General features: G+C 59.7%; 225 protein-coding genes, 3 tRNA genes, 1 other RNA gene and 1 pseudogene (1 of these 230 running past the window's edge). 114 read left to right on the forward strand and 116 right to left on the reverse strand.

What is annotated here, in order from left to right:
- From RLW55_RS01130 to RLW55_RS01155, 6 genes are all read left to right on the forward strand, one after another.
- A protein-coding gene (locus RLW55_RS01130) for an efflux RND transporter periplasmic adaptor subunit (protein WP_409562226.1) crosses the window boundary here: on the forward strand, positions 1–231 show its final stretch. 1,062 nt of this gene lie to the left of the window's left edge; 231 of the gene's 1,293 nt are visible here — the last part of the coding sequence; the start codon falls outside the window, past its left edge; it ends in the stop codon at positions 229–231.
- Between the two features lie 13 nt (positions 232–244).
- Positions 245–3,532 (forward strand): efflux RND transporter permease subunit, encoded by a 3,288-nt coding sequence (locus tag RLW55_RS01135; protein ID WP_423415336.1) that lies wholly within the window; start codon positions 245–247, stop codon positions 3,530–3,532.
- 1,314 nt (positions 3,533–4,846) lie between these two features.
- Positions 4,847–6,205 carry an MFS transporter gene (locus RLW55_RS01140; protein ID WP_409562224.1) on the forward strand — a complete coding sequence of 453 codons (1,359 nt, stop codon included), beginning with the start codon at positions 4,847–4,849 and terminating at the stop codon, positions 6,203–6,205.
- Positions 6,189–7,835 (forward strand): tryptophan halogenase family protein, encoded by a 1,647-nt coding sequence (locus RLW55_RS01145; RefSeq protein WP_409562223.1) that lies wholly within the window; start codon positions 6,189–6,191, stop codon positions 7,833–7,835. The genes RLW55_RS01140 and RLW55_RS01145 overlap by 17 nt, the downstream gene beginning before the upstream one ends.
- A 146-nt stretch (positions 7,836–7,981) precedes the next feature.
- Positions 7,982–8,197: a hypothetical protein gene (locus RLW55_RS01150; RefSeq protein ID WP_423415337.1), complete on the forward strand. Its 216-nt coding sequence runs from the start codon at positions 7,982–7,984 to the stop codon at positions 8,195–8,197.
- A 65-nt stretch (positions 8,198–8,262) separates the two neighbouring features.
- Positions 8,263–8,520: an AAA-associated domain-containing protein gene (locus tag RLW55_RS01155; RefSeq protein WP_409562222.1), complete on the forward strand. Its 258-nt coding sequence runs from the start codon at positions 8,263–8,265 to the stop codon at positions 8,518–8,520.
- 6 nt (positions 8,521–8,526) lie between these two features.
- Here RLW55_RS01155 and RLW55_RS01160 read toward each other — a convergent pair whose 3' ends face one another.
- The 10 genes from RLW55_RS01160 to RLW55_RS01205 form a co-directional block, all read right to left on the reverse strand.
- Entirely contained in the window at positions 8,527–9,492 is a 966-nt protein-coding gene (locus RLW55_RS01160) for a cation diffusion facilitator family transporter (protein ID WP_409562221.1), read from the reverse strand.
- A 91-nt stretch (positions 9,493–9,583) separates the two neighbouring features.
- A complete protein-coding gene (locus RLW55_RS01165) occupies positions 9,584–10,933 on the reverse strand; it encodes a cation diffusion facilitator family transporter (protein ID WP_409562220.1) in 1,350 nt (449 codons plus the stop codon).
- 1 nt (position 10,934) lies between these two features.
- Positions 10,935–11,201 (reverse strand): metal-sensing transcriptional repressor, encoded by a 267-nt coding sequence (locus tag RLW55_RS01170; RefSeq protein ID WP_423415338.1) that lies wholly within the window; start codon positions 11,199–11,201, stop codon positions 10,935–10,937.
- Positions 11,202–11,749: 548 nt separating this feature from the next.
- Positions 11,750–12,559: an energy transducer TonB gene (locus RLW55_RS01175; protein WP_409562218.1), complete on the reverse strand. Its 810-nt coding sequence runs from the start codon at positions 12,557–12,559 to the stop codon at positions 11,750–11,752.
- 272 nt (positions 12,560–12,831) lie between these two features.
- A complete protein-coding gene (locus RLW55_RS01180) occupies positions 12,832–13,365 on the reverse strand; it encodes a helix-turn-helix domain-containing protein (RefSeq protein ID WP_423415339.1) in 534 nt (177 codons plus the stop codon).
- Positions 13,302–13,487 (reverse strand): hypothetical protein, encoded by a 186-nt coding sequence (locus RLW55_RS01185; RefSeq protein ID WP_409562216.1) that lies wholly within the window; start codon positions 13,485–13,487, stop codon positions 13,302–13,304. The genes RLW55_RS01180 and RLW55_RS01185 overlap by 64 nt, the downstream gene beginning before the upstream one ends.
- A 137-nt stretch (positions 13,488–13,624) precedes the next feature.
- The gene (locus tag RLW55_RS01190; RefSeq protein WP_409562215.1) at positions 13,625–13,750 is read right to left on the reverse strand and encodes a DUF4113 domain-containing protein; all 126 of its coding nucleotides are present in this window, start codon (positions 13,748–13,750) and stop codon (positions 13,625–13,627) included.
- Between the two features lie 201 nt (positions 13,751–13,951).
- Complete coding sequence (locus tag RLW55_RS01195) at positions 13,952–14,311, reverse strand: hypothetical protein (protein WP_423415340.1); 360 nt, start codon at positions 14,309–14,311, stop codon at positions 13,952–13,954.
- A gap of 101 nt (positions 14,312–14,412) precedes the next feature.
- On the reverse strand, positions 14,413–14,604 hold the full coding sequence (locus RLW55_RS01200) for a DUF3606 domain-containing protein (protein ID WP_409562213.1): 192 nt from the start codon (positions 14,602–14,604) through the stop codon (positions 14,413–14,415).
- A 111-nt stretch (positions 14,605–14,715) separates the two neighbouring features.
- Positions 14,716–14,946 carry a hypothetical protein gene (locus tag RLW55_RS01205; protein ID WP_409562212.1) on the reverse strand — a complete coding sequence of 77 codons (231 nt, stop codon included), beginning with the start codon at positions 14,944–14,946 and terminating at the stop codon, positions 14,716–14,718.
- 282 nt (positions 14,947–15,228) lie between these two features.
- On the opposite strand from RLW55_RS01205, the gene RLW55_RS01210 reads away from it, so the two are divergent.
- Positions 15,229–15,390 (forward strand): hypothetical protein, encoded by a 162-nt coding sequence (locus RLW55_RS01210; protein WP_409562211.1) that lies wholly within the window; start codon positions 15,229–15,231, stop codon positions 15,388–15,390.
- Positions 15,391–16,237: 847 nt separating this feature from the next.
- Here RLW55_RS01210 and dnaB read toward each other — a convergent pair.
- On the reverse strand, positions 16,238–17,701 hold the full coding sequence (dnaB, locus tag RLW55_RS01215) for a replicative DNA helicase (RefSeq protein WP_409562210.1): 1,464 nt from the start codon (positions 17,699–17,701) through the stop codon (positions 16,238–16,240).
- 243 nt (positions 17,702–17,944) lie between these two features.
- On the opposite strand from dnaB, the gene RLW55_RS01220 reads away from it, so the two are divergent.
- The 16 genes from RLW55_RS01220 to RLW55_RS01295 all read left to right on the forward strand — a co-directional run bounded on the left by RLW55_RS01220 (position 17,945) and on the right by RLW55_RS01295 (position 30,671).
- Positions 17,945–18,418, forward strand: coding sequence for a hypothetical protein (locus RLW55_RS01220; RefSeq protein ID WP_423415341.1), 474 nt, complete (start codon positions 17,945–17,947; stop codon positions 18,416–18,418).
- Positions 18,419–18,840: 422 nt separating this feature from the next.
- On the forward strand, positions 18,841–19,350 hold the full coding sequence (locus tag RLW55_RS01225) for a hypothetical protein (protein ID WP_409562208.1): 510 nt from the start codon (positions 18,841–18,843) through the stop codon (positions 19,348–19,350).
- The gene (locus tag RLW55_RS01230; protein ID WP_409562207.1) at positions 19,347–19,655 is read left to right on the forward strand and encodes a hypothetical protein; all 309 of its coding nucleotides are present in this window, start codon (positions 19,347–19,349) and stop codon (positions 19,653–19,655) included. Before RLW55_RS01225 ends, RLW55_RS01230 begins: the two co-directional genes overlap by 4 nt.
- Before the next feature lie 44 nt (positions 19,656–19,699).
- On the forward strand, positions 19,700–21,055 hold the full coding sequence (locus tag RLW55_RS01235; RefSeq protein ID WP_409562206.1) for a type IV secretory system conjugative DNA transfer family protein: 1,356 nt from the start codon (positions 19,700–19,702) through the stop codon (positions 21,053–21,055).
- A 10-nt stretch (positions 21,056–21,065) separates the two neighbouring features.
- Positions 21,066–22,031: a hypothetical protein gene (locus RLW55_RS01240; RefSeq protein WP_409562205.1), complete on the forward strand. Its 966-nt coding sequence runs from the start codon at positions 21,066–21,068 to the stop codon at positions 22,029–22,031.
- Positions 22,031–22,333 carry an HNH endonuclease gene (locus RLW55_RS01245; RefSeq protein WP_409562204.1) on the forward strand — a complete coding sequence of 101 codons (303 nt, stop codon included), beginning with the start codon at positions 22,031–22,033 and terminating at the stop codon, positions 22,331–22,333. Before RLW55_RS01240 ends, RLW55_RS01245 begins: the two co-directional genes overlap by 1 nt.
- Positions 22,323–22,841: a hypothetical protein gene (locus tag RLW55_RS01250; RefSeq protein WP_409562203.1), complete on the forward strand. Its 519-nt coding sequence runs from the start codon at positions 22,323–22,325 to the stop codon at positions 22,839–22,841. The genes RLW55_RS01245 and RLW55_RS01250 overlap by 11 nt, the downstream gene beginning before the upstream one ends.
- On the forward strand, positions 22,838–23,674 hold the full coding sequence (locus RLW55_RS01255) for a hypothetical protein (RefSeq protein ID WP_409562202.1): 837 nt from the start codon (positions 22,838–22,840) through the stop codon (positions 23,672–23,674). Before RLW55_RS01250 ends, RLW55_RS01255 begins: the two co-directional genes overlap by 4 nt.
- Positions 23,675–23,712: 38 nt before the next feature.
- Positions 23,713–24,891: a hypothetical protein gene (locus RLW55_RS01260; protein ID WP_409562201.1), complete on the forward strand. Its 1,179-nt coding sequence runs from the start codon at positions 23,713–23,715 to the stop codon at positions 24,889–24,891.
- Positions 24,888–25,721, forward strand: a complete 834-nt coding sequence (locus tag RLW55_RS01265) for a hypothetical protein (protein WP_409562200.1) — start codon at positions 24,888–24,890, stop codon at positions 25,719–25,721. Before RLW55_RS01260 ends, RLW55_RS01265 begins: the two co-directional genes overlap by 4 nt.
- Positions 25,718–25,978, forward strand: a complete 261-nt coding sequence (locus RLW55_RS01270) for a hypothetical protein (RefSeq protein WP_409562199.1) — start codon at positions 25,718–25,720, stop codon at positions 25,976–25,978. The genes RLW55_RS01265 and RLW55_RS01270 overlap by 4 nt, the downstream gene beginning before the upstream one ends.
- A gap of 208 nt (positions 25,979–26,186) precedes the next feature.
- Positions 26,187–26,678 (forward strand): helix-turn-helix transcriptional regulator, encoded by a 492-nt coding sequence (locus RLW55_RS01275; protein WP_409562198.1) that lies wholly within the window; start codon positions 26,187–26,189, stop codon positions 26,676–26,678.
- A gap of 35 nt (positions 26,679–26,713) precedes the next feature.
- The gene (locus RLW55_RS01280) at positions 26,714–27,778 is read left to right on the forward strand and encodes a glycosyltransferase (RefSeq protein WP_409562197.1); all 1,065 of its coding nucleotides are present in this window, start codon (positions 26,714–26,716) and stop codon (positions 27,776–27,778) included.
- Between the two features lie 154 nt (positions 27,779–27,932).
- Entirely contained in the window at positions 27,933–29,930 is a 1,998-nt protein-coding gene (locus tag RLW55_RS01285; protein ID WP_409562196.1) for a hypothetical protein, read from the forward strand.
- Positions 29,931–29,975: 45 nt separating this feature from the next.
- Positions 29,976–30,260: a hypothetical protein gene (locus RLW55_RS01290; protein WP_409562195.1), complete on the forward strand. Its 285-nt coding sequence runs from the start codon at positions 29,976–29,978 to the stop codon at positions 30,258–30,260.
- Between the two features lie 81 nt (positions 30,261–30,341).
- Positions 30,342–30,671: a hypothetical protein gene (locus RLW55_RS01295; RefSeq protein WP_423415342.1), complete on the forward strand. Its 330-nt coding sequence runs from the start codon at positions 30,342–30,344 to the stop codon at positions 30,669–30,671.
- Positions 30,672–30,741: 70 nt separating this feature from the next.
- On the opposite strand, the gene RLW55_RS01300 is transcribed toward RLW55_RS01295, so the two are convergent.
- The 3 genes and pseudogenes from RLW55_RS01300 to RLW55_RS01310 all read right to left on the reverse strand — a co-directional run bounded on the left by RLW55_RS01300 (position 30,742) and on the right by RLW55_RS01310 (position 32,665).
- Positions 30,742–30,912 carry a hypothetical protein gene (locus tag RLW55_RS01300; RefSeq protein ID WP_409562193.1) on the reverse strand — a complete coding sequence of 57 codons (171 nt, stop codon included), beginning with the start codon at positions 30,910–30,912 and terminating at the stop codon, positions 30,742–30,744.
- A gap of 139 nt (positions 30,913–31,051) precedes the next feature.
- Positions 31,052–31,762, reverse strand: coding sequence for a hypothetical protein (locus RLW55_RS01305; protein WP_409562192.1), 711 nt, complete (start codon positions 31,760–31,762; stop codon positions 31,052–31,054).
- Between the two features lie 543 nt (positions 31,763–32,305).
- Positions 32,306–32,665: pseudogene (locus RLW55_RS01310) on the reverse strand (DUF4326 domain-containing protein).
- A 227-nt stretch (positions 32,666–32,892) separates the two neighbouring features.
- On the opposite strand from RLW55_RS01310, the gene RLW55_RS01315 reads away from it, so the two are divergent.
- The 3 genes from RLW55_RS01315 to RLW55_RS01325 are packed head-to-tail and all read left to right on the forward strand — an operon-like array spanning position 32,893 to position 34,896.
- Entirely contained in the window at positions 32,893–33,714 is an 822-nt protein-coding gene (locus RLW55_RS01315; protein ID WP_409562190.1) for a hypothetical protein, read from the forward strand.
- On the forward strand, positions 33,711–34,610 hold the full coding sequence (locus RLW55_RS01320; RefSeq protein ID WP_409562189.1) for an ArdC family protein: 900 nt from the start codon (positions 33,711–33,713) through the stop codon (positions 34,608–34,610). The genes RLW55_RS01315 and RLW55_RS01320 overlap by 4 nt, the downstream gene beginning before the upstream one ends.
- Positions 34,594–34,896 (forward strand): hypothetical protein, encoded by a 303-nt coding sequence (locus tag RLW55_RS01325; RefSeq protein WP_409562188.1) that lies wholly within the window; start codon positions 34,594–34,596, stop codon positions 34,894–34,896. The genes RLW55_RS01320 and RLW55_RS01325 overlap by 17 nt, the downstream gene beginning before the upstream one ends.
- A 14-nt stretch (positions 34,897–34,910) precedes the next feature.
- On the opposite strand, the gene RLW55_RS01330 is transcribed toward RLW55_RS01325, so the two are convergent.
- Genes RLW55_RS01330 through RLW55_RS01340 form a run of 3 tightly spaced genes read right to left on the reverse strand, consistent with a single transcriptional unit; the run spans position 34,911 to position 36,913 of the window.
- A complete protein-coding gene (locus RLW55_RS01330; RefSeq protein WP_409562187.1) occupies positions 34,911–35,516 on the reverse strand; it encodes a hypothetical protein in 606 nt (201 codons plus the stop codon).
- Position 35,517: 1 nt separating this feature from the next.
- The gene (locus tag RLW55_RS01335) at positions 35,518–36,615 is read right to left on the reverse strand and encodes a hypothetical protein (protein ID WP_409562186.1); all 1,098 of its coding nucleotides are present in this window, start codon (positions 36,613–36,615) and stop codon (positions 35,518–35,520) included.
- A gap of 7 nt (positions 36,616–36,622) precedes the next feature.
- Positions 36,623–36,913: a hypothetical protein gene (locus RLW55_RS01340; protein ID WP_423415343.1), complete on the reverse strand. Its 291-nt coding sequence runs from the start codon at positions 36,911–36,913 to the stop codon at positions 36,623–36,625.
- Positions 36,914–37,548: 635 nt separating this feature from the next.
- Between RLW55_RS01340 and RLW55_RS01345 the strand changes: the two genes are divergently transcribed.
- The 4 genes from RLW55_RS01345 (at position 37,549) to RLW55_RS01360 (ending at position 40,867) form a co-directional block, all read left to right on the forward strand.
- Positions 37,549–38,283 (forward strand): ParA family protein, encoded by a 735-nt coding sequence (locus RLW55_RS01345; RefSeq protein ID WP_409562184.1) that lies wholly within the window; start codon positions 37,549–37,551, stop codon positions 38,281–38,283.
- Complete coding sequence (locus RLW55_RS01350) at positions 38,280–38,684, forward strand: hypothetical protein (protein ID WP_409562183.1); 405 nt, start codon at positions 38,280–38,282, stop codon at positions 38,682–38,684. The genes RLW55_RS01345 and RLW55_RS01350 overlap by 4 nt, the downstream gene beginning before the upstream one ends.
- Positions 38,685–38,759: 75 nt before the next feature.
- Positions 38,760–39,854, forward strand: a complete 1,095-nt coding sequence (locus RLW55_RS01355) for a replication protein RepA (RefSeq protein ID WP_409562182.1) — start codon at positions 38,760–38,762, stop codon at positions 39,852–39,854.
- A gap of 734 nt (positions 39,855–40,588) precedes the next feature.
- Complete coding sequence (locus RLW55_RS01360; protein ID WP_409562181.1) at positions 40,589–40,867, forward strand: hypothetical protein; 279 nt, start codon at positions 40,589–40,591, stop codon at positions 40,865–40,867.
- Positions 40,868–40,869: 2 nt separating this feature from the next.
- On the opposite strand, the gene RLW55_RS01365 is transcribed toward RLW55_RS01360, so the two are convergent.
- From RLW55_RS01365 to RLW55_RS01375, 3 genes are all read right to left on the reverse strand, one after another.
- Positions 40,870–41,145: a hypothetical protein gene (locus RLW55_RS01365; protein WP_409562180.1), complete on the reverse strand. Its 276-nt coding sequence runs from the start codon at positions 41,143–41,145 to the stop codon at positions 40,870–40,872.
- A gap of 26 nt (positions 41,146–41,171) precedes the next feature.
- A complete protein-coding gene (locus tag RLW55_RS01370) occupies positions 41,172–41,438 on the reverse strand; it encodes a hypothetical protein (RefSeq protein ID WP_409562179.1) in 267 nt (88 codons plus the stop codon).
- Positions 41,439–41,501: 63 nt separating this feature from the next.
- The gene (locus tag RLW55_RS01375; RefSeq protein WP_409562178.1) at positions 41,502–41,984 is read right to left on the reverse strand and encodes a hypothetical protein; all 483 of its coding nucleotides are present in this window, start codon (positions 41,982–41,984) and stop codon (positions 41,502–41,504) included.
- Positions 41,985–42,660: 676 nt separating this feature from the next.
- Between RLW55_RS01375 and RLW55_RS01380 the strand changes: the two genes are divergently transcribed.
- On the forward strand, positions 42,661–43,212 hold the full coding sequence (locus RLW55_RS01380) for a hypothetical protein (RefSeq protein ID WP_409562177.1): 552 nt from the start codon (positions 42,661–42,663) through the stop codon (positions 43,210–43,212).
- A gap of 477 nt (positions 43,213–43,689) precedes the next feature.
- Positions 43,690–43,765 (forward strand) — tRNA-Lys (locus RLW55_RS01385).
- A gap of 1 nt (position 43,766) precedes the next feature.
- On the opposite strand, the gene RLW55_RS01390 is transcribed toward RLW55_RS01385, so the two are convergent.
- The 4 genes from RLW55_RS01390 to RLW55_RS01405 form a co-directional block, all read right to left on the reverse strand.
- Entirely contained in the window at positions 43,767–46,673 is a 2,907-nt protein-coding gene (locus RLW55_RS01390) for a DNA methyltransferase (RefSeq protein WP_423415344.1), read from the reverse strand.
- Positions 46,674–46,816: 143 nt separating this feature from the next.
- Positions 46,817–47,902, reverse strand: a complete 1,086-nt coding sequence (locus RLW55_RS01395; RefSeq protein WP_409562174.1) for an XRE family transcriptional regulator — start codon at positions 47,900–47,902, stop codon at positions 46,817–46,819.
- Between the two features lie 3 nt (positions 47,903–47,905).
- Entirely contained in the window at positions 47,906–48,490 is a 585-nt protein-coding gene (locus tag RLW55_RS01400) for a hypothetical protein (RefSeq protein WP_423415345.1), read from the reverse strand.
- A 494-nt stretch (positions 48,491–48,984) separates the two neighbouring features.
- Positions 48,985–49,494: a hypothetical protein gene (locus tag RLW55_RS01405; protein ID WP_409562172.1), complete on the reverse strand. Its 510-nt coding sequence runs from the start codon at positions 49,492–49,494 to the stop codon at positions 48,985–48,987.
- A gap of 92 nt (positions 49,495–49,586) precedes the next feature.
- On the opposite strand from RLW55_RS01405, the gene RLW55_RS01410 reads away from it, so the two are divergent.
- The 3 genes from RLW55_RS01410 to RLW55_RS01420 all read left to right on the forward strand — a co-directional run bounded on the left by RLW55_RS01410 (position 49,587) and on the right by RLW55_RS01420 (position 53,757).
- The gene (locus tag RLW55_RS01410) at positions 49,587–49,796 is read left to right on the forward strand and encodes a helix-turn-helix transcriptional regulator (protein ID WP_409562171.1); all 210 of its coding nucleotides are present in this window, start codon (positions 49,587–49,589) and stop codon (positions 49,794–49,796) included.
- 573 nt (positions 49,797–50,369) lie between these two features.
- On the forward strand, positions 50,370–52,013 hold the full coding sequence (locus RLW55_RS01415; RefSeq protein WP_423415346.1) for a B12-binding domain-containing radical SAM protein: 1,644 nt from the start codon (positions 50,370–50,372) through the stop codon (positions 52,011–52,013).
- A gap of 478 nt (positions 52,014–52,491) precedes the next feature.
- On the forward strand, positions 52,492–53,757 hold the full coding sequence (locus RLW55_RS01420) for a TonB family protein (protein ID WP_423415347.1): 1,266 nt from the start codon (positions 52,492–52,494) through the stop codon (positions 53,755–53,757).
- On the opposite strand, the gene RLW55_RS01425 is transcribed toward RLW55_RS01420, so the two are convergent.
- Positions 53,754–54,665: a LysR family transcriptional regulator gene (locus tag RLW55_RS01425; protein ID WP_423415348.1), complete on the reverse strand. Its 912-nt coding sequence runs from the start codon at positions 54,663–54,665 to the stop codon at positions 53,754–53,756. The genes RLW55_RS01420 and RLW55_RS01425 overlap by 4 nt on opposite strands.
- A 120-nt stretch (positions 54,666–54,785) precedes the next feature.
- Here RLW55_RS01425 and RLW55_RS01430 point away from each other — a divergent pair, with 120 nt between their 5' ends.
- Complete coding sequence (locus tag RLW55_RS01430) at positions 54,786–55,526, forward strand: SDR family oxidoreductase (protein ID WP_414461735.1); 741 nt, start codon at positions 54,786–54,788, stop codon at positions 55,524–55,526.
- A 431-nt stretch (positions 55,527–55,957) separates the two neighbouring features.
- Entirely contained in the window at positions 55,958–57,349 is a 1,392-nt protein-coding gene (locus tag RLW55_RS01435; protein ID WP_409562166.1) for an NAD-dependent succinate-semialdehyde dehydrogenase, read from the forward strand.
- A gap of 64 nt (positions 57,350–57,413) precedes the next feature.
- On the opposite strand, the gene RLW55_RS01440 is transcribed toward RLW55_RS01435, so the two are convergent.
- Positions 57,414–58,079, reverse strand: coding sequence for an O-methyltransferase (locus tag RLW55_RS01440; RefSeq protein ID WP_423415349.1), 666 nt, complete (start codon positions 58,077–58,079; stop codon positions 57,414–57,416).
- 93 nt (positions 58,080–58,172) lie between these two features.
- Between RLW55_RS01440 and RLW55_RS01445 the strand changes: the two genes are divergently transcribed.
- Positions 58,173–58,868, forward strand: a complete 696-nt coding sequence (locus tag RLW55_RS01445) for a TetR family transcriptional regulator (RefSeq protein WP_423415350.1) — start codon at positions 58,173–58,175, stop codon at positions 58,866–58,868.
- On the opposite strand, the gene RLW55_RS01450 is transcribed toward RLW55_RS01445, so the two are convergent.
- Positions 58,841–59,071 carry a hypothetical protein gene (locus RLW55_RS01450; RefSeq protein ID WP_409562163.1) on the reverse strand — a complete coding sequence of 77 codons (231 nt, stop codon included), beginning with the start codon at positions 59,069–59,071 and terminating at the stop codon, positions 58,841–58,843. The genes RLW55_RS01445 and RLW55_RS01450 overlap by 28 nt on opposite strands.
- A gap of 339 nt (positions 59,072–59,410) precedes the next feature.
- On the opposite strand from RLW55_RS01450, the gene mgtE reads away from it, so the two are divergent.
- The 4 genes from mgtE to folE all read left to right on the forward strand — a co-directional run bounded on the left by mgtE (position 59,411) and on the right by folE (position 66,341).
- Positions 59,411–60,781 carry a magnesium transporter gene (mgtE, locus tag RLW55_RS01455; RefSeq protein ID WP_409562162.1) on the forward strand — a complete coding sequence of 457 codons (1,371 nt, stop codon included), beginning with the start codon at positions 59,411–59,413 and terminating at the stop codon, positions 60,779–60,781.
- Between the two features lie 335 nt (positions 60,782–61,116).
- Positions 61,117–62,307 carry an efflux RND transporter periplasmic adaptor subunit gene (locus tag RLW55_RS01460; RefSeq protein ID WP_414461730.1) on the forward strand — a complete coding sequence of 397 codons (1,191 nt, stop codon included), beginning with the start codon at positions 61,117–61,119 and terminating at the stop codon, positions 62,305–62,307.
- A gap of 60 nt (positions 62,308–62,367) precedes the next feature.
- The gene (locus RLW55_RS01465) at positions 62,368–65,568 is read left to right on the forward strand and encodes an efflux RND transporter permease subunit (RefSeq protein ID WP_423415351.1); all 3,201 of its coding nucleotides are present in this window, start codon (positions 62,368–62,370) and stop codon (positions 65,566–65,568) included.
- 179 nt (positions 65,569–65,747) lie between these two features.
- Positions 65,748–66,341, forward strand: a complete 594-nt coding sequence (folE, locus tag RLW55_RS01470) for a GTP cyclohydrolase I FolE (RefSeq protein ID WP_024275372.1) — start codon at positions 65,748–65,750, stop codon at positions 66,339–66,341.
- Here folE and truA read toward each other — a convergent pair.
- From truA to RLW55_RS01530, 12 genes are all read right to left on the reverse strand, one after another.
- Positions 66,289–67,089: a tRNA pseudouridine(38-40) synthase TruA gene (truA, locus tag RLW55_RS01475; protein ID WP_423415352.1), complete on the reverse strand. Its 801-nt coding sequence runs from the start codon at positions 67,087–67,089 to the stop codon at positions 66,289–66,291. The two genes, folE and truA, sit on opposite strands and share 53 nt — an antisense overlap.
- Positions 67,090–67,159: 70 nt before the next feature.
- On the reverse strand, positions 67,160–67,474 hold the full coding sequence (locus RLW55_RS01480; protein WP_423415353.1) for a hypothetical protein: 315 nt from the start codon (positions 67,472–67,474) through the stop codon (positions 67,160–67,162).
- Positions 67,475–67,549: 75 nt separating this feature from the next.
- Positions 67,550–68,485, reverse strand: coding sequence for a methionyl-tRNA formyltransferase (fmt, locus tag RLW55_RS01485; RefSeq protein ID WP_423415354.1), 936 nt, complete (start codon positions 68,483–68,485; stop codon positions 67,550–67,552).
- A gap of 89 nt (positions 68,486–68,574) precedes the next feature.
- Positions 68,575–69,081 (reverse strand): peptide deformylase, encoded by a 507-nt coding sequence (def, locus tag RLW55_RS01490; protein ID WP_041300646.1) that lies wholly within the window; start codon positions 69,079–69,081, stop codon positions 68,575–68,577.
- Between the two features lie 32 nt (positions 69,082–69,113).
- Positions 69,114–70,100 carry an NAD-dependent epimerase/dehydratase family protein gene (locus RLW55_RS01495; RefSeq protein ID WP_423415355.1) on the reverse strand — a complete coding sequence of 329 codons (987 nt, stop codon included), beginning with the start codon at positions 70,098–70,100 and terminating at the stop codon, positions 69,114–69,116.
- Between the two features lie 91 nt (positions 70,101–70,191).
- Positions 70,192–71,556: an MATE family efflux transporter gene (locus RLW55_RS01500; RefSeq protein WP_423415356.1), complete on the reverse strand. Its 1,365-nt coding sequence runs from the start codon at positions 71,554–71,556 to the stop codon at positions 70,192–70,194.
- 44 nt (positions 71,557–71,600) lie between these two features.
- Positions 71,601–72,206, reverse strand: a complete 606-nt coding sequence (recR, locus tag RLW55_RS01505; RefSeq protein ID WP_024275366.1) for a recombination mediator RecR — start codon at positions 72,204–72,206, stop codon at positions 71,601–71,603.
- A gap of 179 nt (positions 72,207–72,385) precedes the next feature.
- Positions 72,386–72,706 (reverse strand): YbaB/EbfC family nucleoid-associated protein, encoded by a 321-nt coding sequence (locus RLW55_RS01510; RefSeq protein WP_423415357.1) that lies wholly within the window; start codon positions 72,704–72,706, stop codon positions 72,386–72,388.
- Positions 72,707–72,745: 39 nt separating this feature from the next.
- On the reverse strand, positions 72,746–74,584 hold the full coding sequence (locus RLW55_RS01515) for a DNA polymerase III subunit gamma/tau (protein ID WP_423415358.1): 1,839 nt from the start codon (positions 74,582–74,584) through the stop codon (positions 72,746–72,748).
- Between the two features lie 118 nt (positions 74,585–74,702).
- Positions 74,703–74,798: signal recognition particle sRNA small type (gene ffs, locus RLW55_RS01520), an RNA gene on the reverse strand.
- 118 nt (positions 74,799–74,916) lie between these two features.
- Positions 74,917–75,828 carry a prephenate dehydratase gene (locus tag RLW55_RS01525; protein ID WP_409562153.1) on the reverse strand — a complete coding sequence of 304 codons (912 nt, stop codon included), beginning with the start codon at positions 75,826–75,828 and terminating at the stop codon, positions 74,917–74,919.
- A gap of 28 nt (positions 75,829–75,856) precedes the next feature.
- Complete coding sequence (locus RLW55_RS01530) at positions 75,857–76,591, reverse strand: 3-deoxy-manno-octulosonate cytidylyltransferase (protein WP_423415359.1); 735 nt, start codon at positions 76,589–76,591, stop codon at positions 75,857–75,859.
- Between the two features lie 166 nt (positions 76,592–76,757).
- On the opposite strand from RLW55_RS01530, the gene RLW55_RS01535 reads away from it, so the two are divergent.
- From RLW55_RS01535 to RLW55_RS01570, 8 genes are all read left to right on the forward strand, one after another.
- Positions 76,758–77,327: a c-type cytochrome gene (locus tag RLW55_RS01535; protein WP_409562152.1), complete on the forward strand. Its 570-nt coding sequence runs from the start codon at positions 76,758–76,760 to the stop codon at positions 77,325–77,327.
- A 154-nt stretch (positions 77,328–77,481) separates the two neighbouring features.
- Positions 77,482–79,659 (forward strand): extracellular solute-binding protein, encoded by a 2,178-nt coding sequence (locus tag RLW55_RS01540; protein ID WP_423415360.1) that lies wholly within the window; start codon positions 77,482–77,484, stop codon positions 79,657–79,659.
- Positions 79,656–81,590 carry an extracellular solute-binding protein gene (locus RLW55_RS01545; RefSeq protein ID WP_423415361.1) on the forward strand — a complete coding sequence of 645 codons (1,935 nt, stop codon included), beginning with the start codon at positions 79,656–79,658 and terminating at the stop codon, positions 81,588–81,590. The genes RLW55_RS01540 and RLW55_RS01545 overlap by 4 nt, the downstream gene beginning before the upstream one ends.
- Positions 81,590–82,711: a microcin C ABC transporter permease YejB gene (locus tag RLW55_RS01550; protein ID WP_409562149.1), complete on the forward strand. Its 1,122-nt coding sequence runs from the start codon at positions 81,590–81,592 to the stop codon at positions 82,709–82,711. Before RLW55_RS01545 ends, RLW55_RS01550 begins: the two co-directional genes overlap by 1 nt.
- Positions 82,708–83,919, forward strand: coding sequence for an ABC transporter permease (locus RLW55_RS01555; protein WP_409562148.1), 1,212 nt, complete (start codon positions 82,708–82,710; stop codon positions 83,917–83,919). The genes RLW55_RS01550 and RLW55_RS01555 overlap by 4 nt, the downstream gene beginning before the upstream one ends.
- The gene (locus RLW55_RS01560) at positions 83,919–85,550 is read left to right on the forward strand and encodes an ABC transporter ATP-binding protein (RefSeq protein ID WP_423415362.1); all 1,632 of its coding nucleotides are present in this window, start codon (positions 83,919–83,921) and stop codon (positions 85,548–85,550) included. Before RLW55_RS01555 ends, RLW55_RS01560 begins: the two co-directional genes overlap by 1 nt.
- 14 nt (positions 85,551–85,564) lie before the next feature.
- Entirely contained in the window at positions 85,565–86,203 is a 639-nt protein-coding gene (locus RLW55_RS01565) for a glutathione S-transferase family protein (protein ID WP_423415363.1), read from the forward strand.
- A 74-nt stretch (positions 86,204–86,277) separates the two neighbouring features.
- Positions 86,278–86,727, forward strand: coding sequence for a hypothetical protein (locus RLW55_RS01570; RefSeq protein ID WP_423415364.1), 450 nt, complete (start codon positions 86,278–86,280; stop codon positions 86,725–86,727).
- Here the strand turns inward: RLW55_RS01570 and RLW55_RS01575 are convergent.
- Positions 86,724–87,626, reverse strand: a complete 903-nt coding sequence (locus RLW55_RS01575; protein ID WP_423415365.1) for an NlpC/P60 family protein — start codon at positions 87,624–87,626, stop codon at positions 86,724–86,726. The genes RLW55_RS01570 and RLW55_RS01575 overlap by 4 nt on opposite strands.
- On the reverse strand, positions 87,623–89,044 hold the full coding sequence (locus tag RLW55_RS01580) for a leucyl aminopeptidase family protein (RefSeq protein WP_423415366.1): 1,422 nt from the start codon (positions 89,042–89,044) through the stop codon (positions 87,623–87,625). Before RLW55_RS01580 ends, RLW55_RS01575 begins: the two co-directional genes overlap by 4 nt.
- A gap of 223 nt (positions 89,045–89,267) precedes the next feature.
- Here RLW55_RS01580 and RLW55_RS01585 point away from each other — a divergent pair, with 223 nt between their 5' ends.
- On the forward strand, positions 89,268–90,230 hold the full coding sequence (locus tag RLW55_RS01585; RefSeq protein ID WP_423415367.1) for a tetratricopeptide repeat protein: 963 nt from the start codon (positions 89,268–89,270) through the stop codon (positions 90,228–90,230).
- 141 nt (positions 90,231–90,371) lie between these two features.
- On the opposite strand, the gene RLW55_RS01590 is transcribed toward RLW55_RS01585, so the two are convergent.
- From RLW55_RS01590 to RLW55_RS01635, 10 genes are all read right to left on the reverse strand, one after another.
- Positions 90,372–91,364, reverse strand: a complete 993-nt coding sequence (locus RLW55_RS01590) for a type II secretion system F family protein (RefSeq protein WP_409562141.1) — start codon at positions 91,362–91,364, stop codon at positions 90,372–90,374.
- A 34-nt stretch (positions 91,365–91,398) separates the two neighbouring features.
- A complete protein-coding gene (locus tag RLW55_RS01595) occupies positions 91,399–92,391 on the reverse strand; it encodes a type II secretion system F family protein (protein ID WP_013946262.1) in 993 nt (330 codons plus the stop codon).
- The gene (locus RLW55_RS01600) at positions 92,384–93,886 is read right to left on the reverse strand and encodes a CpaF family protein (RefSeq protein WP_409562139.1); all 1,503 of its coding nucleotides are present in this window, start codon (positions 93,884–93,886) and stop codon (positions 92,384–92,386) included. Before RLW55_RS01600 ends, RLW55_RS01595 begins: the two co-directional genes overlap by 8 nt.
- 13 nt (positions 93,887–93,899) lie before the next feature.
- On the reverse strand, positions 93,900–95,198 hold the full coding sequence (locus RLW55_RS01605) for a CtpF protein (RefSeq protein WP_423415368.1): 1,299 nt from the start codon (positions 95,196–95,198) through the stop codon (positions 93,900–93,902).
- 15 nt (positions 95,199–95,213) lie between these two features.
- Complete coding sequence (locus RLW55_RS01610) at positions 95,214–95,957, reverse strand: CpaD family pilus assembly protein (RefSeq protein WP_414461713.1); 744 nt, start codon at positions 95,955–95,957, stop codon at positions 95,214–95,216.
- Positions 95,958–95,974: 17 nt separating this feature from the next.
- Entirely contained in the window at positions 95,975–97,597 is a 1,623-nt protein-coding gene (locus tag RLW55_RS01615; protein ID WP_409562136.1) for a type II and III secretion system protein family protein, read from the reverse strand.
- Positions 97,598–97,635: 38 nt separating this feature from the next.
- Complete coding sequence (gene cpaB / locus RLW55_RS01620; protein ID WP_414461712.1) at positions 97,636–98,436, reverse strand: Flp pilus assembly protein CpaB; 801 nt, start codon at positions 98,434–98,436, stop codon at positions 97,636–97,638.
- A gap of 176 nt (positions 98,437–98,612) precedes the next feature.
- A complete protein-coding gene (locus RLW55_RS01625) occupies positions 98,613–99,122 on the reverse strand; it encodes an A24 family peptidase (protein WP_414461711.1) in 510 nt (169 codons plus the stop codon).
- 90 nt (positions 99,123–99,212) lie between these two features.
- Entirely contained in the window at positions 99,213–99,500 is a 288-nt protein-coding gene (locus RLW55_RS01630) for a Flp family type IVb pilin (protein ID WP_423415369.1), read from the reverse strand.
- A gap of 11 nt (positions 99,501–99,511) precedes the next feature.
- A complete protein-coding gene (locus tag RLW55_RS01635) occupies positions 99,512–99,688 on the reverse strand; it encodes a Flp family type IVb pilin (protein ID WP_414461709.1) in 177 nt (58 codons plus the stop codon).
- 616 nt (positions 99,689–100,304) lie between these two features.
- Between RLW55_RS01635 and RLW55_RS01640 the strand changes: the two genes are divergently transcribed.
- The 4 genes from RLW55_RS01640 to RLW55_RS01655 all read left to right on the forward strand — a co-directional run bounded on the left by RLW55_RS01640 (position 100,305) and on the right by RLW55_RS01655 (position 103,085).
- On the forward strand, positions 100,305–100,760 hold the full coding sequence (locus RLW55_RS01640; RefSeq protein ID WP_423415370.1) for a pilus assembly protein N-terminal domain-containing protein: 456 nt from the start codon (positions 100,305–100,307) through the stop codon (positions 100,758–100,760).
- Between the two features lie 129 nt (positions 100,761–100,889).
- Positions 100,890–101,519 carry a TadE/TadG family type IV pilus assembly protein gene (locus RLW55_RS01645; protein ID WP_414461707.1) on the forward strand — a complete coding sequence of 210 codons (630 nt, stop codon included), beginning with the start codon at positions 100,890–100,892 and terminating at the stop codon, positions 101,517–101,519.
- Position 101,520: 1 nt separating this feature from the next.
- Complete coding sequence (locus tag RLW55_RS01650; RefSeq protein WP_414461706.1) at positions 101,521–102,186, forward strand: TadE/TadG family type IV pilus assembly protein; 666 nt, start codon at positions 101,521–101,523, stop codon at positions 102,184–102,186.
- A 287-nt stretch (positions 102,187–102,473) separates the two neighbouring features.
- The gene (locus tag RLW55_RS01655) at positions 102,474–103,085 is read left to right on the forward strand and encodes a TetR/AcrR family transcriptional regulator (protein WP_013946250.1); all 612 of its coding nucleotides are present in this window, start codon (positions 102,474–102,476) and stop codon (positions 103,083–103,085) included.
- On the opposite strand, the gene RLW55_RS01660 is transcribed toward RLW55_RS01655, so the two are convergent.
- Positions 103,051–104,025, reverse strand: a complete 975-nt coding sequence (locus RLW55_RS01660) for a metal-dependent hydrolase (RefSeq protein ID WP_409562128.1) — start codon at positions 104,023–104,025, stop codon at positions 103,051–103,053. The genes RLW55_RS01655 and RLW55_RS01660 overlap by 35 nt on opposite strands.
- A gap of 238 nt (positions 104,026–104,263) precedes the next feature.
- Between RLW55_RS01660 and RLW55_RS01665 the strand changes: the two genes are divergently transcribed.
- Positions 104,264–105,181: a cation diffusion facilitator family transporter gene (locus RLW55_RS01665; protein WP_423415371.1), complete on the forward strand. Its 918-nt coding sequence runs from the start codon at positions 104,264–104,266 to the stop codon at positions 105,179–105,181.
- A gap of 52 nt (positions 105,182–105,233) precedes the next feature.
- Here RLW55_RS01665 and rimO read toward each other — a convergent pair whose 3' ends face one another.
- Positions 105,234–106,628 (reverse strand): 30S ribosomal protein S12 methylthiotransferase RimO, encoded by a 1,395-nt coding sequence (gene rimO, locus RLW55_RS01670; protein ID WP_423415372.1) that lies wholly within the window; start codon positions 106,626–106,628, stop codon positions 105,234–105,236.
- 71 nt (positions 106,629–106,699) lie between these two features.
- Between rimO and RLW55_RS01675 the strand changes: the two genes are divergently transcribed.
- Together RLW55_RS01675 and RLW55_RS01680 are read left to right on the forward strand one after the other, a co-directional pair.
- Positions 106,700–107,731: an XdhC family protein gene (locus RLW55_RS01675; RefSeq protein WP_423415373.1), complete on the forward strand. Its 1,032-nt coding sequence runs from the start codon at positions 106,700–106,702 to the stop codon at positions 107,729–107,731.
- Positions 107,728–108,339 carry a nucleotidyltransferase family protein gene (locus RLW55_RS01680; protein WP_423415374.1) on the forward strand — a complete coding sequence of 204 codons (612 nt, stop codon included), beginning with the start codon at positions 107,728–107,730 and terminating at the stop codon, positions 108,337–108,339. Before RLW55_RS01675 ends, RLW55_RS01680 begins: the two co-directional genes overlap by 4 nt.
- Here RLW55_RS01680 and RLW55_RS01685 read toward each other — a convergent pair.
- From RLW55_RS01685 to RLW55_RS01705, 5 genes are read right to left on the reverse strand one after another with little or no spacing between them, the layout of a single operon-like run.
- Positions 108,318–109,433: a DUF1513 domain-containing protein gene (locus tag RLW55_RS01685; protein ID WP_423415375.1), complete on the reverse strand. Its 1,116-nt coding sequence runs from the start codon at positions 109,431–109,433 to the stop codon at positions 108,318–108,320. The two genes, RLW55_RS01680 and RLW55_RS01685, sit on opposite strands and share 22 nt — an antisense overlap.
- Positions 109,414–110,487 carry an imelysin family protein gene (locus RLW55_RS01690; protein ID WP_423415376.1) on the reverse strand — a complete coding sequence of 358 codons (1,074 nt, stop codon included), beginning with the start codon at positions 110,485–110,487 and terminating at the stop codon, positions 109,414–109,416. The genes RLW55_RS01685 and RLW55_RS01690 overlap by 20 nt, the downstream gene beginning before the upstream one ends.
- Positions 110,484–111,653: a di-heme oxidoredictase family protein gene (locus tag RLW55_RS01695; protein ID WP_423415377.1), complete on the reverse strand. Its 1,170-nt coding sequence runs from the start codon at positions 111,651–111,653 to the stop codon at positions 110,484–110,486. The genes RLW55_RS01690 and RLW55_RS01695 overlap by 4 nt, the downstream gene beginning before the upstream one ends.
- A complete protein-coding gene (locus RLW55_RS01700) occupies positions 111,650–113,101 on the reverse strand; it encodes a multicopper oxidase family protein (RefSeq protein WP_423415378.1) in 1,452 nt (483 codons plus the stop codon). Before RLW55_RS01700 ends, RLW55_RS01695 begins: the two co-directional genes overlap by 4 nt.
- 48 nt (positions 113,102–113,149) lie before the next feature.
- The gene (locus RLW55_RS01705; RefSeq protein WP_423415379.1) at positions 113,150–114,448 is read right to left on the reverse strand and encodes an imelysin family protein; all 1,299 of its coding nucleotides are present in this window, start codon (positions 114,446–114,448) and stop codon (positions 113,150–113,152) included.
- A gap of 214 nt (positions 114,449–114,662) precedes the next feature.
- On the opposite strand from RLW55_RS01705, the gene RLW55_RS01710 reads away from it, so the two are divergent.
- From RLW55_RS01710 to phoB, 8 genes are all read left to right on the forward strand, one after another.
- Complete coding sequence (locus RLW55_RS01710; RefSeq protein ID WP_409562118.1) at positions 114,663–115,157, forward strand: RrF2 family transcriptional regulator; 495 nt, start codon at positions 114,663–114,665, stop codon at positions 115,155–115,157.
- A gap of 234 nt (positions 115,158–115,391) precedes the next feature.
- Positions 115,392–116,468, forward strand: a complete 1,077-nt coding sequence (locus RLW55_RS01715) for an ATP-binding protein (RefSeq protein WP_423415380.1) — start codon at positions 115,392–115,394, stop codon at positions 116,466–116,468.
- A 403-nt stretch (positions 116,469–116,871) separates the two neighbouring features.
- On the forward strand, positions 116,872–117,900 hold the full coding sequence (gene pstS, locus RLW55_RS01720) for a phosphate ABC transporter substrate-binding protein PstS (protein WP_409563225.1): 1,029 nt from the start codon (positions 116,872–116,874) through the stop codon (positions 117,898–117,900).
- A 92-nt stretch (positions 117,901–117,992) separates the two neighbouring features.
- Complete coding sequence (gene pstC, locus RLW55_RS01725; RefSeq protein WP_409562116.1) at positions 117,993–118,985, forward strand: phosphate ABC transporter permease subunit PstC; 993 nt, start codon at positions 117,993–117,995, stop codon at positions 118,983–118,985.
- A gap of 2 nt (positions 118,986–118,987) precedes the next feature.
- Positions 118,988–119,839, forward strand: coding sequence for a phosphate ABC transporter permease PstA (gene pstA, locus RLW55_RS01730; RefSeq protein ID WP_013946234.1), 852 nt, complete (start codon positions 118,988–118,990; stop codon positions 119,837–119,839).
- Positions 119,836–120,621 (forward strand): phosphate ABC transporter ATP-binding protein PstB, encoded by a 786-nt coding sequence (pstB, locus tag RLW55_RS01735; RefSeq protein WP_013946233.1) that lies wholly within the window; start codon positions 119,836–119,838, stop codon positions 120,619–120,621. Before pstA ends, pstB begins: the two co-directional genes overlap by 4 nt.
- Before the next feature lie 40 nt (positions 120,622–120,661).
- Positions 120,662–121,375 (forward strand): phosphate signaling complex protein PhoU, encoded by a 714-nt coding sequence (gene phoU, locus RLW55_RS01740; RefSeq protein ID WP_013946232.1) that lies wholly within the window; start codon positions 120,662–120,664, stop codon positions 121,373–121,375.
- Between the two features lie 35 nt (positions 121,376–121,410).
- Positions 121,411–122,115 carry a phosphate regulon transcriptional regulator PhoB gene (gene phoB, locus RLW55_RS01745; RefSeq protein ID WP_013946231.1) on the forward strand — a complete coding sequence of 235 codons (705 nt, stop codon included), beginning with the start codon at positions 121,411–121,413 and terminating at the stop codon, positions 122,113–122,115.
- 116 nt (positions 122,116–122,231) lie between these two features.
- Here the strand turns inward: phoB and RLW55_RS01750 are convergent, their stop codons facing one another.
- Positions 122,232–123,212 (reverse strand): zinc ABC transporter substrate-binding protein, encoded by a 981-nt coding sequence (locus tag RLW55_RS01750; RefSeq protein WP_423415381.1) that lies wholly within the window; start codon positions 123,210–123,212, stop codon positions 122,232–122,234.
- A 238-nt stretch (positions 123,213–123,450) separates the two neighbouring features.
- Here RLW55_RS01750 and RLW55_RS01755 point away from each other — a divergent pair, with 238 nt between their 5' ends.
- The 4 genes from RLW55_RS01755 to RLW55_RS01770 all read left to right on the forward strand — a co-directional run bounded on the left by RLW55_RS01755 (position 123,451) and on the right by RLW55_RS01770 (position 126,310).
- Complete coding sequence (locus RLW55_RS01755; protein WP_423415382.1) at positions 123,451–124,065, forward strand: DUF1007 family protein; 615 nt, start codon at positions 123,451–123,453, stop codon at positions 124,063–124,065.
- Positions 124,066–124,172: 107 nt separating this feature from the next.
- Positions 124,173–124,562, forward strand: a complete 390-nt coding sequence (locus tag RLW55_RS01760; RefSeq protein WP_409562113.1) for a thioredoxin fold domain-containing protein — start codon at positions 124,173–124,175, stop codon at positions 124,560–124,562.
- A 160-nt stretch (positions 124,563–124,722) separates the two neighbouring features.
- Entirely contained in the window at positions 124,723–125,208 is a 486-nt protein-coding gene (gene purE, locus RLW55_RS01765; RefSeq protein ID WP_409563224.1) for a 5-(carboxyamino)imidazole ribonucleotide mutase, read from the forward strand.
- 10 nt (positions 125,209–125,218) lie between these two features.
- Positions 125,219–126,310 (forward strand): 5-(carboxyamino)imidazole ribonucleotide synthase, encoded by a 1,092-nt coding sequence (locus RLW55_RS01770; RefSeq protein WP_423415383.1) that lies wholly within the window; start codon positions 125,219–125,221, stop codon positions 126,308–126,310.
- A gap of 2 nt (positions 126,311–126,312) precedes the next feature.
- Here RLW55_RS01770 and RLW55_RS01775 read toward each other — a convergent pair whose 3' ends face one another.
- Together RLW55_RS01775 and RLW55_RS01780 are read right to left on the reverse strand one after the other, a co-directional pair.
- The gene (locus tag RLW55_RS01775) at positions 126,313–126,696 is read right to left on the reverse strand and encodes a hypothetical protein (protein ID WP_423415384.1); all 384 of its coding nucleotides are present in this window, start codon (positions 126,694–126,696) and stop codon (positions 126,313–126,315) included.
- Positions 126,697–126,779: 83 nt separating this feature from the next.
- The gene (locus tag RLW55_RS01780) at positions 126,780–127,322 is read right to left on the reverse strand and encodes an SgcJ/EcaC family oxidoreductase (protein ID WP_423415385.1); all 543 of its coding nucleotides are present in this window, start codon (positions 127,320–127,322) and stop codon (positions 126,780–126,782) included.
- Positions 127,323–127,961: 639 nt separating this feature from the next.
- On the opposite strand from RLW55_RS01780, the gene RLW55_RS01785 reads away from it, so the two are divergent.
- From RLW55_RS01785 to RLW55_RS01800, 4 genes are all read left to right on the forward strand, one after another.
- Complete coding sequence (locus RLW55_RS01785; RefSeq protein ID WP_155831159.1) at positions 127,962–128,333, forward strand: hypothetical protein; 372 nt, start codon at positions 127,962–127,964, stop codon at positions 128,331–128,333.
- Between the two features lie 445 nt (positions 128,334–128,778).
- The gene (locus tag RLW55_RS01790; RefSeq protein WP_423415386.1) at positions 128,779–129,183 is read left to right on the forward strand and encodes a hypothetical protein; all 405 of its coding nucleotides are present in this window, start codon (positions 128,779–128,781) and stop codon (positions 129,181–129,183) included.
- A 189-nt stretch (positions 129,184–129,372) separates the two neighbouring features.
- On the forward strand, positions 129,373–129,501 hold the full coding sequence (locus RLW55_RS01795; RefSeq protein ID WP_013946220.1) for a hypothetical protein: 129 nt from the start codon (positions 129,373–129,375) through the stop codon (positions 129,499–129,501).
- Positions 129,502–129,591: 90 nt separating this feature from the next.
- Entirely contained in the window at positions 129,592–130,380 is a 789-nt protein-coding gene (locus tag RLW55_RS01800) for a hypothetical protein (RefSeq protein ID WP_423415387.1), read from the forward strand.
- Here RLW55_RS01800 and RLW55_RS01805 read toward each other — a convergent pair.
- The 4 genes from RLW55_RS01805 to RLW55_RS01820 all read right to left on the reverse strand — a co-directional run bounded on the left by RLW55_RS01805 (position 130,377) and on the right by RLW55_RS01820 (position 134,899).
- A complete protein-coding gene (locus RLW55_RS01805) occupies positions 130,377–131,360 on the reverse strand; it encodes an HAD family hydrolase (RefSeq protein WP_423415388.1) in 984 nt (327 codons plus the stop codon). The two genes, RLW55_RS01800 and RLW55_RS01805, sit on opposite strands and share 4 nt — an antisense overlap.
- Before the next feature lie 71 nt (positions 131,361–131,431).
- A complete protein-coding gene (locus tag RLW55_RS01810; RefSeq protein WP_423415389.1) occupies positions 131,432–132,334 on the reverse strand; it encodes a formate/nitrite transporter family protein in 903 nt (300 codons plus the stop codon).
- Positions 132,334–133,038, reverse strand: a complete 705-nt coding sequence (locus tag RLW55_RS01815; RefSeq protein ID WP_409562105.1) for a TlpA disulfide reductase family protein — start codon at positions 133,036–133,038, stop codon at positions 132,334–132,336. The genes RLW55_RS01810 and RLW55_RS01815 overlap by 1 nt, the downstream gene beginning before the upstream one ends.
- Positions 133,039–133,126: 88 nt before the next feature.
- Positions 133,127–134,899: an ArnT family glycosyltransferase gene (locus RLW55_RS01820; RefSeq protein WP_423415390.1), complete on the reverse strand. Its 1,773-nt coding sequence runs from the start codon at positions 134,897–134,899 to the stop codon at positions 133,127–133,129.
- 59 nt (positions 134,900–134,958) lie between these two features.
- Between RLW55_RS01820 and pyrE the strand changes: the two genes are divergently transcribed.
- Positions 134,959–135,537, forward strand: a complete 579-nt coding sequence (pyrE, locus tag RLW55_RS01825) for an orotate phosphoribosyltransferase (protein ID WP_423415391.1) — start codon at positions 134,959–134,961, stop codon at positions 135,535–135,537.
- A gap of 66 nt (positions 135,538–135,603) precedes the next feature.
- Here pyrE and RLW55_RS01830 read toward each other — a convergent pair whose 3' ends face one another.
- Both RLW55_RS01830 and RLW55_RS01835 read right to left on the reverse strand, forming a co-directional pair.
- Complete coding sequence (locus RLW55_RS01830; protein ID WP_013946213.1) at positions 135,604–136,275, reverse strand: dienelactone hydrolase family protein; 672 nt, start codon at positions 136,273–136,275, stop codon at positions 135,604–135,606.
- A 104-nt stretch (positions 136,276–136,379) separates the two neighbouring features.
- Positions 136,380–137,969 (reverse strand): phosphoenolpyruvate carboxykinase, encoded by a 1,590-nt coding sequence (locus tag RLW55_RS01835; protein WP_423415392.1) that lies wholly within the window; start codon positions 137,967–137,969, stop codon positions 136,380–136,382.
- A gap of 498 nt (positions 137,970–138,467) precedes the next feature.
- Between RLW55_RS01835 and RLW55_RS01840 the strand changes: the two genes are divergently transcribed.
- The 5 genes from RLW55_RS01840 to RLW55_RS01860 all read left to right on the forward strand — a co-directional run bounded on the left by RLW55_RS01840 (position 138,468) and on the right by RLW55_RS01860 (position 142,337).
- Positions 138,468–139,172 (forward strand): response regulator transcription factor, encoded by a 705-nt coding sequence (locus tag RLW55_RS01840; RefSeq protein ID WP_024275335.1) that lies wholly within the window; start codon positions 138,468–138,470, stop codon positions 139,170–139,172.
- A 27-nt stretch (positions 139,173–139,199) separates the two neighbouring features.
- Positions 139,200–141,050 (forward strand): sensor histidine kinase, encoded by a 1,851-nt coding sequence (locus RLW55_RS01845; protein ID WP_409562101.1) that lies wholly within the window; start codon positions 139,200–139,202, stop codon positions 141,048–141,050.
- Entirely contained in the window at positions 141,034–141,504 is a 471-nt protein-coding gene (locus tag RLW55_RS01850; RefSeq protein ID WP_409562100.1) for an HPr kinase/phosphorylase, read from the forward strand. Before RLW55_RS01845 ends, RLW55_RS01850 begins: the two co-directional genes overlap by 17 nt.
- Before the next feature lie 116 nt (positions 141,505–141,620).
- Complete coding sequence (locus tag RLW55_RS01855; RefSeq protein WP_423415393.1) at positions 141,621–142,022, forward strand: PTS sugar transporter subunit IIA; 402 nt, start codon at positions 141,621–141,623, stop codon at positions 142,020–142,022.
- A 9-nt stretch (positions 142,023–142,031) separates the two neighbouring features.
- The gene (locus tag RLW55_RS01860; protein WP_409562099.1) at positions 142,032–142,337 is read left to right on the forward strand and encodes an HPr family phosphocarrier protein; all 306 of its coding nucleotides are present in this window, start codon (positions 142,032–142,034) and stop codon (positions 142,335–142,337) included.
- A gap of 106 nt (positions 142,338–142,443) precedes the next feature.
- On the opposite strand, the gene RLW55_RS01865 is transcribed toward RLW55_RS01860, so the two are convergent.
- Positions 142,444–143,724 (reverse strand): VWA domain-containing protein, encoded by a 1,281-nt coding sequence (locus RLW55_RS01865; protein WP_423416366.1) that lies wholly within the window; start codon positions 143,722–143,724, stop codon positions 142,444–142,446.
- A gap of 525 nt (positions 143,725–144,249) precedes the next feature.
- On the opposite strand from RLW55_RS01865, the gene ahcY reads away from it, so the two are divergent.
- The 7 genes from ahcY to trxA all read left to right on the forward strand — a co-directional run bounded on the left by ahcY (position 144,250) and on the right by trxA (position 157,849).
- Positions 144,250–145,659, forward strand: a complete 1,410-nt coding sequence (gene ahcY, locus RLW55_RS01870; RefSeq protein ID WP_409562098.1) for an adenosylhomocysteinase — start codon at positions 144,250–144,252, stop codon at positions 145,657–145,659.
- Between the two features lie 196 nt (positions 145,660–145,855).
- Positions 145,856–148,393: an ATP-binding protein gene (locus RLW55_RS01875; protein ID WP_423415394.1), complete on the forward strand. Its 2,538-nt coding sequence runs from the start codon at positions 145,856–145,858 to the stop codon at positions 148,391–148,393.
- Between the two features lie 12 nt (positions 148,394–148,405).
- Complete coding sequence (gene tsaE, locus RLW55_RS01880; RefSeq protein WP_423415395.1) at positions 148,406–149,953, forward strand: tRNA (adenosine(37)-N6)-threonylcarbamoyltransferase complex ATPase subunit type 1 TsaE; 1,548 nt, start codon at positions 148,406–148,408, stop codon at positions 149,951–149,953.
- Positions 149,954–149,978: 25 nt separating this feature from the next.
- The gene (locus RLW55_RS01885) at positions 149,979–150,719 is read left to right on the forward strand and encodes a nucleotidyltransferase family protein (protein ID WP_414461680.1); all 741 of its coding nucleotides are present in this window, start codon (positions 149,979–149,981) and stop codon (positions 150,717–150,719) included.
- Complete coding sequence (gene addB, locus RLW55_RS01890) at positions 150,719–153,835, forward strand: double-strand break repair protein AddB (RefSeq protein ID WP_423415396.1); 3,117 nt, start codon at positions 150,719–150,721, stop codon at positions 153,833–153,835. Before RLW55_RS01885 ends, addB begins: the two co-directional genes overlap by 1 nt.
- On the forward strand, positions 153,832–157,419 hold the full coding sequence (gene addA / locus RLW55_RS01895; RefSeq protein ID WP_423415397.1) for a double-strand break repair helicase AddA: 3,588 nt from the start codon (positions 153,832–153,834) through the stop codon (positions 157,417–157,419). The genes addB and addA overlap by 4 nt, the downstream gene beginning before the upstream one ends.
- Before the next feature lie 97 nt (positions 157,420–157,516).
- Positions 157,517–157,849, forward strand: coding sequence for a thioredoxin (gene trxA / locus RLW55_RS01900; protein WP_013946197.1), 333 nt, complete (start codon positions 157,517–157,519; stop codon positions 157,847–157,849).
- 69 nt (positions 157,850–157,918) lie between these two features.
- Here trxA and RLW55_RS01905 read toward each other — a convergent pair whose 3' ends face one another.
- From RLW55_RS01905 to aceE, 16 genes are all read right to left on the reverse strand, one after another.
- Positions 157,919–158,518: a cysteine hydrolase family protein gene (locus RLW55_RS01905; protein WP_423415398.1), complete on the reverse strand. Its 600-nt coding sequence runs from the start codon at positions 158,516–158,518 to the stop codon at positions 157,919–157,921.
- Between the two features lie 55 nt (positions 158,519–158,573).
- Entirely contained in the window at positions 158,574–159,005 is a 432-nt protein-coding gene (locus RLW55_RS01910; protein ID WP_423415399.1) for a DUF779 domain-containing protein, read from the reverse strand.
- A gap of 26 nt (positions 159,006–159,031) precedes the next feature.
- Positions 159,032–159,406 carry a DUF779 domain-containing protein gene (locus RLW55_RS01915; protein WP_013946194.1) on the reverse strand — a complete coding sequence of 125 codons (375 nt, stop codon included), beginning with the start codon at positions 159,404–159,406 and terminating at the stop codon, positions 159,032–159,034.
- A 111-nt stretch (positions 159,407–159,517) separates the two neighbouring features.
- On the reverse strand, positions 159,518–161,038 hold the full coding sequence (gene adh / locus RLW55_RS01920) for an aldehyde dehydrogenase (protein WP_013946193.1): 1,521 nt from the start codon (positions 161,036–161,038) through the stop codon (positions 159,518–159,520).
- Positions 161,039–161,280: 242 nt separating this feature from the next.
- Complete coding sequence (locus RLW55_RS01925) at positions 161,281–162,630, reverse strand: bifunctional folylpolyglutamate synthase/dihydrofolate synthase (protein ID WP_423415400.1); 1,350 nt, start codon at positions 162,628–162,630, stop codon at positions 161,281–161,283.
- A 33-nt stretch (positions 162,631–162,663) separates the two neighbouring features.
- Complete coding sequence (gene accD / locus RLW55_RS01930; RefSeq protein ID WP_409562089.1) at positions 162,664–163,743, reverse strand: acetyl-CoA carboxylase, carboxyltransferase subunit beta; 1,080 nt, start codon at positions 163,741–163,743, stop codon at positions 162,664–162,666.
- A gap of 178 nt (positions 163,744–163,921) precedes the next feature.
- On the reverse strand, positions 163,922–164,752 hold the full coding sequence (gene trpA / locus RLW55_RS01935) for a tryptophan synthase subunit alpha (RefSeq protein ID WP_414461673.1): 831 nt from the start codon (positions 164,750–164,752) through the stop codon (positions 163,922–163,924).
- Positions 164,753–164,754: 2 nt separating this feature from the next.
- Positions 164,755–165,996 (reverse strand): tryptophan synthase subunit beta, encoded by a 1,242-nt coding sequence (gene trpB / locus RLW55_RS01940; RefSeq protein WP_423415401.1) that lies wholly within the window; start codon positions 165,994–165,996, stop codon positions 164,755–164,757.
- A 61-nt stretch (positions 165,997–166,057) separates the two neighbouring features.
- Complete coding sequence (locus tag RLW55_RS01945; protein ID WP_423415402.1) at positions 166,058–166,708, reverse strand: phosphoribosylanthranilate isomerase; 651 nt, start codon at positions 166,706–166,708, stop codon at positions 166,058–166,060.
- 177 nt (positions 166,709–166,885) lie between these two features.
- A complete protein-coding gene (locus tag RLW55_RS01950) occupies positions 166,886–167,236 on the reverse strand; it encodes a lipopolysaccharide assembly protein LapA domain-containing protein (RefSeq protein WP_013946187.1) in 351 nt (116 codons plus the stop codon).
- Between the two features lie 44 nt (positions 167,237–167,280).
- Positions 167,281–167,571: an integration host factor subunit beta gene (ihfB, locus tag RLW55_RS01955; protein WP_013946186.1), complete on the reverse strand. Its 291-nt coding sequence runs from the start codon at positions 167,569–167,571 to the stop codon at positions 167,281–167,283.
- Positions 167,572–167,603: 32 nt separating this feature from the next.
- The gene (gene sppA / locus RLW55_RS01960; RefSeq protein WP_423415403.1) at positions 167,604–168,437 is read right to left on the reverse strand and encodes a signal peptide peptidase SppA; all 834 of its coding nucleotides are present in this window, start codon (positions 168,435–168,437) and stop codon (positions 167,604–167,606) included.
- A 332-nt stretch (positions 168,438–168,769) separates the two neighbouring features.
- Positions 168,770–170,491 carry a 30S ribosomal protein S1 gene (rpsA, locus tag RLW55_RS01965; RefSeq protein ID WP_409562084.1) on the reverse strand — a complete coding sequence of 574 codons (1,722 nt, stop codon included), beginning with the start codon at positions 170,489–170,491 and terminating at the stop codon, positions 168,770–168,772.
- A 284-nt stretch (positions 170,492–170,775) separates the two neighbouring features.
- Entirely contained in the window at positions 170,776–172,527 is a 1,752-nt protein-coding gene (gene lpdA, locus RLW55_RS01970; protein ID WP_423415404.1) for a dihydrolipoyl dehydrogenase, read from the reverse strand.
- Positions 172,528–172,536: 9 nt separating this feature from the next.
- A complete protein-coding gene (locus tag RLW55_RS01975; protein WP_423415405.1) occupies positions 172,537–173,808 on the reverse strand; it encodes a 2-oxo acid dehydrogenase subunit E2 in 1,272 nt (423 codons plus the stop codon).
- 20 nt (positions 173,809–173,828) lie between these two features.
- Positions 173,829–176,504, reverse strand: a complete 2,676-nt coding sequence (gene aceE, locus RLW55_RS01980; RefSeq protein WP_423415406.1) for a pyruvate dehydrogenase (acetyl-transferring), homodimeric type — start codon at positions 176,502–176,504, stop codon at positions 173,829–173,831.
- A 221-nt stretch (positions 176,505–176,725) separates the two neighbouring features.
- Here aceE and RLW55_RS01985 point away from each other — a divergent pair, with 221 nt between their 5' ends.
- Positions 176,726–176,998 carry a PepSY domain-containing protein gene (locus RLW55_RS01985; protein ID WP_423415407.1) on the forward strand — a complete coding sequence of 91 codons (273 nt, stop codon included), beginning with the start codon at positions 176,726–176,728 and terminating at the stop codon, positions 176,996–176,998.
- 35 nt (positions 176,999–177,033) lie between these two features.
- Here RLW55_RS01985 and cmk read toward each other — a convergent pair whose 3' ends face one another.
- Both cmk and aroA read right to left on the reverse strand, forming a co-directional pair.
- On the reverse strand, positions 177,034–177,669 hold the full coding sequence (gene cmk, locus RLW55_RS01990) for a (d)CMP kinase (protein ID WP_409562079.1): 636 nt from the start codon (positions 177,667–177,669) through the stop codon (positions 177,034–177,036).
- Complete coding sequence (gene aroA / locus RLW55_RS01995) at positions 177,666–179,006, reverse strand: 3-phosphoshikimate 1-carboxyvinyltransferase (RefSeq protein WP_423415408.1); 1,341 nt, start codon at positions 179,004–179,006, stop codon at positions 177,666–177,668. Before aroA ends, cmk begins: the two co-directional genes overlap by 4 nt.
- 236 nt (positions 179,007–179,242) lie before the next feature.
- Between aroA and RLW55_RS02000 the strand changes: the two genes are divergently transcribed.
- From RLW55_RS02000 to RLW55_RS02020, 5 genes are all read left to right on the forward strand, one after another.
- Complete coding sequence (locus RLW55_RS02000; protein ID WP_013946176.1) at positions 179,243–179,617, forward strand: TIGR02300 family protein; 375 nt, start codon at positions 179,243–179,245, stop codon at positions 179,615–179,617.
- Between the two features lie 90 nt (positions 179,618–179,707).
- A tRNA-Ala gene (locus RLW55_RS02005) sits at positions 179,708–179,783 on the forward strand.
- 312 nt (positions 179,784–180,095) lie between these two features.
- A complete protein-coding gene (locus RLW55_RS02010; RefSeq protein WP_423416367.1) occupies positions 180,096–182,147 on the forward strand; it encodes a carbon starvation CstA family protein in 2,052 nt (683 codons plus the stop codon).
- Positions 182,148–182,152: 5 nt separating this feature from the next.
- Positions 182,153–182,368, forward strand: a complete 216-nt coding sequence (locus RLW55_RS02015; protein ID WP_423415409.1) for a YbdD/YjiX family protein — start codon at positions 182,153–182,155, stop codon at positions 182,366–182,368.
- A gap of 61 nt (positions 182,369–182,429) precedes the next feature.
- Positions 182,430–184,250 (forward strand): ABC-F family ATP-binding cassette domain-containing protein, encoded by a 1,821-nt coding sequence (locus RLW55_RS02020; protein WP_414461662.1) that lies wholly within the window; start codon positions 182,430–182,432, stop codon positions 184,248–184,250.
- Positions 184,251–184,328: 78 nt separating this feature from the next.
- Here the strand turns inward: RLW55_RS02020 and pqqA are convergent, their stop codons facing one another.
- A complete protein-coding gene (gene pqqA / locus RLW55_RS02025) occupies positions 184,329–184,418 on the reverse strand; it encodes a pyrroloquinoline quinone precursor peptide PqqA (RefSeq protein WP_015598624.1) in 90 nt (29 codons plus the stop codon).
- Positions 184,419–184,570: 152 nt separating this feature from the next.
- Entirely contained in the window at positions 184,571–185,260 is a 690-nt protein-coding gene (locus RLW55_RS02030) for a hypothetical protein (RefSeq protein WP_414461661.1), read from the reverse strand.
- A gap of 266 nt (positions 185,261–185,526) precedes the next feature.
- Between RLW55_RS02030 and RLW55_RS02035 the strand changes: the two genes are divergently transcribed.
- Both RLW55_RS02035 and RLW55_RS02040 read left to right on the forward strand, forming a co-directional pair.
- Positions 185,527–185,970, forward strand: coding sequence for an Hsp20 family protein (locus tag RLW55_RS02035; protein ID WP_409562073.1), 444 nt, complete (start codon positions 185,527–185,529; stop codon positions 185,968–185,970).
- Positions 185,971–186,110: 140 nt separating this feature from the next.
- Positions 186,111–186,398, forward strand: a complete 288-nt coding sequence (locus tag RLW55_RS02040) for a DUF1150 domain-containing protein (RefSeq protein ID WP_013946167.1) — start codon at positions 186,111–186,113, stop codon at positions 186,396–186,398.
- Positions 186,399–186,539: 141 nt separating this feature from the next.
- On the opposite strand, the gene RLW55_RS02045 is transcribed toward RLW55_RS02040, so the two are convergent.
- On the reverse strand, positions 186,540–187,514 hold the full coding sequence (locus RLW55_RS02045) for a complex I NDUFA9 subunit family protein (RefSeq protein ID WP_423415410.1): 975 nt from the start codon (positions 187,512–187,514) through the stop codon (positions 186,540–186,542).
- A gap of 198 nt (positions 187,515–187,712) precedes the next feature.
- Between RLW55_RS02045 and RLW55_RS02050 the strand changes: the two genes are divergently transcribed.
- The 5 genes from RLW55_RS02050 (at position 187,713) to RLW55_RS02070 (ending at position 190,661) form a co-directional block, all read left to right on the forward strand.
- Positions 187,713–187,798: transfer RNA gene (locus RLW55_RS02050), tRNA-Leu, on the forward strand.
- Positions 187,799–188,222: 424 nt separating this feature from the next.
- A complete protein-coding gene (locus RLW55_RS02055; protein WP_013946145.1) occupies positions 188,223–188,531 on the forward strand; it encodes a hypothetical protein in 309 nt (102 codons plus the stop codon).
- A 294-nt stretch (positions 188,532–188,825) separates the two neighbouring features.
- On the forward strand, positions 188,826–189,443 hold the full coding sequence (locus RLW55_RS02060; protein ID WP_409562071.1) for a response regulator: 618 nt from the start codon (positions 188,826–188,828) through the stop codon (positions 189,441–189,443).
- 211 nt (positions 189,444–189,654) lie between these two features.
- Positions 189,655–190,062: an EF-hand domain-containing protein gene (locus tag RLW55_RS02065; protein ID WP_423415411.1), complete on the forward strand. Its 408-nt coding sequence runs from the start codon at positions 189,655–189,657 to the stop codon at positions 190,060–190,062.
- 203 nt (positions 190,063–190,265) lie between these two features.
- Positions 190,266–190,661 carry a hypothetical protein gene (locus tag RLW55_RS02070; protein WP_423415412.1) on the forward strand — a complete coding sequence of 132 codons (396 nt, stop codon included), beginning with the start codon at positions 190,266–190,268 and terminating at the stop codon, positions 190,659–190,661.
- A 24-nt stretch (positions 190,662–190,685) separates the two neighbouring features.
- Here RLW55_RS02070 and RLW55_RS02075 read toward each other — a convergent pair whose 3' ends face one another.
- The 14 genes from RLW55_RS02075 to RLW55_RS02140 form a co-directional block, all read right to left on the reverse strand.
- Positions 190,686–190,985 (reverse strand): hypothetical protein, encoded by a 300-nt coding sequence (locus RLW55_RS02075; protein WP_423415413.1) that lies wholly within the window; start codon positions 190,983–190,985, stop codon positions 190,686–190,688.
- 19 nt (positions 190,986–191,004) lie between these two features.
- A complete protein-coding gene (locus RLW55_RS02080; RefSeq protein WP_423415414.1) occupies positions 191,005–191,970 on the reverse strand; it encodes a YncE family protein in 966 nt (321 codons plus the stop codon).
- A complete protein-coding gene (locus RLW55_RS02085) occupies positions 191,967–192,503 on the reverse strand; it encodes an SRPBCC family protein (RefSeq protein ID WP_409562066.1) in 537 nt (178 codons plus the stop codon). Before RLW55_RS02085 ends, RLW55_RS02080 begins: the two co-directional genes overlap by 4 nt.
- Positions 192,493–193,518: a vWA domain-containing protein gene (locus RLW55_RS02090; RefSeq protein ID WP_423415415.1), complete on the reverse strand. Its 1,026-nt coding sequence runs from the start codon at positions 193,516–193,518 to the stop codon at positions 192,493–192,495. The genes RLW55_RS02085 and RLW55_RS02090 overlap by 11 nt, the downstream gene beginning before the upstream one ends.
- Positions 193,515–194,096 (reverse strand): hypothetical protein, encoded by a 582-nt coding sequence (locus RLW55_RS02095; RefSeq protein ID WP_423415416.1) that lies wholly within the window; start codon positions 194,094–194,096, stop codon positions 193,515–193,517. The genes RLW55_RS02090 and RLW55_RS02095 overlap by 4 nt, the downstream gene beginning before the upstream one ends.
- Complete coding sequence (locus tag RLW55_RS02100) at positions 194,086–195,090, reverse strand: vWA domain-containing protein (RefSeq protein WP_423415417.1); 1,005 nt, start codon at positions 195,088–195,090, stop codon at positions 194,086–194,088. The genes RLW55_RS02095 and RLW55_RS02100 overlap by 11 nt, the downstream gene beginning before the upstream one ends.
- Positions 195,087–196,061, reverse strand: a complete 975-nt coding sequence (locus RLW55_RS02105) for a nonribosomal peptide synthetase MxaA (protein ID WP_423415418.1) — start codon at positions 196,059–196,061, stop codon at positions 195,087–195,089. The genes RLW55_RS02100 and RLW55_RS02105 overlap by 4 nt, the downstream gene beginning before the upstream one ends.
- A complete protein-coding gene (locus RLW55_RS02110; RefSeq protein ID WP_423415419.1) occupies positions 196,061–196,918 on the reverse strand; it encodes a DUF58 domain-containing protein in 858 nt (285 codons plus the stop codon). Before RLW55_RS02110 ends, RLW55_RS02105 begins: the two co-directional genes overlap by 1 nt.
- Positions 196,915–197,934, reverse strand: a complete 1,020-nt coding sequence (locus RLW55_RS02115) for an AAA family ATPase (RefSeq protein WP_423415420.1) — start codon at positions 197,932–197,934, stop codon at positions 196,915–196,917. The genes RLW55_RS02110 and RLW55_RS02115 overlap by 4 nt, the downstream gene beginning before the upstream one ends.
- Positions 197,935–198,143: 209 nt before the next feature.
- Positions 198,144–198,443 carry a methanol dehydrogenase [cytochrome c] subunit gene (locus tag RLW55_RS02120; protein ID WP_013946132.1) on the reverse strand — a complete coding sequence of 100 codons (300 nt, stop codon included), beginning with the start codon at positions 198,441–198,443 and terminating at the stop codon, positions 198,144–198,146.
- A 101-nt stretch (positions 198,444–198,544) separates the two neighbouring features.
- On the reverse strand, positions 198,545–199,126 hold the full coding sequence (gene moxG, locus RLW55_RS02125) for a cytochrome c(L), periplasmic (protein WP_423415421.1): 582 nt from the start codon (positions 199,124–199,126) through the stop codon (positions 198,545–198,547).
- A gap of 53 nt (positions 199,127–199,179) precedes the next feature.
- A complete protein-coding gene (gene moxJ / locus RLW55_RS02130) occupies positions 199,180–200,088 on the reverse strand; it encodes a methanol oxidation system protein MoxJ (protein WP_423415422.1) in 909 nt (302 codons plus the stop codon).
- Positions 200,089–200,143: 55 nt separating this feature from the next.
- Positions 200,144–200,299, reverse strand: a complete 156-nt coding sequence (locus RLW55_RS02135) for a hypothetical protein (RefSeq protein ID WP_423415423.1) — start codon at positions 200,297–200,299, stop codon at positions 200,144–200,146.
- A gap of 16 nt (positions 200,300–200,315) precedes the next feature.
- Complete coding sequence (locus tag RLW55_RS02140; RefSeq protein ID WP_409563222.1) at positions 200,316–202,175, reverse strand: methanol/ethanol family PQQ-dependent dehydrogenase; 1,860 nt, start codon at positions 202,173–202,175, stop codon at positions 200,316–200,318.
- A 403-nt stretch (positions 202,176–202,578) separates the two neighbouring features.
- On the opposite strand from RLW55_RS02140, the gene RLW55_RS02145 reads away from it, so the two are divergent.
- From RLW55_RS02145 to RLW55_RS02165, 5 genes are all read left to right on the forward strand, one after another.
- Entirely contained in the window at positions 202,579–203,079 is a 501-nt protein-coding gene (locus RLW55_RS02145) for a hypothetical protein (RefSeq protein ID WP_414461649.1), read from the forward strand.
- Between the two features lie 106 nt (positions 203,080–203,185).
- Positions 203,186–204,562, forward strand: a complete 1,377-nt coding sequence (locus tag RLW55_RS02150) for an ATP-binding protein (protein ID WP_423415424.1) — start codon at positions 203,186–203,188, stop codon at positions 204,560–204,562.
- Entirely contained in the window at positions 204,559–205,248 is a 690-nt protein-coding gene (locus tag RLW55_RS02155) for a response regulator transcription factor (protein WP_409562055.1), read from the forward strand. Before RLW55_RS02150 ends, RLW55_RS02155 begins: the two co-directional genes overlap by 4 nt.
- Positions 205,249–205,339: 91 nt before the next feature.
- Positions 205,340–205,984: a hypothetical protein gene (locus tag RLW55_RS02160; protein ID WP_423415425.1), complete on the forward strand. Its 645-nt coding sequence runs from the start codon at positions 205,340–205,342 to the stop codon at positions 205,982–205,984.
- Positions 205,985–206,037: 53 nt separating this feature from the next.
- Positions 206,038–206,652 carry a DUF3617 domain-containing protein gene (locus tag RLW55_RS02165; protein WP_423415426.1) on the forward strand — a complete coding sequence of 205 codons (615 nt, stop codon included), beginning with the start codon at positions 206,038–206,040 and terminating at the stop codon, positions 206,650–206,652.
- A gap of 146 nt (positions 206,653–206,798) precedes the next feature.
- On the opposite strand, the gene RLW55_RS02170 is transcribed toward RLW55_RS02165, so the two are convergent.
- The 6 genes from RLW55_RS02170 to RLW55_RS02195 form a co-directional block, all read right to left on the reverse strand.
- Complete coding sequence (locus RLW55_RS02170; protein WP_423415427.1) at positions 206,799–207,851, reverse strand: phenylacetaldoxime dehydratase family protein; 1,053 nt, start codon at positions 207,849–207,851, stop codon at positions 206,799–206,801.
- Positions 207,852–208,004: 153 nt separating this feature from the next.
- On the reverse strand, positions 208,005–208,658 hold the full coding sequence (locus RLW55_RS02175; RefSeq protein WP_423415428.1) for a response regulator: 654 nt from the start codon (positions 208,656–208,658) through the stop codon (positions 208,005–208,007).
- Positions 208,655–210,031, reverse strand: a complete 1,377-nt coding sequence (locus tag RLW55_RS02180; protein ID WP_423415429.1) for a sensor histidine kinase — start codon at positions 210,029–210,031, stop codon at positions 208,655–208,657. Before RLW55_RS02180 ends, RLW55_RS02175 begins: the two co-directional genes overlap by 4 nt.
- 557 nt (positions 210,032–210,588) lie before the next feature.
- Positions 210,589–212,949: a molybdopterin cofactor-binding domain-containing protein gene (locus RLW55_RS02185; RefSeq protein WP_423415430.1), complete on the reverse strand. Its 2,361-nt coding sequence runs from the start codon at positions 212,947–212,949 to the stop codon at positions 210,589–210,591.
- A 2-nt stretch (positions 212,950–212,951) separates the two neighbouring features.
- Entirely contained in the window at positions 212,952–213,404 is a 453-nt protein-coding gene (locus tag RLW55_RS02190; RefSeq protein ID WP_013946111.1) for a (2Fe-2S)-binding protein, read from the reverse strand.
- Positions 213,405–213,477: 73 nt separating this feature from the next.
- Positions 213,478–215,121 carry an L-lactate permease gene (locus RLW55_RS02195; protein ID WP_409562048.1) on the reverse strand — a complete coding sequence of 548 codons (1,644 nt, stop codon included), beginning with the start codon at positions 215,119–215,121 and terminating at the stop codon, positions 213,478–213,480.
- Positions 215,122–215,302: 181 nt separating this feature from the next.
- Here RLW55_RS02195 and RLW55_RS02200 point away from each other — a divergent pair, with 181 nt between their 5' ends.
- Positions 215,303–216,064, forward strand: coding sequence for an FCD domain-containing protein (locus tag RLW55_RS02200; protein ID WP_409562047.1), 762 nt, complete (start codon positions 215,303–215,305; stop codon positions 216,062–216,064).
- A gap of 27 nt (positions 216,065–216,091) precedes the next feature.
- Here the strand turns inward: RLW55_RS02200 and RLW55_RS02205 are convergent, their stop codons facing one another.
- From RLW55_RS02205 to RLW55_RS02220, 4 genes are all read right to left on the reverse strand, one after another.
- On the reverse strand, positions 216,092–216,595 hold the full coding sequence (locus RLW55_RS02205; protein WP_423415431.1) for an anti-sigma factor family protein: 504 nt from the start codon (positions 216,593–216,595) through the stop codon (positions 216,092–216,094).
- A gap of 311 nt (positions 216,596–216,906) precedes the next feature.
- On the reverse strand, positions 216,907–217,449 hold the full coding sequence (locus RLW55_RS02210; RefSeq protein WP_423415432.1) for a sigma-70 family RNA polymerase sigma factor: 543 nt from the start codon (positions 217,447–217,449) through the stop codon (positions 216,907–216,909).
- 47 nt (positions 217,450–217,496) lie between these two features.
- Positions 217,497–217,868 (reverse strand): c-type cytochrome, encoded by a 372-nt coding sequence (locus tag RLW55_RS02215; RefSeq protein WP_423415433.1) that lies wholly within the window; start codon positions 217,866–217,868, stop codon positions 217,497–217,499.
- Positions 217,869–217,881: 13 nt separating this feature from the next.
- Complete coding sequence (locus RLW55_RS02220) at positions 217,882–218,823, reverse strand: metallophosphoesterase family protein (protein WP_423415434.1); 942 nt, start codon at positions 218,821–218,823, stop codon at positions 217,882–217,884.
- 334 nt (positions 218,824–219,157) lie between these two features.
- Here RLW55_RS02220 and RLW55_RS02225 point away from each other — a divergent pair, with 334 nt between their 5' ends.
- The 6 genes from RLW55_RS02225 (at position 219,158) to RLW55_RS02250 (ending at position 225,373) form a co-directional block, all read left to right on the forward strand.
- Positions 219,158–219,691: a DNA-3-methyladenine glycosylase gene (locus RLW55_RS02225; protein WP_409562042.1), complete on the forward strand. Its 534-nt coding sequence runs from the start codon at positions 219,158–219,160 to the stop codon at positions 219,689–219,691.
- A gap of 212 nt (positions 219,692–219,903) precedes the next feature.
- Complete coding sequence (locus tag RLW55_RS02230) at positions 219,904–220,881, forward strand: helix-turn-helix domain-containing protein (protein ID WP_423415435.1); 978 nt, start codon at positions 219,904–219,906, stop codon at positions 220,879–220,881.
- A 339-nt stretch (positions 220,882–221,220) separates the two neighbouring features.
- Positions 221,221–222,291, forward strand: coding sequence for a putative urea ABC transporter substrate-binding protein (locus RLW55_RS02235; RefSeq protein ID WP_423415436.1), 1,071 nt, complete (start codon positions 221,221–221,223; stop codon positions 222,289–222,291).
- Position 222,292: 1 nt separating this feature from the next.
- Positions 222,293–223,111 (forward strand): ABC transporter permease, encoded by an 819-nt coding sequence (locus RLW55_RS02240; RefSeq protein ID WP_423415437.1) that lies wholly within the window; start codon positions 222,293–222,295, stop codon positions 223,109–223,111.
- Positions 223,108–224,001, forward strand: coding sequence for an ABC transporter ATP-binding protein (locus RLW55_RS02245; protein ID WP_423415438.1), 894 nt, complete (start codon positions 223,108–223,110; stop codon positions 223,999–224,001). Before RLW55_RS02240 ends, RLW55_RS02245 begins: the two co-directional genes overlap by 4 nt.
- A 55-nt stretch (positions 224,002–224,056) precedes the next feature.
- Positions 224,057–225,373: an NtaA/DmoA family FMN-dependent monooxygenase gene (locus RLW55_RS02250; RefSeq protein ID WP_409562037.1), complete on the forward strand. Its 1,317-nt coding sequence runs from the start codon at positions 224,057–224,059 to the stop codon at positions 225,371–225,373.
- Between the two features lie 90 nt (positions 225,374–225,463).
- On the opposite strand, the gene ssuE is transcribed toward RLW55_RS02250, so the two are convergent.
- Positions 225,464–226,009 (reverse strand): NADPH-dependent FMN reductase, encoded by a 546-nt coding sequence (gene ssuE / locus RLW55_RS02255; protein ID WP_409562036.1) that lies wholly within the window; start codon positions 226,007–226,009, stop codon positions 225,464–225,466.
- A 218-nt stretch (positions 226,010–226,227) separates the two neighbouring features.
- Here ssuE and RLW55_RS02260 point away from each other — a divergent pair, with 218 nt between their 5' ends.
- Positions 226,228–227,001 carry a carbon-nitrogen hydrolase family protein gene (locus RLW55_RS02260; RefSeq protein WP_423415439.1) on the forward strand — a complete coding sequence of 258 codons (774 nt, stop codon included), beginning with the start codon at positions 226,228–226,230 and terminating at the stop codon, positions 226,999–227,001.
- Positions 227,002–227,061: 60 nt separating this feature from the next.
- Here the strand turns inward: RLW55_RS02260 and RLW55_RS02265 are convergent, their stop codons facing one another.
- On the reverse strand, positions 227,062–227,643 hold the full coding sequence (locus RLW55_RS02265) for a nucleoside 2-deoxyribosyltransferase (RefSeq protein ID WP_423415440.1): 582 nt from the start codon (positions 227,641–227,643) through the stop codon (positions 227,062–227,064).
- 49 nt (positions 227,644–227,692) lie between these two features.
- Positions 227,693–228,286, reverse strand: coding sequence for a TetR/AcrR family transcriptional regulator (locus tag RLW55_RS02270; protein WP_423415441.1), 594 nt, complete (start codon positions 228,284–228,286; stop codon positions 227,693–227,695).
- A gap of 136 nt (positions 228,287–228,422) precedes the next feature.
- Here RLW55_RS02270 and RLW55_RS02275 point away from each other — a divergent pair, with 136 nt between their 5' ends.
- Complete coding sequence (locus tag RLW55_RS02275; RefSeq protein ID WP_423415442.1) at positions 228,423–229,391, forward strand: SDR family NAD(P)-dependent oxidoreductase; 969 nt, start codon at positions 228,423–228,425, stop codon at positions 229,389–229,391.
- Positions 229,392–229,457: the final 66 nt, after the last annotated feature.

A 229,457-nucleotide genomic window follows, 5' to 3' on the forward strand; every position in this document is an offset into this window, starting at 1 on the left:
ATGGCGGATCTCGTCATCCCGAAAGCCGCACTTCAGACGATTGAAGGCAAATCCCGCGTGTTTGTCCGCACGTCTGCCGGATTTGAGTCACGCGAAGTCTCGGTCGGCAAGGATGATGGAAGCTCGGTTGAGATTCTCTCAGGCCTCTCGGCGGGCGAGCCGATCGCCGTCGCCAACACTTTCTTGCTCAAGGCCGAGCTTGGAAAATCAGAAGCAGAACACGGCCATTGATTAGGACACTCAGATGATCGCTCGACTGCTCTCATTTTCTGTTCATCAGCGCTGGCTCATAGTCTTGCTGACGGCGTTGACGGCGGCGTACGGAGTTTATTCACTCGATAAACTTCCGATCGACGCCGTACCCGACATCACCAATAACCAAGTCCAGATCAACACAATCGCCGCTTCTCTGTCGCCCGTCGACATCGAGAAACAGATCACATTTCCGATAGAGACTGCGCTCGCGGGAATCTCAGGTCTTGAATATACGCGGTCCCTCTCCCGCAACGGCTTCTCCCAAGTAACGGCCGTATTCTCGGAGAAAACGGACATTTACTTTGCCCGCCAACAGGTCGGTGAGCGTCTAAGGGAGGCAGAAAAAAACCTTCCCGACGACACCAAGCCGAAGCTCGGTCCCATCTCAACCGGCCTTGGCGAGATCTACATGTGGACCGTGCAGTTTGCGCCCCCGGCGGCTTCGCAAATTCAAGAGGGCAAAGCGGGTCCCCAGAGTGACGGTAGCTATGTCACCCCCGAAGGCCAGCGGCTAACAACAGAAGTCGAGCGGACGGCCTATCTCAGAACCATCCAGGATTGGATCATCAAACCTCAGATGATCACCGTGCCTGGTATCGCGGGAATTGATGTCATCGGAGGCTTAGAAAAGCAGTACGTGGTGCAGCCCGATCCGGCTCGCCTTACTGCTCTTAGGCTGTCGTTCTCTGATATCGCGCTTGCGCTCAGTCAAAACAACGTCAACAGGGGCGCGGGATACGTTGAGCGCAATGGCGAAGGCTTTGCCGTGCTCAGTACGGGCCGACTTGCGACGTCCGAGCAAATCGCGAACGTGGTGATCACGACACGCGGCGGGGTCGCCATCCGCGTCAAGGATGTCGCCGCGGTGGGCATCGGGAAAGAGATCAGGACGGGAAGCGCCAGCGAAAATGGCCGGGAAGTGGTCGTCGGAACAGCGCTTATGGTAATCGGCGGAAACAGCCGCACGGTGGCCGCCGCGATTGACGCCAAAATGCAAGAGGTACGTCGAAGCCTGCCGCCCGGAATAGAGGTGCAAACGGTTCTCAACCGCACCCAATTGGTCGACGCCACGGTTGCAACGGTGAGCAAGAATCTCGCTGAGGGTGCGCTTCTTGTCATCGTCGTCCTCTTCCTAATGCTCGGAAACTTCCGAGCCGCCTTGATTACGGCGCTGGTTATTCCGCTCGCGATGCTGCTGACAATGACGGGAATGGTTCAAGCGAAGATCAGTGCAAATCTTATGAGCCTGGGCGCTCTTGATTTTGGTCTGATCGTCGACGGTGCGGTGATTATCGCGGAGAACACGCTTCGAAGAATAGCGGAGCATCAGCACGAACTAGGGCGCAAGCTGGCCCTTGAAGAGCGTTTGGAAGTAGTCATTCGGTCCGCCGAGGAAATGATCAAACCTTCGGTCTATGGGCAGGCCATCATCATTCTAGTCTACGTGCCGCTTCTCACGTTCACTGGCGTAGAAGGCAAGATGTTCGAGCCCATGGCTTTGACCGTCATCATCGCCCTCATCGCCGCTTTTGTGCTCTCTATGACCTTTGTTCCGGCAGCCATTGCGATCGCTCTTTCCAAGAGCGTTGAGGAGAAGGAAAACTTTCTCGTCCGAATTCTCCGCCGCGCTTACGAACCGTTACTCCGTGGGGCCCTGCTTAAACCGGTGTATTACATTCTTGGAGCGGTCGCGCTGCTGGTGGTTGCTGGCTCGCTTTTTTCTCGGCTTGGAGAAGAGTTCATTCCGACGCTCGACGAGAAAAACCTCTCTATGCAGGCAATCCGTATTCCGAGCACGTCGCTCTCGCAATCTCAGCAGATGCAGATTGAGCTGGAGAAAGTTGTCAGCAAATTTTCCGAAGTCGCGTTCATCTATTCGAAGACGGGCACGGCAGAAGTTGCCTCCGATCCGATGCCGCCCAACGCATCTGATACCTTCATCATTCTAAAACCGACGGAAGCGTGGCCGGATCCAAATTTAGGGAAGGACGGGCTCGTAGCGAAAATTCAGGCTGCCATAGAAAAGCAGCCGGGCAACAATCTCGTTTTCTCGCAGCCAATCCAGATGCGGTTCAACGAGCTCCTCGCCGGTGCTCGAGGCGACCTCGCTGTGAAAGTCTTCGGCGATGATTTTGAGCCGATGCTTCAAACCGCAAATCGAGTTGCTTCAATCTTACGAAGGACGGAGGGCGCCACCGATATTAGCGTGGAGCAGGCTTCGGGGCTCCCTTTCCTTTCAATTACTATCAACCAGGACGAAATCGCGCGGCTCGGACTTAGTGTAATGGCCGTCCAGGACGTAATCGGCGCGGCGATTGGTGGCAAAGAGGCTGGCGTGGTATTTGAGGGCGACCGCCGCTATCCCATCATCGTGCGCTTGCCAGATAGCATGCGCGAGGATCTTGAAAAGCTTAAGCACTTGCCCGTGTCATTACCTGCCGACGGCAATGGCAAAACTGCCTCCGTCCTGCTTGAGCAGGTGGCAAGTTTCGACTTCACCGAAGGGCCCAATCAGATCAGCCGTGAGAACGGCAAAAGGCGTGTTGTCGTCACGGCCAACATTCGCGGGCGCGATATCGCATCAGTGGTTGCGGAAGCTCAAAGCAAGGTTGCCAGTCAAATCAAACTGCCGTCCGGGTATTATATTTCGTGGGGCGGACAGTTTGAAAACTTGGCGGCGGCACAGCAGCGCATGATGCTGGTCGTTCCGGCATGCTTCTTCCTGATTTTCTTGCTGCTTTATTCGGCGCTCGGATCTCCGCGGGACGCGCTGCTCGTCTTTTCCGCCATTCCGCTCGCCCTTACGGGCGGCATCATTGCCTTGTGGCTTCGCGGTATGCCTTTCTCTGTGTCAGCCGCGGTTGGCTTCATCGCGCTCTCAGGCGTTGCTGTCTTAAACGGCCTTGTGATGATGACGAGCATCAACCAACTCGTGGACGAAGGGATTGAGCGAGCGAATGCGATATATGCGGGAGCGGTTACGCGCCTTCGTCCAGTTGTCATGACGGCATTGGTGGCATCGCTCGGGTTTGTTCCGATGGCGCTGTCTACCGGGACCGGCGCCGAGGTACAAAAGCCGCTCGCGACAGTGGTAATTGGCGGCCTCGTAAGCGCGACGATCCTGACCCTTCTGGTTCTTCCCGCTCTTTGCGCGAGCTTCGGAGGCAAACCAGCAACCGGGTCCGAGCCCGAGGCGGAAACTCCGATCCCGATGCCAGTCAAGCCTGAAGGCAAAGGAGCGTTAGCAGCGCTAACGGCATCCGATGCGACGCTATAGGAGCGACGTAAACATGAAGCGCGCGTTTGAAAGAAACCCGATCGTTATGCGGCTTACCGCGATATTCGTGCTGGCAATCTTTTTGCCGGCTGCCGCGATCGCAGCTCCTCTGCGTTACTGCGTGGGTCAAAACGGGCATCGCGCGATCGAACTTTGGCATGCGAAGGATCTTCACCAAGCGAAGATGCATGCGAGTATCCGTGTCCCCGCGCCCCAAAGGTCGCCTGCCGCCGTTCACTATCCGATGCGCAAGTGCGTGGACAAAATCCTCCTGCCTATCGTTGCGAAATCCGATGCGCGCTTCCTCGCGGCCGCGGGCCAAGATCCCACTGTAGAATCGGTCGACGGACTTCGCCTCGCGTCTCGCGCGAAGCGACTTACGAACGTCAAACTGCATGTCGAGTATCCTACCGCGCGTCAGTCCGATCCGCGTCTCCGGATGCTCAAAACAGTCGTGTTGCTGAACTAGGAGACAGAGAAGCCTCAAGGCTTCGATTGCGGAAGAAGCGCTTCAGTCACTTGCGCCCCGGCTTCGGAGCTGCCGCCTCCAGTTTTTTACAGTCTGAGAACTGAACGGGTGCACCTCGTGCGCGCGACGCCGAAGGTTTGCCAAAATCAACAAAAGGACCATTGAAAATGATCACCTCAAGGCAAATCAAATTCTCGAGTTTCATATTCGGGATGATTGCTTCTGTTGTCGGTATAATCGCCGATAGCCAGTCATTCGCAGCGGACAACACGGAGACAACAAGCCCGCCAGTAACCTACGGTCCGCTTGTGGTCGCAGACGCGCATTCATACCGGCATTGCCACAATCTTTCGAAGAGAACGTACTGCCACAAGGCGGATCGTCTCCCTCAGAATTGGCCGCCGAACAGCAATACTCCTCATCGGTCGGGATCCGAGAGCGGTGTTGGGAAGGATTGCCTGCCCCTCTCCCGGCGATGCCCCAGTAACACCCGCTACGGAAAAGGATGACCCGTCGAATTCCGCTGGGGCGCCTCGCCCCAGCGGAAATTGAATTTGTTCGCTCAGACAAGAGTGCGCCGGATGTCAGAGAAAGACAGCGGAGTAAGTTTCGAAAACCCGATCGCGTTTTGGATCGGCGTTGTTGCTGTAACCGCGGGCGTTATCGCCCATATCCCTATGTATCTGATGGGCCGCGAAATGGGATACCGCCTGGCTGGAATGCCCATGGATTCGACAATGATCGTTGGCATGTGTGCCATCGTCTTCGGACTTCTCGCAAGCCTCTACGGCTTGGTTCCCCGGTCGGCAAATGCACTCGCAAAGCGCGTGTCGCAACTCGAGGTCGTGACCCTCGACGACGCGAAGCTAACCCCGGCGCACCTCGGGTTGATGGTCACGATGGCGTTCTCGGTCACCATAGACGTGATGAAGCCGACGACCCTCGCTTTCGTGATGCCGGGAATGGCGTTGGAATACGACTTGTGGTCTCCCTTAAATCCTCGCGGAACAATTCCGGTATCATTGGTCGCGCTTTTTGCGATCGTTGGCACAGTGATCGGCTCGTTTCTTTGGGGTTGGCTGGGCGATCGGATCGGGCGGCGCGCTTCAATCCTGTTTGCCGGTCTTGGATTCATCGCGACATCGATATGCGGAGCAATGCCGAGTTTCAGCTGGAACTTAGCTATGTGCTTCCTGATGGGGATTAGCGTCGGAGGAATGCTTCCGATTTGTTATACGCTTCTCGCAGAGACGATGCCCGCGCGATATCGTGGAATGCTCATGGTCTTGATCGGCGCCGATGTTGCCGGTGCCTACGTGATTACGAGCTGGCTGTCAGCCGCGCTTGTACCAACCTACGGCTGGCGAGTTCTATGGCTAATCGGCTTGCCGACGGGGCTGGCGCTGATTGCGCTTAACAGATGCATTCCTGAGTCCCCCCGCTTTCTGATCGCCATAGGGAAGGACGAGGAAGCGAAAGCAGTAATGGCGCGTTATGGCGCAAGGATAACCGAAACTCCCGTTAAACTCGCACAAGCTGGTGCAGGGTCTTGGCTGAGGTTGGTCAGTGGTCCCTTCCTAAGACATTCATTGGTCATAAGTTGGATTGGCTTCGCTACAGGACTGGTCCTGTTCGGGCTTAATCTTTGGATGCCAACGAACCTTCGTCAGGTGGGTTTTTCAGACGCCGATTCCATCCTTCGGGATGCGGCGCTTATGGGCCTTCCTTCGACTTTTGTCGTTGCCTGGCTTTATGGATCCTGGAGCAGCCGCAAGACGATCGCGTTGCTAACAATCATTACCATGGCTGCGCTGTTCGCATTGATCGTAGCCGCCAGCTCCTTCGCGGACAACAGATCCTTCATCTCGGTGCTGATGATTATCCCGGTCTGCGGCATCAGCTCGTTATCGGCCGTCGTGTCCGTCTACGCATCAGAGGTCTTTCCGACTCAGATGCGCGCCAGGGGAGGTGGTCTGGCTGCCGGATCAGCAAAGCTTGGCGGTGTGATTGTCATCGCTATCGTCAGTAGTGGTCTGACACCACCGTCTACGCAGTTCATTGCGTTCATCGGCGCTGCATCGATGGCGCTGGCGTCGATCCTCGCACTCACAAGCTTGATCGAAACGAGGGGGCGGGGACTAGAGCGGCTTGAAACGACCGAACGTCTGCAATCGAAAGGGGGGGTATATGGGAAAGCCGATTAAGAACATCACCATCGTAGGAGGCGGCACAGCCGGTTGGCTCGCGGCTGCTTTCTTAAATCGTTATTGCACAGCGGAAGACCCGCGCAAGAGCATCAATATCACGCTCGTAGAGTCGCCCGACATTCCCATTGTCGGCGTCGGAGAGGCGAGCCTGCCAGGAATGGTGGTCCTCTTACACCAGTTGGGCATCACGGAGTCGGAATTTTTCGAGTCGACGGATGCGACCTTCAAAGTTGCTGCGCATTTCGTGAACTGGAACCACGACAAGAACGGCAATGCAATCGAGTATTTGAATATCTTAAATGCGCCGCCGATCTTAGAAGGCCACGCGCTTGCCGACTATTTTGTCAGCTTCGATCCATCGCGAGGAGACTCTCATGCAGGCATGTCCTATGTGAAATCGTTTTCTCCAGTGGTGCCCATTGTCACGGGAAATCTATCCCCCCGAAATCCGGAAGATCCAGAATTTAGCGGTGAAATCGGCTACACCTATCACTTCGACGCCACTAAGTTGGCCGCGTTTTTGCGAAACATCGCAACCCGTCGCGGCGTAAAGCACATCGTCGACAACGTAGATTCGGTTACCCTAGACGAGCGCGGCTTCGTTGCGAGCTTGCAACTTCGTGAGCACGACGAACACAAAGTTGATTTCATCATCGATTGTACGGGTTTTAGAGGATCCATCCTTCAGCGGACTTTAGGCGAGCCGTTCGAGTCTTACTCGGATTACCTTTTGAACGATCGCGCAGCGGTCATCCAAATTCCTCTAAAAGACCCCTTGAACATTCCTCCGGTGACTCGCGCAACCGCATTTTCCGCAGGCTGGAACTTCAATATTCCGCTCACCACACGCGTGGGCACCGGATACGTCTTCTCAAGCCAGTTCATTTCGGACGATGACGCCATTCAAGAGCTGCTTAGGGCATATGACGTGCGAGACGGAGAACCGCGTATTATACCGATCCGCACCGGCCGGGTTCGGAATGCCTGGGTGAAAAATTGCGTGGGCCTCGGTCTCGCTGGCGGGTTTATCGAACCTCTAGAAGCCACCGCGATTTTCATGACCGACTTGGCGGTTCGTTGGCTCCGCCGCTTTTTTCCCACGACCGATTTCGAGCCAGCTCTCATTAGTGCCTACAATCGCCACGTGCATCGGTTGTACGATGAAGTTCGCGACTTAGTGCAGCTTCACTATCATCTCAACAACCGTCAGGACTCTGCATACTGGCGGGCAGCCCGCGAGGGCGTGCAGCTTTCAGATCGTCTGCGAGATAATCTGCAAATATGGCGTTCGAGGACGCCCGAGGACATGGATCTCGAGAGCACTTTTCTCTTCGGAGCCCCTGTCTACGCACTCCTGTTAATCGCCAAGGGCTTTTACGCGGAAGCGCATCTGGCCAACGCTCCCTTTCTGAACCGCAGTGTGTACGACAGATACCGGCAGGCTATGCGGACAGCTCGTGCACGCCAATTAAAGAACCTCGTGCCGCAAGGCGAATTCTTGAGAAACGGCGGTGCTTTGTTGCGGCCGAAGACAACGGCTCACGTTTCCCCACCGTTTGGCGGATTCGCTCAACCCAGCACGAAAATCAAGTTACCTCCGTTTCCTCTGAAGCCAACAAAAAACTGACTCGCGACCGGTGCACCAGGATGAGCAGAACACATAATTTATCCCCCAATACGCGCCGGCCACATTCAAAGGCGCAAGAGCTTTCCGCTATCGAGGCGGAGATCTTTGCGCGATGGGTGTCTCGCGTCGACGATGCAAGGAAATTGGTGGCAGACCAAATCGTATACTCGGTCAAAGCGAAGTGGGGAACAGCGGTAGCGCTCGAGGCCGCGACTGGAATTTGCCCGACGGAAATATCGCGCATTCGTCACGGAAAATTTGACCGGTTTTCGCTGGAGCGATTGGTGCGTTTGCTGTGTATCGTCGAGCCGAACGTGGAGGTTCTACTAAAAGTGAAGATCGTCCCCAAAGGCGAAAAATGAGCTCTGCAATGCGTCGACTTTTACTCTACATCATGGGGTGAGCGGTCCGTCGGGTGGCTGCCTCAGTGTTTGGCACTTCCGGCACCGGGACCCGTCAGCACCTCATCACGCATGTCCCGAACATCGGGCACATCCGCCGCGTGCTCGACGAACGGCCCGCCCGCCGCGCGCCGGACTCGCGCTTCCAGGACGAGCCTGAGAACTACATCGACGAGGATTCCGCCAAATCCACGCTCCGCAACATCGTATCCCTCGCGCGCTGCGGGGAGATGTTCGACTTCGATAGCGAGAGCAACACCTTCAGGCTCGACAACCCGGCATAAGGGGCGTCACACAACGTCGTCGGGCTCCAATGCACAGTCGGGTGTCTCCGAGACCTCGATCTGGAAGGTGGCGTGGGCGATCTTGAACCTGTCCTTCAGCATTTCCGAGGTGCCGGATAGAAAGGCATCGCCCGGATGCCCTTTGGGCATGACGAGGTGACACGTGAGCGCGGTCTTCGTCGTGCTCATCGCCCAGATGTGAAGGTCGTGGAGCCGGGTCACGCCGGGGAGGGTCTCCAGCGATTTTCTGACCGCGGCCGTGTCGATGCCGGGCGGGACAGCCTGCATCGCCATCACCACCGAATCCCTGAGAAGGCTCCATGTGCTCCAGACAATCAGCCCGGCGATCACGAGGCTCACCAAGGGGTCGAGCGTGAGCCAGCCGGTGTAGAGCGTCACCGCGCCCGCCAGGACGACGCCGAACGAGATCGCCGCGTCTCCGGCCATATGCAGGAAGGCTGCCCTGACGTTGATGTCGTCGTTGCGGCCGGAGGTGAAAAGCCACGCCGTGAAGCCGTTCCCCAAAATGCCGATGGCGGCGACAATCATCACCGTCATTCCTGAAACCGGCTCGGGTGAATGCAGCCGCTGGATCGCCTCCCAGGCGATGGCGCCGGTCGCGACCAGCAGCAGGATGGCGTTCGCCAACGCCGCGAGGATGGAGGAGGCGCCCATCCCATAGGTGAAGCGCGCGGTGGGCTTCTTCTTCACCAGCGCGCTCGCCCCCCACGCCAAGAGGAGCCCGAAGACGTCGCTCAAGTTGTGTCCCGCGTCGGCCAACAGGGCCATGGAGTTGGACAGCACGCCGAACACCGCCTCCAGCACGACGATGCCGACATTCAGCGACGTCCCGACCGCGAAGGCCCAGCCGAAATCCTTGGGCGCATGCGCGTGGGCATGGCCCGGACCGTGATCATGGCCGTGGTCGTGCTTATGACCGTTGTGGTTATCATGATCGTGGTCGTGCGCCATCGGCATTGCTTCTCGTTGTTGTCATCGGGGGCCGCAGGGCGACCCGTGCCCACGCTACGTCCTCCAGTGACTGGAGGAGCAAGCGCTTTGTCTAATGCCCGTGGGGCTCTTCCATTTGAAATTCTATGATTTCTAATTGGTCGCCGGCACGCAGGTTGAGCGTGGCATCAAATGAATGCGGCTCCGCCGGCGCTGCGTTGCTGACGTAGCGATGGGGCTCGTCGCGCATCGGCGCGCAATCAAGATGCTCGTCACTCGACGGGCGCCGGATGTTGACTGCGACTTTCAAGCCCGCAGGATAGTGGGTGAATGTCACCCGCATGCGCTCGCCCTCGGGCGTATCGATGATTTCCACCAAGCCCCCCGCCAGCTTGCCCTCAAAGGGAAACGGCGCCGGGGCATGATGATCGTGATGACCGGCGTGCTCTTGCGGTGCGCCTGAAACGGCCTCATCCGAAGCATGGACGCGGACATTGGCGACGGCCAGCGCGGGGATGTGCGCGAACAGCTCGTTCTTGAGGGCCATGCTGATCTTGTCTGCATCGGCCAAGGTCGCTGCAGCATTGGCCAACACCGCCGTGTCGACGTGGAGCTTGTGGCCAAGCCAGCGCGCTTTGACGTCGGCGACTTTGGTGATGCCTTTGACGTGCTCCGATGCGTGGCGCACCTCGGCAACAAGACCGGGCTCGACGCCATCCAGCATGCGGGTCAGCACGGACCAGGCGGATTGCCAGACGATGAGAAAGATGGCCGCCGTGATGAGGAGGCCGATGATGGGGTCGGCCAGCGGAAACCCGAGCCACACGCCGATTGCGCCGACGACCACCGCGAGGCTGGTGAGCCCGTCGGTGCGGGCATGATAGCCGTCGGCGATCAGCGCCGCGCTGTTGATCTCGCGGCCCACGCGGATGCGGAACACCGCCACCGCCTCGTTGCCGATGAAGCCGATGAGCCCGGCAAGCGCGACCCACCCCAAGGCGCCGATGGCTTGCGGGTGCAGGATGCGCTCGATTGCTTGATACCCGGCAACCAGCGCGCTGAACAGGATGATGGCGACGATGGTAATGCCGGCCAGGTCCTCGACGCGCCCGAGACCGTAAGTGAAGGTGTCGGTCGGCTTGCGGCGGGCGAGCCGGAAGGCGATCCACAGCGGGATGGCGGTTGTGGCGTCGGCGAAGTTATGGATGGTGTCGGCCAGCAGCGCGACGCTGCCGGAGATGAGCACCACCCCGACCTGGAACGACGCCGTGATCGCCAACAGTATGAAGGACCACTTGATGGCCCAAATGCCCCGGTCCGTCGTGGCGATGGAAGCGTCGATGACGCCATGGCTGTGGCCGTGCCCTTCGCCGTCGCTATGGCTATGCCCGTGACCAACGAGCGACTTCTCGTGGAAGAAGCCGAACCAATCCAACACGTCCGTGAATTTCAACTTCATCATCTTACAGGTACTTGCTGAGGGCCTTGAACTCGGCGAGCGCGGCTTTCGCGGGCTTGCCGTTGCCCGCCACCGCGTCGTCCAGGCAATGGTCGATATGGTCGTGGATCAGTTCGCGCTTGGCATTGGCGACGGCGTTTTCGATGGCGTGGAGTTGCTGCGCGAGGTCCACGCAGGATCGCCCCTCTTCGATCATGGCGATGGTCGACCGCAAATGGCCCTCGGCCCGCTTGAGGCGCTTGATAATGTCGGTATGGTTTGTGTGCTTCATAAGCCCATCATATCCCCCTGGATAGGATATATGCAAGCCGCACACTTTCGGGAGACTTCGTTGCCCTTTGCCGTTCTCAGCCTTTTGACCATTCCTTCTGCCGCGCCTTGAACTCGGACGACACGATCTTGTAGGGCGCGATGTTGCCTTCGTGGGGCGCCAGCAGCTCGGTCTCCACCGTCTCTCGATGAAGCGGGGCCTGTCCGAAGCCCGCACATCAGCTATGCGGCCGTCGATGAGTTCTTTCGCCGATGCTTGCCGGGGCGGCCCGCGCACCACGTCGCCAAAGGTGCCCAGGATGAGGATGAGGTTGCGGTAGCGCTCGCGGAACTGGTCCGGCTCCCCAGCGTGTGGCGGAGCAGGGCGTATTCCAGCCTGTTGAACGCGTAACCGCATCCCGTTGATATAGGTCTGCTCCCGCGCGTCGATGAACGACAGCGGCAGATTCCAGTTGAGAACGGGATGTTGGCGGCGAGCCGAGCACGCGCTTGTTCACGTCCTCGAACGGCTGCAGGTAAGCAGGTGGACCAGCGCGAAGAAAAAAGCCGCTATTTGATTCTGAATTCGATCTTGAGCGAGAACTTGAGCAACTGTCCGGTCGCGTCGTCTGGAGGGAAAGGAAACGGATCGGATCGTTGGATCGTCGCCAATGCTTCTTCGTCGAGCATAGCGAAGCCTGAGGATGAGCGAATTCTCCCCTCTACCAACTTTCCGCTGCGGTCTATCGTAAATTCAACAACGGCGGCGCCTTGCTGCTCACGCTCCCTTGCTTCACGGGGATAGCTTTGGTGCTTCCTTACGTGCAAGCGGATTGATTTCTGGAAGGTGAGTACCGCTTGGGTGTCTTTGATCGCCTCGCCGATTTGGTTCGTAGACTGAGTTTTTTGTTCTGTAACCGCAATTTGAGGCGGCGCAGCTGCTGATGAAGATGCTGTTTGTTGAGGCGCCAGATTTTCGGGCTGGACCTCTTTGAGCTCTTCCTGCTTCGGCGTCGGTTCTTTGGCGGGTTTAGCAATGGGCAGCGCCACCTCCGGCTCCGGCGCTAGAGGTGATTGCTCAAATTGCGGTATGTCGAGCGGCTTGAGTTCCTCGACCTTTTCAGTCGTCGGCGGGGTAGGTACGGCGTCGTCAGCTTGCGGCCCAAGGGCGGCTTCGGGTGCTTCGACACGCTGCTGCGTTACGATCGGAGAAAGCTCCATCGCAATCGCGCCGGTCACCTCGTCGGCAACCTCGTCGACCTGCGGCTTGGAGGTTGCCCAAAGGACTAATCCGACATGAACAACTGTGATGAGCGAGCCGCAAAGCCACCATTTAAACCAAGCGTGGGACCGCGGAGGGAGAATATCCGAAGCCAGCATTACGGCCTACCCGGCGGCCCCACTGCGGGCTCGGAGGAACCGGACATTACGTCGTTGTCCAAGCCTTCGATGCCGGTCAATGCCACTTTCAGATACGAGCGCATAGTCTACTCTATCCTGAAACATCGCTCTACGCGCGCTCCTCGTTCTATCGCCATGCTGGGCAGCGTGTAAGCTCCTTGGCGAGGGCGAAGAAGTCCTCCGCGTCCACTTCAATGCCCTCACTGCGTTTCTTGTTCCGATGAGCTGGCAGAAACACCGCGTCACGTTGGTCAGATCGAAATCAGCAGCAGCACCGAGACACGAAACATCTTCGCGAGATTCACGGCATCCTCGGCGTGAAGCCGGGCAGACCCCTTCTCCAGCTTTTGATACATTTGAAAACTGCATCCAAGCTCCGCCGCCGCCTGCATCTGGGTCTTTTTGGCGCCGAGGCGCGCGACGCGGAGACGTCTCCCGCACGCGACATCCCACGGGGACGCTGGCTTTTTCTTTGGCACTCGGCGCAGCTTTCCTTGACGGCGCACCAACAAGGTGGCCGGGGAGTTCAAAGCCGTCGAATGAACGGCGCAGTATATTGCTTGCGCTATTTTGCTGCCTCCCCGACCGCAGGCCGGAGGAGCATTCGTTTCAGCTGTGCGACAGCCGCATTCGTCGAGCCTTGAATCTCGGCACCTGATGGTGCACGTGGAATCTATCGCGTGGTCCCCACTTCGCCAACGTGCCCCTTCCACGCCACCGCCTAGAAATATCGCATCACCAATCGCGGCGGCGCGCCCTTGATGAACCACACGAGACACAGCCACGCGAGGAACATCAGAAGCCAAAGCGTGATTGCACCAATCGTGAGCGCGAGGCGCGCGGTCCAGTAGATCGCGATACCGGCGCCAAGCAGACAGGGCACCCCGTAGGTGATGAGTTTTTCCATGGCGCCAGGCTACGTGCTTCCGCTTGGTCTGCCGATACATGGTGCACAGCGCGTACACATCGGGATTCTTTCGCGCGCATCTCGTGTGTCCCCTGTTGCAACATTATCGATGCTCACCTGACTTCCAGCAGCTGACCTCAATCGGTCGTGTAGTGCTTGCTCTTGCGCTCTGCCCTGAGGCCCCAGCGCTGCCGGGTGCCCGACATCGCGAACCCGATGGTGCCGCGGCCGTGATCAAGGTTGAGCTTGTCGATGGTGCGCATCTGGGCATACGCGTACTCGGTACAAAACGCTGGATGTGGGGTGCTGACAGGTTGTGGATACCGTATGTGCCCTTTCACGCCGGGCACAAGCCGAACACCAGGGGAACAGCGCGAAAATGGGCCTCATCGGTCTTTGTGATGTCGCGTGAGGACCTCGTGGGCGGGCCCAGCTCGAATGAGGGGGCCTTTCGGCCCCCGGCTTCAACGGGATTGGTCCGCGCCAAGCCCCCATGCCTTCAAGGCCCGTTCCGTCTCCTCGGGCGCGATGGTGGTCATGTAGTCCGGATGGAACTTCTGGAACTCCCTCGGCAAGTCGCGGATCGGCAGATGGCTCACCGCCTGCCCCATCGCGTCGCTGATGACCTTGCGGCGGGCCACGGCAAGGTCGCGGCCGTGGTCCAGGCGTTCGCTGATCTCCTGCGGAAGGTTCGGCGGGACAAGCGTCTCTTCGTCATGGCGGAGGCATAGCTTGTATTCATCGAGCGCCATTCCGAGGGCGTCGGGCACGCGTTCGAGGCGCAGCTGCCCAACAAGATCCGACAGCAGGTCGAGGTGGTCCATGTGGTGGTGGCTTTCATTCGTTTTTAAAATCGCCTTCACCCGGCGACGGCCGCTTATGGTGGCCACCACATGGATCGCCTGACAGCGCCTTCCCGCGTCCCCTACTTCGACACTTTTTCCTTCAGGTACTTCTCCACCGCCTTCGCGTTGTCGGACCCGGTGGCGCGACTGGCGCCGGCAAGCGCCTGGCTGCTGACGCCGAACTTGTCCTTCCAGTAGTCGACCTCATACCGCTCGCTCATATTGATCCGCGTGCGGTCTTGTTTGCCCTTCTTGGTTTTATCATCGGCCATGGGTCTCTCCTTTGCATCGTGCGGGTCAAACGCCAGAAGTGCCGAGGCAGATCCCATCGCCCACGGCTTGGCGTGCCTCGCACATGCTCCGCAAGCGGCCAGATTTGTCGATCAGCCTTCGAAGGCCTCCAACGCGCCCATCAAATCCGCGCGCAGCTTTTCCGTGAGGGAAGGGTTCTGCGCAACCTCGCGCACCACGGCCAGAAACGCGATGATGCCCGCGCCGTCGATGATCTGCCCCGCTTCCTCGGCGTAGGATTCCCACATCGCCTTGCCTTCGAACCGCGTGTCCGGCGCATTGCCATGATACGCGCACAACGACCGGCAGACCCGTTCCGCCAACGGCCGACGCCTCAGTGCCATCGTGTTCCCCCGCCACAACTCAATTACCTTCCTTTGTTGGTTAGAATCCTCGCAGAGGAAAGCAACTCCGCGCGATGTCCCTAATGGCATCCTAACACGGGCGTCTGGTTGGTGGGCTTCTGTTGAGGCTTCATCCGCAATTTGCTCCGCCTACGGAAGGGTTTCCTTTTCGCAACAGCCCCTTCCCCTCGTTCCGGCGCCACCCTTGTCAGTTCGGTTTTCGCGTTGTCCGATAAGCCTACGACAAGGAAAGCACCTTCAATGCGTGTTCTGGGACTTCTCGTTTTGGGCGCCGCGCTCTGCGGCAATGCCGCCGCACTCGAGGCGTCCGCCGGCGCCGACACGGTCAACAGCAGCCAGGTGGGCATCAACGCCAAGATCGGCCAACCAAATCACCACGTCGAGCATCAACAACATCTTTAACTGTGGTAAGAACGGGCAGCTTTACGATTCCGTCCACAACGTCTGCATTTCCGTGGACGAACCGCTCGCGAAGAAGATCGCCGCCTGCACCACCAACAAGCAGTCTATAACCAAGCCACAGGCGCGTGCATAGCCTCGGCGCCGGACCTGACCGCGAACCTCAACACCACCAACCTCGGCACCGTCACCGCCCTCCTGAACAAGGTCGTGGCGTGCAACACCGCCAAGCAGTTTTGCAGTTCCGCGACCGGCACGTGCGCGGCTGGCTCCGGCACCATCCGCCAGACCTACGCGAGCCCGATCTATAACATCGCCAAAAACAGGAACCCGCAGACTACGGCCTCGGCACGCGCGACCTGTGCGTGATCAGCTACCAGTAGGGCATGACCTCCCAGCCGCGCGGCGGCTGCCAGATCAGCTCGCCGGGTGGCGCATGGAGCCTGACCATCACGTCGTCGGACGACAGCGCGTACTGGTGCCAGGCGACCTGCTACGACATCCAGTAGGCCTGCTAAACGCGTAGGGCTCCGAAAGCGCCGCGCTCATCCAACCCTATCGATGAGGCGCCTGCGCACCTCCATGGCGAACGCCAAGCGGCCACCGGAAAGGATACCGGTGGGGAACCCAGCCGGGATCACCCACGGGCAATACGCTGTTCCTGAAGAAGTTCGGCCTCGATCATCGCGCGGAGAGGCGATGACCGCAATTCCGATTCCCGCCGGGCCAACTGCTCCGCATGCGCCCTTTTCCGCAACTCGGCCGAGGCCCGCCTACCGGCGGGAGCACGAGGTTTAGCGGTCAGATCACGTTGTTCTGTAAGTCTCAGATCTCTTGCGGAGACGGTTCGTCAGTGCGCGTGGCGGGCGAGACTGTGGAAGGTGGTGGTTTCGGCCTGGAACAGCAGGTTCACGGTGTCGGTCGGTCCCTTGCGGTTCTTCGCGATGATGAGCTCGGTAATGCCCTTGGTCCTTTCCAGCTTGTCCGTGAGCTCGATGGTCTTCTTGCGGTCGGCGTCCGTTGACGCGGCGCTTTCGGAAGCGCCGCCAAGCTGCTGTTTGAGATAGTATTCGGGCCGGAAGAGGAAAGCCACCACATCGGCGTCCTGTTCGATGCTGCCGCTCTCACGAAGGTCGGCGAGCATCGGCCGCTTGTTGTCGCGGGATTCGACGTTGCGGGAGAGCTGCGAGGCGGCGATGACGGGAACATGAAGTTCGCGGGCTATCTGCTTGAGGCCCATGCTGATGTCAGACACTTCCTGCACACGGTTGGCTTCGTTCCTCCGGCCGGGCGCGGTGGCGAGTTGCAGGTAATCGACCACGATCAGGCCGATGCCGTATTGCCGCTTCATCTGGCGGGCGCGGGCGCGCATCGCCTGGATGGACATCCCCGGCGCATCGTCGATGTAGAGCGGAAGCTCGGCCAGCGCCCCCGCCGCGCGGGTGAGCCGTTCCATCTCGCCGTCGGTGAGGTTGCCGTTGGCGATGCGCTGCGCGTCGATTCCGGCGTGTCCCGCCGCCATGCGCTGCATGAGCTGCTCGGCCGACATCTCGAGGCTGAAGACCCCGACGGCCGCGCCGTGGTCGTTGCCGGACGCGAGCGCCTGGGCGGCGTTGTGGGCGATGTTGAGGAGCAGGCTGGTCTTCCCCATCGACGGCCGCGCGCCGAGGATGATGAGGTCGCTGCGCTGGAAACCGCCCAGAAGATTATCCAGGTCGACGAGGCCCGAACCGATGCCGGTGACGCCGCCCCCTGCCCTTTTGGCCTTCTCGGCGCTGTGCAACATCGCTTTCAGGCTTTCGCGCACGTTCCGGAGCGAGCAGGTGGTGCCGGTGTTAGCTAGCCGGTAAAGCTCGTCGCCCGCCTCCTTGACGATGACCGCGGTGGCTTCCGGTGAGTCCGCCTTCTCCGCTTCCACCTTCATCGTTTCGGCAAGGCCGATGAGCATCCGCTGCGTGAAGGTGTTGCAGATGACCTCGGCGAGGCTTTTGACGTCGCCGGCCTGGCCCGCGTGCTCGAACATGCTGGAGAGGTGCGGGAAGAGGTCGTTCTGGGCGTTGAAGCTTGTAGAGTTGAGTTCCTGCGCGAGGTTGATCGGGTTGGCTTCGACGCCACGCGTGTTGATGATGCGCTCGAGCGCTTCGAAAACCGCGGCATGCAGGGGAATGTAGAAGTGTTCCGGACGGAGCGTTCCGGCGACGTCGTCGTAGAGCCTGTTGTTGACCATGAGGGCGGCGATGAGCGCCTGTTCGGCGGCGACGCTGTGGGGTGTCGCCTTGATCGCGACGACGTGCGCGGCTTTCGCCGCGGACATTCCGACCGCCTTCGCTTCTCCCATGGCCGGACACTGACGGAATTGCGCCGGGGTGTCTTGCGGCGTGCCTCTTTGGTGGGCATCCGATGCACCCGCGATCATTCCTGGTCATGTTTTCAGCAATGACCGTTCCGCCGCTTGTGCGCCGCCCCATAATCATGGGCAACGGAAGCAACGGAGCTGGCGCGACGGCCATTACCTTTACTCGCGGATGGCCAGGACCCGGATGGTCTCGCGGCGCGCGTGGCCTATCACCTGCACAGGCTGGGCATCTCGACCACGGCGCTCACCGCCGCCGCCGGACTTCACCGCGTGGAAGCCCTGCACATCCGCAACGGGCGCAGCGAGCTCTCGGTGAAGGACCTTGGTTTCCTTGCCGACGCGCTCCGCGTTCCCCTTGAGGCGCTGACGCGCCTTCTCGACGATGGCGAACGGCTCGATTGGGACTTCTACCGCGTTTCGGGAAGGCACCCCGCCGCCGTCTGGGCCAACGTCCGGAAGCACGTGCGCGCGGCGGGCATGTCGAACGCGGCGGCCGCGCAGCTTCTCGGCTTCAAGCGCCCCAACATCGTGCGCGCGTTCTCGGGGCGGCCGCGGCACATCCTTTACCGGCCGCCAGGCCAGACGCTCGCCGAAGCGATCGGTGTCGGCGACGCCGAGGTGTTCTTGGACGGCATTGCGATGGCCGATCCCCATCGTTCGCCGCGAGACGAATAGCGTCGGCGGGAAATCACCCCCTCGCACGACGAAAACTAAAACGCGCATGTTCCGCAATTGCAACGGTGTTGGGACCATGCTTCCAAGCTTCCAAAAATGGCGTTGCGCATGATCCGCGCGCTGAGCGACCCGCATTTGCTGGCGTGCCGCGCGCATCCTGGAAAATGTTCCACAGCGTGCGCACAGCCGTGGGGTATCACTCAGTTCACGCGCCTCCGATAATTCAAACCACCGCCGCAATCCCGTCCATTTGCATGCTACTTTTCCGCACCCGGTGCCGCGGCGCTCTTGAGCGTTCGCGAATGGCAGCGGGGTCCCGCAAGATCCACTCCCGTCCTTCCCGTCACCCACGGGAGCGGGGAGCCATCGCGTCCTTGATCGGGCGACGCGGCACCACCTTTGCGTTTTGGAGGGAGTGCGCGATGCGTGGAGAAGGCACGGGAACAATTTCACGGCGGACGGTTTTCGGCCTGGGTGCGGTGCCGCTGTCGGCGTCTTGCTCATTGCCGGGAGTCAGCCCTGCAAAGAAGCCGCCGATTTTACCGGCGCGCGGAATCAGCGTCTACGTGACGAACGTGATGCGGGGCCACCGCGCGGACGGCGGATGGTCACCGCTCCCGGCAGTCCTTCTCACCACGCCCCAGTTCGACAACATCCTGACCATGGCGTGGTCAGCGCTCCGCTACGAATGGGACCCCGAGCCCGCGCTCGCCAACATCGCCATCCTCAAGGCCATTCCCTACGTGCTCGAGGTGCACCCTCGGAAGAAGCAATGGTACTTCGATGCGGGACGTTCGGTGATGTACTGCCGGATGCATCCAGAGGCACTCACGTCATCGCTGTCCTTCGAGGAATGCGAGGCACGGTACAACCAATTTCTCCAGAAGTTCGCTGCGGACTCGGCCGTCTTTTTCAAAGGGGGCGCCGCATGAGCAAGCACCGCCCCGATCCCTACGAGCAGCTGCTGAACGTGATGGAGGGCTACACCGCAGACGGCGAGCCGCGCGGCGCGCCGGTAACGCTGGAGGGCGGCAACAATGCCGTCGGCCAGATCGGCTTGATGCTTGCGGCGCTCTTCCGCGACTTCAACCAGCACATCCCCGATGAGATGGAACGGGACCAGGTCAGAACCGCGATCATCCTCGTCTTCCTGCGCTGGCTGAAGCTGACCCGCATCACCTCACACTTCCGTCTGCGGCAGATGCTGAAGCGGGTCTGCCTGCCTTCGACGCACTAGGGGCGGTCTGTTTGATTTTGTCATGTTTTGATGAGTGAAGCGTCATGTCACAACGTAGAAATGGCCCACGGCACGGCCTGGTGCTTGGTATTGCCGAGAAGGAAAAGGCGAAGGGCTTCCCGGCCCCGATCTGGGACGAGGGGCCGGACGGGCACCTGGTCACCGTCGCCCCCACCGGCGCGGGCAAAGGCGTCTCCTGCATCATCCCCGCGCTGCTGACGTGGCAGGGCCCGGCCATCGTCATCGACCCCAAGGGCGAGAACTACGCGGTGACGGCGGCAAGGCGGCGCGCGATGGGCCAGAAAGTCCACGTGCTGGACCCCTTCGGCATCACGGGCTGCGTCCAGCCCGCCTCGCTCAATCCCTTCGACATCGTGGGCAAACCCCGGACGGCGCGGTGGGAAGACTTCGTCACGCTCGCGCGCGCCGTGGTCCAGGACAAGACTTTCGGCAAGAACCAAGACCCTTACTGGGACAACCGCGCAGCCAGCCTCATCGCCTGCGCGATGGCCCACGCCTCGGCCCACCTTCCCTCGCCGACGCTCGAGGACGTCCTCACGCTGGTGCTGAGCTACGATCAGTTCGCGATGGACTTCCGCCACCAGCCCTTCGAGAACCAGTGCCATCCCGAAATCGCGGCCCCCTTCGCCCCGGCCGGCATGGCCTGGGACAAGACCCGCATCGCCATCACGTCCACCGCGGTCGATCTCATCTCCTACCTGATGGGCGGATCGGTGCTCACGAGCCTGAAGAGGTCCACGGTCGACCTCAGGAAGGTCGAGCGCGGAGACCCCATGACCCTTTACCTGGTGCTCCCGCCGGACAAGCTCGCCACGCACGGCAAGCTGCTGCGGCTGTGGATGACCTGCCTGATGACGGTCCTGACGCGCCGGCGGACGCCGCCGGCGGAGCCGACCCTGCTGCTGGTCGACGAAGCGGCGCAACTCGGTGAGATGCGCGAGCTGGTAACCGCCGTCACGCTGATGAGGGGCTACGGCATCCGGGTGTGGACGTTCTGGCAGGACCTCTCACAGCTCAAGGCGACCTACCCGGACCACTGGGAAGCGATCCTCAACAACTGCGCCTACCACCAATACTTCGGCGCCGCGACGCCGATGGCGGCCAACGCCCTGCAGGCCTATCTCGGCGACGCGCTGCTGCGCTCCGTGCACCGCATGAAGGCCAACGAACTCGCGCTGTTCCGGCCGAGGGAAAGGGGCGCGATCGTGCGCATGCCGAGCTACCTCACCGATCCGATGTACCAGGGCCTCTACGAGCCCAACCCGTTCTACGAGGCCAGGCAGCCAAAGCTTCCGTGGGAGGAACCCGGATACGCGTTGGAGGAATCCGCCGACGGCGTCGTCCTCGCCTTCCCGCAGAGGGAGGGCCGCGATGCTTGAGGGGCGCGTGATGCTTGATAATCTGCTCGCGGGCAGGACCGCCTTCGGCGAGGTCTACATCAACGAGAGGGAAGACCGGAGCCTCGACTTTACGAAGAACCCGGAGATCATCGGCCACACCATCCTCGGGCTCAACCTCGCGGCCGAGATCTTCAAACCCACACGGGGGCCCCGGGACGTCTCGTTTACGCACTTCGCCCGCAAGCTGATCCTGTTCGCGCGCAAGGGCGGGACCATCGCCGCCAATCCCGATTTCCTCACGCGGGTGGGTTATGCCACGCGCATGGCGGTGCTGGAGATCGGCCTGCTTGGCTGCGGCATCGGGTTCGGGGGCCTGGTGATGCGGGGCATGCAGGAGGAGGCCCGCGCCAGCCGCGCGGGCGGGAACGCGTGCATCGAGTCGCAAATCAGCGACATGGCGGCGAAAGCCGGAGACCCCGACGCGCCACCCGTGGTCTGGCGGAACGACACCGGCCATTACGCCCTCCACGAACTCGCGCATCCTTTCCACCTCTGGGAAGAGGGCATGCGCCTCGACAATTGCCTTTGCCGCATATTCCCCCACGACGCGCGGACGCGCGTGTCGCCCTGCGCCTCGCCGTCGCTGCTCTGGGAGCTCGAATACTGGCGCCACGTCGAGAACGACCATCTGCGGCTCTTCTCGCTGCGTTCCGGCACGGCCCGCATCGCCCTGCTCAGCGTCAGGCGCGGCGCGCTCAAGGAGCTGCAGGTGCAGTTTCCGAACGAGCCGATGCTGGGCGACATCCTCACCGATGTCACCGAATACCTCGAGGCGCGGTTCGGCGTCTTCAGCTTCAACCTCGCGCGCCAGCTCGCGGTCGAAAGCGTGGTGGTGGCCATCATCAAGGCCAAGCGCCTGACGAGGGGCAAGCGCTCGCGGAGCTTGCCGCCCGACAAGCCGAACCGCAGCAGCCGCCGCCTCCGGCGCGACACCGCGTTCGGGGGAACCGTCTGATGGGCAAGCTCAGGCAGGAGGACCCGGTACGGCGCGCGAAACTGTTCCTCGAGCAGGACGGCCGCTGTTTCTATTGCACCGTGCCGATGCTGCCGCCGCCCTTCACCCGCCCTAGGCGCCGGCGCGAGGTGACGCTCGAGCACCTGATCCCCCATTGCGAGGGAGGCCGCCGCGGTTTCTTCAATGAGGTCGCGGCCTGCAACGCCTGCAACGGCGAACGCGGGACCATGCCGTGGCTGCTGTTCTTCTGCCTCAAGGAGATCGAACGCGACGGGACCGCGGAGGCACGCCATGCCGCATGATGATACCCCCCTCACGCCGGTGCATCTCCATGAGCTGCGAGAGCTCCACGCGGCGCTGCAGGCCGATGAAGCGCCGCCGGTCACCTGGCTGCTTTCCAAATGCTTCACGCTCCAAGAGCTTCGCCATCCCCGCCAGCTCCTGCGCGCGGGAAAGGAGCTGGGGAATTGCCTCTCCCGCAAGGGCCTGCCCCTTGCCCGTTACTGGAACGCGGTCGCCGCCGAGGACATGAGGGTGTTCGAAATCCGGCACCGCCTGAAACCGTGCGCGCTCTTCACCGTGCAGGACCATGCTTACCGGGAATGGCAGTTCCATAGCTTTCCCGCAGGGCTCCCGACCTTCGTCGATGCCTGCGTGGAGAAATTGAATTCGGAATGCGGACCCCTCTTCGACGGCATCACCGAAATCATTCTGGAAGGTGACCAGGCCTTCTGCCCCTGGTTCGATGACCCAGACCCGGAGACCTCCGATCTCATCGGCCCGCAAAAGCTTCTCCGGGGGGATCTATGACCAGCATCTCACGCCGCCTGCTGCGCCTCCGGACAAAGGTTGCCAATGTCCTTGGCGGCAAGACCGTCTCTGGGCACCCCGGGCTTGCCCCGATCACCTACCCGCGAACGCCCCGCTCCCGTCTCCTGCTCCTGCGCTGGACGGATCAATTCCTGAGCATGCACCCCAATGCCACGGACGCTGAGCTCACGGCCATCATCCGCAAGCTTGCGGTCTTCATGATCCGGCACGGCCGCGACGAATTCTTGCCCGAGGAAATCATCGGCGGCCTGCGATGGTTTGCGGGCCGCCCCGGCGCCATCACGTCCAAACTCGGCTTTGGCGGCGCCGTGCGGCTGAAGCGCGACGAACGCATCCGCATCCTCCGGGAATGCGTCCGGCGGCCACGGGTGCTGTTCCGGGCGTCGATGCGGGAGCCGGACCCGGCACCGGTGGTCTGGCTCCAGCACAACACCTTCACCCTCTCCGAGCTTGTGCACCCCGAGCATCTGCTCACCGTGGGGACGCAGGCCGGGAACTGCCTCGGCAGACCGCACCTTGCCGCCGGATACTGGCTGCGCATCTCGGAGGGGCGCGGCAGGCTTTTCGCGATCACCCAGGGAGAACTCCTCTGCGCCCTCTTCATGCTGGGCGGTTCCGAGTATCTGGAATGGAGCTATCTCAACACACCGGAAGGGCTGCGGGACTTCGTCTCCCGCTCCGTGGCGGCCCTCGACCAGCGCGTCGGCCCCCACGGCGTCAATCCCCCTTTCATCCCCGAAAAGTTCCGTCGCGAACTGGGCGGGGACGCGAACCGCACCGGTGAGACGTGCCGCCCGGGAGATGCGCCGTGATGACCGGCACCCCAGACACGAATGGAGCCCGCGCTGCAATGAAGGCATTCGATACGCCATTCTGGCAACAGCTGGAGAACGTGCTTGCCGGCCTCACCGCCGATGGTGAGCGCACGCACGGGCTCTGGCCGCTCCCGGGCATTCTACCCCTTGAGAAGGACACCGCCTGCCGCATCGCCTTCACGGCCATCTGCGAGTTCGAGGACGAGGGGACCCGTGATGACGAAGACGTCCGCACCTGCGTCCTCTGGATGGTTTCGGCCCACCTCCGGCGGCTCCTCAAATCCGGAAACATCATGGAGCGGGCGGCGCGCCAGATTTCCTGGATGTGCAATCTGTATTCGTCCCGCACCGAGTTCGCGGCGTGCGTCCCGTTTATCCGGACCCTCCTTCCCGGCCGCCTGCCGGAACCACCCACGGCATCGCGCCGGGAGCGGCGGAGGGACATGCTCAAAATCCTTCACCGCGTCGATCAACATTACCGCCCGCGCGACGATGCCCCCTTCCAGGCGCTCACCGAGCGCGACTACCGCGTCGTGCAGTACCGACGACCCGACGACTGCATCCGCCATCCTCACAGCCGTCACGTGTGGGAGGATACCTTGCGTGCGATGAAGCGGGGTGAGCCAGTCGACCACGGGTATTGGCTCGACCTCATCCACGGCAAGCGCCTGGCCTTCGCGCTGTTCGTGGAAACCGCGTGTGTCGCCACGTTCGAGAACGCCGGTGGGCGGCTCATCAACATCAAGCTCCAACCCGCCGCGACGCCCGCCACGCTTTTCACGCTCACCAGGGCGTGCACCACGCTCGCGTATCTGTACGGGACGGAGTTCCGCACCGATGCGGATTCAGGGGACGCCACCATCCGTGCCTACCGCGCCGCCTGGGACCAGCGCTTGCAAGAGGCGGCGCACCTCTGGCCCGCGCTGAAGCAGAAGGTTGAGGAAAAATCCAACACGCGGCCTTTCATGATCCCCGGCTCGACGGACCAGTGGATCGGCGGCCTGATCTGCGTCTTCGCCCTCTCCTACGTCATTCCGGCATTGATCGTCGTCGCGCCCGACTTCGCCCGCTCCTACGCGCACGTGTGGCGGGCGGCGTTCGGACTGGAGCCCGCCTGCCCCGCGTCGGACCCGTATGCCGCCCGGTCGTCGTGCCTTTTTCCGCCCGCGAACCTCGAGGTCCCCATCCCCGCACACAGGGGTGATGCTCCATGACGTCGGACGCCAAAGACATGCGGGATTTCGCGAAAGGTGTCCTACGCGGCGACGAGGGCCTGCCCGCGATGGACTTCACCGCGGACGGCGACGGACTCGATCGCCTTGCCTACTGGACGACCCGCTTCCGCGACCGCGCCGGTGCTCACACCGGAAAGCAACGCGCGCTCTTTGTGCGTAAGTTCGCGCTCTACCTCATCCGCATGGGTTTGCGCGACAATCCCCGCCACACCTACCTTCTCGGCACGGACTGGTTCGCGGCCACTCCGGTGCTGCTGGAATCGACGTTGAGCTTCGGCGGCGCCGTGCGTCTCCACCGCCAGGACTGCCAGCGCCGCATCAACCTGCTCGCGCCGCTTCCCGAAACGGAGATCCTCGCCGACCTCGCGCGTCCGCTGGTCCCAAAGCCGGTCATCGGTTCGCATGACGCGTTCGTGATGGAGAAGCTGGTGCACGCCCGGCACCTCGTCGAAACCGGGATGCGCTTCGACAATTGCCTCAAGGTGCGGGGCCACAACGGCTATCTGCCCAATCCCATCTACTGGTCCCTGGTGAAGCACCGCACCACGCACCTTTACGTCGTTCGCCATCTCGACAACCCATGCCTGCTGATCGACATCACACTCGCCACGGTCCGGCAGATGCAGCACCTCGCGCCACCACCCGCGCTCGGTGCCGTGATGGCCGTCTTTGAAAAGGCGCTGGTCAACCTTCACGGGCCACTTGCGACGGCAGGAGGGCGCTCATTGCTTGGCGGGACTGCAACGGAAACCATCCGGGCTGATCCCAACCAACTCACGCTGCTCCCGGACATCAGGAGCCCGTCATGACAGACCCATGCGCTCGCAAAGCCGCGCCCGAACCGCTGCGGAAAGTACGTATCGCGTTGCTCATTCTCGCGACGGCAGGCTTGGTCGCCCCCGTGGCCATCGTCGCCGCCCCGGCTGCCGCGCGCGACTACGTGCACATCTGGCGCATCGTCCTCGGATATGACGCCAATCCCTTCGAGCATCCGCAATCATCGTGGGACTGCTTGCCGACGGTTGACGGCAAAAAGACAAACCGTCTCCCGGCGAAGGGGAAGTAACCATGCCGTTAATCGCAAGCCCTGCTGAACGGCGGATTTCCCACGTTTACGGGGTGATTTCCCACTCATCAGATGACCTTAAGCCGCCCTGGTGATAAACGCCTTTCACCGCTGAGAGAAAGCGGGGGGAATAACATTTTCTTTTTCAGATTTCTGCGCATCCCGCGAGTCATTCGACTTTCGGGAACGGGTGGATGTTGCCCACATCATGAAACCAGAACCGCTTTCATACGAAATGGCAAGCAACCGGCGCCCACAACAGGTTGACCCGTTCCTTCAGCGCGTGATGTTCATCATCGACGGATGGGTGGAGGGCGAGTGGGAAGCCAAGGAGGCGATCCGCCACGAGGCGGCGGCGCTCGGTTGGACCCCGTCGCGGACCGCACGATACAAGGACGCCATCCTGTCCTCCCACGCCCTCGCGGTCCGCGTGGACGGCATGTCGGAAACCAAGTTCCGGCGCGAGCTCGAAAAGGTCGACGCGCCGACCCCCGGGGAACTGATCCGCAAGGCGCGGATGCGCTATGCGGCGAAGCTCCTGCGCGAAACCCGCCTGCTCGTGAAGCAGGTGGCAAGGCGCGCGGGTTACGACAACGACAAGCACTTCGCCGACGCCTTCCGCGCCGAGTTCAACACCACCCCTTCCGATTACCGGAAGTCCTTCATCGCGCGCCTCTCGAAGGCAGCGGACGATACGTGAACCTTGCGCCATTGCATGATTGAGTGGAGTACGATTTGACCCTTCGCGCAGATGTCGTCATGCCGATACGGAACGGAGCCCGCTTCGTCGTTCCGGCGGTGAAAAGCATTCTTGAGGATGAAGCCCTCGGCACGCTCATTATCGTCGATGACGGGTCCAATGACGATTGGGAAGCGCGCGCGGCGGGCCTCCTCAAGCGGGACAGCGTCAGGATCATCCGCCAACCGCCCGCCGGCATCGCCGCCGCGCTCAACCGTGGGCTCACGGAAGCGACGACCAGGTATGTGGCGCGGATGGATGCGGATGACGTGTCCCTTCCGGGACGCCTCGCTTCGCAGATCAAATGGCTCGACCATCATCCCGAGATCGCGGCCTTCGGCGCGCAGATGCTGGTCATCACCGCCGATGATACGGCCGGACGGGAAAGCAACTACCCCTGCCGGCCCGAGGAGGTGAGGCACGCGCTGTTCGCGCGGGGACGGTGCGCGCTCTGCCATCCGGCGGTGATGCTCCGCCGCGAGGCCGTGCTCGCGGCCGGCGGTTACCGAACATCCTTCGAGAACGCGGAGGACTATGACCTGTGGCTTCGCCTTTCCGAAAAGGGCGCGGTCGCGAATTCCCACCACACCTTCATCCACTACCGGGTCCATCCGGGCCAGGTCTCCCACCAGCGGAAGGTCCGCCAATCGTTCGCCCGCGACCTCGCCCTCTTTTCCGCGCGCGAACGCGCCCAAGGACGCGCCGATCCCACCCAGGACTGGCTCACGCCCAAATCCTACGCCGAGCTGCAGGCACCGGAGTTTCATCCGGTCATCCGCAAGCTTGCCGTGGCCTACGAGGCGATCGACGGCGTCTGGAACGGCGGACGCCAGGTGCTGACGGCCGAGGCGGTCCGCGCCATCCCCGACCTCGCCCGGGCGTCGTATCTCGGGGAAACCCGCAGGCTCCGCTATGACCTCATCAAGAAGGCAGGTGCCACGGCCTTGTGGCGCGGCAACCTGGGACACGCGCTCGAGGCCTATTACGCCCTCGCGCATTGCCGCACCATCGACAGCAAATTCTTCCGCAAGACGTTCGAACCGGCGGGAGGTCCCGCATGACTGCCGCCTCCGCCCTGCCGGTATGCCATGGGCTCGGCATCGTCTCCCGTACCCGCCATGCCCTCACCCCCGTCATGGCCGCGATGGTGCCGAGCCCCGCGTGGATGTTCACCGGCGAGCCCCCCGCGCCGCCTCGGCCCACGGAGGACTCCTGATGTCAGCCCCGAAACCCGTGGCGGACTTTCCGCCCTACTTCCTCGACAAGTCGTTCCGCTGCACGGTGGCCGAGGCGTTGGACCGCGCCGAGCTGGTGAGCTTCGACGTTTTCGACACCTTGCTCAGGAGACCGTTCCTCGAGCCATCCCACCTGTTCGACGCCCTCGGCTCCGAAACCGGCTCACGGGCATTCGGGGAAGAACGCCGCCACGCCGAAGCCTCGGCGCGTAACCGCCATCCGAGCGCGCGGGACGTGACCCTCGAACAGATCTATGCGCATATCGACGGCGACCCCGCCCGCGAAAGCGCCTTTGAATCCTCCTGCCTCTACCCCCGCGCTGAGCTCGTCACCTGGGCCTCGATCGCCAGGGCCAAAGGCAAGCGCGTGATCGCCGTTTCCGACATGTACCTCGGCAAGGGCTTCGTGATGTCCTTGCTCTCCCGCCACAAGATCAACGTGGACGACCTCATCATCTCCTCGGAGGACGGCGTCGCGAAATACGACGGGTCCGCCTTCCGCCTGCTGTCCAATAGGACGGGTGTCGCCTTCGACCGCATGCTGCACTTCGGGGACAACGCCACATCTGACTTCCATGTGCCGCGAAGCCTTGGCGTCAAGTCTGTCCTGGTCGCGAACGCATCGCCACGCGGCGCGGACGCCCACCACGTCACGACGCTGATCGCGGCCCTGGGTTCGAACGGGTCCCATCAGGGGTCGACCGCCGGAAGCGTGATCCGCGACAGCTTCGTCCCAGGCGGCCCCCGCGAGTTCTGGGGGGACATCGGCCGCTATGTCGTGGCGCCGCTGGTGCTTGGTTACGCCCAGTGGGTTACCAGGGAAGCGGCCAAAGGCGGCCATGACCGCGTGGCGTTCGTGGCCCGGGACGGCAAGTTGCCCCGCGAGGCGTTCACACGGCTGACCCCCTGCCCGCCGGCCCCCCCTTACGTTCACCTCTCGCGTTCGGTGCTGCTGCGCGCGGGCCTCGACCTCCGCAGCGAGACCGTCCTCTACCAGCTCACCTCCGGCATCGTGGCGCCGGTTTCCGACTATGTCGCGCGGATCGGCGAGGGCACCGACACGCTCCTCGCGCGGGCCCGCGCCCACTTCCGCGGCGATCCCGTCGTCGGCCGCGAGATAAGCACACGGGACCTGGAGGGCTTCTTCCTCGAGGCGCAGGAGGACCTTTCCCGCATCGCGCGGGATGCGCGGCGGCTGCTCCGAAGGTACCTCGAACAGAACGACCTCCTGCGCAATCCCGCGAAGGTGGCCATCATCGACGTCGGCTGGGGCGGCACCGCGGCGTCGGTCCTCAGCGAGCTGTTCCCGGAAGCGAAGGAATGGACCTGGCTCTATTTCGGCACGCGCAAGGAGTTCGCGGCCAAGGACACCAAGCACAAGGCCATGTTCTTCGACTACGGCGTGCCGCACGCGCACATGGAGATGGTCTTCGACTGCGTGGAAATCGTCGAGTTCCTGTTTTCGGCGCCCGAGCCATCGGCCGTGGGCCTCATGGACACCCCGGACGGCGTCGCGCCCTCGTTCGCCGGCGTCGGCGCCCAATGGGACGGCTGGGCGCCACGGCAGGAGAAGATCGCCCAAGGTTTCCACGAGACGCTCCCCCGTTTCCTGAGGGCCGCGGAGACCGCCCCTCACCTGGTGATCGACAGGGCCACCACCGCCACGCTGATCAACCACATCGTCCGCAGCGCCGACCGCGAGGTCATTCGCGCCTTCGGCGAAATCCACCATCAGCTGGGCTTCGGCGCCTCCAAGTTCGAACCCATCCTCTCGCCCCTGGCCACGCGCTACTGGAGCAACATCTGGCGCCTGCTGAAGGGGCGTCCCGTGAAAGTGGGCACGGGACACCGTTACTGGAAAAACCAAGTGGCCGGCCAGTTCCTCTACCCGCTTGAGGGCGGCAAGAGGCGCCTCGCGCTCTATGCGCTGCGGCAATACCAACGCGGCGGGCTCATCGGCGGGAAGCGGCGACGATGACACGCCCCATCCGGATGTTCGCGGCGCGAGTCCCGGGGTGAGGCTTTGACCAACGGCGCCCTCCTCGCCTTGCTGCTTACCGGCGGCCTGCCGCTGGACCGCCTTCCCCCCTCCGTGCCGCCCACCGACGCCATCTACTGCGCGCCGTGGCGTGAGCTGGATGCGTACATGCTCAAGTACCATTTCGTGCTCGACGAGACCTATGCCTTCGAGAGCGGAGCGGCGTTCCTCCGCTACCGCTTCCTTGCCGACGTGCAGTGGGTGTTCCGGTTGCCCAACGGCGAGAGCTGCCTCGTGGCCGCCCGGACGGCACGGAGACTGCCCGATTGAACCCCCCGGCGCCGACCAGGCTGGCGCCGTGAAACAAGGACCCTTTCTGTCATAATCCCGGGGATAAGCCGCGACCCGGAAGTGACCGAATGGACCGGCGCCGCGAGCGGTGCGTATATGAAGGCCGAACCGACCTCGGGGGGGAACGTGTCGCGCAAACTGGGGAAACCGACGCCCGCCACGCGGAGCAGGCAGCTCACCGACCTCTATGACCCTGCCGCCCCGGTGATGCTCCACTGCTGCGGCTGTCATGCCCGCAAGCGTTCGACCGTGCAGAAGCTCATGGAACGATACCGGCTGCCCCAGGAGGCGCGCGCATCCAGCTTGCGCGCCTTGCTCCGCTGCTGGCGATGCGGGGCCGCCATTGTCGGCATCACGCCGATCCGACCGGACGTTGCCACGGGCAACTAGCCGCCGCGCACGAACCTGGCCCTCAGCCACACTTCGGCGGCCGTTACGGCTTTCGGCCAAGAGGGATGAACTAACGTCCCTCGCGCCAGCCTTGCTCGAGGGCGGCGATGACCTTCTCGCATTCGGGGTCGCCATTCTCAACGATGAGGCGGTTGTGCGCGGCCACCTCGCGGTTGTCGTTGGCCTCCTCACGGCGTTGCCAACGGCGGTACGCATCCGTGCCGATGAGGTCTGCAAACAAGTCGGGTTGTTTCGTGTCGCTCAGCGCATGTGGCTTTCACTTGCTGCCAACGGCCGTTGCAGGTCGTTCAGCGATTTTGCCAGTCGGTGATGCACCACGTTGGACGCGGCGGCGGCAGGCGACAGGGCGGTGCCGGTGCTCACTTCTCGTGGGGGTATTTCTCAAGGCCTTGGTGGCGGCGGAAAAGGCGAAGCCCGTCACGGAAGATCTGGGATTCAATTTTCTCTTCATCCACGCCTTGGTCCAGCGGGATCATGCGCGCCATGCGCACCAGCTCGGGCAGCGCGGCACGTCCCTTCAGCGCCTTGTCGATGTCCAGCTCCGCGACGGTCAACGCCAGGCGACCCAGACCGGAATATGGGCCGGTCGAGAAAAAATCGGCGAGCCTCTCTTCTTGGATGAGGCGGGCGAAGGCTTGCGCCATCTCGAGGTATGGCCGGGCGCCGCGATCGTCGACGGCGGGCTCTTCGGTCATGTCCGCCATTTTCTCGAGAGTGATCCGGCAAATGCTTTCCCGCTGCATGTCGTGCCCGATGTTCCTCTCCGCCACCCGCGCCCTATCCATATCGCAGGCCGCGAGCCGCGTGTAGACGCGGGCAAGGTCGCGGTACATGGCGGCCCGGTCATCCGCCGAAGGGGTCGCGAGGATTTCCGCCGCCAGGACATCCGCGTTGGTGCGGAGGTTTTCGGCGATGAGGACGCGATGGCGCTCATCCGCCCAGTTAAGAGCGGTGGAGGCGTCTTGAGCGTAACTTGTTTTCAGGGATTTAGCTTTCGTCTGTCGGCTGATGAGTATACCGGGGACATGCAAATGGCAAGTTGTCTGCATACAAAGGAGGCGAACAGCCACGATGCGCAGAAGGAATGGGCAATGGATTTTTCAATCGCAACATCTGGGAGGTCTTACGCATATCAGCAGGATATAGCGGCATATATTGAGTAATACATCGCCTCAATTATGGGACACGCTATTGAGCAGGAGCCAATATTGACGTAAGTCCATGTTATATATGGCTATCTAATTGAATTGCACGAGAATAGGCCAAATATTCCAATGGCCTCAGAACGACCATTCTATGGAATATTAGAAGACCTTATAAAACTTATCGATTGAGTTGCTAATATCGATAAGATTGCCTAAACTCCTTATAAATGAATCCCATTAGGGACCCTCGGCTGTCGAGGACCGACAGATCCTTCGCTCAACGCAGCCCGCCTGCCCGCCGGTGCAGGAGCAGCGGCAAGAGCGATGCCAAGGCCGCGAATGCCCAGAGCGGCTGGAGCTCAGGAACTTCATAGCGGCATGCGACCCATTCCAGGGACGTGCCCAAGAGCACCGCCGACCAGCACAGCTGAAATCGTGTGAGTTTCATATTGCCTCCGAGTGTTCTTTTCAGGCGGAGAGCTTTTCCGGAACGGCCTTCGCGGCAAGCTCCACCAGCACATCGGCGTGGCACGGTTCTCCGTGGGCGCACCTGCAAGCCAGGCTTTTGCCCGCGAGCTAGGGCAAGCCTTTCCGGATGATGGTGAGGCGGCTGATGAGGTGATGGGCGATGTTCTGCGGGAAGGTCTCCCGGATCGCGTCGTTGGTGAGCTCGCCCGTCACCCACAGTTTGAAATACAGCACGGATTTCTCCGGGCCATACGCAGTGAACGGATTGCCGAAGGAGGTTGAGCGGTCGACCTTGACCGCGCCCGCCGGCATCCGCCAGCCCTTCCCGCGCTTCAATTGGGCTCGCACTGGTCTTTGCATCTGCTGTTCCCCGTTTCGCCCGAGCTTCGCGGGGGAAGGGGGCCAGACCACGGCGGGTCGCGCCGCCTTGACCAGCGCCTAAGCCGGTTCCCCTTCCCGTCAAGGCTTCCGCCTCTCGCGCGTGCGCGCTCGCCCTGCGGGTGACGGGCCCCGAGGGCCCCGGCTTTTCACGGCGCTGGCGGCGCGCCTGATGCGCCCGCCCTGTGGAAAAAATGAAGGCGAGAGAGATGACCACAACACAACCGCTGCGGCAGGACCGCACCGACCTCGACGACCGGGACGAGGACATCCTGTTCGAACGGGTAACACGGCGTGCCCACATCAAGGGACCGCGTGTCGGCGACTTCTGCATCATGAAGACCGGTGAGACGCGCCGCTTCACCCATGACTGGGGCGACGCCCTGCAGGTCACGGTTCGGGACCAGGCGGGGTCATTCTACTTCGCGAGCACCGGAAACCTTGATTACTCGGGGAGCCTCGACCCCGCCATCAGGAAAACAAACCTCGAGGAATGCGAGGGCTTGCGCGAGGGCGCCGTCTGGTTCTTCCACCACAACGAACACCGGGCCCATAACGGCGTCGCCGCGATGATCCCGTGCCGCGTCTACCGTGAAATCGACGTTGCGGTCGCCCCGGAGTTCGAGGACGTGGTGGCCCCCGAGATCGTTCCCGTCACCGAGGACATCGTCTTCGACGAGAAGGATGCGGCACTCCTCGGCACCGCGATGAGGTTCCGGTCCCTCGTCTTCAAACCGTTGGTCGGCGATTACGTCATCCTGGCCAGCGGCGAGGTGCGGCGACTGGCCTTCGCCTACAGCAACCGGTTCCAGATCACCACGCCACGGTTTGCGTGCAGTTTTCATCTGCACGACGTCGGCACGATGAGCTGTTCCGGGGCGTTCCCGGAGTCGGTGCCGACAGCCGACCTCGAGGACGCCGGCTTCACGCGCGCGGCGAGGGCATGGATCTTCCACCACGGCAGGTCCGGCGGCGGGCGCGGGGTCGACGTCGTCCTGCCCGTCCGCGTGTGGCGGGAGGTGGTACGATGAGCAAGCACCTCGACGTCCACCAAGCGGTCACCGACACCATCGTCGCCGCCATCGAGCGCGGCGTCGGCGAATGGAAGATGCCCTGGCACCGGGGCAACGGGCTGTCGTTCATCCCGACCAACATCGAAGGCCACAGCTACCACGGGGTGAACTGCATTTCCCTGTTCTGCAGCGCCCTCAACAAAAGCTACGGCACCAACACCTGGGGATCCTTCCGCCAGCTTCAGGATGCCGGTCTCCAGGTCCGCAAGGGCGAGAAAGCATCCATCGTTGTCTTCTACAAATCCATCACCGTGGAGCCTGACGACGCGCGTGAGGACGACGACGGCACGCGGCGGGTGCTGAAGCATTACTCCGTCTTCAACGTCGAGCAATGCGAAGGCTGGGTGCCGAAGGAGGCGCCACCGCCGGCACCGCCCTTTGAGCGGCTCGATCACGTCGAGCGGGTGTTTGCGGCAACAGGGGCGACGGTGGTGGTGGGTGGTGACCGCGCCTGCTACGTGCGTGATGCCGACCTTATCAGGATGCCCGACGCCGGCCTGTTCCACGGCGATGTGGAACAACGGCGCGAAGCCTTCTACGCGACCCTGGCGCATGAGCTGATGCATTGGACCGGTGCGCCACACCGGCTCAACCGCGAGAAGGGAAAGACCTTCGGCGATGCGGTTTACGCGTTCGAGGAACTGATTGCCGACATCGGCTCCGCGATGGCCTGTGCCGAGCTTGGCATCTCCCCTGTCGTCCGCAAAGAGCACGCGGAATATGTCGGCCATTGGTTGAAGCATATCAAGGAAGACAAAAAGGCGATCTTCAGGGCGGCCGCGCGTGCTTCCGAAGCGGTGCGCTTCATCACCGCCTTCACGGAATCCGGAGGCCGCCATGCCGAGGCCGCCTGAAACCTTCCCTTTCACCTGGCGCGATCTTGCGTGTCGCATCGACCATGTGCGCGACCACAAGATCGACGGCTGGTCCCGCCTGGTGCTGCGGCTGGTCAGCCCGCGCGGGGCTCCCTTGCCGGTCTCTGAAAACGGCCACCATGTCGTCGAGACCGAAGAAGACAAGGTGGTGGCGGCGGGCGGGCCCGTCGCCTACTTCACCGCCCTGCTTGACCGCGAAGCCCTCCACCCGCGATACGCCCAAGCGCTTTTCAAATGGAAGCAAGCCGACCTGTTCGGGAGGTGATGGCGCCGTGTCCGTCACCCTCCCCTCACCCGCGTCGAGAGGAACCCATCATATTTGCCGTGGAATGTGGAACATTCGGCGTCGCCGCCGAGCGGCATCTCGTGCGCAGGGATCTCCCGGGTGCACCACGCGAGCGTTTGCAGGTCGTCGACCACACCGAAGTCGAAGGCCCTCTGCTCCGCGAGGAGGCCCGCCACCAGCTGCAGGCCCGCATAGGGCCCGTAGCTGAACCAGCCTAGCAACCCTTCGGCCCGCAACACGTTCGCGGCCGTCAACGCCTGAGCCACGTGCGCCCTGCCATCCCCACCCGCGAGGAAATCGGCATGGGCCGCGTCGAGCGCGTCCGCCATCCGGCCAAGCGTGCCGATGACCAGCTGGTCATTGCGCCTTGCCCGTTGCCGCCTCCGGGCGAGTTCCTCCCGCGCATCCACCACCTCGATGGCAGCAAGCCGGACAAACAGCCGGAGGGCCTTCGCTTCGACGCGTCGCCTTTCTTCTTGGCTTCCTGCGATCAGCCAGTCGAGTGCCAGCACCCGCCCCTCGTCCATCAGCCCCAGGCCTAGCTTTTCCCGGTCAGATGGATCGGCCCAGCTGAACATCTTCCTTGCGCGCCCGGACATATCAATCCCCCACAATCGCGATGCCGCCGATCCAAATGTCGCCGCCCGCCGCCGTCGCTTCCAAGCCGGCGAGTTGGGCAAAGCGGGCCATGGCCTTCTCGAAGGACGCGCGCGCCACCGGATACCGGTTCAGCTTCCGGCACCACGACAGGTAATCCGTGAACAGCTCATCGAGGCCAAGCTCTCCTTCCTCGCTCATGAAGACATTGTTGGTGACGTACTCGACGACCTCTCCCCGCTGCTGTTCCACCGGCAGGCTGTTTTGCCCGTCGGGATTATATTCATGTCCCCCGCCCTTCGCTTTCACGCCCACCCTAAGCGGCGTGGTGACGAGATAGAGCCCAAGGCCACTCCCGAGTTCGATCAGCAGCGCGAGCAACAGGGCCAAGCCGTATCCGACGACCTCCTTCGGCACAGTCACGTGGACCACGGCCAGCAGGCTTCGAATGCCCGCAAGTTGCGCATCATCCGTCGTCGGCGTTGCCCCCTCCCCTTTCATGTCCAGGCGCATCTTCTGCTCTTGCGACTCCGCTTGCTGGTAAGCTTTCGCCCTCTGCAATTCCTCCTCCAGGGCCGCCACCTTGCCGCATGGGCCCCTCGTCCATTGACGAAGGACGTTGCAATGCTCGGACGCCTTTTCGAGCGTCACCTTCCCCACCGGCCTTGCGTAGAGGGTGTCGATCGCCGCCTGCACTTCGCCGGGCGTGCGTTGCGGCCCCAGCTTGTCGAGCCTTTCGGTGATCCGGCGGTAAGCGGCCGCGGCGGTGCCGTGGTCCTCGATCCTCTTGTCGGCCCACGCCGTCCGGTCGGCGCGGTGGAACGCCGAGAATCCGTATGCGGCGGTGAAGGAATACGCGGTCAGGACAAGAAAGACCGCCAGCGCCACGCCGGCCGCCACGCGGTCTTTGTGCTTGAGGCCGTAATGCCCCATGAAGGGGGCCATGGCCTTGAGGACATCCCCGCAAGCCGCGCCGATGCCATAAACCCATCCATCAATGCCGTCGGCGCTCCGCACCCCCATCCGGAAATTGAGCGTGGCCGAGACCGCCATCAGCGCCACGCTCGCCAAGATGCCGAGCGCCACGAGCGTGTCGACCATCCATGTTCTACCGGCGGTTCCGGTCGATGAAGCCGACGATCGTATCCCACGTTGCTGGATCATGCTGAGCCTTCAGGTCCTCCTTGACCTTCGCGATGGCTTCCTCGAGCTTCCTCACACAGAAGGTGTTCTGGTCTTCGCCGGTGATGTGCTTGATGATCCGGAGATCCCTCAGAACCTGGCCTGGCAGCCTCAGGTTCAGCCTTCTCCTCGGACCCTTGTAGTCGACGCGGCGCACACGCCCGCCGCCTCCGAACAGCGTCGCCAGTCCCTTGAGTGTTTCCTTCTTGTCCGCCATCTTGCCTCGCCAGGTTGCGGGCATTTGTAGGCGCCAACGCCCTCACCCCTAACCCTCATGACGTGGTCTACGGGGGTCTACGGGAGCCTTTCGATATTGACGTCGGTGGATGCTTACCGACCGCGTTCTCTTCGCACGCTTCGCCGTTTACAGGCGCTGCTGGATTCGATTTCGCGCTGTTTGGAGATGTGAACCTGCACATGTGAAGGTGTGGACCTTCATATCTTTCGCTACATCGTCGCCGGGTGTTCCAATGTTGTGAAGGTTCACATGTGAACCTGTGAACCATCACACCTGCACATGTGCACCTTCACACCATCACAGGTATGCACCTTCACATGTGAACCTGTGCACCTTCACACCTGCACATGTGAAGGTGTGGACCTTCACACCCTCACACCTTCACACCTTCATACCTACACAAGTTACGCAGCCCGCCGTGGGCCCCAATTCCATACATGTGAAGGTGTGAACCTGCACATGTGAACGTGTGAACCTGTGCAGGTGTGATGGTGTGCATGTATGAAGGTTCATACCTTCACATGTTGGGGTTATGCCACACCCCCTCATGATGACTGCACAGTATGGAAGCGGTATACGTTGACCTTATTCATCCGCGTACGCACTATCTCGTCATGAACACCTCGACGCCACCGACCATCATCACCTTCGCCTCACCGAAAGGAGGCGCGGGCAAGTCGACCAATTGCCTGAACATCGCGGGCGCGCTCGCCGCCAAGGGCCACAGCGTCCACATCATCGACTACGATGGCTCGCAAACCCTCTGGCGTTGGTACAGCGCCAACAAGGACACCCAGGACATCCACAACATCACGGTGGAGAAGGGGCCCACCGAAATCACGAAGGACGTCTTCTATGCCATCTGGCACGCGCCCGTCGACTACGTGCTCATCGACCTCGCCGGCCAACTCAACGACACGCTCATCCGTCTGGCCGTCTTCGCCGCGCTCACCATCACGCCCATCAAGTTGAGCGAACCGGACATCGCCGAGGCGAACAAGCTTCTGGGCCGCTTCCGCCATATCCAGAAGACCGTCCGCAAGAAGATCATCCACCGCCTGCTCGTCAACGACGCCGGGAACATCTTCGCGGCCTTCGAACGCGACCTCCTTGAGCAGCTCCGCAATGCCACGCTGCCGCGCTTCGACACCATCATCAGCAGGCGCGCGGCCTACGGCGAGTCATTCGTCACCGGCCTCCCGCCCCATTTCGCCGACCGCAAGCGGGGACCGGTCCAGAAGGCCGTCGACGAGATCGACGCCCTCGTCACGGAAATCGAGGGCATCATCTCCAACGCCGACAAACTGGGCACCCTTGCCGAAATGCTAGAAGAGAAAGTCGCAGCATGAACAAGCCAACCAAACGGTTCCGCTCCGTCTTCGACGATCCCACGGAAAAGGACGGCAGGCCTACCGAGGTCCCGCATTTGGACGAGCTCATGGATGCCGTCGACAAGGAAGTCCAACGCAGCAACATCCCGTCGCTTGTCTACCCCAAAGACGAAAAAGCCAAACGGGACGCCCAGGACGCCGCCAACGTCACGCAACTCCCGAAGCGCGCCCGCAAGGTCAATCCGGCGCCGACCGAGCGCTTCACCGTCGAGTTGCCAGCCTACGTGGTGAAGGAGCTCAAGCAGAAGACGATCACCGAGTCCGCCACCGTGAGGTATCTGGTCATCAAGGCCTTCAAGGATGCGGGGTATACGGTCCACGACATCGACCTGTTCAAGGATGGCCGCCGTGGAAGCTGACCTGGTCCGACACATGTGCACCTTCACACCTTCACAGGTTCATACCTTCACACCTTCGGTGGAGGCGCCCCTTGCATGAGCCGACCGCAAGCCCTGGTCGTCGCTCCGGCCGAACAGGCCGAGGCGTTGCCGCACGTGGGGCTGGAGCCTGTGGGCGGCATCCGCGACGCCGATCTCCTCAAACGGCTTTCCGACACCCCGCCCTTCATCCGCGACCATGAACTGCAACGGCTGAGGGACGAGCAGGCCCGCCGGGACCGCCTCGCCACCTTGCCGCGCGACCAGCGGCGCCGCGCCGAGACCCAGCACCTCTTCGCCGAAGGGAAGGGGGTCGAGCGTGACAACCTGCGCCACATCCACTCGGTGCTCGCGATGTGCGGGCTACCCTACAAGCCCACCGCCGACCGCACCTGGGAAGCCACCCAGGGCCAGATGAAGCTGAAGATCTCGGCGGGGGAACTCCTGAACCCCCACACCGGGCAATGGGAAGAGCAGCCGCTGCCGTCGGGCTCCCGCGCGCGCCTGCTCCTGATGCACCTCACCAGCCAGGCCATCATCCAGGGGCGGCCCGACATCGAGATCGAGAGTTCCCTGTCCGCCTTCATCAGATCGATGGGCATCGCGGTCACCGGCGGCAAGCAAGGCTCCATCCATGCCTTCAAGCAGCAGATCAACGCGCTGGCGGCCTGCAACATGCGCATCGGCCTGTTCGCGGGCGAGAAGGGGGAGAAGACCCGCAACATCAACACCCAGCCGTTCTCGCAACTGGACCTGTGGCTGCCCACGTCCGCCAAGGAGAAGATCCTCTGGCCCGAACGCATCACCTTCAGCCGCGAGTTCTTCGAGAGCATCACGCGCCATTCCATCCCCCTGAACATGAATGCGGTGAAGGCCTTCCAGGGTTCTCCCCGCAAGCTCGACATCTACTTCTGGCTCACCTACCGCTTCCGCGCGCTCAAGGAGCAGAAGTCGATCAGCTGGGAAGCCCTCAAGGAGCAGTTCGGCAAGGGCTACCTGCGCGAGCGCAAGTTCCGCGCGGATTTCGCCGAGGAGATCAAGCAGATCAAGGAAGTGTTCCCGAAGCTGCAGGTCCAGCTCAACGAACACGGTTTCACAATCCAACCCGGTGTCGCCGAGGTGATGGCCCTACCCGCCAAACCCCGGAAATAGAGCATCATTGTTACGCATATCTGGGGGCGCTGCCCATTTCGGCGTGTTCCGTGTTCCACGCAGTCCTCAGCATGTCCTTCCAAATATCTTGTCGGCCACGCTGTCTTTCATCCCCACGCATATTCGGGGGCGCAGTTCCCATGGGCCTGCGCATATTCGGGGGCGGGCGCTTCCAACCATCCACGCAGATTCAGGGGCGGGACGGCGACGCGTCCCTAAGAGGCAAGGTTCATCCTTTCAGGGGTTTGGTTGGTGCGCTCCACGCATGATCGGGGGCGTTGCCTGCACTTGGACGCGCATATTCGGGGGCGGTCGCCATGACTGTCCCCACGCAGATTCGGGGGCGTGCGTTCACCTTTGGGGCACGCATAATCGGGGGCGCCTTGGCGTTCTTCGCTCGCGGGATTGCATCCCATTGCCCACCACGCATAATCGGGTGCGCCCGGCCGGATACGGGCCCGCCGTCAGCTTGGGATTGCGGGCGGGCTTCGCATATTCGGGGGCGGGGCCACGCATATCCGGGGGCGTTTTGGATAGGGCCCGCGCATATCCGGGGGCGCTTCCGCGCATAAACGGGGGCGGACTGCGCGCATAATCGGGGGCTTTGTATATATAGAACAGAACATACCCCAGAACATTCCCGAACATTTCCTCCCGAACCTTTACAGCTACAAAACAGGCGACAGGATTTGGTTTGGCGTCAGGAAGGCTCGCGGGCGCGCGCATAGGCCCCCATGCATGGTGCCGAGCTCACGTTGAAGCGGGCGGCGGAGAAGATCCTCCGCGTTTTCGCGTACGCGCAGAAGCATCCGACACCCTTCCACCGCTATTGGGCCCTTGTGGGACCCGTGGCGTCGTTTTCCGAGGTGGCGACGGGGGTGATTGAGCAGGAGCTTGCAAAAGCGATGCAGGATGCGTTGGAGGAGGCGCTCAGGAAGACCGCGCCCAGGTCATGGCATCCGGACGCCGAGGCGGTGGAGGCGGCGATCGCGAAGATGCGGTCGAAGCGGTGAGGTCAGAGGGAGTTTTCGTCCTCGTTTTCGGAATCGTCGTTGTCCAGATCCTGATCAAACAACAACTTCTCCTCCCGCTCCATCCGTTTCACCAAATACGGAAGTACCCGTTCCGCCCTTGCGACCCAATCGACAAAGAACAACCGGTCGTCATGCCAATGGGGGTTCCTTGCACTCCAAGGCTCAGCCACCGCCACATCCAAATCCCTCGCGATGCCCCGGTACTTGTTGCACGTGGCTTCAATCATGAACTTGTAACGACTGGAAAGAGTTTGCAAAGGGAACCTGCTTTTCCTCATCGGCATCACACCAAAGGCAAAGGCAGAAGCTCACCTTCATAACGCGCCTCGGCGCAGCGCCGCTCCAGGTCGAGAAAGAACCGTTCTTTCGAAACACGGGCCTCGATGTCCCCCGCATGGGCTTCGTCAAATGCGAACACCGCCTGCTGGGCCTTAATCAACCGCTCCCTCCATTTCAGCACCGCTGCCTGATCCACCTTGGGAAACGGAATGCCATCCAACAGGGTCTGGTCTTGGGGTGACGACGTATCGGCCGGATGGGTAAGGGACATGCATGGATTCTTTCTTAGCGCGTAAATTTGAGCTGAACCTTTTTTAACGTCAATCTTGACAGATCACATTTCGATCTCGTCTTCCTCGTCCCTTTCCCAGGTCGCGTCCTTGGTGGCGTAGGTTTCCGGTTTCGCGCCCGATGCGAGGGGTGGCGGCGGTGGCCTGTTGCGTTCGGCCTCGGCCCTGATCTCCGCCTCGCGGGCAAGGTGGTTGTTCCAGTTCGCGGCGCGGCGGTTCTCGTCGTCGATGACGTCCTGGTCGCGGAGCCGCTTGGCCTCGCGGGCGAGATAGGCCTGGTGGTCGCGATACTTTTCCGCCCTGAGGCTCAGGATATGGTGGGCGACGACGCGGCGTTCCTCGAGCGGGAGGTGCCTTGAACCCCGGACCATCTGCCGTTCGGCGCGGGTGAGGGGCCAGAAGAGGATTTCGTTCCTCACGCTGCCGCTGAGCTTTTCGAAGGGGTTGTTCAGGGGATAGTCGGGTTTGACCGCGACGATCCGCACGCGGCCCAGCTCATCGCGGTCGTACGTGAAATCGTGGGGCATCTACGGGCCAGCCTCCTCTTCGCGTTCGTCTGCGGCAAGCTCTGACCGCCCGGACCTTCCCTCCCGTCTTGAGCAAGGTCATGAGGGGATTGTGCGGCGAAGCGGCGTGGTTGAGACCCTCCACGCGGATAGGTCCGGACGGGAAAACCCGGCCCCAGAGCAACGTGATGATGCTGCGGGCCGGGTCCGGATATGTCTCAGGCTTGGTCGTCGCTGAAGCAGCTTCCGCTGGCGGGGCGCCTACGCGAAGCCCACCCTTTGGTTGTTACGGTTCTCACCGCCCCGGCCATGGCGCCTCCGCTGTACCTTGCCTCCCATGCTACCCATCGATGGGGTTTCGCCAACAGCGGTTGCCTGTTTTGGATTCAATGTGTGTGCGGGCCGCATACGTGCCGCGTCCCCCTGTTGCGGAAGTGCCGACAGGGAAGGCGGGCGGGTGACGGCGGGGGAACAGGATTATTATATCCGCCTGAATCGTTTTGCGCTTTCGCGCGAATGCTGCTTTCCGTCGGTGCCTGCCCTCAATTGTCGTATTGAGGAAATACAATTACAATACATCTATTATATTGTAATTACGTTGCTTTTTGCCACGCGACGCCGAATCATAATTGACGGAAACCGGAAATGGCGCGATGCCTATTATATTGAAATAATATAGAAATAAGGAATTATCAAAATGGCAAATGGCTTCGAATTACAATTCCCCTGCGCGGAAATACCCGCATTAGCAGAGCGATACATGCAGACCCAGGGCAACAAGGATGCCGCGGCCTTTGAGGCCGGTGCGCGTATCCGGGCACGCAAGGGTCAACACACTGAGGACACGCTCAAGGATCTCGATGTGATCATGCGGTGGAAGTCTCACCTCGGCCTCCATCACTTCACGTCCAATACCCCCGAGGAAATCTTCGAGGCACTGGATTTCGCCATGAACACTGAGCAGGAGCGCACGGCGATGGGCATCCTCTGCGGCTTGGACGGTGTGGCTGCGCCTATGGCCTCCGCCATCCTTACTGCCTTGCAGGAGCCGGACGATGAGCGGTTCACGATCATCGACTTCCGCGCTCTGCAGGCCCTCGGCACTAAAATGGACAGCCCATCGGTCGGTTACTATCTCGACTACCTCGACGAGCTCTGGAAGCTCAAGGTGGCGACGGGTCATTCATTGAGGACCATAGACCGCGCCAACTGGCAGTGGTCAGTCGAGCAGAGCAAAGCGGCCACCTAACCCGCTGCCCCTGGCGGGAGAGAACCCCGCCAGGCGTTGCGCCCCAAGACGCGCAAATTGCTGGCAAGTCTCTCCTCGCATTCAGACCCGCCTTTTCGGCCTCCGGAGCATCCGGGCATCTCGTGGCACATGCGCTGCGGTGTTTGCGGCAATCCCTACTTCAACGGTGCCCGCTGCACGCTTTGCGGCAACATGGAGGACGACTACCTGGGGCACGCCGATGTGAAGACCACCTATCGGTATCTTCACCACAACAGGCGGATCAAGGAGCGGCCCTGGACCAAACCGCCTTTCCCGCCCCGCAGCCGCGACTAGCAGACAACGAGAATGATGCAGAAGATCTGGCTTCACCGAAAAAGCTCCTAAGATCTGATTGAGCGGAACGCTGGACTTATTCTGGGGTGGACAGGCTGCTCGGGAGAATGCTATGCGCTGTCCGCGTCTTCTGGGGCGCTTGATTGTCCTCAGAATTCCAGCGGGTGATTAGCTCAGTTGGTAGAGCAGCTGACTCTTAATCAGCGGGTCCACGGTTCGAGCCCGTGATCACCCACCAATCATTTCGGCAAACAAACCGCGTCCTTGGAAAATACGTCCTGCAGGCCTTGGAAGGCCTTGGGCAGCCCGGGTCCAGTAATTGGTGATTTGGCCGCCTCGAGCTGACCGAGTGAGAGGTTCAGCTCAAAGAGGAACCGGAGGGGGTCGGCATTTACGCGCATCCCGTACGCTTTCCTGACAGCCTGATCGAGTGCATCTTGAGCCGCATCCAACGGGTGATCGCCCGGGCCGTCGATGTCGCGATATAAATCGCGAAGGGAGTAGTCGTGCATATCCCTTAATCGTGTTCGCTCGCTCCGCAATTGTCGAGCAGCCTTGGCAATTGCAATCACTTCCGCCTTTGTCGGAGATTGGGGCCAAGGGAAGGAATCGAAAACCGTATTGGATGTATACCTGTATCGTTCTGTGAGCGTCGAGCAGCGCTCAGTAAACCAGTTCCAGTGCATCGTGGACTGCAAAACACCAAAAGAGTAGTCATCCGCCAAGGGAAATACCATCACCGCATCATTCGGGTGTATGTCACGGCTTACAAAATCGAAAATCGGACGTTTAGTGACCCGACCACATGCGATGTATCTTGGGACGGTTGCCAGAAGAGCCATTAGCTTTTTGCGGCGGTAAGATAGTCGCCACCACTGTGCAAGGAAGTTTGCATGGTGCTGGTTTACGTTCGCCTCCGGATTTCGTTTGAGTACGGGTTTATTTCGTTCCGCTTCCTCACGAGCGGCTTCTTTTCGATCAGGTAGAACAAGTTTCTCGACGCGAGCAAAGGGTGTTTTATAGGCCTTCGCTTCGAGCAAATCCTTTTCGCCGAAGTCGATGACAAACCGACTGGGGAGACTGCGGCGCCCGCCGATAAGGTCGTTGGCGATTAGGAATGGAAAAATTACTTCTTTGTTTTTGGCGTCGGCCGCGATCATCATTTTCGCCTCGTCAGGGGTCAGTAGAAACCCTTCATGGCCGTGCGTTTGTCCCTGGTGGCATGCTTTGCTTAAAGCATTAGCGCGCAACGCGATCGCTTTGGTGACGTCGAACCCGAATGATAATGCCGAAGAAATGCTGGGCCGATCCTCAAATGTCCAGCCCGCTGTGGGATCATTCCCGACCTGGAGATAGAGGCGCTTCTCGCCGCTATCTTCGCCTTTAATCCAGTTCACGATGGAAACGTGGACATTGGCTTCACCGGACCAGGGCATACTTGATACCGCTTCGGTAATGGTGCCACCGGAGGAGACAATATAGTCGAGCCCTCCCTCTCGTGAATAGTTTTGCCGAATTGTATTTGTGCCAACAAGACCAGCGCGTTGTCCCGGTTTTAAATGGTCGTGTGTAAGCCTGAACCAGTATACACAATAATCCGCGCGGCCCGGCACATCGGGATGCTTTTCTCGTAACCTATGCAGATACTCAGCGCCAAATTCCTCCTGCATTTTGTTTTTGCTTTGGAATGGCGGATTTCCAATGATGGTGTCGACCGGAGGCCAATCTGCGAACAACGCATCACCGCACGTAAAATTCCCGTCGAGATTATCCAAAGGCAAGGTTTCCGCCGCTGCCAAGTCTAGTACGTTTTGATCGCGTCGCAATGTTTCCTGAGCTTCGTCACAGGCCAGTTTGCGAGCAAGCATTAGAGTCACTTTGGCGAGTTCCACACCAAAGGCATCTTGTTCAATGCCATAGAATTGCTTCGCACTGATAGTGCATGCGATTTTCGAAGTTTGCTCAAACGCCTTGGCACTGAACTCATGCTCGATTTTACTGAGCAGTATTGTTTCGAGTCTAGAGAGTTCGCGGAAGGCGACGAACAAGAAGTTTCCGCTGCCGCATGCCGGATCTAGAACTCGGAAAGAGCCGATTTCCGATCGCAGTTGAATCAACTCCTTGAGAGTTTTCGCGGCAGCAATTTTTGATTCAAAAGGGCGGACGATCGTGGGTGTGACGATCCGGATGATGTCCGCTTCTGATGTAAAGTGAGCACCATAGGCGTGGCGTTGGCCCTTATCCATGCTCTGTTGGAAGATAGTTCCGAAGATTACTGGATTGACCATCTTCCAGTTTTTATCTGCTGCGCCCTCGTTTTCCTCGTTTGAAATTAGAAGAAGTTCTTCAGGTCGCAGTTCGATTGGTGTGATTTGTTCAAAGAGACCACCATTAAAGTATGGAACTTGTTTATAACGACCTGCCGTTGCAGGCTTTTTGGTGTTCATTTGACTGAACAGACCGCCAAAAAGGTCATAAGCATTTTGCCCGTGCTTTAGACAGTCACGGACGATATGCGTCACCGTGTTAGCAGGCAGAAGATCGATATCTTCCGCGAACATGGTGACGACCAGTTGCAGTACAAATCTCTGCGCATCCAGGCGCGGTATTTTTCGCCCGACTAAGGCATGAAAAAGTTCTGCTACTTTCGCGGCAGCATCACGGGAAACCATCTCGCGATCGTTTCCGAAAACCGGTTCCTTATTTTCTGGAAAAAGGAAACTGAGAGGATCGTAGCGGCCCGGCAGTTCATTCAAAGTAACGACATCGACTGGTTGGTCGAATTGTTTGTCGAAGTCGTAAATCCAAAATTCATTGAAGTTACAAAGAACAACGTAACGTGGGCGATTAGGTACGAGATGCAGCCAGTAATCGAAAGCCTGGCGTTGATGAAGGTGCAGACGTTCCCCTGCCTTCTTCATTTCGATTAGCACGCGCGGTTTCCAGACTAAGTCGGCGAAACTCGTGCTTTTGGAATTGGTCTTCTTAATCCGAAATTCCAGTTCAGCGCCTGCTTCCTTGTAACCTTTGTGGCCGAACGCCTGGAATAGACGGTCACAGAAAACCTGAGCCTCACCCTTCTCGTCGCCTTTGAGAGTTTTTGCGTACTGAACAAATTCTTTGATGCGCTCGACAACGGCAGACATGTGTTCCCCCACGTTTAGCGAAGTTTATCATCTTGGGGATTTCTCCGCCCGTATCGATTTGCGCCCACTGCTCAGCGGGTGGGCACCACGCGTCTGTGGCAGCCCGTACCCTTAGGAGTGGCGCACGTAATAGCTTAGATAGATCAGTTTTTGCTAATGACGCGAAAAATTGGCCGCGCACGCGGCGCCTCCAAGCCATACATGGCTTCAACCTGTTGTGGCTTCCAGCGTAGAGCCTCACCCAAGGTACTTATGGAATAACCCAGTACCTGCAGGTGGAAATCCACCAACTTCTTGACCACCGTCGGAGCCTCCACTGGGAAATCCAATTCAGGAGGTTCTTTTTGGCGAATTCGATGAATATTAAATTGTTGCCACATATAGCGAAGTTGATTGGGGTTTACGGCTCCAATGGTTTTCGCGCGATAGAGCAACGCCTGCATTGAAACCTTCCATTCGGGTTTCAGCTCAGCCAGCCGCCGAAGATCCAATTTTCGAGAAAAGGCAGCTTTCATTTCCCGCCGCGGCAACAAGAAAGCCCCGGCAAAAAGGTTGGCCTGATCTTCCATATCCACATTGGGAACTTGATGCATCACGAGGTGGCCAATCTCGTGGGCCAGCGAAAATCGCAGCCTGTCCGCCGGTCTCTGGCTATTCAGCATTATGATTGGTGGCAAACCGGGGACATCATACTTCACGCCATCGACGTCGGCGCCACCCATGTCGGAATGCACCACCATGATGCCCGCTGACTCCGCTAATGCCGTCAAATTGGGGATAGGACCAGGCGCAATTTGCCAGTGGGCACGGACCATTTCAGCGATCCCCTCCACATCACCATTAAAGGACTCGACGTCGAGCCGTGGAATTTTCTTGGATGCCCTGAGGTCTGCGCCGTCCAAGAGGCGCCGCAGGTGAAAAGTGCGGATGTTCAGCTCCGCGATGATCTGGTCGAGCTCACGGGCCGTGACATCGGCCTTTTTGCGGAACATGGCATGGACGCTGACGGGTGCGCCGTACACCGTATCGGTTTGATAAAAAAAGGTTCTAGGTACGTCGTAGACATTCTCCGCTGCAGCCAGAAGTTCTTCACTGGGCAGGACGACGTTGTTCTCAGCCCGCGATAGAGTTGCCGCCGTGACGTGCAGCTTTTCAGCTGCCTCACCCTGTTGGAATCCACGTAGCTGCCGCGCCATGCGCAGCATCGAGCCGTTCGGAACTGTAGACATATCTCACCCGGTCTTTTTTGGTTTTTCCGGCAGCGCTTTGGGGGTGATGACGACATCCGGTTCGGTGGGCGTCGGTGCCAAAGGCAGCGGAATCACAGCTGCACCGCCCAGGTCGTCGATAACATAGGACCAGAGTTCCTGGTCGCCGTCACGGGACACCACGGCCACCGTCTCGATCTGAGTTTCAAATGCATTCAGGGCATACACTACCTCGACCTTCGAGACGGAGGGAATGCCCGGCAATTCCATTTGGGGGTCGACGAACGCCATGACGGCTTGGGTCATGATATTGGAGCCCAGCCCGTTCTCATCGGCCTTCTTGAACCTCACTACCACCTTTTCGGCGAAGATGAACTTCGCGGTTTCGTCCTTCTCCTGCCAAGTGACGCCGGAACCTTCGCCCCACAGACCCATTCCGCGCTGGACCATGAAATCGTGCACCAAGCCTGCCCGGTTCCGCTTGTACCGGAGCCGGCCGCTGAGCCCCAAATCTTGGAAGTCCTGCCAGGCGCCGTGCACCACCGCCAGAATGTCTTTCTCGTGGGGACCGAGAATCCCGCGGATCTCGGCTTCGGTCGGTGGCAGCATCGAATCGTCTTTCCTTAGCGATGTCGCCAGTATGGAAGCGGCAACTGCAAAGTCAACGATTTTTTTGCACGATTGCAAACATGGGCGGTTCTTTGCTTCAGGGTTAGGTGTCATGGGGTGCAGTCGGCGATGGCAGATAAAATTGTGATCATCACGGTCGTGCAACTCGGTCAGAAGTTCTGAAGGTCGCACGGCATCGGCCGGTCGCTGCCTCGCAAGGCGCTCCGGATTGAGATCAAGCGTCGGTGTCGCTTCAGAAACGCGCCCGGCGACTCAAGAGTCGTCGGGCGGCCGAGTTTCATGCCCACGGTTTGCCGCTGGTTGAGACGTCAACCGCAAACTGTCCTCACTTCGTCGCTAGACGAGTCGCTCGACGGGCTGATCAGCCAGGATAAATCTTTTTCCCCGTGACAGTTGCCGATGCGCCGTCGGGATAGCCAAAACACCGAGCGAATAGTTGCCAAAGGTGTTGGTCTTTTTGATTGCCTTGACGGCTAGATCCCTTGCTCTTGCTCGTCGTCCTGCTCCCCGTCGGGGGTGAGATCGCTGGTGTGGACGTGCTCCACCGTCAGTGCCTGCTCACGGCCGGTCTCCACGTCGATCGCCACGCCCCTTGTTGTGTCGACGACCGTTTCGCGGCCGGCGACCAGGATCGCCTTGGGGCGCGAGGGGTCTTTCTCCCGGAGCAGGTTTTCCTTCTCGGCCATCAGCAGGTCGGCGCGGCCCTGGGCATCATGCGCGGCGGCGAGCTGCGGCTTCACCTGGGCAAGCTCGGCGATGGTGGGGGCGCGCTCGAAATCAAGCACCTCCGGCGTCTCGGCAAGCACCTTGAGCGCGTGGTCGACGCCGAACTCCTCGGCGAGGTTCAGCAAGCGGTCCTCGGACCTCGCGCGCAAGTGCAGGCTGCGCAGCGTGTTCCTGAGGTTGATGCGGGACGTGTTGTAGCCCATCACCGCGCCGGTGAGGTCGCGTTCGATGGCCTTGATGTCGCGCGGCGTGGACAAGACGAGCCTATAAGAAAAGTTGCGGGCGGGACCCTAGCAGAAGTCGTCGTGGATGTTTAGGTTCTCGGCGGGATTTTCAAGGACCGCGACGCATGACCTCCGACGGGCGCAACCTGCCGGTCTATCTTACCACAGCCGAGGTGGCGGCCATGATCAGGATAAAGCCCCGCACGCTCGAGGACTGGCGCCTGGACGGCAAGGGGCCTCCCGCCACCAAGCTCGGGAAAGGCAACGTCGCCCGCGTTGTGTATCGGCTCGAAGCGGTCCTGCAGTGGCTGAAGGACCATGAGCGCGAGCCATAAAAGGGCCTTCAACGGGACCGAACACAACGCCTGCCACATCGCCTGTCGGCACGAGCGGTTTCTTCAAGGAATTCAAGCCCCCTCAAGGATGGTCCAGTCCCCTCCGGCAGCACCAGCATTTTTGCTCCAAAAAGCCAGGCAATACAGAGCGTGACTTCGATATTTCGAGCTGCTCCCAAGCGTCCCGTAAAGTACGTATCTCTCGGCGCCGTTGACGGTCAAATAAGCGATGAGTTGCATCGCTATTTCGATCGCTCCAGCCGCAGGTGATTTAATCCCATTCCTCGACTCTTGCTGCCCTAGGACGGTATCTGAACGAGCTAACAGCAATTATGACCGCTTTCGCTCTTCAGACCTTCGCTAACTAAGCGAGGCAGGTTGCGTCGGCCCCCCCGCTTCTGCAGGCACCGCAACATTTGAAATGACATTAGTTGACCGACGCCTGCTCCGATGATCCCTTGTCTTTCGATTGGCCGACATGACGCCGTTCCAGATGGGAAACATGGCAACCAGTCTAGGTGTCACCGCGTTTGGAATCGGCAAGAGGTAGGTTTCGCCCCAGCGAGGTGACTAATGGCTGACATCGTCATCATCAATCCACGCTTCAATACGTCCTTCTGGGGCATGGAGCACTGCATGGGGATGCTGGGCAAGCGTGCGAACTTGCCGGTTGCATGCCTGCCCCTCCTCGCGGCGCTCGTCCCGGACGACCATAAGGTTACGATCGTCGATGAGAACGTCGAAGACTTGGACTTCGAGCGTCTCGGTCGTGCGGACATGGTGTGCTTGACGGGAATGTCAGTGCAGGGCGCGCGACTGCTGGAGATCCTCGACCAGCTTCGTCTGCGCAATGTATTCACGGTCGTAGGCGGCCCCATGGCAACCGTCGAGCCTGAAGCATTCCAAGATCTTGCCGACGTTATTTTTGTCGGCGAAGCAGACGTTACTTGGCCGCAATTTATCAAAGAGTGGGAGGCAGGGCGGCACGCACATCGCTACGAACAGACTGAAAAAACCGACATGACCACACTGCCGCTGCCGCGCCTCGACCTGTTGAAATCACAGCACTATATGTTTGGGAGTATGCAGATTTCGCGCGGCTGTCCTTTCACGTGCGAGTTCTGCGATATAATCGTTACATTCGGGCGCAAGCCCCGTCTCAAGTCAGCCGATCAGGTGATCGCCGAACTTGATGCCTATTTTCGTGCCGGCGTTAGGATCGTCTTCGTCGTTGATGACAACCTCATCGGAAACAAGAAAGCAATCAAATCGCTGTTGCGTGAGATCGCCAAATGGCAAGAGGCGCATGCCTATGCGCTCACGCTTTTCACTGAAGCTTCACTCGACTTAGCGGAAGATGAAGAGTTGATGGGCCTGATGGGACAGGCTGGGTTTCAAAGCGTCTTCATCGGTATCGAAAGCCCAGATGAGGCCTCCCTCAAGGAAACAAAAAAACTTCAGAATGTTCGAGAGCGTGCCGGGACGCTTGTTGAGCGCGTTCGACGCATCCAGGATCACGGCCTGGATGTTTGGTGCGGAATGATCGTTGGATTCGACAGCGACAAACCGCAAGCTTTCGATGTCTTGCCGGGTTTCCTCGCAGAAACCCGCATCGCGCACGCTCTTATTGGACTATTGCACGCCATTCCAACAACACCTCTTTTTGAGAGATTGAAATCAGAAGGCCGGCTGAACGATGATGCCGGCAGCGATGCCTTTGGCACGAACGTTATTCCTCTTGGAATGTCGCCTGCCATGCTGCGTGAAGGACTGGTGCGAGCGACCGAAAAGTCCTATTCGGCGAGCGCCTATTTTGAGCGTCTTGATAGGTTGTTCGTGGATGGTAAGTTCAAGTTTGCGGTTCATCAATTGCCCTATTGGCGAAATCATCGCTGGGCCTGGATAAAAAGCTGCATCGAAAATTATGTTATGTTTGCAGTTCTAGCGCTGCGCGTGGTTCACCAAATTGATGATCGGGCCATCGCACGTCGTTATCGGGCGCAGTTGCTGCAAATCGTCAAAAAGCGGATGTTCGAGCCGCAGTTATTATTTACGTATGCAATCAAAACGGCGATGCACCATCATTATGCGACGATAACAAAAAGTCTTGTGGCATCCGCCGGTGGGCCTGTACCGGAAGCGGTACGGTCGTTCTCTCGAACCAAGTCCGGGCGCCTAGACACGCGGCAATCCTCCCACATCGATCGTGTTGCTTAAGCTTTCGCAGATTGCTTGTAGATTTTCTCTTCGATTTTTAGCTTCATTCAGGAAGCTGCCATCGAACTAGCTCAAGAGCTTAGCTTCTGGAGGCACGGTTTATGCTGAGCTCGAATTGATGAAAAGATTGGCGAATATTGTCGGCGTGGTGACCGCATGAAGGAAATGAGCGCCTGGGAACGCATGCTCCGGCAACCTCGCTCAACTTCCCCTTCTCACGTTCGTGCACCGATCAAATGTCCCCTCTTCCGCAAGACGCCGGAGGGCTGGGTGCCGGACATGTCGACAATGCCGACCTAAGCGCACCGCAACTTGGCCATGCCCACTTAAGCGCGCAGGCCGCATTTCGGCGTCGCCATAACCGCAACAAGCAGTAAAAGTTGATCGGGCCGGCGGGAAAATCTAATTTTGTCCGCCTGCATTTTTGCGTCAGCCAAGTTGCGCCTCGCACCCAGCAGGGAAGAACTTGGATCTTGCCATGTTGCTGCGAACGATTGCCATTGTGCTTTCGCTGTCCGTGCACGGCTTGATCGGCTACGCGATATGGCCCAGGCTTCACAACGAGGAGCTGGAAATCCTTGATTTCGGCACGGGACAGGACATTGAGTTGATGCCGCAAGGCATGGTCCTCGATACCGTGACCAATCGCGGCGACAGCGTCGAAAGCCTTGCGACGCCGGACGTCGTGCCGATGGACGAGCGCAAGCCGCCGCCGGAAGCGTCAAGCTCCGTTACGCCGATGCCGTTACGCGACGTGAGCGGCGGTGCGCCGGAAAAAAGCGCGCAGGACGTCGCTATGCTTCCGCAGCAAAAACCGGCGCCGCAATCATCGCCCGTTGCGGCGCCGACGCCACTTCATGACGCCCCGGACGCTCAGCAAGCACAAAACACCGAGGACATTCCGGCGATCGAACCGCGAAAGCCGTCGACGCAACCGCCGACCGTGACCTCGTCGGACCCGCTGATTGACCTCCCAGACGACGCCGGACGACAAATCACACCGGACGTCGCGCCGGTTCGCGAGCAAGCTTCGGCTGCCCAACGCCCCCTCGTAGCGACAGCGGAGCAGCTTCGCGACGACGCCAGCAAAGTTGAAAGTCGGAAACCCGACGCTGCCGCAACTGTAGAAGAGCAACGGCCCGCGCCGGCGCACCCCACAACAAAGCCGAGCGAACAGCTCGACGCCATCGCCGCACCGCAGAAAAGCGCCGTCGAACAGATCGCGGCGCAACCCACCGAGACACCGCTGCCGACCCCTCTCAAAGCGCCAAGCTCCGGCAAGTCCGGAGACTTGCCGCCCCTAGACCAACTCAAGGAATCGAAGGTTACGCAGGTCGACAAGCCATCGCCCCCCACCCCGATGGCAGAGCAGCAGCCCGATACAAAGGAAGTTGAGGCCCAGCCCGAGCAGGTCGCGATTGTCACCGAAGAAAGTTCGGCAACGGTGAAGACCGGCGGCGAGGCACGTGTCGTCGGAATTTATCTGGGACAAATCAACGACCGGGTGCAGCACTCGAAAGTCAATCCACGCTCGCGGCAAACGGGTGTGGTCGTTTTGAAATACACGATTGGCACCGACGGCGCTCTTCTTTCGAGAGAAGTGATGTCGTCATCGAAATATCGCGTTCTGGACGAAGCAGCACTCGCCGCCCTCGACCGCGCCACGCCTTTTCCGCCCATTCCGCCGGAAGTGAGCCTGAAGCCGATGACGTTCACGCAGCCCTTTAAATTCATAGTGCGCTAGGCACGCTGCACCTCGGCGTTACGCACCGCAAATTCTTTGGCCACCCAGTCGATGAAAACTCGGACCCGCGGCGACAGCTGGCGATTGCGCGGGTAAAGCAGCGAAACCGGCGTCGACGTCGGCGGATAATCCGGCAGCACTTCGACAAGCTCGCCCGCCTGCACCGCAATGTCACCGCGATAGCGCGGAATTTGAATGAGCCCGAGACCGAGCTTCGCCGCTGCGTGATAGGTCTCCGCACCATTCACCAAGACAGTCGATGGCAGCATGATATTGCGCACCTTGCCATCGACGATGAATTCCAGCGGCAGATGCCCGCCCGTGGCGGTCGAATGGAACGCGACCATCCGATGCCTTCCAGGCAAATCGTCAGGATGCCGAGGCAATCCGTGCGCTGCGATATAACCGGGCGATGCGAGCGTCATCTCCTCGAGCGTTCCGACGCGGCGCGCAACCATATCGCTGTCCAGCAGTGACCCGGCGCGCAATACGCAGTCAATCCCTTCGCGGACGAGATCGACGTAACGATCGCCTTCGCTGATGTAGATTTCGATGTCCGGATAAGTTTCAAGAAACGCCGGCAGGCTCGGCAAGAGAAAGTGACGCCCGAGCGTACCGTGCACATCGACCCGCAGCAGGCCTTTAGGCTTGGCGCCCGCAAACGCGCCCTCCGCGTCTTCGATATCAGCTAAAATGGAGAGGCAGCGCTGGTAGTAAGCCTCGCCATCGAGCGTCGGACTGACGTGCCGGGTGGTCCGCTGCAGCAATTGCACCCCAAGGCGCGCTTCAAGCTGCTTGACCGCATCTGTCACCGTCGAGCGCGGCAGCCCCAAGTCTTCAGCCGCAAGCGTAAAGCTCCGCCGCTCCACGACGCGCGAGAAAACCCGCATGGCATCAATTCGGTCCATCGCCCATTTGTTCGCATATTTCGAACAGTAATGCCGGATAATGCCAGATTATACGCCAAGCTGAAAGATACATCTTCCAGCAGAGGCGCCTCGGCGCACTTTTTCAAAGGAGAAGGGAAAATGACCGTCAACCAGAACAAGGTCGCCATCGTCACGGGCGCGTCACGCGGCATCGGGGCGACCGTCGCGGAGCGTCTCGCCAAGGATGGCTTCACGGTCGTCGTCAATTATGCCGGCAGCGCCGCCCAAGCCGATGACGTCGTGCGAAAGATCGAAAAGGCGGGCGGCAAGGCCGTGACAGCCCAGGCCGACGTATCAAAGCCAGAAGACGTGTGCCGCATGTTTCAATCGGCAGAAACAGCCTTCGGCGGTATCGACGTGCTCGTCAACAATGCGGGCGTCATGGCGCTCTCATCGATTGCCGATGCCGACGACGCCACATTCGATCGCCAAGTGGCGATCAACCTTAAAGGCTCATTCAATGCCATGCGAGAGGCCGGCAAGCACCTGCGCCACGGCGGTCGCATTATCAATTTCTCGACCAGCGTCATCGGGCTCAAGCTTGAGAACTACGGCATCTACGCCGCCACCAAGGCTGCCGTCGAAGCTATGACAGGCATCATGGCGAAGGAAATGCGCGGCCGGTCGATCACCGTCAACGCCATTGCGCCCGGTCCGGTCGCGACCGAACTCTTCCTTCATGGCAAGTCTGATGAGCTGATCGACAAAATGGCGAAGATGAACCCGATGGAACGCCTCGGAACTTCGGAAGACATCGCCAATGTCGTCTCGTTCCTCGCAGGCCCGGAAGGCGCCTGGATCAACGGTCAAGTGCTGCGCGCGAACGGCGGCATGATCTGACGACCCACGGCCAACCACCCTGGGTTGAAGCAAGATAGCCAGTCTGAAATTTCGCGCCTTTTGGAGGATTGTTGCGCGGCGCGCTGAATGCATAGCAGACCGTACCATATCAGAGAGCGCGCTAAGCGTCAGCAACAGCGCGCTCCTCTCACTTGCCCACAGCGTCCAAAAAAATACCGGCGTTTTTCACAGCAATTGTCACTTATCGCGATACGCGGTGACAACGCTCGTCCGGTTAGGACCGAGCCTAGAATTGCTCTGCATCAACGTTGTCTTGAACCATAGTCGTATTCTCCAAACACTGAACCTCAATATTTTCCCCGACCGCCGGGCAACCCTTAGTTCATCCCGCACTTTCCAAAAATCAGTCCTGAGAGCTTCGGCCCGCGCTGATCGGGAAAACAAGACGATAATCCTAGGAAGGACAAACGATGAAGTTCGTGACGACCAACCCCTATACGGGAGAAGTCCTGAAGACCTTTCCGACGGCCAGCGAATCCGAAATCAAACAGGCCATCGATAAAGCCCATGATGCATTTCTCAGTTGGCGCGAGACGTCGTTTCGCGAACGCGCGCGCATCATGCAGAAGGCTGCGGACCTCCTGCGCCGCGATGTCGATAAGTACGCGCCGATCCTGACGATCGAAATGGGCAAGCTGCTTTCCGAAGCGAAAGCCGAAGTTGAGCTTTCCGCCCGCATCTTTGAATATTACGCCAAGAACGCCGAGAAACTGCTGGCTCCGGAAAAGCTTCCGGTTGCAGATCCGGAAGAAGGCGAGGCCGTTCTGGTTTGCGATCCGCTCGGCATCATCCTCGCGATCGAGCCGTGGAATTTCCCTTACTACCAGATCGCTCGCATCATCGCGCCCCAGCTCTCGGCAGGTAACGTCATCCTGCTGAAGCACGCAGCCAACGTTCCGCAATCTGCTATGGCCTTCGAAAGCCTCATGCTGGAAGCTGGTCTGCCGGACGGCGCCTTCATCAATCTCTTCTTGGACCATCCCCACGTCGGCGTGGTCCTCAACGATCCGCGCGTTCACGGCGTCGCTCTCACCGGCTCCGAATACGCCGGTTCGATCGTTGCGGCTGAAGCCGGCAAGGCACTCAAGAAGTCAACGATGGAACTCGGCGGCGCCGACGCCTTCGTCGTCCTGAAAGACGCCGACCTCGACAAGACCGCGAAGTGGGCCGTGTTCGGCCGCCACTGGAATGCCGGCCAGGTCTGCGTGTCCTCCAAGCGCATGATTATCGAAGAGCCGGCGTACGACGGCTTCATGGAACGTTACGTTAAGGGCGTTTCCGAGCTGCGCGCCGGTGATCCGATGGATCCCAACACGACGCTTGCGCCGCTCTCGTCGCAGAAAGCCGTCGATGACCTCAAGGACAAGATCCGCCAAGCCGTCGCGCACGGCGCCAAGGCGATCGAAGTCGGCCCGAGCGTCCCCAACCAGGGCGCATTCCTGCAGCCGACGATCCTCACCGACATCGCCGAAGACAACCCGGCCCGTTACTGGGAGTTCTTCGGTCCGGTCTCGATGATCTTCAAGGCTAAGGACGAAGACGATGCCGTCCGCATCGCCAACGACTCGCCGTTCGGCCTTGGCGGTTCGGTCTTCACGTCGAACCCCGCTCATGGCGCCGAAGTCGCCAAACGCATCTCAACCGGCATGGTGTTCGTCAACCATCCGACGATGGTCAAGGCCGACCTGCCGTTCGGCGGCGTCCGGCGCTCAGGATACGGCCGCGAGTTGCTCGGCCTCGGCATCAAGGAGTTTGTGAACCACAAGCTGATCGACATCGTCGACATCGACGCGGCGTTCTAAGCGGCCGGCAGCAAAACAAGACCATTCGCACCGTGCAGGAGAACTGGCACGGTGCGAATTTTTATCAGCCGAGCCTCATCGACACTTCCACATCGTCCCCGAACGGCGTCGAAAGATAACCATTCGACGTCGATCGCACGCGAGCGAGATAGTCGGGACTGTAATCGGCGTTATCGGCGATCACGAAGGCGCCCGGCCTGAGGCGGCTTTCCAGCAAGCTTAGAATTTCCGGGTAAAGTGCTTTGGCACCATCCAGCAGCACGAGGTCGATCACCTCGGGAAGATCGGCGTTCAGCGTCTGAAGCGCATCGCCTTGCCGAATTTCGACCAGATCAATCACACCGCCCGCCGTCAGATTTTCGCGTGCCTTTACCACTTTCGATGGCTCGAACTCGCTCGTAATCAGACGGCCTCCGCCATTGTCTCGAAGCGCCGCGGCGAGGTGCAGTGTCGAAATGCCGAATGACATTCCGAATTCGACGATCGATCGCGCCCGGCATCCGCGCGCAAGCATGTAGAGCAACGTTCCCGTCTCCCGCGAGACAGCAAGCGGGAAATCCTTTAGTCTCCGATAGAAATCCCGATAACCAACCTTGCTGCTCATCAGTCGCGCATGTTCTTCGGACGAAAGGTCCGCAAAATCAGGACTGTCCGTCGGCGAGACGGCGCTGGCTACTTCAAAGAGGCTATCAAGAAGCGGTCCAACAGGGGGAGTAGTCAGCGTATTCATCGTAATCTCTCCTACGACTTTTGATCAGTCTTCCGCCCGATCAAGAATACGATTAATCCATCGCATTCACTATTCGCATTTCCCACGCCGCCCATGTCTCGAAAAAAAAGAACCCAAATTTCCTCGCGAAAAGAACCCAGGCAGATCCGTTCCACCGAGCTTGTGACGGCCATTCTGGACGCTGCTATTCAGGTTTTAGCGAAAGAAGGCGCGCAGCGTTTCACAACTGCGAGGGTCGCCGAAAGAGCTGGAGTCAGCGTGGGCTCGCTCTATCAGTATTTTCCGAACAAGGCGGCGATCCTCTTCCGTCTCCAGTGCGACGAGTGGCGGCAGACGACAGAGTTGTTGAGCAGCATTCTCGGCGACTCACGCAAACCGGCGCTTCAACGACTCCGGACGCTCGTGCATACCTTTATCCGATCGGAATGCGACGAAGCCGCAGTCCGTGTCGCGTTGGACGACGCCGCCCCTCTCTACCGCAATGCCCCGGAAGCAAAGGAGGCGAGAGCATCGAGCGCACGAGCGATGGACAATTTCATGCGTGAAGCATTGCCCCATGCCTCGAAGTCGCAGCAATCGTTAGCAGCCAAACTCATCAAGACGACGCTCAGCACCGTCGGAAAGCAGTTCTCGGAAACGCCGCGCACCCCGGCGGAAATTAAGGCCTTTGCCGGTGCTCTGGCCGATATGTTTTGCGCTTACTTGGACGGGCTGGCAAATCCTGGCAGCCCGCTAAGGATAGCTGGGCCAAAACGTGCTCGTCAGGCGTCCAACACCTCTTCGATCTGATAGAGCGGCCGATACCGCCGCGTCACAACCGTGATCCGCTCGCCATCTCGCAAGGCATGAAGCCCCTGGGTGACAAGCTGAATGGTAACGCCACTGTCGGTATGGAGCTCAGCATAATCGTTGCCCCACACCCGGACGGTGCCGGAGAACACGTGTGTCCCCGGTTCCAGCAGATCGGGAGTGCTTGTTCTGGTGCCACCCATGTGCCACACGCCGCAAATCCCAAAGCCATCCGAGTTTGCCGACGAAATCTCGGCGTGCGCAAGGCCGTCGCGGACACCATCTCCATAATTCTGCTGTGAGCCATCACCCTGGCCGTCCGGCCGAGGTAAAAATCCAAAAGATCGAACGTGTTGATCTTGACTATTACTCCCGAACGGCTCATGTGAACCGCGCGGTCGCCCCCGTTTAAGGCGCCGTGAATCCGAAGGAACCCAACCCTTGTCTAGCGACAGTAGTCGATTGCCCCGGCCGTCGAGGCTCGTGGACTGACCGTTGGTCGGCTCCCGCGATCCGTGCGACGGCGGATCGGAAGGTGAGCCATGGAAAATATCCGCAAAGCATCGGGCGACGATGTCGACCCGATCGTTCTGGTCGAGTTGCTCGAAGAGCACGACGCCGACATTGTCGCTCAGCTCAATGAGGAAGACCTCGAAACGGCTGCGTCAATTCTGTCGCAGCTTCCGCTCGACCGCGTCGTCGAAATCTTCGACCGCCCCGAGCTGTCTCGCGCCAGCGACCTGATCCTCGAACTCCCAGAGGAGTTTGCAGGCCAGGTCCTGACCGGCATGTCCGCCGACCGCGCGGCCGACCTCCTGCGTCAGCTCGACGGTACCGACCGCACGAAGCTGCTGTCGCTTCTCGATTTCGAGACCGCCCAATCCCTGAAACTGCTGCTCGCCTACCATGAGGGCACCGCCGGCAGCATCATGACGACTGAGTTCGTCAGCGTCCCCTCGACCTTCACGGTCGCCGACACCTTGCGGCTGATCCGCGAGGTCGAGCACACACGCGAAACCGTCTATGCGATCTATGTTATTGATCCTGCGTCGCGCGTCCTCGTGCGCACCGTCACGCTGCGCCAGTTGATTACCGGCGAACCCGATCAGCCCATTCTGGATGTCGCGCCCGATCGCGATCCGATCTGGGTCGATCCCGACACCGATCGCGAAGAAGTCGCACGGCTGATCTCGATCCACGACCTTCTCGCTGTTCCGGTTCTCAACGCCCGGCACCGCGTGCTCGGCATTGTCACCGTCGATGACGTGATCGACGCCATCCTCGATGAGAGTACCGAAGACGTGCAGAAGTTCGGCGGCGTCGAAGGCATCGCCGAGCCGTATCTGGAAATCAGCTTCCTGGAGATGATCAAGAAGCGTGCTGGTTGGCTTTGCGCTTTGTTCCTCGGCGAAATGCTGACAGCGAGCGCGATGCAGCATTATTCCGACGAGCTTGAAAAAGCGGTGGTCTTGACGCTTTTCATTCCGCTGATCATGAGCTCGGGCGGCAACTCCGGCTCGCAGTCGACGTCGCTTCTCATTCGTGCGCTCGCGCTCGGACAGATCCGGCTGCGTGACTGGTGGCGCGTCGCCATCCGCGAGATTCCGACGGGCATTACGCTTGGCACCATCCTCGGCATCATCGGCATCGCGCGCATTTCGCTGTGGCAGACGATCGGTATCTTCGACTACGGCCCGCACTGGCAGCTCGTCGCCTTGACCGTTGGGCTCGGCCTCATCGGCATCGTCACCTTCGGCTCGCTTGCCGGCGCAATGCTGCCGTTTCTGCTGAAACGCATTGGCTTCGACCCCGCGAGCGCGTCAGCCCCGTTTGTCGCAACGCTCGTCGATGTCACCGGCCTGATGATCTACTTCAGCGTCGCCATGCTCGTGCTCAGAGGCACGCTGCTTTAGCGCGAAAATCATACTTGGAACGAGAAAGCGTATGCAGGCAAAAAACCTGCATACGCCTTCGTTATTTTCGTGTCGTAGTTTCATACAGCCTGCAAACGATCGCGGCATTTCTACTGGGATTGAGCGGCTTACTGAAATCCAAGTTTTGAAAGCCTCTCATTCGATCGAGGCTTTATGGCCACTATCTCGGGGCGAAATGCCCTTTGCCCGCAATGAGATGGGCCATAATGATGGTCAACATCATTGAATTTCGGATCGTCGGAATGCATGTGGTGTACTATTGTCCACTGGCGTCGGCGCGCCGTGGAAAATTCTCGCCTGTGGATTCTGAAAAAATGACGACGACCACCGCCCTTGTGAGGCTTAAGCCTCGATGCTCGGCCTTGTCCGTGCTGGCCGCGATGGCCTTCATTGCAAGCAACGTCCAATCTGCAAGCGCGCAGAGCGCGCCACCGGCGTTCCCGGTCACCGTGGCGCCCCCGATCGCGAAGCACATCAAGACTTGGGACGAATTTCCCGGCCGCTTCGAAGCCGTCGCCCGCGTCGAGCTGCGCCCGCGCGTCAGCGGCTACGTCGATCAGGTCAATTTCAAGGAAGGCACGATCGTAAAACAGGGCGATCTCCTCTTCACGCTCGATAAACGGCCGTTCCAGATCGCCGTCGAAGCCGCGAAAGCGGATGTCGCGCGCACGCAGGCCCAGGTCGAATTTGCCAAGGCCGATCTCGAACGCGCCGGCCCGCTCGTCGAAACGAAAGTTTTGAGCGAACAGGTTTACGAGCAGCGCAAATCGAGCCTCGGCGTCGCCGAAGCCCAGGTGATGTCGGCAAAGGCCAATCTCAAATCGGCCGAGCTCAATCTGGAATGGGCGGAAGTGCGCGCTCCGATCTCCGGCCGCGTCTCGGACAAGAAAATCGACGTCGGCAACCTCGTGATCGGTGGTCAGGTCAACTCGACGTTGATGGCGACCATCGTCACGACCGACCCTATCCACTTTGTCTTCGACACCTCCGAAGCCGACTACATGCGCGATGCCCGCAAGCGGAAGTCGGGCGTGCTTCCCGCATCCCGCCTCGCGCCCGTTCCCGTCCGCGTGAAACTCGCCGACGAAAAGGACTGGGCACACGAGGGCACGATGGACTTCATCGACAATGCCTTCAATCAACGATCAGGCACCATCCGCGGCCGCGCCGTTCTGTCTAACAAAGACGATCTGCTGACGCCGGGACTTTTCGCCCGCATCGCCGTTTATGGCGGCGACGCGGATGCGCTTCTCGTTCCCGACGATGCCATCATCTCCGATCAGGCGAGCAAAATTCTTTATACCGTCAATGCCGATAACGTCGTCACCGCCACGCCGGTGACGCTCGGCCAGATGTACGAAGGCTTGCGCGTCATCACCTCTGGACTGAAGCCGGACGACCGTATCGTGATCGAAGGCGTCGCAAACCCCGCCATTCGGCCGGGAACGAAAGTTGCGCCGACGACCGGTGCGATCAAACCGCCCGAGAAGACGGCGCAGAACTGATCTGCGCCGCCGCGCCTGAACGAGCATTCCGTCTGAAGCTTCCAACGCCGATAGGGCCCGATGCGTCTGTCTCACTTTTTTATCGACCGGCCGATCTTCGCTGCAGTCGTCTCGATTATCATTACGATCCTCGGTTTGATCTCGATGCGGTTTCTGCCCATCGCAGAATATCCCGACATCGCGCCGCCGACGGTTGCCGTGCACGCTACGTATCCCGGCGCGTCCGCCCAAGTCATCGCCGAAACCGTCGCCACGCCGATCGAGCAGGAAGTCAACGGCGTCGACGACATGCTCTACATCAACTCGCAATCGACCGGCGACGGCCAGTTGACGATCAACGTCGTCTTCAAGCCGGGCACCAATGTCGATCAGGCGCAGGTTCTCGTCCAGAACCGCGTCGCGGTTGCTGAGCCCCGCCTGCCGGAAGACGTGCGCCGGCTCGGCATCTCTGTACGCAAGGCCTCGCCCGACCTGATGATGGTCGTGCACATGATCTCACCTGACGGCACGCGCGATCAGCAGTACATCTCGAACTACGCGACGCTCTACGTCAAAGACGTGCTGACCCGCATCGACGGCGTCGGCGACGTCCAGGTCTTCGGCGCCCGCGACTACTCGATGCGTATCTGGCTCGACCCCGACAAAGTTGCCGCTCGCGGTCTGACCGCAGGTGAAGTCGTCTCGGCACTCCAGGCCGCCAATTTGCAGGTTGCGGCAGGCTCGATCAATCAGCCGCCAGCGTCATCCGACGGCGCCTTCACGATCAACGTCAAGACGCTCGGACGTCTGTCATCGCCGGATCAGTTCGAAAATATCGTCGTGCACGCCGAACCAGACGGCTCGGTCGTTCGCATCCGCGACATCGCCCGCGTCGAGCTGGGATCGCAAGACTATACCGTCAACGCCTATCTCAATAACAAGGTCGCGACCGCCCTTGTCATCTTCCAGAAGCCGGGTTCGAACGCGCTCGCGACGGCGGCCAACGTCAAGGCCGAGATGGAGCACCTGAAGAAGAGCTTCCCGCCGGGCGTCGGCTATGCGGTCGTCTATAACCCGACAGAATTCATCCAGTTCTCGATCGACGCCGTCATCCACACGCTCATCGAAGCACTGGTGCTCGTCGTCCTCGTCGTCATCCTGTTTTTGCAGACATGGCGCGCGGCGATCATCCCGATCCTGGCGATCCCCGTATCGCTGGTCGGCACCTTCTTCATCATGAGCCTCGTCGGCATCACGTTTAACACGCTGTCGCTGTTCGGCTTGGTGTTGGCCATCGGCATCGTCGTTGACGACGCCATCGTCGTCGTCGAAAACGTCGAGCGCTATATCGCCCAAGGCATGACGCCGAAGGAAGCCGCTCATAAGACGATGGATGAAGTCGGCGGCGCGCTGCTCGCCATCTCGCTGGTGCTGATCGGCGTCTTCTTGCCGACGGCCTTCATCACCGGCCTGCAGGGGTCCTTCTTCAAACAATTCGCCATTACTATCGCCGCTTCGACCGCAATTTCGCTGATGGTCTCGCTCTCGCTTTCGCCCGCCATGGCTGCGCTGCTTTTGAAACCGCACGCCGGAGAGCATGAAAAGCGCAATCCCATTGCGACAATCCTCGGTGCGCCGCTGCGCTGGTTCTTCGCCGGCTTCAACTGGGCCTTCAGCACGCTGTCGCATGGCTACGCTTGGCTGACCCGCAACTTGATCCGCGTCGCCGCTGTTCTGCTCGTCGTCTACGCCGGCCTGCTCTACGTCACCTATGAGCGGTTAACGGCGACGCCGACGGGTCTCATCCCGCAGCTCGACCGCGCCTACTTCATCACGGTCTTCCAGCTTCCGCCGGGCTCGACCTTGAAGCGTACCGATGAAGTCGTGCGCCGCGCCTCAGAAATCATCATGCATCGGCCAGGCGTCGCCAACGCCGTCGAATTCGTCGGCTTCGACGGCGCGACATTCACGAACGCGCCCAACACCGGCGTCGTCTTCGTCGGCCTGGAACCGTTCGAACAGCGCATCGCCAGCGGCCTGACCAAGGATATGATCCTTGCCGACCTGCGCCAGCAAATGGCGACCCTCAAGGACGCTTTCATTTTCGTGCTGGAACCGCCCTCTGTGCCCGGCATCGGAACCGGCGGCGGCCTCAAAGGCTATGTTCAGGATAAAGCGGGACGCGGCCTGCCCGCGCTCGAAGGCGCAGCCTGGGCAATGGCCGGCGCCACCGGCCAGACGCCGGGCTTCACACAGGCCTTTACGCTCTTCAACGTGCGGACGCCTGAGGTCTATGCCGACATCGACCGCACCAAAGCCGAACAGCTTGGCGTTCCGATCAGCCGTGTGTTCGAAACGCTCTCGGTTTATATGGGCTCGGCCTTCATCAATGACTTCAACATTCTGGGCCGCACCTATCGCGTCACAGCGCAAGGCGACAACCCATATCGCCTGTCGCTGCGCGACGTCTCCAACCTGAAGACGCGCAACAATGACGGCGACATGGTGCCGATAGGTTCGGTCGCGACCTTCCAGGATACGACCGGCGCCTATCGCGTGCCGCGCTACAATCTCTATCCGTCTGCCGAAGTGCAGGTTCAGCTTGCGCGCGGCTATTCGAGCGGCACGGCCATCGCGACGATGGAAGCGATCGCCGACAAGGTTCTACCTCAAGGCTTTGGTTTCGAATGGACCGAAATCGCGCTGCAGGAAAAGCTTGCGGGCAATACCGCAATCTACGCCTTCGGCCTGTCCGTCGTCTTCGTGTTCCTGCTGCTCGCGGCGCTCTACGAAAGCTGGGCGCTGCCGCTTGCCGTCATCCTGATCGTGCCGATGTGTATCCTGGCGGCAATGATCGGCGTGAACATCCGTGGCCTCGATCGCAATATCCTGGTTGAGATCGGCTTGATCGTGCTCGTCGGCCTCGCGGCTAAGAACGCCATTTTGATCGTGGAGTTCGCCAAACAGGGCGAGGACAACGGCCTGTCGCGCGTCGACGCCGCCGTCGAAGCTGCCCGCACCCGTCTGCGGCCGATCTTGATGACGTCGCTGGCCTTCATCCTGGGCGTCGTGCCGCTGGTCTTTGCTGAAGGAGCAGGCGCCGAGATGCGGCAATCGCTCGGCACAGCCGTGTTCGCGGGTATGCTCGGCGTGACGCTCTTCGGCCTGATCTTCACGCCGATCTTCTACGTCGTCGTGCGGAAACTGTCGCCGCGGAGAGACCCGCATGCCGATCCGCACCAAACGCCGCACACCCCGGCGGCGGGCACGCCATCAGCTTAAAAAGGCACGGCGAGCGCCAAATTAACTTGTCCGGCCTTGCGGGGTCGACAAACCGGCCATCGGTCCCCATCTAGAGAGGCGGCAACAGGTGTTTGCCGTCTCAAATCCAATGGGTCTATAAGGGCGCTTCGTTTGCCCCCGTTGGTATGACTGTCTTCTCACAACAACTCAGTGTTCTCATGAATTCAGATAAGAAGCCGACGCGCGCCGACGTCGAATCCGCCATCAAGACCATCCTCCGCTGGACGGGCGAAGACCCCGACCGCGACGGCCTGAAGGAGACGCCTGCCCGCGTCACCAAGGCCTTCGAGGAATGGTTCCGCGGGTACGGCGAAGATCCCGAAGCGATCCTCAACAAGACCTTCGAGGAAATCGAAGGCTACGATGAGATGATCGTGCTGCGCGGCATCCGCTTCGAAAGCCACTGCGAGCACCACATGGCGCCGATCATCGGCCGCGCCTGGGTCGGATATATTCCGAATGGCCGCGTTGTCGGCATTTCGAAACTCGCGCGGGTGGTGAATGCCTATGCCAAGCGGCTTCAGATCCAAGAGAAAATGACGGCCCAAATCGCAAATGCGATCGAAGAGGCGCTGCATCCTCAGGGTGTGGCAGTCATAATCAAGGCCGAGCATCATTGCATGACGACGCGCGGCGTACTCAAGCCGGGAACCGACATGGTGACAAGCCGCATGCTCGGCGTCTTCCGCGACAACGCGATCACACGTCAGGAATTTCTGGCGCTGGTGACGGAGGATACGAAGACGTCGTGACATTTGCGGGCGGATAATTGACCGCGACGAGGTAAAGGCCCGACGCCGGCGCGACGGGCCCACACGCCTCCCGGTTCGTCGCCGCGAGCGCCTTGGCGAGGTCCGCCCGAGCCCACTTTCCTTCGCCGACGAGCTTTAAGCTCCCGACCATCGACCGCACCTGATGGTGCAGGAACGAACGCGCTGACACGGTGCAGACGATCTCATCGCCGTCTCGGGAAATCTCGAACCTGTCGAGCGTCTTGACGGGCGACGCCGCCTGGCACTGCGCGGCGCGGAAAGTCGTAAAATCGTGCTTGCCAACGAGCACTTGCGCGGCTTCATGCATTGCGCCCGCATCGAGCTCCTGCATCGTCCACCACACCCGGTTACGATCGAGGATCGGCGGCGCGCGGCGCGTCAGCAGACGATACTTGTAGTGCCGCTTAATCGCGCTGAAACGGGCGTCGAACTCGGCGTCGACAGCCGCGCACGCAACGATACCGATCGGATGCGGACGCAAATGAAAGTTCATCGCGTCGCGAACGCGGCCCGGCGACCACTCTTTGCTCAAGTCGAAATGCGCGACCTGACCCAGCGCATGCACGCCCGCGTCCGTGCGCCCGGCGCCGCGCACGCCGACCGTCTCTTGCGAGAACTTGCGGATTGCGTCTTCAAGCAGGCCTTGGATCGAAAGGCCCTGCGCCTGCCGTTGCCAGCCGACAAATGGCGTTCCGTCGTATTCGATGGTGATGCGATAGCGGGGCATTCAAACTCGGTGCTCAGGGATGGTCGCGCCATCCCTAGCCGTTCCGGAGCGCGGGCTCAACGTTCGGCAGTTATTCTTCGTTCTGCTTGTCGGGCGTTTGAGGCTTCGCTCTATGGACGGCCTTCGGCGCTCGCACACCTGGAACCCGGTAGAAGGCAGCGCCACGATACACGACCCCGCCGGGAATCTCGGTCTCCTCGTCGGCCACCCACGCGGGATCGAACGGCACCGGACGAATGACCCTGACGCCCGCCTCGATCGTCACGTCAGCGCCCGGCACGAGATGTCTGCCAGCCGCCCCACTCGGCGCTCCGAAGTCCGCAGCCATGGCCGCGACTGGAAGAGCAGCCGTCAAAACCAGAACAACGCAGACCTGCCGAAACATTCTCGCACTCGCCGCTACCAACCACTGGGTTGTAGCCTCAAGCGCTGGTCTTTGCAGCCCGGACGTCGGATATCATTAACGGGAAAATGGCGTCCCGGCCGCAACCGGCGTACCACGCAGAAAATCCGAGGCCGCCATCGGTTGCTTGCCGGCCCGCTGCAGCTTCACGATCCGTATCGCACCGCTGCCGCAGGCAATGGTCAACCGGTCGTCGATCAGCGTACCTGGCGCACCCGAACCGACGACAACAGCCGCGAGCAAAACCTTGATCCGCTCGGGCTTCCCGCCGAGCGAAATTTCAAACCACGCGCCGGGAAACGGCGACAAACCGCGAATGTGATCCGCGACCTCTTTTGCAGACCGCGAGAAATCAATCCGCGCCTCGCTCTTGTCGATCTTGGCGGCATAGGTCGCGCCGTCGTCCGGCTGCGGCACACATGCGAGCGTCCCCGCTTCGAGTTTGCCCAGCGCCTCGACCATAAGTTCCGCGCCAAGCTTCGACAGGATGTCGTGCAGCTCGCCTGCCGTCATTTCCGGCGAAATGGGAACATCGCGGCCGAGGCACACCGGCCCGGTGTCGAGTCCCTGCTCCATGCGCATGATGTTGACGGCCGTGACCGCATCGCCCGCCATGATCGCCCGCTGAATCGGCGCCGCCCCGCGCCAGCGCGGCAGCTTCGAGGCGTGCACGTTGAAACAACCAAGCCGCGTCGCGTCCAGGATCGCTTTCGGTAGCAGTAGGCCGTAGGCAACGACCACCGCCGCATCGGCCTGCAACGCCGCAAATGCCTGGCGATCGTCGTCGCTTTTGAAATTCACCGGCGTACGAACTGGAATACCGAGCGCTTCCGCGCGCCGATCCACCGGCGATTTCGCTTCCGCCATGCCCCGTCCCGCCGGACGCGGCGGCTGGCTATAAACCGCGACAACCTCATGCCCCGCCGCCACGACCGCATCGAGCACAGGCACGGAAAAATCCGGCGTCCCCATAAATACGATCTTCAATGGCATATGGACTCTTTTGTAGGCGCGATCAACGACCCAAATTTCGCGCGTGCGGCCGGCTGACCGGAGGTCAGTCGTACGCGCCAACCAAAACCTTAGCTTCGCGACTGCTTCTTGAACTTGCGGATGACCATATCGCGCTTCAGCCGCGACAGGAAATCGATGATGAGCTGGCCGTCGAGATGGTCGATCTCATGCTGGATGGCGGTCGCGAGCAAACCGTCGGCCTTAAGCTCCTGCTCTTTGCCGTTCCGGTCGATGTAGCGCACGGTCACTTCCGCCGGTCGCTCGATTTCGACGCGCACGTCGGGAATGGACAGACAGCCTTCCTCGTGCAATCGCGTCGTCGAACCCAGCGCGACGAGTTCCGGATTGGCCATGGCGAGCGGATTGGGCGGCTCGCCCTCGTCCGAGGTATCGAGCACGACGACGCGCCTCAGCACGCCGACCTGCGGCGCGGCAAGGCCGACACCCGGCGCCGCGTACATCGTCTCCAGCATGTCGTCCATCAGCTTGACGACGGCATCGTCCACGCGCTCGACCGGATCTGAGATCTTGCGCAGGACGGGATCGGGAATGGTGAGAATGGGAAGTACGGCCATGGCGCCTGACATATGAAAGGCCGCAGCCGCGGTCAATGGCGTGCGTCTCTATACCGTTCCGAGACCTGATCCCCGGCAGGTTGCCGCGCCGCTACAGAGGCCGCGAGCGCCGCGGCGGTTGTCTCTTGCGGCGCCCAGCCAATCCGGCGCAACCGGGCCGCGTCAACGACCAGATCACCCGTTAGCCGGTCGGCGAAATCACCCTTCCCGGCAAGCCGCAGCAGGCGGGCGAGCGATGTATCCGGCACGGGAAGCAGCATTTCCGGCCGCCCGAGCCCCCGCCGCAGCGCACGAATGATCTCGGCCATCGTCAAAGCCCCCGGGTCTGCCACGATAAATGCAGCATTTTCAGCAGTTTGGGTTTGCAGAACATATTGCAACGCGCTGATGAGGTTGCCGATGCTGACCAGCGACCGCCGCGCTTTGAGCGCCCCGAACGGCAGCGGCACCGGCAAAGCGGCGATTTTCAGCAGCGCCGCCATATTGCCTTTGACGCCCGGTCCGTAAACCAGCACTGGCCGGAGCACGGTCCAACGCGTCGCCGAGCCATCAAGCATCTGCGCCGTGACGGCCTCCGCCGCCTGCTTCGACCGGCCGTAGGCGTCCGTCGGCGCGGCCGGCGTCGCCTCCGTCACGAGCCCAGGATAGGTCACGCCCACCTGCGCTCGAATCGACGACATCAAGACGAAGCGCTTCACCCGCGCCGAACGGGCGGCTCTGGCCAGCTGCCGCGTTGCATCAACATTGATAGCCGTATAGGCCGCAGACGGCAGATCGGTCCGCGCCGCCGAAAGCCCGGCCGCGTGCACGACGGCATCGACGCCGCGCACGAGGAATTCCGCGGCGAACGATCGCGACATGTCGCCGACGGCGACGCCCTCGACGCGAGGACTGTCAAATACGATGGGGTGCCGCGACGCCGCCCGGACGTTATAGCCACGCTCCGCCAGTACGCGGACGACATGCTGTCCGATGAAACCCGACGCTCCAGTCACGAGAATGCGTTGGGCAATAGCCACACCCGCTCTCCGTTAGCTCAACGTGGCGCTGCAATCGACTCTTCCAACACGATCTAGGACCGTCTCGTCCGAAAGTGCAACGCCGCGCGCGCTAAAGTCTCAGCGTTTCCCCAACGCGCGCAACCAGACGGTAGCCTACAAATATGGAAATTAAGCCAAAGGCGACGCCCCCGACCAAATTACCCGCGAGCACGCCCTCTGCGCCGTAAAACTTCCCGCCCCAAATGACGAAAGGAATAGTGCCAACCGTGGCGCGGCCCCAGTTGAGAATCGTCGAGACATGCGGCCGACCCAGCGTATTAAAGACGGCATTCGTGACGAAGATCGCACCCATGAAAACGAACAGCGGCGACAGCCAGCGGCAGAAGAAAACGATCAGATCACGCACCTCGCCCGTTGCATGAAATAGCCTTGCCAGAGGGTCGGCCGCGACCGCAAGACCGAGCCACGCAACTGCCGTGAAGGCCGCCATCGTCAGCAGCGAGAGCGTGTAGGCGTCGCGCATCCGCGTCCGCAAGCCCGCACCGAAATTCTGTCCAATGATCGGTCCGACCACGCCGGAAAGCGCAAAGATCGCGCCGAACGCCACCGGAATGATCCGTCCAATGATCGCCCACGCCGCAACCGCTGCATCGCCATAGGGCGCAATGGCGTGCGTAATGTAGGCGTTACCGACGGCCGGTGCGATATTCGTCAGCACGGCAGGTGCTGCAATCCGCGAATAGGGTCCAACGTCCTGCTTCAACGTTGCGATCTTCGGCCGTCCCATCAGATCGTGGACGCGGATGACGCCGCACAGCCCGACGACCATCATCACCAGCCGCGCCAGCAAACTCGACAACACCGCGCCTTCGATGCCCAGCCCGAAATGCACAATGAAAATCAGATCGAGGATCGTATTGACGATCGCGCCCGACAGCGTGACGTTCATCGCGCGACGCGCATCGCCGACAGAGCGCAGCACCGCTGACGATGTCATGCCGAGCGACAGAAACGGCAGCGTCGGCAGCAGAATTTCGAGATAGAAGCTTGCCAGATCGAGCGTCCGCCCGCTGGCGCCGAGCAGCCGCAGCAACGGCTCGATCGCGAACCACAGCGCCAAGCTCGCAATCGCTGAGAAAACAAACGCCATCACGTGCGCGTTAGCCGTCAACCGCCGTGCCCTGACGCGCCGCTGCGCGCCAAGGGCCGGCGCGATCAGAGACGTAGCTGCGATGGAAAGCCCGATGCCGATCGACGTCGAGAAGAAGAGGATGGAACTCGCGTAGCCGACGGCGGCGACGATCGCGTCATCACCGATACGCGACAGAAAATAGATATTCGCAAGATCGCCGACGAACACCGCCATCAGGCCGAGCGCACCGGCAGCGGTCATCGCCAGAATGTGCCGCAACAGCGAGCCCGTGACGAACTTCGGCCCGCTACCGCCGCGCCTGACGATTTCGACTTCCGCCATATGCCTGACGTTTCCGCGGTGAGATGTCCGCGCTCCCGGAGTTCTTATAATTTCCGCCGGGCCTTGAAGGCGGCGGCCAGCGTGCCGTCGTCGAGATAATCGAGTTCACCGCCGATGGGAACACCTTGCGCCAGCCGCGAAACAGTAACGTCGGTACTCTGAAGCTGATCCGAGATGTAATGCGCCGTCGATTGGCCTTCGACGGTGGCGTTCAGGGCCAGCAGAATTTCCTTCACATCTGGCGATTGCGCCCGCGCGACGAGGTTCGCGATATTGAGCCGCTCCGGCCCGACGCCGTCGAGGGGCGATAAGTGTCCGCCGAGCACATGATAGCGCGCCGAGACGATGCTAGCGCGTTCGAGCGCCCAAAGATCGCCGACCTCTTCGACGACGACGATCAAACTCGCATCGCGCCGCGGATCGGCGCAGACGCTGCAAGGCGACACGGTATCGAGATTGCCGCACACAGGGCACTCGGTGATTTTGGCGATGGCCTGTTGAAGCGCGTCGGCGAGCGGCAGCATGAGATCATTGCGTCGCTTCAAGAGCGCCAGCACCGCCTTGCGCGCCGAACGCGGGCCAAGCCCTGGCATTCGCGCCAGAAGCTGCACCAGCCGTTCGATTTCAGGGCCTGCCGTTTTGCGAGACATGGTTTAATTCAAAATTCTTACCCGTCATCCTCGACCGAGTGAGCGAAGCGAATGATGGTCGGGGATCCAGCGTAAGACTCGTCGAAGACGCAAAAGTGTATCGAGCCTTCGGCAGTTTTACGCTGGATCTCCGAACGGCTCATAAATTCGCCGTTCGAGGGTGACGGGCGAGAAAAAACTCAGAAAAGCTTCATGCCCGGCGGAATCGGCAGACCGCCCGTGATCTCGGCCATCTTCGCCTGCATCACATTATCGACTTTCGCCTTGGCATCGGTCGCCGCCGCCACGATGAGATCCTCGAGGATCTCGGCCTCGTCCGGCTTCATCAGGCTCGGATCGATCCGCACGCGTTTCAATTCGCCGCGGCCGTCGACCGTCACATGCACAAGACCGCCGCCCGCCTGGCCTTCGATCTCAGCCTTCTGCAGCTCGTCCTGCATTTCTTTCAGGCGCGCCTGCATCTGGCCCACCTGCTTCATCATACCCATAATGTCTTTCATATTGTCCTCGCGGCAGAGAGCCGAATTCGTCCTGAAGTTTTAAACGGCTTCGCTCTCGCTGTCCGTATCTGTCTCGCGCCCAGCAATTCGCCGCACCTCAGCGATCTTCGCATCCGGGAAAGCTTCCAGAACCGCACGCACCGCCGGATGCGCTTTCAGCGATTCAAGCTCCTGAGCTTCACGCTCTCGGCGCACGACGCCAATAGGCGGCGCACCGGCATCCTTCGAAAGAACAACAACCCAGCGCCGCGTTGTCCAGAGGTTGAGTTTTTCCCGAAGGTCGTTGGCGAGTTCCGGCGGCGCCTCGGGCATCAGGAAAAGATCGATCGAACCCGCCACCGCATCGAACTTGACGAGGCTGACATGGTCTTCGAGGTGCCACTTGAGCTTCGCATCCCGCTTCTCGCCAGCGAGCGCTACGACGTCTGCAAATGATCTCGGATCGGACTTCATCGATCCGGCAGCGACAGCCGGAGCAGCCACTTCGTCACCCTCGGCATCGCCAATCGGCTCGCCGTCGTCGAATTCGAAGCCGTCGCCCAGATCACCGAGGTCGCCGAGATCATCCTGATCGTTTTCAGCGACCGGAACGTCAACGCGCGCATTGAGCGGACCGCGCTGACCGGCCGGAGCATCCCCGGCCGGCAATGCCGGACGCCGCGCGGGAACAGCCCCGCCGCCGAGCGCTTTGATCAACTCATCGGGCGTCGGCAGATCCGACGTGTACGCAAGCCGAATCAGAACCATCTCGGCCGCGACACGCGGATTGGGCGCGCGCGAAACCTCATCGAAACCTTTGACCAGCATCTGCCACGCTCGCGACAGGTACGGCATCGACAAACGCGATGCGAGACCGGCGATGCGCGCCTTTTCTTCCGCCGTCAGAGCTTCGCCCGCAGGCTCTTCGCCGACAGCTTTAACGCGCGCTATAGCATGCACGGCTTCAGCCAGATCGGACACGACCTCGGCCGCTTCCGCGCCGTCACGATGCAGCGATTCCAATCCGCGAATGGCCGTCGCGACATCGCCTTTGAAGAGCGCTTCGGCGAGATCAAAAATCCGCGCGCGATCGGCAAGGCCGAGCATGTCGCGAACCTTCGCCGCCGTGACGTGCCCCTCGCCCATCGCGATCGCCTGATCGAGAATGGAAAGGCCGTCGCGCACCGAACCTTCGGCCGCGCGTGCGATAAGCTGCAAAGCATCAGCGTCAGCTTCAGCACTTTCCAGGCCGACGATCTTCTGAAAATGTTCAGCCAGCACCGGTTGCTCGACGCGGCGCAAGTCGAAGCGCTGACAGCGCGACAGCACGGTCACGGGAACTTTGCGAATTTCCGTCGTCGCGAAAATAAAACGGACATGCGATGGCGGTTCTTCAAGCGTCTTCAAGAGCGCGTTGAACGCGCCCTTCGACAGCATGTGAACCTCGTCGATCAGGAACACTTTCGTGCGCGCAACGAGTGGCGTGTACTGCGCGCTTTCGATGATCTCGCGGATGTTATCGACGCCGGTGTTCGAGGCAGCGTCCATTTCGAGCACGTCCGGATGACGGCCCTCCATGATGTCCTTGCAGTGAACGCCGAGACCCGGCATGTCGATGGTCGGCTTGTCGTAGCCTGGCGCTTCGTAGTTGAGCGCCCGCGCGAGAATACGCGCCGTCGTCGTCTTGCCGACACCGCGCACGCCCGTCAGCATGTAGCCCTGTGCGATGCGCCCGGATGCGAACGCGTTGCGCAGCGTCGTCACCATCGCCGACTGGCCGATCAGGTCGTCGAATGTCGCGGGCCGATACTTCCGCGCCAGCACAACATAGGGCTTCGCCGGCTCGGTGCTTCCCGAACCTTCGACGCCGTCAGACGTTTCCGATTTCTTTTTCGCCATGATCCCTGAAACAACCTTTCGCCCGAAGGGGCGAGGGAGCAAGGCGACCCGCGGTAAGCCGCGCCCCCGCGGAGAGCGCCGGATCGCCCTTGCGATCCGAATTGCGCTCGTGAGCGAGTAAAGAGGCTGGCGAACGACCCGATTTCTGATCGTTAGGGCTGCTTCCTTCCGGACCTGACCCGGTTGGCGACGAACTCGTCCGCCGCCAGCCCATTTCTATAATGGGCCGGGCGGCAGAAAAGTACAACCCTCCCCGCACCGGAAGCTAACAGCCTCCACAACAAGGCAAGCCGCAGATTTACCGGCCGAATTTCGCTTCCGGCGCAGCGGCGCTATTCGGCGCGCTTGATCGGGACGAGGCCGTTGGCCGCAAGCTCCGCCGCCTCCTTGCGGTAGGGGCTCGCCGGATAGGTGCCGAGGATCTGCGTCTGCGTCGAGAAGAACGACAATTCCTCAAGCGCAAGTTGCACAGGCCGGTCGACCGGATGACCTTCGATATCGGCGAAGAAGCGGGAGGCGTTGAACGTCCCCTCCTCCTGATAGCTCTCCAGCTTCGTCATGTTGACGCCGTTGGTTGCGAACCCGCCGAGCGCTTTGTAGAGCGCCGCCGGCACGTTTCGCACCCGGAACAGGAACGTCGTCATCACCGGGCCGTTGCCGGGCTCGGCGTCATCCGGCTCCTTCGCCAGGATTATGAAGCGCGTCGTATTGTGGGACTGGTCTTCGATATCGCTCCTGATGATTTCGAGACCGTAGATTTCCGCCGCAAGGCGCGACGCGATGGCGCCCGTCGAAAGATCGTCGCTCTCGGAGACGAGCCGCGCCGAACCTGCCGTATCGGCTTCCGGCACCGGCTTCAAACCGAGCTTGCGAAGTGTCGTCCGGCATTGCCCCAGCGCCTGCGTATGGCTCATGACGCGCTTGATCGTCGAAAGGCTCGCGCCCGGCTTCGCCATGAGCTGATGGCGCACGCGCAGGAAGTGCTCGCCGATGATGTAGAGCCCGGCCTCGGGCAGCAGATGGTGAATGTCCGCGACCCGCCCAGCGACCGAATTCTCGATCGGGATCATCGCATAGTCCGCGTCGCCGTTCTTCACCGCCGCGAGCGCATCCTCGAACGTCGGATAAGCGACGCTTTCGGCATCCGGATAAACTTCGCGGGCCGCGAGATGCGAATTCGCACCCGGCTCGCCTTGATACGAGATTTTGAGGGCTCCGGCTTCGGAACCTGCTGTTTTGGTCATGGTGGATCGGTTGTCCGGGAAAGAAACGTCAGGGCGCGATGAGGCGTCGGGCGCGCTCAAGGTCGGCGGGAGTATCGACACCGAGTGGAACCGTGTCAACGACGCTGACGTCGATCCGCATTTGCGCCTCAAGTGCCCGTAATTGCTCTAGCTTTTCCCGTTTTTCCAATGTCGCTTGCGGTAACGAGACGAACCGTTCGAGGCTTGCCCGCCTATAAGCATAGATGCCGATGTGGTGGTAGAGCGGCCCGTCGCCGTGGGGTGCGGTGGCTCGGGTAAAGTAAAGCGCGCGCAGCCGGTTCTCGCCGATCGGCGTTCCGACCACTTTGACCACGTTCGGATTGGTGCGCTCTTCGTCTTCCGAAATCACCGCCGCAAGCGTTGCGATGTCGGTCGCCTCATTAGCAAGCGGCGCGACACAACCGGTGACGAGCACCGGATCGAGCGTCGGTAGATCGCCCTGCAAATTGACGATGATCTGGGCTTTTTTCTCCGGATCGAGCGCCATGATCGCTTCGTGAATCCGGTCCGAACCCGAGGCGTGGTCGTCTCGCGTCATAACGGCTTCGCCGCCTGCCCGCTCAACCGCCGCTAAAATCTCCGAACTGTCGGTCGCGACGACGACCCGCCCCAGACCGGCCTCCATCGCCCGTCGCCAGACGTGCACGATCATGGGCGCGCCATGAATATCCGCAAGCGGCTTTCCGGGAAGACGGGTGGCGTGCATGCGGGCGGGAATGAGGATGAGCGTTTTTTGAGACACTGCGATCGAATTCTTTTGTTCGGTGACAAATCGCCCCAATACCGCTATCGACGTTCCTACAAAAAACGACGACGTGCTTGCAGGGCGGCCGAGCTTATATACCGCAAATCGATCTCGTCACCTTGAATTGCGCGTCATGGGGAGTGACCGTCCAAGGAGCTGAGACATGACGATGGACAGTTTCGAATTCACGAAACTTGCCGGGGCCGTGCTGTCTGCACTGCTTTTGATTTTTGGAACCCGCACGATCATCGAGATGACCGTTGGTCATACGCCCGAGAAACCGGGTTTCACGCTTCCTGCTGCCGCGCCCGCTGATACGGCGACGCCGCCCGCAGGCGGTGCAGCGGCGGCTGCCGCTCCGGCCGAAGACAGCGGCAAAGAGGTCATCGCGCTTCTGCCCAAGGCGAACGCCGAAAAAGGCAAGACGATTTTCAAAAGATGCCAAGCTTGTCACGTATCCGAAAAAGGCCAGACGCCGACCGTCGGCCCGAACCTGTGGGACGTGGTAAATCGCAAAAAAGGCTCATATCCCGGATTTAAATATTCGGCAGCGATGGAGAAAAAAGGCGGCGACTGGTCATTCGACGACTTGGCGCATTTTCTTCACAGCCCCAAGACGTTCATCCCCGGCACAAAAATGACGTTCAACGGCTTGCCGACGCCGCAGGATGAAGCCGACGTCATCGCCTATCTCGCCACCCTTGCAGATACGCCCGTTCCGCTGCCAAAATGACGGCGTTTTAACTCGCTATGGGTACAAAAGTTTGCGACCTTGCCGGCTCTTTGGCGGGGTCGTTTTTGTATCCGGCCCACGACTTGTCCCCGCTGCCCGGGGCTGTGTTAAGCTGGCCCCGGAATGTGACAGTTTGAAAGGGACGAAGTCGAATATGCAGATGCGCCTGACGCCGTTTATCCTTGCCGCGCTGGCGTTCACGAGTTTTTCGCTCCCGAACCCTGCAAAGGCGCAAGACGCCGCGACGCCGCCCGCCGCAGCGGCGCAATCCGCAGACGCTCCAAAGCCCGCCGAAGCTCCCAAGACCGACGACGCGCCGAAGCCGGTCGATGCGCCGAAAGCCGATGAACCCACCAAGCCTTCGGAAGCCGCTGCCCCCGCTGAAGCGCCGAAACCCGCGGAAGCCGCAACCACTCCGGCAACGCCGAACCCGTCAGACGCCGCTCCCGCCGGTGCTGCCTCAACGGCCAAAGCCGCTGACGTGCAATGCCATCACGCACTGTCCCTCGTCGGCGAACCGAAATACGGACCCGACTTCAAGAATTTCGATTGGGTGAACCCGAACGCGCCGAAGGGCGGCACGGTCCGTCAGTGGGCGGACGGTACCTTCGATACGCTGAACCCGTTTTCCGACAAGGGCGTCAAGGCTGCAGGCCTGGGTCTGATTTTCGACAGTCTGTTTACGCCGAGCCCTGACGAGCCCTCGACTCAATACGGCCTGATCGCCGAATGCGCCTCCTACCCGGCCGACTATTCGTCCGTTACGTTCAAGCTTCGGCCCGAAGCGAAATTTCACGACGGCTCGCCGATTACGCCGGAAGACGTCATCTTCTCGTTTGAGCAGTTCAAGAACGTCAATCCATTCTACGCCTTCTACTACAAGAACGTCGTCAAGGCCGAGAAGACCGGCGACCACGAGGTGAAATTCACCTTCGACAAGACCGGTAACCGCGAGTTGCCGATGATCGTCGGTGAACTGAATGTCGTCTCCAAGGCCTACTGGACCGGCAAGAACGCCGATGGATCCCAGCGCAGCCTCGCGGCCACGACGGTTGAAGCGCCTCTCGGCAACGGCGCCTACAAGATCAAGTCGGTCGATACCGGCCGCAAGATTACGTTCGAGCGCGCGCCCGACTACTGGGCGAAAGATCTGCCTGTGATGAAAGGCCAGATGAACTTCGACACGCTCGAATTCACCTACTACCGCGACCGCACGCCGGCTTTTGAAGACTTCAAGATAGGTAACATCGACGTCTGGTCCGAGAACCGCGCCGACGCCTGGGCGACGCAGTACAATTTCGACTCGCTGAAAAAAGGCCTGGTGAAGAAAGAAGCCATTCCGGTGAAGCGCGTGGCGCCGATGCAGGCGTTCGTATTCAACATTCGCCGCCCGCAGTTTCAGGACCCGCGCGTCCGCCACGCTTTCAACCTGCTCTTCAATTTCGAAGAGACGAACAAAAAGCTGTTCTACAATCTGTATAAGCGCGTCGGCAGCTACTTTGAGAATTCAGATCTCCAGGCGACGGGCCTGCCGCAAGGCCGCGAGCTTGAGATCCTGAACGAGATCAAATCCGAAGTGCCGCCGGAAGTTTTTACGGCGACCTACGAAAACCCTGTCAACGCCCAGGAAGGCGACTTCCGTAAGCACCAGCAGGAAGCGCTGAAACTGTTCGAGGACGCCGGCTGGAAGATCCGCAGCGAAACCGTCAACGATCCGCATTGCGGCTTCTGGTGCAAGGCGATGCAGACGATCGGCCTATCAGCGGGCTCGACCGCGCGCGTCCTGCGCAATGACAGGGGCGACCAGATGACGGTCGAATTCCTGATCAACGGCGACACGTTCGAACGCATCATTCTGCCTTACGTGCAAAACCTCGAAGCCATGGGCATCAAGGCGACGGTGCGCAACGTCGACGACGCTCAGTACAAACAGCGCGAGGACAACCGCGACTTCGATATCATCGTCGACAGCTTCGCTCAGTCGAATTCGCCGGGCAACGAGCAGCGCGATTTCTGGGGCTCTGCCGCCGCCGACAAGCCCGGTAGCCGCAACACCATCGGCATCAAGAACCCCGCGATCGACCACCTGATCGACAAGATCGTATTCTCGAAAGATCGAGCCGACCTCGTTGCCGCAACCCATGCGCTCGATCGCGTTCTCTTGTGGAACTACTACGTCGTTCCGCACTGGTATTACCCCTACGACCGGCTTGCCTACTGGGATGTTTTCGGCCGTCCGGACAAACTGCCGTCACAAGGCGCCGCTCTCACTCAGGTCTGGTGGTACGACGCGGACAAGGCGAAAGCCGTCCAGGCAGCGAAGGGAAAGTGACCCTGTTGGAACGACCTACTCGATCACGCGCGGCGGCCGGAGCGAAGCTCTCATTTCTCGCCGCGCTGGCATTGCTGTTTTCCATGCCCGGCGGCAGCCTGGCGCAGGCTGAGCCCCGCCATGGTCTCTCGATCTTTGGCGAACTGAAATACCCGCCCGACTTTAAGCACTTCGACTACGTCAATCCCGATGCGCCGAAGGGCGGCCGCATGGTGACGATGGGAACGGGCGACGTAAATACGTTCGACAGCTTCAACCAGTTCATCGTCAAAGGCGACGCCGCTCAAGATCTCGACCTGCTGTTCGACAGCTTGATGGTCCGCGCGCAGGATGAACCTGACGCAGTCTATGGCCTCGTTGCCCAAACGGCCGACGTCGCGCCCGACCGCATGTCGGTGACGTTCAAGCTTCGTCCCGAGGCGAAGTTTTCGGACGGCACCCAGATCACCGCCGACGATCTCGTCTACACGCTTAGCCTTCTGAAAAGCATGGCGACGCGCCCGCAATATTCGCAGCCCCTGCACGACGTCGTGAAAGCCGAGGCGCTCGATCCTGAGACAGTGCGCTACACGTTCCAGGGCAAACTTGTCCGCGATCTGCCGATCCTTATCGCTCAGCTCCCGGTTCTGTCGAAAGCCTACTACACGGCGAACCCCTATGATGAAACGTCGTTGAAGCCGCCCCTCGGCTCAGGCCCTTATCGCATCAAGACGTTCAACTCCGGCAGCTCGATCACATACGAACGCCGCGACGACTACTGGGCGAAAGATTTGCCGGTAAACAAGGGCCGCTTCAACTTCGACGAGGTCCGCCTTGACTATTATCGCGACCGCACCATCGAACTCGAGACGCTCAAATCCGGCAACTTCGACTTTCGCGAGGAATTCTCAAGCCTCGGCTGGGCGACGCAGTACGACATTCCAGCCGTTCGCGACGGTCGTCTCATCAAAGCGCTTTTACCCGACCGCCGCCCATCCGGCGCGCAGGGCTACTTCATCAATACCCGTCGCGATAAATTCAAAGACCCGCGCGTGCGCGCCGCGCTCGATCTCGTCTTCGATTTCGAATGGTCGAACAAGAAGCTGTTTTACGGCCTGTACAGCCGCACGACGAGCTACTTCGAAAATTCCGACATGAAGGCCGAGGGCCTCCCCTCGCCCCAAGAACTCGCCCTGCTCGATCCTTATAAGGACAAGCTGCCGCCGGAAGTCTTCGGCGAGCCCTATACGCCGCCCGTCACCGACGGCAGCGGCAACAACCGCGCCAATCTCAAGAAAGCGCGCGATCTGCTCATCAGCGCCGGTTGGAAGCCCGACGCCGAAGGCAAGCTGCGCAACGCCAAGGGCGAGCAGTTGAGCATCGAGTTCCTCGATTTCGAAGCGCAGTTCGAGCGCATCACGCTTCCCTATGTCGAGAATCTCAAGCGCATCGGCGTGGATGCCAATTGGCGTCTCGTCGATCCGGCGCAATATCAGCAGCGACTGAAGTCGTTCGATTTCGACGTCACGACACAGCGCTTCTCGCTCGGCCTGACGCCGGGCGTCGATATGCGCGCCTTCCTCTCCTGTGAGGCGGCCAAGGCCCAAGGCTCGTTCAACCTCGCAGGAATCTGCGATCCCGTCGTCGATGCCCTGACCGATAAGGTCATAGCCGCCAAATCCCGCGCTGAGCTGACCACGGCCACACACGCCCTCGACCGCGTTCTGCGCGCCGGCCATTATTGGGTGCCGCACTGGTACAAGCCGTTCTATTCGGTCGCCTATTGGAACAAGTTCTCGCATCCAGCCGTCCAGCCGAAGTATGATAGTGGCGTTCTGGATACCTGGTGGTTCGATGCCAAGAAGGCCGCCGACCTCAATTCCGGCAAGCCTGAGCCTCAGAAAGCGTCGCAAACGACGCCGAACTCCACGCAACAACCAGTGAAGCAGTGATGGCCGTTTATCTTTTAAAGCGCTTGCTCCTGGTGATCCCGACGCTGTTCGGGATCATGCTGTTTTCGTTCGTCATCATCCAGTTCGCGCCTGGCGGACCGGTTGAACGCATGATTGCGCAGCTGATGGGCCAATCTTCCTCCATCGTCAGTCGCATGGGCGGCGGCGGCGGCGATACGCTCGGCGGCGGCGGTATGAACAGCCAGCTCGGCGTCGGCGGTGGCGATTCCATCACCTCGAAATATCGCGGCGCGCAGGGTCTCGACCCGGCCTTCATCAAGAGCCTCGAAAAGCAGTTCGGCTTCGACAAGCCGGCGCCCGAGCGCTTCTATTTGATGATGAAGAACTTCCTCACCTTCAATTTCGGCAAGAGCTATTTCCGCGACGTCTCGGTGCTCGATCTCATCAAGGAGAAGCTGCCCGTCTCCGTTTCGCTCGGCATATGGATGACGCTGCTGACGTACCTGATCTCAATTCCGCTCGGTATCCGCAAGGCCGTGAAAGACGGCGAACCTTTCGATACCTGGTCGAGCGCCGTTCTCGTCGTCGGCTACGCGATCCCGGGCTTCCTGTTCGCCGTTCTGTTGCTGATCCTGTTCGCAGGCTCGTCGTTCTTCCAGTGGTTCCCGTCGCGCGGTCTCTTCTCCGACAACTGGGATCAGCTCTCGTTGTTCGGCAAGATCACCGACTATCTCTGGCACCTCGTGCTGCCGATGATCGCGATGGCCGTCGGCTCGTTCACCGCTATGACGTTCCTGACCAAAAACTCGTTCCTGGATGAAATCCGCAAGCAATACGTCGTCGCCGCGCGCGCCAAGGGCCTCACCGAAAACCAGGTGCTCTACGGCCACGTCTTCCGCAACGCCATGCTGCTCGTCATCTCGGGTTTTCCGTCGGCCTTCATCAGCGCCTTCTTCTCCGGCGCGCTGCTGATCGAAACGATCTTCTCGCTCGACGGCCTCGGCCTCTTGTCGTTCGAGAGCATCGAAAAGCGCGACTATCCGGTCGTATTCGCCTCGCTCTACATCTTCTCGCTCGTCGGCCTGCTGGTCGGAATCCTGTCGGACTTCGTCTACACCCTCGTCGATCCGCGCATCGACTTTGAATCGCGCGAGGTATGACGATGGACCAGCGCGCCGACAACACACCCGAGACGGTCGCAGCGCCAGCCGCGAAGGCCAAGAAGTCCTGGTGGCGACGCCTCTTCCGGCTGTCGCCCGTCAACCGACGCCGCTGGGAACGCTTCAAGGCGCACAAAATTGGCTATCGCTCGTTCGTCGTCTTCTCGATCCTGTTCGTCGTCTCGCTGTTCGCCGAGTTCGTCGCCAACGACCGCCCGCTGATCGTCAGCTACAAAGGCGAAATCCTGTTCCCCGTGCTCGTTGACTATCCGGAAGACAAATTTGGCGGCTTCCTCGCCATCACCGATTATCGCACGCCCGATATCCAGAACGAGATCAACGCCAACGGCTGGATGCTTTGGCCGCCGATCCGCTATTCGTATTCGACCATCAACAAGGACTATCCCGGCCGCATCGGCGACAACGGCGTCTGCCTCGGTTATCCAGCGCCGCCGCCGTGGTCCTCGTCGCTGAAGCTGTGCCCGGCGCCGGCCGACCAGCTCGCCCGCTATAACGAGTGGGGCAACACCAACTGGCTCGGCCTCGACGATCAGGGCCGCGACGTCGTCGCCCGCATCATCTACGGGTTCCGAATATCCGTTCTCTTCGGCCTGATCCTGACGATCGTCTCGTCCGCCGTCGGCATCGTGGCCGGTGCGGTGCAAGGCTATTTCGGCGGCCGCGTCGATCTCATTTTCCAGCGGCTGCTTGAAATCTGGAACTCGATCCCTGAGCTGTTCGTGCTGCTGATCCTGTCGTCGCTGTTCGTGCCGGGCTTCTGGACGCTGCTCGGCATTCTGATGATCTTCTCCTGGACGTCCCTCGTCGGCCTCGTCCGAGCCGAATTCCTCCGCGGCCGCAACCTCGAATACGTCCGCGCCGCCCGCGCGCTCGGCCTGTCCGACTGGCAGATCATGTTCAAGCATCTGCTGCCGAACGCCATGGTCGCGACGCTGACGTTCCTGCCCTTCAAGCTGTCGGGCGGCATCGCAGCGTTGACCGCGCTCGACTTCCTCGGCCTCGGCATGCCCCCGGGTTCGCCGTCGCTCGGGGAATTGTTGTTGCAGGGCAAGAAGCACCTCGAAGCGCCATGGCTCGGCATCTCGGGCTTCATTGCCGTGTCGATCATTCTCTCGCTCGCGATCTTTATCGGCGAAGCCGTTCGTGACGCCCTCGATCCGCGCAAATCGTTCAGGGCCAAAAGCTGATGGCAAATCCCGTTCCCCTCGTAGACGTGCGCAATCTCTCCGTCGCCTTTGGCGAAGGCAAAGACCTCGTGCAAGTCGTCAACGGCGTCTCGTTCCACATCAACAAGGGCGAAACCGTTGCGCTCGTCGGCGAGTCCGGTTCGGGCAAGACCGTCTCCGCAATGTCGATCCTGCGCCTGTTGCCGAACTCCGCCTCCCACCCGACCGGCGAGATTTTATTCGGCGGCACCGACATTTTGAAAATGTCTGGCAACGACCTTCGCGAAATCCGCGGCCGCCGCATCTCGATTATTTTCCAGGAGCCGATGACATCGCTCAACCCGCTTCACACCATCGAGAAGCAGGTCGGCGAAATCATCAAGTTGCACCAAATGCTGCCCGAAGCCAAAACGCGCGAGCGCGTCATCGAGCTTCTGACGAAGGTCGGCATCCGCGATCCGGAGAAGCGCCTCGGCGCCTATCCGCATGAGCTGTCTGGTGGCCAGCGCCAGCGCGTGATGATCGCAATTGCGCTCGCGAACAAACCTGACCTATTAATCGCCGACGAGCCGACCACCGCGCTCGACGTCACTATTCAGGCGCAAATTCTGGAGCTTCTGAAGTCGCTTCAGAAAGAGATGGGCATGGCCATGCTGCTCATCACCCACGATCTCGGCATCGTGCGCCGCATGGCCGAACGCGTCTACGTCATGCGCAACGGCGACATCGTCGAGACCGGCGAAGCCGAACAGATCTTCACCGCACCCAAGCACGCCTACACGCGCCATCTTCTTGATGCCGAGCCGAAAGGCATGCCGCCCGCCGCCGATCCGACGCGCCCCGTCGTCGTCGAGACGGACGATCTGAAAGTCTGGTTCCCTATCAAGAAGGGCCTGTTGCAGCGAACCGTCGATTACGTGAAAGCGGTCGACGGTCTGTCGATGAAACTTCGCGCCGGCGAGACGCTCGGCGTCGTCGGTGAATCCGGCTCCGGCAAAACCACCCTCGGCCTCGCCATCCTGCGGCTCATTTCATCGCAAGGTCCCATCGCCTACGTCGGCAAACGCATCGACGCCTTGACCAACAAGCAGATGCGCCCGCTGCGCAAGGAAATGCAGATCGTCTTCCAGGACCCTTATGGCTCGCTCTCGCCACGCTTGACGGTCGGCCAGATCATCGAGGAAGGGCTTCTGATCCAAAACCCCGAACTCGACGAAGAGCAGCGGCGCGAACGCGTCGGCGCTGAACTGAAGGAAGTCGGCCTCGATCCAGCGTCGCAGGATCGCTATCCGCACGAGTTCTCCGGCGGCCAGCGTCAGCGCATCGCGATTGCCCGTGCCATGGTGCTTCAGCCAAAGTTCGTCATGCTCGACGAGCCGACAAGCGCTCTCGACATGAGCGTGCAGGCCCAGATCGTCGATCTTCTGCGCAGGCTGCAAGCAAACTACGGTCTCGCCTATCTCTTCATCAGTCACGACCTCAAAGTCGTCCGCGCGCTTTGCAACTACGTCATTGTCATGAAGAACGGCAAAGTCGTCGAAGAAGGCCCCGCGCGCGATATCTTCGAAAAGCCGCAAGACGAATATACCAAGGCGCTGCTCGCGGCAGCCTTCGACATCAAAGTGGCATACAAGGGGGCGCTTGCGAGCTGACAGGGAGGTCGCCGATGGCCGCGCCAAAGCTCGTCCACTATCACGCGCCGAACACCCGCTCGTTTGGAACCCGTTGGCTCTTTGAAGAATTGGGCTCGCCTCCGCACGAGCTTAAAATCCTCGACATGAAGAAGGGCGAGCACAAATCTCCCGCGTTTCTCGCCATCAACCCGATGGGCAAGGTCCCGACTCTCGCCGCCGATGGCGTGCCCGTCAGTGAAGTCGGCGCCATAGCGATATTTCTCGCTGATCTTTTTCCGGAAGCCAATCTTGCACCGACCCTCGATGATCCCGCGCGCGGAACCTATCTTCGCTGGATTATCTTCAATCACGGTGACGTCGAGCCCGCCGTGATGGACAAGGCGCGCAACATCCAACCGGGCAGCCTTCCGCCGTCGGCCCTTTGCTACGGCAGCTACGATGACACCGTGAACGCGCTCGTCAGCGCCGTGCGCACCGGTCCATACATTTTGGGCGAACGCTTCTCCGCCGCCGATATCGTGCTCGGTGGCGCGATCCGATGGCTGCGGCTGTTCAAACTCCTGCCCGACCGGCCGGAATTCGCCAGCTACGTGGAGCGCATAACGGCGCGCCCGGCCTTCAAGCGGGCCCTGGAGAAAGACGAAGCGCTGGCCCAGGCGATGGCATCCTGAAGCGCATCGCCTTTCCGTACCCGGAAGATCGGTTATTCTGGTGATCCTCCGAATCGCTGACGCGAGACTGCCAGATGCTCCCCGATGATGTATTCCGCGACCGACTCGAAAAAACGCTCGTGGAAATTGAAACGTCCGTCGCTCGCATGCGCGACTACGCCGCCGTCGAAGTAATCGCGACGACGGCTTATTGGCGTGTCGTCGTTCTGCCGATCGTGCCGGAAGCTTGTCCGTTTGAACTGCTCATAACATCCAAGCAGACCTTTAGCCTTAAGCTTGCTGAAGAAGCATTCGAAGACCTGCCGGTCGAGCATTTCGAGCTGTTCCCGCACCTCGTCCGCTCCATTGAAGCGGGCCACGTCGAGAAAATCTCCAAGTTCGATGCCATGACCGACGAGCTGGTCGCGATCGAGATGCGTGTGGCGCTCAGCCCCGGATGGGATTGGCGCGGCGAACGCCGGATTGCCAAAGCGCCGCCAGAAGAGGTCTGGCGAACGCATCGCTATCTCGCCTACCGGCGCTAGAACCCATCCATCGCGGCATAGCCTGGAATGCGTTTGATCGCAGTAATCTGATTGCCCGTCTTGGCAATGCGCAGCACCGCCTCGGGCAGCGTCTCGACCGACGTCTGCATATGCCAGGCGTTGGCGTGCACCATCATGATGCCGTCGATCATGATGCCGACGTGTCCCTTCCAGAACACCAGGTCACCGCGCATCAAGCCTTCGAGATCGTCGGCCACGAGCACGTTGTCGCCGAGCTCGGCCTGCTGCATGTCACTGTCGCGCGGTGCGGGAAACCCGGCGGCGGCGAGCGACGTCTGCACAAGGCCCGAACAATCGATGCCGATCCGCGTGCGCCCGCCCCAGAGATACGGCGTGCCGATAAAGCGCTCAGCAATTTCCACGAAGTCGCGCGCAAAGCGATCGTGCGGTGCGGCGTGGCGCGCATAGACGAAGCCGCCGCTTTCAAGCTCCAGAAAGCCCTCGTCGCCGCCGCGCACGGCAATCGCGGCGTTGAGCGGCAGATGCATGATCGGCGGCGTCTTGATGTCAGGTTGGGCGTAAAGAAACGTCCCTAATGCCTGAATGTGATGCGTCGTGTGAAAGGTGCCGCGGCGGATGGCGTCGCTCGGCACATAGCCGACATAGCCGTCACGCGCGAGCTGCACCCAGCTCCATCCACCGCCGTCTTCGTAGATCGTCAGGCTCTCTCCGAACAGCGCTTCCGTCTCGAAGCCGCGGGCGGGATCAGGAAATTTACGCAACGGCACCGTTGCGCGGATCACGAAACCCGGCTCTCCAGCGACATAGCGTTCTGCGCGCACGACGCCTTCGAGCGACTTCGCCGCGAGATCCGAGCGGAATACGTTCCGTCTCGGATCGAGCGCGCCCGCCGGTCGCTGAGAAACGTCGGCCGTCACGTCATCAACTCTCGCCGCAAGTGTTCCATCACGGCCCTCGCCGTTTGTGGCTCACCGCCCTTCGGCCCGAGAGGACGCGCGGCGGGACGCCAGCCATAGAGATCGAAATGCGCGAAACGGCGCGCCTTGCTGACGAACCGTTTCAGAAACAGCGCCGCAGTAATGGCACCAGCAAATGGCGATTCCCAGACATTGTTGATGTCGGCAATGTCGCTGTCGAGATTGCGTAGGTAACCCTCCCAAAGAGGCATAGCCCACAGCGGATCGCCGATTGACGCTGCAAGCGGCGGCAAGCTCTGCGCCAGCTCGTTGTCGTTCGTGAAGAATGCCGGCAGGTCCGGCCCCAGAGCCGACCGCGCTGCGCCGGTCAGCGTTGCGAAAACGAAGATGCTGTCGGGCTCGTCGGCGTCGGCAAGCGCCAGGGCATCGGCGAGCACCAGTCGCCCCTCCGCGTCGGTATTGCCGATTTCAACACTAAGCCCCAGACGGCTCGCCAGAATGTCGCCTGGACGGAACGCATCGCCGCCAACGGAATTTTCCGCCGTCGGGATGATGACGCGCAGCCTGCAGTTGAGCCGCTGCCCCATGATCATATGCGCGAGCGTCAACGCTGTCGCCGCGCCGCCCATGTCCTTCTTCATCAGCAGCATGGCGCTCGCAGGCTTGATGTCGAGGCCGCCGGTATCGAAGCTGATCCCCTTGCCGACGAGCGTGATTTTCGACGCCCCGACCGGCCCCCAGCTCATGTCGATGAGACGCGGCGGCCGCGGGCTCGCACGTCCGACCGCATGAATGAGCGGGAAGTTCTTCGCCAGCAAATCGTCGCCGACGACGACGGAGATGTCGGCCCCATGACGGTCGGCCAGATCCCGCGCGATGGCCTCGAGATCGGCGGGCGCCATGTCGGATGCCGGCGTGTTGATCAGATCGCGGCCGAGCCAGACGGCTTCTGCCGTATTGATGATGCGCTCAGCACCCTCCGCCGCCAAACGCAGCTTCGCGCGCGCTCCGTTCGGTCCTTTGCTGCGGTAGCGCGAGAACGAATAGCTGCCGAGCGCCCACGCCAGCGCTGCAAGGTCGGGCTGTGACAGCTCTGATGCGATCCGATAGGTCCCGGCGGGCAATCCCGCACCGAGCAGCCCAGCCAGTAGCTCCGATGGACCGCTCGGCTCGCCCTGCTGGCCGTTGCCCGTGCCGAACGCGACGGCTGAAACTTTCCCCTCGGCATTGGGCAGAAGAACGGAGCGCTTGGCGCTCCCGGAAAAATTCTGAGCTGCGAGCCACGCCTGCTGCGCGGCATCGAGCGGCGCTGACGGCTGAAGACTGTTCGACCCGATGAAGTGCACCGGTATGTCGCTCGCATCCGGCGCGCCAAGTGCAAAGGTCTCCGCTGCCGCCCAGGCTGTCGTCTCAACCATTCGTCTTCGTTCTCTCTTTTACCGTTGCACCAAGCTGACCAAGGTCGCGACCCGGTCGCAAACTGGCGCCCTCGACGGGCGCCCCCGGGCTGCAGTTCATTCGCATTTTCTCCAGCTATCACAGGTCACTGGCAAGTCTTAAGCGTTTGTTGACCGATGCCCCAGAAACTGACGGCCTCACCTTGATTCGTCGCTGATGAGCGAATCACCCCAGGAGACCGTCATGACGCGTTTTGAGCGCCCCCGCTCGCAGACTTTGCCGCGCCTTCCGCGCCTCGGAACCTTCGCGTCGCTCACGGCATCGCTACTCCTGGGTGCCTGTTCCGCCTCCACTGACCTGCTGCCAAGCATCGCCATGAAACCCAGCGATACGACGACCGGCGATACCACGCCGGGCACGCCGCAGACCGAGTTGCAGAAGGCAACGATCTACTGGGGCCAGCAATACGCCAAAAACCCGGCCGAACTGAAGCCTGCACTCAATTATGCGAAAGACCTGAAGGCGCTCGGCGAAAAGTCGAAAGCCTTGTCTGTGCTGCAGCAAGCCGCGCTCATTCACGGCAGCGATCAGGAGCTTGCCGGCGAATACGGCCGGCTGGCGCTCGAAATGGATCAGGTCGGCGTCGCCAACCAGATGCTGACGGTTGCCGACGATCCGGCGAAACCGGATTGGCGGGTCGTCTCGGCGCGCGGCACCGTGATGGCGAAGCAGGGCAAATATGCCGACGCCGTGCCGTTCTATGAGCGCGCGCTGACCCTTTCGCCGGACAACCCCACCGTCATGAACAATCTCGCCATGGCCTACGCCATGACGGGCGATCCGAAAAAGGCAGAGGGCATCCTGCGTCAGGCGCTTGTCGCTCCCGGCGCGACGCCGAAGGTTCGTGAAAACCTCGCCCTGGTGCTCGGCCTGCAGGGCCGCTACGATGAATCGAAGGCCATCGCATCCGGCGTGCTCTCGACCGATACCGCCAGCGCCAACGCCAACTACCTGAAGCAGATGGTCCAGCTCCAACCGACGACGGCCATGCCCGACGCCAAAAGCTTCGCCAGCAATACCTACGTGAGCCCCTCCCAACCGCGGATCGAAGTGCAGCGCGCCGCCGCCACGACGACGTCGTCGCTCCCCGTCAGCCAGAGCGTCTGGCAGACGACGACCGACCAAAGCCCGCCACTGGTGCGCTGAAGCCGCTGCCGGCGACCGCTCGACGTCATGACGCGCCCCCATGCCAAGCTCGCGCCTCTCATCAAATAGGCAAAAACCAATCGCGATCCGGACGTCTCTTCTCGCTGCTCCTCTTAAACGTAAAGCGGCGAAAAGCGCGTCCTAATGCTGCTTCAGCGCCATATAGCTGATGACGGCCGGTCCCAGAATGACGACGAAAAGTACCGGCAGGAAGAACACGATCATCGGCACGGTGAGCTTCGGCGGCAGTGCAGCGGCCTTACGCTCGGCTTCCGACTGCCGGATTTCGCGGTTTTCCTTGGCCATCGTACGCAGCGCCGTCCCGACGGGCGTACCGTAACGCTCGGCCTGAGCGAGCGCTGTCGTCACCGCTTTCACACCGGGCAACCCCGTCCGCTTCGCAAGATTGTCGTAGGCCTGCCGCCGGTCCTGAAGATACGAGAGTTCCGCAGTCGTCAGCGACATTTCTTCCGCAAGCTCGACCGACTGGCTGACGATCTCCTTGCCGACTTTCGCAAACCCGGCTTCGACCGACATGCCCGACTGCACACAAATCAACAGCATATCGAGCGCATCCGGCCACGCCTGCTTGATGGCCATCTGCCGCTTCTGCACGCGGTTGGTGATGAACATGTTCGGCACATAGAAGCCGAGGAAACCCGCTGCCAGCGCGATCAACAGATTGATCATCGGCGGGTAGCCGCTGTCGTACAGCACGAAAAGATAAAAGAGCGCGAAAAAGAAAATCGCAATCGGCGCAGCAACGCGGAAGAATAGGAACGCGACAATATTGGCCTGACCGCGCAGACCAGCCCGCTTGAGGTTTTCGCGCAGTTCTTCGTTGTCGAACCGTTCCCGCAAATTGAACTTGTCGACAACCCGCTGCATAAAGCCTTTCGGCGTCGAGCGAAGCCGGCTCGTACCGCCCTGCTGGCGGTCTTTCGACGTCATTTCCGCAAGCCGCGCCGAGCGCATTTTGCTGCGCTCAATCGCCATTTCACGCATGCGCCGGTTCATCTGGTCCCGCTGCAGCATCGGCAACGCCACCGTCAAAACCGTCGCGAAGACGCAGATCGCCGCCAGCGCCGTCGCGATGAACTGCGGGTTCATGATTGTATCGATGAATGTCGTCATCTGCGCACGACCGTGCCTACTCGCGTGAAAAGATCTAGAATTTGAAGTTGATCATCTTCCTCATGATCAGAACGCCGGTGAGCATCCACACCGCGCCGAACGCGACCATGAAATGCCCCATCGTCGTCGTGAACAGCGGCATGATGTAGTCGGGCGACGACAGATAGACCATCGTCATGACACCAGGCGGCAAAGATGCAAGCACGATGGCCGATGCCTTGGCTTCCGCCGACAGCGCCTTGACTTTCATCGCCAGCGACTGCCTCTCGCGCAACACGCTCGCCAGATTGGAAAGCGCTTCTGACAAGTTGCCGCCCGCCTGCTGCTGGATCGCAATGACGATCGTCAGAAAACGCACTTCCGGAAGCGGAAGCCGGTCGCACATGCGCTCAAGCCCGTCCGCCAACCCAACGCCCATCTTTTGTTGATCGACGACTTCGAGAAACTCGCTGCCGAGCGGTTCCGGGCTCTCACGTGCGATGACCTGAAGACATTCGTTGAGCGGCAGGCCGGATTTGATGCCACGCACGATGACGTCGATAGCGTTTGCAAGCTGCCCCAGAAATTTGGCCTGCCGACGCGCGGTCATCTTGTTCAGAATCCACCGCGGCAGACCAAAACCGCCGACGAATGCCGCCACAATCGCCGCCGAAAACGGCAATTCGAGAATGAGAAGCGCGATAGACGCCAAAAGCACGCCGAGCAACGCACTCGCAACATAGAAATCGCGGGGCTTTCGCTTCGTACCGGCCCGCATCAAGCGCAGGCTCATCGTGATCTTCTTCTTGGCCTTCTCGCGGACTTCGATTTCCTTCAGCGTTTCAGCAACGGACTTTTTTCTGCTGCTCTGGATGTCGGCAATGGCCGAGCTACCTTTGCGCGACGACCGTCCTCCCGCAACGACCTCGACACGCTTGCCCTTGCGGTCGTCGGCGAAATACGGGTACGCCACCGCGAACACGATACCGGCGAAAGCCAGCGCGGCGAGCAGCGGCGCGAGAAACGTCGGCAGCCCAAGATCAGCCATTTTGATCTCCGAGCGGATTGCCGAGATCGTCCATGACTTCCGACCGCACGAGCGCCGCTGCGAGCTTTTCAGTCTCGTTGTAGTATTCTGCGCGCTCCCAGAACCGCGGACGAACGATGCCGGTCGAACGGTGCCGTCCCGTCAGCTTGCCGTGTGCGTCTTCGCCCGTGATTTCGTAGACGAGAATGTTCTGCAGCGTGATCGTTTCTTCTTCCATGCCGAGAACTTCAGTGATGTGCGTGATCTTGCGCGAGCCGTCCCGCAATCGCGAAGCCTGAATGATGACATCGACCGAACCGCAGATCATTTCGCGGATCGTCTTGATCGGCAGCGCGTAGCCACCCTGCATGATCATCGATTCAAGACGGCTCAAGGCTTCGCGCGGACTATTGGCGTGAAGGGTGCCCATCGAGCCGTCGTGGCCGGTATTCATGGCCTGAAGCAAGTCAAACGCTTCAGGTCCGCGGACTTCGCCGACGATGATCCGCTCAGGCCGCATACGCAGACAGTTCTTAATGAGATCGCGCATCTTGATCTCGCCCTCGCCTTCGAGGTTCGGAGGGCGCGTTTCAAGCCGCACGACATGAGGCTGTTGCAGCTGAAGTTCGGCCGAGTCTTCGCACGTGATAATGCGCTCGTCGTGGTCGATCGAGCCGGTCAAACAGTTGAGCAGCGTCGTCTTGCCCGAGCCCGTACCGCCTGAGATGACGACGTTGCAGCGAACGCGTCCAATGATCTCCAGAATGGTTTTGCCTTCCGGCGTAATCGAGCCGAACTTGACGAGCTGTTCGAGCTTCAGCCGATCCTTTTTGAATTTTCGGATCGTGAGCGCCGGCCCATCGATCGCAAGCGGCGGCGCGATGACGTTGACGCGTGATCCATCCGGTAGACGCGCGTCGCAGATCGGGCTGGATTCATCGACACGCCGGCCGACCTGGCTGACGATGCGCTGACAGATATTCATCAACTGCTGATTGTCGGCGAAGCGGACGCCGGTCTTTTGCACCTTGCCGCCGACTTCGATGAAGGTCGTCGCCGCACCATTCACCATGATATCGGCGATATCATCTCGCGCCAGAAGTGGCTCAAGCGGACCATAACCGAGAACGTCGTTGCAGATGTCTTCGAGCAGCTCTTCCTGCTCAGAAATCGACATCACGACGTTCTTGATCTGAATGATCTCGCTGACGATGTCGCGAATTTCTTCGCGCGCCGTCACGCTGTCGAGCTTCGATAGCTGCGTGAGATCGATGGTGTCGATCAGCGCGTTAAAGACTGTCGTCTTGACGTCGTAATACTCTTCGGAATGCCGCCGCTGCTGTTCCGGTGCGGGTTCCGGCCTTTTAGGCGGCGCGCTCGGTGGTGGCGCCGCACTGCGCGCCGGAGCGGCCGCAGCCGGTCTAGCCTCGCTGGCGGCAGGGGCGGCCTGCGGTTCGGGAGGACGCGGCGTTACGCGTCGATCTGCCTGTGGCTCGTTTGAGCGCCTTCCGAACATGAAACTGCAATCCTCAACGCTTGAGCTTTAGCTTCTCCAAGATCGGCGCCAGGGCCGAAAGTGCCGAACTCTGTTTTTCGGCCTTCGTGTCTTTACGTCTCGTTAGCTTCATCGCCACATCGTGAAACTTTTCGACGGCTTTTGCCTTGGCGTTAAGCTCTTCGACCATCTGGCCGTTGTTGGCGGCATGGCTGAACGTCTCGCTGTCGTAGTCGACGACGGCGAGAACCTTCAAATCGAGCGCCTGCTCGAACTCCTTGACGCTGATTTCCTGCCGCTTCGGCTGATTTGCCATATTGAGGATCAGGTGCGGATGCTGGTCGTTCCGCCGCGAGGTCTTCATGAGATCGACGATATTCTTCGCGTTTCTCAGATTGGCGAGATCGGGGGCTGCGGTAATGACGATCTCGTCGGCCTGCAGCAACAGCCGCTTCGTCCACGGAGACCAGCCGTGCGGCAGGTCGATCGCGACGAACGGCACGTTCTGCCGCGCGACATCGATAACGGTCTCGCAAGCGTCAGCCGAGAAGTCGAAGTCGCGATCGAGAACGACTGGCGCCGCAAAAATCGACAGCCGTTCGGAGCACTTCGTCAGTAACCGGTCGAGCAGCTGATCGTCCAGACGCTCCGGTGCCGACAGCGCTTCAACGATGCCTTGAACGGGATCCTGATTAAAATCGAGACCCGTCGTGCCGAACGCGAGGTCCATGTCGGCAATCGTGACGTCGGTTTCCAGCGCCTCCGACATCGTCCACGCTACGTTATGGCAGATAGTCGATGATCCGACGCCGCCCTTGGCGCCGATGAACGCAAAGACGTGCCCGACCGGGTCCGTCTCGGGGTTGTTGTAGAGATTGGAGATGCTCTCCATCAACTCGATGGGATCCGTCGGCGCGACCAGATATTCGGCGACGCCGCGCTTCAACAGCTCGCGATAGAGCATCACGTCGTTATGGCGACCGATAACGATCACCTTCGTTCCCGGATCGCAGCTTTCTGCGAGTTGATCGAGCTCCGACAGCAGCTGACTGCCGCTGTGAGAACTATCAGCGATGATGAGATTGGGCGTCGGACTATCGGCATAGTGCGCAATCGCCGCCGCGATCCCGCCCATGTGGACGCTGACATGCGCCTTCGCCAGCCGCCGATCTTCCGCCGCATGCTGAACCGCATCGGCAACGTTCAGATCGTCGCAAAACGCTTGAATTGAAATGCGCGGGATCGGCCGGGCACGATCGCTAGGATGGGCGGCCAACGCCTCATCGCTATCGAAGTAGGGCTCGTCGTCGGTAAGATGAGCAAGCTTGGACATGACGTCTCCGATCGATCACTGGCCGCTGGTGACACTCTGGACGGTCTGAGCCTCGGCGGCTGCCCCGACGGCTTCACCCTTCACGTATTTTTCGTACATGTCGTCGCGGCGGTTGGAATCGCGGCTCGTCATCGTACGCGGTCCGAGCAGATCGGCCGGATTGGCGACCATCACCGCCAAGTTGCGCTGCGCCGCGCAGCCCATGTTCGGATAAGGCGTGTTCTGATAAGCCCGCGCCAGGTTCTCAGACCAGTCCTGCCCGCAATTCGGCGCTTCCGCGATATAGCGCATATACGACAGCCGCACCGGCGCATCGCGGCCATAAGCCGGGTACGCCTCGACCGCGATCGTCGTCTCCGAATAACCTGTATCAATAAGAAGCTTGCGCGCTTCATCCGCGGCCTGCATCGAAGCGCTTTCGTTCGACGCGCCACTTGGTGCCGAGATAACGATACGGCTGTTACCGGCATCGGACGCCCGGCTGCGGCTGGAGAATTCGAGCACGCGCGCCCGCTGCGCTGGCGTCAAGCCATCGGCGTTCCGCGAGATATGCAGGCTGAGGGTCGCGGGCTGTTGCGAAACCAGAATCGGGTGGCGCTGCTCGGGATCGACGAGCGTCCAGCCCGCAACTTGCGGTCCCGTGACGCCATCATGCTGACAGCCGCCCGCAACGATGGACAGCAGTGCGATCGTGACGATCCTGCCCATATCGGTCCGCAATCTCTTCGGGCCGCCGGCACTCGTGCTTTTCATCTGCATGACGCGTCTTGCCCCAATTATTCGACGATAAAGCCGTAGTCACCTTTGAGCCCGCCGGACGGCATGGCTTCGCTCTTGCCGTAGATCCGGTTCAGGTGACCCAGAAAGTCTGCCTTGAGATCGGTCGCCGGCGCCAAACCATCCGCAGGCGTCGCAAGCTGCTGACGCGAGACCGGCTGCACGACATAGGGCGTCACGATCACGACCAGCTCCGATTCCTGGTTCTGGAAGTCGCGGCTGCGAAACAGCGTGCCAAGGATCGGAATGTCTTTTGCGCCTGGCAGCCCGTCGATGTTCTGCTGCGTCTTGGTGCTGATGAGACCGGCAAGCGCCAAGGAACCGCCCGACGGCAACTCGACGACCGTCTTGGCCTGGCGCGTATCGAACACTGGGTTGTTGGCGATGAACTGCGAGATATCGCTGACGCTGGTATCGATCTTGAGACTGATGCGACCTTCGGAAAGAACGACCGGTGTGAAGCTCAGCTGCACGCCGAACTTCTTGAAAGCCACCGAGCTGACGCCCGACTGCGTGTCGATACCCGTGACGTAAGGAACCTCGCCGCCCGCCAGAAACTCAGCCGGTTCGCCCGAAATCGCTGTCAGGTTGGGCTCGGCCAGCGTACGGATCAGACCGTCGCGTTCGAGCGCACGGATCGCAGCCTGGACTCGGTTGTTTCCGCTCCCCCACGACGACGTAGCACCGCTATTTTGATATGTACCGCCAGCGCCGGTATTGATATTGCAAAGGCTACCCACCGCACAGCCGGTCGACGCTCCCGTTCCGATACCGATCTGAGGCATCGCGCCCAACCCCTGCGCCACTGTAATTGGCAGCGAGTTCTCAGTTAAGAGTGCCGTCGCGAAACTGCCGGACTGGATCATGGCGCCGACGTTGACACCCATCTGCTTGAGCAGCGTGCGCTGAACTTCTGCAACCGTGACCTTGAGCATCACCTGCTCTTCGGCCTCGACCGTCAGCATGTTGATGACAGATTCCTTGATCTGGTTCGTCTGCCCTTCAGCCAGCGAAACGCCTTCCTTGGTATTCGCCGAAAAACTCCGCAGCTGCTGCGAGATGAATTGTCCGGCGATGTCGCCCGCACGCGTCGAGTCAATCGGGCTCTTGACGGTCCCGGTCAGGATCACGGTCTGGTTCAGCATTTCGACCTTGATGCGGCCCCCGGTAATGATGCGGTTCAGAAGCGATTCCAGTCCTGCCGTCTCGCGCGCAACATAAAGTTCCATAGTCGCGAATTGATTGCCGGACGTGTCGAAGAAGAAGGCATTGGCTTCGCCCATGTCTTTCGCCAGCAGAAAAACGCGGTTCGAGCTCAGCACCACGGCATCGACGACAGCCGGGTTGGAAACCATCACGTCGCGAACCGGCCGCGGGAACTCCAAGAGAACCGACTTGCCCATCCCGATCTTTATGCTCTTACGGATCGGACCTCCGGTATCCTGGATGCGGATAAACGACTGGTGATCCGCCCCCGAAACATCGTCGTCGTAAGACTGGTCGCCGCCCCGTTGAGCCTGCGCAGATGCCGGCGATAAATTCGCGCACAACATCCCGACGCCGACAAGCAGCGCGACGGCGCGCACCGCGGCGCGCCACGAAAATTCTAGAGTAATGCGCATGAGGTCTTACCTTATGACGACCACTGACTTTTGATGACTCAGTTCACGCCATACACACGCGATTTCGCGCCGTAACGTACGATACGCACGGAATTCTCTTTCGGCCGGCTGAGGCCCGCACCCGATCCCGTCGGATCCGAATTCAGATCGGCGACGCTGCGCAGCGAGAGGGTGATGTCCCCCATCGTATTTGCAAGCGCCATCATTTCGGACTGACGTGGTGTCAGCTCGAGCGTTGCCGTGCTCGCCGAGCTTTCGGCGACCATCTTGCCTTCTTTGGTCTGGATCTGCTGTCCGATCGCGAGCACCCGAACGTTGCGAAAGAGCGTATCGGCGACGCTCTGGTCATCGTTGTTGCGACCTCGTACGCGCCGGATCAGGATGACGTCGACGTGATCGTTCGGCAGGATCAAGCTGCCCGCCGCCGTTTCCGCGCGAATCTTCGTCGATATGGCGCGCATGCCTTGAGGAAGAATGGCAGCGAGCACACCACCGTCGCCGGGCTTGATCAGCTTTTGCTTCGTTATCGGCTCACCCGCGAGGATTGGCGCTCGCGCGACCGATCCGGCAAGTCGCTTCAAGATGTCAGCTCCGGCCGTTTTTTGGTTCAGATAGTCGGGCGACACAGCGCTTTTCGGCCACGTCATCCAGCGGAAGCTGCCTTCGTTGACGATGTCACCAACAGGAATATTCCTGCCCGCAACGAGCACCTTTGTGCTGTCGACATGCTTCTCGACGGTAATGGGAGCGGGCGGCTGCAGAAGAGCGCCCGCGACATAATAAGCGAGCCCCGCGGCAACGAGTGCCACTGAAAAACCGATAAGCTGAGCCCGCTTCATACGCCCCGCAAGTCCCTTCGCGAACGAACGTGATTCCTTCGCCCGACGATGGCCCGACAATCGTCAATTTGAAGTTAACCGCCGTCTCGAACTGGGGCGCGGAGGCAATTTGTTGTAGAGACAGTTATCGAAGCGTAAACGGCATTGCGCCGGGCGTTGCTCTGACGCCTATGCGCTTACGACATCAGCGACAGGAAAAGATCCGTGCTTGGGAACACGGCAAGCGCACCTGCCGCGATCGCGATGCCATAAGGGACTGGACCCTTTTCGGTGTGCAGCCGATGCGCCCAGCCGGGAAGCGCGAGGGCCGTGGCCGGGACCCATCGGCGATAAGCCAGGATGGCGAGGCACAGCACACCGCCGAAGATCGTCGTCAACAGCAAATAGTCGATGATGTGCGCCGCGCCGATCCAAAGCGCACCGGCCGCGATCAATTTGGCATCACCGCCGCCGAGCAGATTGAACGCAAAAAGGCTGAACGTCACCGCAAGGACGGCAAATCCGACCGCCAAATTCATGCCGAACACGTCTAGCGGCATGCGGGTCAAAAGCGCAATGACGACAAATCCGGAAACCAGCGCCATCGGAATGCGATTGGGGATTTTCATCGTGAGAAGGTCGTTCGCCGCTGCAAACGCCATCGCCACGGGGAAAACCATCAGAACGACAGAAGCCAACGAATTCATACGCCAAAGACCCGATTACAGACCGCAATGGCGGGAAGCCTGCCCGAACAGGGTAAAAGTCGACCTAATATCCAGAAGCCTGGCACAGCTTTATTGGCGCGCCGAATTAAGCTGCGTACCAACGTTATTGAAAGTGCCCTGAAGGGTTCCGGAAATCTGCGTCAGACCTGCCACCATGCAGACACTGATGATCACCGCAATCAGTGCATATTCGATTGCGGTCGCGCCTTCATCGTCGGCACAGAGCCTCAACAGTTTGGCTTTAAGCATCGCTTCGCTCGCTTTCCATTTGCAGCGCGCCCGCCCTAAAAACGCATCACCACGTCTCAAAAAAATGCGCCCGGAGAAATACTCTCCGGGCGCGATAAACGCCGACAAGCATCGCGGAATTAGTTGCCGTTCGCGGTATTGAGCTGCGTGGCGACACCCTCGAACGTCGTCTGCAGAGAGCCACGAACCTGGCTCAGAGCGGCAATGATGCCGACAGCGACGATGGCGGCGATAAGGCCATATTCGATAGCCGTTGCGCCCGACTCGTCCTTCACGAAACGCGAAAACATGTTCATTCGTACTCTCCCAAACCAATCTTCAAGTAGTTGTCCGATCCATGTCCCATTGGGTCTCCGCCCAAACTGGGAACTTTCGGAAACATAGTCCTGAAAAATTAAAGCCGAGTAAAATAGGCGAATTTCGCCATAAATCTCCATTAATACACGATTATCCAAGTTAACATCAGTAGCATTAAAGAAATAAAGCGACGAAATACACTAAAATAAACCGTTACCATTTCGAAAATGGGCGTCGCAAAGCGCATAGCGCACAAGTATTTATGGGTTAATACTTGATTTATCGAATGATATACTAAAAGAACAAGAAGGAGAAATTGTGCCGGTTCCGCACCGTGTCCGGACCGCCGCGCCTGCGCATCTGGCAAGCCAGTATATTAACTCGAACAAGCACTGCCGGGCCACGAGAGTCGATACGAACAAATTTATCGATTGGCAGAGCTTCGCTTTGGCGCCGCCGACCGTAGCTCCTCCAGGCTTAGGCCGCTCTGAGACGGACGTTTGCACATCCTTCACCAATTTCTGGGGTAATGGCGCAATTCCTCACGAACCCGGATTCCGTCAGATGCTGACAAACGCCAGAACAACCACCGTCTCCTCCCAAATGAGGAGCATTGTGCTCGGCATCGGCGTCTCATTTCTCTTCGCGATGCCGGCAACGGCCGCCGATCTGATCGTCCGCTATGATCAATCGCAGTTGCTTCGGCTGCCGCGCCCCGCTTCCGAAATCATCGTCGGCAATCCGTCGATCGCGGACGTCGCTTTGCAGGACGGCAACCTGCTCGTCGTGACGGGTAAGACCTTCGGCATCACCAACATCATTGCGCTCGACACCGACCACAACATTATTCAGGACCAGCGAGTGATGGTCGAGCGCGACGACAGCCGTATCGTCAATCTCCATAAAGGAAGCGAGCGCTTTACATATGCGTGCACGCCGAACTGCGAACCGACACTGACGATTGGCGATGAGAAGGACTTCTTCAAAGACGTGGAGTCCGCAAACTCATCGAAGATCAAATTCTCGTCCGGCACATCGGACCAAGGCAACAACGCCAACAACGCGCAATAGCGAACGGAAGCGGAACCTCGGCAACGCCTTCTTAACCGATAAAGAAAGACCACCTTTCGATAAATGCCGTCTTAATCTTCCGCAGTTTAGCTCTTCGCAAAATATGATCGCGATGCGGAGCTCCAACCCATGGCAGGCCTGGCAACGGCCAGACGACGGCCGTCTTTGAGATTTGCGAGCCTACGCCGCTTTAGTCGCGACGACCGGGGCGCAACCGCAGTCGAATTCGCCATCCTCCTTACACCGTTCCTGATGTTCGTCTTCGCACTGATCGGCTGCGCGCTTTACTTCTTTGTTTCCAATACCCTCGAACGCGGCATGGATCAGACGAGCCGGCTGATCCGCACTGGCGAAGCCGTCAACAACAAGATGACCGTTGCTCAATTCAAGAAGACAATCTGCGATAGCGCCGGCGGTTGGATCAAATGCGACAAGCTTCAGGTCTGGGCCCAAAGCTGGACCGACTGGGGTGCCATTGGAACGAACAATCCGACGGACGACACTGGTTTCAACTCCAACGGAATACACCGCTGCGTCGATGCAAACAACACGGCCAGCGTGAACAATCGTAATCCGGGAGATCTCATCGCTACCTATACCGGTGGCGCCAGCAACGTCGTGGTCGTGACGACCTGCTACCAATGGGAATACGCATCAAAAATTCCGTTCCTCCATTTGGGCAACATGCAGGACGGAACGATGATGATCCAGTCGTCTACGGCATTCCGGACTGAGCCGTTTCCGGGAACGGGCAGCTGACATGCGCAAGCTTTGGACATCCTCGCTGTCGGCAAAATTTCGCGTCTTCCGCACCGATGTCGCGGGCGTCGCCGCGATCGAATTCGCATTGCTCGTGCCCCTACTCTTAATGATGACCTTCGGCACGATCGAGCTGTCGCGCGCCCTGATGATCCATAAGCGCTTCCAGCGTGCAACGGCGATGGTTGGCGACCTCGTCACGCGCGAAAAGCAGCTTTGGCCGGAAGATGAAGCCGAGGCAAACGTAACGACAACGGATGCCAAGAATACTCTTGCGGGCATCATGCAGTCCGTCGCGCACGCGATGGAACCATACAGCGTCACGCCGCTGTCGCTTCGTGTCTACCAAGTTTGGGCCAAACTCGATGCGCCGAAGCAAACGAAAATCGAATGGTCTTACCAGTATCCCACCGGCGCTACGGTCGGATGCGGAGATTCTAAGACGATCGCTGAGAACGTGCTGGTCGGCAATGGACGCGCCGTTTTCATCGAGGCCACATACACGTACACGCCCATCCTCTCTAACCTGCTGCCGAGCGTCATTCGGCAGTCAACATGGTCAGATACGATGGTCATGACGCCCCGCGATGTTCCCTCTGTCATGTTTCTGCCAGGTCTGAACAACAACAATACGTGGGATAATCCCTCGAAAGCCGCTTGCCAGTGACGTCTCCCAGCCCTTTTTGCGGCAAATAACAAAATTTTGTTCAGCGCTGGTCAATGTTCACATTTGCGATATAATCAGCATGCTGATGTTATAAAACCCTGACACAGCATGTCTTTGGGGATCGATAAATCATTCTATTCCCTTGGGAAATAAACATAATTTCCCCGAAAGAAATTCACCTCTAGGATTTCAAACTCCGAGTTCTATATTTCCTTGTGCTGTTATAAACGTAAGTTAAAGTCCACCTTACGAAAATGTAAACACTGTTTGGGGATCGTAGGAAACCTATGGGACGGAGATCCGTTCACTCGCCGGAAGAGCTGAGACAGCTTATTCTTGATGCGTCTCAAACCATTGTAGAACGCAATGGCATTACTGGCCTTTCGGCTCGCGAAATTGCGCGAATGATTGGTTATTCGCCAGGCACGCTCTATAACATCTTCGAGAACCTCGACGATGTTTTGCTGACTCTCCAGGTTCAACTGATGGGCCGCACGGTCGAGCACCTGAAACGTGTGCCCCTCGGACAAGACGGTGAAAAGAACATCGAAGACTTGTCGTACGCCTACGTCGACTTCGCGCTGGTCAATCGGCGGATGTGGAACCTATTCCTGGCCCACAATCTCCCGGCCGGAAAAACAGTCCCGGCGCCCTTCCATGACTATACAAACAGCCTTGTCGAAGTCGTCAAAGGCGCGCTTGCCCAGGTCGCACCAAACCTGTCGACCGAGGATCTCGATACGACGGCGCGCTCTTTCTTGGCCGGCCTGAATGGCATTACGGCCTTCGCCGCCACCGAGAAAGGCGTCTACATCACTCCGGCAACGGCCCAGACTTACGCCAAGGATCTCACCTCGACGTTCCTCAAGGGCTTGCGCTGCCGCTCGGCCCACCAGTAACGGCGGCCGGGGCTACGGCCGGAGCTGAAACCGCTGCAGGCGTCTGCGACGCGGGAAGAGGCGTAGTCGCCTCCCCTGCGCCGCCGTGGGCCTGCGGTGCGACTGAATGATCTGCCGCCGCGCCCGTGCCGCTCGCTGGTTGAGAGGTGGCTGGCTGGGCGGCGATCGATCCCGTCGTCATCCCTTCGCCCGCCACCGGCTTGCGAGACGCGAAATGCGGCCCCTCGATAACGCCGAACCATTTGCCTGTCGGCAGCAACCGCTGCTCAAGGCCCGACCACATGTCGTGCGAGCTGAGCCCGTGAACGAACGTGCTCGTCTGCGGCGATAGCATGATCGCGAGCGCCGTCGCTGCCGCCATCCCCGCCGACGCATAGAGATGTCGGCGATCGAACAGCTTCAGCGCCGTCCCGAACGAAGACTTGATGCGGGTATCCATGACGTCGACCGAGTATATCTCATCGAGCGTCAGATGCGTGATGTAGCCCACGAACATGAACGCCGCCGCCAGCCACGACACGCCCTCCGGCTTTCCCAGAAGATGGCGAAACACGATCGCCGTCGCCACCGCACAGAATACAGCAGCCAGGATCGAGTGCCAGATACCGCGATGAACGGCCATGCGATGGAAGATCGTATGCAGCCCGTAGCGCACAAGAAGCAATGTGCCGAGCCAAAGCAGCCAAAGCTCTGCAATCGAATAATGTGTCGCGGCGTTAAACAAGACCGCGAAGGACGCAAAAATAGCGAGTCCGGCGAACATCGCGCGGCTCGGCCGCGAGTCCTTGAGGTCGATATCCGGCAACACCGATCCGAGCGCACCGGCCAGAGTCACCGCCACGAGGTTTTGCGGCGCCACGACGTCGGCCGCGAGCGTCAGCGTCGCCAGCGCGCCGGAAACGACGGTGCCGATCGCGATGTGTGTCGTGAAATTCGCCATTGGGGTGCTCCAGCCTGCTCGCAGCCGAAATACCGGGCTGAGAGATTCGGCAGTCGATGATGCGACTATTGGAGCATCAGATTCTCGTCTTCCCGACGAGATGCCCGGCCGGCCCGCATGTGGATAAGCCGCCGCAGCCTCCATTCTTATACCGCTCGGGCGACGAGTCCGGCTCTGCGGTAGCGCCCACCGATGGAATGTGCGACTAGGTCACGACATCAGCGAAACCAATGCTCACATGTCTACGAACAGCACCCCGACCAGCAACAAAATTACAAAGGTTGCAGCCGCAAACATAGCCGTGGCTCTGGTGGTCATCTGTCTGAAGTACGCCGCTTACGTCGTCTCCGGCTCCGTCGCGTTGTACTCAGACGCACTCGAAAGCATCGTAAACGTCATAACGGCGGTGGCCGCCTACGTCGCCATCTGGATGAGCGCGAAGCCGCCGGACTCGGACCATCCGTTCGGCCATTCCAAGGCTGAATTTCTTGCCGCGATGTTCGAAGGCGCGATGATTGCCGTCGCGGCTGTGCTGATCATGATCAAGGCTTACAACGGTCTCGTTGAAGGCGTGACGCTCGAACATTCGGTGCTCGGTCTCTCGATCAACAGCTTCGCGACCATCATCAACGCGATCTGGGCCGGGGTGATGATCAAATGGGGTACGCAATGGCGCTCTCCCGCGCTTGTTGCCGATGGCCATCATCTCTTCACCGACGTCATCACATCGGTCGGTGTGGTCATTGCGCTCATCCTGGCGCTGATGACGGGCTGGTACATTCTCGATCCGCTGATTGCGGCCGTGGTCGCGGTCAACATTCTGATGATGGGCTATCGCATCGCGACCGAATCGATGTCGCGCCTGATGGACCAAGCCGCGAGTCCCGAAATCGAGGCGCGCATTCGCGGCGCCATCGAAGCGAACGGTATCGGCGCGCTTCAGGCGCACGACATTCGCACCCGCCAAGCGGGCCGCGCCCTGTTCATTGAGTTTCATCTTGTTGTGCCGGGCTCGATGACCGTCGATGACGCGCATGCAATCTGCGACCGCCTCGAAAACTCCATCGAGAAAAGCATCGAAGGCTCCGAAGTCGTGATCCACGTCGAGCCGGAATACAAAGCGAAGCCGGAAGACTCCGGCGCCGTGCCGCTTTAGATCTTTTTCGTCATTCTCGATCGAGCGTCAGCGAAGATCGCGAATCCAGCCGTTAAACCGCCCGCTCGCCCCAGAGGTCGTATTCGTCGGCCTCAATGATGTTCGCCTTGACGATATCGCCGGGCTTCACATCGCCATCACCGTTGAGAAACACGTTGCCGTCGATCTCGGGCGCGTCCCACTTCGAGCGGCCGATAGCGCCGTCCTCGTCAACCTCGTCGATGATGACGTCGATCGTCGTGCCGACTTTGCCGCGAAGCAATTCGCCGCTGACCTCTTTCTGCGCTTCCATGAAGCGATGCCAGCGCTCGTCTTTCAGTTCTTCCGGAACTGCGCCTTCGATCTCGTTCGCCTGAGCGCCTTCAACCGCTTCATACTTGAAACATCCAGCGCGGTTGATCTTCGCTTCTTTCAGCCAATCGAGCAGAAACGCGAAATCGTCTTCGGTCTCACCGGGAAAGCCGACGATGAACGTCGAGCGGATCGCAAGATCAGGGCAGACATCCCGCCAGCGCCGAATCCTCTCTGCCGTCTTCTCCTGCGAGGCCGGACGCCGCATCTTCTTCAACACAGCCGGAGACGCATGCTGAAACGGAATGTCGAGGTACGGCAAAATCCTGCCCTCGGCCATCAGCGGAATGACGTCATCGACGTGCGGATAAGGATAGACGTAGTGCATCCGAACCCACGCACCGAGATCGCCCAGCGCACGCGACAGGTCGAGGAAGCGCGCCTTGAGCTGACCGCCCTTCCACGCACTCTCCTGATATTTGAGATCGAGGCCGTACGCGCTGGTGTCCTGGCTGATGACGAGCAGCTCTTTCACGCCCGCATTCACCAGCCGCTCCGCTTCCGTCATCACGTGGTTCGCGGGGCGGCTCGCAAGATCGCCGCGCAACGATGGAATGATGCAGAACGTACAGCGGTTGTTGCAGCCTTCCGAAATCTTCAGATACGCGTAGTGGCGTGGCGTCAGCCGCAAACCTTCCGGCGGCACGAGATCGACATAAGGATCGTGCAGCGGAGGCACCGCGTCGTGAACGGCTTCGACGACCTGCTCGTATTGATGCGGCCCCGTTACCGCCAGCACGCCCGGATGCGCCTCCCGAATGCGCCCTTCGTCGACGCCGAAGCACCCCGTCACGATCACCCGGCCGTTGCCGTTCATCGCTTCGCCGATAGCGTCGAGGCTCTCCTGCTTGGCGGAATCGAGGAAGCCGCAGGTATTGACCACGACAACGTCTGCGCCCGAATACTCGCGCGCGATCGCGTAGCCTTCCGAGCGAAGCTTGGTAATAATGCGCTCGCTATCGACCAGCGCCTTCGGGCATCCGAGCGACACAAAGCCGACCTTGGGGGTGCGCGCTTGCTCAGCCGTCGCGCCATGCGCCAGCCGCCGCACCTTCGCACTTGCCTTCGCCTTGATCTTTAGAGAGGGTCTCGCCATCTTCGGGCTTCTAGCCTCGGGACTTCCGAAGCGCAATCGCGACACTGTGGCAACCAGTTGAAGATATCCCCGTGACCGATCTCAAGACCGCTGAAACGCCTCAAAAATCCGACGCCCCGAAGACCAATCCTCGGGCTGCTGCAAGGGCTTGGCTCGAAGCCGGACGCCCCGTCGCCATTGCGACTGTCATCGACACCTGGGGGTCGGCCCCCGTCCGCACCGGCGGACAAATGGTTATCGCCGGCGAGGATGAGTTCCAGGGCTCCGTATCGGGCGGGTGCGTCGAAGCCGATGTCATTGCCGCCGGGATGGACGTCATCGAGACCGGCAAACCCGACACGCTGAGCTTCGGGATCGCCGACGAAACAGCCTGGCGCGCAGGCTTGGCATGTGGCGGCAAGATCCGCGTCCACGTCAGCAAGCTCGATCCGAAAACCGATCTCGACTTTCTGAAAAAACTCGACAGTGCTGCCGCCGCCCGCGAGCCCGTCGTCGTGATGACGCGCCTCGCCGACGGCGCGAGGCAAATCTATGACGGCACAAGCACAACCGATCCAGCCATCTCCGAAGCCATCCGCCGCGCCCATAGCGGCGTCGACAAAAGCGGTGAAACGTTTCTCCATGCCCTGACGCCGCCGCCGCGCATCGTCATCGTCGGCGCGACCCACATCGGCCAGCACCTGGCGACGATGGCGACCGCTTCCGGCTACGATGTGAAGGTGATCGACCCGCGCACGGCCTTCGCGAATGCCACGCGTTTCGACCCGTCGCAGCTCATCGCGGGCTGGCCGGAGGATTGTTTTAGAAAGCTCACCGCCGATCCGTTTTCCGCCGTCGTCACGCTCACTCACGTCGACCACATCGACGACGAAGCCCTGTCCATCGCGCTCAAGTCGCCGTGCCGCTACATCGGCGCACTCGGCTCGCGCAGAACACACGCTAAACGCGTCGACCGCCTGAAGGCCGCGGGCTTCACCGACGACGATATTGCGCGCATACACGCGCCCGTCGGGCTCAATATCGAAGCCGAAACGCCGGGCGAAATCGCAACCTCGATCCTGGCGCAGATCATCTCGGCGTTCCGCAAAGCACCTGACGCGTGACCGTCTCGGCTGTCATCCTGGCCGCCGGACGCTCATCCCGCTTCGAAGATGGCCACAAGCTGTTGGTCGAAATCGACGGCATTCCCGTTGTCCGCCGCGTTTGCCAGGCGCTGGCAGCATCCGACGCTGCCGACATCGTGCTGGTGACTTCGGAAGCAAATGGAGCTGTTGCAAAGGCCGCCGGACCAGGGCGCTGGAGCGTTGCCGAAAATCCCGACGCTCGCGATGGCCTCTCGACGTCGCTACGCCTCGGCCTGAAAAGCATCTCGCAAGACGCCGACGGCCTGCTCGTTGCATTGGCCGACATGCCCGCCATTTCGACGGAGCTGGTGAATGCGCTTGTTTCGGCGTTCCTATCCAACTCGGCCACGATTGTCTTTCCCGTCGCGAGCGACGGCCGCAGGGGGCACCCGATCCTCTGGCCAAAATCGCTTTTTCCGGAACTCATGACCGTCACGGGCGACAGCGGCGGCAGGGCGATCCTCACCTCGCATCAAGCACTTTGGCGACCCGTACCGTGCGACGACGAAGGCGCCTTTGCCGACATCGACACCCGAGCCGACCTTGAGGCTTTCAAAGCCCGCGATCAGGCGATGCGCCGCAAGTGATTGTCGAACGCGATGTCCTGCAGCGCGCGCTCTGAAATCGTGCTCGCCTGCGCCGTCTCGTAGCGAATGATGCCGAAGCCCGACGACGCAGCGAAATCCCGCGTGCCTTCCGCCGCAAGCCCGCACACATCCTTGAGATTGCTGCGCCCGATGACGGTCGCCGTCTCGGTATCGACGTAGAGCACGTGCCCAGCCTTCGGCGCACTAGCCGCAATGAAGCGGCCGTCATTGCTCACCGCCATGGCGCCGATATAGCCCTTGAGGTCGTCGCCGCCCTTGCCTTGCGGTTCGAGAAGCTTGAACGGCCGATCGAGCCCGACGCTGCCCACGATCTGCGGCGGCGTCTCGCTTGGGCTGCCCTCCCATTGGCCGCCGAACCAGACGACGCCCTTCGCGTCCTGCGTCACGTGCCGGATCGACAGTGATTGCACGTCGCCCGTCATTTCGTGCTTGGCGAGAAGTTTGCCGCTCTCCGCGTCGACGAACGTCAACGACGGCTGCATTGAATCGACGTTCAGATTTTCTCGGCCCGCCACGGGCGTCGTATCAAGACCGCCATTTCCGCATGCAATGGTCTTGCCGTCGGCCAGCAGCATGATTTCGTGCGGACCCATGCCGAACGTCGAATGCTCGCCAATCTTCCTGAAGCTGCGGGCCACGTCATAAATGCCGATCACGCCCATGCCCGTCGCAATGTCGTTCTCGGACGCGTAAAGCAATCGCCCATCCTGCGAGAACGAGCCGTGGCCGAAATAGTGACGACCCTCGCCCGGCGTAAACACATGCGGCGGTGTCGCCTGGTTGAGTTCAAAGGACACCGCAAACGCGCCCGGCCGTCGCGCAAACACCACGACGCGTCCGGACGCTTGATCGATTGCAATGTCGTGTCCACGCGCCGACAACGGCAACTCGCGCAAGATCGCCCCATCAGCGCTGAGCAGCAGAATTCCAAACGAACCGTCGGCAAGGCGCGCTGCCGTAACGTAAGCCGCGCTTGTTCCCGCCGCCGCGAATTCCGGTCGAAGTGCCGTCGCGCCGACGAACGCCAGCGTGCCGAGGAGCACCTGCCTGCGATCAATCACCATCGAGCTCATTGAATCCTACCGTCAGTTTGGCCGCGACCGACAGCCTGTTTGCGACCATGTTGCGCAATCCATTCGTGCGATCGAACACTTCCCGAAGCGTCGGCGCATCCTCGCGCTTGGCGTGGGGCATATGCCCGCCGACGCCATCGCTCGCTTCGAGCGTGCGCCATGTTCCCAGCACCCAATCCTTCATCCAAAGACGATCAGGCGGCAACCAGCTTTCAAGATTGAGAACATTGTAAAGCTGATGCAGCGACGCGACGCTTGCCGCATAGTAAGCCTTCTGCAATCCCGATTTATCGTAGGGCGGCGTCAGCCGGACCTTGGCATCGATCTGCGGCTTCACCTGCAGATCGGCCGTCAACCCTAAGCCGACGATCAATGCCTTGACGACTTCAACAGCCGCCTCACTATCGCTTTTGTACGTGTCGTTCGCGGGGCCTGGATGCAGCATCTTATCGGCCCAGCCGTCCGGCTTCTTCCAGCCCTCGGCCACTTCCGTCGCGAGGCTTGTGACATTGACAGCAATCGCATGCGCCACAAGGCACCGGTAACGCGCGGCATCGGCTGGCCCCAGTGGCACATTCTTATCGTGCATCAGCGTTTCGAGCGCCGGAAGCCCCTGCACAGCCGCACTCTGTTTGCGAATGGCGCCCGGCTGCGCAATCGTTTCATCCTTGTTCAAAAGCAACAGCCGCATCTGCCGGGCAACGAACCCGCGCGGATCGGGCCAGAATGAAATCTGCTCGCGCCGCCCCTTTTCGAGCATTGGGCCGAAGCGCAGGAAATCGACACCCGCATAGGCGATAACGGCCTTGTCGAAGCGCTCTTGGAGCGCTTTTTCGGCTTCCGGCGAGCCCGTCTTGCAAGCATCTTCGACGGCTTCCGGCAACGGCGCGGTTGCAGCCCTCAGCGCATCGATGTGCGGGATGATGTATTGTTCGATTGCAGCCTTCACCATGCCCGCATGGCTCAGCGGTTCAGGAGGCAGATCGGCGCTGACTGCCTCCGTCGCAAATGCCAAAAACGCCAGCACCGCGATCATGACTTTTCGTACCATCATAGCCCATTCACATAATCGACAAGCCGCTTCTTGTCGTCGACCTTCAAGGCCTCAAAAAGATTACGGCTGTGTTCCGCTTCTCCACCGTGCCGCTCGATCGCGTCTTCAACCGTTGCAGCCGAACCGTCGTGAAGATAGCGCCGGTCTTCGGGCCGCAAACGGCCATTGATTAACGGCGCCGTCCGCCATTCGAACGATTTCACGCCCGGCTCTCCGACATGGTCATCGAGCCCTGGACCCATATCGTGAAGCAAAAGATCGGTGAAGGCCGGAATTTGCCGCCCGTCGCGCGCCGTTAACGCCGGGATATGGCATGCCGCACACCCCGTCGAAGTAAATAGCGCCAAAGCCTCAGTCACGGGCCGGGCGCGAAGAGATTTCAGATAACTTGCGACGACACCGATCATCGGCGACGAAAGCTCGCGCCCCTCGAACGCCGGACTTTCGCCGTTCGGCGCGGACAGACAGGCCGTCTCAGCCGTCGTGCAGTCTCCATACGGCAACGGGAACAGCGGGCTCGAGAGCCCGATATCGAACGCGAACGCATGCGCGATCTGCTCGTCGATCGAAACGTGCGCCGCTTTCCAGCCATAACGGCCGATGCCGTGCGGCGTGACGTTGGCGCGGCCTTTAACAGGGCCACCGCTCTTCGCGTTGGCGGCGGCGCGCTTTACGATCTCTTCGTCCGGCACGTCATCGAACTTGGCCTTGCCGAACAACTGCGGAGCAAGACGAACGCCCGCATGCACGCCCTCCCCGAGCGGCGGCCCATTCAGGTTGTAGCTAAGGTGCGGAAGAAATCGTGCGCTGCCCTCGGGTTTCAATCCTGGGATCGCGTTGGTTTGCAGTTCAAGACCGTAATAAGAATCTGTGGTGCCGTCGGCGGTGCCGAAGCGAACGACGGCGCCAGCGATGTCCGGTTTGCCATCATCGCGCACGACCACATGCGCGCCGTCCGCGCGGGCATGACAGCCCGTGCATGACCGCGACGCAAACAGCGGCCCAAGACCATCGGTTCCGTTCGTCGAAGACGGCGCCGGAATCCACTGCCGGTCGAACAGCGCTTTGCCGACGGCAGCATCGAGCGGATCGGCGCAACCGGCATCGGGCAGCAACATTCCAGCGAACAATGCCAGCACCGATAGGGCCTGCAACCGCCGCGTCATACGACCTCGATGTACCCCATCATGCCCGTCTCCTGATGTTCGAGGATATGGCAATGGAACATCCATTTTCCCGGAAGGCCCGCGACCAGTCCGACCTGGATGCGCTCGTTCGGGATCAGCAGCACCGTATCGCAACGGAAGCGCGGAAGCTTCCGTTTACTTGAATTCAAAACTTCAAATGTGTGTCCATGAATATGGATCGGATGCGACCGCGGCGTCGTATTATCGAGTTCGAAGATATAGCTTTGCCCGGATTTCAGCACCGCGAGCGGCGGCCCGAGATCGCGATGATCCTGCCCTGGCCACGCGCGCTTGTTGATCGCCCAGAACGTCCGCTTCGTCAGACAGAGCGGCCCAAGCTCGATGCCGGGACCGGCGCCGATATCCGTGATGGCCTGTCCTGTTGGCGTCGCTGAAAACTCGAACGGAACGATTTGCGCGTTCGCTTCGTCGAGTTTCGGAAACGGCATCACCTTGAGCGGCGTCGGCTCGAACGCGTCCGAGCGTTTCGGCGGGCCTTCCGATTTGAACTGGGCAAGCACGAACGGTTCTTTCGCGAAGTAATCATAGAGTTTGATCGACCCGCCGGGCGCTGCCGTGCGCAACAGAATATCGACACGCATCGCGGTGCCGAGACGCCAGGATTCGAACGTCATCGGCGGCAGGCCGTTGCCATCGATGGCGATGATCGCAGCTTGCGCATCTTCAAAACCGATTTCGGAAATGCGCATCGGATCGAGGTTGTAGAACCGGATACGAACATTCGCCGACGATGGCACCGTGATCACCGGCGAGGTCGCACCATTGACGGACCGGATCGTTCCCGGCGTTCCGCCTTTGGCTGCGCCCTCGTCCGTCGAGAACGGAAGAAATTTGCCGTCGGGTCCGATGCGCCAGTCTTTGGCAAGCAGCACGTATTCCGCATCCGCCGGCTCGATCTCGTCACCTTCGACGATCAGTGCGCCAACCAATCCGCGCCCGAAGTGCTCCACCGAATTGCAGTGCGTGTGAAAGAAGAACGAGCCCGTGTCCGGCGGCACGAATGAATACCGTCCCTCGCCGCCCGGCGGTATCGGCTGCTGTGTCAGATACGGAACGCCATCTTCCGCGTTCGGAATTCGAAGCCCATGCCAATGGATCGAGGCGACCTCGCCGTTGCGCGGCAGATGGTTTCGGAAAACCGTATCGAGCCGTTCGCCGAGCTTGACCCGCACGATCGGAAACGTCGGGCCGGCTTCAAACGTCCAGAGCGGCAGCGTCTTGCCGCCGAAACATGGTAATGCCGTCGGCCGCTCTGCGAGATCGAGCGCAAGCGACTTGACGCCGTGCGCGATCGGCTTGGCGATGACCTCTTTTGCCTGAACCTTCCGCCCGGGGGCGACAAACCCCACCCCCGCGCTCGCGGTGAAGGCTGCGGCTCCGAGCATGAGGTCGCGACGCGTTACCATGCGTGCACCCTTTCAGCTCGCAGCCGCTGCGCTTTGACCGAAATCACCTTACTTCGCCTTGGCGACCTTATCGGGATCGTCAAGACTGTCGGAGCCCTCGATCTTGACCTTGAGGTTCAGCGCTGCAACGACCGCCTCGATGGCACGCGCCTGCGCAACGAGCGCATCGACCGCATCCAGGATCATCTTGTTTCCAGCCTCGTTCCCGGCTGCCAGCATTTGATCATAAGCCATTTCGCCGGAGTCGGCCTTGATCTTGATCGCCTTGATCTTCTCCAGCGTCACCGCCATCGCATCATCGACACGCTTCGCGGCGTCGGGCGCCTTATCGCGAGCAAGCTCGGCGATGCTCGGCCCACTGACCGGCGTCACGCCGTCGTACTTGCCGCTCCAGATCTCCATCATGCCAACCTGGTCATAGTAATGGCTGTTATGCGTATTGTCGGAGAAGCAGTCGTGCTCTTCCTCCGGATCATGCAGCAGAACGCCAAGCTTCATGCGCTCGCCTGCAAGCTCTCCGTACGACAGCGAACCGAGACCCGTGAGGATCGTGGAGAGCTGAGCATTGTCGTTCTGCTCCGCAAGCGCCTTGCGGGCTTTGCCGTCCGTCTTCCAGTCATCGACCATCTCGGCAAGATCATCGACCAACAGACCCGAAGCGGCTTTCAGGTAATCGCGGCGGCGGTCGCAATTGCCATGCGTGCAGTTCTTGAGGTCGTAATCGCTTGCCGGACGCTCGCCTGCACCCGGTCCTGTGCCGTGCAGATCCTGTCCCCAGAGCAGGAACTCGATCGCGTGATATCCGGTGCCGACATTCGACTCGACATCGAGCGCACTGTTGAGCTTTTTGATGACGTTCTTGTCGATCGCGCTGGCATCGAGCATCTTCGGCCCGAGCCGGATTTTCTTATTGGCGATGACGTTGGCCGTGTAGAGCGGATTTTCTTCCTTCGTGTCGCCGTAGCTTGCCTCGTCAACGTAATCAATCAGGCCTTCATCGAGCGGCCACGAGTTCACCTCGCCCTCCCAATCGTCGACGATGCTGTTGCCGAAGCGGAAGCCCTCCGTCTGCATGTAGGGGACGCGCGAAGCTTTCCAGGCCGTGCGCGCGGCCGCCAGCGTCTCGGCGTTCGGGGCCGCTAAAAACGCGTCAATCGACTTGTCGAGATCCTTGGCTTTCGCCAGCGCATCGCCATACATTGCCTCGGCCATGTCGCCGTAGTTTTTCATGATGTCTTTGGTGGCAGGCGGGCCCGCGAGCGCCGGTCCACAGGTGACGGCCAGAGCAACGGCCGATACGGCCGCAAATCGAGTTGCGCAGGTCCACAAATTTGCATTCTTCGACATCACAGATCTCCCGCAGCTTGCTGTCCTCTGCGATCCGCAACACTCGGACGGATTCGCCCAGCCCCATTATTGACCTCGATGGTATAGAAAGCCGGCGCAATTAAGTGTCAAGTGAACTCAGGTCAGTTCGGCCACTTGCCACCCTGACAAGAATTTGAAACAAGCAGGGATAGGAATTCTTCCGTCGCGATCGCGCGGTCCAGGTAATTCGAATATGCGCTTGACGAAGCAAACCGGCCACGCGATCCGCATTCTGATCGATTGTGCGCAGGCAAAAGACCAGCTTGTGAAAGTTGCCGACGTCTCAGACCGTCTGGGCGTCACGAAGCAGAACGTCTTCAAGATCGTCCACATTTTGTCGCATGCCGGATTTCTGACCGCCGTAAGAGGTCCCAACGGCGGCGTCCGCCTCGCCCGCCCGGCCACCCAAATCCGTGTCGGCGACGTGGTTCGTGCCATCGAAGTGACGCGCGTTCAAGTCGAAGGCGGCAATTCCGACCAGCCCAGCGAAGCCGACCCCGGCAACATCAACGCCATGTTCGACGACGCGCTGACAGCATTCATCTCTGTCCTCGATCAGCACACGCTTGCGGAACTCGCGGTCAAATCGCCGATCGGTTTCACCGAAACCGAACCGAACGGATCGAGCCATTCGGACCACAAACTCCGTAGCAAGAAGCCGGCAGCACGCGGCACGCGGCGAACCTGAATTGCTGACTAGCTTATGGCGCCCTTCAAGATTACTCCAAAGGGCATGACCCGTGAGAACGCTCGCCTAAGTTTTGCAGCCCTTTGCGCTGTCGCCCTTCTTTTGTTCGCTCTATTGTCGATCTGGGCGAGCGGGCCACTTCGCGATTTAATTTTTTTCGGCTGTGGATTGTTTGCTGCCATTGCCGCGTTATTTGCATGGCCACGCGTTACGCTCGATCAAAAAGCGAGTGACATGACAGGCATTGGCTCAAGCTCAGATAAGAATTTGACTTGGATCGATCTCGCCGCCGCGATGCCCGATCCGGCGATCGTGCTCGATGAAGCCTCCGTCATCCTTAATTATAACGCTGCCGCCCGCAGCCTATTCGACCGCCTTCGCCAAGGCGTCCCGCTTGAGCATGTCAACCGCGATCCCGAGTTGATCTCAGCCGTTTCCAACGCACTTCAGAACGGCGAGAAAGGCACCGCACATCTCGTTCCGCGCGGCGGTGCCGGTCAGCGTCTCATCGCCACTGTTGCCCCTCTCGGCGCCGCGGTGGAACGCCCTCCGATTGCCGCGCTAATTACAATCCATGATGAATCCGAGCAGCATCGCCTGCTTGAGATGCGCACGGACTTTATCGCCAACGCCAGCCACGAACTTAGAACGCCGCTGGCATCCGTGCGCGGCTTCATCGAAACCCTGCAAGGCCCGGCGCGAAATGACGAAAAAGCCCGAGAACGCTTCCTCGCCATCATGGCCGATCAGGCCGAACGCATGACGCGCCTGATCGACGATCTGCTGCTACTCAGCCGCGTCGAGGAAAAGGCCAACCTGAAGCCGGAAGGCCGCGTTGACGTCAACGATCTCATCGAAGACGTCACCCGCTCTTTGATGCCTTTTGCCGAAGAACGGCACATCACAATCGAGGTCGAACCATCAGCCAGCCCGCTGATCGCGATGGGCGATCGCGATGAGTTGTTCCAGGTCTTTCACAACCTCGTTGAAAATGCCGTCAAATACGGCAAAGAAGGCGGCTCCGTAAAAGTTTCCCTACTGAAGAAAAACAGTGCGCGAGATGAAAAATTTCCCGCACGCGCTCACGTTTCGATCACGGATAACGGCCCAGGCATCGCGCCTGAGCATTTGCCCCGCCTCACCGAGCGCTTCTACCGCGTTAGCGCCGAACATAGCCGCCGCATCGGCGGCACAGGTCTCGGCCTCGCGATCGTCAAGCACGTGCTGAACCGGCACGAAGCCGAGCTTTCCGTCCAATCGGTGGTCGGCCAGGGCACCACTTTCAACGTCTCTCTGCCCGCCTACAAATAAATATAATAAAATCATACAACTAGACTGTCACAATTCCATAGCTTGAACTCGCTAGAACGAGTCCCGCGTTGGATGACAGTGTTATGACTGCCGCTGAAAGCCAGTTGGCCTAGTCCGAACAACCTAATCTTTCGCGGCGCGCGCCTTGGGGGAGGGCCGCAGACGCTTCCTGAAATTGTTCTCTCAGGGAGCATCTTTGCAGGAACCGTCGGAAGAAACCCGATCACCGCATCTGAAAGAGACGACTACGGACGATTTCTACGGCTTAGAAAACAATCCGTTAACGTTTCACAAAGGCGTGAACTAACTGGACTAGAGAGTGCTTGCCGGCTCGCCCGGCAGATGGAGTGGCGAGGCCTCAAGCCCCCGTTCAACAAGGAGACCACGAGTGAAACAGTCTTTTATGGCGCTTATTGCGGCGTTTGCGGCGACAGCCGCTGCGACCGCCCCCGTCAAAGCCGACAACATTTCCGGCGCGGGTGCCACGTTCCCGTATCCGATCTACGCAAAGTGGGCTGACGCCTACAAGAAAGAGACCGGCGTCGGCTTGAACTATCAGTCGATTGGCTCCGGCGGCGGCATCAAGCAGATCGAAGCCAACACCGTCACGTTCGGCGCTTCCGACATGCCGCTGAAGGGCGACAAGCTCGAGAAGGACGGCTTGGTTCAGTTCCCGACCGTTATGGGCGGCATCGTTCCTGTCGTGAACCTCGACGGCATTAAGCCGAACGAACTCGTTTTTGACGGCCCGACGCTCGCCAAAATCTACCTCGGCGAAATCACCGCCTGGAACGACCCGGCCATCGCGAAGCTCAACCCGGGTGTGAAGCTTCCCTCGGATGCGATCGCAGTTGTTTCGCGCTCGGACGGATCGGGCACGACGTTCGTCTGGACGAACTATCTCTCGAAAGTCAGCCCTGACTTCAAGTCGAAGGTCGGCTCGAACACGTCGGTTCAGTTCCCCGTCGGCATCGGCGCGAAGGGCAACGAAGGCGTTGCTAACAACGTGATGCAGACGAAGGGCGCTATCGGCTACGTCGAATACGCTTATGCCAAGCAGAACAAGCTCACGAACACGAAGCTGATCAACAAGGACGGCAAGGCTGTCGAGCCGGTTGTGACGGCATTCCAGGCCGCTGCTGCCAGCGCCGATTGGGCTTCGGCTCCGGGCATGGGCGTTGTCCTGACGGACGAGCCGGGCGCGGAATCGTGGCCGATCACGAACCCGACCTTCATCCTGATGCACAAGAAGTCGAAGGATGCTGCTGCTGCGAAGGAAGCTCTCAAGTTCTTCGAATGGGCCTATGCCAACGGCGACAAAGCTGCGGAAGAACTCGACTACGTTCCGCTTCCTGACAACGTCGTTGCGATGATCAAGAAGAGCTGGGCTGATATCGTCGGCGACGATAACAAGCCGGTTCTTTCGAACTAAGCAACTTTCGCTAAGCTGGGAGACGCCTGCTCGCAGGTGTCTCCCGGTTGCGCTAAAAAAATGATGTCCTTATCCTGGTGCGGAGCGGAAACTTGACCTTCATGACAGACGCCAACACGCAAGCGATGGCTGCGGCGGCAGCCAGACGCAAAGTACTTGAAGGTCTAAAAACGACGGACACAATGTTCCGTCTACTAACGAAGTCCTCCGCTTATTTCGTTCTGATCCTCCTAAGCGCGATTTTCATTTCGCTGGTCATCGGCGGCTCACTCGCATTCAAGACCTTCGGCCTAAACTTTCTCACGACCGAGGTCTGGAACCCTGTTACCGAGCAATTTGGCGCGCTGGCACCGATCTACGGCACGATCGTGACGTCGGCGATCGCCATGCTCGTCGCTGTTCCCATAGCCATTGGCATTGCAGTATTTCTGACCGAGCTTTGCCCGATGTCCCTTCGCCGTCCGATCGGCATTGCAATCGAATTGCTCGCCGGCATTCCAAGCATCATCTACGGCATCTGGGGCTTGTTCTATTTCGCCCCTACTCTGCAGCGCTATGTCCAGCCCGAGCTGATCGCCTTCTTCAAACCGATCCCGGTCCTCAACGGCCTGTTCGCCGGTCCGCCATATGGCATCGGCATTCTGACCTCGGCCCTCATCCTGGCGATGATGGTTCTGCCCTTCATTACTGCGGTCTGCCGTGACGTTTTCGAGACTGTCCCACCGGTGCTGAAAGAAGCGGCCTACGGCTTGGGATGGACCACCCGCGAAGTCGTAAAAAACGTCGTCATTCCCTATACCCGCGTCGGCATCATCGGCGGCGTCATGCTCGGCCTCGGCCGCGCTCTCGGGGAGACGATGGCGGTTACCTTCGTGATCGGCAACGCACACCGGATTTCGGAATCAATCCTGGCACCGGGCACCACGATCTCTGCCACGATCGCCAACGAGTTCACCGAAGCGGTCGGCGACATCTACACATCGTCGCTCATCGCTCTGGGCCTCATCCTCTTCTTCATCACCTTTGTCGTCCTGGCTCTCGCTCGCCTCATGCTGATGCGTATTGAGAAAAAGGCGGGAGCATAAACATGGCCTTGGATATGGCAAAATACCGCCGTCGGCGCGTGCGAAGCACGATCACCGTCGGCCTGTGCTGGGCGGCATCCGCGCTCGGCTTAACGATCCTGGCCGTCATCCTCGCGACGCTGCTGTTCAAAGGCTTCGCGGGCTTGAACTTCAAGGTATTTACGGAAATGACGCCGCCGCCCGGCAGCGACGGCGGCCTTCTGAACGCCATCGCGGGCAGCTTCGTGATGTCTTTCATCGGCGTCGCGGTCGGCACGCCGATCGGCATCCTTGCCGGCACGTATCTGGCGGAGTATGGCCGTTACAGCAAAGTCTCGTCGGTGATCCGCTTCATCAACGACATTCTGCTCAGCGCCCCTTCGATCGTGACGGGCCTCTTCGTCTACGAGATCCTCGTCCGCACGATGGGCCACTTCTCGGCCATCGCTGGTGCCGCGGCCCTGGCGGTACTTGTCATCCCAACGGTCGTTCGCACGACTGAAAACATGCTGCTGTTGGTTCCGAACCAGCTTCGCGAAGCCTCTTCAGCGCTCGGCATGCCCCAGTCGCTCGTCATTCGTAAGGTGGCTTACAAGGCGGCCCGCGCCGGCATGATCACGGGCGTGCTGCTGGCCATCGCCCGCGTCAGCGGCGAAACCGCTCCGCTTCTGTTCACCGCTCTTAACAACCAGTTCTGGAGCACCGATCTTAATGCTCCGATGGCAAGCTTGCCGGTCGTTATCTTCCAGTATGCCTTGAGCCCTTACGAGGACTGGCAGCGCCTCGCCTGGACCGGCGCACTGTTAATCACCGCAGCGGTGCTCACGCTCAGTATCGCCGCTCGTTACCTGGGTACTTCGAGGACATCCAAATGAACGTAATGTCAAAAGACGTCGACACCGGCCTGACCGAGAAAATTTCGGTCCAGGACCTGAAGTTCTACTACGGATCGACTCTGGCCCTCAAAGGCATCTCGTTGCCGCTTTACGAGCGGCAGGTGACAGCCTTCATCGGACCTTCGGGTTGCGGCAAGTCCACGCTCCTGCGTGTTTTGAACCGCATGTACGATCTTTATCCCGGCCAGCACGCCGAAGGTAAGATCATGTTCGACGGTGAAAACATCCTCGACATGAAGGACCTGAACCTGCTGCGCTCGCGCATCGGCATGGTGTTCCAGAAGCCGACGCCGTTCCCGATGACGATCTACGAAAATATCGCGTTCGGTCTTCGCCTTTATGAGCGCCTGCCGAAATCCGAAGTCGACGCCCGCGTCGAAAGCGCCCTCGAAAAGGCGGCTCTCTGGAAGGAAGTAAAAGACAAGCTGCACGCCAGCGGCCTGTCGCTCTCCGGTGGTCAGCAGCAACGTCTGTGCATCGCCCGCACAGTTGCGATCCGCCCAGAAGTCATCCTGTTCGACGAGCCCTGCTCCGCTCTCGATCCGATTTCGACCGCTAAGGTCGAAGAGCTGATCGACGAGTTGAAGAACGAATTCACGATCGCCATCGTGACCCACAACATGCAGCAGGCAGTCCGCGTTTCGCAGAATACTGCTTTCATGTACCTCGGCGATCTCGTCGAATTCGGCGACACCAAAAAGCTTTTCACAAACCCAACGGATAGTCGCACGCAAGACTACATCACCGGCCGCTTCGGCTAGTGATGACGTTGAGGCCAAACCGGATTTCAGGATTACGACGATGAACGAACATACCGTGAAGTCATACGAGGAAGAGTTGAAGCTCCTCGACCGCCGCATCGCGCAGATGGGCGGCTATGCCGAAAAGCTTCTCGTTCAGGCGATGGACTCGCTCGAACGCCGCGACCCTAAGCTCGCCGAGAAAGCTGTTTCCGATGATGTCATGGTCGACCAGCTCGAACGCGAGCTGCAGGACCAGGTTATTCTGATGATCGCCCGCCGCCAGCCGGTCGCCAACGACCTGCGTCACATCATGACGGTCATCAAGATTGCGGGCGACCTTGAGCGTATCGGCGACCTTGCCAAGAACATCGCCAAGCGCGCTCTCACCATTGCAGGGGAAGCCTATCCCAAGCCGCTGATGACCGGCATGCGCCACATGACCGAGATGGTGCAGCAGCAGCTCAAGGACGTTCTTGATGCGTTGACGACGCTCGATGCTGAGAAGGCGATGGAAGTCTGGCGCAACGACCAGCAGGTCGACGCCATGTATAACTCGCTGTTCCGCGAACTGCTGACGTACATGATGGAAGATCCGCGCAACATCGGCATCTGCACGCACTTCCTCTTTGGCGCCAAGAATATCGAGCGCATTGGCGACCACACGACAAACATCGCCGAGAACGTCTACTACCTCGTGCACGGCGTACCGATCGCCGACGATCGGCCGAAGGGCGACAAGACCTCTTCGACACTGATTACGCCGCGCCAATGACCGTGCGACCCTGAGAGCAACCCCGATCCAATATCATGCCAGCTAAGATCATCGTTGTTGAAGACGAAGCGCCGCTAGCCGAGCTTCTGAAGTACAATCTTCAGTCGGAAGGCTACGACGTCGTGCAAGCCGCCGACGGCGAGGAAGCAGAACTATTGCTCGCCGAACAAACCTTCGATCTGGCGATATTGGATTGGATGATCCCGAAGATTTCCGGGATCGAGCTTTGCCGCCGTCTGCGCAACCGCGGCGACACGCAGAGCCTGCCCATCATCCTGCTGACCGCCCGCGGTGAGGAATCTGACCGCGTGCGGGGCCTGACGACCGGCGCCGACGACTACGTCACGAAGCCGTTCTCCGTGCAGGAATTGATGGCACGTGTGAAGGCCCTGCTCCGGCGCGCGGCGCCGGAGCGCATGAGCGATATTCTCGTCTCCGGCGAGATCACGATGGACCGTGGCGCCCACAAAGTGACGCGTGGCGTCCGCGAGGTCCGCCTCGGCCCGACCGAATACCGAATGCTCGAAGTCTTCATGGAAAGCCCGCGCCGCGTTCTCTCGCGCAGCCAGCTCCTCGACCGCGTATGGGGCCAGTCCTCGGAGGTCGACGAGCGCACCGTCGACGTTCACATCGGCCGTCTCAGAAAATCGCTGATCCGCGGCAACGAGGCCGATCCGATCCGCACGGTCCGCGGTGCCGGCTATGTCTTCGACGGCCGCGAAGCCGAAACGCAGGCTTGATAGCGAGCCATGTCCTCGGGCTTGTCCCGAGAATCCAACAATCAACATCACCGCGGCATAATAGATCCCCGGTCTAACGCCGAGGATGACGAGATAATACAGCTAAAGACTGGCTCTCAGCTCGGCGCGGTTAGGCAGCTCGACAGGTTGCGCGCGACGCCCCGCATCAGATCGAAGTAGAGCTTCGGCCCCGGCGTCAGCAATTGCCCTTCGACGTCGATCGTCCCCGAACGGGCATGCGTCCCTTCGGTAACCGCAGCAACAAGGTTTGGCTGGAACTCCGGTTCGGTAAAAACACAGACCGCATCGAGCGACGAAATCTTGCTGCGAACCTCCGTTAGCCTTTTTGCGCTTGGCGGCACCTCCGGGCTGACCGTAATCGATCCCACGGCGTGAAGCCCGAAGTGATGTTCGAAATACTGTGTCGCGTCATGGAAGACAATGAAGGGCTTGCCTTGCGCCCCTTTGAGTTCACTCGAAAGGTCATGGTCGAGCGTATCGAGATCGGCATCGAGCGCCGCCTCGTTGCTTTTCACTTTGCTCGCATACTCAGGATAGCGGGCAATGAGTGCTTTCGCGACGTCGGCCGCAATCGCCTTGGCGTTCGACGGATCGAGCCAGAGATGTCCATCCTTGCCATCCTCATCATGATCGTCGTGATCGGCAGCGCCCGCTTCGTCGTGATCGTGCGCGTCCGCCTCATGCTCGTGCTCATGCTTCTCGAACGTGCCACCTTCGCGTTGATCGAGCAGCGTCACGCCATCTGCGCCTGCAAGCGTCACCACTTTCACGTTCGACGGCAATGTCGTCACGATCTTGCGCGTAAACGGCTCCAGCGTATCCGACACACGAACGAAAACATCCGCTTCGTTGATGGCCCGCGCTGTCGACGGCTTGAGCGTGAACGTGTGCGGCGACGCCGACCCTTCAACGATCAGCTTCGGCGTCCCGATGCCGTCCATTAGACGCGTCACAAGCGAATGTATGGGCTTGATCGTCACGACGACTTTCGGCGCTTCGGCAGCGCTGACGGCGGTCGTCGCGCTTGTCATCGCGGCCGCCAGAAAACCGAAACATCGTGCCGCTGAACGCTTCATTCCCGCCATCCTGCTGAGTAAAAGGATATAATATAACCGTCGCTGTCGGCGCGCAACCGCACCGGCGAATTGGCCTATGCCCGCCAAATAGCGCAGCGCGTCGCAATCTCGCCACGTTCAATGTGCGTTTCGTATGAAACGCACTCCGAAGAATCGCGCGCAAAGCGGAGCAAAGAAATTGGGGCCGATCTTGCATAAGTCGTTCAATAAATGTCTCAGCCTCGCGGCCGCCGCGATAATGCTCCTCGCTTTCTCTATACCGGCCTCTGCGCATCCTCATATGTGGATCACGTATGAGATGACGGTCGACTACGACAACGGCACCGTTACGGGCGTCGACCATGTCTGGAGCTTCGACGACTCATACGCCGCCATGGCGCTCGAAGGTCTCGACACCAACAACGACGGCAAATACGACCAGCACGAGCTTGAGCCGCTCCTGAAGGTCAACATGGATGGCCTCAAAGAGTTCAACTACTTCACGGTGGCCAAGCTCGGCGAAGAGCAATTGGCGTTCTCACCGCCGACGCAAGCGCACCTCGAATACACCAATGGCGTCCTCCGCCTTTACTTCCATCTGTCGCTGGCGAAGCCTGTCCTTGCCGATGCCGAGGGCCTGACATTCGCCGTCTTCGATCCCTCCTATTTCATCGACTTCGAGCCAGAGAAAACGGACGCCATCAAACTTGCATCAGCGCCCGCAGGCTGCGCGGCGACGCTGCTCGATCCCGATGCGGAAAAGACCGACGCGCAGGCCCGGAAGCTCGGCGCCGCGATGGCGCAGCAGTTCGGCGCCGGCGTCGTCGGTTTCGGCTCCTACAAAACCGTGGCGATCACCTGCAAGAAATCCTGACCGTTCCGCTTTGGCACAGCGGTTAAGGAACCGGCGAGATTCCTCAGCCGCCAGGCCATTAATGACTTAGAAAGGATGTCTTCTTGCGGACCGCGAGGTGACATCAAATGCGTACGGCCCTTCGCACGTTGCTTTTCCTCGTGCTGATGCTCGCACCCGTTACGATTTCGCACGCCGACATCGATACCGAAGCTGCCATTCCGAACGGCGCATTCGAACTCGTTGTCGTCGAAGCCGAGGGATGCATCTACTGCCAGCTTTTCCGCCGCGACGTGCTGCCGGCCTACGAGGCATCGTCTCAGGCCAAGGATCTGCCGGTGCGCTTCGTCGATATTAACGATATCGCGGCCGACCATCTGAATTTCAAATCCGGTGTCGACATCGTGCCGACATTTGTGGTCGTCAAATCACATACCGAAGTCGGCCGGATTTCCGGCTACATCGGCCCGGAGAACTTCTTCCACTCGATCAGCTATCTGCTGGCTTCAGCCCCCTAAAAGCGCCCAAACGTCGCCCAAGCAGCCAAAAGCCCATGCAATTGGCCTTTTCATTTCGAATTCCCCACGTATCGGTGCCCAAAACCCTTGTAAACTCGGGCTCGCTCCTGTACCGACGCGGTTTCCGTTTTCGGGGGCTTTGGACGCCATCATGAGCCGGATCAGGCCACACGTCGGCATTATCATGGGAAGCCAGTCAGACTGGCCGACGATGAAGCATGCCGCCGATATTTTAACGGCTCTGGGCGTTTCCTTCGAGACCAAGATCGTCTCCGCCCACCGTACGCCGGACCGTCTCTATAGCTACGCCAAGGGTGCCAAAGCTGCAGGCTTGAAGGTCATCATCGCCGGGGCCGGCGGCGCCGCGCATTTGCCTGGCATGGCCGCCGCCATGACGGTGCTGCCGGTATTGGGCGTGCCGGTGGAATCGAAAGCCCTCAAAGGTCAGGACAGCCTGTATTCGATCGTGCAGATGCCGGCGGGCGTTCCGGTCGGCACGCTCGCCATCGGCGAAGCGGGCGCCAAGAACGCGGGGCTGTTTGCCGCGGAAATTCTGGCACTCTCCGATCCCGGCCTGGCAGAACGCCTCGAAGACTGGCGCAAACAGCATTCGGCCGATGTCGCCGAGACACCCGTTCAGGGTTGAAGACCGCGCGATGACTGCATTCCCTCCCGGCTCGACCATCGGAATTCTAGGCGGCGGACAGCTGGGCCGCATGCTTGCAATGGCTGCCGCGCGCCTCGGCTTCAAAACGCATATCTATGCGCCGGACGCCGACAGTCCGGCATTTGATGTCGCTTCCGCACATACGATCGCTGATTACGAAGATGAAGCGCACCTCGCGGCCTTCGCCAAGTGGGTCCATGTCGCGACCTATGAATTCGAGAACATCCCCGTTCGCACCGTCGAATTTCTGTCGGCGCGCATTCCTGTTCGTCCCGGTGCCAAGGCTCTCGCCTGCGCCCAGGATCGTATGAACGAAAAATCGCTCGCGCGCGAACTCGGCGCCATGACGGCCGACTTCGCTGCGATCGACAGCTTCGCCGATCTCACCCAAACGCTCGACGGCGGCTTTGCCATTCCGTCCGTTCTGAAGACGCGCCGTTTCGGCTATGATGGCAAAGGCCAAGCGAAAATCTTGACGCGTGCGGACGCTGAAAGCGCCTGGGCAGCGATGCGCGATCAGCCTTCGATACTGGAGAGCTTGGTCAATTTCCGCGCCGAAGTCTCGGTCGTTGCAGCTCGCGCCACCGATGGCAGCTTCAAGGCCTTCGACGTGACCGAAAACGAGCACCGAAACCACATTCTGCATCGCTCCGTCGCGCCGGCCGTGCTTTCACCCGACGTCGCGGCGGAGGCCGTCGCCATCGCGCAGAAGATCGCTGAAAGGCTCGATTACGTCGGCGTGTTCGCGATCGAGTTTTTCCTCGTCGCTGAGGATGGTGGCCGTGACCGGCTCTACGTCAATGAGATGGCGCCGCGCGTGCACAATTCCGGCCACTGGACGATGGATGGCGCACTGACTTCGCAATTCGAGCAGCACATCCGCGCCGTCGCCGGCTGGCCGCTCGGCTCAACGACCCTGAAAGCGCCCGCCGCCGAAATGATCAACCTCATCGGCGACGATATTCTTGCCTGGGAAAAGATCGCAGCCGAACCCGGCGCGTTCTTTCATCACTACGGCAAGAAGGAAGCCCGCCCCGGCCGCAAGATGGGCCACGTCAATCGTCTACTCCCGAAGAAGTAGACTCAGCCTTCGCGGCGCCGATACGCAATCGTCGATAGAATAGCGGCAAGCACGAACACCGCCGGCGGCAACAACCCGCGAACAAGCGGCACGTAACCGGGCAGCACCACGACCAGCACCCAGACCGCGTCTGCCCAACCGACGACAGCAAGATTGAGCCAAAATCCTAATCGATCGTTCTTCGCCACGCGCCACAACGCAACGACGATTGCAAACAGCGAGATTGACAGCATATAGGCCGCGAGCTGCAACAACCGCCCTTGCGCAATGCCATGCTCATCGAGCGCCAGCATCGTGATCTGCCACGAGACATAAATGTGAAATGCGCCCCACGCCGCATAAAGGAGGGCAGCGGATCGCGAAAGAAAGCGCGTCGTGACGATCATGTCCGCTCCCTGCAAAGCCTCGAAAGGCATTCGCATGGAGCAACGAGTGCGTTACACGCAAAGCAAGCGGGGCGATTCGGCCGTCAAAGCATTGAGCTTTCAAGCGGCTGATCGAGCTTCCTCTCGTCGCCGCCGAGCGTATGCTTCACGATCCGCCAGTTCCCGTTCTGCAGCGCGAACTCGGCGGCAAACCGCCCGCCCAGCAAATCGCGTGTGCCCTTACGAGCGCCGGTCACGCGATAGAGAATGAAGCCACTCGCGACAGCCGAATTGCATCCCGACGTCACAGTCATCTTGACGACGACCGGCTGCGGATGCCGGGCGAGCAGTCCGGCGTAAAAATTCCGAATGGCATCTTTGCCGACCAGCGGAGCTGACTCTTTCGCGGGGATCAACGTCGCATCATCCGCATAGAAATTTGCAAGCTTGTCCGCTGATCCGGACGCGACAGCCGAATTCCAGCTATCGAACAATTGCGAAATCACCTGCGGCGTCGGCGTGGTGCAGCCCAATTCGTCGGCGTGAACCGTGCGCGGAATAAGAAGCGCGGCCGCGACGAAAGCCGTCATGGCAAAGCGAAAAACAATGGACCTTGTGATGGTATCTATGGGCAGCGAAGAGATCATGGCGATACGTCCCTATCCTTCCCTCGAAGGCTATCCCCGTCGCGATTTCCTGACCGTTTAGTCGACTATTGTGCGCTAATATCCTGCACAAACCCTTGCTACACTGCGCTAAATCAATTTCCTGCATTTGAATTTGTTTTTAAACGCAGATGCCGATGACGTCGGTTCGCAAGTATGTTTCGACGGCGCGAGCCCTATCGTTTCAATTGCACTTTCGGACGGCCATGATTGCGATCTTCCCCCGCTTCGGTCGAACTCGGTCGACATGCGCACCATAAGACGCAGCTGCCCAGTCGTTGCATGCCTTTGCCGGGCGCCCCACACGAACGCAGACCGACGAGCCACGACGAAATTTCTATCCGACGACAGGCTCTGAAAGCACCCTTAGCGCAGCGCCCAAATCGCGGTTGCTTCCGTCCGCACGCAGCTTCGCGATGCACATAAAATTCCGGATTTTGCATAACGGGCCCGCAGCCGGAATCCGGCGCAGGACGCGCATTTTCCCACTGCGGTTCATCCTCAGTTAATCGTGCATCCGTTTTGTGGGAACTGCAGCGAATGAACGCCGTTGAGCGGATACCGATTGTGTCGGTATACGACGCTTCAGTCGCACCCCTGAAAAATACCCAAGGAGCCACAATGAAACGCATAATCATATTCGTGATGGCGTTGATGACGGCCATGGCAGTGCCGGTCATCGCCGAAGCGAGACACGGAGGCCATCACGGCGGCGGTCACCACTTCGGCAGACATCACGGCGGCGGTCATCACTTCCGTGGCCACCGCGGTTTTCGCGGCCATCACTTCCGCGGCGGACGCCACTGGGGCCATCGCGGTCATTGGCGCGGTCACCATTGGCGTGGCGGTCGTCACTGGGCAGGACGTCATTGGCGTCGCGGCCACTGGCATGGTCACCGTCGCTGGTGGCGTGGGCGCTGGTGGGCCTATGGCGTCGGTTCGTGCTGGCGCTGGTCGCCGTACTATGACCGCTTCGTCTGGGTCTGCTACTGACGTCACCTGAACGAGCGAAGCACGCATAAACGTTCCAACGGCCCTGCTCGCGCGGGGCCGTTTTTTTCACTTCGCTATGATGAGCGACCTGCACCGGCCATTCACCACATATCGAGATCAAGGTCTTTCTCGACGGGTAAAGACTGCGAGATCATCGCCGTGACTTTGTTGAGCGGCGCCGGAAAGAAGCGGCAGCGCGCGCCAGTCGCGGCTTCCTTCGCCGCTTATTCGGAATTTGATGCATCACAACATCATCTCGCGCTGCAATGACGATATTTTCTTAACGGAATTCACGTCGAAATCGGCCACTCAATTTACATACTCACGCATTCAGCCCGTGCTATTAAATTCGAGGAACTACGGCGGATAAACGCCGTTGAGCGATCACCGGTCTTATCAGCCTTGGTCACTTCGATTGCGCCCCAAATAAAACCAAGGAGCCACAATGAGACGCATAATTGTATATGTGATGGCGATGATGACGGCGTTGTCGATGCCGCTCATTGCCGAAGCTCAACCAAATTTCGCAAACCCGGCTCTCCGCACGCAAGCGGCTGAGCACAACGGCATCGACCAAGTGAGACGAGGCGGCGGTGGATTCCGTGGTGGCGGGTTCCGCGGCGGACGGCATTTCCGCGGCGGCGGGCGCCACTGGAACGGCGGGCGTGCCTGGCGTGGCGGACGATACTGGCGTGGTGGCCGTGCCTGGCGCGGCGGACGATACTGGCGCGGTGGTCGCTGGTACGGTGGTCGTGGCCGTTATTGGGGTGGCCGCTGGTGGGCCTACGGTGTTGGCACCTGCTGGCGTTGGTCGCCGTACTATGGCCGCTTCGTGTGGGTCTGCTACTGACGTAATCTGAACGTGCGAAGCACACACGAAAGTTTCGACGGCCCCGCCTTGCACGGGGCCGTTTTTGTTTGCGCGCAACAGAAGCCGTCGAGAAAAACGATCGTCACGCCGCGCACTTGACACCACACCGCCACCAAGGCGATTGATGCGTCAACGGTTGAAATCAGAAAGCTTCAGGAGACGCAGGCTGTGGACACCAAATCAGTCATGATCGGAATTCTTGCCGTCGCCGTCGTCGTCCTCGGCTACCTCCTCTGGGACGCGAACCAGACGAAAGTGAAAGTCGACCTGCCGGGCATCAAGATCGAGGGGCGGTGAACAGCCTCTTTCGCAAAAGAGCGATTTTGTGATTGGCGTGTCGAGTAGCTGCATGATTACATCCCTCATATTCTAGTATGGGGGTTTTTCATGGATACTACACAACTGAAGGATTTTGCCTCCGATTTAATTTCAAATCCAATCATCCAGGCTCTTGGGATCGGCGGTTTACTTCTAGCTGCCGCATCTTTCAGCGTTCAACTTTGGAGATATGGTCCAGCAATCCAACGTTTGAACAAATTAGAGGTCCTTTCCCAACTCTATCACCTTGGCGAGACTCAAAAAGAAATGACTCGCTCCTTCGGCGAGGCGACAGCAGCCTGCGTAGCAATGAGATTAGCCGCAGAAGACGTCAGGCAATATCTCGACAATCTCAGAGAATATTTGGTTGAAGTTCAAGAACGAAATTCTGAAACAAACGCGACACAAATCATACAAGCACGCTTGGAACAAGCACAGGGACAAGAGGACCTGGAACCAGGGACCTATTTCAAAAGATCACAGATTTTTTCCGTACAACCAAAGACACCAGAACAGCTTTTTGAGAACATGAAGAATGAGTGGACTAAGTTTCTTGATTCATTTCGAAATCGCCTTGAAGAAGCGGGTATCCAGCCTCAACTGAATCGTATCGGAAAGATGACGTATATGCTGACCGATAAGCGGCGCCGATATCCGCTAGCTTTGGAAACTGCAGAGCTGATTACTGCTTTGCACAGCCAGTATAAACGATACCTTGCACTTCGAAGCGTGTCCCTCTCGGAGCACGATGCATTTGTTCAGCTTGTAAAAACTGCCATCCAGGAACTGAAAAAGAAAGGGGCGAAACCGGATGCCACTGACACAGCTGAATTGGCCGAAGCGCCGGCTCCCCACTAACCCAACCCCCGCGCCTCTTCCTGCACTTTCACATCCGCAATGATACGATCGAGCAGCAGGCACGTCCGCTTCCATAAGTCCGAGCCTTTGCGGTAGTCGGCGCTGGCGTAGAAATCGCAGCGCCCGGCGTTGAAAAGCTCGATGCACTTCGTCTCGCTCTCGTCCGCCCCGTGCACCGCAATCGCGTGGCCGCCGTTCTTTTTCAGAAGCGCCATCGACGGCACGTCCGTGTCTCCGTCGCCGAAGTAGATGAAGTTCGAAAACGGAATGGGCCGCTCGTCCTCGGGCATGTGCACGTTGATACTGCGCCCGAGATCCTCAATGCCCTTATTGATGCGGAACAGAAACTGCGTCTTGCCGGTATCTGAGATCACGCGCTTCGGAAACGGCAGGTCGTAAGCGTCGAACCAATACTCGCTGGCGAACACGTTGGCGAAGTGCTGATAAATCTTCGTGCCCTCGATGATCTCCGTCAGCCCCGACGACACGAGATAGTGCTTCACTGAGATTTCCGCGTCGCCCGCGCGCTTCTTCACATAAGCGTGCATCGCGTCGAACCATGCCTCGACGCCGGGATACAGTTCGACCGTCTTGCCCTGCGCGACGAGATCGGCGCGATCGATGCGAACGTTCTTCTCCTTCGCCTTCTTGTACATCAGGTGCATGTAGGTGATGAGCGCGTCGGCGCGCTCGGCCTTAGCGATGCGCGTGCACTCGGCCCAGAACTCTTTCGGCTCGATTCCGAGCTTCGGTAGGAACGCATATTCCTGCATCGGCTTCGGCGACAGCGTGCCGTCGAAGTCATAGACCAGCGCGATGACTTTCTTGTTCGCCGCAACGGTTTCCGCTGCGCTGAGCTTGGCGGTCGCGGCGGCCTTGGCTCGCGCGCGTGGAGGGCTTTTCCCGGACGCATCCGTCTCGCGTTCCGCAAGCCGCCTGGCTACGCCGTTCCCCTGCCTTCCACCAACCCGCTCGACCATGAGCTTCTCTCCGCTCTCGACTTGTAGAGCGGAAAGAAACGTGATTCGGGTGGCGCAAGAAAGTCGGACGGCTATTTCCCGTCCGGATCGGCGTAGATTTCCTCGCGAACCTGCGCGTAGCTCAGCACCGAAAACAGAACGGTACCGCCAAAAACATTGCCCGCCAGCGTCGGCATGAAGAAACGGAACACCGCATTCTCAAGCGTCGTGGTGCCCGTCAGCACGCCGTAGATCGCTTCCGCGCTTCCGGCAACAATGTGCGTAAAGCCGAACAGCGCGATCAGATACGTCAGCAGCGTGATGATCAGAAACTCGACGTGCTCCGTCGATGACAAGATCCAGACGAGCGCCGCGATGATCCAGCCCGCGCCGATGCCCTTGGCGAACATCTCGCCCGGTGTATTGGCCATGACCCTGCCGACGATGTCGCTCATCGCCGTCGCGACGTCCGCCGGCACGATCGGCAGGAAGGCCATCGCCATCGCGAAGATCAAACAGCCGACGATGTTCGCTGCGAGCACGATGCCCCACAGGCGCACCATCCGCAAAACCCAGTGCAGCTGCTTGCGCGCCATGATCGGCAGAACGGCCGTCAGCACGTTTTCGGTAAAAAGCTGCTGATGCCCGAGAATGACAATCAGGAAGCCGACGGCATATCCGAGCTTGGCAATAACCTCGCTCGATCCACCTGCAGGAAGATGCGCTGCAATCGCCGCTTCGGTCAAAAACGAAAAGCCGATCGAGATGCCCGCCGCCACGCCCGACCACCACAGCGCCGAAACCGGCCGCCGAAGCTCGATCTCGCCCTGCACGCGGATGATCTCATAAACGACCGCCGGGCGATGGCGCACGCCTTCTCGGACCTGCTGCTTCTCCTTGCGGCTGAGTCCGGAGCCCGGCGACGGATCGTTCGATTTGGAGGGTTTTTCCTCCTGCGCGGTCTCCACCTCGTCTTTCGGAGGTTTAGCCGCCATCAGTGCTTGCAATCCGGACCATGCACATGGCCGGGAAGCCCGTGCGCGACGCCATGATCGTGGTCGTGATCATGCCCGTGATGATGGTGATGATCATGGTCATGTCCATGGTCGTGGCTGTGATCGTGTCCGCAGCCGCATTCGTCGCCATGCTCATGATGGTGATGCGCTTCCGGATCGACGAGCGCCGCCGCAAGCTTGCGCTCGAGCGCAATCGACATCTCGCGCGGGCTGTCCTTATCTTCGATCAACAGCGCCATCACCTCGGCGCCGAGGCGGAAATCATCGACCGCACCGAGATAGTGCCGGCGCAGGCGCCCCTGCCGATCGAACAGCAGCAGCGCAGGCGTGCCTTGCAGCTCATAGGCCTTCATCGTCTCCGGCAAACCGTCGCCGTTCGGCTTGTCGAGCGCAACCGGAATGGTGATGCCGTTCTCGTTCAAATAGGTTTCGACTTTTTCCGGCGTCTGCTCCTCGAGTCGCTCGAACGGCATGTGAAGTCCAAAGACTGCAACTTCGTTCTCTTCGAACGCACCGCGCAGACGCATCGCCTGCGGCAGACCGAATTTCTGCGAGCCCGGACAAACGAGCTGCCACACGGCAACGACGATGACTTTGCCCTTTTCGGCCTTCAGCGTGCGCTTTGAATCCGAGTTCAGCCAACGCTGGGCGGCAATCTCGGGCGGGCGTTCCGGGTTGAACATTTTTGAAACAATCCTCGGTTGATCTGTCGGTTATATAACACCGCAGCCGCCCTCTGCGCAGGGGCTTCCGGCCTGGATATTCGGTACTTCAGTCGCAGTCGCCTGATTTCTCGAAGCCGATGGGCGCCGTCTTCTCGGAACAGGAAAACGTCGCCGGCATGGTGCAGGGTTCCGCGGGGTTAGGCGAATAAATGCGAAAATAGAGCGGGCAGCCGCGCATCACGTTGTAGGCTGAAACACAACCCGTGGGCTGCGCCAGGCGCTCTTGCGATTTTGACTGAAGCGCCCAATTCGTCCGTTTCGCCCACCGATCTTCGACAATTGACAACGTCGGCGTCTTGGCTGCGAAACGCTCAGCCAACGCATCCGGGGTCTGCCGCTCGGGCGGAATGTCGAGAAGAAACCGGCCCGACGGTTCGCGAAACCCGATCATGACCGCATCCTGCTTCGGACAGGCGGCAATGGCCGTCGTGATCATCTGCGCCGGCCAGATCCTGTCGATGCTGGGCAGCACGACGCCGAGCAGCGTCACTCCGAACAGTCCGAGCGCGGAAACGCCCACCGCCGCCCAGCGCCGCAAGTGCCCTTCGCGGCCAAGCTGGCCGGTCCAGATGAAGAGCGACGCGATGACGGCGATAAGGACCAGCGCGAGAAGACCCGGCAACTCGCCGACGAAGGCATAAACGGCCGCGAAAATCGCCAACGGCAGCGCCGCGAGCGCAGTCGGCCAGATCCAGAAGCCGCTCCATTCCGGCTGCTTGCCGTCGCCCCGCTCACTCGTCACGACCATCGCCACAGCGAGCGCCAGTGCCGGAAACATCGTCTGCACCATGTAGGTGCCGGGCTTCGACGACAGCCCTTCGAGATAAATCAGGTATCCGATAACCCAGGCGAGCAGGAAACGCGGCAATCGCTGTTGCTCGCGTTCGGCCCAGAACCGTTTGACGGCGGTGCCGAGCAGCATCGTTCCAGGGATGAAACCAAGCAACAGCGCCAGAACAAACGTGCCGGGAAAAGCGCGAAGCTTCATGTCCTGCGCACCGCCGAGCGCCGCCAGAAATTCCCGCCAGCTCAGACCCGAAAACGCCACGCCGTCCTGATGCGCACGCACCAACAGCCACGGAGCGCCGAGCACCAACGCAATCGGCACGCCAAGGACCGGACGTAACCGCTTCAGCCAAGATAGATCACGATCAAAAACGTAAAGCGCGATCAGCGTCGCCAGAACAAGGATCGGAACCAGAAGCGCATTAATGAGAATGCCGATACCGACCGCGACCCAGAACAGCAGCGCCGTTCCGATCGGCTCTTCCTCATTGGTATAAATGCGCGCGAGCGCCAGCATCGCCACCGTCGCGGGTAACAGCGACAACCCCTCGGCAATGGCAAGTTGCGAGACGAGCACCGTCAACGGCGCGACCGCAAACAGCGCCGATGCAATCAGCGCGGTCTCCGCTCCGACCAATCCGCGCGCCAGCCAAAACAGCGCGAGGACTGCCAACGTCACCGCCAGAAGCGACGGAATGCGATAGACGCTAATATCGCGATCATGCGCTGGTCCCGCCAGCCATCGCGCCGCACCCTGCGCCCAGAACGTGCCGATCGGGCGATATTGGTGGACGACGTCGCCAAACCGTGGGGTCGTCCAGTCGCCCCGATCGACCATTGCCCGGGTCGTCTCCGACCAAATGATTTCCGTGCGATCGACGGGCGGCAGGCGCACGAGACCCGGCAAATAGACGACGGCACACAGCGCCAGAAGCGCCAGTGACGGCAACCACGGTCGCTCCGTCAAAGTCGCCCACCAGGTCCACATCGTGCGCTGGCGATCCACTGCCTCTGCCCCCTCGAAACTTGACATGCCTTCGGAACTCGGGTGTTTGCGCATCCGAACGACAAAACGCAAGGGCTTCTGTCCGAATGCCAGGAAAATCGGCCGACCGCGCCGCCCGCCGGGCGCGACTTATCGAGCTCATTAAGTCGCGGTCCTTCCAGGAGGGGCCGGAATTCAAGCTCGCGTCAGGTAAAACATCGACTTTTTACTTTAATATGAAACCGACGATGCTCGATAGCGAAGGGGCCTATCTCGTCGCATCGCTGATCCTCGATCAGCTCGAAGGTACCGATGTCGACCTCATTGGCGGCCTGGAAATGGGCGCCGTGCCGATTGCATCGAGCGTGGCGGCCGTTGCTTTTACCGAAGGGCGAAAGCTGCCCGCCTTCTTCGTGCGCAAGCAGGTCAAGGAACATGGCACGCAAGCGCTCGTCGAAGGACTGGCGAAGGGCGAAAGCATGGCCGGCAAGAAAATCGTCGTCGTCGAAGACGTGACCACGACCGGCGGCTCGGCCTTGAAAGCGGCTGACGCCTTGAAAGCGGCCGGCGCCGACATCGTGCGCGTCATCACCATCGTCGACCGCCTGGACGGCGCGGCTGAAACCTTCGCCACCGCCGGCCTGAATTTCGAGCCGCTGCTGACGCTGGCTGATTTCAAGAGGTAATCGTCATCCTCGGGGCCGACCCGAGGATGAGAGAACTTCAGCCAATAAAGTCACAGAAGCTGCAGCCTACCCGAGCTTCTGCTTCAGAAATGCGCTCGTGCGCTCCCACGCAAGCTCGGCACAGTGACGATCATGAACAGAGCGCTGCTCGTTCATGAACGCGTGGCTTGCATCATAGCGGTAGAACTCGAACGCCTTGCCAGCTGCCTTCAACCCCGCCTCGAACGCATTGACGTTCTCAGGCGTCACGAAATCATCGCTGTTTGCAAAATGCCCCTGCAGCGGAATTTTCACATCCGCCGGCTTCGCGACCGCATCCGGCGGCAGGCCATAGAACGAAACCGCCGCGGCAAACTCCGGAACGCGGCACGCCGCCAGCACCGTAACGGCACCGCCCATGCAGAACCCCGCCACCGCAACCTGTGGGCTCGACTTCAACAGAAACTGCGCTGCGCCGCGCACAACCTGATCGCATGCGTCGAGGAAGTTCAGCGACTGCATCTCGCGCAAAGCGCCTTCGCTATCGTGATAGGGAATAACGGTTCCGGCATAAAGGTCCGGCGCTAACGCATCGTAACCGAGAAGCGCAAAGCGATCGCACAGACCCTTGATCTGTTCCTGCAGTCCCCACCATTCCTGGATGACGACAACGCCCGGCGCATTCGCGGTGCCTGCGAGCGAAAGGTAACCCTCGGCCGTCTTGCCGTCGGGACGTGTGAAAGGAATACGGGTGCCCATGCTCTGACGCTCCAGTTTCTGCCGGCGCGCCTTTCTTAGGCATCGTAACGCGGATGATCAACGCCCGAGGCGACGCACGTGCCCCGCCTCGAGCGTAACGCGCGTTATTCCGCCGCGATACCCGGCTGCACGACGGGGCTTGCCTTCATGACCTCAGCGTCGACGTAAGCCGCAAACTTCGCGAAGTTATCGTGGAACATCTGTGCGAGCTTAGACGCCATGGCATCGTAGGCTTTCGCATCGGCCCACGTCTGGCGCGGATTGAGGAGCTTCTGATCGATCCCGTCCATCGCCACCGGAACAGCGAAACCGAACACCGGATCGACCCGCATCGGCTGTTCTTTCAACGTGCCGGAAAGCGCCGCATTGAGCAGGCCGCGCGTCACCTTGATCGGCATGCGCGAACCCTCGCCGTACTTGCCGCCGGTCCAGCCCGTGTTGACGAGCCAGCAATCGACGCCATGCTCAGCAATGAGCTGACGCAGGAGGTTGCCGTAGACGCTCGGATGGCGCGGCATGAATGGCGCACCAAAGCACGTTGAGAAGGTCGGCTTCGGCTCCGAACCCATGCCCTTCTCCGTGCCCGCAACCTTCGCCGTGAAGCCTGAAAGGAAATGATACATCGCCTGACTCGGCGTCAGCTTCGCAATCGGCGGTAGCACGCCGAACGCATCGGCTGTCAGCATCACGATGTTCTTTGGATGTCCGGCGGTCCCTGTCGGGCTTGCGTTGGCAATGGCATCCAGGGGATAGGCCGAGCGAGAATTCTCAGCCAAGCGATTGTCGTCAAAATCCGGAATGCGCGTCTCCGGATCAATCACGACGTTTTCAAGAACCGTGGCGAAGCGGTTGGACGCCGCCCAGATCTGCGGCTCCGCGGCCTGCGACAACCGGATCGTCTTCGCGTAGCATCCGCCCTCGAAATTGAAGATGCCCTTTTCCGACCAACCATGCTCGTCGTCACCGAGAAGCTCCCGCGACGGATCAGCGGACAATGTCGTCTTACCCGTTCCCGACAACCCGAAGAACGCCGCTGAATTGCCGTCCTTGCCGACATTCGCCGAGCAGTGCATCGGCATGACATTCTTCTGCGGCAGCAAATAATTCAGATACGAGAACACGCTCTTCTTGATTTCGCCCGCGTAGCTTGTGCCGCCAATCAAAACGATGCGCTTCGTGAAGTTACAGGCGATGACCGTTTCGCTCCGCGTACCATGATAGAGCGGCGCGGCGCGAAAGCTCGGCAGATCGACGACCGTGAACTCAGGCAGGAAGTTCTCAAGCTCGCTCGCTTCAGGCCGCCGCAGCAGATGGCGAATAAACAGCGATTGCCACGCGTGCTCGGTCACGACGCGCGTGTTGAGCCGGTGCTCGGCGTCGGCGCCGGCATAAAGATCCTGGACGAAGAGTTCCTTGTGACGCGCAAAGCCGACGAAATCTGCAAGCAGGCGGTCGAATTGCTCTTCCGACATTTCCTTTGCGTTGTCCCACCAGATCGCGTCATCGGTCTGGTCGTCGCGAACGATATATTTATCTTCCGCCGAGCGGCCCGTGTGCTGCCCAGTCTCGACGCCGACGGCGCCGCTCGCGGCAAGCCGGCCCTCGCCGCGCCGAATGATGAATTCCATCAACTCGGCCTCGCGGAGATTGCGACGAACCTTCTGAGAGGGCAGTGTGGGAAACAGCTCGGTCATAAGATTTTAGCCCTTTGGGGTAAGCGCCTATCGGCGCAGCGCACATATAATCACGCCAGCGCTGCGAACCATCGATGGGCGAAAAACGCACCACTCGCCCATTTGTGCCGCACAATAAAATCGCTCCGGCGGGATCGTCCCGCTGTTGGCGGAGGATAGCTGTAAACTCAAGCCGTTCTTAGGTCCTACTTGGGACGATAAAAGGGATAAGAACGCGAAAAAACCGGTAACACTGTGTTACCGCTCAGAATTCCTAAGAGTCGTCATTACGCGGACCATGCGGCGAATAACGGCCGTAAACAAGCGCTTTTCTGCATTTGTAAGCTGCGAATTTCGCCACATTGCTTGCCGACAGCGGCCCCGTCGCCTATTCAGGTACTATTCAGCCTCCGGAGCCCATTTGATCGGAGCGCCACAATTGCTACACCATGCCGCCATATGCGCCTAAGGGGCATGGCGAGCATTCCCGTCGCGGCCGAGGGGGCAGAAGAGGAAAAGATGAAGGAAAAGAGCACCATCGCACTCGTCGACGACGAGCGGAACATCCTGACCTCGTTGCGGATGGCGTTGGAGGCCGAGGGATATAAGGTTCGCACTTACGGTGACGGTGTTTCAGCACTCGAAGCCCTGACGGAAGAGCCCGCCGACCTTGGCATTTTCGACATCAAGATGCCGCGCATGGACGGCATGGAATTGCTGCGCCGGGTGCGCCAGCAATCCGCGATGCCCGTCATTTTCCTGACCTCCAAGGACGAGGAAATCGACGAACTGTTTGGCCTCAAGATGGGCGCCGACGATTACATCGCGAAGCCATTTTCGCAGCGTCTCATCGTTGAGCGCGTGAAGGCTGTGCTCCGTCGTGTTTCGCCCAAGGACGGCACGACCACCGAAGATGAAGCCAAGCGCGTGCTGGAGCGCGGCAAGCTGAAACTCGATCCCGAGCGTCATACTTGCCACTGGGATAGCAAGGCCGTCACGCTGACGGTCACGGAATTTCTGATCCTGCAGGCGCTGGCAACACGCCCCGGCGTCGTCAAGACCCGCGACGCATTGATGGATGCTGCCTACGACGATCAGGTGTATGTGGACGACCGGACGATCGACAGTCACATCAAGCGGCTTCGCAAGAAGTTCAAGCAGGTCGATGACGACTTTGACGTGATCGAAACACTTTATGGCGTCGGCTATCGCTTCAAGGAGTAAGCGACCCGATAAGCCACCGGGGACGGGATGGCACTAGACAGCAACGACATCTCGACAGCGGCAGCGCTTGAAAGCCCCGCGGGCGAGATCGCTGCGCCTGAAACGGCTAAATCGCGGCCTAAGTTTGATGCACGCGCCTTCGCGGCGCGTGCTGCGACGGCTACGGGTAGCTGGCTGGCGAAAGGTTGGATTGCGCGCGTCATCGGGAAAAACCTGCGACGCCGCATTCTTCTTGCGAACCTGCTCGGCCTCGCCGGGCTTTTATTCGCGATGCTCTACTTGAGCCTTCATCATGGCTGGCTGCTCGACGCCAAGGTTGACGTCGTCAAAACTGTTTCGCGCATCACCGCCGAAGCCATCGCCTACCGCGCCGTTAATGAGCGCGCGATTTTCGATCCCAACCGCATTCCGGACAAGGCGCCTTTGCGCGCCCAGCGCGATGATGCGTTTGCAGCCCTCGAACTGCCGATCGACCCGCATCAGGCGGCAATCATTCTGAGAAAGCTTGTCGGCCCTGCCGATCTCAAAGCACGCATCTATTCGGCCAAGGGCACACTGATCCTCAACGGCGACGCGCTGTTCTCCAACAGCAACGACAAGCCGGACCCGCCACCTGACGCTAACGATCCAACACCGCGCCTGAAGAATTTCTGGACGCGTCTGCATTATTGGGTGATCAACAAGGAATTGAAGGTCTACCGCGAGCTCGGCACCGCCAACGGCTTCCTCTATCCGGAAGTCCGCAACGCTGCGATCAATGGTATCGAAACGCCTATTCTGCTGCTCAATCGCCACGGACAGCAAATCGTCTCGATGGCCGAGCCGATCAAGCGCGGAAACAAAATCCTCGGCGTTTTGCTGATTTCGACGAACCCCGGCGATATTGACGACATCCTCTGGGATGAGCGCTGGCTGATCCTACAGATCGCCGCGATGGCGCTCGTGGTTTCCGTCGGAAGCTCGCTCGTACTCGAACGAACTGTCGCTGGTCCCATGCGCAGGCTTTCCGATGCCGCCAACCGCGTGACGCAGAACATCTCTGCCCGCGAGCAGTTGCCTGACATGACGGGCCGCCGCGACGAAGTAGGGCAGACCGGTCGCGCCTTCGTCTCCATGACGAACGCGCTCTACCGGCGCATCGAAGCCAGCGAGAAGTTCGCGGCCGACGTCGCGCATGAACTGAAAAACCCGCTGGCTGCCGCCCGCTCGACGGCCGAAGCCTTGGCTTACGCGAAGTCCGATACTGATCGCACCGAGCTGGTCCAAGAGATCCAGGCCGAGCTGAAACGCCTGAACCGCCTCATCAACGACATTTCCAGCACCTCGCGTCTCGATGCCGAGTTGGCTCGTCAGGAAATGCAGCCGATCGACATTCGGGTCGTGCTCGAAAACATCAACGCGCTTTTCACCGACATGCTCGCCGACGACAGCCGGAAATTGCGGCTGTTCATCGAACCCGGCGGCCCGGCGTCCTACACGGTCCGTGGCAACGACAGCCGCCTCGGCCAGGTTTTCACGAACCTGATCGACAACGCGTTGTCCTTCTCGCCGGAAGGCACGATGGTGACGGTGCGGGCCCGACCCAACGGCGCCAATGTCGAAATCACCGTCGAAGACGAGGGACCCGGCATTCCCTCCAACAAGCTCGGACAGATATTCGATCGCTTCTACAGCGACCGGCCCCTGACCGACGCCAAGCGCGGAAAAAATTCCGGACTTGGGCTTTCGATTTCGCGCGAGATCATCGCCAGCCATAACGGCGAAATCTTCGCCGAGAACCGCAGTAAGGACGACCCTCAGTCACGTAAGGGCGCGCGCTTTACCGTTCGCCTCCCGCTGTCTCCCATTGTTGGAGTCGGGCTTGTCTGGCGAAGTTGAGCGCGTTCACGCCACGGCGATCGCCCTCGGCAGCCGCGCCGCGCTCATTCGCGGAGCATCCGGAGCCGGAAAATCCGACCTCGCATTCCGCTGCCTCGGGCTTGGCATCTCCGGCCTCATTCGCGACACCGTAAAGCTCGTCGCCGACGACCAAGTCCTACTAAAGCAGCAAGGCCCTGACATCGTCGCGAGCGCGCCCGCGACCCTACGCGGTAAACTTGAAGTGCGCGGCCTCGGCATCCTGGAGGTTGACGCCATCGCGGAAGCGAATCTCGTCCTCGTTGTAGACCTCGTCAGCAGCGGCGGCATCGAAAGATATCCCGACCCCTGGCCCGAAACCTGCATTTTAGGGCTCGAAATTCCGCTGCTCCACCTATATCCATTTGAGAGTTCGAGCGCCCTTAAACTTGTGACAGCAATCACGATGGCGCCCCGGTCACGTTTTGCGCCGTAAGGTTCGATGTCAATCCAGAAACCTCTTGCACCGACGGCAAACACTTGCCACTTTCCGCGCCAAACGGCGAAGCTACAATCGGCTCCACCGAATGGTACTGAAATGGCCCGTCGCACATGATCGGACTTGTCATCGTCACGCATGGCGGGCTTGCGCAAGAATTTCGCAATGCGCTTGAGCACGTCGTTGGAAAACAAGAAACGCTCGAAACGATCGCGATCGGACCGGACGACGACATGGAAGCGCGTCGTCTCGAAATTCTGAATGCCGTGCAGAGCGTCGATAACGGCAAAGGCGTCATCATCCTGACGGATATGTTTGGCGGAACGCCTTCTAATCTTGCCATCTCGGTGATGGACGAGACGAAGGCCGAAGTGATCGCCGGCATAAGCCTGCCGATCCTCGTGAAGCTTGCGAGCATTCGCGCCGAGACACCTCTCGACCAAGCTGTCATTATGGCCCGCGACGCCGGCAAGAAATACATCAAAGTTGCGAGCCAAGAACTCTCTGGCGGTTAAGAGCGAGCGATGCCCGAACTGGCCAATAGCCTGAAACCGGAAGCCATAGTCATCATCCGCAACGTCAAGGGCCTGCACGCCCGCGCGTCGGCAAAATTCGTGAAGCTGGCGGAAAGCTTCGACGCAGCCGTCACGGTTACTCATCACGGCAATTCGGTCGGCGGCACGTCCATCATGGGCCTGATGATGCTTGCGGCCGGACCCGGATCTGAGTTGCACATCGTCGCCGAAGGCGCGCAAGGACCGGAAGCGCTTCAGGCTTTGGTCCATCTCGTCGAAGCCGGTTTCGACGAAGAATGCATCGGCGACGCTTGATCCACTCCACATGGCGGCTGGTTCCACGAAGCGGAGTCGCCAAGCACAAACAAAAAAGGAAACGCCAATGCGTTCCCTTTTTTAGCAGTGCCCGATGTCTCGCCCGTTATTGCGAGAGGTAAAGGGTCGAAATTTTCAGCGCGATGTCGCGGAACGCAGCCTTGAGCGCATCGCCCGTCGATGAGTTGTAAAAATGATTGGCGTCGGTGGCGCACTTTGAAAGTGTGTCGACCGCAATTTGATTGTCCAATTGAAAGCCGACCGTGTAAACTTCGATGCCCTTCGCTTTCATACCTGTGCAAAGCGACACTGCCTGAGCACTCGAACAAACGCCGTTCGCTGCATTAGGGCACTTCGTAAGAGATGGCGAACCGTCGGGAATTCCTTGCGACGTATATTGAGTGTTGTACTCACCATCTGTCATGAGCACGGCGATTTTTTTGAGTTTTTCGGTTCCATAGGCGGCTGGCCGGCTTGCCGACGACCATAGGCTTCCCCAGTTCGGAGAAAGCAAATACCACGCCCACGCCGTTCCAAGATGGCCAGCCGTGCTGCCCGCTGTCGAGAGATTGCTGATCTTTGTCAACAACGCCGATTTATCACTGGTCAACGGCAATAATTCGGCTGCTGCAGGTACGTCACAATTGACCTTGTTGTTCACCTTTTTAACGTAATGTCCCATGAGGTATTTGCCTGCCCCGGGAGCCGCGTCCGTATAGGCTTCGCTTCCTGCGCGCTCGACGACGCAGTCTGACAAATAGTAAGTTGTCCCACTAATCTTCTGTTTGGTGTTGGTGCTGCTGCCAATTCCTCTGATATTCGTCAATATCGAACTCGGCGGACGAACGTCGTACGCGAACGGCACGATCGCGATCTTCGATGTGTATTTACTCTGATCCTGCCAAACGACGATGTTCACAAGATCGCTTGCGGCTGCCTTCATATCCGTCAGCTTTTGACCGGCCATCGAGCCGGTGATGTCCAGCATCAAGCTGACTTCGAGGCTCTGCTCGCCATTGCCGCCCACAGCCAACACAGCCTTAGAATAGTCCGATCCATCGGCACGAAGCAGCGGCAAAGTCGACGACTGTGTTCCAGCTAACCCAAATGCCAGATGCATGAACGGTGTCGAGATCACGGCGTTGCCGTCCGCCTCCATAGCCGTGCCGTTGTCCACGGCGTCAAAGTGGATACTGTCGGACAAGAGATGAATACGGTTCAACGTGGCCTGCTGGTAATAAGTCATGGCCACTCTTTCTGCGTCCTCCTGATCGCCCCCATTGGACTGCAGGGCACGCGCACCGGCCAGCACGGCCGCGTCGGTCGCGGCAATCGTCTGCGAGCGTGCGTTGACGAAACGCGCGTAATCGACTGCCAAGCCGACCATCGCAAACAAAACGAAAATCGTAAGCCCGAAGATGATCGCGACGCTTCCGCGCTCATCGGAACCGAGTGCGGCCCACCGCTTCTTGCTTGCCAAGACAGCCCAGACGCTGCGCCCCGAGTTCAGTGCACTACGCCATACCAACGCGCACTTCATTATCCGCCTCCACGGAAATATACTTGGGCGTCACATTGCCGGCGGATAGATTTATAGGAAATTAATGCACTAATTTTTAATTGTTTATGAGATTAACACGAAATTACTTAAGAAATTTAAATAAAAAACCAATTGTATTTAGAAATACAGGACTTCCTTTACCAGAAGATCTTGAGCGCGCCACCCCGGCGGCGTGCCGCGCGGAAAAGACATAAAGACTTGTTTATATGTTATTGCGTGGCGAGGGTGAGTTCGCTATAGCAACCCCGGAAAGTCCAAGACGGCATGCAACCCCGGAACGGGAGCATGGAACGCGCGCTGTCTGTGCCGACGCGGTGCAGGTCACGGTGCATCTATGAGGAACTGAGCCGCATGAGCACGAAATTTTCCGATTACATCGTCAAGGATCTCGGCCTCGCCGAGTGGGGGCGCAAGGAAATCGCCATCGCCGAGACCGAGATGCCGGGCCTCATGGCGACCCGCGAGGAATATGGCGCTGCAAAGCCGCTGAAGGGCGCCCGCATTGCCGGATCGTTGCATATGACGATCCAGACAGCCGTGCTGATCGAGACCCTGGCCGCCCTCGGCGCCGACATCCGCTGGGTGTCCTGCAACATCTATTCGACCCAGGACCACGCCGCCGCAGCCATTGCAGCAGCCGGTATTCCCGTCTTTGCCATCAAGGGCGAGACGTTGAAGGATTATTGGGACTACACCGCAAAACTGTTCGATTGGCACGGTGGCGGCCATCCGAACATGATCCTCGATGACGGCGGCGATGCCACGATGTACGTCCACCTCGGTCTGCGCGCCGAGAACGGCGACACTGCGTTCCTCGACAAGCCCGGCTCTGAGGAAGAGGAAGTCTTCTTCGCACTGCTCAAGAAGCAGTTGAAGGAAAAGCCCAAGGGTTACTTCGCCGAGATCGCGAAGAGCATCAAAGGTGTGTCGGAAGAAACGACCACCGGCGTGCATCGTCTCTACGACATGCAAAAGGCCGGCAAGTTGCTGTGGCCCGCGATCAACGTCAACGACTCGGTCACCAAGTCGAAGTTCGACAACCTCTACGGCTGCCGTGAAAGCCTCGTCGACGGTATCCGCCGTGGCACGGACGTCATGATGGCCGGCAAGGTCGCGATGGTTGCTGGCTTCGGCGACGTCGGCAAAGGTTCGGCGGCTTCGCTGCGCAACGCCGGTTGTCGCGTGATGGTTTCGGAAGTCGATCCGATCTGCGCGCTTCAGGCCTCGATGGAAGGCTACGAAGTCGTGACGATGGAAGACGCCGCCCCGCGCGCGGACATCTTCGTCACCGCCACCGGCAACAAGGACATCATCACGGTCGAGCACATGCGTGCCATGAAGGACCGGGCGATCGTCTGCAACATCGGCCACTTCGATAACGAAATTCAGGTCGCCGGTCTCAAGAACCTCAAGTGGACCAACATCAAGCCGCAGGTCGACGAAATCGAGTTTCCGACCGGCCGTCGCATCATCCTGTTGTCGGAAGGCCGCCTTGTGAACCTCGGCAACGCCATGGGTCACCCCTCGTTCGTCATGTCGGCGTCGTTCACGAACCAGACTCTGGCGCAGATCGAACTGTTCACGAACGAAGGCAAGTACGAGAAGGAAGTCTATACGTTGCCGAAGCACCTCGACGAGAAGGTTGCGATGCTGCATCTCGCCAAGATTGGCGCCAACCTGACGAAGCTTCGCCCGGATCAGGCAGCCTATATCGGGGTCAAGCCGGAAGGCCCGTTCAAGCCCGACCATTATCGGTACTGAGATCGTTTCAGACCGACAAAAAGACGAGAAACGCGGCGCCAGGGAAACACTCTGGCGCCGTTTCAATTTGAGCACGCTCCCGCGGTGGCGGCCGTTCCCCTAGAGCCCCATACTGAAAGTGATTCGCGTCGCGAGACTCGGATTGCATAGGCGCGTCTGCACCTGACGGATCGCCAGCTTTTATGCGCAATGGAATATGATGCCGACGACTCCGCCATCCGGCCGACGATTGAGAACCAAGCTCCAGCTCGCGCTGCTGCTGGCGGCGGCGATGGGTTTGGTTGCGACCCTGTTGACCGTGCTCGTGGGCACTCGCAGCGCCGCTGTAGCGTCGTTTGATTTTCGCCAGCTCGCTGTTGGCGGCCTTGTCGCTGGCGCGGTGTTTATCGCCGCCCTCATCGTCTGGCACATGGCGAGCGTCGCGCGGAAAGAGGCACGAAAGGCCAAAACCGAAAGCCAGCACCTCCGCCGCAACCTTGCTGCCGCCGACGCCATCATCCGCGCCGAGCCCCAGGTCTTGATCTTCTGGGAGCAGGGTCAGGCAGTCCGCATCGTCTCGCACACGCTCACCGGCATCCCCGGCCTTCCCGATCAGCACGCCGAGATCCTCCGTTTTGGCCAATGGCTGGAAGCACCATCCGCCGACACGCTCAAGGCCGCGCTCGACAAGCTGTTCACCCACGGCCGGTCGTTCAACATCATCTTAAAGACGATCGCGGGCGGCACGCTCGAAGCCGAAGGCCGCGCCGCCGGCGGCCGCGCAGTGCTCCGCTTCAAAGACGTATCGACCTACAAAGCCCAGATCGCTCGCATCGACGAACAGCACGATGCGCTGGCGCGCGACATCCGCTCAAGCCGCGCTCTGCTCGAAACGCTGCCGATGCCGGTTTGGCTTCGCGATACGGCAGGCCGTCTGGTGTGGGTCAACTCTGCCTACGTCAAGGCCGTCGAAGCCGATAGCGAGCTTGAAGTTCTCGAACGTCAGATCGAGTTGCTCGAAACGCGCCAACGCCGCCAGATCGCAAAGACTGTTGCATCCGGTGACAGCTATAAGTCCCGCGTGCACTTGATCGCGGGCGGACAGCGCAAGCCGCACGACATCGTCATCCTGCCGGTCGATGGCATGACCGCTGGCGCCGCCGTCGACGTAACCGACATCGAAACCGCGCAAGGTGAACTCGACCGCCAAGTTGCCGCCTACGATCGCACCCTCGACCGCGTCGAAACGGCGGTCGCAATCTTCGACCGCGATCAGAAGCTCGTCTTCCACAATACGGCTTTCGCAAATCTTTGGTCGCTCGACCCGGACTGGCTGGCCACCCGCCCGACCGATAGCGACATTCTCGATCGCCTGCGCGAAATCGGCGCTCTGCCGCCCGTCGTCAGCCACCGCGATTGGAAAGTGCAGGTGCTTGCTACCTCGCGCACCGGCACGCCGCTCGAAGATGTCTGGCACCTGACCGACAGCCGAATCGTGAAGGTCATCGCCGAACAGCGCGCAGACGGCGGCGTGACCTACCTGTTCTCCGACGAAACCGACCGCATCGCACTCGAAAGCCGATATAACGCCTTCATCGACGTCCAGCGCGAAACGCTTGATGCGTTAAAAGAAGGCGTCGCTGTGTTCGGCACCGACGGACGCCTGAAGCTCTTCAATCGCGCGTTCTGCGACATCTGGCAGATCCCGCCGCGCAAACTGAATGAATTGCCGCACATCGGCGAGATCATCGCCGCCGTCCAATCGCTGTTCCCCGATGCCGGCACGTGGCTGCGTATCGGGCGTGCCGTCACCGCCTTCCAGGACGAGCGCGAGACGTTCTCAGGCCAGATGGATCGCACCGATAACTTCGTTATTGACTACGCGCTCATGCCTCTGCCGGATGGCGCCACGCTTCTGACATTCGCCGATGTCACCGATGCCAAGCGCGCCGAACGGGCTCTCGTCGAACGCAACGAAGCGCTCATTGCAGCCGACCGCCTCAAGACGAATTTCATCGGCCACATCTCGTATGAGCTAAGAACTCCGCTCAACACGATCATCGGCTTCTCAGATATGCTTGCGAGCCCGATCTTCGGCGCCCTCAACGCCAAGCAGCGCGAATACCTCGCCGACATCATGTCATCGTCGAAAACGTTGCTCGCGATCATCGACGACATTCTCGACCTGACCACGATCGAAGCGGGCGGCTTGGAACTGAAGCTCGCGCCTGCCGGCGTCCGCGCCATCATCGACGCGGCGATCCTCGGCATTCGCGAACGCGCCGTCCGCTCTCGCCTAACCATTGACATTGCGGTCGCCGACGACGTCACCGAAATTATGGTGGACGAAGCGCGCATGCGTCAGGTCCTCTACAATCTTCTGTCAAACGCCGTCGGCTTCTCAAAAGTCAACGGCACGGTTCGCCTCGCCTGCTGGCGTGAAAACGGCATGATCAATTTCCGCGTCGAGGATGACGGCATCGGCATCCCGAAGGACCAGATCGGCCGGGTCTTCCAGCGCTTCGAAAGCCGCAGCCGCGGGTCCGAGCACCGGGGCGCCGGTCTCGGCCTTTCAATCGCCAAAAGCCTCGTAGAACTTCACGGCGGCACCATCGAAATCACATCGGAAGAGGGCCGTGGTACGCGCGTCATGGTTCGCATCCCGGAAGAACCGATCGCTCAGACGACGGACGGCGCCGCGGGCGGCTCCGGCGGCAGCACTGAGAGACTGGCGGGCGGCTCGCGCGCAGCGTAAAAAGCGGGCGCCATGACACATACGGTCTTTTCATTTCCCGATCTCACCGAGGGCGACGTTTCGCGCTTAGCGCAGGAAATCGCATTTCTCGTCCAGCCCGGCGACACGCTGGCCCTTGAAGGCGATTTGGGGGCCGGAAAATCGACATTCGCGCGCGCCTTCATCCGCGCTGTAGCAAGTGACGCCGAACTCGAAATCCCGAGCCCGACATTTACGCTCGTGCAGTCCTACGAGACGCCGCGCTTCGAGATCGCGCATTTCGACCTCTATCGCCTGTCCGATCCGAGCGAAATCGACGAGCTTGGGCTCGACGCTGCACTCTCTCGCGGGATTGCCATCGTCGAATGGCCCTCGCGCGGTGACGGCCGTATCCCGACCGACCGGCTAACGCTTCGCTTCGATGAGACGACGGCTTTCGACCGCCGAGACGTTCGCCTCGAAGCCACCGTCGATCTCGCCGCCCGGCTCGAACGCTTTGCTGCAATCCGAAAATTCCTCGATCGCAGCGGCTGGGGCGATGCAGCAACGGCATTCAGCTATCTCCAGGGTGACGCCTCGCCGCGCCGCTACGCTCGCCTCGTGAAGGCTAACGGCTCGCGCGCCATCCTGATGGACGCCCCGCAAAAGCCTGACGGTCCGCCGATCCGCGATGGCAAATCCTACAGCGCCATCGCGCACCTTGCGGAAAATGTCAGAGCCTTCGTCGCCATCGATCGAACGCTTGAGGCCGCTGGTCTTTCCGTGCCGCGTATATTCGCGGAAGAGTTATCCGGCGGACTGCTGCTGATTGAAGACTTCGGCGACGCCGTATTCGGCGCCGAAGTCAAAAAAGGTCGGGATCAGGCTTCCCTCTGGAAACGCGGTGTCGATGCGCTCATCGCCGTTCAAGCAACCGCACCGCCTGAAAGGATCTCGCTCTCCGACGGGACCGTTTTCGAACTGCCTGTTGCCGACCGCGGTGTTCTTGAGATCGAAACCGAGCTGCTTCTCGATTGGTATTGGCCCGCGCTTCGTGGAGGTCCCGCGCCCCAGGCCGCGCGCGATACCTTCAGAGAACTCTGGCAAACCGTTTTCGACCGCGTTCTCAAGCAACCTAAAACGTGGCTGTTGCGCGATTTTCATTCTCCAAACCTGATCGCACTCGACAATCGCACACCGCCCCGCGACGTCGGCATCATCGATTTCCAGGACGCCATGATCGGACCGGCGGCCTACGACCTCGTCTCGCTACTCCAGGACGCGCGACTCGACATTCCGGAAGACTTGGAAAAGCGGTTGTTCGCGCGTTACGTCGCCGCCGTCGGCGCCCGCGATCCCGCGTTCGACCCCGCCGAATTTGCATTCAGCTATGCTGCTCTCGGCGCCCAACGAAACACCAAAATCCTCGGCATCTTTGCCCGTCTCGCGGCGCGAGACGGAAAACGGCAGTATTTGGCCCATGTGCCACGCATCTGGGGGTATCTCGAACGGGATCTGCAGCATGAGGCTCTCGCACCGCTCAGGGCGTGGTATGACGACAACCTGCCTCGCAGCCTGCGCGCAGAAGTCTTGAATATTTAACCCGAATTCCGGAGACGCATTCGATATGACGTCCGCCAAGCGCCCAACAAGCGCATTCGTCCTGGCTGCCGGCAAAGGCGAGCGCATGCGCCCCCTGACCGCCACGATCCCAAAACCGCTCGTACCGCTCGGCGGCAAACCCTTGATCGACCACGTGCTTGACCGCCTCGCCACCGCAGGGATCAAAAAAGCCGTCGTCAACGTCCATTACCTTGCCGACAAGATCGAACAGCACCTCGCCCACCGCGCCAAGCCGCAGATCGTGATCTCCGACGAGCGCAAGCATTTGCTCGATACCGGCGGCGGCGTGCTTCACGCGCTGCCGAAGTTCGGAAAAGATCCCTTCGTCATCCATAATTCGGATTCCGTCTGGATCGAGGGATTAGGCTCGAACCTCAATCGGCTGCTGGACGCCTGGGATGAGACGACTATGGATAGTCTGATGCTCGTTGCGCCGCTCGCAGCAAGCATCGGCTATGACGGCCGCGGTGACTTTCAAATGGACCCGATGGGCCGGCTTACGCGCCAGTCCGGCCCCAAGATGGCGCCGTTTGTTTTTGCAGGCGTCTCGATCGCGCACCCGCGCTTGTTCGAGGGTGCTCCAGCAGGCCCGTTCTCGCTCAACAAGCTCTGGAACCAAGCCATCGAAAGAGAGCGCCTCTTTGGCCTGCGCCTCGAAGGAATCTGGATGCACGTTGGTACGCCCGAAGCGTTGGCCGAAGCCGAAGCCGCCCTGATGGAACCGCTGACGACGAGTTCCGACTGATGGTGCCGAACGTCTTCACTCTGCCGCTCGGCGTCCCGTTTCTGGAAGCGCTCGCGCGCGCGATTTTGAAGGGAGACCTGCCGCGGCCGGGCGGCAACGCTCCCGACATTCTCTCGCTTCCAAAAATCACGCTGCTGCTGCCGACGCGACGCGCCGCACGCGCCGCGCGCGAAGCCTTTCTGTCCGTCGCCGACACACGCGCGCTGATCATGCCGCGCATCCAGCCCATTTCCGAGGGTGATGACGATGTCTCGCTGATCTCCAATCTGCTTGAACTCGGCCCCTCCGGCATCGACGCACTGGAGCAGACACCAGCGATCAATCCACTCAATCGGATGCTAGTCTTGATGCAGCTCGTCGGTCATTGGCGGCGGACGATGGCGGAAGCATCGACAGACAAGACAGGCCTTGGCTCGACGCCCGCACAAGCCGCCCAGCTCGCTACCGAACTCGCCAAGCTGATGGACGACATCGAGCGCGAGAACGTCTCGCTGGATGGCATCCAAAATCTCGTGCCGGAAAACTATGCCGAGCACTGGAAGAAAACGGTCGAATTTCTCAAGATCGTCACCGAATTCTGGCCGGCCTATCTCGCGGCCAACGGCCTTGCGTCGCCAGAAGCGCGCCGCAACGCGTTGATCCTCGCCGAAACGGAACGCATTGCTCGCCTGCAGCCAGACGAGGTCGTGATTGTTGCGGGCGTTACAGGCTCCATTCCCGCGACCGTCTCTCTCATGCGCGCCGTCGCAACGCACGCCTCCGGCGCTGTCGTGCTGCCCGCTCTCGACACCTCGCTGGACGAGAGCAGCTGGAACAGGATCAGGCCAGAGCATCCCGAACATCCGCAGTTCGGCTTGAAGAAACTTCTCGACGATCTGGGCGTCTCACGCACCGACGTGCGCGAATTGCCCGGACTGGAAATCGACGCCGCCCGCCGCACACGCTCCGCGTTCTTCAGCGAGGCGATGCGCCCCTCGGCGACGACCAACCTCTGGCATGACTTTGCCACTCACGCAAATCGCGATGACCTCACCGAGGGCCTCGCTGGCGTCTCACTGATCGAAGCGCCGTCAGCGCAAGATGAAGCCGAAACAATCGCGCTGATCCTGCGCGAAGCGATCGAAACGCCCGGCCGCAAGGCCGCCCTCGTCTCCCCTGATCGCTTGTTGGCGCGTCGCGTAGCGATCCGTCTCGAAGCTTGGGGCATTCGCGTCGACGACAGCGCAGGACGTCCCTTCGCCAAGACAGTTCCGGGCGCCTTCCTCGCACTCGTCATCAATACCGTCGTCAGCAGGTTTGCGCCGCCCGAAACGATGGCACTTCTCCGCCACCCGCTCTGCCGCATCGGCTTCAAGGCGTTCGACATCCGCCGCTTTGCACGCGCGCTCGAAATCAGTGCTTTTCGCAGGCCCTATCTCGGCCGAGGTATTGAAGGCATCCTCGCCGCGCTCGACCACGCCGATCTTGACGAAGACCAGCGCAAGCACCGCGCCGCCGAACGGCTTTGGCCGGAAGACACCGAAGGCGCGCGAGCACTTGTCCTCAAAATGGCCGAGGCATTCGGCCCCCTCCGCGAACTCTATGCCTCCGACGATCAACACACGCTTGCAGACCTCGCACGCGCGCACGCAGCGGCAGCAGAAGCACTTGCAGCATGGCCAGAGGACGAGCGCGGCGTGTCATCCGAGCAAAACCAGCTCTGGCAAGGCGAGGCCGGCGAGATGGCTTCGCGTTTCTTCGCCGATCTGCTCAATCCCGACACACCCAAGGTCGAAATCCGCGCCGCCGATTACGCCGATCTCTACGCGACGCTTCTATCGCGTGCGAACGTCCGCGAACGAACAGCCGTGCATCCGCGCATCTCGATCTGGGGACCGTTCGAAGCCCGCTTGCAGCAACCCGACGTCCTGATCGTCGGTTCGCTCAATGAAGGCACGTGGCCCGAAGCAGCCGAATCCGGCGCGTGGCTCAACCGGCCGATGCGCACCGAACTCGGTCTGCCGTCACCGGAAGAAGAAATCGGACGTGCCGCGCACGATTTCGTCTCGCTGCTCGGCGCCGAAACCGTCTATCTCACGCGCGCCGAAAAAGTCGATGGCGTGCCGACTGTCCCATCGCGCTGGCTGATGCGCTTGACGGCGCTGCTGAAGGGCATGAACCTGCTTCCCGTGCTCGAAGCCGAAAAGCCCTGGCTCGGATGGGCGCGCGCGCGCGATCACATTGATCCGCAAAACCGCCGCACCATTCAGGCTCCGGAACCCAGGCCTCCATTCGAAATGCGTCCACGTCGGATGAGCGTGACGGAAGTGGAACGCTGGACGAGCAACCCTTATGCGATCTTTGCCCGTCGCATCCTCGCGGTTGAGCCACTACCAGAGCTTGGCGCCGAGCCGGACGCAAGTCTTCGCGGCGGCATCATTCATAAGGTCGTTGCGGATTTCACCAGGACATTCCCTGCTGCCCTCCCCGCCGATCCGCAGAGCGAACTCAAGCGCATCGCGACCAGCGTGCTCGAAAGTTTTACGGGCCATCCGCGGATCGCAGCGTTCTGGCTGCCGCGTCTCGAACGCTTCCTTGACTGGTTTGCGATGACCGAAGCGGCGCGCCGTACCGGAATCGATACCGTCATCGCGGAGACCTCCGGCCGCCTCGTGCTTACGGGATTGACTGAGCCCTTCACGCTCTCAGCCCGCGCCGACCGTGTCGACGATCTGGGAACAGCTATCGTCATAACGGACTACAAGACGGGGGCAGCGCCAAGCGATACCGCAGTCAAATCCGGACGCTCGCCGCAGCTTCCGCTCGAAGCCGCCATTGCATCGAGCGAAACGGGCTTTCCTAACCTGTCACGGCGTTCGGTCCAGGCTTTGCGCTATATTCGCGCTTCCGGCAGCGAGCCGCCAGGAGAGGAACGCATCGTCAAAACCGACGACGTCGCTGCCCTTGCCGCCGAAGCACGCACGGGCCTCGAGCAACTGATAGCGACCTTCGACAATCCGCAAACGCCATATCGCGCCATCCGCCGTCCCGGCTATCGCTACGATTACGACGCCTACGCCCATCTCGCCCGCGTGGCGGAATGGTCTGCCCATGTCGAAGACGAGGCCTCGTCATGAACTTCGAAGTCAAAAAAATCTCCGTCGAAGACATTCAGCGCGATACCAACGCCAACCAGAGCGCGGCATCGCATCCGCTGAATTCCGCCTGGGTGAACGCCAACGCAGGGACCGGCAAGACCCACGTTTTGACATTGCGCGTGCTGCGCCTGCTGCTCGCCGGAACGCGTCCTGAACGTATTCTTTGTCTCACCTTCACGAAGGCTGCCGCGGCCGAAATGTCGAAGCGCGTCTTCGACCGCCTCGCGGGATGGGTGACGGCCGAAGACAACGTGCTGCGCAAAGACCTGACTGACGTGACGGGCGAGCCGGTTCCTGACAGTCTGATGGCGCACGCCCGCACACTCTTCGCCCACGCCATCGAAACGCCCGGCGGCCTGAAGGTCCAGACCATCCACGCCTTCGCCGAACGGCTGCTACAGCGCTTTCCCCTCGAAGCGGGCGTTCCGCCGGATTTCAAAATCCTCGACGACGTCGCCGCAGGAGATCTCAAGGCCGACGCCATCGAAGCGACGCTGACGCTCGCGACCAGCAATCCGAACTCCCCGCTTGGCAAAGCGCTCGACGTTATCATTCGCTACGCCGCAGATTCGCAATTCGACCAGCTCATCTCGAAAGCGGTCGAAGAGCGCAAGTGGCTCGAAGCGACCGCACATATCAGCCCGCTCGACGTCGTCGAAGAACTGTCCTTGATGGACACGCTGCTTCGCCAGCACCTCGGCGTTCGCGCGGCCGTTGCTGTCGCCGATCTCCATCGCGAATGCGCAGACGTGCTTTCACCAAGCGACCTTCGCGAACTCACAGACCATCTGCTGAAGGGAAAAAAGACGGACACGGGCAACGGCGAGAAGCTTACAGCCGCGCTTTGTGAAAACAACCATCGCCGCCGCGCCGATATTCTCTCCGATTACTTCCTGATCGAAAAAGGTGAAGCTCTTCGCAAAAGCCTCATGACCAAGGCATTGAGCGATGAAAAGCCGGGGCTGCACGATCGCTGCCAACAAGCTCAGCGGAACTTTTTCGGCCTCACGCAAGAACTGCGTGCGCTGACGCTCGTCGAAGCATCCCTCGCGCTCTATCGCATCGCGGGGGACGTGCTCCGTCGCTATGCCGCCGCCCGAAGCGCAGCCGGTGCGCTCGATTTCGACGACCTCATACTGAAAACGCGCGACCTACTGACCGGCGACAACGGCCAAGCGCAGTGGGTGCTCTTCAAGCTCGACGGCGGTCTTGATCATATCCTCGTCGATGAAGCTCAAGACACAAGCCCCGAGCAATGGGAAATCGTGTCCGGACTGGCGCGCGAGTTCTTCTCCGATGCAGGCGCCGGCAGCACGACGCGCACCCTGTTTGCCGTCGGTGACGAGAAACAATCCATCTATTCGTTCCAAGGCGCGGCGCCTGAAAAGTTTGCCGACATGGGACAACGTTTCGCCGATCTCGCGATGCAGGCCCAACGCACGTGGAAACGCGTGCCGCTCACGCTTTCGTTCCGCACTGTCAAACCCGTGCTCGATGCCGTCGACAAGGTTTTCAGCGATGCCAAACGAACGCCAGGCTTGATGGCGAATGAGGGCGTCATCACCCACGTCGCAAACCGCGTCGGGCACGCGGGCGTTGTCGAAATCTGGGACACGGAAAAATCGGACGACACCGCCGGCGCCGACCCGTGGCAGCCGCTTGCCGACGGCAAGGAGCAATCGCCCGCCAACCGCCTTGCCGATCGCATTGCTGACACGATCCAAGCTTGGCTCAAAAGCGGCGAACGGCTGCTGTCTGAGAACCGGCCCATCACGCCCGGCGACATTCTTATCCTCGTGCGCAAACGCCACCCCTTCGCCGTGCCGATGGTCGCTGCTTTGAAGCGCCGTGGCATTGCGGTCGCCGGTTCCGACCGGATTAAGCTGATCGAACAGATCGCCGTGCAGGATCTCATGGTGCTCGGCGATTTCCTAACGCTGCCCGAAGACGATCTGGCGCTGGCGACCGTTCTCAAAAGTCCGCTTTTCGATTTCGACGATCACGATCTTCTCGACGTCGCGTACGACCGCAAGCAGAAGACGCTCTGGAAAGCCCTTATCGACAAGGCGGTCCTCAAAACCGAATACGCCTTCGCGGCCGAAACGCTGAAACGCTGGCGCGCCAAAGCCGACTTCACGCCGCCGTTCGAATTCTACTCGGCTATTCTCGAGCGTGACGGCATGCGCGCCCGCATGCTGAATCGCCTCGGTCCGGAAGCGGCCGACATCATCGACGAATTTCTCGATCTGGCGCTTTCATACGATGAAAGCAATCCGCCATCCTTGACCCAGTTTCTGTCGAAGCTTCGCGGCGCCAATCCCGAAGTGAAGCGCGACATGGACCACGGCCGAGACGAGGTTCGCGTCATGACGGTGCATGGCGCCAAAGGCCTTGAAGCTCCGATCGTATTCTTGCCGGATACCTGCACGACGGCGTCCGGCGAAGACGCAACATCGCGGCTCGTGAAACTCGGCGACATAGCCAGACCGGATAACGTTGCCGAACCCATCGTCTGGGCCGTCAAAGGCACGTCGAAAGTGCCTGCCGTCAGCAATGCTCGCGCGGCAAAAGAGGGCCTCGATGCACAAGAGCGAAATCGCCTGCTCTACGTTGCAATGACGAGAGCGCGCGACCGACTTTACATCGCGGGCTTTGAAGGCAAGCGAGGCAAGGCGCCTGGATGCTGGTATGACGTCGTCTCCGAAGCGCTCACGCCGGACATGACCGAAATCGTGCGTGACGACGGCCAGAAGATCTGGCGCAAGGAAACACCACAGATCGCAGCGCCGGAAAAACCAAAACACGAAAAAGGCGTTGAGAGTGAAATTCTTGCTCGCCCCGATTTCGCCACCCAGCGCGCAGCGGCCGAGCCCAAACTCTCCGTGCCTCTCGCGCCTTCGCGCCTGGAGCCTTACGCACCCGACGCGGAAGGCGAACCCGCCGCGCCGGCAAAGCGCGACGCTGCCGCGACGTACGACAGCCCGTCGCCACTCTCTGTCGGTGGTCCCAATCGCTTCCTGCGAGGCACGATCACGCATGCGCTTTTGCAGCATCTGCCATCCGTTAATGAAGATCGTCGCGCAGAAATCGCAGAGGCCTTTGTCGAACGGCGCGGCGCGGCTCTTCCAGCCAAGGTGCGCGCGAGCGTCGTCAGCGAAACGCTTGCCGTTCTGCACGATGCTGCCTTCTCCGCGATCTTCGGGCCGCAAAGCGTCGCCGAGGCGCCCCTCGCGGCCGTCATCCCACGTCCGGCGGGCACAGGCCCGGCACTCGATTTGTCCGGCCAGATTGACCGCATCGCAATCACCGAGCAGGAAGTCTTGATTGTCGATTACAAGACCAACCGGCCGCCGCCCGCCGAGGTCCATCTGGTTGCAGACGCTTATCTTTACCAGCTCGCGGCCTACCGCCTCGCCCTCCATGAAATCTATCCCGGCAAGACCGTCCGGGCGGCACTCCTCTGGACGGACGGCCCACGACTCATGGAAATTCCGGCAGACGTCCTCGATGCCTATACGGGCCGCCTTTGGGACCTGGACCTGGGCAGCCTTGACGCTGTTTGACCTAATCCCTACTTGTGGTGTCGGTTTTTTGCATTGCCCGCGACCGCGGCAAACGGGCCCGGACGATAGAAACCGGCCCGGAAATGGAGAAGAATCAATGTCTAACGCAGTGACCGATGCAAGCTTCGAAGCTGAAGTCCTGAAGTCCAGCGAACCTGTCGTTGTTGACTTCCATGCCCAGTGGTGCGGCCCCTGTAAGGCTATGGCACCCGCCCTCGACCAGGTCGCCAAGGAAATGGCTGGCAAGGTCAAGGTCGTCAAAGTCGACGTCGATGAGAACCCGCAGGTGACCGGCCATTACGGCATTCGTGCTATGCCGACTCTGCTGATCTTCAAGGGCGGCAAGGTTGCGGCTCAGCACACCGGCGCCATCGTGCAGAAGAAGAAGCTCGAAGACTGGATCAACTCCAGCGTCGCAGCTTCGGTCTAAGCTCTGCCGCATTCGGATAACGAAAGCCCCGCTTCGCGCGGGGCTTTTTGTTTGCGCGAAACGGGCGCTTCAGTCGGCAATTTTATCTATCGTCGGCACGACAACAGCGAAAATATCGTTGAGAGCCGCCAGGCTCGCCTCGTGCAGATCCTTGGCCGACACAGCACCGCCGGACGGATTGGGAAGCGAACGCGTTGCCGTTGCGTTTCCGACGACCGTTGCGCGATAGCCGTGATTGAAAGCGGCGCGCGCCGTTGAATTCACGCAGACATGCGTCATGAAGCCGACGAGCGCGACCTCCTCAACGCCGTAGCCTTTCAGCAACTGATCGAGATTGGTCTTCTCGAACGAGCTCGGATAATTCTTCACAACGACCGGCTCGCCGTCACGTGGGGTAACGATATCGGCGATCGCTCCGATGCGGTCGTGCACATCGTAGGGCGTACCACGACCTGCATCGTGCTGGATATGGATGACGGGCCGCCCTGCTTCACGATAGCGGCTCAAAAGAGATTGGCATTCGACAAGCGCCGGCTCGACACCTTCGAGCTGCATCACGCCTTCCCGATACGTGTTCTGGCAGTCGATCAAAATGAGTGCCGAATGACCGATGCTCGTGGGCGTGTAGCCCATACCCGTGATATCGCGCAGCGTGCGTGAAACAGCCATCTTCAACAATCCTGCTTTAAGTCGTCGTTTGTCGCGTCGAACAGAGAGCAACGTCTCACATTGACGGCGGGTGCTCTGCTCCGCTCGGCGGAGGACCGAGCGCGTCCAGCTCGTCGTTCTCGGCATCGGTATAAATGCGTGACCGCGTCAGGAAGCGAACGCCTTCCGGACTCTCGACGGAAAAGCCTGACCCGCGTCCCGGCACCACGTCGATGATCAGATGCGTGTGCTGCCAATATTCGAATTGAGAGCGGCCCATATAAAACGGCTGGCCGCCGATCTCGCCCATGTAGACGTCTTGTGCGCCGACTTTGAATTCGCCGCGCGGATAGCACATCGGCGCACTGCCATCGCAACATCCGCCGGACTGATGAAACAACAGGGGGCCGTGAATGCCGACGAGTTTGTTGATGAGATCGAGCGCCGCCTGCGTACAGGAAACCCGCGACACTTGAGATTCAAGTTTTTCCGCCGTTTCGGTTGTCATTTCTTCCTCCGCGAAGGCTCGCAATTCTAATTCTTCTTATCAACGCTCTCCTGAGAGCAAGTCTCTCCCGCAACGGGCATCAATGTAAAGCGCTGCCCAGCCCCCGCAGGCAGCGAAAAGCCGATAGCTGGTCCAGGCGCGATATCCAGAACATAGGCACGCGCACGACAGGCGACACCTCCGTCGCGATCCTCCATTTCGTAGACCGGCACACCGTCGACTTCGCCAAGAAGATGATCGCGCGCCCCGATCCGCAACGCCTGAGCCGGTAGACAAATCGGATACTGCCGCCCTCCGACGCGGCCGCCGCTTGTATGAAGCATGAGCGGCCCGTGATCGTCACGGGCCTGCGCAAGCGCAGCCCGAGCTTCTGGCGTTGCTGAAATCTTGACCGACGTCATCCGAGCATCCCGTCTCTTTGGTCGGGGAGAAACATATCGATAAGAGGCAAACGCAAACGGGGCGCATCCGTTGCCGGAACGCGCCCCGCGGAACTCTTAAAGCGCGAAGGCTCAGAAGAAGCCGAGCGCCTTTGGGCTATAGCTGACGAGCATGTTCTTCGTCTGCTGATAATGATCGAGCATCATCTTGTGCGTCTCGCGGCCGATGCCCGACTGCTTGTAGCCACCGAACGCAGCGTGCGCCGGATAGGCGTGATAGCAGTTCGTCCAGACGCGGCCAGCCTGGATGCCGCGGCCCATGCGATACGCGCGCGTGCCGTTACGGGTCCACACGCCCGAGCCGAGGCCGTAGAGCGTGTCGTTGGCGATCGCCAGCGCTTCCGCATCGTCTTCGAAGGTCGTAACGGAAACGACCGGTCCGAAGATTTCCTCCTGGAAGACGCGCATCTTGTTGTGGCCTTCGAGCACGGTCGGCTCGACATAGTAGCCGCCCGCGAGTTCACCGCCGAGGTTGGCACGACGGCCGCCCGTCAGCACGCGAGCGCCTTCGCCCTTGCCGATCTCGATGTAGCTCAGGATCTTTTCGAGCTGATCGTTGGATGCCTGCGCACCGATCATCGTCGAAGCGTCCATCGGATGGCCCTGCTTCACCTTCACGACACGCTCAAGAGCCCGCTCCATGAACTTCTCATAGATCGAACGTTGGATGAGCGCACGGCTCGGACAGGTGCAGACTTCGCCCTGATTCAGCGCGAACATCGTGAAGCCTTCGAGGCACTTATCGAAGTACTCATCGTCCGCATCCATCACGTCGGCGAAGAAGATGTTCGGCGACTTGCCACCAAGCTCCAGCGTGCAGGGAATGATGTTTTCCGACGCGTACTGCATGATGAGGCGACCCGTCGTCGTCTCGCCCGTGAAGGCAATCTTGGCGATGCGCTTGTTCTGCGCCAGCGGCTTGCCCGCTTCGACACCGAAACCGTTGACGACGTTGACGACACCTTCGGGCAGGATATCGCCGATGATGTCCATCAGAACCATGATCGACATCGGCGTCTGCTCGGCAGGCTTCAGCACGACGCAATTGCCTGCGGCGAGAGCCGGCGCCAGTTTCCAGACTGCCATCAGAAGCGGGAAGTTCCATGGAATGATCTGCCCGACGACGCCGAGCGGCTCATGGAAATGATAGGCGACGGTATCGTGGTCGATCTCGGCAATCGAACCTTCCTGCGCGCGGATACAGCCCGCGAAATAGCGGAAGTGATCGATTGCGAGCGGCAGATCGGCGTGCGTCGTCTCGCGGATCGGCTTGCCGTTGTCGATGGTCTCGACAAGCGCCAGGACGTCGAGATTTTCTTCCATCCGATTGGCGATTTTCGCCAGTACACGGGCGCGCTCAGCAGGCGAGGCATTGCCCCAGGATTCGCGCGCCTTGTGCGCAGCGTCGAGCGCCAGTTCAATATCTTCCGCCGTTGAACGCGCGATTTCGCAAACCTGCTGGCCGGTAATCGGCGTCACGTTGGAAAAGTATTGGCCGCGCACCGGCGCAACCCACTTTCCACCAATGAAATTGTCATAGCGCGGCTTGATGATTTGCCGGCCTTTGAGCTTATCCATAGCTACGTGCTGCATGCTTCATCTCCTCCGGAATGACGCCTGTTCGGCGGTCTTATTTGCTTTGGTGTTTGGTCGTACTGGAAGCTTGGTTTCTATGGCTCCGTTCTTGGGGTGCCGCAACAGGACTGCAGTAGGAGCTGCAGACCGATATAGTCGCTCTAACCTAGCGCATTTCGCGGACCGCTGAACCGAAAAAAGCCGGACGTCGGATGACCAGCCTTGACTTGGCGCAAGCCGGCAAACACCGCCGTTGCAGCTTATTCGAGGCCTTGCTGAAGGGAAAGCACATGGCCCGCCAAATAAAGCGAACCGCAGATTAAAACCCGCTTCGGACCTTCGGGCAGCCCCGCAATCGTCTGCAGCGCATCGATCACGTTTTTGCGATCAAGCGACTGCATGCCGGCGTTTCTGGCAACTTCCGCGAGATCCTCTTCGCTGTGCGGAGCCTCATGTGCACCGGGGATTGGCACGGTGTAGATCGCGCGAACGAGCCCACGAAACGGCGCCAGGAAACCGAGAGAATCCTTGCCCCCCATCATCCCGACGATCAGATAGACCGGCTTGGGAGATTTCTCATCGAGCGCTGCAAGCGTATCGGCGAGCATATCGCCCGCGGCCGGGTTATGACCGCCGTCGAGCCACAGCTCGGCTTCCTCACCGAGGATGGCCGGCAGCGGACCTGATGTGAGCTGCTGCATGCGCGCCGGCCATTCGACCGTTCGCAGCCCCTCCTCGATGGCGCGTTCATCGACGGCAAGTTCCGGAACCGTCTCGCCGAGAACGAGCGCTGCCGCGACAGCCGTTCCAGCATTGACGATCTGATGCCGGCCAATCAGCGCCGGGAGAGGCAGATCGAGTAGCCTGTCCTCTCGTTGCACGACCAGGCGCCCGGCCTGCTCGTAGGCGTCGTAGTCCCGGCCCCATACGGTCAGCGGCGCACCGATCGTCCGGGCTCGACCTTCAAGCACAGTCAGCACATCATCCGTTTGCTGCGAAATGATGCCCGGAACGCCGGATTTCAAAATACCGGCTTTCTCGAAGGCTATCTTGCCGAGGGTCGGGCCGAGCTTCTCGGCGTGGTCCATCGAAATCGGCGTGATGACCGTCAACGCGGGCTTCGCGATCACGTTCGTTGCGTCGAGCCTGCCGCCAAGGCCGACTTCGAGCAGCAGTACATCTGCCGGACGCTCCGAAAACGCCAGGAAGGCCGCCGCCGTCGTGATCTCGAATTGGGTGATGTCGTCGCCGTCATTAACAGCGTGCACGCGCGTCAGCACATCGACGAGTGCGTCCTCGTCGATTGCGTGCGCTTTCCCGTCATCACCGGCGAGCGCGATGCGCTCGTGAAAGTGCACGAGATGCGGTGACGTGTAGATGTGGACGCGCTTCCCCGCCGCCTCGGCGAACGCGCGAAGATATGCCGTCACCGAACCCTTGCCATTGGTCCCGGCTATATGGACGACGGGCGGCAGCTTCTTTTCCGGATGACCGAGCTTAGCAAGTAGACGCTCCACCCGGCCGAGCGACAGGTCGATCAGCTTCGGATGCAAGAGCATCATGTCGGCCAGAATCGCGTCGCTGGTCCGCCGTTTCGTCGACGAGGTCATATCCGTGCGCCCCGCATTTTTTTGAAGGGTTCGTTAGGCGCTCCGCGGCGCATCTTTCTGTGCCGTCGAAGCTGCAGTCTCGTCACGCTTCGGCTTGTCCGCCTTGGCCGGTTCGAACCGCTGGCTGTTCGGCACGGCCTCAGGCTCGACCACTCCGGATTCCCGAGCCGCCGTCTCGATGACGTTGCTGTCGACAGACGAGCCGTTGACGTATGGCTTGCCGTTGACCTTGCCTGTGCTCTTCGAAGCCTTAACCGTGGCCCCGCCCATGAGCAGCCGGCAAACACGCGCCAAAGTCTCGCGCATCTGATGACGATGCACGACCATATCGATCATGCCATGCGACAGCAGGTATTCCGCACGCTGGAAGCCGTCCGGCAACTGCTCGCGGATCGTCTGCTGAATGACGCGCGGACCGGCAAAGCAAATGAGCGCGCCTGGTTCTGCAATATGGACGTCACCCAGCATGGCGTATGATGCCGTAACGCCGCCGGTCGTCGGATCGGTGAGAACGACGATGTAGGGAAGGTGCGCATCGCGCAGCTTCTGTACCGCAATCGTCGTGCGCGGCATCTGCATGAGCGACAGGATGCCTTCCTGCATGCGAGCGCCGCCCGAGGCCGCAAACAGAATGAAGGGCGTCTTGAGTTCCAAGGCGCGCAGCATGCCCGCAATAATCGCTTCGCCCGCAGCCATGCCGAGCGAGCCCGCCATGAAGCGGAAATCCTGAGCCGCAGCGACGATCGGCATGCCTTCGAGCTGGCCTTCACCGACCAGAACGGCGTCTTCGAGCTTGGTCTCGGCCTTGGCGTCTTTCAGACGATCAGTGTATTTGCGGCCGTCGCGAAACTTCAGCGGGTCCTGCTGCACGGTCGGAACGGCGACCGTCCGATACTCGCCAGCATCGAACAGGTGTTGCAGCCGTTGCTGCGAACCCATGCGCATATGATAGTTCGAGCCGGGTACAACGAACTGGTTCGCCTCGAGGTCTTTGTAAAAAACCATCTGGCCCGACTCCGGGCACTTCACCCAGAGATTGTCCGGTACCTCACGCTTCGCCGTCGACAAAAGCCCGCTGATTTTCGGGCGAACGACGTTATTGATCCAATTCACGTCCCGTTGGCTCCTCAAAAGCCGCTATAAGGTGTGCTTACCGCATCAGCGTGCGGGCACAATGGCACCCCTCTCTCAGTCCGCCCATCTTTGGCGCTCCTGGCGAACCGGCGCTCGGACATGGTCCGGACATGGGGTGCAGAAGGCCGTATCCAATAGAGCTAATCAAGGAAAAGCGCTAGTCGGCGCTTAGTGCCGAGCTTAATTCACGGACCAGTCGAGAAACGCTCTCGCAGGTCGTTCCGCTTGGCTCACCCTTTGATCCTAAAGACTTTTCGATGGCCGACACAATAGCCGAGCCGACCACGACGCCATCTGCTCCCCGGGCAATTGCCCGCGCCTGCTCGCCGGTCCGGACGCCAAAGCCCACCACAACCGGCAGCGGTGTCGCGTTCTTTATCCGCTGCACCTCATTATGAACATCGTTCACTACGGGGGCGGCTGCCCCGGTGATGCCGGTGATCGACACGTAGTAAACGAAACCTGACGTATTCTGCAGTACCGCTGGAAGGCGTTTCGCGTCTGTTGTCGGAGTTGCGAGCCGAATGAAGTTCAGCCCGGCCTTGAGCGCCGGCAGACACAGCTCGTCGTCGGCCTCGGGTGGCACATCGACGACGATCAGACCATCGACGCCGGCAGCCTTCGCATCCTTGATGAAGCGCTCGTTGCCGTAGACGTAGATCGGGTTGTAGTAGCCCATCAGAACGATCGGCGTCGCATCATCCTTGGTGCGAAACGCCCGCACCATTTCGAGCGTCTTGAGCATGTTTTGGCCGGCCTTGAGCGCCCGCTGTGAGGACGCCTGGATCGCCGGACCGTCCGCCATCGGATCGGAAAACGGCATGCCGAGCTCGATGATGTCCGCCCCGGCTTTGACCAGATCGTCCAAAATCGCCGCGCTCGTTTCGAGGTCGGGATCGCCCGCCGTCACAAACGTGATCAACGCCTTGCGCTTCTGTTTCTTCAGCGCTGCAAAGCGCGCGTCGATGCGTGTCTCGTGCTTGGTCATCGTCAGATCTTCATGCCCAGATGCTTCGCGACTGTGGCCAGATCCTTGTCACCACGGCCAGAAATGTTGACGACGAGAAGGTGATCCTTCGGCAAGGTCGGCGCGAGCTTCTTCACGTGCGCCAGCGCGTGGCTCGACTCGAGAGCCGGAATGATGCCTTCAAGCCGCGTGCAGAACGTCAGCGCATCAAGCGCCTCCGTGTCGGTCGCAGGAACGTAGGTCACGCGGCCGATATCCTTCAGCCACGAATGTTCCGGCCCGACGCCTGGATAATCGAGGCCCGCCGAAATCGAATGGCCTTCGAGGATCTGTCCGTCGCCGTCCTGCAAGAGATACGTGCGATTGCCGTGCAGAACGCCCGGCGAGCCACCCGTCATCGATGCCGCATGGCCGTTCTCAACATCAACCCCGTGACCGCCCGCTTCGACGCCATAGATCGCGACGTCCTTATCATCGAGGAACGGATGAAACAGCCCAATGGCGTTCGAGCCACCGCCGATGCACGCGACCAGCGTATCCGGAAGACGGCCTTCCACCTCCATCATCTGCTCACGCACTTCCCGGCCGATGATCGCTTGGAAGTCGCGCACCATCACCGGATAGGGGTGGGGACCTGCCGCCGTACCGATGAGATAATATGTGTCGCGAACATTCGTTACCCAGTCGCGCAACGCTTCGTTCATCGCATCTTTCAGCGTGCCCGCACCTGAGGTGACGGGATTGATCTTGGCGCCGAGGAGTGCCATGCGCGCAACGTTCGGCGCCTGCCGCTCGACGTCGGTTGCACCCATGTAGATCTCGCACGGCATGCCGTACTTTGCACAGACCGTGGCCGTTGCAACGCCGTGCTGACCCGCACCGGTTTCCGCGATGATGCGCGTCTTGCCCATGCGCCGCGCCAACAGGATCTGGCCAAGGCAATTGTTGATCTTGTGCGAGCCGGTGTGATTGAGCTCTTCACGCTTGAAATAGATCTTGGCGCCGCCAAGCTCCGCTGTCATGCGCTCCGCGTAATAGAGCGGGCTCGGGCGCCCCGCATAGGTCAGGCTGAGATTGTTCAGCTCGCGCTGAAATTCCGGGTCCGCCTTCGCCGCCTCGTAGGCGCGTTCGAGATCAAGGATCAGCGGCATCAGCGTTTCGGCGACGAAGCGGCCGCCAAAGATGCCGAAAAAGCCCCTGTCGTCCGGCCCCGTTGCGAAACTGTTGAGCGCGGCTTCCGCCGCCTTCGTCGATGTGGTTGCCATGTCGGTCGCCGTAAAGGCCTCGCTGTGTCGCCCTACTCCCGCATCGGGAGAGAAAGAATGTCTAGGTGTGCTTAGCGGTCTTCGCTGCCTGAAGAAAGCGGCGGATTCGCTCGGGGTCTTTGATGCCGGGCGCTATCTCAACGCCCGACGAAACATCGACCGCAACGGGGTGTGTCCGGGCGATGGCCGCCGCGACGTTGTCAGGGCTCAGGCCACCCGACAGCATGAACGGCAAATTATCTGAGATGCCATCAAGAGCCGCCCAATCAAACGTACGTCCGTTGCCGCCCGGCAGATCAGCGCCTGGAACGGCCTTGGCATCGAAAAGGATAAGGTCGGCGATGCCCGCGTACGCGTCGGCATTACGCACATCATCAGCCGTCGCGACGGAGATAGCCTTAATCACCGGACGTTCGAACAGCTTCTTGATTTCAGCAACCCGTTCCGGTGTTTCGCTGCCATGAAGCTGCAGCACATCGGGCGAAACTTCATCGACGATCTCGCGCAGCGCTTCGTCGGTGGCGTTGACCGTCAGCACGACGCTTTTCACGCGTCCCCGCGCCAAAGCCGCAAGCTCCTTGGCGCGGCTGATTTCGAGATGACGCGGGCTTTTTTCGAAGAAAACAAATCCGACGTAATCGGCGCCGCCGGCAATGGCTGCGTCCAATGCTTCAGACGTCGAGATCCCGCAGATTTTTGCGCTAATGCTCATAAAGTTTCGTGAGTTAAGCCGCCGAGTTACTTATGAGACGCTGCTTTCGCCAGCGCTTCAATGCAATGAAAGTCCGCACCTTCGACCAGTCCGATCGGATATGCACTCTGGTGCAGTCCGTAAGTCGCAGCCGTTGCGCGATAAAACGTCGAGGACGCTCGAAGGCAGCGCGAAAAATCAGCGGCCGGAGATAGCCAACTGACCGCTTGCGGCAGGCGCCTCGGTTTCACGCTCGCGCGTAAGACGGTCGGCTTCAGCCTGCCATCGCGCCGCGCGGCGGCCTTGCGAACGCGCGGTCTGACGCCATCGGCTCTGCCCCATCCACGTTGCGATACCGCCGAGAACGACACCCAAGACAAGCGCCGCCAGCAGATAAATATAGAAAGGCAGTTCAATCGAAAGCGCAGGTGTTTCCGGCCGGAACGGATCGAGGATCAGATCGACCGGCTGACGATTTGAAACCGCAATCGCCACCAGAATGATGCCGAGCGGAAAGCCGATAAGAAGCGACAGAATGCGCCTGAACATGACGGACCTCATTTCGGCTTTCGATCGGCGACTGAACTTTCCGCTCAGTGACCGTTGAGCTTATTGAGCCGATCCCGAAGCTCTTTACCGGTCTTAAAGAACGGGACGAACTTCTCGGCAACTGCGACTGTTGAACCAGTCCGCGGATTTCTTCCCTGCCGAGACGCCCGATGTTTCACGGTGAATGCGCCGAAACCACGAAGCTCGACGCGATCTCCTCGCGACAAAGCGTCAACGATCTCATCGAAAATGACATTCACGATGCGCTCGACATCACGATGATAAAGGTGAGGATTGGCAGTTGCGATCCTCTGCACCAGCTCCGATTTGATCACGTTTCGCTCCCCAGCTCGACGGCCATTTATCGTTATTTTTCAGAAGGGTGCCAAACTGAGAGAAGACCGTCAAGCCCGAGTGTTGAAATCGTCCGATCACGAAGCAAAAAATTTGTTGCGTCCGCCGCCGATGGCCCGAACAGCCACCCGGCGATGCCCGCGGACATACCCAGAATCCCGTAACTACCTGATTTTTCAGGCTTCCAGTCGGTAACCTTGGCGTTCTGGGGAACATTTTTCACGTCCTTCAGCCACTTCACGGCCTCATCCTCGCCGCCGATCTGGTCAACCAGCTTGGCCTGCAAGGCCTCCCGGCCGGAGAAGATTCGACCATCGAGCAGCCCCGGAATATCGGCCGCCTTCACGCCGCGACGGGTCTCGACCAAGCCCACGAACCACTTGAAGCCATCCGCGATCATGTCCTGGATGACCTTCTTGCTACCATCATCCAATGGTTCGAACGGCGACGGCGACGCCTTCAGCGGACCGCTTTTCACTTCATTGACTTTAACCCCGATCTTATCGAGCAGCTGTACGAATTCCGGCCACTGCACGATGACGCCGACAGAGCCGGTGATCGAGTTGCCGCGCGCCACGATATGGTCGGTGGCAATGCCGGCAATATAGGCTGCAGAGGCCGCCATGGTGCCGAACTCGGCCACAACCGGTTTCTTCTTGGCAAGCGCCCTGATCGCCTCGTAAAGCGCCTCACCACCCGTTGTCGTGCCGCCGGGGCTGTTGATGAAGATCAGCACGCCGGAAACGCTGTCGTCGTCGGCGATGTCCTTCAGCATTTGAAGCTGATCGCGATCTTCGGTGATCGTGCCGGTAATAGTCACCCGGGCAATCTGCTTCTCGCCCGCCAACGTAGCGAGTTTGTTGCCCCCCAGCGCCAAAGCGCCAAGCGCTACGGCGATCGCGGCAAGTCCCAGACCGCGCCAAATCGAGACCGAACGGCGAAGCCGGCGGCGGTCGAGAACAGTTTCCGTTTCAAGCATAGGGTAGCCTCTCCCTCGGCACGCGAGCTGGGATAACCGGGGGCCACCAGCACGGGGGTGCATTCTGCGCGCGACCGTAGGCAAGGTTTGCTTCCCGGGCAACGGGGCACGGTGCGTCGTCTCATACAAAAGTTAAGCGCGCAGCAAGGGTTGCCGCGCGCTTATCAATATTCCTTTCAAGACCGTTGCCGGCCTCGGCCTTATTCGTTCTCTTCGGCGCCTTCGCGCTTCTTGATCGCGGCCTTGAAGATGTCGCCCAGCGAAGCGCCCGAGTCGGACGAGCCGTACTGAGCAACCGCCTGCTTCTCTTCAGCCAGCTCGAGAGCCTTGATCGAAACCGCGATGCGGCGCGCAGCCTTGTCGACCGACAGAACTGCCGCATCGACCTTATCGCCGACGTTGAAGCGCTCCGGACGCTGCTCAGAGCGGTCACGCGAGAGATCGCCGCGCTTGATGAACGACGTCAGCTCGCTGTCCGCAATGCGAACCTCAATGCCAGCCTCGCTGACCGACGTGACCGTGCCGGTCACGGCATCGCCCTTCTTGTACTTCGCCATCGCGTCGGCCGGATCGCCGGCGAGCTGCTTGATACCGAGAGAGATGCGCTCCTTCGAGCCATCAACGTCGAGAACGACGGCTTTGACGTTGTCGCCCTTCTTGTAGTCCTTGATGACTTCGTCGCCCGGCTTCTGCCAGTCGAGGTCGGACAGGTGGACCATGCCGTCGATGCCGTTGTCGAGGCCGATGAACAGACCGAATTCCGTGATGTTGCGGATCGGGCCTTCGACGACAGAACCCTTCGGGTGCTGCGTGAGGAACGAATCCCACGGATTTTCCTGCGTCTGCTTCAAGCCAAGCGAGATACGGCGCTTCTGCGGATCGACTTCGAGAACCTGCACTTCGACCTGCTGGCTCGTCGAAACGATCTTGCCGGGGTGCGTGTTCTTCTTCGTCCAGCTCATTTCCGAGACGTGGATCAGGCCTTCGACGCCCGGCTCCAGCTCAACGAACGCGCCGTAATCAGCGATGTTCGTGACGGTGCCCTTCACCTTGGCGCCGATTGGATATTTGCTCTCGATCGAAGACCACGGATCCGACTGCAGCTGCTTCATGCCGAGCGAAATACGCTGCGTTTCCGGATTGATGCGGATGATCTGCACCTTCACCGTATCGCCGACGTTGAGGATCTCGGACGGATGATTGACGCGGCGCCATGCCATATCGGTGACGTGCAGCAGGCCGTCGATGCCGCCAAGGTCGATGAACGCGCCGTAGTCGGTGATGTTCTTGACGAGACCGTCGATGATCTGGCCTTCGGCGAGACGCGCGACGATCTCCGTGCGCTGCTCGGCACGGCTCTCTTCGAGAACCGAACGACGCGAAACGACGATGTTGCCGCGACGGCGATCCATCTTCAAGATCTGGAAGGGCTGCTGCTGATGCATCAGAGGTCCGATATCGCGAACCGGACGAATATCGACTTGGCTGCCCGGAAGGAACGCGACGGCGCCGTCGAGATCGACGGTGAAACCGCCCTTGACCTTATTGAAGATGACGCCCGTGACCTTTTCGCCCTTTTCATAGAGGCGTTCGAGGCGCGTCCAGCTTTCTTCGCGGCGAGCCTTGTCGCGCGACAGAACCGCTTCACCGAGCGCATTCTCGACGCGCTCCAGGTAGACTTCGACGGTATCGCCGACTTTGAGGTCGCCGGGCTTTCCGCCGACGCCGAATTCCTTCATTGCAACGCGGCCTTCCATCTTCAGGCCGACGTCGATGATCGCCATGTCTTTTTCGATGCCGACGATCTTGCCCTTAACGACGGAGCCTTCGAACAGGTCGTCCTTGGCAAGGCTTTCAGCGAGGAGGGCGGCAAAATCCTCGCGCGAGGGGTTAAGTTCTTTGGTAGCGAGTTCAGCGGACATTAGGTCTCCTAGGTTGATGACGTAAGCTCGGCGCTGCGGCCAAGCGTGTTGCGTTGAATGGTTGAAAACGCCATTGATCCGAGCCGCGCGAACGCAATGCCCGGTTTATTGGCGCTGATATCTCTGGAATGATGTCACCGTGATGGGCCGCAGCCCTACCGGTCAGAATTCGGGGGCCCTATAGGGCGCCCAACCGGCTGATCTTCCTCATGACCATCCGACGGTGACGTCGAATGAGGGTGGATATAACGAACCGGCCTCGCAAACGCAAGGGTTGCAGGGCCTTAACTTTTCGGCCGCGGCGGCTTCGCTGGCATCAGGTCCGTGCAGACGCCTTCCGCCACCTCGGCGGCCATGCCGACCGATTCCGACAACGTCGGATGCGGATGGATTGTCCTGCCGATATCGACCGCGTCGGCCCCCATCTCGATTGCCAGGCAAATCTCGGAAATCAGGTTTCCGGCCTCTGTTCCGACGATGGCGCCGCCCATAATCCGCTCTGTTTTCTCGTCAAAAAGCAGCTTGGTGAAGCCTTCATCGCGGCCATTGGCGATGGCCCGGCCTGAAGCCGCCCACGGAAACACCGCTTTTTTGTAAGCAATTCCCCGCGCCTTGGCCTCGGTCTCAGTCAGACCGGCCCAGGCAATCTCCGGGTCGGTATAGGCGACCGACGGGACCTGCCGCACATCGAAGAAACTTTTTTTACCGGCGGCATTCTCAGCCGCAACATGCCCCTGATGAACGGCCTTATGCGCCAGCATCGGCTCGTCTGCGATATCGCCGATGGCAAAGATATGCGGGACATTCGTGCGCATGTCCTTGTCGACCGGAATGAAGCCACGCTCGGAAACTGCCACGCCCGCGTTATCCGCCGCTATCATTTTCCCGTTCGGCTTGCGTCCGACGGCCACGAGCACGAGACCGTAACGCTGCGGCTCAGGCGGCGCATTCTCGCCCTCAAACGTCACGTAGATACCGTCGCGCTTCGCTTCCGCCGCGACGACTTTCGTCTTCAGCATCACCTTGTCGAAACGACGCGCATTGACCTTCTGCCAGGTGCTGACGAGATCGCGATCCGCGCCAGGCATCAAGCCATCGAGCAACTCGACGACATCGAGCCGCGCGCCGAGCGTCGAATAGACCGTCGCCATTTCGAGTCCGATGATGCCGCCACCGATAACAAGCATCTTGTCCGGAACCTGACGCAATTCGAGCGCGCCGGTGGAATCGACGATACGCGGATCGGACGGCATGAACGGCAATGCGACCGCCTCTGATCCTGCCGCGATGATCGCCTTCTCAAAGCGCACGGTCTGTTCACGTCCATCATCGAACCGCACCTTCAAATGGTGCGCGCCCGCGAATGTGCCCGTGCCGCGCAGCGTCGTCACCTTGCGCGCCTTCGCCATCGAAGCGAGGCCGCCCGTCAGCTTGCCGACGACACCATCCTTGAAGGCCGCGAGCTTCTGCAAATCGACTTTCGGCGCCCCGAACGAGATGCCGTGTTTCGCGAGCGCCGCAGCTTCGTCGATAACGAAAGCCGTGTGCAACAGCGCCTTCGACGGAATGCAGCCGACATTCAGGCAGACACCCCCGAGCATCGGCCAGCGATCGACAAGGATGGTCTTCGCTCCGAGGTCAGCCGCGCGGAACGCCGCAGAATAGCCACCCGGCCCAGCGCCGAGCACGAGCACCTCGCAGTTATGATCCGCATCGCCGGAATAATCTTTCGCAGCAGACGCGACGGGTGCGGCCTCTGTCTTCGTCGAAGCTTCCTGCTGCGATGGAGCCGTCGCCGCGCCCGACTCGAGCGTCAGGATCACGCTGCCTTCGCTCACTTTGTCGCCAACCTTGACAAGCAGATCGACGATCTTCCCGGCTTCCGGCGCCGGAACGTCGAACGACGCTTTATCGCTTTCGAGCGTAATGAGCGGATCTTCCGGCGCAACGCTTGCGCCAGCCTTCACGTGCACCTCAATGATGGGCACGTCCTTGAAGTCGCCGAGATCGGGAACGCGGATTTCTTTTTTGCTCATGTCGGCGGCCTATAGCACCAGCTGCCGCACATCTGCCAGCGCATCGCAGATCTTGCGCAGGAAGCGCGCAGCAAGCGCGCCGTCCACCACGCGATGATCGTAGGACAGGCACAGCGGCAGCATCAGCCGAGGCTGAAATGTCGAGCCGTCCCAAACCGGTTTCATCTGCGCACGCACCGCCCCGAGAATGGCGACTTCCGGCGCATTGACGATCGGCGTGAAGTTCGTGCCGCCGATGCCGCCGAGGCTCGAAATCGAGAACGTCGCGCCTTGAATATCCGCTGGCGTAATCTTGCCGTCGCGCATCCGCGCCGATACCGCCGTCAACTCTTGACTGAGTTCCAGGATGCCCTTGCGGTCGACATCCTTGATCACGGGCACGACTAGTCCATCCGGCGTGTCGACCGCGACGCCGATGTTGTAATAGCGCTTCAGGATCAGCGCATCCTTGCTCGGGGCGAGCGACGCGTTGACCTCGGGATACTCCTTTAAAGCCGAGACGGAAGCTTTCAGCAGAAACGCGACAAGCGTCACTCGATAGCCCTTCGTCTTTGCCGTCGCGTCGAGTTCTTTGCGATAGGCTTCGAGATCGGTGATATCCGCATCGTCCGAGTTGGTGACGTGCGGAACATTGAGCCACGCGCGATGCAGATTGGGGCCGGTCAGCCGCTTCAAACGCGACATCGGCTTCGTCTCGACCGGCCCATACTTCGCAAAATCCTGCGGCGGGATTTCCGGAATGCCGGACATTGCCGCGCCCGATCCCGCTGGCGTTCCGCTCCGCGCGATGAAAGCCTTTACATCCTCCTTGGTGATCCGCCCCTTATTGCCAGTGGCTTTCACTTTCGTCAGATCGACGTCAAGTTCGCGCGCGATACGTCGAACAGACGGACTCGCAAAGACCGCATCGAAATCGGCAGGCGGCGGTAGTTCGCTTTCTTCGTCAGGCTCCGCGGGGGAAGATTCTTCCGCTGCCTTGGATTTCGGAGCGGCGTCCGCTTCGCGGCTTTTGCCGTTTGGGACCGGCTCAATCTTGCTCTCGCCCGCCGTGTCGAGCCGCAGAATGGCGCTGCCCTCGCTGACCTTGTCGCCGATCGTTACGAGAATTTCTGCGACCTTGCCTTTCGCAGGCGACGGCACATCCATCGACGCCTTATCGCTTTCGAGCGTAATCAGCGGATCGTCGGCGTTGACCTCATCACCGGGCTTCACCTGAATCTCGATGATCGGCACATTTTCGAAGTCACCGATATTCGGAACTTTGACATCGACGAGCGGCATGAGAGCGAACCTGTACGTTATCAGCTATGCGCGGGATTGGGCTTTTCGGGATCAATCCCGTATTTCGAGATGGCTTCCGCCACCCTGATCGACGGAATCTTGTTTTCATCAGCCAGCGCCTTCAGCGCCGCAATCGTCACGAAATGACGATCCACCTCGAAGAAATACCGCAACGTCCGGCGATAGTCCGAGCGGCCAAAGCCGTCCGTTCCAAGCACCGAATATTTGTTCGGCACCGACGGGCGGATTTGCTCCGCAAACATCTTGATGTAGTCGGTCGATGCAATCACCGGCCCTTCGCCGCGGCCTGAAACCATCTGCGTGACATAGGGCACGCGCGGCGTCTCTGTTGGGTGCAGCAGGTTCCAGCGCTCAACGTCGTGCGCTTCGCGCGCAAGCTCGGTGAAGCTCGTCACGCTCCAGATATCGGCTTCCACACCCCAATCGTCGCGCAACAAATCGGCGGCGGCGATGACTTCGCGCAGAATGGCGCCCGAGCCCATCAACTGCACCTTGTGGCCTTTGGCATTCTTCGCCCCCTCGCGAAAAAGATACATCCCCTTGATGATGCCGGCCTCAGCACCCTCCGGCATCGGCGGATGCTCGTAGTTCTCGTTCAGCAGCGTCAGATAGAAGAACACGTCCTCCTGATCCTGCAGCATGCGCTTGAGACCGCTTTGAATGATGACGGCGACCTCGTAGTTGAACGTCGGATCATAAGACACGCAGTTCGGCACCGTCGCCGACATGAGATGGCTATGCCCATCTTCATGCTGCAAACCTTCGCCGTTGAGCGTCGTCCGCCCCGACGTACCGCCGATCAGAAAGCCGCGCGAACGCTCGTCACCGGCCGCCCAGGCAAGATCGCCGACGCGCTGGAATCCGAACATCGAATAGAAGATATAGAACGGCATCATCGGCACGTTCGATGTCGCATAGCTCGTCGCGGCCGCGATCCACGACGCCATCGCACCGGCCTCGTTGATGCCTTCCTGCAGCATCTGACCGTGCTTGTCTTCCTTATAGAACATCAGCTGATCGGCATCTTGCGGCACGTAAAGCTGCCCGACCTGACTGAAAATGCCGAACTGCCGGAACATGCCCTCCATGCCGAACGTGCGGCTCTCATCGGGCACGATCGGCACGATGCGGCGACCCAGCGCCTTGTCGCGCATCAGCGCCGTCAGAATGCGGACGAACGCCATCGTCGTCGAAATCTCGCGGCCGTCCGAGCCTTTAAGTTGTGACTCGAATAACGACAACGGCGGTGCTTCGAGCGAGATCGACTTCCGCCGCCGTTGCGGCAGATACCCGCCAAGCTTGTCGCGCATCGCGTGCAGATAGTCGTCTTCCGGCGACCCTTTCGGCAGGCGGACGAACGGCAGCTTTTCCATCTCCGCGTCGCTCACCGGTATCTTGAAGCGATCGCGGAACTGACGCAGCGTATCGACGTCCATCTTCTTGGACGAGTGCGCGAGCATCGTGCCCTCGCCCGCCGCGCCCATGCCGTAACCTTTGACGGTTTTCGCCAGGATGCACGTCGGCTGGTTTTTGTGCGCAACCGCTTCGGCATAAGCCGCATAGACTTTCGAGGGATCGTGACCGCCGCGTGTCAGCCGCCAGATCTTGTCATCCGACCAATCTTCGACGAGCGCCGCCGTCTCCGGGTAGCGGCCGAAGAAGTGCTTGCGAATGAAAGCCCCATCGCGCGACTTGAAGACTTGGTATTCACCATCGACGCATTCTTCCATCAACTGGCGAAGCTTGCCCGTCGTGTCCTTCGCCAGAAGCTCGTCCCACTGCGAACCCCAAATAACCTTGATGACGTTCCATCCGGCACCGCGGAAATTCCGTTCGAGTTCCTGGATGATCTTGCCGTTACCACGCACCGGCCCGTCGAGACGCTGCAGGTTGCAATTGATGACGAAAATCAGGTTGTCGAGCTTCTCTCGGCCCGCTAGAGAAATCGCGCCGAGACTTTCCGGCTCGTCCATTTCGCCGTCGCCGCAAAACACCCAGACCTTCCGGCCATCGGTGTCCGCAAGCCCGCGTGCATGCAGATATTTGAGAAAGCGCGCCTGATAGATCGCCATAAGCGGCCCGAGGCCCATGGAGACAGTCGGGAATTGCCAGAAATCCGGCATCAACCATGGATGCGGATAAGATGACAGCCCGTGCCCGCCGACTTCCTGCCGGAAATTCAAAAGCTGATCTTCGGTAAGCCGCCCTTCCAGAAACGCTCGCGCATAAATGCCGGGCGAAGAGTGGCCTTGGATCAACACGAGATCGCCGCCGTGTTCCTCCGACGGCGCGTGCCAGAAATGATTGAAGCCGGTTTCATAGAGCGTCGCTGCCGACTGATAGCTGGCGATGTGCCCGCCAAGCTCGCTCGACTCTTTGTTTGAACGAAGCACCATCGCGGCGGCGTTCCATCGGATTGCCGCGGCAATCCGATGCTCAAGCTCGCGATCGCCAGGAAGCGGTGCCTCGTCGCGAACGGGGATAGTGTTGATGTACGCCGTGCTCGATGCAAACGGGATCGCTGCACCGCTTGCACGCGCTCGCTCGACCACTTCACCCAAGATATCGTCAGCCCGATCGGTGCCCTCATAGGCGATGACGGACGAGATCGACTCGCGCCAATCCTGGATTTCGGCGTCCTCGGCCTTCGAAGACTTTTGTTCCTCTTTGCCCATACCGTCCTTCGCTCGGAAACGCTTTCGTTGGCGACTTTGCCCGACTGTTTAACACAAACGCCCGACCGCCGTTTATGCCACTAAAGTGAATTGGTTATGCAGAACCTCGTTTGCGACCTCGCTCCGCGAAAATGTCCGGCATTGCACAGCGCGTCGCAACCTCACCTTAAGGAACTGCGTTGTGCTTTGATCTTCGATAACTCTGCATAGGAGCCGCGAAAATGAACGCTATGAAAACAATAGCACTCGCAATGGTTCTCGGAGTGGCCGGAAGCGCAGCCGCCTTTGCCGATAACGACGTCCCCGGCGCCGACTGGATGCCCAAGGAACACGTGACGAAGAAGCTGGAAGCCGCGGGATATTCAAATATCACCGGCCTTCACGCTGATGATGGCTATTGGGAAGGCAAGGGCGTCAAAAACGGTGAGATCACGGAGTTCCATGTCGATCCTCATTCCGGGGCGCTCTTAAAGGAAGAGATCGACCACGACTGAGGATTTCCGGATCGCGAAATGTGGGCCTCGGACGCTTAGAGACTGCCGAGCTTGGTCCTGATCAACGTCATCATGGCATCGAAAGCCTGATTAGCATCAAGCTCGGTCGTATCGAGGTGCATCGCGTCTCGCGCGGCAAGCATAGGCGCCGTGGAGCGCCCACGGTCGCGCGCATCGCGTTGCCGAATATCCGTCAGCAGATCATCATACGAAATGTTTTCGCCGCGCCCCTGATGCTCCAAAAAGCGCCGCTGCGCCCGCGCCTCGTCGGACGCCGTGACGAAAACCTTTACATGCGCTCCAGGACAAACGACCGTGCCAATATCCCGGCCGTCCAGCACGGCGCCCCCGTCCTGCCCAGCGAAGGCACGCTGATAATCGAGAAGCGCGGCGCGAACTTCCGGAATTTTCGCCACGATGGACGCCGCGTCGCCGGCCCTCGGCCCACGTAACGCCGGATCGTCGAGCGTTTCCGCTAAGATCGCACGCGCAGCAGCCTCCGCTGCAGCAATGTCATCAAGCGCTGCGCCATTTGCCAGCACGTCGCGCGCCACTGCCCGATAAAGCAATCCCGTATCAAGCCACGGCAGACTGAAATGCGCCGCAACACGCCTCGCAAGCGTACCTTTGCCCGATGCGGCCGGTCCGTCGATGGCGATGATCAGGGTCATCGTGCCACCTCGGCGTAACGCGCACCTAGCGTTTCCATGATCGGCCGGAATTCCGGAAAGCTTGTCGCAATCATCGTCGCATCATCGACAACAATGGGCGTCTTGCTAGCGAGGCTGGCCGTCAAAAACGCCATCGCGATGCGATGATCCAGATGCGTCGCGACGATGCCGCCGCCGTTGAGCCCGCCTCCGCCTTCAACTATCAGCGTATCGCCATCGACATCCGCGCGCGCACCATTCGCGATGAGGCCCGCAGCTGTCGCCTGAAGGCGATCGCTTTCCTTGACCTTCAGTTCCGCCAAGCCGTCCATCCGCGTCTGTCCTTCGGCAAACGCCGAGATCGCCGCCAGAACCGGGTATTCGTCGATCATCGACGGCGCCCGTTCGGCCGGGACATGTACCCCCTTCAGGCGTGAAAATCTGACGCGAATATCGGCAACCGGCTCGCCCCCTTCTTCGCGCGCATTCTCGAACGTCAGGTCGCCGCCCATCTCCTGCAGCGTGAGATAAAGACCCGTCCGCGTCGGATTGACGAGCACGCCTTCGATAGTGATATCGGACCCCGGCACGATCAGCGCTGCCGCCACGAGAAACGCAGCCGATGATGGGTCGCCGGGAACGATGATGTCTTTGCCGGCCAGCTCAGCATCACCATCGACCGTGATATACGTCTCTTCGCCCTTCGTTTCGTTCGTAACGGTCGCGCCGAAATGCCGAAGCATGCGCTCGGTATGATCGCGCGTCGGCTCACGCTCGATGACGGTCGTTTTCCCGGCTGCGTGCAGACCCGCGATCAAAACCGCGCTTTTCACCTGCGCCGACGGCACCGGCAGCCGATAGACGATCGGCATCAGCTCGCTCGTGCCGCGAAGCGTAAGCGGCAACGTCTCCTTGCCGGGCTCCATGATCTCCAAGCCCATCTCGACCAGCGGCCCTAGGACCCGCCGCATCGGCCGCCTCGAAAGCGAGGCATCGCCCGTCATCGTCACGGTGAGAGGGTGCCCTGCGACGACTCCCATCATCAGACGCGTCCCGGTACCCGAGTTGCCGAAATCCAGCGGCCCGTCCGGCGTCCGCAGGCCACCCACGCCTCGCCCCTTCACGACCCAAAGATCGCCCTGCTTCTCAGCCGAAGCCCCTAGCGCCGCAACAGCCCGAGCCGTGTTGATGACGTCCTCGGCCTCCAAAAGTCCCTTGATCCGCGTTGTACCTGTCGCCAATGCCCCAAAAATGAGCGCTCGGTGCGAGATCGATTTGTCGCCCGGAACCCTGACCCGCCCTACGAGTGGGCCAGCCTTGAGCGCTGAGAGCGGTTTTGCTGGAGATTGCGCGTTCAACTGAGACGTTCCAAAGCGTTAGAATCCAAGGCCGGCGGGCAATTTTCCGGACAATTTCGCTCCGGATAGACACCGCGCCGCGACGCTCTGTCAACGGCACCGGGCCCGTCCGGTCAAGCGCTCGATCAGGGAAGACCTTGACGCATCCCCACTTCGCCCCACCTTTTCGTTTTGACAGGGGACGACGCCTATGGCAGACGGGCTCCCTTGAATTTCCGAGAACTGAGGCACGACGAATGGCGACCAAGCAAGAGCGCGGGACGAAGCGCACCTGTCAGAATTGCGACGAGCGCTTTTATGATCTGGGACACGACCCTATCATTTGCCCATTTTGCGGCACGAAATACGTGATCGCATCGTCTCCGGCAGCGCTGGCGGCTCTGCAGGCCGAACAGCGTGATCTTGCCGCCAAGAAGGCCAAGAAACCCGTCAGCGATGACGACGGTGATTTGCCGGCAGTCGAGGGCGAAGAGGCTTTGGCGGACGTCGAGACGGATGACGCCGGCGGCGCTGACGATGACGAGACCTTCCTTGAGGAAGAGGAAGAAGAGGGCGGCGATGTGTCTAACATCATCGGCGGCCCGGCAGGCGAGGGCGACGAAGAGCCCTAATATTCCTGTCGAACGTCCTTGCAGTTTTTGCAAAGACGACTTATCAGGCGGGTCTTCGGCGGGAACCAGCCCCGCCGCTTGAAGTGGTTCGGGGCTATAGCTCAGCTGGGAGAGCGCTTGCATGGCATGCAAGAGGTCACCGGTTCGATCCCGGTTAGCTCCACCAATTTTTCACTCGCGCACAGCCGCCACGCCAACCCTGCTGCGCGCAATTTGGCGCCCCATGGTCCGGCGCGGCGAGCCCATAGGGCGAAGGCGGTCACGCCAAACTCGCGCAGCGACGGAGCCACTGCAGTCAACAATCCCGTCATGGCGGTGCAGTCGGCCATCCACGCAACGAACGTCAGCATAAATGTCGCTTAAACCGCGCACTCATTTTGGCGGCCGAGCCTGCTGGCTCCTCACCACACATTTTATGTAGTCTCATGCCAAACGGCGACCTGCGAAGCATAATCGCGGGCGTCAAGGGACGGAGATGATGACGAACACCCCAGCAAAACTCATGTGGACCGGCATCGCGCTGCTCGGCGCTGCCGCGCTCGGCATCGTTGCGCTTTCGCGCGGCGAGACGATCAACGCCATCTGGCTCGTCATGGCCGCCATCTGCTCCTATCTACTGGCCGACCGCTTCTATGCGCGGTTCATCGCCGACAGGGTTTTACAGCTCGACGCAGATCGTCTCACACCCGCCCAGCGCTTCAATGACGGCCTGGACTACTGCCCGACCGACAAAACGGTGCTGTTCGGCCACCACTTCGCGGCAATTGCGGGCGCCGGTCCCCTCGTCGGCCCGGTTCTAGCGGCACAGATGGGCTATCTGCCCGGCACGCTGTGGCTGATCGCAGGCGCAGTGTTCGCGGGTGCGGTGCAGGATTTCATCGTGCTCTGGGCATCCGTGCGCCGCGACGGCCGCTCGCTCGGCGAAATGATCCGCAGCGAGCTCGGCGACATCGCCGGCACCATCGCCATGATCGGCGTCCTGATCATTATGGTGATCTTGCTTGCCGTGCTGGCCCTCGTTGTCGTCAAAGCCCTGGCGCACAGTCCGTGGGCGACCTTTACTGTCGCAATGACCATCCCGATCGCTGTACTGATGGGGATCTACGGGCGCTTCATACGGCCCGGCCGGATCGGAGAAATGTCGCTGATCGGCTTCGTGTTGCTGATGCTGTCACTCATCTTCGGCCGCCATGTCGCCGCCGACGCGACACTTGCACCCTTGTTCGACTATTCCGGCGAAACGCTTTCGATGACGCTGATCGCCTATGGCTTCGTTGCATCCGTTCTTCCGGTCTGGGCCTTGCTGGCGCCGCGCGACTACCTTTCGACGTTTCTGAAAATCGGCACCATCGTCGGCCTCGCGCTCGGCATCTTCGTCGTCCTGCCCGACCTCAAAATGCCTGCCGTGACGAAATTCGCTGACGGCTCCGGCCCGGTCTTCTCCGGCAGCCTCTTTCCGTTCCTCTTCATCACGATCGCCTGCGGCGCGATCTCCGGCTTTCATGCGCTGATTTCATCGGGCACGACGCCGAAGATGCTCGACAATGAAGTGAACGCCCGTGTCATCGGCTACGGTGCGATGCTGATGGAAAGCTTCGTGGCGATCATGGCCATGGTCGCGGCGACGACGCTCGAACCTGGCATCTACTTCGCATTGAACAGCCCGCCCGCGCTGATCGGCACGACACCCGAAACCGCCGCATCGGCAATTTCCGGATGGGGCTTCGCGATTACACCGGATGTGTTGAAACAAGCCGCATCTGACGTCGGCGAGACGACGATTCTGTCCCGCACCGGCGGCGCCCCAACGCTCGCCGTCGGCATGGCCGAGATCCTTTCAAATGCCATCGGCGGCAAGGCACTGATGGCGTTCTGGTATCACTTCGCCATCCTGTTCGAGGCGCTTTTCATCCTGACAACGATCGACGCGGGAACACGCGTCGCACGCTTCATGATCCAGGATCTCATCGGCACCGCCATCCCCTCGTTCAGAGCGACCAAATCCTGGAGCGCCAACATTGTCGCGACCGGCATCGCGGTTCTCGGCTGGGGTTATTTCCTTTATCAAGGCGTCGTCGATCCGTTGGGCGGCATCAACACGCTGTGGCCGCTATTTGGCATTTCGAACCAGATGCTCGCCTGCATCGCGCTGCTTTTAGGGACGGTCGTTCTCTTCAAGCTGAAACGCGAACGCTATGCCTGGGTCACGCTCGCGCCCGCGACATGGCTCGGCGTCTGCACGTTGACCGCAGGCTGGCAGAAAATCTTCAGCGATAATCCAGCCATCGGCTTTCTGGCCCACGCGGATAAATTCGCAAGCGCGCTCACAGCGGACCAAATCCTGGCGCCCGCCAAATCCATTGGCGATATGCATCGCATTGTCTTCAATGACTACGTCAACGCCACGTTGACGGCGCTGCTGGGCGCGGTGGTCATCGCGATGGCAGGCTTTAGCATACGGGCCATCGTCCAGGCGCTCGACAACCCTCACGTAACGGCGCGCGAAGCTGCCGCCGTTCCAGCGGAGTAAGCCCCATGCGCGAAACCGTCACGGCTCCGATTTTCAGGCTCGCCCGGCGCATCGTCCGCACCGCACGCCTCATGGTCGGCATTCCCGATTATGACGCTTACGTCGCACACCGCCGCCACGCGCACCCCGGCGAGCCGGTCATGAACTACGAGGCCTTTTTCCGCGAACGACAGGCGAGCCGCTACGGCGAGGGCAGCGGCAAAATCAACCGCTGCTGCTGACGGACGCACGGGGCGCGAGGTTGCGATTGATCCCGCACGCATCCCCCGCTACGAGGGGCGCATGGCACCTCCCCTGATTACCCTCAAAGACATCAATCTGACGTTCGGCGGCACGCCGCTGCTTGAAGGCGCGGAACTGACGGTCGCGCCGGGCGACCGCATCTGCCTCGTCGGCCGCAACGGCTCCGGCAAATCGACGTTGCTGAAAATCGCTGCAGGGCTGGTCGAGCCCGATAGCGGCGAGCGCTTCGCCCATCCCAGCGCCAGCGTTCGTTATCTGCCGCAAGAAGCCGACTTCAATGGCTTCTCGACCGTCCGGGATTATGTCGTTGCCGGCCTCGGACCAACCGACGATCCTTATCAGGCGGAGTATCTTTTGGCCGAGCTTGGTCTTTCAGGAGACAGCGAGCCGCAGCATCTTTCGGGCGGCGAATCCCGCCGTGCGGCTCTGGCCCGTGTCATTGCCGCCAAGCCCGACGTTCTGCTGCTCGATGAGCCGACGAACCACCTCGACCTGACCGCCATCGAATGGCTTGAAACAACACTCCTCGGCATGCGCTCGGCGCTGCTTCTCATTAGCCACGACCGGCGCTTTCTCGAAAACCTGTCGCGCGCCACGGTCTGGCTCGACCGCGGCAAGACCCGGCGGCTCGAACAAGGCTTCGCTGCTTTCGAAGACTGGCGCGATAAGGTTCTCGAAGAAGAGGAGATCGAGCGCCACAAGCTCGACCGCAAGATCGTCCGCGAAGACCAGTGGATGCACGGCGGCGTCACCGGACGGCGCAAGCGCAACGTCCGCCGCGTGCGTGAGCTTCGCGCCATGCGCCAGGAGGTCCGAGAGCAGCGCCATGTCGTCGGCAGCGTCCGCCTCGACGCTGCGGAAGGCAGCATCTCCGGCAAGCTTGTCGCCGAGGCGACCGGCATTTCGAAGAGCTACGAAGGCGTCGATATCATCAAAAATCTCGACCTGCGGATCATGCGCGGCGATCGGCTCGGTATCGTTGGTCCGAACGGTGCAGGCAAAACGACGCTCATCAAGCTTTTGACCGGCCAGATCGCACCGGACAGCGGCACGATCCGCCACGGCGCCAATCTCGAAGTTGTCGCGCTCGACCAGCGCCGCGACGAACTCAATCCGAATTGGACCGTCGCGGATGCCTTGACCGGCGGCCGCGGCGACCAGGTCGTCATCAATGGCAAGGCACGTCACGTCGCGAGCTACATGAAGGACTTTCTGTTCCTTCCCGAGCAGCGGCTGTCACCCATCCGTGTGCTCTCAGGCGGAGAGCGCGCCCGTCTGATGTTGGCTCGCGCGCTCGCAAAGCCCTCGAATGTCCTCGTGCTCGATGAGCCGACGAACGATCTCGATCTCGAAACGCTCGATCTGCTGCAAGAATTGCTGTCGGATTACGGCGGCACGATTCTCCTCGTCAGCCACGATCGCGATTTTCTCGACCGAATTGTAACGAGCGTATTGGCCCCGACCGGAAACGGGAATTGGACCGAATATGCCGGCGGATATTCCGATATGCTCGCCCAACGCAAAGGCGATGCTTTAGAGAAAGATCAAAAACAAGCGGCATCACCAGCAAAATCGTCGGAAGGCAACACTGCATCTTCCGCCGCCGCGCCCGCAAGACAGAAGCTGTCCTTCAAGGACAAGCACGCGCTATCGACGCTTCCCGGCGAGATCGCAAAGCTTGAGACGGAAATCAAAACTCTCGGCGCCAAACTCGCCGACGCCGAGCTTTTCACCCGCGACCGCGCCGCATTCGATAAGACAAGCGAACGCCTGCAACAGGCTCAGCAGCAGCTCGAAACCGCTGAAACGCTTTGGCTGGAACTGGAAGAAAAGCGCGAGGCGATCGAAAATTCTGGCTGAGTTCCGCTCAAACAAAAGCGACGGCCGAGTGCCCTCGACCGCCGCTCAAAGTTCGACCTAAGCCGACATCACCTAAAGTTAGATGACGTCGATCTCAGCCGGTAGGTAGCTGGTCACTTCGAGACCAACTTCCTGCTCGCGAACTTCGGGCTTCGACCACGTCTTCATGGGTTCCTCCAAGAGTGGTTAGTCCACGCTTCACAACGTGAGCTACCTATATCGTCAAACCAACGGGGGCCAATCGTATTTGCCATAATCGCTCATAAGCGCGCCTAATAACATTATAACACTTCGCTTTTGCGAATTGATATGCGAGCTGCCTATTGCTTGGCAGCCCATTGATCTTTCACCTCATCGCATCGCTTGCCGATGAACGTGTTCACTTCTTCGACAATAGAGCCCGATAGAATGTTCACGGTATTGTCAGCAGCCGTCGCGGTCCAAAGCGCGCTTTTGATCAGAGTAGGCGCTTCAATCTTGCCCCACTCGGCCTTTGCGCTGACGGCTTTGCCGTCCTCGAACGTCACCTTCGGCGTCAGCTCAAACGAGAAGTCCGTGGGACCCTTCTTCTCGCTTGCGATCGAACACGTCACGGTATGCTTGGCGAACTGGATTTCCGCTTTCGGCTCAGCCATCGCCTTAACGAGGTCGGCCCTCTTCACGTTGAGATCCATCGAGCAATGCGCACCCTCGTACGGCCAAGTGATCTTCACCTTGCTGACAAGCTTCGCCAACTGCTCCTTCCGCCAGCTCTTGATGACGTGGCAGGCGATATCAGGACCGGATGCATCTTTTGAGTGAAAGGCACGACAAAGGTCGACCTTGCACGCCTTCCGCGCCTCCTTCTCGGCTTTCTCCTCCGGCGTCAGCGGACCGTCAGGGTCGCCGAGAACGGTCCCGGAGTCTCCGGCGACGGCCGGCTTGGCCGCGTCCTGAGCCATTACGGCCGAACCGGCTGAAAGAGAGAAAAAGGCTAAAACCGAGACAAAGAGCGCAGAAGCCGGCGTCATAGATTCCCCACGCAACCCGAGCTGAAAAAGCTCTGCGTCTTCGCGGCCAAGGCAGGCAGCACTAAGGCGGAATTCCAGATAATCCCTGATTTCCGGCTCCCCGAGGCGCCAGCGACACGCCCGGTCCGCGCGACGTCTCCTGCCGCTTGAAGACCGGTCACCGGTTCCCATATCTTCATCAAATCGCCGGGCAGTTGTGACGGCGAGGCAGATGGCCGCAAGGCATCTGGGAATAGGACGTTGGTCGCTTGCTTAAGGACCTTCATATGACGCGTGTAACGGCACTTTCGAACCCCCTGCTTCTGGGTTTTGAAGAGATCGAGCGGTTGGTTGACCGCGCGACCAAAGGCGGGGATGGTTACCCACCGTACAATATAGAAAGGGTCGCCAAGGACGGCGATTCCGGTGAGCTTTTGCGGATCACCCTGGCTGTGGCTGGGTTCACGCGTGACGACCTCGAGATAACGCTCGAAGACAAACAATTGACGGTTCGTGGCAAGCAGCAGGACGATAAGGCTCGCGATTATCTCTACCGGGGCATCGCATCCCGGCAGTTTTCGCGAACGTTCGTCCTTGCAGACGGCATCGAGGTCAAAAGCGCAGAGCTTGCGAATGGCCTCCTGGCCGTCGACTTGCAGCGGCTTGAGCCTGAGCGCCTCGTACGCCGGATTGAGATCGGAGCGGCCAAGCCAACCAAAAGCCGCACCTGAGCTGAGTCTTTCGCGTCACAGCGCAAGCGACCGAATCGTCGGAGGATCGGAGCAGACGAGCAGATCGAGAGGCCCCTGTGTGGGCCGCGGTTCCCGGTTTGCGATGAGAGCCCGGCCTCGACACAAGGAGGAAGAGCGTCATGAATACTAAGTCCACCGCGAAATCTGCCGACATCCACGATGCCGTCGCGCCGGTCATGAGCGAACTGGAGCTTGCACGGCTTGGCGGCGGCGAGGTCGCTTACATCAAGACATTGACCTCGGACGAAGCTCTGGAAATGTTTCCGCAGATCGAAGGCTTGCCAAAGGGCATCCCTCTGTTCTCGCTGCATGCGGCTGACGGCACGCCCATCGCGTTGACCGATACGCTGCAGGCCGCAATCGGGCATGCTCAGGAAGACGAGTTGTCGATCGCACCGCTACACTGACCCGCGGCTGAACGGGCGACGTATAAATCGTCCGCCGGCCCACAGGGGGGTGCTATGAACCGGCAGGGGGCCGCCCAAAGGCATGGGCGGCCGGCGTGCCGAAGGCTTTCGCGCTTACAGGCAGCGCAGCTTAAGCAAAGCTCACGGATGGTAATGGGCGTACTGGCCCCGTGCCTTGAAACGCTCAAGATACGCTGGAACCACGCCATCGACGGCGGCTGGCCGCGGAACGTCGAGCGCCATGATTGTCCGACCGTCCTTTTTGGCACCCTCAGACACCACATTATCTGACTGCAGCAACCGGACCTGATCGACCGTCATCGGCCGAAGCGTATTCGGCAGCGGCCAGGTCAGCGCAGCCATGAGCTTGGCCATCCAGAACGGAATGGGCAGCAAAAGCCGCTTGCGATCCGAATAGTCGAGCGTCAGCTTCAAAAGCTCCTTGAAGGTCGAAACCTGCGGCCCGCCAAGTTCGTAGGTCGTGCCAGGCGTACCCGCGCCAGTTGCCGCCGCCGCAGCAGCATGACCGACGTCGCCGACGAACACCGGCTGGAACTTCGTAACGCCGCTGCCAATCAGAGGCAGAAACGGACTAACCCGCGCCATAGCGGCGAAGCGATTGAAGAACTCGTCCTCCGGACCGAAAATGATCGACGGCCTCAGCACCATAGCGCCTGGGAAGCCAGCGAACATCGCCTCCTCGCCCAGCGCCTTCGTCTGGGCGTACTTGGCCGGCGAGGTCTTATCCGCGCCGATAGCCGAGATGTGAACAAGGCGCTCGGCGCCCGCCGCCTTCGCGGCTTTCGCGATCCTGGCGGCGCCTTCAACGTGGATCGCGTCGAAGGATTGTGCCCCTGTCGGCGCCAAAATCCCCACAGCGTTGATGACGACGTCAGCCCCCTCGACGGCCCGCGCCACCGAATCGGCAAATCTCAGATTGGCCTGGACCGGAAATATCTGCCCGACGACGCCCATGGGTTGCAGATAGCCCGCGAGATCCGGTCTGCGGACCGCAGCACGCACCCGGTATCCCTTTCGCGCCAGCGACCACACGATATGACGCCCGACGAACCCGGACCCGCCGAAAACCGTCGCTAGTTTACCGTTTCCTGCCATTCGAAACCTCGCTGCAGCCGTCGGCCTGCCACCCGGCCAGCCTCACATCTAGCGAGCCTGAGCGACCCTGTGAAGCACACGAAGGACGACTTTACCCGCAATCTGGCCTGGCTCAGGCGATATGGTCCCAAAAGCCTGCAAGATGCATACGTCACGCAATTGACTTCCGCTGCGGACCAATTTACCTGACACCCGCAAGCCCAGATGGCGGAATTGGTAGACGCACTAGTTTCAGGTACTAGCGCTCACAAGGCGTGGAGGTTCGAGTCCTCTTCTGGGCACCAGCAATGCAACGGCCGAAGAATCCAGCACAGGCGGGCCGACCGCCGAGCCGTACGCGAACTCAGTCCGTTTGCGCTGGCGTGCGGAGGTCGCATTGAAGTCCTCAGCACGCGGCGCCATCGTATTCGCGAGTTTCGACTTTAGGTCCTCGTGCTAAAGATAACTGTCGCGAGCGGCATTCCTATTGCTTCGGGGATGAACGCAATCTGTTTGTCGGGCAGCGGCGACGGGTTTCAGCACCAATAATCGCTTTGCGCGTCCTCGCTGAACGCGCGTCCCGTTCGCACTTACCAACTCTCCCATCCAGAATTGCCACGCATGCCATTGCCTGTGCGCTCTCGCCGCGTGTTGCTTGGTACGCGCCGTGGCACTCGCTACGCCACCGCGCAACAAGCAGAAAAAGCAATAAGATTGGGAGTAAACACCATGCTCAAGAGACTGGCGGCCGTAGCGGCCACGTTTGTCCTCGCCTCCACCGTTTATGCGTCGGCTGACGAATGGGGCGAGAAGTTCAAGATGATCGACACCGATGGCAACGGTTCCATCAGCCGCACGGAGTGGGAAGCAAACTGGACGAAGCTCAAGATTGATCCAGCCCCTACCTTCACGGCAATGGACGCAGACTCAAACAACAGCGTCGATACGGACGAATGGGTGACCGCCCAGAAGATGGTGAAGGCATTCCCTGAGGGGTGCAAATCGTCTTCGGAATCCTGGTGCCCGAAGCAGTACTAACAGCCTGTACTTTTAGTTCGCGCCGGGCGACCGAATTCATCGGAACGCCCGGCGTACGATTTCCCAAGATTTCTGCGAGTCATTTTCCTGCTCCGCCGTTTGCACATATCCGGGTGATTTCGCCGGCAACAGAAACCTCTTTTCATATGACGTCGGCAATCATTGCCGATCGGGCGGCATGGGACAAAATTCGCCATGTCGAGGGAAAAAATCCCTTTAAATTCGGCATTGATAATCGGTTCTCGCTCGTTAGAACGGCTTGGGCTCGGATGCTTGAGGTGAGCGCAACCAACCGTGAAGCTTCTCATCGTCGAGGATCACCCGATCGTCATATCCGGCTGCCGAGCGCTCTTTTCTCAAATCGATGGGATGGCGATCGTCGAAGCGCGAACGGCAGCAGAAGCACGGCTCGCAATGCCGCGCGAAGATCCTGATGTGACGATCATCGACATCAATCTTCCGGATGGCTCGGGCCTTGAGCTGACACGTGAGTTCGTCGGCCACGACCGCGAAGCTCGCATCGTCGTCTTCTCGACGAGCGATACGCCGATCCTTGCGATTCAGGCGATCCAGGCCGGCGCAAGAGGCTACGTCAGCAAGACCGGCGGCTCGACCGATCTGCGCGAGGCCGTGCTGGCGGTCGCCCGCGGCGATACGTGGATCTCGGATGATCTCGTGCAGGAGATGGCGCTGCTCCGGGCACAAAACCATCAAACAGAAACGCTTCTCAGCGAGCGCGAGCAGCTCGTCCTGCGAATGCTGGCGCGCGGCCGAAGCATGGCCGAGATCGCCAACGATATTTCCGTGTCCTATAAGACCGTCGCATCGGATTGTGCGATCCTGCGGAAAAAGCTCGGCGCCCGCACATCGACCGAAATGGTTCGTATTGCCCTTGAAATGAAGCTGATCTGAAAGCTGCCGAGCGGTTGCGATATTCGCCGAGCCGGACAGCAATCTGGGAAATAGTTCCCGACATTTCTTCCTATTTATCACCTTAATTCGGGAAGTTGTCCTCTGTTAGCGTGCTGTCAGTATGCATCTCGGAGGGAAGTAGTCCTCTGAGCTTAAGAAACGACTTCGAAACGGGGGCCGTTTCGTATCGCCCATAGAGGAGTTTTTCGAAATGAAATTTGGATTATTGGGTGTCGCAGCACTGGTGGCAGGCGCCGCATTGGCGTCCGTTCACTACGCACACCCGGCCATCGCCGCTTCGGCATCTCTGACCGCGCTTGATCCCGACAACGACGGCACGGTCGATGTGCCGGAAGCCAAAGCTGCCGCGACAAAACTCTTTACCAAGCTCGACCCCGACAAGGACGGAACCCTTGATGGCAAAGAGCTGTCCGGCCGCGTTGACGAAGCCGGTATGAAAGCTGCTGACCCCGATAACGATGGCACGCTCGATCAGAACGAATACGACGCGATCGTTGTAGAGCGCTTCAAGGCTGCCGATCCCGATAGTGACGGCACGCTCGACGACAAAGAGCTAGCCTCGGATGCCGGGAAATCATTCCTGCTTCTTGTTGAGTAAATTTCCTCGGCTGTCTGGATCGCATGCAAGTCGCGGCCAGGCAGCCTCTTTTCCTGTGTGTGCACTGAGATTTCGAGACGCATGTGACGCCGCTGCAGTTGAGATCTACCGATTCTTCCCTCACGCTTTCAGGAAATTGAGAAGAAGGGTTCGGAGGCGCGCGCTCGAGGTTTGGGTTCACCCAGTTTGTGAACGTTTAGCCTTTGGAGAAGCCCATGCCTCTCGTAAGCATTTCACGGATTGCTCTCCTTCTTTCAACCGTCACCCTTTGCGCCGCAGCACCCGCTCGCTCCGACGATCCGGTACGGGTCTCAGGCTATTTCTGCGGTCAAAAGCACGAACAGGTCGCTTTTCTTCAGCGGGAAGCTGCGGGCGACTCGGAAGAGATCGCAGCCAATGAAGTGAACAAGGTGGTTGGCAAACAGACCTGCGCCTACTTTCTTCCCGCCAATGCCATTCCCGTGAAAGACGAAACCGTGATGAGCAACGGCCTCGTCTATAAGATGCAGAGCTTTATTTTCTTGCCAGAGAAGGTCGAACGTTGGACCGGCACCTACTTCGGCTCGATGCAATCGACCAGGACCTTCAGCGAGCTCTGACCCCTCTTGGACGAAGCCGTACAGCTAAAGATGCTTACTGCCTGAGGAGTCGACCGGCTTGCTGTCGTCGGGTCGGCATGGCTCTGCAGACGCACGGCATTTGAACGTGTTGAAAGGTCCCGCGTGGCACGAGACGGATTTGTTCTTCGCGTGGTCCCACTCTTGATAACCCTCGCCGAGCGCACCGGCGCGGGATGTCCACCATGTCGTCGCAGCGGATTTGGCTTCGGCTTCGGTCTTGCCCGATGCAACGCCGCTTTTGACCATCGCGCCACAGAGCAATTCAGCGTGGCCGGTGCTGGGTGCTGCCCCAGCTGCAACCACGATGGTAAGCGCGATGGCGCTAATGTTCCACAGCGCCGGCAATAACCATCCGCGGTCCGCTAGGACATTTGATCTTCTTGATCTCGACATTGCTGGCAAGATCGAGAACTGAAATGGTGTTTGAAAACCAGTTCGCCACATAGGCTTTTCTCCCATTGTGCAGCACGGCCACGCCTTCCGGATAGCGCCCGACCTTGATCTCGGCGCGCGGTGCATACGTTTGCGCATTGAAGATCGAGACGGTTCCGCCGTGTTGGTTGGAAACGAGGATTTCTGAATTGTCGTCGGTGATGGTCACGCCATAAGGCATAGCGCTTGTCGCGGGCGTCGAGACGATCTTCAGAGTTTTCGTATCGATGATCGACAGCGTCGCGGCTTGGACGTTGGCGACCGCCAGTTGTTTTTCGTCCGGACTTATTGCCAATGCGAACGGCGCACGGCCGACGGGAATTTCCGCCAGAATTTTGAGATTCTTTGTGTCGATGACTGCGACATTGTTCGATTCACGGTCGGCAACGAAAAGCCGTCTGCCGTCTCCCGTCGCAACGAGATGAGCCGGCGAGCGCCCCACGGTAAACGTCGCTTCAGCCGCGCCGGTCGTCTCATCGACGATAGAAATGCGATTGGCGCTCCAGTCGCCTACAAAAAGGCGGCCCGCATTGTCGGACGCAATGCCGAATGGCTGGCCGCCGACCTTTAGGGTCGCCAAGACAACGCGCCGGTCAAGATCGATGACGGCAATCTCGCCGCTGTCGGGAAGCGTTGCGAAGGCTTTGCGTGATTTCGCATCGATCGTGAAGGCTGCCGGCTTCCCGGTAATGGCGACCTTCGCCGCAATTTCGTCGGAGGACGTGTCGATGACAGAAAGAATGCCGTCGTCTTGACTGAGAACGTAGACGCTTTGCGGTGAGGCCATCGCCACTGCGCCTTTCAGCGCAATGGCGATGGTGCTCAAAAGGGCAGCGACGGGAAGACGTGCCCTCATTTACCTTCAACTTTCGCCTTGAGGCCTGCGAGGCCGGCTTTAATGTATTCGGTCGATCCCTTGACTGCCGCTTCGTCATTCTGATCGTCCGCCGGCTCGTTGCCGGTATCGAAGCGATAGAGACGCGAGATCCACTCGACCTCGCTACCTCCGTCGGCAGCGGGCTGCACGATAATCGCATCGGAATACGAACTGACCGGGAGAGCCTTGAGGTCTTCGTTTTGCAGGCGGTAGTCGATCTCCATCGCCTTGTCGTCGATAGCATCAAGGCTGTCGATGAGCGTTCCGCCAGACTTTAGCGTCAGCGTTCTGGTCGTGTCGTCGCCGCTCCCTTCGACCTTGATATTCGTGACCCACGGATGCCACGTCCCGATGGACGCAAAGTCTTTCACGACTTTCCAGACGTCAGCGGGTGGGGCGGAAATCGTAATTTTCTCGTCCACTTTTTGTGGCGTCGGGCCATGCGCCCACGCAGCACTCGAGAACGAAAGAACAGCAGCGATAACGAGAAGTGGACGTAACTTAATTGCCATAAACCAAGGCTCCTTTGGGATGGGACGTAAAGCCGAACTTCAAGAGGTGGCGGAGATTGGGGAAACGCACCGTCTCGAACAGTGAAAATGCGTAGAGTGCGAGCAGCAGCAGAAGCGCCGCGAGCGCGGGGACGTGGGACATATTCGTATTCACCGGCACGAGCCGAGGTTCCGTTGCTGAGAGAAGACGCGGCGCCAGCGAATTGACGTGCTGAAGCTCGGCGTATTGCAGGCCCGTACGCCGCGCGAGGTCTTCCAGATGCGCGGTTTTTACCGACGACAATTGTTCGTCGCCGGTCGCGGGCATGGCACCAAACGGAGCGTTGCGCGGATTGTATCCTTCGCGCGTCTCGGCATCTGGCGGCGGCGCCCCGATTCGATTGTCCTGCGGAACGTCAGTTTCGCTGTAGACGCCGGCTTGCCGTCCCTCGTCATCGAATTTCGGGATCGGCGTTTTTTCCGTTCCTCCGACGCCGACGATCAAGCCCTTTACAGCACCCGGCTTGCCATCGAAATCCGGAACGCCCGTGAAGGGCAGAGGCGGCGCTTCATGTCCGTCAGTTAGAAATAGAAGATCCGATTTCAAGCTCTGAGCGATGTCGATGCCCGAATAGAGGCCCAGGGCGATATAGCTGTCGCCCGCCCACGCCATGCGCCAATCGAGATCCGAGATTGCCCCTTCGAGTGCATCGTAGTTGGCGCAGATCTCGGCCGGATCGAAGAGGAGATACGAAATGCGCTCCGTAAAGACGCCGAGACCGAGACGTGAGTCGCAGGGAAGATCCTGCATCAGATTGACGAGCGCAGTCTTGGCGGATTCCAGACGATCCTGCGATCCGCGCGGGTTTCCCATGTCGCGCGTGTTCATGCTACCGGTGATATCTATGATTGCCAAAACGTCGGCGATGCGCTGGTTGCGCACGAGATGGAAGCCAATCATCGCGGCAATAGTCAGTGCCAGCGCGCTCGCGAGCAAAGCTGTTCGGCGATCGAACTCAATCCCGAAGAAAGTCATGGCAACCCCTTCGGAATGCCAGGCAGATCCGTCCATAATTTCTTTGGTGCGTCGGGCGATTCTTTATCGGGATTATCCGCTTGCGGCAGGTCACGCACGATCCGCATGGCAACGTCGATATTGTAGCGCGCATCCCAGTTTGCCGGATCGAGTTTGAGGGCGAGGCGATATTCGAATTTCGCCAAATTGACGAGCGCAGCCGCTCCGTCGAGATCCCCCTTGCGAACGGCCTCGGCCGCGAGCAGCGTTCTGGAATTGGCGATATTGTAAAGCGCAGCCGCATGAATGGCCCGGGGAACCCTTTCGACCGACGAACTCAAGGTTGCTTGCGCATCATCGATTTGATCGCGTCGCAAAGATTCATTTATGCGCGCCAGAATCTCCTGCGCCGTCGCGGTTCGAACGTTGATCGCAGCATCACTCAGTGCCAGGAGTTGGCGGATCGTGCTGTTAGCGCGTTCGGCTCGGAAGAAGTCATCGGCGGCGTATCCAAACCAAACCGCGCACAACAGCGTGAGAAACCAAAGAATTTTTCTGCGCTGATCCGATAAAAGCGTGATGAAGCGGTCAACGAGCATGCGCGCCTCCGGGCATGGCGTGGAGCGAGCGGGCGCAGAGCTTCGCAGCAAGAAGAAGAGCTAAAGCCAGCGCCGCATACCCGTATGCCCATCGCGACAGGTCGTATTGCGGGATGCGCTCGGTGTAGACGATTGGCGTCTGCTCAAGCTTGCCGATATCTTTGATGGCGGCTTTGACCGCATCAGCGTTCTCCGCTTCATAAGCACGGTAGGGAATGCGCAAACTTTGAAAGAACTTGTTGAGGTGACGTTCGGGGAGCGCCTGCGGCGTATCCTCTGCATCGGACGGAGGAGTGGCGAACATGCTGTTCGAACCTTCGGTGCGCAGATAGAGGAAATAGAGATGGACGGGGCGCCGGGCGAAATCCGTTCGCAACGCCTCCTGCACGCGCCGCCCCACGACCGCGACGCCGTCCGAGACCAGAACGATAGCGCGCGAACCAGGCAGAACATCTTCGTCGATCATGCTGAGCGCCATGCCGAGGCCGCGGCCGACATCCGTGAACGCGAGACCCGGCCGGTCGATCGCATCGATTGCATTGAGAACGACGCCTTTGTGATCGGTAATCGGCACTACATGTAGCGGCGCAGTTGAAAATTCGGCGATACCGAACCGGTCATGTTTGCGCTCCACGACGAAATCCTTGAGCAGCCGCTTGGCTGCCGCCGATTTCGATTCTTCTGCTCCGCTGGGCTGACGACCTGCGAAGGTATCGTTCATGCTGGCGGAACGGTCTATCAACAGCACGATGTGCGCGCCCTGTCCAAAGCGCTCGATCTTGCGTTCACGCAGCGCAATTCCCGACAGTCCGAGAACGATGCCACTAATGGCGAGCACTCCCGCAAATCGCAGTGCCCAAGTCAGAACTTGCGAAAGCCGGTCGATCGGGAGGTCCGCAAGCGAAGGGTAGCCCTCCTGCTTCTGTGTCCCGAGAAAGAGCGGGATAAGCATCAGCGGCAGCAAATATAAACCGAGCGGGTTCGTAAAAATCATGCCGCCGCTCTTTCTTCGCGTGCAAGATCGCCGGCCAGCCTCTTCACGCTTTCAAACGGGAAGCGATCCTCGGCGGTGCGTCGATCGTCGCCGAAGAAATAAAGGCGCGAACTTTCGAAAAAAGCTTTGAGCTGCGGTGCCAGCCCTTCAAAGCGCGGATGTTCTCGCGTGAACGCTGAAGCGTCTTCGGCAAATAATCGATGACCGGCCGCTTCGTCGAAAGCGCGATGCAGAATGAGAAGTGCCTCACGATAGGAAGCGTCGCCCACCCCATAGGGCAGGAGGTCCCGGATCTGGCGGTCGGCTTGCGTAAACGGACGGCCGGCGCGTTTCTTGAACGGCCAGATGGCATAATGCCAAAGCAGCAGTAGCCCACAGCCGAGAAGCGCGAGACCCGAAAACGCAAGCATTTTTTCTTTGGAGGCGACTGGAATCTCGTGTGCCTGCACGTTAGGACGCAGGACGTCCGAAAGTTCTTTCGTCTTTTCGGGCATGAGATCGTTCAAAACGAGATTACGAAGCGGCGAGAGGGTCAGGCGCAGAGCAGGAACCGACGCGGAATATTTCTTCGCAGCTTCTTCCGAGTCATTCGGCGCAGTTTCATCCGGCGCAACACTCGTCGGATTTTTGAACTTCAGCGGGAAGGCCGGGATGTCGAGTTCAGTTGCCTCGATCGCGGAATAGAAAATCTGATACTTCAGCTTGATATCGTAGATCCGCCGCCCGTCAGCTTCGCGCTCTGTGTGGTCGATGGAAACCAAGTCGAGCCAGTACGTCAGGGGACCGGGCCGTGGAAGTGCCGCGGTAAAGAGTTCGGTGTTACCGCTGGTGACGACTTGAACGTCGCGTTCGAGCATATCTCCGATAAAATAACCGAACGTTCGCGGCTCATAGATGTTGACGGCGTCTATGGCCGCCACCGCCGGGCGAATGCCGATCAGAATGAATACGATCATCCAAAAGATGCGCATCAGGCGGCCCCGTAGAGAAGATAGGCGGTAAGGCGCATCCAATCGATCGAATCGCGAATGGTGAACATCTCGCGAGCGTTCGCGTCGAGGACGCGCGTGATGCGATCGCGCCGCTCGTTTCGCAGCGTCAACCATTTCGCTTTCAATGATGGACGCATGGCGACAAGACGATGCCGTCCGGTTTCAAGGTCGCGAAGATTGAGCAGACCCCAACGCGGCAAGTCCTCAATCTCAAGACTGTCGCGCAACTCGATTGGCACGACGTCGTGGAAGGCGAGCGCCTCGGCTGCAGCCCGCGCCCCCTCTTCAGGCCACAAAAAATCGGAAACAATGAAGACAAGCTTGCGCGATCCGGCAATTGCCGCACCGGCTTCGGCGATCCCTTCAATTCCTTGGTGCTCGGCTTTTGCGTGGCGAAGCCGGTCAATGGCGTCCAGGTGCGCCGCGCGTGACAGCGTCTTCCAGAGCAAGAGGTCCTGGCGCAACGCGCTGTCAAACGGCAGCAATGCAAAGGTATCACCGGTACGTTCGGTGCAAATCGCAAGCGCTTCGGCAATATCTGCCGCAAGGGACATCTTGTTGCAGTGGCCTTCGAAGGCCATCGAAGCTGAAACATCGACGAGAACGACGACATCAATCGCGCTCGGCTGTTCGGCGCGACGGACAAGAAGACGTTCGAAAGGGTCGCTCAACGAGGCGCGAACGGCGATGCGCCTCGGATCAGGAAACGCGGTCAGCGGAACGACATCGCGGAACAGGCCGCTGCTTCCCGACAGATAGCTCTTGTGCGCGCCGACGCGGACGCCGCTCGTACGCCAGGGTATGGCATAAGCGAGATCGCGCGCGGCGTCGTTCATGGCGCCGGTACCTTGGCGAACACGCCTCTGATAAGCGACCGAATGATGTCATCGCGTCGAAGTTCATAGACCGGCGCAAGGAAGATGCGGTGCGCCATGCACTCAGAGAAAATCTCGCGAATATCCTCCGGCACGACCATGTCTCTGCCGGAGAGCCACGCCTGCACGCGCGCCGCTCGGATTAGATAACTCATGCCGCGCGGGCTGGCTCCGCCCGCCACGAGACGCGTGATGTCGACGTTTGGAATATCAATGCCGGCCTTCGCGGGTTCGCGCACGGCGGTCCAGAGATCGAGAACGTAGCTCTCCAGCGCCGGGCTTACGATGATGCTGTTCTGAATGACCTTGGAAAGCGCATTCAGACGCCGGTAGCCGATCACGCCTTCCCTGAGTGATGAAATAAGCGCGTCGACATCATGGAACTTCGTCTCAAAGAGCAAGTCTCGGCGCGCCGTATTGTCTGTCGGGGTAGCAATGCCAACTTCCATCAGAAAGCGATCGCGTGCCGCGGCAGGCAGCTCAAAGGTTTCCTCACGCTCGATGCGATTGCGATCAGCAAAGACGAGCAGATTGGGAAAATAGTGTTCCTTGTTGAAGGCCGTGATACTGCGCTCGGCCATCAATCGCAGCAGCAGCGAATGCACCTGAGGGCGCGCCCGGTTGATTTCGTTGAAAAAGAAAACCGAGAGATCGCTGCCATGGCGAAGAACGGGACCCGGATCGACGCGTGGCTTACCCTCTTCGTTAAGAAACGTATGATAGATCATGTCAGAAGGCATTAGATCGATCGTGCCTTCGATACGCTCGTAAGCACCACCGAGCGCTCGAGCCACTGCGCGCAGGAGCGTTGTCTTGCCGACGCCGACGTCGCCCTCCAGAAGAACATGCCCGCGCGCGAATACGGCAATTGTCAGGAGACGGATTGCCCGTTCTTGGCCGACGACAGCTTTCGCGATTTCCTGCTCGAAGTCGCGAGCATCGCGGCGCCAGCTTTCGAGGTTAATTGGTTCGGACATATCGGCAGTAGGCTGCCGATCAAGCGTTGGGCGATTCATTATTCTTGTTCCCAAGCATGGCGTGCTCAGCCGGCCGAACGACTGGACGTCAGATTTAAGTTCGGACGAAAAGGGGGGTGCTGTTTTGGGCAGCACCCCAGATACCTCGGAGAGGAAATTTTTTCGTCCTGCAAGCGTCGCAAGATCCGAGGATTATTTATCCGTCTCGACTATTGGATTTTCGAGACGTCGTAGACCCACTTGCCGGTCTTCTTGAAGTTCTCAGCGCGCTTCGCATTCCGCTCTTCCATGGCAGCCATGGATTCGCTCTGCTTCGCGAGCTGCTTCGGGTCGTGCTTCGGATCGAACTTCGTACCCTTGATCTTTTCAGGGAAGCCGGGCTTCGGCTCCCAGCAGTTGCCCGGAGCGCGGCAGTGCGTGCCATCGTAGGCCATGGCCGCGGGTGCCATCGCGCCAGCGAGGCCGGCAAATGCAATTCCGGCAACGAGCGTGAGTGAAAGGTTCTTCATAGGCATTCCTCCATTTTTCTACTCGTTTTCGGACGGTCTGATCCGTCCTTGTTGTTCCGTACCAGCCAAGCCCTGTGAGGCAGACCTAATCAGGACATGAGCTAGTTGCCGGAAATCTTGCATTGCTGCTTCGCAGCGGCAGCGCGTCCCGTTTTTTCCCATTCGTCGATATTGAAGGCTTTGAAGTTCTTCTTCTGCTCGTCCGTCAGCCACTGAGCGTCTTTGACGTCGTCCTTCTGGATGTGGCGGATCCAAGCAATGAGCTTCATCATGTCGTCGAGCTCGATGTCTTGGCCGTGCGGACCCATCATGCCGTTGGCACCGCCGAAGATGGTCTCAAACAGACCCTTGTCGGTCTCGTTCTTCGGATAGGTCCAGTAGGAATCGTTCAGACCCGGACCGACCTTGCCTTCTCCGATATGCCCGTGGCAGCCCGAGCAGGACTCGAGAAAAACCTCTTCGCCTTTGGGTAGGCAGCCTGGAACTTCGACGTAGGCATCCACACCGGTTTCCAGGAACTTCTTGACCGCAGGGGTATCACGGCCTTCCTTCGGTGCCGTGCCATCGACGTCCAGGGTTTCACCAGTAATGGTATTCTGAAAAACCTGTTGGGCATTGGCCATCTGCGCACCCGCGATCAACGACCATACGACAGCGCCGGCTGCCAGAATTCCAAATCTCATCTGCAATTTCTCTTCCACTCTTCTTCGATTGCCGATCTGCGGGACATCTGTCTTCAGGTCGGCGGTTGAGGCGCTTCGAAGGGAATTCCTTCGTCTTTCAGAACCGCATCGATTTTCTTCTGTATGCCCGGAAGGGCGGTGTTTATCGCGGCCATCAGATCTTTCTCGTCTTTGCGGACGGCGAATGACTGGTCGAAATGAAACGGAACGCGCTGGCCATCGTCGCGAACATTATTATCGGGAATGACAGTCAACTTGAGCGCGTCATTCGCCTTGACGTAACGCGCGACTTCCGGCGCGAAACCAATAGCGAGCTCGGATTTTCCCGAAGCCACTTCGCCGACCATCCGATCTGGCGGAACGCGCGTGTAGGAGTTTCGCTTATCCTTGAAGTTGGTCAGCGACGACACGTAGTTGATATTGTCGTTATAAAGATCGAGCTTGGTAATCATCGTTTCGGCGGGCGTGCCTTGCACGAAGCCAATCGGATTTGCCTTGACGATATCGGGACTATCAAAGCTGTCGATCTTCAGCGGCGAGTCCTTGCGCTGAATGAAAACATAGGCCGCTCGATAATAGGGCTTCGACGTCAGAACGCGGGGATCGTTGGCATCCGTTCCGATAATGACATCGCAAAGATTTTTATCGAGCTGATCGCGCACCGCGTAGATGGCGTCTTTTTGAGACCAGACAAATTCGGCTTTTCGCCCCAAGCTATCAGCAAGAATTTTGGCGATCTTATTTTCGAATCCGGACTCGTCGTCCGCCGAATACGGCAGTTCTTTCGCGGCCGCGCAGACACGCAGGACATTTTTGTCCTCCGCCGCAGCAGGTTTTGCATCATCCGACATCGACGGATTGAAAGCTGCGAGCGCGAATAGCGAAACACTGATGGCAGCCGCGACTTGCCAAAGATGCGAAACAAATGTCCGCGAATGAGCGGTCTCTAATTCGGGAGCCATGATTTGAACAAGGCCTTTCAAATCGGTCTGGCGGTTGCTCGCGCCTCGCGCGGGATCAAGCGCTGTTGCCGGAAATTCGAATGAATTGCTCGCGAGGCAGATAGCCGTCGTTGTGAAGCGAATAATCGACTATCGCCGCGCGGCTCGGGTCCTTTTCGGACACGAGAGATATCCAGTGGGCTATGGCGTCGGTGAAGATCGCCGATGCCATAGCCCAAGGCTGATTATCAGCCCTTCTCGTATTCGCCGACGTTGACGTCGTCGTAGGGGTTCTTGCCGTCAAGCGAGAACACTTCGACGCTGCCGCCCATCTGCGTGTAGTTCTGGAGTTGCTTGAAGGCGCCAACCGCACCGAGACCAGCGGTCGGATCCTGGAGGTCGAACACCAGACCGACGCCCGGCCAACCACCAACGCCCGACATGATAGCAATGTACTGGATGCCATTGTGCTCGTACGTCATCGGGTAACCGATCACGCCCGACGGCAACTTGTGCTTCCAGAGCAGCTCACCGGTGTCCGAGTTGCGTGCTTTGATGAAGCCATCAAGCGTACCGTAAAACACCAGGTTGCCAGCGGTTGCGAGCGTGCCGCCCCAAACCGAGAAGCGCTCCATGTGCTCCCACTTGTACTTGCCGGTGATTGCGTTGTAGGCCTTGATTTGACCGAGGCCCAGGAAGTTCTGGCGATCACCCTTCGGACCTGGGTACATCCACAACGTTGCACCAACGAAGAACTGACCTGCGCGGTAGGGAAGCATGAAGGGCTCCCAGTCCATGCAGATGTGGTTGATACCCATGAAGAACAGCTGCTTCTTGGGATCATAAGAGTCGTGACCCTGGTTGTGGTAACCCATGGCCGAGGGGCAGATGTCCGTGCCCTTGTGGTTCATGTAGGTACCGTATTCAGGATCGCGAACCGGAAGGCCGGTCTTCAGGTCGACCGTCTTGAAGACGTTGACCGTATCGTCGAGCTTGTTCGCCGAGATGAGGTCGCCGTTTGAACGATCAAGCGTGTAGACGATGCCGTTACGATCGGGATGCGTCAGAAGCTTGCGCTCCTTGCCGTCTTTGTCTTTCTGCTCAGAGAGCATCATGACGTTGACGCCAGCGAAGTCCCACTCGTCGTGAGGCGTCTTCTGGTAGCCGAACTTCAACTCACCGGTGTCGGCATCGCGGGCCATGATCGTCATGGTCCACTTGTTATCGCCCGGACGCATCGTTTCGTTCCACGGAGCGGGGTTGCCCGAGCCGTAGTAAATCAGGTTGAGCGATGGATCGTAGGCATACCAACCCCAGTTGGTGCCGCCGCCGATTTTCCAAGCGTCACCTTCCCAAGTCGCAAGGCCAAGGCCCTTTTGACCGTAGTGCGGGTTCGCCTTATTGAAGTCATCGCCGATACCGATATCGGCGTCCGGACCGGTCGCGTACTTGCGCCAGACTTGTTCGCCGGTTTTGACGTTATAGGCGGTTGTGTAGCCGCGAACGCCGAGTTCGGCGCCCGAAGAACCGACGATTGCCAGATCCTTCACGACGTACGGAGCCTGGGTTTCGGTCTGGCCGACTTTGATATCGGCGTTTTCGACTTTCCAGTATTCTTCGCCCGTCTTGGCGTTAAGCGCGACGAGGTGACCGTCGAGCTGGGTCTTGATGATCAACGCCGGAACTTTACCGTCGCCCGGCCAATAAGCCAGACCGCGGTTCACGAGATCGCAGCACGCCACGGAACGAGCGGCTGGGTTCTGCTTCGGGCTATGCTGCCAAAGGATGTGGCCCGGATCGTTGAGATCAAGAGCAAAAGTCTTGTTGGGGAATGAGGTATGAACGTACATCACACCATCGACGACGAGCGGAGCGCCTTCATGGCCGTGCAGCTCACCGGTCGAGAACGACCAAGCATGCTTCAACTGCTTGACGTTGCCGACGTTGATTTGGTCGTCTTCGCTGTAGTTATTCGAGTCGTAATTCCGACCCGGCATCACCCAGTTGTCTTTGCTCTTCGACAGTTCAACTAGCTTGTCATTCGCGTAAGCGCTGGTTGCGACGCCGAGCTGCATAGCGGCGGCTATCGCCATGCAGGACGCCGACATCAGCATTGAGGTGCCAACGACTTTTTTCATGCCCATTTAACCTCGCGTTTCCTAAACCCAGCTTTTTCTTATTCGGCCGAGGCGACTTCCCTTGTGAAACGAAGGGGTACTTTTGCCGTCCCGACCCTCTGAGGCACGAGCGGAATACGGGCAAAAGTCTCACCCGAGGCCACTCTTAGATGCGTGCTGCGCGTTCGGATCGCTGGTCGTCCGATGGTTGCGCGATCAGCACGGGGCGGACCGTAACGATGTAGCCTTGCGAGGTCTTCAGATTGATCGGCAAATTGGGCCGGGAAGTTTTGGCAAAGAAGACTGCAGACGTTGTCCTGGTAGTCTCTGCGCGCGTCTGTCATAGCTGGCGATGAGAGAATGAAAACCACCTGTAAAAGCGCAAATAATCGTGATGACCCATCGCCTTTCCATCTTTGCACTGGCCCTCGTGATTGCCGCCGGCTTAAACGGATGCAGTGACGAACAACCGACACAGCACCAAGCAGAACACCGTTCCGGGCTGACGAAGGTCGGCACGAAGAGCTGGTTGACGGAACAGGACGACGTGAGGCCGGAGATCTGGTTGATTGAGCATGAGACGAAGAGTGACGGGAAAGTTGCCGCCTCAAAATCGGGAGAAGTTCGCCGTGCTCTGATCGAGGCGTCCGAAAAGTTTAACGACTCGCCACGCATGGTCGCGAACCGCGCTGTCCAGCTCGAAGATATGCTGAAAGGTGCGGGCGGCGATGAAACCGCCATCAGCTTGATTACTATGTTGAACAACGCAATCGCCGCCAATCGGATCGAGAGTTTCGGCGCGGCGGGACAGCAGTATTACAATTTGCGCAAAGCCGGATTCACCGGCGAGCAGGCGCTCGATGCGCTTTCGAAACGTTATGGTTCGCGCAGTTGACGTAATGCAAACGACATCGCGTTTATCCGGTTTAGCTGCCCGCTTGCGAAAGGCGGCATGGTTTAGTCGCTCCATCCGGCAGCAAGTTCTGCTCGCGATTTCCGCGATGCTTTTTCTTGCCACCGTACTGATGGGAGCAACCGCCGTCCTCAATGGCCGCCAATCCGTGAACGTCGAAATCGAAGCGTCGATGGATACGGCGGAAGGCTATCTGCGCGAGCTTGTTCGGCGGATCAACGCCGAAAATCATCTCTCCGACCTCGATAATCTCGTTGCCCACGAAATTCAGCATCTGCGTCATGCCCGCGTTTACGTTGAAGATCCGGGCAAGCCGATGCGCGTCCTGCGATCACCGGAAACGGTGTCCGATATCGATGACGCCAATGATCGCACGCCCGACTGGTTCGAGGCACTGATGATGCCTAAAGGCGGTAACGATCATACCCGCGTCATCAGCATTGAGCCGAACGGCCGCTCGCTCATTCTGAAGGGTGACCCGGATGACGAGATCGCGGAGAAGTGGGAGCAGCTCTCAGCTTTTGCGACGGTCGCGGTCGTCGCCATCGTTTTCATCGTCTTGGCTTTCTATATCGTTCTCGGCCGTATCCTCAATCCGCTGACGGACCTTGCGAAGGGACTGGTGGCGCTTGAAGCGGGTGAGCGGTCGCAGCGCCTCAAAATTCCAAAAGTGACCGAAGTTGCCGACATTGCAGTGAAGTTCAATTCGCTTGCTGCATCTCTCGATCAGGCGCGAGAAGAAAACGGCGAACTCTATCGGCAGATTCAATCCGTGCAAGAAGATGAGCGGCGCGAGATTGCGCGCGAACTCCATGATGAGGCTGGTCCCTGCCTTTTTGGAATTACCGCGAACGCGGAATCAATCAGCCGTCTCACCGATGCGCTCCGCGAAGACAGTGCTGAAGCCATTCGCAAAAGAACGGACGAAATCCTGTCGATTTCCTCGCGTCTCAAGGCTATGAATCGCGCGCTTTTGAAGCGCCTTCATCCTGTCTCCGTCGGCAAAGTGCCTCTCTCTGCGCTCATTCAAGATCTCGTCTATGATTTCGAACGGCGCCATCCCAACGTTCGCATCGGCCTTTCGGTCACCCCGCTCATCAGGCCCTACGGTGAGCGCATCGACCTCACCGTCTATCGCTCAACACAAGAGGCGCTGACGAATGCCATTCGGCATGGTCAGGCGACGCACATTGTCGTCCAACTTCGCGAAGAGGCCAGCCAAGGCGCCGGCAGCGATCATGATGCAATCGCCCTGCGCATCAGCGACGATGGCGTTGGCCTGAAGCCCGACGTGCAAGCAGGCTTCGGATTATCCGCGATGAGAGAGCGCGTTCTGGCAGCGGGGGGCAGCCTTGTCATCGCCGGTCACGAACCCCACGGCACCACGATTTCAATCAAAATCCCGTTGCGGCCCCGAGATCTTCACGGTGGTTCCGTCAACGCATTTTCCCAGGCGACCGCATGACCAAAATTCTCGTGATCGACGACCATCCCATCGTGCTGCAGGGCTGCCGCCGCGTGCTTGAAGATGCCGGCATCGACGACATCATGCTCGCGTCAAATCTCATTGAGGGATTTCGCGCCTATCGCCACGATAAACCCGATCTCATCATCATCGACCTTGCAATCAAGAAAGGTGTGCTCGGAGGGCTATCGTTTATCCGCCGCCTTCGCATCCACGACAAGCACACGCCGATCCTCGTGCTGACGATGCACGAAGACCCCATGATCGCCAGCCAATCGCTGCGACTCGGTGCTAATGGCTACATCCTAAAAGATACATCGTCCGTAGATATCGTGAAGGCACTGCAGGCCGTGCGCCAGGGCAAGGCGTTTCTGAGTCATGCCATTGCCTCCGCGATTGCTGTGATGGAAACAAAAGGCCGGACCAACCCCCTCAACGGCATGACGTTGCGCGAATTGCAAACGTTGGAGTTGATTGCCCAAGGCAAGCAATATGCTGCTATCGCCGACGAATTGCACGTCAGCTACAAAACAATTGCAAATACATGCTCCCAAATCAAAACGAAGCTTGGCGTAAAATCGCTCCCCGAGCTGATGCGCATTGCCATCGATCACCTGCCTGAAATGTCGGGGCAGAGAATAAACGATCGTTCTGCGCCGCCAATGCGTCTCGGGAAGGTTTGGTAGCTCGAATTGCAGTGACTTGGCATGTGTTCCTGGGCCATCCGTTCGACTGTAAAAATACAAGAACTTCGGAAACGGCTCGGGTAGGATTCTCATGAGATTTTTTGTTATCGGATTATTGGCCTTCATCGCCGGTCCGGCTTTCGCCGATCAGTCGTGCAAGGACCAAGTCGATGCGGCGTTCGCAAAGCTACGAGAGGCAAAAGCATTCCGTCTTGAAACCACGATTACGAATGCTGACGGTTCGTTGAAGATGAAAGCCGATTACGTTCTTCCCGATCGGATGCACCAAATCGTCGAGGTCTCGAACCAGCCGATGCCTATGGAGATGATCGTGATCGGCAAGCGCGCCTGGTCCAATCAGCAAGGCGTCTGGGCGGAGTTGCCTCAATCGTTCGCGGATACCGTCGCCAATCAGATCAAGGAAACGGTCGCGCAACCTCCGAAAGTCGGCACCGACTATAAGTGCGCCGGCAACAAGGATTTCGAAGGCAAAACCTACGCAGTCTACCAAGGCACTCTTGCGATGCCGCTCACAGCCGACGCGAAGGACAAGGGACCGCGCGTCTCTGCCGTGTCGGTGCCGAACCAGCAAAGCGTTTACATCGATAAGACCACAGGCTTGCCGGCACGCAACATCGTTACGCCGGTGACCGATCCAACCAAGCGGCTATTCGACGGAACGTTCACAGTCATGCCCAATCTGACGATCGAGCCGCCGGCAGTAACCGCCAACTGAAGCGTGGCAGACCCCGGTCACCGAGTGGCGGTTGATGCCATCGCCTATAACAGGTGGCCGACGACAAGATCGCGATGCGCGAGGCGCGCCCGACCGTCTACGGTCAGATCATAGACCGACCGTGGATGTGTCGTTCGCGCAATCAGAATGACGCTCAGCTGCAATCGGTTCTCACGCGGCGACAGCCGGAAACCCGGCTACGCAAATCGGAAGCGACAGAAATGGGTTTTTCTTGTCTTCGAATTTCCGTTTTTTTCTCGTGCCTAATGGCTGCCAGTTCCGCAGCGGTAGCCACTCAGCTGCCTGTTCGAAAAGCCGGGCACTGGCAGCTGACGACGGTTGCGGCGACGGTTGGTATGAAAACATTCGACGCGTGCATCACAAGAAATGATCCGATTGTGACCGGGATAGGTAAAAAGAATTGCACGGCGTCCGGCGTTAGAGTTCTTGGCGATGAGCGATACGTTGACGTGGTTTGTACGACCGGCGCGGGCAAAGAAACGACCAGCACAGTACTTACTGGCAATTTTTCAACGTGGTACCGCGCCATGTCCAAGATCACGTTCGATCCGCCGCAAGACGGCGTTGCTCACATGGGTGTGACGATCGACGGGAAATATCTTGGACCGGATTGTCCGTCGAATATGTCCACTGGGAACGTGAGATAGACTCAATTACTTGGCTTGCCGCAATGTCCGCGGTCTACTTCGAACAGATCTTTGCAAGAAACCTCAGCAAACAACTATGCTCCCGCAGACGTGGCGAACTTGTCCGCTGAGGTGTATCTCCATTTTCATTCCATCAAATTCTGCCGTCAGATCGCGCGCATAAGACCGGTCTGCGGATGGCAGTTGATATACTCGTAGTATTGGTTCGCACCATCGAATACCGACACTTCGTGATAGAGCGTCAAATTTTTGAATTTCTTTGCCAGCCGGTTGAACGTGACGAAGATCTGAAGGTGCGTTTGGTGCGTTGCGCCCCATGTTTCAAGTGCCGAAACCGATCGCCAGAGGCTGTATCCAAATCCTCTCTCGGTTTTGTTCCCATTCTCATCCATATGATGGAGATAGCGGTTGCAATAGCAGCCGACCTCGAGTCCGTCGTCACGCAGATAGTTCATGCCTGCGTGCAGGACCGGTTCGATTTCCTCGTACCACGTGCGACGTTCTTCGCCCTCGGTCGTGCTCCAGTCTTCGCCGGAACGAATGAGCGTAAGATTATCATGCCCATTGATAATCACTCGTCCACCCAACGCCGGAGATCCAGAGTTAAGCGAGAGTTCGCCCTCCGGGTCCATCGTACTGGTCTGCGACAACGGCAGCCGATCGCGCATCGAGCCCCAATAACCGTGCTCGATGATCGGTTCGCTCATCTTGCCGAAAAGCACGCTAACGCCCTCGAACGGACCGTGCTCATGCGTGAAGATGGTTTCAAATTGCTCCATGCGTGGACGCAGGATTTCACGGAAGTAGCCAACGCCTTCAGTGAGGCGCTTATCTGACGCCCACCAATTTGCGATAGCGGGACTTTCATTCCATTTATGAAACGTATCAGAATCGAGCCAGTAGCCGACGGCTATGGCGTTGAAATACCCTTGGGCGTCGATGAATCGGACCAAGTCGTATCGTGCCGGCCCGTTCTGCTCTTTAAACGAGGCGACGATGTTCTGAAGCGCTGCGAGCGCCTGCTCTTTCTTCTCCTCCCCCTCGACCTGCACGCCGAAATACGACATCACGATATTTTCTATCGAGGGATCCGGGCGCGAGGAAAACGCCGGCACCGGCGGAACCCATTTATCGCTCACTTGGCGCGTGCGGGTTCGCGGACAGCGCAGATGGCTGGGTATCGATGAATCCAAAGTCATAGCAGCTTCCTCCCGACTTTCACTAGGCTGCAGAGCAGCATCAATCGTTGCACCTCCTAAGAGGGCTTTTGCGATCGACGGGAAAAGAGGTAGCTCGAAGTTTTCGGGCGAACTAGAGCACGGTGCCCTCAGGCTTCCGGGCAATATACCCGCTTAGTGCGTGATCACGCTGTCCGCAGGAATAAGCCCCGCGGCGAGTGCTAGCCACACGAGATGCGCATCGTTCTCCGCGCCAATCTTGGATTTCACGGCGTAGTGAATGTTGCGCACCGTCTTCAAACTAAGATTGAGCAGCGATGAAATCGACTCACTGCTGAGGCCGGTTGCAACGAGGCGCAGCACCTCTGTTTCGCGCGGAGAAAGGGCATCGATTGCCCTGTCGCCGCTCAGGCGATCGGCAGCAATCGCGCGCGAAATTTCTTCGCTCATGGCGCGGCCGCCTTCAGCAATGACTTCGACTGCTTTGATGAGTTCAGCAGGCGCGCTGCTTTTGGTAATATAGCCGCGAGCACCCGCCTCAAACGCTTTGAGCGCAAAAGCACTTCCTGCGTGCATGCTGAAAATTAGGATTTTGGCGTCCTTGTCCAACTCTCGGATCCGGCGCAATGCCTCCACACCGCTGACCCCTACCAGCGACAGATCCATGATGACGACAGAAGGCCTATGAGCTTTGTAGGCAACATAGGCCTGGTTGGCATCTTCGGCCTCCGCACACACGATAAACCGAGGTCGCAACTCGAGAAGACGGCGGTATCCTTCCCTCACGATCGGATGGTCATCGACGAGCAGTATCGAAATCGGTTTCATGTAGCCGCGCCTTCACTGTCCAATGGCACGCGCGCCGATATCAAGATGCCTTTTGGCGCATCGGCGATCTGAAGAGAACCGCCGAGTCCTGCCAATCTCTCACGTATGCCAAGGATCCCGTGACCGGCAGTCGTCGATAGATGCCGGCTGTCGCCGCCGCCGTCATCCTCGACACTCAACGTGACATGCGGCTCGCCAAAGCCGTGATGATCGAGACGAACCCTTACTTCCGTTGGTCGGCCGTGTTTGCTGGCATTTGTCAGGCATTCCTGAACAATGCGATAGAGATCTACAGCGACACGTTTCTGAAGGCCGGCCAACCGCCCCGTCATCTGCAGCCGAAAAATCGTGCCCGTCTTCGATTGTGCGTTGAAGTCGGTAATCAGCTGGCGAAGACTTGCTTCCAAACCCAGTTCCTCAATGCTTTGCGAACGCAATCGGATGAGTGTCGTGCGAAGCGTTCCCATCAGGCGTTCTTGCGTGGCTGCAATGGCCCTTGCGTCACGTGCGATATTTGGCCGATCAGGCGCACTGGCCTCGATGACAGTTGCGAGTGCCCTCGTGGCAGCCAGCGCTTGGCCAAATTCGTCATGGAGATCGCGCGCGAGCGACCTCCGTTCCTCTTCTTGAACTTGGAACAACCGCGCTGTGAGCGCCATGCGCTCTTGGTTTGTTTGCTTCAGTGTTGCAGCGAGACGGTTGACGGCATTCGCAATATGATTGAATTCAGTGCTTTTGAATTTTCCGAGACGTTGCCCGAGATGCCCTTCTTCGATCTCTTGCAACGCCCCGATGATCGACCGCGCGGGAAGCAGGGCATGACCGATCATAGCTGCTGCGAGGATTGCGATGCCGCCGGCCAGCATGATGGCGATGTCGACGACCGTTGAAATTTCTTTCCACGCACGGCGAAGCGCAGCTTCCTGATCGGCGGCGGTCACGATAGGCCCCGCACTTTCATTGTGGATTGAAAGCGGTCGTACAACGGGCGGATACACGCCCAGGGTCGCAAGGTAGAGGCGTGCGAACCACGCTGGAGCGGGCGGCCCTAAGGCTTCAACCTGACTACATAGTTTGCGGGGGTCGCCACCGGGCAAAGCAAACGTTACGCATACGCCCGGCGAGATAATGCTCTGGGTCTCGACTGTGTCCCAATCCGGAAGAGGAACGAGAGATCCTCGCGAAATGCCGTTATGCCAGACCATATGCTGCCAATAGAGGGCCTGCAGACGTTGATCGACACGCGTTGCCGTTGCGGTCACGTCCCCTTCAATCGAACGATGCGCGTCCCACACGAGGCACGCAATCGCGACCGAAAGACAAAGCAGCACAGCCGCCATGAGCCGGATGATGAGGAGCGTAAGAAGACGCATGGTCTCTTCCCGTTTTTTGGCAACGTGCACCATCTGCATGTAAAAATGAAGAGAGCAGCCGCTCGGCGGGCATATTGCCCGGTTTGACGCAAGAGAAAGCCAGTAAGGACCGGGAAGGCCAGCGCCCTTTAAACTTATGGGCGGATATAGCAGGCACGGCGATCCTGTTTGTGGTGCTCGTCTAATGGAATGGCGCGCGGATAGTCTTGCTGCAGCCAATTTCTTTTTAGCCGTTCCAAACGTCGTTTGCCGCATCGGACATTATTCTGCCCGAGCACATCCTCAGCTCCTCCTGTTTGGTCAAATTCCTAAGCCCCTCCTGAAGCTTAGGTTTCCGCCGGAGGAAATGCACCGAGTCGAGCGAGCAACTCGGGCACTCAGCTGATTGAATTGGCTTCTGGTGTGACTATCGACGACGTGCTCAATAAAACCGTTGGTTCGGATACTTCTGTAAGTCGCGATTTTTGTAATGCGACGACATTACGGATGCGGACAAGCGCTGCCCGCACACGCAGCGCATCCGCCGGATGAAAACTATCGTGACGACCTTGCCGCCCTCACGATAGTTTTTCGCCCATCGGCAATTTTCTGAGCCGTTTGCCAGTTGCGGCAAAGATGGCGTTGGCGAGCGCTGGTGCGAATGGCGGCACGCCCGGTTCCCCGACGCCACCCGCATGGGTGGTTTCTGGTGTTTCGATAATGTGGACGGAGACTTTCTCCGGATAATTACTCATCCTGGTCACGTTATAATCGAAATAGTTCGACTGCTCGACAGCACCCTTTTTGAAAGTAATGCCGCTGTAGAGAGCATTCGACATCCCCATGACGGCTGCGCCTTCCATCTGAGAACGTATGCGCTCTGGATTGACGTGGAAGCCGCAATCGATGGCTGAGGTGACCTGCGGTACGCGAATGGTCCCGTCGTCATCGATCTTCACGTGCACGACGCTTGCGACGTAACTTGCGAAAGCGCGATGCGCAGCGATACCAAGCCCTTCCCGCGACGGCAGCGATTGCCCCCAGCCGGCTTTCTCGGCAGCGACGCGAATGACGTTCTTCAGACGGGCCGTGTTGATCGGAAATTCCTCGTACGGCTCGCCGTAGTTCCAGAAGTCAGCCGGGAAGCCGGACGTCTTCGGATCTATGGCCCTGTCGGGGCCGATCAGCTCGAGCAGGAAATCCTTCGGATCACGGCCGAGCTTGTGCGCGACCTCGCACGCGGCCGACTGCACTGCGAACGCCCGCTGAATGTTGGAGACCGAGCGATACCAGCCGATGCGGGCATGTGCCATCGCCTGACCGTTCTCGCACCGGATGTTCGGGACGTCGAACGGCACGTCGACAAAGCCCATGCCGTATTCGATGGGAAACTGGTACCCATCGTCGGCCTTGAATGTCGAAACGATCGAGGGCGCGACGGTGCGGTGACGCCAGCCCGTGACTTTGCCCTTCTCATCGACCGCAGCCTCGATGCGCTCGACAGACGTCGTATGATAAAACGAGTGTTGGATGTCGTCCTCGCGCGTCCACTGCAGCAGCACGGGTGCGCCGCCCAGCTTCTGCGAGACGAGAGCCGCCTCGAGCATGAAGTCCCACTTCGATTTGCGGCCGAAGCCTCCGCCGAGCAACGAGACATGTACGGTCACATTCTCGATCGGCATCTTCAGCGCCTCGGCGATATCCTTGCGGGCGCCGTAAGGACTTTGGACAGGCGCCCAGATCTCGGCCTTGCCATCGACGATGCGTGCGATCGCGACGAGCGGCTCCATCGGAGCCTGTACCATGTGCTGGCCGTGATATTCTGCGGTGATGACATCCTTCGCGTTTGCAAAGGCGGTATCCGGATCGCCCTGATTGCGCAGAACCTTGCCGGGCTTTGCAGCCGTTGCCGACATTTCGGCGGTATAAGCGGCCGTATCGTAGGAGACGTTCGGTCCGTTCTCCCACTCAATCGTCAGCGCTTCACGCCCCTGGATCGCCGCATAGGTCGTATCAGCGACGACGGCAATACCGCCGAGCTGACCGAACTTTCTCGGAACGGTAAAGACACCTTCGATTTCATGCACGGAATGGACGCCGGGCACCTTCAGCGCTGCGGACGCGTCGTAGGATTTCACCTTGCCGCCGACCACCGCGGGCCTGGCGACGACGGCGAACTTCATGCCGGGCAGACGCGTATCGGCGCCATAACCGGCCTTGCCCGTCGTGATATCGTGAAGATCAACGATTTGGACTTCGCCCTTACCCATCAGGGTGAATTCGTCGGGCGACTTGTAGAGGATCGTCTCCGGCGCGGGCACCGGGAGTGCCAGCGCTGCTTCAGCGAGTTCGCCGAACGTCAGGACCTTGCCTGTCTCCTTGCCGTCTTTGTCGAGCAGAGCGACCTCATGATTGCGCGCACGACAAAGAGAGACGTCAGCACCCCATTTTGCGGCTGCGGCGGCTTCCAGCATCTGACGCATCGCCGCACCGCATTGGCGCATCGGCTGGATGAAGTGGCGCATGCTGCGCGATCCATCCGTATCCTGGTTGCCGTATCTTGGCTCGTCGCCGGGCGCCTGCACGAGATGCACGCGAGACCAGTCCGCACACATTTCATCGGCGACAACCATCGGCAAGCTCGTCCTGATGCCGGTTCCCATCTCGCTTCTGTGTGTGACGATCGTCACGTCGCCGGTCGCGGCGATGGCGATGAAGACATGCGGATCCGAAACGACGCCGCTCGGCATGTTGAGCCCGCCAGTCGGATAGGGCTTCAAGGCCTCGCGCGCCTCTGCCGGCGCAAAGCGCACGGCCATGACGAAAGTCGAAGCGCCAAGAATTCCGCCGAGCACACCGCGGCGACTGACGTTCGAAATCTCGGCATCGGATTTCTTCTCGATAGCAGTATCCGCTTCGGTTTTGAGATAATGCAGCATGATCAAACGCCTCCCGCGGCCAGACGAACGGCTTCATGAATGCGCTGATAGCAGCCGCACCGGCAGATGTTTCCGGACATCGCTTCGACGATTTCGGCGTCGGATGGCGCGCGATTCTTGGCGAGCAGCGAAACTGCCTGCATGATCTGGCCGGCTTGGCAGAAACCGCATTGGGGAACGTTGACCTTCCTCCAAGCCTTCTGCACTTCGTGATTGCCGTCGGGGCTCAGCCCCTCGATCGTGGTGATCGACTTGCCAGCGGCGTCACCAAGGGTTGTCTGGCACGAACGGGCAGCAACACCATCGATGTGAACCGTACACGCGCCGCAGACGCCCGCGCCGCACCCGAATTTCGTTCCGGTGAGATTCAGGATATCGCGCACGTACCAGAGCAATGGCATGTTGGGATCGCCGCTGAATTCATGGAGCTCGCCATTTACTGTAACGGATGACATATCAAGCTCTCCTTTATGTCGTCGGTTCGAAATTCATGACGCGAACTTTGCTCTGCTGCGCCGGCTGGCATTCCTAGAGTGCAAGAAGCTTGAAAGGCCAAAGGTAAGTCCCGGCCATAACGAGCAGGCCGACGAGCATCGCCAACGCCAGCGAATGGAAAAACACAAAGCGCAGGATCGACCCTTCATGGCCGTACCATTTGGTTGCGGTCGAGGCGACGACGATCGACTGCGCATCGATCATCTTGCCCATGACGCCGCCAGCGCTATTGGCGGACGCCATCAGGATTGGATTGATTCCCAGCTGCTGTGCCGTAATTTTCTGCAGGCCACCAAACAGCACATTCGATGACGTGTCCGATCCCGTGAGCGCAACGCCAAGCCAACCGATCAGCGTGCCAAAGAACGGATACGCCCATCCCGTTTGCGCGAGTGCCAGACCGAGAGTGGCGTCGCTGCCGGAATACCGTGTGACAAATCCGATGGCCATCATGCACGAGATCGTCATCAGCGAATAGCGAACCACGTAAATGGTCTTCGCGTACATTCGCATGAGATCAAGAACGCCGTAGCCCAAAAAAAGGCCGGAAACGATTGCGGACAGCAGGATACCCGTCCCGGTCGCCGACAGAAGGTTGACGTTAAAAACGGCGGCTTCGACCTTCGGCGTGGGAACAACGGGCGGCATTTTCTGCACGAGATCGTGCAGCCCCGCGACCGGAATTTTCTCGATCCAAATCCCATCAAGACCGGCCCGGACCTGCGGCGTTCCCCAGAGGAACACGAAGACCGCGAGGATGATCCAAGGCGTCCAAGCGCGCCATAATGCGTCTGAGGAATGCTGCGTCGAGTGTGCCGCCGGCGATGGTTCCGAAGAGCCAGAGTCCGACACCTCGGTCATCACCACCTTGGGGCGCCAAACTTTCAGAAACAAGGTCAGACCCGCCATGGATGCGAGCGAGGCAACGATGTTGACCAGCCAAGGTCCGTGAAAATTCGAGACGAGATACTGCGGAACTGCAAAGCAAACGCCCGCGACCAGTATAGGCGGCCAAACTTCGATCATTTTGCGGAAGCCGACGAAAGCCCAGACCACCCAGAACGGCACAATGATCGCGAATGGCGCGAGCAGCCTCCCGACTGTGGCACTCAGACTATAAAGGTCGAGGCCGGTGACGGCCGACAACGCCACGAGAGGCGTTCCGAGCGCACCGAATGCAACCGGCGCCGTGTTGGCGATCAGCGATAGCCCTGAAGCGGGCAGCGGCGGAAAGCCTAGACCGATCAGCATCGCAGACGTCACGGCGACCGGTGTTCCGAAGCCCGCCGCGCCTTCAAAAAAAGCGCCGAATGAAAAGGCAACGAAGAGAAGCTGCAATCGCTTGTCGTTGCTGATGGCGCCGATGGATTTCTGCAGGACATCAAACTCGCCTTTCTCGCTCGCAAGCCGGTAGAGAAAGATTACATTGAGAATGATCCAGCCGATCGGCAGAAATCCGAACGCAGCGCCATAAAGTGCTGCCGTTCCAGCCATCTGCGTCGGCATGCCGTAAGCAAATATCGCGACGAGCAAGGCAGCCGTCAGGCCGAGGATCGCCGCGATATGTGCTCGAACCTCGAAAATCCCGATGCTCGCAAGGAGCACAAACACCGGGATTACAGCTACAGCCGCCGAAAACAGCAGACTGCCAAACGGGTCATAAACTTGTGACCACATGCGACCCGTTCCCCCCGGTAACGGCTGCTTTGACATCGCCGCCTTTTTGGTAAAATTTTTATACCACAACTTGGAAGCGGTCAAATCTGATTGCCATATAGCTGCACGGAAACGACCTATGGCATTGCTCATTGCGCAGTCTTAAAAGAGTGACACAATAATTCTCCGGGGCGGCCATTTCATGCTTACTGTGCGCACACCGAAAATTGCCGACGCCATTGCGTCTCAGATCGAGAAACTCATTCTCGAGGGGGCATTGCGTCCAGGCGAGAAGCTCATCGCCGAGCGAGAACTCGCACAGAAACTCGACGTATCGCGGCCTTCACTGAGAGAGGGCATCGACAAGCTCGTACACCGTGGACTGCTGAAATCTTCCAAGAACGGAACTTACGTGGCGCAATTTCTGTCGCCCATCATGGCGCCACTGGCGAACCTATACCGCGACAACGCGCACGCCTTTGCCGACTATTTCGAATTTCGTCAGTGCGTCGAGGCCCGGGCTGCGCGCGACGCAGCGCTTAGAGCAACCGACGTGGAGCGAGTGGCAATCCGTTCGTGTCTCAGCAATATGCGAAAAGCGCACAAACTCCAGGATCCTGAGCAAGAGGCAGAGGCCGACGTCACATTGCACATGCTCGTCTATGAAGCCGGGCATAACTTCGTAATGCTCCACGTGATGCGCGCGTTGAGCGAGCTTCTTCGCAACAACATCTTTTTCAACCGCAAGAACCTCTATCTGAAGGCTGGCGTGCGAGAAAAATTGCTCGCACAGCACATCGAAATCGGCAAAGCCGTGATCGCAGGCGATCCGGAACGGGCTGAAACCGCCGCGACTGATCACATTCGCTTCGTATTTGATACCGTCGCTGAGATTCAGCGTGCCAATGCCCGGCTTAATACCTCGCTGCTGCGGGCCAAACGCAGCGACCTTCTCGCAAACTGACGTGTGCGCGCAGTATCGCTGCGCCGCCTACCGTTCCGCTGCGGCCTGACGCCAGCGCATGACGAACTCATCGAGCTCGTTCATGGCGAGGTCCGACACAACGATGTAATCGAAGTCCTGTCCACGCCAGCGGACGACCGAATAGCCGTCTTTCGTTGTGACGAGCGACGGTTCGGATGTTGCTTTTTGTCCAACCTTCGGAATCGCGACGACACTGATAATATGTGCGCGCCGATGATAGACCAGAACCGGCACAGGCTTACCGTCGATGACCTCGACACGACCGCCTGCCAGCGGAAAGCCGTCGCTCGACAGGTCGATGACCTGAGGCGACAGCGCGAGCTTGCTGTCAAACCAAGGTTTCACGGTGTGCCGATCGCTTGATGCAACATCGAACGGCGTCGCAGCAAGAAGCGAACGTTGATGATCGGCGACGATCGCGGCTATCTCGCTCGCCTCCGGATTAGGCCGCAAAATGCCGTACATGCCCATGCCGGTAACGGCGGCAGCGAACACAGCCGCCGCTGCCATGTGTCGCCAGTCATTCGATCGTCGGGCAGGCGCTGACAACGGCACGACAGTTTCTTTAGGAAATTGAGTTTCCGGACCTTCGGCAAGCATAGCAATACGCTTCCGAAAAGCATCTGAGGCGACTTCGCTTTTCAAGTGAGAGGAAAGCACGGCCCGTAACTGGGTGAGCCGGTCATACTCAGCGCGAAGGGCGGGATCATTCGCAAGCTGACGCTCAACATTCAAAACGGAAGCCGCATCCAGCTCATTATCTAGATAAGCGTTGAGCAGAAGCAGCGACTCTTCGCGCGATGACCATGAATAAGGCTTGCTCACGCTGCACCCGCCTTTCCCTTGCCGACCATCGCCATACGCTGAATGAGGAGATTGCGCGCGCGCGCAAGCCGAGACATCACTGTTCCAATCGGGATCGACAAGACTTGCGATATTTCTTGATAGCTAAGGCCTTCAATTTCCCTCAGGACCAGAACCTCGCGATAGGACAGGGGGAGCGCCGCTATCGCGACGTGCAAATATTCCGCATCCATTTTCCCAATGAGAATAGCTTCAGGAGACGCATGCGGTTCAATCATCTCGAACACCGCCTGTTCGAATAATCCGTCATCGTCAGTTGCAACCACGGCCTTTGATCGATTCTTCGAGATCCAAGTGAATGCAGTATTGCGAACGATGGCGAGAAGCCAGGCGCGCCCATCTGTAGGCCTCACTGTCGCGATCGCCCTGAAAGCCCGGATGCAAGCGTCCTGGACGACATCTTCCGCATCAGCCACATTGCCCGTCAGCCAGCGAGCCAACGACAAAGCATCGTCGATATACGGAAGAACCGCCTCGTTAAACCGCTGCCGGTCGTCCATTGATCTTCGCTCCAAGCGCGCGTAGCGGGACTTTACGCCCGATGAAATTATTTCGCTCGCTCTTTCAAATATTCTATGACGTCCGCTCGATCTTGGGCGGCATCGAGGTGAAAAAACATCTTCGCTCCGGTAACGAGCTTCTGCGGGTCCGCGAGCCATTTGTCGAGGGTATCTTCGGTCCAAACTATACCGGAAGTCTTGAGCGCAACCGAATAACTATAATCGGGAACTGCTCCCGCCTTTCTCCCGAATACACCGCGATGCTTGGGGCCGACATCGTTGGTGTCGAGCGAATGACAATCCTGGCAGCTTTGGTAGATCTCTTCACCGTGTACCGCACTCGGCGCGGCCCTGGCGCTTGGAACAATGATGAATATCCCGACCGCGACAGCGGGAAGCAATTTTGCAGTGCGAAGCATTTTGAAATCCGCCTCAATCCGCCAACGACGTATCTATGATGGCAAGTGGCGACTTGTTCTTTTTGAACGAGACACTCGTCAGCCCGAGCATTCCAAGCAGCTTGCCGGCTGGAACGACCATCGGCCCGGGTGACGGTGCTTCTCCGGGAGCAGGTTGTGGAAACGCTGTCGAGCGCGCCGTGTGAAACGTCACGTTGCCTTCGACTTTCTGCATCAGCTGATGAATGTGCCCGTTGAGAATGGTGACCGAGCCAAAACGCTTTAAGTAACCAAGCGCAACAGCAGCATCGTCCGTGCCCCATCCCCAATTCGGATAGACCGACCACAGCGGAATGTGCGCGAAAACAACGATCGGCGTTGAAGACGACAGTGCTCGAAGATCGTCCTCCAGCCATTTGAGCTGTTCATCGCCAAGAAATCCCAAGCCAAACTTCTTGAGATTGACCACGTTGTTCAGACCGATGAAGTGCACGCCGTGTTGGTCGAAGCTATACCAACCGCCGCCCTTTACACCTTTACCGTACCGTTCGAGATAGGCCTTCTCAGTCGCTTGGTCCGTGATGTCATGCTCGCCGGGGACATAATGAACATTCAGGCGCGTCGAGCCTATAATCTCATTCGCATCGTCAAACTCTACGGGCTTCGCGCTGTGAGTAATGTCCCCGGTGTGAAGCAAAACGGCCGGCTTCTCGGGGAGCGCGTCGATCCGACCGATCGCCTCTTTCAGTGTTTCAATCGCATGCGGATTGGCAGGCTTGTTGAAGCCGACATGGCTGTCGGAGATTTGCAAGAAAGTGAAACCGCTTTTTGCCGCTTCGGCAGCTTCAACGTCATCGAGCAGCGAAAGTGATTTCGGCACTCCGCCCGCTACCGTCCAAAGGACGCCGGTTCCCGCCCAAATCATGCATTCCAGCGCATGCCGCCGGTTGATAGCTTTCCTGTAATTTTGAGCCATTTTCTGCATTCCCTTCCAAAAGCCCGCGAATTGGCAGTCTGAAAGGGAAGACTCGTGCTCCTGGCGCTTTATTCCATCTCGCTAAGAAAAATTTGATGTCGCCTCGATATGGAATCGGCCACAGCATGATGCAGATCTTGGCAAGCTTGGGCATTTGGTGTGTAGGCGCCGGCCCCCAGCTGCAACTGGCTGCGCTCAGCCAGTCGCGACCATTAGGAACGAGATGCTCGTCCCGACCTCAGTCTTGACATTGAATTAGATCGCATACAGCAGAAATATCGAAATGTGCGAGCGATTAAGCGGAACTCGGATCGTCAATCTTGGGGAGTAGATATTGGACTCCGTTGTCGGCAGCAATGTACTTCCGCAGGCGTTCTTTGACCGTCCGGCCGCAAAGGTTGCGCGCGATCTCCTCGGAAAAAACCTCGTGCGTCGGATCGGGAAAATGCGAACCGCGTTGGCCGTAACCGAAACCGAGGCCTACGAAGGAGTTCACGACCTTGCCTCGCATTCTTCCAAAGGAAGAACGGCGAGAACTGAAGTCATGTTCGGGCCGCCGGGACGCTTTTATATTTACCGCATCTACGGCATCCATTGGATGCTCAATATCGTGACGGGCAAGGTGGGTGACGCATCGGCTGTGCTCATCCGAGGCATCGAAGGAGTAAGCGGTCCCGGCCGCGTCACCGCGTCGATGGGCATCGATGCCAGCTTCCACGGCCGAGAAGCTACACCCAAAACCGGACTTTGGTTTGCGGATACGAGCGAGAGCGCAGCGAAACTCCGCATTCACTCAACGCCGCGCATCGGCGTCGATTACGCAGGCCCAATATGGGCCGCCAAAAAACTACGCTTCGTCAGAATTTGAGGACAGCTAAGCCGCCGCGCCAGACCGGTCGGACAAAAAGTCCAAAATTTGCGCGTTTCGCAAATAATTCAGCCGACCCCCGTTTTCTCAAGAACTGAGTCTCTCGACGCTAGGTTGAGAAATAGCGCTTTTTCCGTGTATCTCATCGCAATCTGTGACTGGCATCAAAGTTGCTTTCCTCTCGTTGGCTTTCACCGCAGCGGGATGACTGGATGTACCGCGAATTTTCTGTCGACGCGATGCCCCCACCGCAACGCATCCGCACATGGCAGGATGCGGTCTCCGAAACGATCTTTCCGGTCGAAGCATCATATCGGCAGCCTGAATCATTCAACGCTGTCCTGCGAAATTGGGACCTCGGCACCGCCACGCTGACTTGGATGCGGTCCGACGAGATCCGCTATATTCGCGGCACCGAGCACGTTCAAAGCGATAACGAAGACAACATCATCGTTTCATTCTCATCGGCTTCCGACATCTTTTTCGCACAGGACGGCATCGAGCTGACGTGCCCGAAAAAACAATTCTTCATCGAAAAAGGACGCACGCCTTCTGATTTTCTCCAAGCGACCCCGAACGAAGTCTGGTGCCTGAAGATACCGCTGGCATCCGTGAAACGGTATATCCGCTCGCTTGACCCGTTCTTCGGCCGCCTTTTCGACGGCGATTGCGGAGTTGGCGGCCTTTTGTTCGATATGGTTCGCCACGTTCCATTGCGGTTCGGCTCATCCGAGCAAGCCTCCGCCGAAGGCGTCGGCAACACATTTATCGAGCTCTTCGTGCTCGCCCTTCAATCCGACGATCACGCGGCAAATAGCGCTCAGACATCGGTTCAGCGCGCACATCTCGGTCGTGTCGAGCGCTTTGTGAAGCAAAACATCGGCAATCCATCGCTCTCCCTCGATATGATTGCACGGGCATGCAACATCTCCGTGCGCTATCTTCACACGCTCTTTCAGGGCAGCGGCATCTCCGTAGCGCAATGGATCCGGGACACGCGTTTGGAAGCATGCCGCGCGCAACTTGCCGAAACCCATAGAAAAGAGAGCATTAGCGAAATCGCTTATCGCTGGGGCTTCAGCGATCAAGCTCAATTCAGCCGACACTTCAAGGCACGCTATGGAATGACGCCCCGCGAAGTGCGCGCCGCTGCGTCGCGTGCAAAAGAACGCGCACAAATGCCCTCCTGACGCGCAAGCTGAAACGATTTTTCGAAAGATAATGGGGCTACGGGGACCGAGCCTCGCTGCGGCAACCCGTCTGCTTGCATCGTACGCGCGACTTTTTCAAATCGAAAATGACACGTTGCGCGATTGCGCAATCGATTGTGCGCTCACCTGCAAGTGTGGGCCAGATCAGACTGTTATCGTGCCAAGCAAATGCACGGAGCCCCCAACTAAATTGGCAAGCTCCGGCAACACACCATCAGAACTTCCATTCTCCGAAGCCAATAAGGCTGCTCGGCATTGCCGGCGGCATCCGCACGAACTTGCGAAGTTCGACCACGGCAAACCCAGGGAATTAATTTGATGCGAAAACGCCTGCTCACGACACTCATCGCACTCGCGACATGCTGTCTGGCCTTCATGACGCCCGCGATGGCGGAAAAGAAAGATCACTTCCGGGTTGCCTGGTCGATCTACGCAGGCTGGATGCCGTGGGGTTACCTCGCCGACCACGGCATTCTCAAGAAGTGGGCCGACAAATATCACATCACCATCGATATCGTTCAGCTCAATGACTACATCGAATCCATCAACCAATATACCGCCGGTAAGTTCGACGGTTGCGGGATGGCTACAATGGATACATTGACAATCCCGGCCGTCGGCGGCGTCGACACGACTGTCCTCATCATGGGCGACTACTCCAACGGCAACGACGGCATCGTCATGAAGAAGGGCAAATCGGTTTCCGACCTCAAAGGCCAGCAGGTCAACCTCGTCGAATTCTCAGTTTCCCACTACTTGCTCGCGCGCGCCTTGAACAGCGTCGGGCTGTCAGAGCGCGATGTGAAGACCGTCAACACGACGGAGAGTGACGGCGTCGCAGCTTTCACCAGCTCTAACGATATTCAGAACATCGTGAGTTGGAACCCGATGCTGAGCGACATCAAAAAGGTTCCAGGCTCAACGCTCGTCTTCGATAGCTCCAAGATCCCCGGTGAGATCATGGACGTCATGGCCGTGAACACCCAAACGCTGAAAGACAATCCCGACTTCGGCAAAGCTCTGACGGGAGCCTGGTATGAAATGCTGGCCCTGATGAACTCAGGAACGCCGGAAGCCGACAAGGCGATCGCGTCGATGGCTGCAGCATCAGGCACCGATGTTCCAGGCTTCAAGGCTCAGCTCGCCACCACGTACCTATTCAATACTCCGGCAGAGACGCTGAAATTCGAAAGCCCTGCCGAGATGAAGAGGATCATGGATCTCGTCCGCACGTTCTCATTCGAGCACGGCCTGCTTGGCCAAAACGCGGCGTCAAAAGATGTCGTCGGCATCGAATTCCCCGACGGGTCCACGATCGGCGACCCAAAGAACATCAAATTCCGCTTCAACACCAAGTTTACGGAGATGGCCGCCGAGGGAAAGCTCTGAGGTGCCGCGCATCATCAATATAAAGCCCAACCCGAGGATTGCACGTTTCCTCGGGTTGGTGCCCTTTATCGCCCTCATCATCCTCTATCTCATCTGCTCCGAGATAAGGTTGCATGCCAATCCCAACGACAAGCTCCTGCCGCCCTTCAGCGCGATGGGATCGGCAATTTCCCATCTTGCCTTTTCCGAGGATGCACGCACCGGTCAGTATCTGTTTTGGGCCGATACGTTTTCGAGCCTCCGACGTCTTGCCATTGGCTTGGGCACGTCCTTCGTGATCGCCATCGTCGTTGGCACTCTTCTCGGACTTATTCCCTACCCTGCCGCGCTCGCCAATCCGTTCGTGGCCGTGCTGGCGCTGGTCCCGCCGCTTGCCCTTCTGCCGATTCTGTTTATCGCCTTCGGTCTCGACGAACTTTCTAAGATCGTCCTGATCATTCTAGGCGTAACGCCCTATCTTATTCGCGATCTGGCGCTGCGTATCGAGCAGATGCCATACGAACTCCTCGTGAAAGCGCAAACAATGGGCGCCTCGACTTGGCAGATCATGACGCGGATCGTCCTACCACAAATGCTGCCGCGCGTGCTGGATGGATTGCGCTTCTCGATCGGACCCGCATGGCTGTTTCTCATCGCTGCGGAAGCGATCGCCTCGACCGACGGCCTGGGCTATCGCATCTTCCTCGTCCGCCGCTACCTCGCGATGGATATCATCATACCCTACGTCATCTGGATCACAGCTCTTGCATTTCTGATGGACTATGGTCTGCGCATCCTGAGTGCGAGGCTCTTTCCGTGGGCAAAGGCGGCCGCCCCATGAGTGAAATTACGATCAAGAATGTCTGGAAGGAGTACGGCAGTGCGACCGTACTCGAGCGACTGAATTTCACGGTCCAAAAGGGCGAATTTTGCGCCCTTGTCGGGCCCTCGGGATGCGGAAAGACGACGTTCCTCCGTCTTCTGTTATCGATGGAGCCCGCGACCCGCGGTGAAATTCTGGTCGGTGAGGAACAGATATCAACTGAGCCCGCGCGCGATCGCGGTATCGTCTTTCAGAGGTACTCCGTTTTTCCCCATCTCACCGTTCTTGGCAACGCAATGCTCGGGACAGAACTCGCGCAATCAAAAATGGGCGGACATCTCTTCGGCAATAAACGCACACAAGCGAAAAGTTCCTCAACCGATATGCTTGGGCGTGTTGGCCTCGGTCACGTCCTAAACCACTATCCGGCACAACTCTCGGGCGGCATGCAGCAGCGACTTGCGATCGCCCAAGCGCTTCTCTGTCGACCGAAAGTCTTGCTTCTTGACGAAGCCTTCGGCGCCCTCGATCCGCCGACTAAATCGAACATCCACACGCTGATGCACCAGCTTTGGCAAGATCGCCAGATGACGGTCTTCATGGTCACGCACGATCTGACCGAAGCATTCACGTTGGCAACGCGCGTCCTCGAATTCGGTAAAGTCCGGCGCGATCCCCAAGCTCCTGATGCCTACGGCGCAACTTTGGTTCGCGATGTCGACCTTGCCGGCCAGACGCCGATTGAGCGTGGTGAAACTCTTGCCTCCTGGCAGGCGAATTCCGAAAGCCCGCATGTGATCGACCTCTTTTCCAATTCCCACCGCAAGCAACCATCCCTCCTATCAGGAATGAATTTTTGTCGTTTCGCGCAAAGGCGGCAGAATCTCATTGGGACACAAAAGGCGTGATCTTATCGTTGGGCAGACGCACCAAATAACGGCAGCGTCTCAATGGAGATAATGAATGACCGCTAAACGCTTCCATCTCGGCTGGTTCACGAACTTCACCGCCGACGAATGGTTAGGCCCCTTCTCGAACGGCGGCGCCCCCTGGGACGGCAAGTTTTACGTTGAAATGGCCCAGTCGCTCGAACGTGCCTGCTTCGATTACATCATGCTCGAAGACAAACTCGCCATTTCCGAATCCTACGGCGGCACCGCTGAAATCACCTTGAAGCACGCTCTCGGATTTGCACCGAAGCATGATCCCGTACCGTTGGCGACGATGATCAGCGCTGCAACAAGCAAACTCGGCGTCGTCGCCACCATGTCGACGCTGGCCTATCCGCCGTTTCTGCTCGCACGGCTTGCTTCGACCGTTGACAGCATCGCAGGCGGCCGCTTCGGCTGGAACATCGTGACCTCGGCAGAAAACGCTGCTGCACAAAACTTCGGCCTCGATGCACTACCTCCTCGCGAGCTGCGGTACGAGATGGCCGATGAATACATGGACCTGTGCTACAAACTCTGGAACTCCTGGGAGCCGGATGCCGTCATTCGCGACCGCGCGACATCGACGTATGCCGACTTCAGAAAAGTTCACACGGTCAACTTTGAAGGCAAATTCTTCAAGTGCCGGGGCCCGCTCAATACCGTCCGCTCACCGCAAGGCGTGCCCGCTCTGGTGCAGGCCGGCGGATCCCCCAAAGGCCGCGACTTCGCGGCCAGGCACGCCAACTCGATCGTCGCCGTGGCGCCGGGCATCGAAAAGATGAAAGCATTCCGCGACGACGTACGAGAACGCGCCAAGGCCCACGGCCGCAATCCGAACGACATCAAGATACTCTTCCTCGTCGCGCCGGTTCTCGCAGAAACGGAAGAAGAGGCTAAGGCAAAGAACGCGCGCAAGACGTCCGATCCAATGTTTCTGGAACAATGCCTCGCGCTCATCTCCGCCATCACAGATATCAATTTCAAGAAGTACGACATCAACAAGCCGTTGCCTGAGAAGCTTACCACGAACGGCGAACAGGGCTCGCTCGACATGTTCCAGCAATGGGGTTCGAATAAGACTCTTCGTCAGCTCGTCGTCGAAGCATCCGGCGGCATCGTTGGTTCGGTCGAACTCGTGGGAACGCCAGAACAAGTAGCGGATAAAATGGCTGACACGATGGCCGCCGTAGGCGGCGACGGCTTTCTCATCACGACACCCGTGCAATCGACGAACCGCCGGACGGTCATCGAAGTGTGCGACGGCCTCGTACCTGTTCTTCAAAGAAAAGGTCTGGTTCGCACCGAATACACCGGCAAGACGCTGAAAGAAAATCTTGTCGCGTTCTAATGCGACGAGAGGCGGAAGATGAGATCTCGTCCTCCGCCTCGTCTCGTGACAAAATACTGACAACAAAAAAAGGAACAGAGCGTACCTTTATTACGCAACGCTGTTCGCAGCAAACTTCACGGCTTCATCGAATTGACCGACCACCTGATCTAGCATCTCGCTATAGCGCACGTCTGTGATCAGTCCATTTGACGTCGGATCGAGAACGCTCTCGATAACGAAATGTCCCTGAACGGAATGACGTGCGCCAAGCGCATGGAGTACTGGCCGCAACGCATAATCAAGCATGAGCGCATGGGCCAACGTTCCGCCAGTCGCCAGAGGAAGGATTGCTTTACCCGCGAGCGCATATTGCGGCAGAAGATCGAGAAAAACCTTGAGCAGCCCGGAATAGGATGCCTTGTAGGTGGGCGTAACCAAGACGACGCCATGGGCGTCCTTAAGAAGAGCTGCCGCCTCTGCGATCTGAGTATTTTTGGTATCCGCGCGCACCAACGCCTCGGGCGGCAAATCCCTCAGCCGCAAGTGCCGGGCTTCCATCTCCATCGAAGTCAGACGATCGGCAACATGCTGCGCCAATGCCGCAGTCTTCGATTTCTCGGAAGGGCTGGCAGAGACGACAAGGATAGACGGCATCAAGGTCACTTAGCTCCTGTGGGCTTCGATATACATAAAGTGCACGATAACTCCTATGCCGCAGAGGTCTTGCACTTTGATGCATAAGCCTTTGCACATCCGCGCATGGGGTCAAACTTCAGACTTGAAAGCCGGCACACTTGCAAAGAGACTTGCGATCACATCCGCCAAAGCAGGCGCCACTCAACGAGTAATCCAGGATACGGGGCTCAAATAAAATGCGACTGGCTGTCTGTCAGGTAAGCGCGGCGCTTGGGGACAAAGCGAAGAACATCGCCACGATCGGTAGAGCCGTCCACACTGCGGCATGCTGGGGGACCGACCTTGTCGTTCTGCCCGAACTATTCTTGACGGGATACAACATCGGCTCCAGAGCAGCCGAGTTGGCAGAAGCAGTGGATGGTCCCTCGCTCACCGACGTCGCTAAAATCGCAGCGCGCGAAAGCTGCGCGATATGTGTCGGGTTTGCCGAACGTGACGGAAAAAGCGTTTTCAATAGTTCCGCTCTTTTCGACAGGCAGGGCAATCTCGTTGCGCTTTATCGGAAGATTCACCTGTTCGGCCCGAAAGAACAAGAATTATTCACCGCCGGTGACGAATTGGTCGTCGCCCGCCTCGGCGACTGCACGATCGGAATGGCAATCTGCTACGATATCGAATTTCCAGAATTCGCCCGCGCATTGAAGCGACGCGGCGCGGATCTTATCGTCGCGCCAACCGCGAATATGCTTCCCTTTGTCGAGGTTCCGACCACATTCGTCCGCGCCCGCGCACTTGAGAATGGACTATTTCTCGCCTATGCAAATCATTGCGGTACCGAAGCGGAACTTGAGTATACGGGCATGAGCGGCATCAGCGGTCCCGACGGCCTGGACTTAGCGAGAGCGGGCATTCGTGGCGAAGCACTTTTGCTTGCGGAACTCCCGACCACCTATCCTATAGGTTCGCTCTCAACACAGAGCGATGATCTGCGACTATCAGCAGAGAAATAAGAGACATCGGCCGCATACCGCGCGAGGGCCGACGTACCGAAGAATTCTATTGAAAACGTCTTATACTCGCCGATTGCCGCAAAGCGCCGACAAATCAATCAGACAGGAGCGAAATCCTTCCAGGGAAGTCAGCTCGGTGCCCGCCTGAACATCCACTTGATGAACGCGAAATCCGCTCTCATGTACGGCGCTCACCATCATCAGATTGTCCGGCATGTCGAAACGCTCGACCGACGTGCCCGCGCTGTACATCTCCAGCAAATCTGCTCGACCATGCTCGTAATATCCGCTCGATCTCTGATGGAACGGCGACGTCACATGCGTGTAGCCGAGAACCGGCTTGCCCGTGGCAGCCATGAACCCCATTTCGAATGCCGTCCCTGGATCCATACTCACGCCCCGGAAGGGCGTCATATTTGCAATCACTGCATCGCATCTCTTCATGTGATCGAGATTACCGCGATAAATAGCGATGCCCTGGCTAAACGCCGAGAGTTTGCCGAGATCCAACTCGCCGTCCATCGGTGATACGCCCTCGAAATCAAATTCAGCACACAGCGCTTTTTTTGCGTCGAAGACTGGCTTTCCAAATTCGGGCAAAAATACTTCAGGCCCTGCCAGATAAATCTTGTAGTTCGACACAATGCCTCCCGCTTTTGCCCCTGCGCCCGACAGGACAAGACGACGCCTATCACCCGGACTGTGGGCGCGTGGAAATTCCCACCAGGAGAATATCGACCAAACGTTTGGCCCCATCAGTTCCCGATGGTCCCGCCGCAATCGTCGCGACGCCGGCTAACGCGCGCAAAAGATCGAGAGGCTCGACCGACAGCCGAATATCGCCACTCGCCGTCGCGTTTTCGACCAACGTCGAGATCGCCTGGGTGACCTTGGCGCCGGATGACGCGTAAAGATCTGACGGTCCGCAGACGAGTGAACTCAACGCTTCCGACATCCCGTGCTTGATTGCCATGTAGTCGACAAAAATAAGTAGCCACGCACGCAACGCATCGACTGGCGGCCGCTCTTTCGCGAGCCGTATAGCCGCCGCCATCAATTGCTCGGTCTCGTTGCGATAGACAGCTTCGATGAGCGCATCGCGCGTGGGAAAATGCCGATACAGCGTTCCGATGCCGACACCGGCATCGCGTGCAATCTCCTCCAGGCTCGCGGCTGATCCTTTGTCCGCAAAGACCACTTTCGCTGTTTCCAGCAGGCGAAGCCGATTGCGCTCCGCATCGACGCGGACCTTCCGGGCCGCAGTAGGCTTACCTTTATCGCTCACACACAAAATGCCTCTTGATAAACGGAGAACGCCTCCGTATATAAATGGAGGCACCCTCCTTTTATGCCAAATCGGGTCGGCAGACAATGCTCCGCCGCCAATGGAGGCGTGCGTCTACTGATAAAAGGAGAGTGTCATGGCCGCGGCTTTCGGAGCAACCTCAACAACGGAAGATGTCCTTCAAGACGTCAACTTGCATGGCAAACGCATACTTGTAACGGGCGTTTCAGCGGGCTTAGGCGTCGAGACCGCGCGTGCGCTCGCAGCCCATGGCGCTGAAGTCGTCGGTGCCGTACGCGACCTTGCGAAGGCAGAGCGTGCGACGGCAGAAGCCCGCGCCGAAGTCCAGAACCGCGGCAGCATCACATTTATAGATCTCGATCTCGCCTCCCTCAAAAGCGTACGCGCGTGCGCCGACGCTCTGCTGGCTGACGGACGTCCTTTCGACGCTGTAATCGCCAATGCCGGCGTCATGCGCACGCCCTTCTGGCACACGGAAGATGGCTTCGAGATGCAGTTTGGAACCAATCACCTCGGACACTTCGTCCTCGTCAACCGCATCGCCTCATTGATCGCACCCGGTGGACGGCTGGTGAACGTCTCCTCGGCAGGCCACCGTTATTCCGACGTCGATCTCGACGATCCGAATTTCGCGAATACGCCTTACGATCCCATGGTCGCATACGGTCGGTCGAAGACAGCGAATATTCTGTTTGCTGTCGAATTCGACCGACGCCACAAAGAAAAGGGCGTTCGCGCCACCGCGATACATCCGGGTGGCATCGCCACCGAGCTTGCGCGCCATATGCAGCCCGGCGAGATCGATGAACTATTGAAGCAGATCAATGCTCAAGCCGCAGCGGCCGGAAGACCGCCATTCCAGTGGAAGACCGTTCCGCAGGGCGCTGCAACAACCGTGTGGGCGGGTTTCGTAGCGCCAGCCGATGAAATCGGCGCAAAGTACTGCGAAGATTGCCACGTCGCGTCCTTAACCGATGGCAAGATGGACATCGTGAGCGGCGGAGTGCGCGCTTATGCACTGGACCCTGAAAGGGCGAAGGCGCTGTGGGCCAAAAGCGAAGAAATGGTCGGCGAACGCTTCTAATCGCTAAGCGCGAGGAACCGCGGCCCACTGCCAAAGTAGGATGCGGTTCCTCGCGGGCGATGTCTC

Source organism: Hyphomicrobium sp. B1, assembly GCF_049532635.1.
Classification (GTDB): Bacteria; Pseudomonadota; Alphaproteobacteria; order Rhizobiales; family Hyphomicrobiaceae; genus Hyphomicrobium_B.

Bases quoted from the DNA above. Each gene is read 5' to 3' on its own strand.
- RLW55_RS01750 (WP_423415381.1), bottom strand. From the start codon at position 123,212: ATGAAGCGTTCAGCGGCACGATGTTTCGGTTTTCTGGCGGCCGCGATG.
- pstB (WP_013946233.1), top strand. From the start codon at position 119,836: ATGAACGTAATGTCAAAAGACGTCGACACCGGCCTGACCGAGAAAATT.
- RLW55_RS01535 (WP_409562152.1), top strand. From the start codon at position 76,758: ATGACGATGGACAGTTTCGAATTCACGAAACTTGCCGGGGCCGTGCTG.
- RLW55_RS02235 (WP_423415436.1), top strand. From the start codon at position 221,221: ATGCGAAAACGCCTGCTCACGACACTCATCGCACTCGCGACATGCTGT.
- RLW55_RS01275 (WP_409562198.1), top strand. From the start codon at position 26,187: ATGAAACCAGAACCGCTTTCATACGAAATGGCAAGCAACCGGCGCCCA.
- RLW55_RS01775 (WP_423415384.1), bottom strand. From the start codon at position 126,696: ATGATCGTCACGACGCGCTTTCTTTCGCGATCCGCTGCCCTCCTTTAT.
- RLW55_RS02000 (WP_013946176.1), top strand. From the start codon at position 179,243: ATGGCGACCAAGCAAGAGCGCGGGACGAAGCGCACCTGTCAGAATTGC.
- RLW55_RS02100 (WP_423415417.1), bottom strand. From the start codon at position 195,090: ATGATTTTTACGAACCCGCTCGGTTTATATTTGCTGCCGCTGATGCTT.
- RLW55_RS01555 (WP_409562148.1), top strand. From the start codon at position 82,708: ATGACGATGGACCAGCGCGCCGACAACACACCCGAGACGGTCGCAGCG.
- RLW55_RS01950 (WP_013946187.1), bottom strand. From the start codon at position 167,236: ATGTTCAGGCGCATTCTGTCGCTTCTTATCGGCTTTCCGCTCGGCATC.
- RLW55_RS01165 (WP_409562220.1), bottom strand. From the start codon at position 10,933: ATGATGAAGTTGAAATTCACGGACGTGTTGGATTGGTTCGGCTTCTTC.
- RLW55_RS01240 (WP_409562205.1), top strand. From the start codon at position 21,066: ATGCTTGATAATCTGCTCGCGGGCAGGACCGCCTTCGGCGAGGTCTAC.
- recR (WP_024275366.1), bottom strand. From the start codon at position 72,206: ATGTCTCGCAAAACGGCAGGCCCTGAAATCGAACGGCTGGTGCAGCTT.
- trxA (WP_013946197.1), top strand. From the start codon at position 157,517: ATGTCTAACGCAGTGACCGATGCAAGCTTCGAAGCTGAAGTCCTGAAG.
- truA (WP_423415352.1), bottom strand. From the start codon at position 67,089: ATGCCCCGCTATCGCATCACCATCGAATACGACGGAACGCCATTTGTC.
- RLW55_RS01875 (WP_423415394.1), top strand. From the start codon at position 145,856: ATGATGCCGACGACTCCGCCATCCGGCCGACGATTGAGAACCAAGCTC.
- RLW55_RS01705 (WP_423415379.1), bottom strand. From the start codon at position 114,448: ATGTCGAAGAATGCAAATTTGTGGACCTGCGCAACTCGATTTGCGGCC.
- RLW55_RS01885 (WP_414461680.1), top strand. From the start codon at position 149,979: ATGACGTCCGCCAAGCGCCCAACAAGCGCATTCGTCCTGGCTGCCGGC.
- RLW55_RS01340 (WP_423415343.1), bottom strand. From the start codon at position 36,913: ATGGCGGACAAGAAGGAAACACTCAAGGGACTGGCGACGCTGTTCGGA.
- RLW55_RS01855 (WP_423415393.1), top strand. From the start codon at position 141,621: ATGATCGGACTTGTCATCGTCACGCATGGCGGGCTTGCGCAAGAATTT.
- RLW55_RS01985 (WP_423415407.1), top strand. From the start codon at position 176,726: ATGAACGCTATGAAAACAATAGCACTCGCAATGGTTCTCGGAGTGGCC.
- phoB (WP_013946231.1), top strand. From the start codon at position 121,411: ATGCCAGCTAAGATCATCGTTGTTGAAGACGAAGCGCCGCTAGCCGAG.
- RLW55_RS02260 (WP_423415439.1), top strand. From the start codon at position 226,228: ATGCGACTGGCTGTCTGTCAGGTAAGCGCGGCGCTTGGGGACAAAGCG.
- RLW55_RS01805 (WP_423415388.1), bottom strand. From the start codon at position 131,360: ATGGTCGAGCGGGTTGGTGGAAGGCAGGGGAACGGCGTAGCCAGGCGG.
- RLW55_RS02180 (WP_423415429.1), bottom strand. From the start codon at position 210,031: ATGCGTCTTCTTACGCTCCTCATCATCCGGCTCATGGCGGCTGTGCTG.
- RLW55_RS02010 (WP_423416367.1), top strand. From the start codon at position 180,096: ATGACGAACACCCCAGCAAAACTCATGTGGACCGGCATCGCGCTGCTC.
- RLW55_RS01445 (WP_423415350.1), top strand. From the start codon at position 58,173: ATGTCTCGAAAAAAAAGAACCCAAATTTCCTCGCGAAAAGAACCCAGG.
- RLW55_RS01655 (WP_013946250.1), top strand. From the start codon at position 102,474: ATGGGACGGAGATCCGTTCACTCGCCGGAAGAGCTGAGACAGCTTATT.
- RLW55_RS01395 (WP_409562174.1), bottom strand. From the start codon at position 47,902: ATGTCTACAGTTCCGAACGGCTCGATGCTGCGCATGGCGCGGCAGCTA.
- RLW55_RS02090 (WP_423415415.1), bottom strand. From the start codon at position 193,518: ATGACTTTCTTCGGGATTGAGTTCGATCGCCGAACAGCTTTGCTCGCG.
- RLW55_RS01315 (WP_409562190.1), top strand. From the start codon at position 32,893: ATGACCACAACACAACCGCTGCGGCAGGACCGCACCGACCTCGACGAC.
- RLW55_RS01230 (WP_409562207.1), top strand. From the start codon at position 19,347: ATGAGCAAGCACCGCCCCGATCCCTACGAGCAGCTGCTGAACGTGATG.
- RLW55_RS02035 (WP_409562073.1), top strand. From the start codon at position 185,527: ATGACGCGTGTAACGGCACTTTCGAACCCCCTGCTTCTGGGTTTTGAA.
- RLW55_RS02095 (WP_423415416.1), bottom strand. From the start codon at position 194,096: ATGCTCGTTGACCGCTTCATCACGCTTTTATCGGATCAGCGCAGAAAA.
- RLW55_RS02045 (WP_423415410.1), bottom strand. From the start codon at position 187,514: ATGGCAGGAAACGGTAAACTAGCGACGGTTTTCGGCGGGTCCGGGTTC.
- RLW55_RS01915 (WP_013946194.1), bottom strand. From the start codon at position 159,406: ATGACGTCGGTCAAGATTTCAGCAACGCCAGAAGCTCGGGCTGCGCTT.
- RLW55_RS01210 (WP_409562211.1), top strand. From the start codon at position 15,229: ATGCGTGTTCTGGGACTTCTCGTTTTGGGCGCCGCGCTCTGCGGCAAT.
- RLW55_RS01685 (WP_423415375.1), bottom strand. From the start codon at position 109,433: ATGAGCTCGATGGTGATTGATCGCAGGCAGGTGCTCCTCGGCACGCTG.
- RLW55_RS02055 (WP_013946145.1), top strand. From the start codon at position 188,223: ATGCTCAAGAGACTGGCGGCCGTAGCGGCCACGTTTGTCCTCGCCTCC.
- RLW55_RS02040 (WP_013946167.1), top strand. From the start codon at position 186,111: ATGAATACTAAGTCCACCGCGAAATCTGCCGACATCCACGATGCCGTC.
- pyrE (WP_423415391.1), top strand. From the start codon at position 134,959: ATGCCAGGAAAATCGGCCGACCGCGCCGCCCGCCGGGCGCGACTTATC.
- RLW55_RS02155 (WP_409562055.1), top strand. From the start codon at position 204,559: ATGACCAAAATTCTCGTGATCGACGACCATCCCATCGTGCTGCAGGGC.
- RLW55_RS01525 (WP_409562153.1), bottom strand. From the start codon at position 75,828: ATGACCAAAACAGCAGGTTCCGAAGCCGGAGCCCTCAAAATCTCGTAT.
- pstA (WP_013946234.1), top strand. From the start codon at position 118,988: ATGGCCTTGGATATGGCAAAATACCGCCGTCGGCGCGTGCGAAGCACG.
- RLW55_RS02120 (WP_013946132.1), bottom strand. From the start codon at position 198,443: ATGAAGAACCTTTCACTCACGCTCGTTGCCGGAATTGCATTTGCCGGC.
- RLW55_RS01815 (WP_409562105.1), bottom strand. From the start codon at position 133,038: ATGTTCAACCCGGAACGCCCGCCCGAGATTGCCGCCCAGCGTTGGCTG.
- RLW55_RS01285 (WP_409562196.1), top strand. From the start codon at position 27,933: ATGTCAGCCCCGAAACCCGTGGCGGACTTTCCGCCCTACTTCCTCGAC.
- RLW55_RS01225 (WP_409562208.1), top strand. From the start codon at position 18,841: ATGCGTGGAGAAGGCACGGGAACAATTTCACGGCGGACGGTTTTCGGC.
- addB (WP_423415396.1), top strand. From the start codon at position 150,719: ATGGTGCCGAACGTCTTCACTCTGCCGCTCGGCGTCCCGTTTCTGGAA.
- cpaB (WP_414461712.1), bottom strand. From the start codon at position 98,436: ATGAAGCGGGCTCAGCTTATCGGTTTTTCAGTGGCACTCGTTGCCGCG.
- RLW55_RS01355 (WP_409562182.1), top strand. From the start codon at position 38,760: ATGAGCCGACCGCAAGCCCTGGTCGTCGCTCCGGCCGAACAGGCCGAG.
- RLW55_RS01410 (WP_409562171.1), top strand. From the start codon at position 49,587: ATGACCTCCGACGGGCGCAACCTGCCGGTCTATCTTACCACAGCCGAG.
- RLW55_RS02065 (WP_423415411.1), top strand. From the start codon at position 189,655: ATGAAATTTGGATTATTGGGTGTCGCAGCACTGGTGGCAGGCGCCGCA.
- RLW55_RS02105 (WP_423415418.1), bottom strand. From the start codon at position 196,061: ATGCGCATCTTTTGGATGATCGTATTCATTCTGATCGGCATTCGCCCG.
- RLW55_RS01435 (WP_409562166.1), top strand. From the start codon at position 55,958: ATGAAGTTCGTGACGACCAACCCCTATACGGGAGAAGTCCTGAAGACC.
- RLW55_RS01465 (WP_423415351.1), top strand. From the start codon at position 62,368: ATGCGTCTGTCTCACTTTTTTATCGACCGGCCGATCTTCGCTGCAGTC.
- RLW55_RS01585 (WP_423415367.1), top strand. From the start codon at position 89,268: ATGACGCGTTTTGAGCGCCCCCGCTCGCAGACTTTGCCGCGCCTTCCG.
- RLW55_RS01665 (WP_423415371.1), top strand. From the start codon at position 104,264: ATGTCTACGAACAGCACCCCGACCAGCAACAAAATTACAAAGGTTGCA.
- RLW55_RS01175 (WP_409562218.1), bottom strand. From the start codon at position 12,559: ATGCTGGCTTCGGATATTCTCCCTCCGCGGTCCCACGCTTGGTTTAAA.
- RLW55_RS01590 (WP_409562141.1), bottom strand. From the start codon at position 91,364: ATGACGACATTCATCGATACAATCATGAACCCGCAGTTCATCGCGACG.
- adh (WP_013946193.1), bottom strand. From the start codon at position 161,038: ATGCAGCACGTAGCTATGGATAAGCTCAAAGGCCGGCAAATCATCAAG.
- RLW55_RS01695 (WP_423415377.1), bottom strand. From the start codon at position 111,653: ATGACGCGGCGGTTGCAGGCCCTATCGGTGCTGGCATTGTTCGCTGGA.
- tsaE (WP_423415395.1), top strand. From the start codon at position 148,406: ATGACACATACGGTCTTTTCATTTCCCGATCTCACCGAGGGCGACGTT.
- RLW55_RS01605 (WP_423415368.1), bottom strand. From the start codon at position 95,198: ATGTCCAAGCTTGCTCATCTTACCGACGACGAGCCCTACTTCGATAGC.
- RLW55_RS01375 (WP_409562178.1), bottom strand. From the start codon at position 41,984: ATGCCCCACGATTTCACGTACGACCGCGATGAGCTGGGCCGCGTGCGG.
- RLW55_RS01785 (WP_155831159.1), top strand. From the start codon at position 127,962: ATGAAACGCATAATCATATTCGTGATGGCGTTGATGACGGCCATGGCA.
- RLW55_RS01560 (WP_423415362.1), top strand. From the start codon at position 83,919: ATGGCAAATCCCGTTCCCCTCGTAGACGTGCGCAATCTCTCCGTCGCC.
- RLW55_RS01790 (WP_423415386.1), top strand. From the start codon at position 128,779: ATGAGACGCATAATTGTATATGTGATGGCGATGATGACGGCGTTGTCG.
- RLW55_RS01400 (WP_423415345.1), bottom strand. From the start codon at position 48,490: ATGCTGCCACCGACCGAAGCCGAGATCCGCGGGATTCTCGGTCCCCAC.
- def (WP_041300646.1), bottom strand. From the start codon at position 69,081: ATGGCCGTACTTCCCATTCTCACCATTCCCGATCCCGTCCTGCGCAAG.
- RLW55_RS01380 (WP_409562177.1), top strand. From the start codon at position 42,661: ATGGCAAATGGCTTCGAATTACAATTCCCCTGCGCGGAAATACCCGCA.
- RLW55_RS01840 (WP_024275335.1), top strand. From the start codon at position 138,468: ATGAAGGAAAAGAGCACCATCGCACTCGTCGACGACGAGCGGAACATC.
- RLW55_RS02275 (WP_423415442.1), top strand. From the start codon at position 228,423: ATGGCCGCGGCTTTCGGAGCAACCTCAACAACGGAAGATGTCCTTCAA.
- RLW55_RS01460 (WP_414461730.1), top strand. From the start codon at position 61,117: ATGACGACGACCACCGCCCTTGTGAGGCTTAAGCCTCGATGCTCGGCC.
- RLW55_RS01420 (WP_423415347.1), top strand. From the start codon at position 52,492: ATGTTGCTGCGAACGATTGCCATTGTGCTTTCGCTGTCCGTGCACGGC.
- RLW55_RS01510 (WP_423415357.1), bottom strand. From the start codon at position 72,706: ATGAAAGACATTATGGGTATGATGAAGCAGGTGGGCCAGATGCAGGCG.
- cmk (WP_409562079.1), bottom strand. From the start codon at position 177,669: ATGACCCTGATCATCGCCATCGACGGACCGGCCGCATCGGGCAAAGGT.
- RLW55_RS01250 (WP_409562203.1), top strand. From the start codon at position 22,323: ATGCCGCATGATGATACCCCCCTCACGCCGGTGCATCTCCATGAGCTG.
- RLW55_RS02160 (WP_423415425.1), top strand. From the start codon at position 205,340: ATGAGATTTTTTGTTATCGGATTATTGGCCTTCATCGCCGGTCCGGCT.
- RLW55_RS01580 (WP_423415366.1), bottom strand. From the start codon at position 89,044: ATGGTTGAGACGACAGCCTGGGCGGCAGCGGAGACCTTTGCACTTGGC.
- RLW55_RS02080 (WP_423415414.1), bottom strand. From the start codon at position 191,970: ATGAGGGCACGTCTTCCCGTCGCTGCCCTTTTGAGCACCATCGCCATT.
- lpdA (WP_423415404.1), bottom strand. From the start codon at position 172,527: ATGAGCAAAAAAGAAATCCGCGTTCCCGATCTCGGCGACTTCAAGGAC.
- RLW55_RS01550 (WP_409562149.1), top strand. From the start codon at position 81,590: ATGGCCGTTTATCTTTTAAAGCGCTTGCTCCTGGTGATCCCGACGCTG.
- mgtE (WP_409562162.1), top strand. From the start codon at position 59,411: ATGGAAAATATCCGCAAAGCATCGGGCGACGATGTCGACCCGATCGTT.
- ahcY (WP_409562098.1), top strand. From the start codon at position 144,250: ATGAGCACGAAATTTTCCGATTACATCGTCAAGGATCTCGGCCTCGCC.
- RLW55_RS01660 (WP_409562128.1), bottom strand. From the start codon at position 104,025: ATGGCGAATTTCACGACACACATCGCGATCGGCACCGTCGTTTCCGGC.
- RLW55_RS01760 (WP_409562113.1), top strand. From the start codon at position 124,173: ATGCGTACGGCCCTTCGCACGTTGCTTTTCCTCGTGCTGATGCTCGCA.
- RLW55_RS01830 (WP_013946213.1), bottom strand. From the start codon at position 136,275: ATGGGCACCCGTATTCCTTTCACACGTCCCGACGGCAAGACGGCCGAG.
- RLW55_RS02245 (WP_423415438.1), top strand. From the start codon at position 223,108: ATGAGTGAAATTACGATCAAGAATGTCTGGAAGGAGTACGGCAGTGCG.
- RLW55_RS01625 (WP_414461711.1), bottom strand. From the start codon at position 99,122: ATGAATTCGTTGGCTTCTGTCGTTCTGATGGTTTTCCCCGTGGCGATG.
- RLW55_RS01600 (WP_409562139.1), bottom strand. From the start codon at position 93,886: ATGTTCGGAAGGCGCTCAAACGAGCCACAGGCAGATCGACGCGTAACG.
- rimO (WP_423415372.1), bottom strand. From the start codon at position 106,628: ATGGCGAGACCCTCTCTAAAGATCAAGGCGAAGGCAAGTGCGAAGGTG.
- RLW55_RS01370 (WP_409562179.1), bottom strand. From the start codon at position 41,438: ATGTCCCTTACCCATCCGGCCGATACGTCGTCACCCCAAGACCAGACC.
- RLW55_RS02230 (WP_423415435.1), top strand. From the start codon at position 219,904: ATGTACCGCGAATTTTCTGTCGACGCGATGCCCCCACCGCAACGCATC.
- RLW55_RS02215 (WP_423415433.1), bottom strand. From the start codon at position 217,868: ATGCTTCGCACTGCAAAATTGCTTCCCGCTGTCGCGGTCGGGATATTC.
- RLW55_RS02170 (WP_423415427.1), bottom strand. From the start codon at position 207,851: ATGACTTTGGATTCATCGATACCCAGCCATCTGCGCTGTCCGCGAACC.
- RLW55_RS01425 (WP_423415348.1), bottom strand. From the start codon at position 54,665: ATGGACCGAATTGATGCCATGCGGGTTTTCTCGCGCGTCGTGGAGCGG.
- moxG (WP_423415421.1), bottom strand. From the start codon at position 199,126: ATGAGATTTGGAATTCTGGCAGCCGGCGCTGTCGTATGGTCGTTGATC.
- RLW55_RS02150 (WP_423415424.1), top strand. From the start codon at position 203,186: ATGCTTTTTCTTGCCACCGTACTGATGGGAGCAACCGCCGTCCTCAAT.
- RLW55_RS01200 (WP_409562213.1), bottom strand. From the start codon at position 14,604: ATGGCCGATGATAAAACCAAGAAGGGCAAACAAGACCGCACGCGGATC.
- RLW55_RS02195 (WP_409562048.1), bottom strand. From the start codon at position 215,121: ATGTGGTCACAAGTTTATGACCCGTTTGGCAGTCTGCTGTTTTCGGCG.
- RLW55_RS01135 (WP_423415336.1), top strand. From the start codon at position 245: ATGATCGCTCGACTGCTCTCATTTTCTGTTCATCAGCGCTGGCTCATA.
- RLW55_RS01430 (WP_414461735.1), top strand. From the start codon at position 54,786: ATGACCGTCAACCAGAACAAGGTCGCCATCGTCACGGGCGCGTCACGC.
- RLW55_RS01865 (WP_423416366.1), bottom strand. From the start codon at position 143,724: ATGGTCGGCTTGGCAGTCGATTACGCGCGTTTCGTCAACGCACGCTCG.
- RLW55_RS01500 (WP_423415356.1), bottom strand. From the start codon at position 71,556: ATGGCGGAAGTCGAAATCGTCAGGCGCGGCGGTAGCGGGCCGAAGTTC.
- RLW55_RS01350 (WP_409562183.1), top strand. From the start codon at position 38,280: ATGAACAAGCCAACCAAACGGTTCCGCTCCGTCTTCGACGATCCCACG.
- dnaB (WP_409562210.1), bottom strand. From the start codon at position 17,701: ATGTCCGCGGCGAAAGCCGCGCACGTCGTCGCGATCAAGGCGACACCC.
- ssuE (WP_409562036.1), bottom strand. From the start codon at position 226,009: ATGCCGTCTATCCTTGTCGTCTCTGCCAGCCCTTCCGAGAAATCGAAG.
- addA (WP_423415397.1), top strand. From the start codon at position 153,832: ATGAACTTCGAAGTCAAAAAAATCTCCGTCGAAGACATTCAGCGCGAT.
- RLW55_RS01690 (WP_423415376.1), bottom strand. From the start codon at position 110,487: ATGATGGTACGAAAAGTCATGATCGCGGTGCTGGCGTTTTTGGCATTT.
- RLW55_RS01615 (WP_409562136.1), bottom strand. From the start codon at position 97,597: ATGCGCATTACTCTAGAATTTTCGTGGCGCGCCGCGGTGCGCGCCGTC.
- RLW55_RS01245 (WP_409562204.1), top strand. From the start codon at position 22,031: ATGGGCAAGCTCAGGCAGGAGGACCCGGTACGGCGCGCGAAACTGTTC.
- pstS (WP_409563225.1), top strand. From the start codon at position 116,872: ATGGCGCTTATTGCGGCGTTTGCGGCGACAGCCGCTGCGACCGCCCCC.
- trpA (WP_414461673.1), bottom strand. From the start codon at position 164,752: ATGACCAAGCACGAGACACGCATCGACGCGCGCTTTGCAGCGCTGAAG.
- trpB (WP_423415401.1), bottom strand. From the start codon at position 165,996: ATGGCAACCACATCGACGAAGGCGGCGGAAGCCGCGCTCAACAGTTTC.
- RLW55_RS01710 (WP_409562118.1), top strand. From the start codon at position 114,663: ATGCGCTTGACGAAGCAAACCGGCCACGCGATCCGCATTCTGATCGAT.
- RLW55_RS01145 (WP_409562223.1), top strand. From the start codon at position 6,189: ATGGGAAAGCCGATTAAGAACATCACCATCGTAGGAGGCGGCACAGCC.
- RLW55_RS02190 (WP_013946111.1), bottom strand. From the start codon at position 213,404: ATGTCATCCGTTACAGTAAATGGCGAGCTCCATGAATTCAGCGGCGAT.
- RLW55_RS01185 (WP_409562216.1), bottom strand. From the start codon at position 13,487: ATGGAAAAACTCATCACCTACGGGGTGCCCTGTCTGCTTGGCGCCGGT.
- RLW55_RS01515 (WP_423415358.1), bottom strand. From the start codon at position 74,584: ATGGCGAAAAAGAAATCGGAAACGTCTGACGGCGTCGAAGGTTCGGGA.
- RLW55_RS02140 (WP_409563222.1), bottom strand. From the start codon at position 202,175: ATGTCGGCGTCCTGCATGGCGATAGCCGCCGCTATGCAGCTCGGCGTC.
- RLW55_RS01170 (WP_423415338.1), bottom strand. From the start codon at position 11,201: ATGAAGCACACAAACCATACCGACATTATCAAGCGCCTCAAGCGGGCC.
- RLW55_RS01905 (WP_423415398.1), bottom strand. From the start codon at position 158,518: ATGGCTGTTTCACGCACGCTGCGCGATATCACGGGTATGGGCTACACG.
- RLW55_RS01255 (WP_409562202.1), top strand. From the start codon at position 22,838: ATGACCAGCATCTCACGCCGCCTGCTGCGCCTCCGGACAAAGGTTGCC.
- RLW55_RS01450 (WP_409562163.1), bottom strand. From the start codon at position 59,071: ATGGGTGGCACCAGAACAAGCACTCCCGATCTGCTGGAACCGGGGACA.
- RLW55_RS01325 (WP_409562188.1), top strand. From the start codon at position 34,594: ATGCCGAGGCCGCCTGAAACCTTCCCTTTCACCTGGCGCGATCTTGCG.
- RLW55_RS01645 (WP_414461707.1), top strand. From the start codon at position 100,890: ATGGCAGGCCTGGCAACGGCCAGACGACGGCCGTCTTTGAGATTTGCG.
- rpsA (WP_409562084.1), bottom strand. From the start codon at position 170,491: ATGTCCGCTGAACTCGCTACCAAAGAACTTAACCCCTCGCGCGAGGAT.
- RLW55_RS01635 (WP_414461709.1), bottom strand. From the start codon at position 99,688: ATGAACATGTTTTCGCGTTTCGTGAAGGACGAGTCGGGCGCAACGGCT.
- RLW55_RS01235 (WP_409562206.1), top strand. From the start codon at position 19,700: ATGTCACAACGTAGAAATGGCCCACGGCACGGCCTGGTGCTTGGTATT.
- RLW55_RS01650 (WP_414461706.1), top strand. From the start codon at position 101,521: ATGCGCAAGCTTTGGACATCCTCGCTGTCGGCAAAATTTCGCGTCTTC.
- RLW55_RS01190 (WP_409562215.1), bottom strand. From the start codon at position 13,750: ATGCGCACCATCGACAAGCTCAACCTTGATCACGGCCGCGGCACCATC.
- RLW55_RS01160 (WP_409562221.1), bottom strand. From the start codon at position 9,492: ATGGCGCACGACCACGATCATGATAACCACAACGGTCATAAGCACGAC.
- RLW55_RS01570 (WP_423415364.1), top strand. From the start codon at position 86,278: ATGCTCCCCGATGATGTATTCCGCGACCGACTCGAAAAAACGCTCGTG.
- RLW55_RS01440 (WP_423415349.1), bottom strand. From the start codon at position 58,079: ATGAATACGCTGACTACTCCCCCTGTTGGACCGCTTCTTGATAGCCTC.
- RLW55_RS01390 (WP_423415344.1), bottom strand. From the start codon at position 46,673: ATGTCTGCCGTTGTCGAGCGCATCAAAGAATTTGTTCAGTACGCAAAA.
- RLW55_RS02175 (WP_423415428.1), bottom strand. From the start codon at position 208,658: ATGAAACCGATTTCGATACTGCTCGTCGATGACCATCCGATCGTGAGG.
- pqqA (WP_015598624.1), bottom strand. From the start codon at position 184,418: ATGAAGACGTGGTCGAAGCCCGAAGTTCGCGAGCAGGAAGTTGGTCTC.
- RLW55_RS01845 (WP_409562101.1), top strand. From the start codon at position 139,200: ATGGCACTAGACAGCAACGACATCTCGACAGCGGCAGCGCTTGAAAGC.
- RLW55_RS01265 (WP_409562200.1), top strand. From the start codon at position 24,888: ATGACGTCGGACGCCAAAGACATGCGGGATTTCGCGAAAGGTGTCCTA.
- RLW55_RS01595 (WP_013946262.1), bottom strand. From the start codon at position 92,391: ATGGCTGATCTTGGGCTGCCGACGTTTCTCGCGCCGCTGCTCGCCGCG.
- RLW55_RS01755 (WP_423415382.1), top strand. From the start codon at position 123,451: ATGCTCCTCGCTTTCTCTATACCGGCCTCTGCGCATCCTCATATGTGG.
- folE (WP_024275372.1), top strand. From the start codon at position 65,748: ATGAATTCAGATAAGAAGCCGACGCGCGCCGACGTCGAATCCGCCATC.
- RLW55_RS01480 (WP_423415353.1), bottom strand. From the start codon at position 67,474: ATGTTTCGGCAGGTCTGCGTTGTTCTGGTTTTGACGGCTGCTCTTCCA.
- RLW55_RS02085 (WP_409562066.1), bottom strand. From the start codon at position 192,503: ATGGCAATTAAGTTACGTCCACTTCTCGTTATCGCTGCTGTTCTTTCG.
- RLW55_RS01540 (WP_423415360.1), top strand. From the start codon at position 77,482: ATGCAGATGCGCCTGACGCCGTTTATCCTTGCCGCGCTGGCGTTCACG.
- RLW55_RS01860 (WP_409562099.1), top strand. From the start codon at position 142,032: ATGCCCGAACTGGCCAATAGCCTGAAACCGGAAGCCATAGTCATCATC.
- RLW55_RS02185 (WP_423415430.1), bottom strand. From the start codon at position 212,949: ATGCTGCATTATCTCAAAACCGAAGCGGATACTGCTATCGAGAAGAAA.
- RLW55_RS01820 (WP_423415390.1), bottom strand. From the start codon at position 134,899: ATGTCAAGTTTCGAGGGGGCAGAGGCAGTGGATCGCCAGCGCACGATG.
- RLW55_RS01715 (WP_423415380.1), top strand. From the start codon at position 115,392: ATGACAGGCATTGGCTCAAGCTCAGATAAGAATTTGACTTGGATCGAT.
- aceE (WP_423415406.1), bottom strand. From the start codon at position 176,504: ATGGGCAAAGAGGAACAAAAGTCTTCGAAGGCCGAGGACGCCGAAATC.
- RLW55_RS02015 (WP_423415409.1), top strand. From the start codon at position 182,153: ATGCGCGAAACCGTCACGGCTCCGATTTTCAGGCTCGCCCGGCGCATC.
- RLW55_RS01270 (WP_409562199.1), top strand. From the start codon at position 25,718: ATGACAGACCCATGCGCTCGCAAAGCCGCGCCCGAACCGCTGCGGAAA.
- RLW55_RS01925 (WP_423415400.1), bottom strand. From the start codon at position 162,630: ATGACCTCGTCGACGAAACGGCGGACCAGCGACGCGATTCTGGCCGAC.
- RLW55_RS01910 (WP_423415399.1), bottom strand. From the start codon at position 159,005: ATGACAACCGAAACGGCGGAAAAACTTGAATCTCAAGTGTCGCGGGTT.
- RLW55_RS02220 (WP_423415434.1), bottom strand. From the start codon at position 218,823: ATGGCTCAAAATTACAGGAAAGCTATCAACCGGCGGCATGCGCTGGAA.
- RLW55_RS01700 (WP_423415378.1), bottom strand. From the start codon at position 113,101: ATGGTAACGCGTCGCGACCTCATGCTCGGAGCCGCAGCCTTCACCGCG.
- RLW55_RS02250 (WP_409562037.1), top strand. From the start codon at position 224,057: ATGACCGCTAAACGCTTCCATCTCGGCTGGTTCACGAACTTCACCGCC.
- RLW55_RS01320 (WP_409562189.1), top strand. From the start codon at position 33,711: ATGAGCAAGCACCTCGACGTCCACCAAGCGGTCACCGACACCATCGTC.
- RLW55_RS01195 (WP_423415340.1), bottom strand. From the start codon at position 14,311: ATGGACCACCTCGACCTGCTGTCGGATCTTGTTGGGCAGCTGCGCCTC.
- fmt (WP_423415354.1), bottom strand. From the start codon at position 68,485: ATGCCATTGAAGATCGTATTTATGGGGACGCCGGATTTTTCCGTGCCT.
- RLW55_RS01565 (WP_423415363.1), top strand. From the start codon at position 85,565: ATGGCCGCGCCAAAGCTCGTCCACTATCACGCGCCGAACACCCGCTCG.
- RLW55_RS02135 (WP_423415423.1), bottom strand. From the start codon at position 200,299: ATGGCATCGGCGATCTTCACCGACGCCATAGCCCACTGGATATCTCTC.
- RLW55_RS01260 (WP_409562201.1), top strand. From the start codon at position 23,713: ATGAAGGCATTCGATACGCCATTCTGGCAACAGCTGGAGAACGTGCTT.
- RLW55_RS02210 (WP_423415432.1), bottom strand. From the start codon at position 217,449: ATGGACGACCGGCAGCGGTTTAACGAGGCGGTTCTTCCGTATATCGAC.
- RLW55_RS01345 (WP_409562184.1), top strand. From the start codon at position 37,549: ATGAACACCTCGACGCCACCGACCATCATCACCTTCGCCTCACCGAAA.
- phoU (WP_013946232.1), top strand. From the start codon at position 120,662: ATGAACGAACATACCGTGAAGTCATACGAGGAAGAGTTGAAGCTCCTC.
- RLW55_RS01975 (WP_423415405.1), bottom strand. From the start codon at position 173,808: ATGCCGCTCGTCGATGTCAAAGTTCCGAATATCGGTGACTTCGAAAAT.
- RLW55_RS01770 (WP_423415383.1), top strand. From the start codon at position 125,219: ATGACTGCATTCCCTCCCGGCTCGACCATCGGAATTCTAGGCGGCGGA.
- RLW55_RS02110 (WP_423415419.1), bottom strand. From the start codon at position 196,918: ATGAACGACGCCGCGCGCGATCTCGCTTATGCCATACCCTGGCGTACG.
- RLW55_RS02200 (WP_409562047.1), top strand. From the start codon at position 215,303: ATGCTTACTGTGCGCACACCGAAAATTGCCGACGCCATTGCGTCTCAG.
- RLW55_RS01945 (WP_423415402.1), bottom strand. From the start codon at position 166,708: ATGAGCATTAGCGCAAAAATCTGCGGGATCTCGACGTCTGAAGCATTG.
- RLW55_RS01360 (WP_409562181.1), top strand. From the start codon at position 40,589: ATGCATGGTGCCGAGCTCACGTTGAAGCGGGCGGCGGAGAAGATCCTC.
- RLW55_RS02145 (WP_414461649.1), top strand. From the start codon at position 202,579: ATGACCCATCGCCTTTCCATCTTTGCACTGGCCCTCGTGATTGCCGCC.
- RLW55_RS01330 (WP_409562187.1), bottom strand. From the start codon at position 35,516: ATGTCCGGGCGCGCAAGGAAGATGTTCAGCTGGGCCGATCCATCTGAC.
- moxJ (WP_423415422.1), bottom strand. From the start codon at position 200,088: ATGGCTCCCGAATTAGAGACCGCTCATTCGCGGACATTTGTTTCGCAT.
- RLW55_RS02020 (WP_414461662.1), top strand. From the start codon at position 182,430: ATGGCACCTCCCCTGATTACCCTCAAAGACATCAATCTGACGTTCGGC.
- RLW55_RS01835 (WP_423415392.1), bottom strand. From the start codon at position 137,969: ATGACCGAGCTGTTTCCCACACTGCCCTCTCAGAAGGTTCGTCGCAAT.
- RLW55_RS01800 (WP_423415387.1), top strand. From the start codon at position 129,592: ATGGATACTACACAACTGAAGGATTTTGCCTCCGATTTAATTTCAAAT.
- RLW55_RS01335 (WP_409562186.1), bottom strand. From the start codon at position 36,615: ATGGTCGACACGCTCGTGGCGCTCGGCATCTTGGCGAGCGTGGCGCTG.
- RLW55_RS02115 (WP_423415420.1), bottom strand. From the start codon at position 197,934: ATGTCCGAACCAATTAACCTCGAAAGCTGGCGCCGCGATGCTCGCGAC.
- RLW55_RS02205 (WP_423415431.1), bottom strand. From the start codon at position 216,595: ATGGCAGCGGCGGCTGTGTTCGCTGCCGCCGTTACCGGCATGGGCATG.
- RLW55_RS01610 (WP_414461713.1), bottom strand. From the start codon at position 95,957: ATGCAGATGAAAAGCACGAGTGCCGGCGGCCCGAAGAGATTGCGGACC.
- RLW55_RS01780 (WP_423415385.1), bottom strand. From the start codon at position 127,322: ATGATCTCTTCGCTGCCCATAGATACCATCACAAGGTCCATTGTTTTT.
- RLW55_RS01810 (WP_423415389.1), bottom strand. From the start codon at position 132,334: ATGGCGGCTAAACCTCCGAAAGACGAGGTGGAGACCGCGCAGGAGGAA.
- RLW55_RS02030 (WP_414461661.1), bottom strand. From the start codon at position 185,260: ATGACGCCGGCTTCTGCGCTCTTTGTCTCGGTTTTAGCCTTTTTCTCT.
- RLW55_RS01415 (WP_423415346.1), top strand. From the start codon at position 50,370: ATGGCTGACATCGTCATCATCAATCCACGCTTCAATACGTCCTTCTGG.